Annotated in this window: 182 protein-coding genes, 3 tRNA genes, 1 rRNA gene and 1 riboswitch (1 of these 187 cut by a window edge); of the genes, 108 read left to right on the forward strand and 78 right to left on the reverse strand. The window is 69.6% G+C overall.

Going from position 1 to position 230,686, the window contains the following annotated elements:
* Positions 1-171 precede the first annotated feature (171 nt).
* The 3 genes from rrf to U9J66_RS16980 all read left to right on the forward strand — a co-directional run bounded on the left by rrf (position 172) and on the right by U9J66_RS16980 (position 4,709).
* Positions 172-287, forward strand: a 5S ribosomal RNA gene (gene rrf, locus U9J66_RS16970).
* Positions 288-443: 156 nt separating this feature from the next.
* Positions 444-1,076 carry a class I SAM-dependent methyltransferase gene (locus U9J66_RS16975; protein WP_014912271.1) on the forward strand — a complete coding sequence of 211 codons (633 nt, stop codon included), beginning with the start codon at positions 444-446 and terminating at the stop codon, positions 1,074-1,076.
* A gap of 273 nt (positions 1,077-1,349) precedes the next feature.
* Entirely contained in the window at positions 1,350-4,709 is a 3,360-nt protein-coding gene (locus tag U9J66_RS16980) for a transglycosylase domain-containing protein (RefSeq protein WP_326338143.1), read from the forward strand.
* Between the two features lie 78 nt (positions 4,710-4,787).
* Here U9J66_RS16980 and U9J66_RS16985 read toward each other — a convergent pair whose 3' ends face one another.
* The 4 genes from U9J66_RS16985 to U9J66_RS17000 all read right to left on the reverse strand — a co-directional run bounded on the left by U9J66_RS16985 (position 4,788) and on the right by U9J66_RS17000 (position 9,208).
* Positions 4,788-5,864 carry a prenyltransferase gene (locus tag U9J66_RS16985; protein WP_326338144.1) on the reverse strand — a complete coding sequence of 359 codons (1,077 nt, stop codon included), beginning with the start codon at positions 5,862-5,864 and terminating at the stop codon, positions 4,788-4,790.
* A complete protein-coding gene (locus tag U9J66_RS16990; RefSeq protein WP_042284047.1) occupies positions 5,864-6,592 on the reverse strand; it encodes a class I SAM-dependent methyltransferase in 729 nt (242 codons plus the stop codon). The genes U9J66_RS16985 and U9J66_RS16990 overlap by 1 nt, the downstream gene beginning before the upstream one ends.
* Positions 6,593-6,645: 53 nt before the next feature.
* Positions 6,646-8,001: a glycosyltransferase family 4 protein gene (locus U9J66_RS16995; RefSeq protein WP_326338145.1), complete on the reverse strand. Its 1,356-nt coding sequence runs from the start codon at positions 7,999-8,001 to the stop codon at positions 6,646-6,648.
* Between the two features lie 178 nt (positions 8,002-8,179).
* Positions 8,180-9,208 carry an MBL fold metallo-hydrolase gene (locus U9J66_RS17000; protein WP_326338146.1) on the reverse strand — a complete coding sequence of 343 codons (1,029 nt, stop codon included), beginning with the start codon at positions 9,206-9,208 and terminating at the stop codon, positions 8,180-8,182.
* A 362-nt stretch (positions 9,209-9,570) separates the two neighbouring features.
* Between U9J66_RS17000 and U9J66_RS17005 the strand changes: the two genes are divergently transcribed.
* The gene (locus U9J66_RS17005) at positions 9,571-10,191 is read left to right on the forward strand and encodes a TetR family transcriptional regulator (RefSeq protein ID WP_326338147.1); all 621 of its coding nucleotides are present in this window, start codon (positions 9,571-9,573) and stop codon (positions 10,189-10,191) included.
* A gap of 13 nt (positions 10,192-10,204) precedes the next feature.
* Here U9J66_RS17005 and U9J66_RS17010 read toward each other — a convergent pair whose 3' ends face one another.
* The gene (locus U9J66_RS17010) at positions 10,205-11,602 is read right to left on the reverse strand and encodes an RNA polymerase sigma factor (RefSeq protein WP_326338148.1); all 1,398 of its coding nucleotides are present in this window, start codon (positions 11,600-11,602) and stop codon (positions 10,205-10,207) included.
* 151 nt (positions 11,603-11,753) lie between these two features.
* Entirely contained in the window at positions 11,754-12,752 is a 999-nt protein-coding gene (nadA, locus tag U9J66_RS17015) for a quinolinate synthase NadA (protein WP_014912387.1), read from the reverse strand.
* A 136-nt stretch (positions 12,753-12,888) separates the two neighbouring features.
* Here nadA and U9J66_RS17020 point away from each other — a divergent pair, with 136 nt between their 5' ends.
* The 6 genes from U9J66_RS17020 to U9J66_RS17045 all read left to right on the forward strand — a co-directional run bounded on the left by U9J66_RS17020 (position 12,889) and on the right by U9J66_RS17045 (position 18,150).
* Positions 12,889-13,632: an NUDIX hydrolase gene (locus U9J66_RS17020; protein ID WP_014913429.1), complete on the forward strand. Its 744-nt coding sequence runs from the start codon at positions 12,889-12,891 to the stop codon at positions 13,630-13,632.
* A gap of 110 nt (positions 13,633-13,742) precedes the next feature.
* Entirely contained in the window at positions 13,743-14,405 is a 663-nt protein-coding gene (locus U9J66_RS17025) for an HAD family hydrolase (RefSeq protein ID WP_014911316.1), read from the forward strand.
* A gap of 211 nt (positions 14,406-14,616) precedes the next feature.
* Positions 14,617-15,732: an ATP-binding cassette domain-containing protein gene (locus U9J66_RS17030; RefSeq protein WP_326338150.1), complete on the forward strand. Its 1,116-nt coding sequence runs from the start codon at positions 14,617-14,619 to the stop codon at positions 15,730-15,732.
* Entirely contained in the window at positions 15,729-16,523 is a 795-nt protein-coding gene (locus U9J66_RS17035; protein WP_014909410.1) for an ABC transporter permease, read from the forward strand. Before U9J66_RS17030 ends, U9J66_RS17035 begins: the two co-directional genes overlap by 4 nt.
* Positions 16,524-16,528: 5 nt before the next feature.
* Entirely contained in the window at positions 16,529-17,200 is a 672-nt protein-coding gene (locus tag U9J66_RS17040) for an ABC transporter permease (protein WP_202423192.1), read from the forward strand.
* Between the two features lie 38 nt (positions 17,201-17,238).
* Entirely contained in the window at positions 17,239-18,150 is a 912-nt protein-coding gene (locus U9J66_RS17045) for an ABC transporter substrate-binding protein (RefSeq protein ID WP_014910240.1), read from the forward strand.
* 51 nt (positions 18,151-18,201) lie between these two features.
* On the opposite strand, the gene U9J66_RS17050 is transcribed toward U9J66_RS17045, so the two are convergent.
* Together U9J66_RS17050 and sppA are read right to left on the reverse strand one after the other, a co-directional pair.
* Positions 18,202-18,669, reverse strand: coding sequence for a flavin reductase family protein (locus U9J66_RS17050; RefSeq protein WP_326338233.1), 468 nt, complete (start codon positions 18,667-18,669; stop codon positions 18,202-18,204).
* A gap of 29 nt (positions 18,670-18,698) precedes the next feature.
* The gene (gene sppA / locus U9J66_RS17055) at positions 18,699-20,423 is read right to left on the reverse strand and encodes a signal peptide peptidase SppA (RefSeq protein ID WP_026125336.1); all 1,725 of its coding nucleotides are present in this window, start codon (positions 20,421-20,423) and stop codon (positions 18,699-18,701) included.
* A gap of 124 nt (positions 20,424-20,547) precedes the next feature.
* Here sppA and U9J66_RS17060 point away from each other — a divergent pair, with 124 nt between their 5' ends.
* The 4 genes from U9J66_RS17060 (at position 20,548) to U9J66_RS17075 (ending at position 25,542) form a co-directional block, all read left to right on the forward strand.
* Positions 20,548-21,231, forward strand: coding sequence for a hypothetical protein (locus U9J66_RS17060; protein WP_161111374.1), 684 nt, complete (start codon positions 20,548-20,550; stop codon positions 21,229-21,231).
* 130 nt (positions 21,232-21,361) lie between these two features.
* Complete coding sequence (locus U9J66_RS17065; RefSeq protein WP_014909691.1) at positions 21,362-22,645, forward strand: M16 family metallopeptidase; 1,284 nt, start codon at positions 21,362-21,364, stop codon at positions 22,643-22,645.
* Positions 22,646-22,697: 52 nt separating this feature from the next.
* Entirely contained in the window at positions 22,698-24,044 is a 1,347-nt protein-coding gene (locus U9J66_RS17070; RefSeq protein WP_014909183.1) for a M16 family metallopeptidase, read from the forward strand.
* Between the two features lie 337 nt (positions 24,045-24,381).
* A complete protein-coding gene (locus U9J66_RS17075) occupies positions 24,382-25,542 on the forward strand; it encodes a serine/threonine-protein kinase (protein WP_014910467.1) in 1,161 nt (386 codons plus the stop codon).
* Positions 25,543-25,621: 79 nt separating this feature from the next.
* Here U9J66_RS17075 and U9J66_RS17080 read toward each other — a convergent pair.
* Both U9J66_RS17080 and bcp read right to left on the reverse strand, forming a co-directional pair.
* Positions 25,622-25,695 (reverse strand) — tRNA-Leu (locus U9J66_RS17080).
* A 91-nt stretch (positions 25,696-25,786) separates the two neighbouring features.
* A complete protein-coding gene (bcp, locus tag U9J66_RS17085; protein WP_014911630.1) occupies positions 25,787-26,269 on the reverse strand; it encodes a thioredoxin-dependent thiol peroxidase in 483 nt (160 codons plus the stop codon).
* A 333-nt stretch (positions 26,270-26,602) separates the two neighbouring features.
* On the opposite strand from bcp, the gene U9J66_RS17090 reads away from it, so the two are divergent.
* Both U9J66_RS17090 and U9J66_RS17095 read left to right on the forward strand, forming a co-directional pair.
* Positions 26,603-27,706: a CDP-alcohol phosphatidyltransferase family protein gene (locus U9J66_RS17090; RefSeq protein WP_014912224.1), complete on the forward strand. Its 1,104-nt coding sequence runs from the start codon at positions 26,603-26,605 to the stop codon at positions 27,704-27,706.
* A gap of 16 nt (positions 27,707-27,722) precedes the next feature.
* Positions 27,723-28,121, forward strand: coding sequence for a DUF3618 domain-containing protein (locus tag U9J66_RS17095; RefSeq protein ID WP_014913382.1), 399 nt, complete (start codon positions 27,723-27,725; stop codon positions 28,119-28,121).
* A 68-nt stretch (positions 28,122-28,189) separates the two neighbouring features.
* Here U9J66_RS17095 and U9J66_RS17100 read toward each other — a convergent pair whose 3' ends face one another.
* Positions 28,190-29,416 carry an alanine racemase gene (locus tag U9J66_RS17100; protein ID WP_326338151.1) on the reverse strand — a complete coding sequence of 409 codons (1,227 nt, stop codon included), beginning with the start codon at positions 29,414-29,416 and terminating at the stop codon, positions 28,190-28,192.
* 179 nt (positions 29,417-29,595) lie between these two features.
* Between U9J66_RS17100 and purU the strand changes: the two genes are divergently transcribed.
* The 8 genes from purU (at position 29,596) to amaP (ending at position 33,645) form a co-directional block, all read left to right on the forward strand.
* Complete coding sequence (gene purU, locus U9J66_RS17105) at positions 29,596-30,483, forward strand: formyltetrahydrofolate deformylase (RefSeq protein ID WP_014908219.1); 888 nt, start codon at positions 29,596-29,598, stop codon at positions 30,481-30,483.
* A gap of 293 nt (positions 30,484-30,776) precedes the next feature.
* Positions 30,777-31,001 (forward strand): CsbD family protein, encoded by a 225-nt coding sequence (locus U9J66_RS17110; protein ID WP_014910551.1) that lies wholly within the window; start codon positions 30,777-30,779, stop codon positions 30,999-31,001.
* A gap of 60 nt (positions 31,002-31,061) precedes the next feature.
* Positions 31,062-31,526 carry an Asp23/Gls24 family envelope stress response protein gene (locus tag U9J66_RS17115; RefSeq protein ID WP_014911106.1) on the forward strand — a complete coding sequence of 155 codons (465 nt, stop codon included), beginning with the start codon at positions 31,062-31,064 and terminating at the stop codon, positions 31,524-31,526.
* 2 nt (positions 31,527-31,528) lie between these two features.
* Positions 31,529-31,876 (forward strand): hypothetical protein, encoded by a 348-nt coding sequence (locus tag U9J66_RS17120; protein WP_014911320.1) that lies wholly within the window; start codon positions 31,529-31,531, stop codon positions 31,874-31,876.
* An 11-nt stretch (positions 31,877-31,887) separates the two neighbouring features.
* Positions 31,888-32,061, forward strand: coding sequence for a hypothetical protein (locus U9J66_RS17125; RefSeq protein WP_014913456.1), 174 nt, complete (start codon positions 31,888-31,890; stop codon positions 32,059-32,061).
* Between the two features lie 9 nt (positions 32,062-32,070).
* Positions 32,071-32,445: an Asp23/Gls24 family envelope stress response protein gene (locus U9J66_RS17130; protein ID WP_014912517.1), complete on the forward strand. Its 375-nt coding sequence runs from the start codon at positions 32,071-32,073 to the stop codon at positions 32,443-32,445.
* 1 nt (position 32,446) lies between these two features.
* Positions 32,447-33,052, forward strand: a complete 606-nt coding sequence (locus U9J66_RS17135; protein ID WP_042284074.1) for a DUF6286 domain-containing protein — start codon at positions 32,447-32,449, stop codon at positions 33,050-33,052.
* A gap of 2 nt (positions 33,053-33,054) precedes the next feature.
* Positions 33,055-33,645, forward strand: a complete 591-nt coding sequence (amaP, locus tag U9J66_RS17140; RefSeq protein WP_017536346.1) for an alkaline shock response membrane anchor protein AmaP — start codon at positions 33,055-33,057, stop codon at positions 33,643-33,645.
* Between the two features lie 384 nt (positions 33,646-34,029).
* On the opposite strand, the gene U9J66_RS17145 is transcribed toward amaP, so the two are convergent.
* The 4 genes from U9J66_RS17145 to gcvT form a co-directional block, all read right to left on the reverse strand.
* A complete protein-coding gene (locus U9J66_RS17145) occupies positions 34,030-35,442 on the reverse strand; it encodes an L-serine ammonia-lyase (RefSeq protein WP_017536345.1) in 1,413 nt (470 codons plus the stop codon).
* A gap of 91 nt (positions 35,443-35,533) precedes the next feature.
* A complete protein-coding gene (glyA, locus tag U9J66_RS17150; protein ID WP_014910632.1) occupies positions 35,534-36,802 on the reverse strand; it encodes a serine hydroxymethyltransferase in 1,269 nt (422 codons plus the stop codon).
* 1 nt (position 36,803) lies between these two features.
* Positions 36,804-37,184 (reverse strand): glycine cleavage system protein GcvH, encoded by a 381-nt coding sequence (gene gcvH / locus U9J66_RS17155; RefSeq protein ID WP_326338152.1) that lies wholly within the window; start codon positions 37,182-37,184, stop codon positions 36,804-36,806.
* 155 nt (positions 37,185-37,339) lie between these two features.
* The gene (gcvT, locus tag U9J66_RS17160; protein ID WP_014909541.1) at positions 37,340-38,455 is read right to left on the reverse strand and encodes a glycine cleavage system aminomethyltransferase GcvT; all 1,116 of its coding nucleotides are present in this window, start codon (positions 38,453-38,455) and stop codon (positions 37,340-37,342) included.
* Positions 38,456-38,597: 142 nt separating this feature from the next.
* Positions 38,598-38,699: riboswitch (glycine riboswitch) on the reverse strand.
* A gap of 399 nt (positions 38,700-39,098) precedes the next feature.
* Here gcvT and U9J66_RS17165 point away from each other — a divergent pair.
* Complete coding sequence (locus U9J66_RS17165) at positions 39,099-39,995, forward strand: penicillin-binding transpeptidase domain-containing protein (RefSeq protein WP_042284078.1); 897 nt, start codon at positions 39,099-39,101, stop codon at positions 39,993-39,995.
* Between the two features lie 3 nt (positions 39,996-39,998).
* Here U9J66_RS17165 and U9J66_RS17170 read toward each other — a convergent pair whose 3' ends face one another.
* Entirely contained in the window at positions 39,999-41,009 is a 1,011-nt protein-coding gene (locus U9J66_RS17170; protein ID WP_014911818.1) for an Lrp/AsnC family transcriptional regulator, read from the reverse strand.
* A gap of 188 nt (positions 41,010-41,197) precedes the next feature.
* Here U9J66_RS17170 and U9J66_RS17175 point away from each other — a divergent pair, with 188 nt between their 5' ends.
* The 3 genes from U9J66_RS17175 to U9J66_RS17185 all read left to right on the forward strand — a co-directional run bounded on the left by U9J66_RS17175 (position 41,198) and on the right by U9J66_RS17185 (position 45,435).
* Positions 41,198-42,505 (forward strand): metal-dependent hydrolase family protein, encoded by a 1,308-nt coding sequence (locus tag U9J66_RS17175; RefSeq protein WP_326338234.1) that lies wholly within the window; start codon positions 41,198-41,200, stop codon positions 42,503-42,505.
* Positions 42,502-44,106: an AbgT family transporter gene (locus U9J66_RS17180; RefSeq protein WP_042284080.1), complete on the forward strand. Its 1,605-nt coding sequence runs from the start codon at positions 42,502-42,504 to the stop codon at positions 44,104-44,106. Before U9J66_RS17175 ends, U9J66_RS17180 begins: the two co-directional genes overlap by 4 nt.
* Before the next feature lie 90 nt (positions 44,107-44,196).
* Positions 44,197-45,435 (forward strand): metal-dependent hydrolase family protein, encoded by a 1,239-nt coding sequence (locus U9J66_RS17185; RefSeq protein ID WP_014913135.1) that lies wholly within the window; start codon positions 44,197-44,199, stop codon positions 45,433-45,435.
* A 69-nt stretch (positions 45,436-45,504) separates the two neighbouring features.
* On the opposite strand, the gene U9J66_RS17190 is transcribed toward U9J66_RS17185, so the two are convergent.
* Positions 45,505-46,566, reverse strand: a complete 1,062-nt coding sequence (locus U9J66_RS17190; protein ID WP_017536339.1) for a 3-deoxy-7-phosphoheptulonate synthase — start codon at positions 46,564-46,566, stop codon at positions 45,505-45,507.
* Positions 46,567-46,773: 207 nt separating this feature from the next.
* Entirely contained in the window at positions 46,774-48,489 is a 1,716-nt protein-coding gene (locus U9J66_RS17195) for an AMP-binding protein (protein ID WP_017536338.1), read from the reverse strand.
* Between the two features lie 167 nt (positions 48,490-48,656).
* Between U9J66_RS17195 and U9J66_RS17200 the strand changes: the two genes are divergently transcribed.
* The 3 genes from U9J66_RS17200 to U9J66_RS17210 all read left to right on the forward strand — a co-directional run bounded on the left by U9J66_RS17200 (position 48,657) and on the right by U9J66_RS17210 (position 50,928).
* Positions 48,657-49,547 (forward strand): DUF4429 domain-containing protein, encoded by an 891-nt coding sequence (locus U9J66_RS17200; protein ID WP_161111378.1) that lies wholly within the window; start codon positions 48,657-48,659, stop codon positions 49,545-49,547.
* A 52-nt stretch (positions 49,548-49,599) separates the two neighbouring features.
* Entirely contained in the window at positions 49,600-50,556 is a 957-nt protein-coding gene (gene pip / locus U9J66_RS17205; RefSeq protein WP_014912835.1) for a prolyl aminopeptidase, read from the forward strand.
* Positions 50,557-50,736: 180 nt separating this feature from the next.
* Positions 50,737-50,928 carry a ferredoxin gene (locus U9J66_RS17210; protein ID WP_014909814.1) on the forward strand — a complete coding sequence of 64 codons (192 nt, stop codon included), beginning with the start codon at positions 50,737-50,739 and terminating at the stop codon, positions 50,926-50,928.
* Here U9J66_RS17210 and U9J66_RS17215 read toward each other — a convergent pair.
* Entirely contained in the window at positions 50,912-52,177 is a 1,266-nt protein-coding gene (locus U9J66_RS17215; protein WP_161111379.1) for an NAD(P)/FAD-dependent oxidoreductase, read from the reverse strand. The two genes, U9J66_RS17210 and U9J66_RS17215, sit on opposite strands and share 17 nt — an antisense overlap.
* A gap of 66 nt (positions 52,178-52,243) precedes the next feature.
* Complete coding sequence (locus U9J66_RS17220; RefSeq protein WP_014910356.1) at positions 52,244-53,206, reverse strand: asparaginase; 963 nt, start codon at positions 53,204-53,206, stop codon at positions 52,244-52,246.
* A 261-nt stretch (positions 53,207-53,467) separates the two neighbouring features.
* Between U9J66_RS17220 and U9J66_RS17225 the strand changes: the two genes are divergently transcribed.
* Complete coding sequence (locus U9J66_RS17225; RefSeq protein ID WP_161111380.1) at positions 53,468-54,358, forward strand: 3'-5' exonuclease; 891 nt, start codon at positions 53,468-53,470, stop codon at positions 54,356-54,358.
* Positions 54,359-54,378: 20 nt separating this feature from the next.
* On the opposite strand, the gene U9J66_RS17230 is transcribed toward U9J66_RS17225, so the two are convergent.
* The 3 genes from U9J66_RS17230 to U9J66_RS17240 all read right to left on the reverse strand — a co-directional run bounded on the left by U9J66_RS17230 (position 54,379) and on the right by U9J66_RS17240 (position 56,201).
* Complete coding sequence (locus U9J66_RS17230) at positions 54,379-54,633, reverse strand: hypothetical protein (protein ID WP_026125333.1); 255 nt, start codon at positions 54,631-54,633, stop codon at positions 54,379-54,381.
* 156 nt (positions 54,634-54,789) lie between these two features.
* Positions 54,790-55,449 carry a TetR/AcrR family transcriptional regulator gene (locus U9J66_RS17235; protein WP_042284087.1) on the reverse strand — a complete coding sequence of 220 codons (660 nt, stop codon included), beginning with the start codon at positions 55,447-55,449 and terminating at the stop codon, positions 54,790-54,792.
* 83 nt (positions 55,450-55,532) lie between these two features.
* Complete coding sequence (locus U9J66_RS17240) at positions 55,533-56,201, reverse strand: biliverdin-producing heme oxygenase (RefSeq protein WP_326338153.1); 669 nt, start codon at positions 56,199-56,201, stop codon at positions 55,533-55,535.
* Between the two features lie 452 nt (positions 56,202-56,653).
* Here U9J66_RS17240 and U9J66_RS17245 point away from each other — a divergent pair, with 452 nt between their 5' ends.
* From U9J66_RS17245 to U9J66_RS17270, 6 genes are all read left to right on the forward strand, one after another.
* The gene (locus U9J66_RS17245) at positions 56,654-57,913 is read left to right on the forward strand and encodes a PP2C family protein-serine/threonine phosphatase (protein ID WP_199806150.1); all 1,260 of its coding nucleotides are present in this window, start codon (positions 56,654-56,656) and stop codon (positions 57,911-57,913) included.
* Between the two features lie 26 nt (positions 57,914-57,939).
* On the forward strand, positions 57,940-59,880 hold the full coding sequence (locus U9J66_RS17250) for a sensor histidine kinase (RefSeq protein WP_376737151.1): 1,941 nt from the start codon (positions 57,940-57,942) through the stop codon (positions 59,878-59,880).
* A 24-nt stretch (positions 59,881-59,904) separates the two neighbouring features.
* Positions 59,905-60,339 (forward strand): response regulator, encoded by a 435-nt coding sequence (locus U9J66_RS17255; RefSeq protein WP_017536330.1) that lies wholly within the window; start codon positions 59,905-59,907, stop codon positions 60,337-60,339.
* Between the two features lie 94 nt (positions 60,340-60,433).
* Complete coding sequence (locus tag U9J66_RS17260) at positions 60,434-60,961, forward strand: low molecular weight protein-tyrosine-phosphatase (RefSeq protein WP_026125331.1); 528 nt, start codon at positions 60,434-60,436, stop codon at positions 60,959-60,961.
* Positions 60,962-60,976: 15 nt separating this feature from the next.
* Positions 60,977-61,906, forward strand: a complete 930-nt coding sequence (locus tag U9J66_RS17265) for a fructosamine kinase family protein (RefSeq protein WP_202423199.1) — start codon at positions 60,977-60,979, stop codon at positions 61,904-61,906.
* A gap of 67 nt (positions 61,907-61,973) precedes the next feature.
* Positions 61,974-63,080, forward strand: a complete 1,107-nt coding sequence (locus U9J66_RS17270; RefSeq protein ID WP_014909163.1) for a Gfo/Idh/MocA family oxidoreductase — start codon at positions 61,974-61,976, stop codon at positions 63,078-63,080.
* Between the two features lie 9 nt (positions 63,081-63,089).
* Here U9J66_RS17270 and U9J66_RS17275 read toward each other — a convergent pair whose 3' ends face one another.
* Positions 63,090-63,479 (reverse strand): winged helix-turn-helix transcriptional regulator, encoded by a 390-nt coding sequence (locus U9J66_RS17275; RefSeq protein ID WP_014911883.1) that lies wholly within the window; start codon positions 63,477-63,479, stop codon positions 63,090-63,092.
* A 130-nt stretch (positions 63,480-63,609) separates the two neighbouring features.
* On the opposite strand from U9J66_RS17275, the gene U9J66_RS17280 reads away from it, so the two are divergent.
* Positions 63,610-64,476, forward strand: a complete 867-nt coding sequence (locus tag U9J66_RS17280; protein ID WP_326338155.1) for an NAD(P)-dependent oxidoreductase — start codon at positions 63,610-63,612, stop codon at positions 64,474-64,476.
* 167 nt (positions 64,477-64,643) lie between these two features.
* The gene (locus U9J66_RS17285; RefSeq protein WP_326338156.1) at positions 64,644-65,996 is read left to right on the forward strand and encodes a four-carbon acid sugar kinase family protein; all 1,353 of its coding nucleotides are present in this window, start codon (positions 64,644-64,646) and stop codon (positions 65,994-65,996) included.
* A gap of 15 nt (positions 65,997-66,011) precedes the next feature.
* On the opposite strand, the gene U9J66_RS17290 is transcribed toward U9J66_RS17285, so the two are convergent.
* The 6 genes from U9J66_RS17290 to U9J66_RS17315 all read right to left on the reverse strand — a co-directional run bounded on the left by U9J66_RS17290 (position 66,012) and on the right by U9J66_RS17315 (position 72,086).
* Positions 66,012-66,905, reverse strand: a complete 894-nt coding sequence (locus tag U9J66_RS17290; protein ID WP_326338235.1) for an alpha/beta fold hydrolase — start codon at positions 66,903-66,905, stop codon at positions 66,012-66,014.
* A gap of 132 nt (positions 66,906-67,037) precedes the next feature.
* Positions 67,038-67,370, reverse strand: a complete 333-nt coding sequence (locus tag U9J66_RS17295; RefSeq protein ID WP_017536324.1) for a DUF4873 domain-containing protein — start codon at positions 67,368-67,370, stop codon at positions 67,038-67,040.
* A 15-nt stretch (positions 67,371-67,385) separates the two neighbouring features.
* A complete protein-coding gene (locus U9J66_RS17300; RefSeq protein ID WP_326338157.1) occupies positions 67,386-68,909 on the reverse strand; it encodes a flavin-containing monooxygenase in 1,524 nt (507 codons plus the stop codon).
* A 274-nt stretch (positions 68,910-69,183) separates the two neighbouring features.
* The gene (locus U9J66_RS17305) at positions 69,184-70,098 is read right to left on the reverse strand and encodes an AurF N-oxygenase family protein (protein ID WP_161111388.1); all 915 of its coding nucleotides are present in this window, start codon (positions 70,096-70,098) and stop codon (positions 69,184-69,186) included.
* Between the two features lie 13 nt (positions 70,099-70,111).
* A complete protein-coding gene (locus U9J66_RS17310; protein ID WP_014909706.1) occupies positions 70,112-70,966 on the reverse strand; it encodes an SDR family NAD(P)-dependent oxidoreductase in 855 nt (284 codons plus the stop codon).
* A gap of 208 nt (positions 70,967-71,174) precedes the next feature.
* Positions 71,175-72,086, reverse strand: coding sequence for an AurF N-oxygenase family protein (locus U9J66_RS17315; RefSeq protein ID WP_326338158.1), 912 nt, complete (start codon positions 72,084-72,086; stop codon positions 71,175-71,177).
* Positions 72,087-72,263: 177 nt separating this feature from the next.
* Here U9J66_RS17315 and U9J66_RS17320 point away from each other — a divergent pair, with 177 nt between their 5' ends.
* Positions 72,264-73,043, forward strand: a complete 780-nt coding sequence (locus U9J66_RS17320; protein WP_326338159.1) for a MerR family transcriptional regulator — start codon at positions 72,264-72,266, stop codon at positions 73,041-73,043.
* 46 nt (positions 73,044-73,089) lie between these two features.
* Here the strand turns inward: U9J66_RS17320 and U9J66_RS17325 are convergent, their stop codons facing one another.
* A complete protein-coding gene (locus U9J66_RS17325) occupies positions 73,090-74,949 on the reverse strand; it encodes a GMC family oxidoreductase (RefSeq protein WP_326338160.1) in 1,860 nt (619 codons plus the stop codon).
* Positions 74,950-75,168: 219 nt separating this feature from the next.
* On the opposite strand from U9J66_RS17325, the gene U9J66_RS17330 reads away from it, so the two are divergent.
* Positions 75,169-75,816, forward strand: a complete 648-nt coding sequence (locus tag U9J66_RS17330; RefSeq protein ID WP_014908940.1) for a DUF6230 family protein — start codon at positions 75,169-75,171, stop codon at positions 75,814-75,816.
* 4 nt (positions 75,817-75,820) lie between these two features.
* Positions 75,821-77,221 (forward strand): DUF6114 domain-containing protein, encoded by a 1,401-nt coding sequence (locus U9J66_RS17335; protein ID WP_326338161.1) that lies wholly within the window; start codon positions 75,821-75,823, stop codon positions 77,219-77,221.
* 75 nt (positions 77,222-77,296) lie between these two features.
* Here U9J66_RS17335 and U9J66_RS17340 read toward each other — a convergent pair whose 3' ends face one another.
* Complete coding sequence (locus tag U9J66_RS17340) at positions 77,297-79,135, reverse strand: UvrD-helicase domain-containing protein (protein ID WP_026125182.1); 1,839 nt, start codon at positions 79,133-79,135, stop codon at positions 77,297-77,299.
* 736 nt (positions 79,136-79,871) lie between these two features.
* On the opposite strand from U9J66_RS17340, the gene U9J66_RS17345 reads away from it, so the two are divergent.
* The 3 genes from U9J66_RS17345 to U9J66_RS17355 all read left to right on the forward strand — a co-directional run bounded on the left by U9J66_RS17345 (position 79,872) and on the right by U9J66_RS17355 (position 82,695).
* The gene (locus tag U9J66_RS17345; RefSeq protein ID WP_326338162.1) at positions 79,872-80,492 is read left to right on the forward strand and encodes a DUF1707 SHOCT-like domain-containing protein; all 621 of its coding nucleotides are present in this window, start codon (positions 79,872-79,874) and stop codon (positions 80,490-80,492) included.
* Between the two features lie 88 nt (positions 80,493-80,580).
* On the forward strand, positions 80,581-81,192 hold the full coding sequence (locus tag U9J66_RS17350) for a SanA/YdcF family protein (protein WP_187294599.1): 612 nt from the start codon (positions 80,581-80,583) through the stop codon (positions 81,190-81,192).
* A gap of 66 nt (positions 81,193-81,258) precedes the next feature.
* On the forward strand, positions 81,259-82,695 hold the full coding sequence (locus U9J66_RS17355) for a hypothetical protein (RefSeq protein WP_326338163.1): 1,437 nt from the start codon (positions 81,259-81,261) through the stop codon (positions 82,693-82,695).
* 54 nt (positions 82,696-82,749) lie between these two features.
* Here the strand turns inward: U9J66_RS17355 and U9J66_RS17360 are convergent, their stop codons facing one another.
* Positions 82,750-83,493 carry a SanA/YdcF family protein gene (locus U9J66_RS17360; protein ID WP_017535579.1) on the reverse strand — a complete coding sequence of 248 codons (744 nt, stop codon included), beginning with the start codon at positions 83,491-83,493 and terminating at the stop codon, positions 82,750-82,752.
* Positions 83,494-83,603: 110 nt separating this feature from the next.
* Here U9J66_RS17360 and U9J66_RS17365 point away from each other — a divergent pair, with 110 nt between their 5' ends.
* On the forward strand, positions 83,604-85,166 hold the full coding sequence (locus tag U9J66_RS17365; RefSeq protein ID WP_326338164.1) for a DUF885 family protein: 1,563 nt from the start codon (positions 83,604-83,606) through the stop codon (positions 85,164-85,166).
* A gap of 41 nt (positions 85,167-85,207) precedes the next feature.
* Here the strand turns inward: U9J66_RS17365 and U9J66_RS17370 are convergent, their stop codons facing one another.
* On the reverse strand, positions 85,208-86,185 hold the full coding sequence (locus U9J66_RS17370; RefSeq protein WP_161111395.1) for an N-acetylmuramic acid 6-phosphate etherase: 978 nt from the start codon (positions 86,183-86,185) through the stop codon (positions 85,208-85,210).
* Positions 86,186-86,262: 77 nt separating this feature from the next.
* A complete protein-coding gene (locus tag U9J66_RS17375) occupies positions 86,263-87,255 on the reverse strand; it encodes a MurR/RpiR family transcriptional regulator (RefSeq protein WP_026125183.1) in 993 nt (330 codons plus the stop codon).
* Positions 87,256-87,466: 211 nt separating this feature from the next.
* Between U9J66_RS17375 and U9J66_RS17380 the strand changes: the two genes are divergently transcribed.
* The 5 genes from U9J66_RS17380 to U9J66_RS17400 all read left to right on the forward strand — a co-directional run bounded on the left by U9J66_RS17380 (position 87,467) and on the right by U9J66_RS17400 (position 90,935).
* Entirely contained in the window at positions 87,467-89,251 is a 1,785-nt protein-coding gene (locus U9J66_RS17380; RefSeq protein ID WP_017535582.1) for an AfsR/SARP family transcriptional regulator, read from the forward strand.
* A 178-nt stretch (positions 89,252-89,429) separates the two neighbouring features.
* The gene (locus U9J66_RS17385; RefSeq protein ID WP_026125184.1) at positions 89,430-89,615 is read left to right on the forward strand and encodes a hypothetical protein; all 186 of its coding nucleotides are present in this window, start codon (positions 89,430-89,432) and stop codon (positions 89,613-89,615) included.
* Positions 89,616-89,738: 123 nt separating this feature from the next.
* A tRNA-Lys gene (locus U9J66_RS17390) sits at positions 89,739-89,812 on the forward strand.
* A gap of 207 nt (positions 89,813-90,019) precedes the next feature.
* Positions 90,020-90,096: transfer RNA gene (locus U9J66_RS17395), tRNA-Lys, on the forward strand.
* 278 nt (positions 90,097-90,374) lie between these two features.
* Positions 90,375-90,935 (forward strand): septum formation family protein, encoded by a 561-nt coding sequence (locus tag U9J66_RS17400; protein ID WP_017535583.1) that lies wholly within the window; start codon positions 90,375-90,377, stop codon positions 90,933-90,935.
* Between the two features lie 463 nt (positions 90,936-91,398).
* Here the strand turns inward: U9J66_RS17400 and U9J66_RS17405 are convergent, their stop codons facing one another.
* The gene (locus U9J66_RS17405; RefSeq protein ID WP_326338165.1) at positions 91,399-93,024 is read right to left on the reverse strand and encodes an alpha/beta hydrolase; all 1,626 of its coding nucleotides are present in this window, start codon (positions 93,022-93,024) and stop codon (positions 91,399-91,401) included.
* Between the two features lie 343 nt (positions 93,025-93,367).
* Between U9J66_RS17405 and U9J66_RS17410 the strand changes: the two genes are divergently transcribed.
* The 16 genes from U9J66_RS17410 (at position 93,368) to hrpA (ending at position 130,085) form a co-directional block, all read left to right on the forward strand.
* A complete protein-coding gene (locus tag U9J66_RS17410) occupies positions 93,368-94,456 on the forward strand; it encodes an ABC transporter permease (RefSeq protein ID WP_326338166.1) in 1,089 nt (362 codons plus the stop codon).
* A 16-nt stretch (positions 94,457-94,472) separates the two neighbouring features.
* On the forward strand, positions 94,473-95,351 hold the full coding sequence (locus U9J66_RS17415) for an ABC transporter permease (protein ID WP_014908405.1): 879 nt from the start codon (positions 94,473-94,475) through the stop codon (positions 95,349-95,351).
* A gap of 5 nt (positions 95,352-95,356) precedes the next feature.
* A complete protein-coding gene (locus U9J66_RS17420; RefSeq protein WP_017535586.1) occupies positions 95,357-96,427 on the forward strand; it encodes an ABC transporter ATP-binding protein in 1,071 nt (356 codons plus the stop codon).
* Positions 96,420-97,499: an ABC transporter ATP-binding protein gene (locus tag U9J66_RS17425; protein WP_161111399.1), complete on the forward strand. Its 1,080-nt coding sequence runs from the start codon at positions 96,420-96,422 to the stop codon at positions 97,497-97,499. The genes U9J66_RS17420 and U9J66_RS17425 overlap by 8 nt, the downstream gene beginning before the upstream one ends.
* 5 nt (positions 97,500-97,504) lie before the next feature.
* Positions 97,505-97,696 carry a hypothetical protein gene (locus tag U9J66_RS17430; protein WP_014912382.1) on the forward strand — a complete coding sequence of 64 codons (192 nt, stop codon included), beginning with the start codon at positions 97,505-97,507 and terminating at the stop codon, positions 97,694-97,696.
* Positions 97,693-99,504, forward strand: coding sequence for an ABC transporter substrate-binding protein (locus tag U9J66_RS17435; protein WP_014910890.1), 1,812 nt, complete (start codon positions 97,693-97,695; stop codon positions 99,502-99,504). The genes U9J66_RS17430 and U9J66_RS17435 overlap by 4 nt, the downstream gene beginning before the upstream one ends.
* 262 nt (positions 99,505-99,766) lie before the next feature.
* The gene (gene ccrA / locus U9J66_RS17440) at positions 99,767-101,005 is read left to right on the forward strand and encodes a crotonyl-CoA carboxylase/reductase (RefSeq protein ID WP_014909323.1); all 1,239 of its coding nucleotides are present in this window, start codon (positions 99,767-99,769) and stop codon (positions 101,003-101,005) included.
* Between the two features lie 971 nt (positions 101,006-101,976).
* Positions 101,977-104,214, forward strand: coding sequence for a sensor histidine kinase (locus U9J66_RS17445; protein ID WP_326338167.1), 2,238 nt, complete (start codon positions 101,977-101,979; stop codon positions 104,212-104,214).
* Positions 104,215-104,302: 88 nt separating this feature from the next.
* Entirely contained in the window at positions 104,303-104,728 is a 426-nt protein-coding gene (locus tag U9J66_RS17450; RefSeq protein ID WP_014911173.1) for a roadblock/LC7 domain-containing protein, read from the forward strand.
* 48 nt (positions 104,729-104,776) lie between these two features.
* The gene (locus U9J66_RS17455) at positions 104,777-105,136 is read left to right on the forward strand and encodes a DUF742 domain-containing protein (RefSeq protein WP_077689177.1); all 360 of its coding nucleotides are present in this window, start codon (positions 104,777-104,779) and stop codon (positions 105,134-105,136) included.
* Between the two features lie 22 nt (positions 105,137-105,158).
* Complete coding sequence (locus U9J66_RS17460; protein WP_014909992.1) at positions 105,159-105,716, forward strand: GTP-binding protein; 558 nt, start codon at positions 105,159-105,161, stop codon at positions 105,714-105,716.
* A 56-nt stretch (positions 105,717-105,772) separates the two neighbouring features.
* Positions 105,773-107,029, forward strand: coding sequence for a styrene monooxygenase/indole monooxygenase family protein (locus tag U9J66_RS17465; RefSeq protein ID WP_161111401.1), 1,257 nt, complete (start codon positions 105,773-105,775; stop codon positions 107,027-107,029).
* Positions 107,030-107,426: 397 nt separating this feature from the next.
* A complete protein-coding gene (locus U9J66_RS17470; RefSeq protein WP_442789858.1) occupies positions 107,427-113,783 on the forward strand; it encodes a type I polyketide synthase in 6,357 nt (2,118 codons plus the stop codon).
* Positions 113,770-118,542 (forward strand): type I polyketide synthase, encoded by a 4,773-nt coding sequence (locus U9J66_RS17475; protein ID WP_326338168.1) that lies wholly within the window; start codon positions 113,770-113,772, stop codon positions 118,540-118,542. The genes U9J66_RS17470 and U9J66_RS17475 overlap by 14 nt, the downstream gene beginning before the upstream one ends.
* A gap of 147 nt (positions 118,543-118,689) precedes the next feature.
* Positions 118,690-125,841 (forward strand): SDR family NAD(P)-dependent oxidoreductase, encoded by a 7,152-nt coding sequence (locus U9J66_RS17480; protein WP_326338169.1) that lies wholly within the window; start codon positions 118,690-118,692, stop codon positions 125,839-125,841.
* 257 nt (positions 125,842-126,098) lie between these two features.
* Positions 126,099-130,085, forward strand: coding sequence for an ATP-dependent RNA helicase HrpA (hrpA, locus tag U9J66_RS17485; RefSeq protein WP_042284131.1), 3,987 nt, complete (start codon positions 126,099-126,101; stop codon positions 130,083-130,085).
* 50 nt (positions 130,086-130,135) lie between these two features.
* Here the strand turns inward: hrpA and U9J66_RS17490 are convergent, their stop codons facing one another.
* Together U9J66_RS17490 and U9J66_RS17495 are read right to left on the reverse strand one after the other, a co-directional pair.
* Entirely contained in the window at positions 130,136-130,876 is a 741-nt protein-coding gene (locus tag U9J66_RS17490) for a pyridoxamine 5'-phosphate oxidase family protein (RefSeq protein WP_017535594.1), read from the reverse strand.
* A gap of 55 nt (positions 130,877-130,931) precedes the next feature.
* A complete protein-coding gene (locus tag U9J66_RS17495) occupies positions 130,932-131,420 on the reverse strand; it encodes a globin domain-containing protein (protein WP_017535595.1) in 489 nt (162 codons plus the stop codon).
* 491 nt (positions 131,421-131,911) lie between these two features.
* Between U9J66_RS17495 and U9J66_RS17500 the strand changes: the two genes are divergently transcribed.
* Together U9J66_RS17500 and U9J66_RS17505 are read left to right on the forward strand one after the other, a co-directional pair.
* The gene (locus tag U9J66_RS17500; protein WP_326338170.1) at positions 131,912-132,733 is read left to right on the forward strand and encodes an SDR family NAD(P)-dependent oxidoreductase; all 822 of its coding nucleotides are present in this window, start codon (positions 131,912-131,914) and stop codon (positions 132,731-132,733) included.
* A gap of 107 nt (positions 132,734-132,840) precedes the next feature.
* Positions 132,841-134,040 (forward strand): lactonase family protein, encoded by a 1,200-nt coding sequence (locus U9J66_RS17505; RefSeq protein ID WP_326338171.1) that lies wholly within the window; start codon positions 132,841-132,843, stop codon positions 134,038-134,040.
* Between the two features lie 72 nt (positions 134,041-134,112).
* Here the strand turns inward: U9J66_RS17505 and U9J66_RS17510 are convergent, their stop codons facing one another.
* Complete coding sequence (locus U9J66_RS17510; RefSeq protein WP_026125185.1) at positions 134,113-134,787, reverse strand: GntR family transcriptional regulator; 675 nt, start codon at positions 134,785-134,787, stop codon at positions 134,113-134,115.
* 113 nt (positions 134,788-134,900) lie between these two features.
* On the opposite strand from U9J66_RS17510, the gene U9J66_RS17515 reads away from it, so the two are divergent.
* From U9J66_RS17515 to U9J66_RS17560, 10 genes are all read left to right on the forward strand, one after another.
* Positions 134,901-135,647, forward strand: coding sequence for an HpcH/HpaI aldolase family protein (locus tag U9J66_RS17515; protein WP_326338237.1), 747 nt, complete (start codon positions 134,901-134,903; stop codon positions 135,645-135,647).
* Complete coding sequence (locus tag U9J66_RS17520; protein WP_014909829.1) at positions 135,647-136,447, forward strand: carbon-nitrogen hydrolase family protein; 801 nt, start codon at positions 135,647-135,649, stop codon at positions 136,445-136,447. Before U9J66_RS17515 ends, U9J66_RS17520 begins: the two co-directional genes overlap by 1 nt.
* A gap of 3 nt (positions 136,448-136,450) precedes the next feature.
* On the forward strand, positions 136,451-137,566 hold the full coding sequence (locus U9J66_RS17525) for a C4-dicarboxylate TRAP transporter substrate-binding protein (protein WP_014911240.1): 1,116 nt from the start codon (positions 136,451-136,453) through the stop codon (positions 137,564-137,566).
* On the forward strand, positions 137,563-138,144 hold the full coding sequence (locus tag U9J66_RS17530) for a TRAP transporter small permease subunit (RefSeq protein ID WP_161111407.1): 582 nt from the start codon (positions 137,563-137,565) through the stop codon (positions 138,142-138,144). The genes U9J66_RS17525 and U9J66_RS17530 overlap by 4 nt, the downstream gene beginning before the upstream one ends.
* Positions 138,141-139,556 (forward strand): TRAP transporter large permease, encoded by a 1,416-nt coding sequence (locus U9J66_RS17535; protein ID WP_014913404.1) that lies wholly within the window; start codon positions 138,141-138,143, stop codon positions 139,554-139,556. Before U9J66_RS17530 ends, U9J66_RS17535 begins: the two co-directional genes overlap by 4 nt.
* A gap of 50 nt (positions 139,557-139,606) precedes the next feature.
* The gene (locus U9J66_RS17540; RefSeq protein ID WP_014910741.1) at positions 139,607-140,254 is read left to right on the forward strand and encodes an RraA family protein; all 648 of its coding nucleotides are present in this window, start codon (positions 139,607-139,609) and stop codon (positions 140,252-140,254) included.
* Between the two features lie 234 nt (positions 140,255-140,488).
* Positions 140,489-141,124 (forward strand): biotin transporter BioY, encoded by a 636-nt coding sequence (locus U9J66_RS17545; protein ID WP_017535600.1) that lies wholly within the window; start codon positions 140,489-140,491, stop codon positions 141,122-141,124.
* Positions 141,124-141,822: an energy-coupling factor ABC transporter ATP-binding protein gene (locus U9J66_RS17550; RefSeq protein WP_014910212.1), complete on the forward strand. Its 699-nt coding sequence runs from the start codon at positions 141,124-141,126 to the stop codon at positions 141,820-141,822. The genes U9J66_RS17545 and U9J66_RS17550 overlap by 1 nt, the downstream gene beginning before the upstream one ends.
* Complete coding sequence (locus U9J66_RS17555) at positions 141,819-142,445, forward strand: energy-coupling factor transporter transmembrane component T family protein (protein WP_017535601.1); 627 nt, start codon at positions 141,819-141,821, stop codon at positions 142,443-142,445. Before U9J66_RS17550 ends, U9J66_RS17555 begins: the two co-directional genes overlap by 4 nt.
* A 159-nt stretch (positions 142,446-142,604) precedes the next feature.
* The gene (locus U9J66_RS17560) at positions 142,605-143,546 is read left to right on the forward strand and encodes a serine hydrolase (protein WP_017535602.1); all 942 of its coding nucleotides are present in this window, start codon (positions 142,605-142,607) and stop codon (positions 143,544-143,546) included.
* A gap of 35 nt (positions 143,547-143,581) precedes the next feature.
* On the opposite strand, the gene U9J66_RS17565 is transcribed toward U9J66_RS17560, so the two are convergent.
* On the reverse strand, positions 143,582-144,340 hold the full coding sequence (locus tag U9J66_RS17565) for an SDR family oxidoreductase (RefSeq protein ID WP_014912056.1): 759 nt from the start codon (positions 144,338-144,340) through the stop codon (positions 143,582-143,584).
* 311 nt (positions 144,341-144,651) lie between these two features.
* Here U9J66_RS17565 and U9J66_RS17570 point away from each other — a divergent pair, with 311 nt between their 5' ends.
* Both U9J66_RS17570 and U9J66_RS17575 read left to right on the forward strand, forming a co-directional pair.
* A complete protein-coding gene (locus U9J66_RS17570; RefSeq protein WP_017535604.1) occupies positions 144,652-145,149 on the forward strand; it encodes an ATP-binding protein in 498 nt (165 codons plus the stop codon).
* 269 nt (positions 145,150-145,418) lie between these two features.
* Entirely contained in the window at positions 145,419-146,255 is an 837-nt protein-coding gene (locus tag U9J66_RS17575) for a helix-turn-helix domain-containing protein (RefSeq protein WP_326338238.1), read from the forward strand.
* A gap of 215 nt (positions 146,256-146,470) precedes the next feature.
* Here the strand turns inward: U9J66_RS17575 and U9J66_RS17580 are convergent, their stop codons facing one another.
* From U9J66_RS17580 to U9J66_RS17600, 5 genes are all read right to left on the reverse strand, one after another.
* Positions 146,471-146,704 carry a DUF397 domain-containing protein gene (locus U9J66_RS17580; protein ID WP_014909954.1) on the reverse strand — a complete coding sequence of 78 codons (234 nt, stop codon included), beginning with the start codon at positions 146,702-146,704 and terminating at the stop codon, positions 146,471-146,473.
* Positions 146,705-147,043: 339 nt separating this feature from the next.
* Positions 147,044-148,018 carry a metal ABC transporter substrate-binding protein gene (locus U9J66_RS17585; RefSeq protein ID WP_042284161.1) on the reverse strand — a complete coding sequence of 325 codons (975 nt, stop codon included), beginning with the start codon at positions 148,016-148,018 and terminating at the stop codon, positions 147,044-147,046.
* Between the two features lie 86 nt (positions 148,019-148,104).
* Positions 148,105-148,785 carry a potassium channel family protein gene (locus U9J66_RS17590; RefSeq protein ID WP_017535606.1) on the reverse strand — a complete coding sequence of 227 codons (681 nt, stop codon included), beginning with the start codon at positions 148,783-148,785 and terminating at the stop codon, positions 148,105-148,107.
* A 56-nt stretch (positions 148,786-148,841) separates the two neighbouring features.
* Positions 148,842-150,284, reverse strand: coding sequence for a TrkH family potassium uptake protein (locus tag U9J66_RS17595; protein WP_202421612.1), 1,443 nt, complete (start codon positions 150,282-150,284; stop codon positions 148,842-148,844).
* A 194-nt stretch (positions 150,285-150,478) separates the two neighbouring features.
* On the reverse strand, positions 150,479-151,390 hold the full coding sequence (locus tag U9J66_RS17600; protein ID WP_042284165.1) for a cation diffusion facilitator family transporter: 912 nt from the start codon (positions 151,388-151,390) through the stop codon (positions 150,479-150,481).
* Positions 151,391-151,515: 125 nt separating this feature from the next.
* Between U9J66_RS17600 and cmtR the strand changes: the two genes are divergently transcribed.
* Complete coding sequence (gene cmtR, locus U9J66_RS17605; protein ID WP_187294466.1) at positions 151,516-151,857, forward strand: Cd(II)/Pb(II)-sensing metalloregulatory transcriptional regulator CmtR; 342 nt, start codon at positions 151,516-151,518, stop codon at positions 151,855-151,857.
* 629 nt (positions 151,858-152,486) lie between these two features.
* A complete protein-coding gene (locus tag U9J66_RS17610) occupies positions 152,487-155,744 on the forward strand; it encodes an efflux RND transporter permease subunit (protein WP_042284167.1) in 3,258 nt (1,085 codons plus the stop codon).
* A 116-nt stretch (positions 155,745-155,860) separates the two neighbouring features.
* Here U9J66_RS17610 and U9J66_RS17615 read toward each other — a convergent pair whose 3' ends face one another.
* Positions 155,861-156,694: an aldo/keto reductase gene (locus tag U9J66_RS17615; RefSeq protein WP_326338172.1), complete on the reverse strand. Its 834-nt coding sequence runs from the start codon at positions 156,692-156,694 to the stop codon at positions 155,861-155,863.
* 49 nt (positions 156,695-156,743) lie between these two features.
* On the reverse strand, positions 156,744-157,949 hold the full coding sequence (locus U9J66_RS17620; RefSeq protein ID WP_161111409.1) for an MFS transporter: 1,206 nt from the start codon (positions 157,947-157,949) through the stop codon (positions 156,744-156,746).
* A 357-nt stretch (positions 157,950-158,306) separates the two neighbouring features.
* Here U9J66_RS17620 and U9J66_RS17625 point away from each other — a divergent pair, with 357 nt between their 5' ends.
* On the forward strand, positions 158,307-158,495 hold the full coding sequence (locus U9J66_RS17625; protein WP_014912461.1) for a hypothetical protein: 189 nt from the start codon (positions 158,307-158,309) through the stop codon (positions 158,493-158,495).
* A gap of 46 nt (positions 158,496-158,541) precedes the next feature.
* Here U9J66_RS17625 and U9J66_RS17630 read toward each other — a convergent pair whose 3' ends face one another.
* Complete coding sequence (locus tag U9J66_RS17630; RefSeq protein ID WP_014911680.1) at positions 158,542-159,096, reverse strand: ATP-binding protein; 555 nt, start codon at positions 159,094-159,096, stop codon at positions 158,542-158,544.
* 543 nt (positions 159,097-159,639) lie between these two features.
* Here U9J66_RS17630 and U9J66_RS17635 point away from each other — a divergent pair.
* The 6 genes from U9J66_RS17635 (at position 159,640) to U9J66_RS17660 (ending at position 169,277) form a co-directional block, all read left to right on the forward strand.
* Positions 159,640-161,199: a glycosyltransferase gene (locus U9J66_RS17635; RefSeq protein ID WP_014909540.1), complete on the forward strand. Its 1,560-nt coding sequence runs from the start codon at positions 159,640-159,642 to the stop codon at positions 161,197-161,199.
* A 631-nt stretch (positions 161,200-161,830) separates the two neighbouring features.
* Positions 161,831-162,811, forward strand: coding sequence for an ABC transporter permease (locus U9J66_RS17640; protein ID WP_014911571.1), 981 nt, complete (start codon positions 161,831-161,833; stop codon positions 162,809-162,811).
* A gap of 103 nt (positions 162,812-162,914) precedes the next feature.
* Positions 162,915-163,844 carry an ABC transporter permease gene (locus U9J66_RS17645; protein WP_014912607.1) on the forward strand — a complete coding sequence of 310 codons (930 nt, stop codon included), beginning with the start codon at positions 162,915-162,917 and terminating at the stop codon, positions 163,842-163,844.
* A 16-nt stretch (positions 163,845-163,860) separates the two neighbouring features.
* Entirely contained in the window at positions 163,861-166,086 is a 2,226-nt protein-coding gene (locus U9J66_RS17650) for an ABC transporter ATP-binding protein (protein WP_326338173.1), read from the forward strand.
* A gap of 77 nt (positions 166,087-166,163) precedes the next feature.
* Positions 166,164-167,867, forward strand: coding sequence for an ABC transporter family substrate-binding protein (locus U9J66_RS17655; RefSeq protein ID WP_042284176.1), 1,704 nt, complete (start codon positions 166,164-166,166; stop codon positions 167,865-167,867).
* Between the two features lie 306 nt (positions 167,868-168,173).
* Entirely contained in the window at positions 168,174-169,277 is a 1,104-nt protein-coding gene (locus U9J66_RS17660; protein ID WP_326338174.1) for a pectate lyase family protein, read from the forward strand.
* A 97-nt stretch (positions 169,278-169,374) separates the two neighbouring features.
* Here U9J66_RS17660 and U9J66_RS17665 read toward each other — a convergent pair whose 3' ends face one another.
* From U9J66_RS17665 to U9J66_RS17710, 10 genes are all read right to left on the reverse strand, one after another.
* Positions 169,375-170,190, reverse strand: coding sequence for a hypothetical protein (locus tag U9J66_RS17665; protein WP_161111413.1), 816 nt, complete (start codon positions 170,188-170,190; stop codon positions 169,375-169,377).
* A gap of 189 nt (positions 170,191-170,379) precedes the next feature.
* Positions 170,380-171,237, reverse strand: a complete 858-nt coding sequence (locus U9J66_RS17670; protein ID WP_237449986.1) for a hypothetical protein — start codon at positions 171,235-171,237, stop codon at positions 170,380-170,382.
* 191 nt (positions 171,238-171,428) lie between these two features.
* Positions 171,429-172,508, reverse strand: a complete 1,080-nt coding sequence (locus tag U9J66_RS17675) for a pilus assembly protein TadG-related protein (RefSeq protein WP_326338239.1) — start codon at positions 172,506-172,508, stop codon at positions 171,429-171,431.
* A gap of 216 nt (positions 172,509-172,724) precedes the next feature.
* Positions 172,725-173,072 (reverse strand): hypothetical protein, encoded by a 348-nt coding sequence (locus tag U9J66_RS17680; protein ID WP_014912758.1) that lies wholly within the window; start codon positions 173,070-173,072, stop codon positions 172,725-172,727.
* 522 nt (positions 173,073-173,594) lie between these two features.
* A complete protein-coding gene (locus U9J66_RS17685; RefSeq protein WP_326338175.1) occupies positions 173,595-176,057 on the reverse strand; it encodes a glycosyltransferase family 4 protein in 2,463 nt (820 codons plus the stop codon).
* A gap of 652 nt (positions 176,058-176,709) precedes the next feature.
* Entirely contained in the window at positions 176,710-176,889 is a 180-nt protein-coding gene (locus U9J66_RS17690; protein WP_014913129.1) for a hypothetical protein, read from the reverse strand.
* Between the two features lie 504 nt (positions 176,890-177,393).
* Positions 177,394-177,951 carry a hypothetical protein gene (locus U9J66_RS17695; protein WP_238543728.1) on the reverse strand — a complete coding sequence of 186 codons (558 nt, stop codon included), beginning with the start codon at positions 177,949-177,951 and terminating at the stop codon, positions 177,394-177,396.
* A gap of 160 nt (positions 177,952-178,111) precedes the next feature.
* Positions 178,112-178,642 carry a hypothetical protein gene (locus tag U9J66_RS17700; protein WP_326338176.1) on the reverse strand — a complete coding sequence of 177 codons (531 nt, stop codon included), beginning with the start codon at positions 178,640-178,642 and terminating at the stop codon, positions 178,112-178,114.
* Positions 178,643-178,647: 5 nt separating this feature from the next.
* On the reverse strand, positions 178,648-179,688 hold the full coding sequence (locus U9J66_RS17705) for an OmpA family protein (protein ID WP_042284195.1): 1,041 nt from the start codon (positions 179,686-179,688) through the stop codon (positions 178,648-178,650).
* A gap of 34 nt (positions 179,689-179,722) precedes the next feature.
* Positions 179,723-179,935: a hypothetical protein gene (locus tag U9J66_RS17710; RefSeq protein WP_326338177.1), complete on the reverse strand. Its 213-nt coding sequence runs from the start codon at positions 179,933-179,935 to the stop codon at positions 179,723-179,725.
* Between the two features lie 948 nt (positions 179,936-180,883).
* Here U9J66_RS17710 and U9J66_RS17715 point away from each other — a divergent pair.
* The 4 genes from U9J66_RS17715 to U9J66_RS17730 all read left to right on the forward strand — a co-directional run bounded on the left by U9J66_RS17715 (position 180,884) and on the right by U9J66_RS17730 (position 185,416).
* On the forward strand, positions 180,884-182,011 hold the full coding sequence (locus U9J66_RS17715; RefSeq protein ID WP_326338178.1) for a TIGR04222 domain-containing membrane protein: 1,128 nt from the start codon (positions 180,884-180,886) through the stop codon (positions 182,009-182,011).
* 192 nt (positions 182,012-182,203) lie between these two features.
* Complete coding sequence (locus U9J66_RS17720) at positions 182,204-182,830, forward strand: GAP family protein (RefSeq protein WP_326338179.1); 627 nt, start codon at positions 182,204-182,206, stop codon at positions 182,828-182,830.
* 166 nt (positions 182,831-182,996) lie between these two features.
* Positions 182,997-183,773, forward strand: a complete 777-nt coding sequence (locus tag U9J66_RS17725; protein WP_326338180.1) for an alpha/beta fold hydrolase — start codon at positions 182,997-182,999, stop codon at positions 183,771-183,773.
* Positions 183,774-184,261: 488 nt separating this feature from the next.
* The gene (locus tag U9J66_RS17730) at positions 184,262-185,416 is read left to right on the forward strand and encodes an undecaprenyl-diphosphate phosphatase (protein ID WP_161111420.1); all 1,155 of its coding nucleotides are present in this window, start codon (positions 184,262-184,264) and stop codon (positions 185,414-185,416) included.
* Between the two features lie 162 nt (positions 185,417-185,578).
* On the opposite strand, the gene U9J66_RS17735 is transcribed toward U9J66_RS17730, so the two are convergent.
* A complete protein-coding gene (locus U9J66_RS17735) occupies positions 185,579-186,643 on the reverse strand; it encodes an LLM class flavin-dependent oxidoreductase (protein ID WP_326338181.1) in 1,065 nt (354 codons plus the stop codon).
* Positions 186,644-186,824: 181 nt separating this feature from the next.
* Between U9J66_RS17735 and U9J66_RS17740 the strand changes: the two genes are divergently transcribed.
* From U9J66_RS17740 to U9J66_RS17750, 3 genes are all read left to right on the forward strand, one after another.
* Positions 186,825-187,151 carry an ArsR/SmtB family transcription factor gene (locus tag U9J66_RS17740; protein ID WP_014910216.1) on the forward strand — a complete coding sequence of 109 codons (327 nt, stop codon included), beginning with the start codon at positions 186,825-186,827 and terminating at the stop codon, positions 187,149-187,151.
* Positions 187,152-188,626: 1,475 nt separating this feature from the next.
* Positions 188,627-190,747: a serine/threonine protein kinase gene (locus tag U9J66_RS17745; RefSeq protein WP_326338182.1), complete on the forward strand. Its 2,121-nt coding sequence runs from the start codon at positions 188,627-188,629 to the stop codon at positions 190,745-190,747.
* A 341-nt stretch (positions 190,748-191,088) separates the two neighbouring features.
* Positions 191,089-193,170, forward strand: coding sequence for a serine/threonine protein kinase (locus tag U9J66_RS17750; RefSeq protein WP_326338183.1), 2,082 nt, complete (start codon positions 191,089-191,091; stop codon positions 193,168-193,170).
* Positions 193,171-193,183: 13 nt separating this feature from the next.
* On the opposite strand, the gene U9J66_RS17755 is transcribed toward U9J66_RS17750, so the two are convergent.
* The 9 genes from U9J66_RS17755 to U9J66_RS17795 form a co-directional block, all read right to left on the reverse strand.
* Entirely contained in the window at positions 193,184-194,398 is a 1,215-nt protein-coding gene (locus U9J66_RS17755; protein ID WP_326338184.1) for a DUF418 domain-containing protein, read from the reverse strand.
* A 152-nt stretch (positions 194,399-194,550) separates the two neighbouring features.
* Positions 194,551-195,450 (reverse strand): type II secretion system F family protein, encoded by a 900-nt coding sequence (locus tag U9J66_RS17760; RefSeq protein WP_014913071.1) that lies wholly within the window; start codon positions 195,448-195,450, stop codon positions 194,551-194,553.
* A 30-nt stretch (positions 195,451-195,480) separates the two neighbouring features.
* Positions 195,481-196,413 carry a type II secretion system F family protein gene (locus U9J66_RS17765; RefSeq protein WP_014911382.1) on the reverse strand — a complete coding sequence of 311 codons (933 nt, stop codon included), beginning with the start codon at positions 196,411-196,413 and terminating at the stop codon, positions 195,481-195,483.
* Between the two features lie 64 nt (positions 196,414-196,477).
* Positions 196,478-197,803, reverse strand: coding sequence for a CpaF family protein (locus U9J66_RS17770; protein WP_014908718.1), 1,326 nt, complete (start codon positions 197,801-197,803; stop codon positions 196,478-196,480).
* Positions 197,804-197,848: 45 nt separating this feature from the next.
* Positions 197,849-198,253: a TadE/TadG family type IV pilus assembly protein gene (locus tag U9J66_RS17775; RefSeq protein WP_014911440.1), complete on the reverse strand. Its 405-nt coding sequence runs from the start codon at positions 198,251-198,253 to the stop codon at positions 197,849-197,851.
* On the reverse strand, positions 198,250-198,630 hold the full coding sequence (locus tag U9J66_RS17780; RefSeq protein WP_326338240.1) for a TadE/TadG family type IV pilus assembly protein: 381 nt from the start codon (positions 198,628-198,630) through the stop codon (positions 198,250-198,252). Before U9J66_RS17780 ends, U9J66_RS17775 begins: the two co-directional genes overlap by 4 nt.
* A 76-nt stretch (positions 198,631-198,706) precedes the next feature.
* Positions 198,707-200,095 (reverse strand): AAA family ATPase, encoded by a 1,389-nt coding sequence (locus U9J66_RS17785; RefSeq protein ID WP_326338185.1) that lies wholly within the window; start codon positions 200,093-200,095, stop codon positions 198,707-198,709.
* A gap of 6 nt (positions 200,096-200,101) precedes the next feature.
* Positions 200,102-200,878, reverse strand: a complete 777-nt coding sequence (gene cpaB / locus U9J66_RS17790) for a Flp pilus assembly protein CpaB (RefSeq protein ID WP_326338186.1) — start codon at positions 200,876-200,878, stop codon at positions 200,102-200,104.
* A gap of 78 nt (positions 200,879-200,956) precedes the next feature.
* Complete coding sequence (locus U9J66_RS17795; RefSeq protein ID WP_161111426.1) at positions 200,957-202,030, reverse strand: hypothetical protein; 1,074 nt, start codon at positions 202,028-202,030, stop codon at positions 200,957-200,959.
* Between the two features lie 620 nt (positions 202,031-202,650).
* On the opposite strand from U9J66_RS17795, the gene U9J66_RS17800 reads away from it, so the two are divergent.
* Together U9J66_RS17800 and U9J66_RS17805 are read left to right on the forward strand one after the other, a co-directional pair.
* Positions 202,651-203,100 (forward strand): YkvA family protein, encoded by a 450-nt coding sequence (locus U9J66_RS17800; RefSeq protein WP_014909906.1) that lies wholly within the window; start codon positions 202,651-202,653, stop codon positions 203,098-203,100.
* Positions 203,101-203,212: 112 nt separating this feature from the next.
* Positions 203,213-203,812 carry a hypothetical protein gene (locus tag U9J66_RS17805; RefSeq protein ID WP_042284207.1) on the forward strand — a complete coding sequence of 200 codons (600 nt, stop codon included), beginning with the start codon at positions 203,213-203,215 and terminating at the stop codon, positions 203,810-203,812.
* A 300-nt stretch (positions 203,813-204,112) separates the two neighbouring features.
* Here U9J66_RS17805 and U9J66_RS17810 read toward each other — a convergent pair whose 3' ends face one another.
* The 6 genes from U9J66_RS17810 to U9J66_RS17835 form a co-directional block, all read right to left on the reverse strand.
* The gene (locus U9J66_RS17810; RefSeq protein ID WP_014913095.1) at positions 204,113-204,268 is read right to left on the reverse strand and encodes a hypothetical protein; all 156 of its coding nucleotides are present in this window, start codon (positions 204,266-204,268) and stop codon (positions 204,113-204,115) included.
* Positions 204,265-205,761, reverse strand: a complete 1,497-nt coding sequence (locus tag U9J66_RS17815; RefSeq protein ID WP_161111427.1) for a TRAFAC clade GTPase domain-containing protein — start codon at positions 205,759-205,761, stop codon at positions 204,265-204,267. The genes U9J66_RS17810 and U9J66_RS17815 overlap by 4 nt, the downstream gene beginning before the upstream one ends.
* Positions 205,758-208,364, reverse strand: a complete 2,607-nt coding sequence (locus U9J66_RS17820; RefSeq protein WP_326338187.1) for a GTPase-associated protein 1-related protein — start codon at positions 208,362-208,364, stop codon at positions 205,758-205,760. The genes U9J66_RS17815 and U9J66_RS17820 overlap by 4 nt, the downstream gene beginning before the upstream one ends.
* 77 nt (positions 208,365-208,441) lie before the next feature.
* Positions 208,442-209,662 (reverse strand): TRAFAC clade GTPase domain-containing protein, encoded by a 1,221-nt coding sequence (locus U9J66_RS17825; RefSeq protein WP_014911853.1) that lies wholly within the window; start codon positions 209,660-209,662, stop codon positions 208,442-208,444.
* Entirely contained in the window at positions 209,659-212,082 is a 2,424-nt protein-coding gene (locus tag U9J66_RS17830; protein WP_326338188.1) for a hypothetical protein, read from the reverse strand. The genes U9J66_RS17825 and U9J66_RS17830 overlap by 4 nt, the downstream gene beginning before the upstream one ends.
* Positions 212,083-212,211: 129 nt before the next feature.
* Complete coding sequence (locus U9J66_RS17835) at positions 212,212-212,370, reverse strand: hypothetical protein (protein WP_326338189.1); 159 nt, start codon at positions 212,368-212,370, stop codon at positions 212,212-212,214.
* A 644-nt stretch (positions 212,371-213,014) separates the two neighbouring features.
* Here U9J66_RS17835 and U9J66_RS17840 point away from each other — a divergent pair.
* Positions 213,015-213,683, forward strand: a complete 669-nt coding sequence (locus U9J66_RS17840; RefSeq protein ID WP_326338190.1) for a hypothetical protein — start codon at positions 213,015-213,017, stop codon at positions 213,681-213,683.
* An 87-nt stretch (positions 213,684-213,770) separates the two neighbouring features.
* Here U9J66_RS17840 and U9J66_RS17845 read toward each other — a convergent pair whose 3' ends face one another.
* Positions 213,771-215,879, reverse strand: coding sequence for an acyltransferase family protein (locus tag U9J66_RS17845; protein WP_326338191.1), 2,109 nt, complete (start codon positions 215,877-215,879; stop codon positions 213,771-213,773).
* 259 nt (positions 215,880-216,138) lie between these two features.
* On the opposite strand from U9J66_RS17845, the gene U9J66_RS17850 reads away from it, so the two are divergent.
* Positions 216,139-217,209 (forward strand): hypothetical protein, encoded by a 1,071-nt coding sequence (locus tag U9J66_RS17850; RefSeq protein WP_014909328.1) that lies wholly within the window; start codon positions 216,139-216,141, stop codon positions 217,207-217,209.
* A gap of 14 nt (positions 217,210-217,223) precedes the next feature.
* Here U9J66_RS17850 and U9J66_RS17855 read toward each other — a convergent pair whose 3' ends face one another.
* Entirely contained in the window at positions 217,224-218,432 is a 1,209-nt protein-coding gene (locus U9J66_RS17855; RefSeq protein ID WP_326338192.1) for an ROK family transcriptional regulator, read from the reverse strand.
* Positions 218,433-218,615: 183 nt separating this feature from the next.
* On the opposite strand from U9J66_RS17855, the gene U9J66_RS17860 reads away from it, so the two are divergent.
* From U9J66_RS17860 to U9J66_RS17870, 3 genes are all read left to right on the forward strand, one after another.
* A complete protein-coding gene (locus U9J66_RS17860) occupies positions 218,616-219,980 on the forward strand; it encodes an extracellular solute-binding protein (RefSeq protein ID WP_326338193.1) in 1,365 nt (454 codons plus the stop codon).
* A 117-nt stretch (positions 219,981-220,097) separates the two neighbouring features.
* Complete coding sequence (locus tag U9J66_RS17865; RefSeq protein WP_326338194.1) at positions 220,098-220,934, forward strand: carbohydrate ABC transporter permease; 837 nt, start codon at positions 220,098-220,100, stop codon at positions 220,932-220,934.
* Positions 220,931-221,803, forward strand: coding sequence for a carbohydrate ABC transporter permease (locus tag U9J66_RS17870; RefSeq protein WP_326338195.1), 873 nt, complete (start codon positions 220,931-220,933; stop codon positions 221,801-221,803). The genes U9J66_RS17865 and U9J66_RS17870 overlap by 4 nt, the downstream gene beginning before the upstream one ends.
* Here U9J66_RS17870 and U9J66_RS17875 read toward each other — a convergent pair.
* A complete protein-coding gene (locus U9J66_RS17875; protein WP_326338196.1) occupies positions 221,800-224,910 on the reverse strand; it encodes an alpha-mannosidase in 3,111 nt (1,036 codons plus the stop codon). The two genes, U9J66_RS17870 and U9J66_RS17875, sit on opposite strands and share 4 nt — an antisense overlap.
* 127 nt (positions 224,911-225,037) lie before the next feature.
* Positions 225,038-226,864, reverse strand: a complete 1,827-nt coding sequence (locus U9J66_RS17880) for a flavin-containing monooxygenase (RefSeq protein WP_326338197.1) — start codon at positions 226,862-226,864, stop codon at positions 225,038-225,040.
* Positions 226,865-226,993: 129 nt separating this feature from the next.
* On the opposite strand from U9J66_RS17880, the gene U9J66_RS17885 reads away from it, so the two are divergent.
* The 3 genes from U9J66_RS17885 to U9J66_RS17895 form a co-directional block, all read left to right on the forward strand.
* On the forward strand, positions 226,994-228,271 hold the full coding sequence (locus tag U9J66_RS17885) for a GAF domain-containing protein (protein WP_014911298.1): 1,278 nt from the start codon (positions 226,994-226,996) through the stop codon (positions 228,269-228,271).
* A gap of 426 nt (positions 228,272-228,697) precedes the next feature.
* The gene (locus U9J66_RS17890) at positions 228,698-229,390 is read left to right on the forward strand and encodes a GntR family transcriptional regulator (protein WP_017535638.1); all 693 of its coding nucleotides are present in this window, start codon (positions 228,698-228,700) and stop codon (positions 229,388-229,390) included.
* Positions 229,391-229,578: 188 nt separating this feature from the next.
* Positions 229,579-230,686: the 5' portion of an MFS transporter gene (locus tag U9J66_RS17895; RefSeq protein ID WP_014910854.1), read on the forward strand. It continues 236 nt past the right edge of the window; 1,108 of the gene's 1,344 nt are visible here — the first part of the coding sequence; its start codon is at positions 229,579-229,581; the stop codon falls past the right edge of the window.

The raw sequence follows: 230,686 nt of genomic DNA on the forward strand, positions 1-230,686 counted from the left end.
CGGGGTTGATAGGCCGGGTGTGGAAGCCTTGTGAGGGGTGGAGCTGACCGGTACTAATAGGCCGAGGGCTTGTCCGCTGCAGATAATTGGATGTTCGCGCACATTTTTCACGGATTTTTTCCCCGTGTCCTGGTTGCCTGGTGGGTGGTCTGGGGTGTGGGGGTTGGTTTCCGTGGTGGTTATTGCTGGAGGGTCACACCCGGTCTCATTCCGAACCCGGTCGTTAAGTCTCTTTGCGCTGATGGTACTGCCCTGTGGTGGGGTGGGAGAGTAGGTCGCTGCCACGGTTTTTCTTGGAGGAAGGGGCGCCCCTGTTGTGGGGGTGTCCCTTTCTTTTTTGTGTGTTGGGGGGTGCCTTGGGGTGCCCCCCTTTTTTATGCCCGGAAGTTCCTTGTGAACGGTGCGGTGGGCGGCCTCGTTCAAGGGAGTGGGAGAATTCCGTCATGACGAAGACGATTCCCGCGGAGCTCCTGACCGCAGCCGAGGCGGCCAAGGGCTTCATGCCCACGGACGAGGGTCTGGCCCTGTACGAGACGGCCCTGGCCTACGCCGATCGCGGTCCCATCGTGGAGATCGGTACCTACTGTGGCAAGTCCACGGTCTTCCTCGGCGCCGCCGCCAGGGTTAGCGGTGCCAAGGTCGTGACGGTCGATCACCATCGGGGCTCGGAGGAGCACCAGGAGGGTTGGGAGTACCACGACCCCACCCTCATCGACCCGGTGACGAAGAGGTTCGACACCCTCCCGCACTTTCGGCGGACCATCACCGAGGCGGGACTGGACGACGAGGTCATCGCGATCGCGGGCGCCTCGGTGGCGGTGGCCGCGATCTGGGGCACCGAGCTCGGGATGCTGTTCATCGACGGTGGTCACAGCGAGGAGGCCGCCCAGAACGACTACGAGGGTTGGACCCCGCACATCGCGATCGGAGGGGCCCTGGTCATCCACGACGTCTTCCCCGACCCCGCGGACGGCGGTCGCCCTCCCTACAACATCTACCGCCGGGCCTTGGACAGTGGGCGCTTCGAGGAGGTGCGCGTGGTCGGTTCCATGCGCGTCCTCGAACGCACTTCCTGATTCCGAGGATCTTCGGGGCTCGTCTCCCGGGCCCCGTTCCCCTTGGTGTGGATCACAGGGTGATGAGTACGTCACGCAGAACACGCCGGGTAAGGGTAAGCCTTGGGTAAGAAGTCACCGCGCGGTTACGGATTCGACCTTAGCGCGGTTACGGGCGGGTATCGTGGCGGTGAGGGTGGAGCGATGGTGGCGATTTTCCCCGGAATACCGCTTCAGACCTGACTCGAACTGAACGATCAGGGGCACTCGCGCGTCGAATAGCAGGACGGCACAGTGCCGGACGTGATTTGCCATGGGGGCGGGGAGCTGAGCGAGAGCACACGCGGCAACGACGGGACGGATGGACAGCGTCCCGAGTCGAACACGCCGGAGACGAAAGACACCTCTACCGAGGAACTGTCCAATCAGACGACACCCCGGAGTGACCTACCCGCTACCGATGAGAATCAATCCGATGGGAACTCATCCGTAGAGGAGGACTCGGGGGGCGGGGAGACGCCCGAACCCGAATTCATCGCGGGTGCCTCCGCGTTCAAGACCAGTGGCACCTTCTTCCGCGACCGGGTGGCGCAGACCCTCGCGGAACAGGGTTTCGAACTAGGGGGAGAATCGACGGAAGAGGCCTCCGGGGATTCCAAGGGGGCGTCCGCCGAGGACGAGACCGACACGAGCGACCGGACCGACGAGGCCGGGAACGACGACACCGACACGACCACCTCCTCCGCCCCCTTCGCGGAGGAGGCCGACGACGTGTCCGACGGGTCGGACCTCGACGGCGAGCCCACTACTTCGAAGGGCGAGCCCGACGAGGACCCGGAGAAGTCCTCCGCGAGCGGCTCCGGGGCATCGGAGACGGCCTCCGCGGCCGACGACGAGGATCCCTCGTCCTCGGCTGATGATGAGAACCCCCAGGGGGACCCGGAGACCTCCGGGACGCAGACCTCGGAGCCGGTGTCGGCGGAGGAACCGGGAAGACCCGAGGACCGGAGCGCGGAATCGGCGGACGCCGTCGCCTCCGCGGCCTCGGTGAACACGGACGAGGGGGCGGAGGCCTCCGAGAAGGACACGGAGCCGGCCGAGGCCGACGCCGGTCCGAACACTCTTCCCTTCACCCCTCCGAAGAAGGACTCCGAGCAGGAGGCCCCGCGGACCGAGGCCATGCCGGTGGGAGGTCCGCTCACGGACCGGGCCTCCGGTGAGGAAGGGGGCGGCACCGAGCCGTCCACCCCCGCCGAGACCGAGGACACGGGCCCTGGGGAGTCCGAGACGAACTCCGAGGCGGATGGCGACGGATCCCTGTGGCCGAAGCCTCGACGTCTGTCCGATTACGTGTCGGAGGAGGAGTCCAAGGGCGACGGCGATGCCACGAGCGTGGTGGGTGCCGTCGCCGGAGCCGCGGGGGCCGCGGGTGTGGCCGCCGCCGGCGGCGGCGCGGGCACGGGTGGACCCGGTGGGCCCGATGGTCCGAAGGACGGCCCTGAAGGCTCGCAGGGGTCGGGCGGCGGAAAGAACGGCAAGAATAAGGGGAAGGGCGCGAAGAAGCCGCTGTGGTGGCGGATTCTGCGGGTCGTCCTCATCGTGATCGGTCTGATGATCGTGACCGGTTGCGGTGTGTTCGCCTTCTTCTACATGACCGTGGAGGTCCCGGACGCGGCCAAGGCCGACGCCGTGGAGCAGGGCTCGACCTTCTACTTCTCCGATGGGGAGACCGAGTTCGCCTACCGGGGTACCGACCGTGAGGTGATCGACTACGACCGGATGGTCGCTGGTGGCGACCACGTCGTCGAGGCGGTCATCTCCGCCGAGGACCGCGGTTTCTGGGACGAGCCCGGTGTCTCGCTGAGCGGCACCATGCGTGCGGTGTGGTCGACGGTCAGCGGTGAGCAGGTCCAGGGCGGCTCGACCGTCACCCAGCAGATGGTGCGCAACTACTACGAAGGGGTGTCGCTGGAGCAGACCGTGTCCCGCAAGGTCCAGGAGATCATCATCGCGATCAAGGTGGACCAGAGCGAGGACAAGGAGTGGGTGATGGAGCAGTACCTCAACACCATCTACTTCGGTCGTCAGGCCTACGGTGTCCAGGCCGCCGCTCAGGCGTACTACCACAAGGACGTCGAGGAGATCACCCCCGGCGAGGCGGCCTTCCTGGCCGCGGCCATTCAGCAGCCGACCCGTTTCGGCTACGCCGACGTCGAGACCACGCCGGCGATGGAGAACCGTTGGCAGTACGTCGTCGACGGCATGGTCACCACCGGGGCGATCACCCAGGAGGAGGCCGACGAGATGGAGTTCCCGGCCCCCGAGCCGGAGCGCTCCATGACCGGCGCCGACGTGTCCGGTTACAACGGCTACATGCTCCAGGAGGCGATGAACGAGCTGAACCGGCTCGGCTACACCGAGGACCACGTCAACCGTCAGGGCTACAAGATCGTCACGACCTTCGACGAGGACATGATGGACGCGGCCTACGAGACGGTCGAGGAGATGGTTCCTCAGGAGAACCTCCCCGAGGGCGTGAACATCGGGGTGAGCACCATCGATCCGGCGACCGGTGAGGTCGTGGCCTTCTACGGTGGGCACGACTACATCGAGAACCAGTACGACAGCTCCTTCCTGGGCGCCGCGCAGGCCGGTTCGGCGTTCAAGCCCTACGTGCTGGCCACCGCCCTGGAGCAGGGTTACGGGCTCAACTCCACGGTGGACGGTCGTGGTCCGCGCGACATCCAGGGGTCCCGGGTGCAGAACGCGGGCAACTCTCCGGGTGGCGTCATGACGCTGACCCAGGCGACCCAGGTCTCCAACAACCTGGGCTTCGTGGAGTTGGCGCAGGAGGTCGGGTTCGAGGAGATCCGTCAGACCGCCTACGACGTGGGTCTGCCCGAGGGCAGCATCGACGACAACCAGCTCGTGCCGGTCATGCCCTTGGGCGCGACCAGCGTCCGTCCGATCGACCAGGCCAGTGGGTTCGCGACCTTCGCCAACGGTGGCGTGCACATGGAGGCGCACGTCATCCGGGAGATCGTCAACCAGGACGGGGAGAACGAGCGTCCCGAGGTGGAGGGCGAGCGGGCCCTGAAGGACTCCACCGCGGCGGACGTCACCTACGCCCTGGAGCAGGTCGTCAACAGCGGTACCGGTACGGCCGCGCGGCTGTGGGATCACCCGGTCGCGGGTAAGACCGGTACGACCGACGGCAGCGTGGCGGCGTGGTTCGTGGGGTACACCCCGCAGTTGTCCACGGCGGTGGGTGTCTACAGCGGGAACAACGAGAGTTTCAGTATCCCGGGGCACAACATCTCCGGTGGTGGACTGCCCGCCACGATGTGGAACCGCTACATGACCCGGGCGATGGAGGGGTACGAGCGCGGATCCTTCCCGAGCCCGGAGTTCAGCGGGAACACGGAGAACTGGGCGCCGGACCCGGCCACCCAGCAGCCGCAGGAACCTCAGGAACCGCAAGAGCCTCAGGAACCGCAGGAACCTCAGGAACCGCAAGAGCCTCAGGAACCGCAGGAACCTCAGGAGCCGATCGAACCGCCGACCGAGCCGCAGGAGCCGGACTGGCCGCCGCCGGACGAGCCGGAGACGGGTTTCCCCGACATCCCGCCCGGTCGAGGTGAGGAAGGCCCCTGATCCAGGGGTGATGACCACGAAGGGCCCCGTAGCGCCTGGTACGGGGCCCTTCGTGGTGTCGCGAGACGGGTTCGTGTCTCAGGCGGCGTCCGGTGCCCGGTCCCATCCGTGCAGGAAGACCCGGGATCCCGGTGTGGTGCCGGTGAGGGCGTCCACGGCCAGGATGACGGCGGCCGAGGTCCAGGTGCTGCGCTCCACCGGCCATCGGACCTGTTCGGCGAACTGGTAGCCGGTCCAGTAGACGCCGTCATCGGCGTCGCGCAGGTGTTGTACGTCCCGGAGGATCCGAATCCCCTGGTCGATCTCTCCCATGGCGGCCAGGGCCAGGACGAGTTCGGAGGACTCGGCGGCGGTCACCCAGGGCTGGTCGCTCACGCAGCGCACCCCCAGGCCGGGGACGACGAAGGTGTCCCAGCGTTCGGCGATGCGCTCCTTGGCGGCCTCCCCGCGTACGGCGCCGCCCAGGATCGGGTAGAACCAGTCCATCGAGAAGCGGCTGCGGTCGGAGAACAGGTCCTCGCGCTCGTTGATGAGCAGTGAGAGCCGGTCGGCGGCCGTCCGCCATTCGGGGCGCTCCCGGCCCAGTCGTGCCCCCAGCGCGGTTCCGCAGCGGAGCGCGTGGTGGACGCTGGCGCACACCGTGAGCAGGGAGTGGTCGCCGGGGGAGCCGTCCTCGGAGCGGGCCCAGAGGATCTCCCCGTGCTCGCCTCGCAGCCCCAGGACGAACTCCAGTCCGCTCTCCACCACAGGCCACATTCGTTCGGCGAAGGCGGTGTCGCCGGTGGTGAGCAGGTGGTGGAACACGCCCACGGCGGGGTAGGCGGCGTGGTTGGCCTCGCGCAGCCGGGTGACGGGGACGCCCTGGCGGAACTTGGCGGGCCAGCCGCCGTCGGGGTGACGGCAGGTGTCCAGCCACAGGTAGGAGCGTCGGGCGGCCTCGGCGTGCTCGGGGTGGAGCAGTCCGGTCACGGTCAGGGCCATGGCGCACTCCACGTGGTCCCACACGTCGGTGTGCCCGCCGGGGAACCAGGGGATGGCGCCTTCGGGCTCTTGGGCGCGGGCCAGGTAGTCCGCGTTCCGGTGGAGCTGTTCGGCGCGCAGGACCCCGGGGAGGTGGAGGGGTGTGGAGGCCGGCGGGGCGGGCACGGCGGACATCAGGAGGCCGCGTCGGTGAGCGGCTTGCGGACGTACACGATGACGCTCTTGCCGATGACCGGGTTGAGGAGCCGCTCGGCCACCCGGGTCACCTTGGGGGCCTGGAGCATGTCCCAGACCAGCAGGTCGTGGTAGGCCTTGGCCAGCGGGTGGTCGTTGTTGTCGGTGCCGACCGCGCACTTGATCCACCAGTAGGGGGAGTGGAGGGCGTGGGCGTGGTGGTGGGGGCCGATCTCGAAGCCGGTGGCCTTGAGCTTGGCCTCCAGTTCGGCACGCGTGTAGATGCGGATGTGGCCGCCCTCGTTGGTGTGGTACTCCTCCGAGAGGGCCCAGCAGAGGCGTTCGGGCAGGAAGCCGGGGACCGTGACGGCGGCGATGCCTCCGGGCTTGAGGACCCGGTACAGCTCCTTCATGGCGGCGGTGTCGTGCGGGATGTGCTCGAAGATCTCCGCGGCCACGACACGGTCGAAGTGGTCGTTGTCGAAAGGCATGTCGAGGGCGTCGCCCTTGACGGTCTCGGCGGAGGCGGCCTCGGGGGCCTCTCCCTCGTGACGCATGGCGGCGAACATGGTCTCGACCTCGGCGAGGTCGCTCACGTTCTGGTCGAAGGCGACCACGTCGGCGCCGCGGCGGTAGATCTCGAAGGCGTGGCGGCCGCCGCCGCAGCCCAGGTCGAGGACGCGGTGGCCCGGACCGACGGGGAACAGGTTGAAGTCGACGGTGATCAGTGGAGGCTCCCTAGGGACGATGCTGTGGGACGTGGTGTGCGAGGCCGGTCGGGTCAGGCGCCGTTGGCGCGGGCCCGCTCGGGCGCGGGCGTACGGTCGTCCTCGGCGTGGGCCTCGGTGCCCTTGACGGCGTCGATGGTGGTGGCGTAGCGGCGCGCGGTCAGTTCGGCCACGGCCTTCCAGGTGAAGCGTTCCTGGACGCGGCGCCAGGCGGCGGCGCTCATGCGTTCGCGTTCGGCGTCGTCGTCGAACAGCGCGGCGAGTTCGTCGGCCAGTCGTTCGGGGTCGCCCGGGGGGATGAGGCGGCCGGCGTCACCGTCGGTGCCGACGACCTCGGGGAGGGCGCCCGCGTGGCTGGCGATCAGCGGGGTGCCGCAGGCCATGGCCTCCACGGCGGGGAGAGAGAAGCCCTCGTAGAAGGAGGGGACGACGGCGATCTGCGCGCCGGAGATGAGGCGTCCCAGTTCCTCGTCGTCGATGCCGCTGACGAACTCCACGCGATCGCGTAGGCCGAGTTCGTCGACGAGGAGGTCGGTGGGGCCGCCGGGGCGGGGCCTGCTGACGATCGTGAGGGAGACGTCGCGTTCGGCGGCCAGTCGGGCGGCGGCGCGCAACAGGACGCCCACGCCCTTGAGGGGGCTGTCGGCGCTGGCGGTGCACACGATGCGTCCGGGGACGCGTTCCACGTCGGGACGGGGGTGGAAGTGGCGGGTGTCCACGCCCAGGGGGGTGACCTCCATGGCCTCGGGGGCGACGCCGAACTCGCGTGCGATGTCGTCGGCGGAGGAGCGGGAGGGGACCAGGATGGGGTCGAGCCTGCGGGCGACCCTGGCCTGCATCTTGACGAACCCGTACCAGCGGCGTTTGGAGAGTTTCTGGAGCCCCTTGGCCTCGTCGAGTTCGATGCGGCGGTCGACGCTGATGGGGTGGTGGATGGTGGTGACCAGGGGGATGCCGGCGGATTTGATGCCGAGGAGTCCCCAGCCCAGGGTCTGGTTGTCGTGGACGACGTCGAATTCGCCGAGGCGGCGGCGCAGTTCGCGGTTGGCGCGCAGGGAGTAGGTGAGGGGTTCGGGGAATCCGGCGGTCCACATGGTGGCGACCTCCAGGACGTCGATCCAGTCGCGCCACTCGCGTACGGGCGGGGCGACGAAGGGGGCGGCGTCGTTGTAGAGGTCCAGGGAGGGGATCTTCTCCAGGGTGACGCCCTCGTCCAGGACGGGGTAGGGCTGTCCGGAGAACACGGTGACCTGGTGGCCGAGGGCGGCCAGTTCACGGGAGAGGTGGCGTACGTACACGCCTTGGCCGCCCACGTGCTGCTTGCTCCGGTAGGACAGGAGTGCGACGCGCAGGGGGCGGTCGCCGGACGGCCGTGGGGTCGGTCCCGTGCTTGTGCCCGACTGGGTCAAGAGTCCACCTCTTCGTTGGGTCGCGTGCCCGTGCGCCGTCGTGTGCCGCCGGTGTTCCGGACCCCGGTGGGCGCTGTCGCGTGGGCGATCGTGGTCGCCGCCGGGCCGTGTGGGCGTACCCCATATGTTACTCGTGAGTTCATTCGGGGGCGGCGTCGGGCTTCGGGTCCAGGGAATCCTATTCGGGGCGATGCGATCGATCGACGGCGACCCATCGGGGCAGGTCCATCGGGCCCTTTCGGGCGGCCAGGTTCCTCTCCTCCAGGGTGCGCAGGTGCGCGGCGGTCTCGGAGGCGGCCATGTGGCGGGCCGTGATCCGCATGTGTTCCCAGAGGCGGCGCCATTCCAGCCGGGAGGTGAGTTCCCACAGTGTGGTGGGGCCCTGGGAGAGCAGGGCCGCCATGGCCGTCAGCCGTTCCTCGTGGTGGGAGACGATCCGCCGGGTGCGTCCGGGCAGGTCGGTGAAGCGGGTCTCGTGTGAGGGAAGACATAGCAGTCGGTCGGCGTCGGGGAGGCCTCCGATCCCGGCCTGTGCGGTCAGGAAGTCGCCGAGCGGGTCGCCTTCGGGGGAGTCGAGGGGGAACTGGCCCACGTGGGGGGTGATGCGGGGCAGGACGTGGTCGCCGGTGAACAGCAGTGCCCGGTCGGGCAGATGCAGGCACAGGTGTCCGGGGGTGTGACCCGGGGTCCATACGGCGCGCAGGTCCAGGCCGGTGACGGGAACGCGCTCGCCGTCGTTCAGGGCCAGGTCCGGTCGGGCCGGGGGCCGAAAGACGGTGGGGGAGGCCCGGAAGGCCTCGATGTCCTCGTCGGGGAAGCCCGCGCGTGTCATCTGTGCGATCACGGAGGCGGCGCGTTCTCGTGGGTCGTGTTCGGAGAGTCGGTCGAGGACGTCGATGTCGCGCGGGTGCATGGCGATCCAGGCGCCGGAGGCCTCGCGCAGTCGGCCGGTGAGACCGGAGTGGTCGTTGTGGAAGTGGGTGATGACGGCGCCGACGACCCGGTCGACGGTGTGCCCGGCCTTCCCCAGACCGGAGACCAGAGCGTCCCAGGAGGTGTCGTGGTTCCATCCGGTGTCGATGAGGACGGGCCCCTCGGGGGTGGGGAGGGCGTAGACGTGGGTGAAGCCGATCGGGTTGTCGGGGACGGGCACGGGGATGCTCCACAGTCCTTCGCCCAAGTCCTCCGGTGGGGGAACGTCGCGCATCCCGGGTCGACCTCTCCATCGAAAACCGAATCTGATTCTATTCTAGGGAGGGTCCGTGCGAGAGGAAGGGGAGGGGTGGCAAAGCGGTGCGAACGGGTTCCAGACCCTTCGGCTCAGGCAAATAGAACGTATTCTACTCAGGTCGGGCGGGTGATCCGAAAGCCCGGGCCAAGACCTCGTATTGCCTTTGCCACGTCGGGCGATGAGGCGCGGATCATGGGTTCGAAGCACTGCGAGCGAGGGAAGCCGTTAGATAACGTGTTCTCATGAAGGCCGGTGGTGGTGTGCCGGCCCCGATGAGCCGACCCTCGATCCGCGGCCACCGGAAGGTGCCCGGACCGACGACGAAGGGGAGAGACCCAGTGGCGGTGCCTGCACCGATCGGAACGATGACGAGGAATCAGACCCAGCGTCGTCGGCGCATCGTCCAGACCGCGGCCGCTCTGGCGGTCCGCGGAGGCGTCGAGGCCATGCAGATGCGCTCGGTGGCCGAGCGCGCCGGGGTCGCCCTGGGCACCCTGTACCGGTACTTCCCCTCCAAGATGGATCTCGTCGTGGCCGTGGTCACCGAGGAGCTCGACCTCCTGGAGGGCGGCATCGTCCGTCGTCCGCCCACCTCCGACACCGCCTCCGGCCGCGCGGTCGACGTCCTGCTGCGCGCCACCCGCGGCCTCATGCGCGAGCCCGAACTCGCCGACGCGTTGGTCCGATCCCTGATCATGGCCGAGGTCAAGATCGAGCTGGACGTGCGCATCACCGACCTGGTGTGGCGGGTCGCCACCGGGGACCTGGAGGCCGCCGAGGAGATCGACACGCGGGAGGAGGTCGAGGTGGACCGGGAGAGCATCGGATACGTCCTGGCCGGCTCCCTGACCAGCGTGTGGATCTTCGAGTTGGTGGAGGTGCTCAAGGGGCGCCGCGACATCGACGAGGTCGAACGGCGTCTGCACGTGGCCGCGGAGCGGCTGCTCTCCTCCTTCTGAGACGCGGCCCCGGTCAGTCGCCGCCGAACAACAGCCCGAGCAGGCCGTCGAGGAAACCGCCCGTACCGTTCACGGGCGCCTCCTCTCCCGGTTCCTCCTCGGGATCCTCCTCCACCGGCTCCTCGTTCGAGGGTGGCCGATCCTCGTCCTCGTCGGCGGGGGGCGGGTTCGGCGCGGGGGCGTCCGGTGGTGTGCCGGGGGTCCGGCCCGGGGCGGGCTCCGTTCCCTCCTCCGGGTGGCCCGCGCTCTCCTCGGGTGGCTCGTCGGGGTCGGCCCCGGTTCCGGCGGGTTCGTCTGGCGGGAGCGTCGAGGAGCGCTCCGGGTCCGTGCCCGGGTCGGGCGCCCCGCCGGGGCGACCGTCGGAGGCGGTGGAGAGCGCCTCCACCTCGCCGCTCTCACTGTTCGGCGGGGAACCGTCGGGCCCGGCGTCGATCAGTGTCCGGGGCGCGCCCATGACACCCGCCCACCACCACAGCAGCAGGACGATCACGACCATGGCCAGACCGGAGACGGCGGGCAGCGGCCACCGTCGTCGCTCGGCCAGGAGATCGGACGCCGGGTCGTGGTCGGGACCCGGGAGCAGGGAGCGGGTGCCCTCGTAAGCGGGATGGTCCCGCGTGGTCAGTCGATCCTCGGGCAGGGCCTTGGGAGAGACCGGGACGTTCGGCGCCGGCTCCGCGATGAGGGCTTCGGCGGGGGCCTCGCCGTCGGTGCGGGCCCTGTGCACGGGGTAGCCGTCCGCGGCCAGTGGACGCATGAGCGCGGCGACCCGTCGTCGTTCGGCGGCGGCCTCGGAGGTGGGGGAGCCGCAGACGTCCAGGACGCGTTCGCGCAGTCCGGGCGGCGGGCCCGGCGGGCACAACAGGGACAGGGCCTCGGTGACCCCTTCCACCTGGGCGCGCCAGAGTGGGCCGTTCGGTTCGGGGTCCTCTCCGTCGGCGGGCTCGGGTGCGGTTCCGGAGCCCTGGTGGAGTTCCTCGGCGGCGCGGCGGATCGCCGTGCGGGACAGCTCGCCGCAGATGCCGGGCTCCAGATCCAGGATCCGCGCGATCGCCGAAGTGGGCAGGGAATGGCGCAGGGTCAGTTCGACCAGCTCGCGTTGGCTGGCGGGCAGCCGGGAGAACATGCGGGCCACCGGCTCCTCGGCGGCGACGGTGGCCAGTCCGGTGTAGGGGTGGGTCCGGCCCAGACCACGACGCTGGCAGGCCGAGCGGACCAGGGCGTAGAGCCAGGGGCCCGGGTCGTCGGGGTCGGTGAGCGAGGAGAAGGAGACCACTCCGGCGACGAGTCCCTCGTACACGGACTCGGCGACGGGGTCCTCCGATCCTCCGGAGCCTCCGTCGCCGAGCAGGGACCACGCGTACCGGTACAGCGCGGGGGCGTGGGCATCGTGAAGAGCCTCGGCCGACACCGCCGTTGGTTCGTCTCTTTCGTCGCCCCTGGTCACGATTCTCCCCCTGCCGTCTGTGGTGACGCTAGCGACAGGGGGAGCGTGGTGCGCGGGAATCGAGCACCTGTGTCCTGAAGGTGAGACTTCTGTTACCGGTATCGGGTCGAGAGGGTCATTCTCCGCCGCGCGAGGGCTGACCGATCGCGATCATCCGCTCCACCGAACGACGCGCGCGCTCGGAGGTCTCGGCGTCGACCGTGATCTCGGTGGTGCCGTGGCGCAGCGACCCCAGGAGCTTGTCGGCGTCGATCATCTTCATGTAGTGGCACTCGGCGCGGGAGTTGACCGCCTCGAACCGGGTGTTCGGGTTGGCGTTGCGCAGCTGGTGCAGCATGCCGGTCTCGGTGGCGATGAGCACCTTGGAGGCGCTGGTCTTCTCCGCGGCGCTGAGCATGCCGCCGGTGGAGAGCACCTTGACCCGGTCCTCGGGGACCGCGCCGCTGCCGACCAGGTAGAGGGCGGAGGTGGCGCAGCCGCACTCGGGGTGCACGTACACCTCGGCGTCGGGCTCGGACTCCACGCGTTCGCGCAGGGTGTGGCCGTCGATGCCGGCGTGCACGTGGCACTCGCCCATCCAGACGTGGATGTTCTCGCGGCCGGTGACCCGCTTGACGTGGGCACCCAGGAACTGGTCCGGAAGGAAGAGGATCTCCTTGTCCTCCGGGATGGAGCGGATGACGTCGGCGGCGTTGGAGGAGGTGCAGCAGATGTCGGTCTCGGCCTTGACCGCCGCGGTGGTGTTGACGTAGGCCACCACGACCGCGTCGGGGTGCTGGGCCTTCCAGTTCCGCACGTCCTCGGCGGTGATGGTGTCGGCCAGCGAGCAGCCCGCGTTCGGATCGGGCAGCAGGATGGTCTTCTCGGGTGCGAGGATCTTGGCGGTCTCGGCCATGAAGTGCACGCCGCAGAAGACGATCGTGCTCGCCTCGACCGTGGCGGCCAGGCGGGACAGGGCCAGGGAGTCACCGGTGTGGTGGGCCACGTCCTGGATTTCCGGACGCTGGTAGTTGTGCGCGAGGATGACAGCGTCGCGTTCGTCCGCCAGGCGGCGGACCTCGGCGGCCCACTCCTGCCTGGTCATGGTGTCCGCCGTCGCGGTGACCGATGCCATGTCCGACTACTTCCTTGAGGCTGTGGACGCGGCTTACGGGCGCCGCGCCCTGGGAGACCGGTGCGCGAGACCAGGTTTTCGTCTGGCAGGCACAAACCTGCTGAAGCTTAACATGGCATGGAACGGAAGGGACAGGGTGGACATCTCGGAGGTAAACGGGCAGGCCGCCGCGGTAGGAGCGGCCACGAACGACTCCGGAGGCGGAGGAGGTTCGCTCGCGGCGCACGAGGCGCTCGCCGTCGTCCTCCAGATCCGCGCGGGGGAGCTGTGCGTCCTCCTGTGGCGCCGGGCCCTACCGCCCTTCGAGGGGGCCTGGGCCCTGCCCGGAGGGCGACTCGGCGCGTGCGAGAGCCTGGGCTCCTCGATCCGGCGTCAACTCGCCCAGAAGGTCGACGTCCGCGACCTGAACCATCTCGAACAACTGGAGACCCGCAGCGACCCCGACCGCGATCCCCAGCGGCGCACCCTCGCCACCGCCTACCTGGGGCTGGTCCCCGCGCACATCGACCCCGTGGTGCCCGACGACACCGGCTGGCACCCCGCCGCCGATCTGCCTCCGATGGCCTTCGACCACGCCACCTTCGTCCGCTCCGGACGGAGGCGCCTTCGCGCCAAGCTCAGTTACACCAACGTCGGTTTCGCGCTGGCCCCGCCCGAATTCACCATGTCCGAGCTGTCCGGCTACTACCGGGCGGCCCTCGGGCACGACGTGGCCGCCACCAATCTGCGCCGCGTCCTGATCCGGCGGGGGCAGATCGAGGAGACCGGTCGCTCCGTGCCCTCGGGGCGCTCCGGTGGGCGGCCCGCCGCGCTCTTCCGCTTTCGGGCGAGGGAACTGGAGATCACGGACGCCTTCGCCGTCCTGCGCCCCCCGAACTGAGGTCGCGGGCGCACGGCGGGGCGCTCGTCACACCCGCGCGGATGGGGCGCTCGTGCGGAGGAACCGGAAGAGGGCGCTGTGTAAACTCCCTAATCGTGGCAATTCGTACTGTGGTGTTCGATGTCGGAGAGACGCTGGTCGACGAGACGCGCATCTTCGCGCGCTGGGCCGACCGTTTCGCGATCCCGCACATGGCGTTCTTCGGCACCATCGGTGGCGTCATCGCCACCGGAGGCACCCTCACCGACGGGTTCCGGCTCCTGGTCCCCGGCTTCGACCTGGAGTCGGAGAGCGCCCGTTGGCGCGCGGAGGAGCCCGACGGTGAACGCGAGCACTTCGGCGAGTCCGATCTGTACCCCGATGTGCGCCCCGCCTTCGCCGCGATGCGCGAGGCCGGTCTGACCCTCCTCATCGCGGGCAACCAGCCGGTCGAGGCCGGTCCGAAGCTGGAGTCGATGAACCTCGGAGTCGCCGGCATCGGCATCTCCGACACCTGGGGCGTGGCCAAGCCCGCCTCAGGGTTCTTCGATCGGACCCTCGAACTGGCGGTCGAGCATACGCCCGGGATCTCCGCGGAGGAGATCCTCTACGTCGGCGACCGTGTCGACAACGACGTCCTGCCCGCCCGGGCCGCCGGCATGAGCGCCGCCCTGTTGCGTCGTGGGATCTACGGTTACCGTCACGCGGCCTTCCCGGAGGCGGAGAAGGCCGACGTGATCGTGGACGATCTGCACCGTCTCGCCGCATGGGCGATCTCTCGGAGCGCGGCCTGAGGTGCCGCCCCGCCCCATGCGGCGCGCGCCCTCGCGAACATATTCCCTACTTATAATGTAGGAAATGGTGGACGGTCCCATCACGGACCGCGTCGTAACGGTTTGTCCATCGCATGCTCGGGTAACGTCGCAACGGTCTCCGGCCGCCCGACGTTCCCGGACCCCGTAACCCGGGCGATCACCGCACCATCCGCCCCCGAAGGAGAGCCCGATGATCACGTTCGAGGGCGCCGCCAAGATCTACCCCGACGGAACCGTCGCCGTCGCCGGCCTGGACCTGACCGTCGAGACCGGACGGACGACGGTCTTCGTGGGGCCCTCCGGTAGTGGCAAGACCACCTCTCTGCGGATGATCAACCGCATGGTCGAGCCCACGCACGGCACCATCCGCATCGACGGCGCCGACATCCGAGACCAGGACCCAGCCCTGCTGCGCCGCTCCATCGGCTACGTCATCCAGCAGGCCGGACTCTTCCCGCACCGCACCATCCTGGACAACATCGCCACCGTCCCCCTGCTCCTGGGATGGAACCGCCGCAAGGCGCGGGCCCGCGCCGCCGAACTCATGGAACTGGTCGGGCTGGAGGCCTCCCAGGCCAAGCGCTACCCCCACCAACTCTCCGGCGGGCAACAACAACGGGTCGGGGTCGCCCGGGCGCTGGCCGCCGACCCCCCGGTCCTGCTCATGGACGAACCCTTCAGCGCGGTCGACCCCGTCGTACGCGCCGGACTCCAGGAGGAGCTGCTGCGCCTCCAACAGGAACTGCACAAGACCATCGTGTTCGTCACCCACGACATCGACGAGGCGGTGCGACTGGGCGACCGGATCGCGGTCTTCCGACCCGGCGGCGAGCTCGCCCAGTACGACGCGCCCGAACACCTCCTGGCCCGCCCCGTGGACGACTTCGTGGAGTCCTTCGTGGGTTACGACCGAGGGGTGCGCCGCCTGTCCTTCTTCCCCGCGCGGCAGCTCTCACTACGTCAGGACGTCGTCTTCGACACCGAGGACCGGGTCGAACGGGCCCGCGACGTGGTCGAGGGCGACGGTGAACCCTGGGTGCTCGTCGTCGACGAGAACCGCGCGCCCCTGGGATGGGTCGACGCCGCCCAGCTCATCGACAAGCCCGCCGGCCTCACACTCGGAACGCTGGAGATGGCCCCCTACGGGCACACCTTCGACGTGGCCACCGATTCGCTGCGCGCCGCGCTGGACGCGGCCGTGCTCTCTCCGGCGGGACGCGCCGTGGGCGTCGACGACGAGGGCGCCGTCCTCGGAGTGGTCTCCCAGGAGGACCTGGGCGCCGCGATCTGGTCGGTGTCCGAGTGATCGCCGCGGACGCGTCCGGGGGAGCGGGAGTCCTCGACTGGGTGCTGAGAGTGGTCGACTGGGCGGTGGCCGACTGGAGCCACCCGGGCGACCCGAACCGCGGCATCCTGCCCCGACTACTGGAGCACATGCGGCTCGCCTACGGGTCCATTCTCATCGGGCTGATCATCGCGCTGCCGCTGGGGCTGGCCTGCGTGCGCTGGAGACCGGTCTACCCACCGGTCCTGACCGGCGTCAACGTGCTCTACGCGGTGCCCTCCATCGCCCTGTTCTTCCTGATGCTGCCCTACACCGGCTTCAGCGACTGGACCGCGGTCGTACCGCTCGCGCTCTACACACTGGTGATCCTGCTGCCCAACGTGGTGGACGGTCTGCGCCAGGTCCCCGAACACGTTCGTCAGGCCGCCGTCGCCATGGGCTTCGGCCCGCTGCGCCGCCTGGTGTTCGTGGAGACGCCCGTGGCGGTACCGGTGATCATCGCCGGACTGCGGGTGGCGTCGGTCGCCACCATCAGCATGGTCAGCGTCGCCTCGCTGGTCGGCCTGGGCGGTCTGGGACAGCTCATCGTCAGTGAGGGCTTCCGCCGCCAGTTCGACGCGCCCATCGTGGTGGGCATCGTCCTCATCGTCCTGCTGGCACTGGCCACCGACGCCGTGCTCGTGATCGCCCAACGCCTGCTCACCCCTTGGGCGCACACGGGCGGGGGACGTACGTTCCGCAAGAAGGCGGTACGGGCGGAGACCGCCGCGGCCGGAGACGGAACCGCCCTCGAGCAAGGGGAATCACCGTGAACGTCATGACCCTGCTGGTCGACTGGTTCAGCGACCCCGCCCAGTGGACCGGACCCGCGGGGATCCCGACCAGGGTCCTCGAACACGTCTACTACTCCCTGCTCGCCCTGGCCCTGTCGGCCGCCATCGCCGTTCCCGTGGGCCTGCTGACCGGCCACACCGGGGTCGGCGGGTTCCTCACCACCAGCCTCGCCAACTTCGCCCGGGCCCTGCCCACCATCGGCGTGCTCTTCCTCATCGTGCTGTTGGCCGGCATCGGCCTGGTCCCGGTCGTGTGCGCCCTGGTCGCGCTCGCCGTACCGCCGATCCTCGTCAACACCCACGAAGGGGTGCGGGGCGTGGACGCCCGGCTCAAGGACGCGGCCCTGGGCATGGGGATGCGCGGACGCGAGGTGCTGTTCAAGCTCGAACTGCCGGTGGCCACCCCGCTCATCCTGCTCGGCATGCGCACCGCCGCCGTCCAGGTCATCGCCACCGCCACCATCGCCGCCTACGTCGGCGTGGGCGGTCTGGGCCGCTACATCGTCGACGGGCAGGCGCGCCAGGACCTGTCGATGCTGTTGGGCGGCTCCGTACTCGTGGTGGGGCTGGCCGTGCTCACCACACTCCTGTTCGCCGGGTTGCGGCGACTCCTCGTCGCACCCGGACTGCGGGCCGAGGCCGCGGCGGCGCGCTGAACGGATCGGCGACCGATCTCAGAGTTAAGGAAACGCACATGAACACGAGGTTCGCCCTCATCGGGCTCCCCCTTGCGGCCGTCCTGCTGACCTCCTGTGGCGGCAGCGACCCCTTCGAGGAGGGCCAGGACACCGAAGGCGGGGGCGGTGGTGATGGAGCCATCGTCATCGGCTCCGCCGACTTCCCCGAGAGCACCCTGCTCGCCGAGATCTACGGACGCGCCCTGGAGGCCGAGGGCGTGGACGTCGAGTATCAGCTCAACATCGGCAGTCGCGAGGTGTACTACGACCAGATCGAGTCCGGAGCGCTCTCGCTCTTCCCCGAGTACAACGGCGGGATCCTCTTCTACCTCGACCCCGACGCCGAGATCGGTGACGGCGCGGAGACCAACGAGGCCATCACCGAGGCGCTCCCCGACGGTCTGGAGATCCTCGACTCCTCCAGCGCCGAGAACAAGGACTCGGTGACCGTCACCCGCGAGACCGCGGAGGAGAACGACCTCACCACCATCGCCGACCTGGCCGACGTCGCCGGGGACATGACCCTCGGCGCGCCCCCCGAGTTCGAGACCAGACGCCAGGGCGTTCCCGGACTGGAATCGGTGTACGGCGTCGAGTTCGGCGGGTTCCGCGCCCTGGACGCCGCGCTCCTGACCAAGGCGCTCTCCGACGGCGACATCCAGGCGGCCAACCTCTTCACGACCGACCCGCTGATCGCGGTCGAGGACCTCGTCGTCCTGGAGGACCCGGAGAACCTCTTCGGCGCGCAGAACATCACGCCGCTGATCAACACCGACCAGGTCGACGACCGGGCCCGGGACAAGATCGACACCGTCTCGGCCGCGCTGACCACAGAGGAACTGACCCGGCTCAACGAGCAGGTCATGGTCGACAACGAGAGCCCCGCCGACGTCGCCCGAGAATGGCTGGAGGGCGAGAACCTGGCCTGAGCGGTACCGCACGGGACGGGGCGGGGCCGATCGACGTCGGCCCCGCCCCGTTCAGCGTTCCACGGCGTGGTAGCGGCCGGCCCAGCGCACCATCGCCTTCTCGTTCCGTCCGGACCCCGCCACGGGGATCCCGATCACGTCGGCGAAGAACACCACGTGGTCGCCGACCTCCACCCTCTGGCGCACCGAGCACTCCAGGGCGGTCAACGCCTCGTCCAGGACGATCGCGTTCGTATGTTCGCCCCGGTGGTGCGGCTGCCCCGACACCAACAGGCGGGCGCTGGGTCGACCCTCGGCGGCGAAACGCCCCGCCAGGGCGAGCTGGTCGGCGTGGAGCACGCTCACCGCGAAGGCGCCGACCTCCTCGACGACCTCGGCGACGTACCCCTCGGCGTCCACGCTCAACATCACCACCGGAGGATCGACCGAGATCGACACGAACGAGCTCACGGTCGCCCCGATGTCGTCGCGCCCGTCGGAGATGGTCACCACGGTCACCCCGGTCGGAGCCAACGCCATGGCCTCCAGGTAGGCCCCGCCGTCCACGCTCAACGGATCTCCCACGACCCCGGCATGGTCAACGGGCCGGCGGCGGGCAGACCCAGACGGGCCGCCATGTGCTCCAACGGGCCCCAGGCGCTCAGCACGGTCTGCGGGTCGGAGGAGGCCAGGTCCTCGCTGGACTCGTGCTGACGGAGGCGGTCCAGAGGATGCGGCCGCGGGAAGACGCGCAGCGGCAGCGGACCGACGTCGGCCTTGGCCCTGGCGATACGCACGGCCGTCTCGATCCCGCCCAGCTCGTCCACCAGACCGCGCTCGCGGGCGTCGGCCCCGGTCCAGATCCGGCCCTTGGCGACCTCGTGGATCTCGTCCCAGGTCCGGCCGCGCGCGGCGGCGACCTTCGAGACGAAGTCCTGGTAGATGTCGTCCAGAAGGGTGTTGATCCGCTCCCACTCGGACTCGTCGAAACCCTCCTCGGAGTCGAACATGCCCGCGTGCGCGCCCTCGCTCACCGAGTCCGAGGTGATCCCGAAGCGTTCCTTGAGCGGGCCCAGGACCAGCTTGCCGGTGAGCACGCCGATGGAACCGGTGATGGTGGCGGGCTCGGCCACGATCGCGTCGGAACCCAACGCCACGTAGTAGCCGCCGGAGCCGGCGACGTCGCCCATCGATGTGACGACCGGCTTGCCCGCCTCACGGGTCAATTGGCTCTCGCGGCGGATCAGGTCCGAGGCGATGGCGGAGCCGCCGCCGCTGTCCACGCGGAACACCACGGCCTTGATACGGGGGTCCTGCCGGGCGGCGCGGAAGGCGGCGCAGACGGTGTCCGAGCCCATCACGGTGCCGCCCATCGGCGAACGACGGCTCTTGCCCAGGGAGATGCCGCCGCTCGCGGAGATCAGGGCGACGTGGGCCTCCTGGTCGGCGATCCTCGGCTTGGGCGGCGAGGTGTGGCGGCGGTGGTAACGGGTGACGAACTGGAGCGCGGGGTCCGGGGCCTTGTCGGCCTTGCCGCGCACCTGCTCGTTGAGTTCGGCGTAGACCTCGTCCCGGTAGGCGAGCCGGTCGACCAGGCCGGCCTCCAGGGCCTCGGAGGCCAGGATCGGGGCGGTGTCGATCAGCTCGCGCACACGCTCGGCGGTGAGTCCCCGGCTCTCGGCCACGGCCTCGACGATCTGGTCGTTCATCGACTCCACGATCCGACCGGTCGCCTCACGGTGGGCGTCGCTGTAGCCGGTCCGGGTGAAGGGGTCGACCGCGTTCTTGTACTCGTGGCGGGCCCCGCCCTCGAAACGAACGTCGAGCTTGTCCAGAGCGCCCTTGAAGAACGTGGAACGCGACATCAGGCCGCTCAACCCCACCAGGCCGGTGGGGGACAGGACCACCCGCGAGAAGGCGGTGGCCAGGTAGTAGGGGAGGTTGCCGGAGCCGGCCTCACCGAAGGTGTCGGCCCAGGCCACGGTGGGCTTGCCGGTGGCACGGAAGTCGGCGACCGTGTCCCGCAGCTCCTGCACCTTCGCCGGACCCAGGCCGCGCGCGTCCACCCGCACGATCAAGGCGGCCACCTCCGGGTCGCGGGCGCCTCTGCGGATCCCCTCCAGCACCTCCAGATAGTGCTGTTTGCGCCGATTCATGAGTTGGCTGAGCGGATCGCTCGGAGCCTCGTCGACCACCCCCTCCGTCAAATCCAGTTCCAGTACCAACGGGCCCTGGGTACGAGGCCCGAAGCGCTTGAGGGACAAGGGCTCAGTGATCTTCGCGAGGTCCACCATGGACCCAGAGTAGTGCCGACGACTCCCCGGTGCGTTGTACGCGCGAGGGACGCTAAGGTCGACTGTGCTCCGAACCGGATGGGCGTGTAAGGGGCGAAGAACCCCAAGAAGGGCAGGACGAACCATGGCGGGCGCGACGGACAAGGAACGGCTGCGTGTACGGACCGGTGGCCGCTCGGTCGCGGTCGCGGCCGCGGCTCTGCTGACCCTCGGCGCCTGCTCCTCCGGGGGATCCGACGAGATCAGCCTGGAACGCGGCGAGAGCGGCATGCTGCCCGCGGTCGAACCCCCGGGCCCGGAGGGCTTCGACAACGTCGACGTCGCCGGGGTCGAGATCGACGCCCCCGAGGACTGGGAGGTCCAGAACGAGGGCGGCCAACTGTGCCTGACCCCGCCCGGACAGAGCGCCTGCGCCTACGGCTCGATCCGTCTGGTCCCCGAACAGGCCGAGAACCACCCTCAGAGCTGGCCCAAGAAGGACGACGCCTTCTACGACGACGACGGCTGGGCCGACGACACCAGCAGCTGCCGCAGCCTCAACACCGCCGCCTCCGGCAACATCGGAGTGGACAAGGCGACCCTGACCTCCGACAACGGCCAGGTCTTCGAGCACGCCGACGGGCTCAAGTCCCACCACTCGGTCTGGAGCGTCACCTGCGATAACGAGGACACCTTCGAGGTGCGCATGTGGTTCCTCCCCGAAAGCGACGTCCTGCTCTACGTCTGGTCCGTCGACGCCCAGTACAGCAGCGTGTACGACGAGATCGCCGCCTCCATGGACAGCACGGAGTACCGCGCCGGTCGCTAGAAGGGGTGAACGGCGCTAAATCGCCCACGGCTTACCCGAACCCGTGTCCCCGAGGCGTGTCGAGGCCGTAGGGTCGTACTCGTCGAAGCGACCAACGGAACTTGATGGGGTGCATGCGCTGGTGACCACTATGGGAACGGCGGGACGGGTCGATCAGTACACGCTGGACAACGGGTTGCGTCTGGTGACGGCGCCGGCCTCCACCGGCCAGGTCGCCTCGGTCAACCTCTGGTACGGGGTGGGTTCACGCCACGAGGTGCCCGGACGCACCGGCTTCGCCCACCTGTTCGAGCACCTGATGTTCCAGGGGACCGGGAACACCGAGAAGGGCGACCACTTCGACGCGGTCGAGCGGCTGGGCGGCGACATCAACGCCTCCACCTCCACCGACCGCACCAACTACTTCGAGACGGTCCCCACCCACGCCCTGGACCTCATCCTGTGGCTGGAGGCCGACCGTCTGGCCACCCTGCGCGAGGGCATGACCCAGGAGGTCCTGGACAACCAGCGCGACGTGGTCAAGAACGAGCGTCGTCAGCGCTACGAGAACCAGCCCTACGGCACGGCCCTGGAGCGCATCCTGCGCCTGGCCTACCCGGTCGGGCACCCCTACCACCACCCCACGATCGGCTCCATGGCCGACCTGGACGCGGCCGACCTGGACTACGTCAAGTCCTTCCACAAGCTGCACTACGGCCCCGACAACTGTGTCCTGACCATCGTCAGCGACCTGGAGTCCGCCGACGTCCTGGCCCGGGTGGAGAAGTACTTCGGCCACATCCCGGCCCGTGACGACATCCCCGAGGTCCCCGACCCCGTCCTGCGGGTCCCCATGGGCGGCCCGGTCCGCGACTCGGTGACCGAGACGGTGCCCGCCGCCGGCGTGTTCATCGGCTTCCGTGTCCCCGCCTACGGTGAGCGCGGGCACGACGCCGCCCAGCTCGCCTCCGCCGTCCTGGGCCAGGGGCAGGGCAGCCGGCTGTACCGCTCCCTGGTCGTGGACCGCCCCATCGCCGCCGACGACGGCGGGGCCGGCGCCGACATCCTGCCGTTCCGCTACACCGACAGCCTGCTGCTGGTGAACATGCTGGCGCGCGAGGGCGTGGACGGCGACATCCTGGAGAAGGCCATCCGGGAGGAGGTCGCCAAGCTCGCCGACGGGATCGCCGACGACGAGCTGGAGCGGGCCCGCGCCGTCCTGGAGCGCGACCACCTGCACCACATCTCCAGTCCCTCCGGGCTGGCCGACACCATCGGAAGCTGCACCCAGCTGTTCGACGACCCGGAGCTCGCCTTCACCTGGCCCCGGCGCTGGGCCGACATCACCGCCGAGGAGGTGCGGGCCGCGGCCGAGCGTTTCCTCGTCGACGAGAACATGCTGGTCGTCCGGTTCGACCCCGAGGCCGAGGCCTGAGCCTCGTCACCGAAGGCCCCAGTCGTTCCCTAGCCGCAGAAAGAGCCGCAGCATGCAGCAGACCCGCCCGGACCTCGGCGCCGCCTCCTCCTACTCCTTTCCCAAGCCCGAGCGCGTCCGTGTCGGCAACGGCACGGTCGTCGCCGTGGACCTTCCCGGCCAGCAGCTGATCTCCCTCCGCCTCGTCCACCCTTTCGGTGGGGCCGTCGAGCCTCTGGACGCCATGGGCGTCACCGCTCTGACCAGTGAGGTCCTCGAAGACGGGCCGGACGGGAACAGCTCTCTGGCCCCCGCCCTGGAGCGTTACGGCGCCGAATGGGTCGCCCGCGCCAACTGGGACGGTTTCATCACCGGCCTGGACGCGCCGATCAACCGACTCGGCGACGCGGTGGGGCTGTTCTCCGACGCCGTGCGTCGCCCGGCGCTGAAGGCCGACGACATCGTCCGCCGTCGCGATCAGCTCTTGGAGCGTTTCTGGCTGGAGGCCGCCTCGGCGTCCACCCTGGCCATGCGCAGCCTCGGCGGGCAGCTGTTCACCGGCCGCTACGCCACCCCGCTGGCGGGCGGTCCCGTCAAGCTGGCCGACATCACCCCCGAGCGGGTGGCGGCCTTCCACGCCGACACGATCGCGGCCTACGCGGGCACCCTCGTGGTCGTCGGCGACCTCTCCGGGGTCGACCTGGAGGAGCTGGGCCGGGGCGTCTTCGGCGACACCGCGGCCGTGCCCGAGCGTCGGATCACCGAGCCCGCCCCGCCGCCCGGCGAGCTGCCCCGCGTGCTGGTCGTCGACCGGCCCGGTTCGGTGCAGTCGGCCCTGGTCATCGCGCACCGCGCCCCCTCGCGCTCGCAGGTGGAACTGCCGCGCGCCGAGGGGATCAGCGAGGTGCTGGGCGGGATGTTCACCTCTCGCCTCAACATGGAGCTGCGCGAGCGCCTCGGTTACACCTACGGTGCCGGAAGCCGTTTCGACCTGCGTCGCGACAGCGGTGTGTTCTTCATGAGCACCCAGGTGGAGGCGAGCACCACCGCGCACTCGGTGACCTCCTCCTTCGAACAGATCGCCAAGCTGCGCGCCTCGGGGGTCACCGAGGACGAGCTGGCCGCGGTCCGCGAGTCCAACATCGTGGGCCTGCCGGTGGCCTACTCCACGGCCCGGGCGGTCGCCGGGGCCCTGGTGGACATCGTGGTGCACGACCTGCCCGACGACAACGTCGACCGGGTCCGCGCCGGTTACGAGAAGCTCACCGCGCAGGACCTGAACTCCGCCGCCGTCGAGTACCTTCGCCCGGAGGAGGCGGTCGTGGTGGTGGTCGGCGACGCCGAGAGCCTGCGCGGGCCGCTGACCGAGACCGGGGTCGGTCCGGTCGAGGTGCGTTCTCCGGAGTCCCTCTGGAGCTGAGCGCACGGGCTTCGTGCACGCGCGTCCGCGCGTGCACGAAGCCCGCGTCCGAGTCAAGGATCGGCAAGGGAGATCCTCGTCATGGCATGTGTCGCTCCTGCTCGGACATAACGAAAGCGAACCTATGTGACGACCATCGGCCAACCCTCGAGGTGGCCCCGGCGTCATGCTGGTATAACGAGTGATCCGTGCACCTACGTGGTGACAGCGACCGCAATGCTCCGCAGGAGGCCACCATGGCCGGTGAATGGACCCGTGGATAACCGTGTCCTCCCTAGACAACCCTCACACGCAGCGGCCCGAGACGTCGCTCGATTCGGCGCGTCCGGACGCGGCGGTGGCTGAGCCCGCCGGCCGGCTGCTGAAGGGGCGCTACCAGTTGACCTCGGAGATCGCCCGAGGCGGTGTGGGGACGGTCTGGCGCGCCACCGATCTGGTCATCAAGCGCGAGGTGGCGGTCAAAGAGCTACGTCTGCCGGCGGACCTGAGTCGCTCCGAGCGCGAGTCCCTGTTGCAGCGCACCACGCGCGAGGCCCGTGTCGCCGGCCGGCTGACCCATCCCGGACTGGTCACGGTCTTGGACGTGGTGGACGAGGACGAGCGGCCGTGGATCGTCATGGAGCTGGTGGAGGCCTCCACCCTGGAGGAGATCATCCAGGTGGGCGGCCCTCTGCCCTACCAGCGCGTGGCCGAGATCGGGCTCCAGTTGATCGACGCCCTTCGGGTGGCGCACGAGGAGGGCATCGTCCACCGCGACGTCAAGCCCGACAACGTGATGATCAACGCCGCCGGTCGGGTGGTCCTGACCGACTTCGGCCTGGCCGCCTGGAACGGCGAATCGGCGCTGAGCTCCTCCGGCAGGATCATCGGATCACCCGCCTACATCCCGCCGGAGCGGGCCAAGGCCGGCCCCGTGGGGCCCGAGTCCGACCTGTGGTCCCTGGGCGCCACCCTGTACGCCGCCGTCGAGGGCTACCCGCCCTACGACCGGAAGGGCTACATCAAGATCCTGCGCCAGGAGCCCTTGGACGAGCCGAAGGAGGCCGCCAACGCCGGCCCGCTCGCGCCGGTGCTGGCGGGGCTGCTCAAGGTCGAACCCGCCGAGCGGTTGACCGGTGAGAACGCGGCCAAGATGCTGCGGATCGCGGCGTTGGCCCCGTGGGCCCCGACGATGCCCACCAAAGAGGCCGTCGAAGCGGTCGTGGACGGTGCGGCCGAGGACTCCGACGAGGGGGATCGGTCCGCGGACCGCGAATCCGCGCGTGAGCACTTCCGCGCGGGGGCGCACGTGCTGGCCGAGTCCATCAGCGAGCGGCTGCGCAACAGCCCCGAGGCGATGAACACGATCATGACGTCGATCCGCGAGTCGACGGACACCCTCGGTCTGACCAGTTCGGGCAAGCACGCGGAGAAGAGTCGGCTGCCGATGGCGATCGCCGTCGGCGTGGGCGTACTGGCGTTGCTGGCCCTGGTCATGTGGGCCCTGCTGGCGCTGTGACCGCAGCCCACCGGGGGCGGGAACGGGAAAGGGACGACCCCGCGGCCGTGGGCACGCGAGAGGGTCGTCCCGATGAGAGTGGGGCCGGCGGGATTCGAACCCGCACTGTACAGCACCTAAAGCTGCCGTCTCCTGCCGTTGGACTACGGCCCCGACGGGGCCACTCTACCGGGGCCGGGACAGGACGGGGTAGCGGGGTGGCGGGTCGTCCGGTCCTGGGGTGACCGGACGACCGTGCCGAGGATCAGACGCCCAGTTCGCGCTTGATCCGGTCGACGTGACCGGTGGCCTTCACGTTGTAGAAGGCCTTCTGGATCCTGCCGTCGGTGCCGACGATGAAGGTCGAACGGATGACGCCCTGGACGGTGCGACCGTAGTTCTGCTTCTCACCGAACGCCCCGTAGGCGACCAGGGTCTCCTTGGAGGGGTCGCCGAGCAGGGTGAAGGTCAGGCTCTCCTTGTCCCGGAACTCGGCCAGCTTCGCGGGCTGGTCGGGGGAGACGCCCAGGACGGTGAAGCCCGCGTCCGCGAACTCGGTGAGGTTGTCCCGGAAGTCGCAGGCCTCGGTGGTGCAGCCCGGGGTCATGGCGGCCGGGTAGAAGTACAGGACGACGCTCTTGCCGGTCTCGGCCAGGACCTTGCTCAGGGTGACGGGGGTGCCGTCGGCGTCGTCGAGGGTGAAGTCGGGGGCCTGGTCGCCGGTCGCCAGGCGGATGCTCTCGCTCACGTGGTGCTTCCTGTCTTCTTCGGGCGGGGTGGAGAGTGTTCCACCCCACTTCCTTCACGCCTCACAGTACGAGATGGTGGGGGGAGGGATGCAGGTGGCCGCTTTCTCTGCGATGTCCTCGCCGGTGGGCGGCCTTCGGTTGCGATTCCGGTTCGGTTCGTCCGCTTCGGGGGATGACCAGCGGTTCGATCACCTATTGTTGACCGGACGCTCTCGGTTGGCCTCTTCCCGACCTCATGCCGTACCGTGCGTGGTCGCCGATGACCTGACGGCATGTCCGGCCGCCCGCCGGGCCGGAGCACATCCGTTTCGCTTGGAGAGTAGTTCGCGCCGATGGCTGGATTCACACTCGACGAGGTCCGGGCTCGTACTCTCAAGGAGCGCGATTCCTGGTGGACCGTCTACATGGTGGACCCGATCGCGGTCCGGCTGGTCCGCTCGATCGCCGGTCGCACGTCGATCACCCCGAACCAGTTGACGGTCGTCGCGCTCTTCCTCGGCCTGGGCGCCGCCGTGTGCTTCGCCTTCGGCTACTGGCAGCTCCTGATCCTGGGCGCGTTGCTGTACTACCTGTGCTTCCTCGTGGACTGCATGGACGGCAAGCTCGCCAGGCTGACCGGTTCGGAGACGCTCTTCGGGGCGTGGATGGACTACGTGTCGGATCGTTTCCGTGTCCTGGTGTGCGTGGTCGCCCTCATGGGCGGCCAGTACCGGGAGACCGGGCACGTGGCGTTCGTGTGGTTGGCGCTGGCCGTGGTCTTCCTGGACATGCTGCGCTACCTGAACGCGCTCCAGGTGTACAAGGTGCGCCGTGAGATGCGTTCCCACCTGGCCGCGGCGCTGGAGCGGGCCCGGGCGACCCTGTCGATGCTGGAGCCCGAGGGCGACGACACCGGCAGCGCGACCGGTCGGGGCGGCCGGACGATGAGCGACGGCGGCGAGCAGGCGGTGCTGCGTCACGGCATCGGTGTGCTGGAGCAGATACTGCGCAGCCAGAACGAGCGGGAGGCGCGCAATCAGCGCACCGCCGGCAAGCAGCCGGACCTGACCCTGCCCAAGGTCGACCTGCACCAGGAATTCCGGAACCGTTTCCCCTGGTATCAGCGGTTCTGGGCGGCGCTCAACGCCCGACGGATCCGTACCCACCTGGTGGGCGGCATCGAGTTCCAGATGGCGGTCTTCGTGGTGGCGCCCATCGCGGCGGCGCTGATCGCCCCCGAGGCGATCGGTTGGATCACCGCCTTCGTCGGTGTTTTGCTGCTCGCCTTCGAGATCGCCATCATCTATAAACTGTGGTTGTCCACGCGGGACTTCTTCCGTGTGGTCGATGGAATCGATGGCGCGTTGAGATTCTCCGGTCCGTCCGACGGCGCGGAAGAACACGGTCGGGACACCGACTCGGACACGGACACGGATTCCCAGACGACCGTGCGCTAGTGGAGAGAGGCACACTATGGCGGGAAGCGACACCGAACCGCGCCAGACCCCCGAGGAGCTTCAGGCCGAGATCGACCGCGAACAACGACGGTTGGCCGAGACCCTGGACGAGCTCAGCGAACAGGCCCGTCCGTCCAACATCGCCAAGCGCCAGATCGGCCGTGCCAAGGAGCGCGGGGCGCGGATCCTCGACGAGGCGCGGGCCCTGGTGGTCGGCGGCGGGGCGGTGCGTGTGGAGAGTCGCGTGGTGCGGCCCGAGGAGGGCAGCATCGTGCTCAAGGGCGATGACAAGGTGGTGACCACCTACCAGTCGCGTGGTCGGCTGCCCACCGAGGCGCTGATCCTGGCCGCCGGTGTGGGCACGATCGTCGCCGTGGGAGTGGTGGCCTGGGCGGTGCGCCGCAAGCGCGGCTGAGACCGCGGTACGACGACGTGAGGGGGCGGGGTCCACGTGGACCCCGCCCCCTCACGTCGTGCTCGGGCTCAGAGGAAGGTGCGGCCTTCTCCTCGGTAGGTGGGCACCGAGCCCTCGTAGGTGCCGGTGTCGGAGTCGATCAGGTGCAGGGTGTCGAAGCGTTCGCACAGTTCACCGGCCTTGGCGTGGCGCATCCACACCCGGTCTCCGACCCTCAGCCCGCGCGCGGCCTCGCCGAGCAGGGGGGTCTGGACCTCTCCGGCGCCCTCGTTGGCGCTGTAGGCGAGCCCTTCGGGGAGGTGGGGGCGTGGTGCCCGGTGGGCGTCGACGGGGCCGGAGGCGGGGTATCCGCCGCCCAGCACCGTGGCCACTCCCGGAGCGGGACGGCGGACCACGGGGAGGGCGAACAGTGCGGCCGGGAGGCCCTGGAACGAACGGTAGTGGTCGAACAGGTGGGGCTGGTACAGCCCGGAACCGGCGGCCACTTCGGTGACGGCCCGTTCGCGTCCGGTGGTGTGCAGGCTGCCGGTGCCTCCGCCGTTGACGAAGCGCAGGTCCGTGACGGCCCGCACGGCTCTGGTGATGGCCGCTCTGCGTCTGGCGAGTTCGAGGGCGGAGCGGCGCTGGATGGAGTGGAGGAGGCGCCCGTACAGAGGACGGCCGGGTGGCGCGTCGCCCACGCCGGCGATCTGTCCCTCGTAGACCATGATCCCGTCCAGTTCCAGGTGGGGGCGGGCCTTGACCGCCCGGGCCAGGGCGGCGGCCTGACGGGGGGTGCGGACGGGGGAGCGGTAGGCGCCCACGCGCAGAGAGGGGCCGAGCGGTTGCCAACTGGCGTCGATGTCCAGGCACACGCGTACGGGTGGGGCGTCCGGACCCCGGTCGGCTCGGGAGACGGCGGCGTCGATCAGATCCAGGTGGGCGGTGTCGTCGACCATCAGGGTGATGATCCGCGCCGCCTCGGGGGAGCGGACGAGTTCGTCCAGGGCGGGGAGGTCGACGGTGGGGTAGGCGACGAGGATGTCGTCGTCGACCGGGCCGTCGGGGCCCGGAGCGGCGAGCCAGAGGGCTTCGGGGAGGGTGAAGGCCATGACCCCCGAGTAGCCGGGCAGCGCCAGGGTCCGGCGGAGCAGTTCCCGGCTGCGCACGGACTTGCTGGCGACCCGGATCGGGCGGCCGTGGGCGCGGCGGGTCAGGGCCGCGGCGTTGGCGCGGAAGGCGGCCAGGTCGACGATGGCGAAAGGCGCCTGGAGATCGCGGGTGGCGGCCTCGTACTTCTCACGCAGGCTTGTCATGCCACAGAGCATGCCAGAACATGAATGTCTTTCATATTGTCTGAAGCGCCCGAACCCTCCCGCCCTCGGGTGGGCGGGTGACGGGAGATACCCCCGGGAACGACCTCGCCGGGCCGATGACCTCGATATCCTGGATCGTCAGGCTGTTCGGCCGACGATCCCCGGGAGTGGTTCCTTCGATGAGTGAGCGCGAGTACGTACTGACCCTGTCCTGTCCCGACAGTCGGGGCATCGTGGCCGCGGTGGCCAACCTGATGTCCGACCACGGATGCAACATCACCGAGAGCCAGCAGTACGGGGACCACTACACCGGACGGTTCTTCCTGCGGATGCAGTTCGTGGCCGAGGCCGGAGAGCGCGGCCCCGCCGACGAGGACACCCTCCGCGCCGCCTTCGCCTCCCTCGCGGGTGACTTCGGGCGCGGTGAGAACGGTTCGTTCGTCGAATGGAGTCTCCAGGCACGTGACGTGCGCCCGCGCATGATCGTGATGGTGTCCAAGTTCGGGCACTGCCTCAACGACCTCCTCTACCGGCAGCGCAGCGGACTGCTCGACATCGACATCGCCGCCGTCGTCTCCAACCACCCCGATCTGGAGTTCCTCGCCGATTCCTATGGGGTGGACTTCCACCACCTCCCGATCACCCCGCGGAACAAGAAGGAGCAGGAGGAGCGCCTCCTGGAGCTGGTCGACGTCTACGATGTCGACCTGGTGGTTCTGGCCCGCTACATGCAGGTGCTCTCCGAGCAGTTGTGCGCCAAGATGTCCGGTCGGGTCATCAACATCCACCACTCCTTCCTGCCCAGCTTCAAGGGGGCCCGGCCCTACCACCAGGCGCACACGCGCGGGGTGAAGCTGATCGGCGCCACCGCCCACTACGTCACCGCCGACCTGGACGAGGGACCGATCATCGAGCAGGAGGTCTCCCGGGTCGACCACACCCACAGCCCGGAGCAGCTCACCGCGATCGGTCGGGATCTGGAGTCGGTCGCCCTGGCACGGGCCGTGAACTGGCACGCTCAGCGTCGCGTGCTCCTCAATGGGAGCAAGACGGTCATTTTCGACTGATATCCCCAATCCATTCTTTTTCTGGGTGAATTAATTTTCGGACGCCAGGGTTTCCCAAGGAGATCCTGGCGTTCTTCTTGCTCTCACCGGGGTTCCAGGGGGTGGGGTTGGGGCAGGGGTGGTGTAGACATGACCCTTCTCACCTGCAAAGCATTGCTTTAAGTTTCTTGTTGGCTACATAGAGTGCTTATATGGTGTGATGGGGTCGAAACGCCTCGCCTGCCCCACAGCGGGGGCGGCGAGAGTTTCGGCCTGAAAACCCAGAGCCAAACGGTTCAGACCAGGGGGCATCAATGGGTAAGCACTTCGACGACGCGGCCGGCAAGGGCAAGGAGGCCTTCGGCAAGGTCACCGGAGACCGGGGCACCGAGGCCGAGGGCAAGGCCGACCAGGCCAAGGCCGGCGCCAAGGACGCCGCCGACAAGGCCAAGGGCAAGGCCGAGGAGCTCAAGGACAAGGCCGAGAACGCCTTCGAGTCCGCGAGCGACAAGATCAAGGACGTCTTCAAGCGCGACTAGGCGACCCGAGAGGGTCCGCAAAGGTCGCGCAACACTGTGTAGGGGGAGCCAGTGTCGGACATGAAGACCGAAGCGTCGGTGCCGAGCGCGCGAGAGTCGGGCGGTAAACGCGACTCCTCGAGCGGGAACGGCCAGGGCACCACTCACATCGCCGACGGGGTGGTCGCCAAGATCGCCGGAATGGCGGCACGTGAGATCGGCGGAGTCCACGCGATGGGCGGTGGAGCAGCCCGCATGGTCGGAGCCGTCCGCGACGCCGTCAGCGGAGGCGGAGGCTCCGGTTCCGTGGCCCAGGGGGTCTCGGTCGAGGTCGGAGAACGCCAGACCGCCGTCGACATCGACCTGGTCGTCGAGTACGGGGCCGCCATCCAGGACCTCGCCGCGGCGGTGCGCCGCAACGTCACCACCGCGGTCGAGCGGATGACCGGCCTGGAGGTCACCGAGATCAACATCAAGGTGGACGACATCCACCTGCCGGAGGACGACAACGCCGACGACGGCGACTCCGAGCCCAGGGTCCGGTAGTCATGACCGGCGGCGACGAACGGGAAGAGCTCGCACGGACCGTGGCCGAGGCCGCGGTCCGCCTGCCCGAGGTGGTGGAACTGTCCTCGGGCTCCTTCGGAACCCTGAGCACGCCCGTGCGGGGCGGTCGGATCCGAGGGGTCGTGGTCCGGGACGACCACGTCGAGGTGGGGGTGGTCGTCGAATACGGGCGGCCGCTACCGGAGATCGCCGCCGGGATCCGTCGAGAACTGGCCCCGTTGACCGGCGGCCGCGCCCTCCACGTATCGGTGGAGGACGTGGTCGCCGGGATCGACGAACGAACGAGCACGACCGGTCGAACACCGACCGGGAGGCAGGACGTTGGATGAGAGGGGAAGCCATGTGGCCCATCGTTGGACTGTCCTACGGGACCGTGCTGGGGCTCGCGGCGGCGTTCGGCGGTTTCGCCGCCTTCGCGTTGGTTCTGGTCCTGGGCCTGGTCGGGTTCGTCGCGGGCCGGGCGATGGAGGGTGAACTCGACCTCGCCGAGATGTTCACACGACGTTCGGCCTAGACAAGGAGCGTGATCGTGGTCGGGGTGCGCAGCGACACGGTCCCTCGGCAGCGGATGCCCGGGGTCCGAGAACGGCCCGACGGGAGGCACGTCCGCGGACGTGACCCCGGAGGGAACACGGACATCCCCGGGGCCGTGATCGGGAAGATCGCGGCACGGGCGGTCGGAGAGGTCCCTGGAGCGCGCTCGTCCCGCTCCAGGGCCGCCCGCACCCGCGTCAGCGGCGAGGTCGTCCTTCTCCGTCTGAGGATCGACGTGGACTATCCGCTCCCGGTCCGTCGGGTCGCCGGAGCGGTACGGGAACACGTCAAGAGCCGGGTCGAACGGATCACCGGCAAACAGGTCAACCACATCGACATAGAGATCTCGGAGTTGGTGCGCTGACATGACCACCGTGGAAGAGGTGCTCGGACGCCCGGTCCAAGAGGTCGACCGTCGAGCCAAACGGGTCGCCGTCCACACGTTCCGACCGCGCCGCTCCTGGCCCGCGGTGATCACCGGCCTCGTCATCCTGGCGGTGGCGGTGATCGCCGCGGCCGAGGTCATCGCGGCACTGGCGGGAAACCCTCTGCGGTTGATCCCGGTGGGGCCGGCCACCGACTACGCGACCACCACCACCTGGTCCGAACCCTCCGTGCTGATCGCCTCGGCCGTCCTGGCGCTGATCGGGACGGCGCTGATCGTGGTCGCCCTCGTGCCCGGTCGAGGCCGTTGGACGGCGTTGCGGACCGACGACCCCGCGTTCGTCGTCGGCCTGACCCGCCCCGCACTGCGCAGGGCGGTCTCCGCGGCGGCCCAGGAGATCAGCGGGGTCGAGCACGCGCACGTGACGGTCCGCGGCAACAGGCTGCGCATCCACGTGCGCACCGGTATGCGCGACGCGCGAGGGCTGCCCACCCAGGTGACCAGGTCGGTGGAGCACAGGCTCGCGGAACTGGCCCCCCTGCGCAGCATGCGCATCACCACACACGTCCGATACGCGGAGGGGTGACGATGGCGCGGGACAGGAATCGCCGATCGGCACGGGGCAACCGCCTCGGGCTGGTGATCGTCGGAGTGGTGTTGTTCGCGGCCGGGGGCGTCGCCCTGGCCGCCGGTCTGGGGCTCTTCGGGGTCGGAATCTCGCGTACCCCGATCCTCGGAGGCGCGGTCGACGCGGTGCTCGCCCAACGGTGGGCGCCCTACGTGGTGGTCGCGGTGGCGCTCGTCGCCGGCTTCCTCGCCCTGCGATGGCTGATGGTGCAGGGCATGAACGACACGGTGGGCCGGCTCTACCTGGAACAGACCGACGACGGCAACGTCGAGATGTCCGAGTCCGTCGCGCGCGGTGCCCTGGAGCAGGAGGTCGCCTCCTACCCGGGGGTGCGCCGGGCCCGGGCCCGGTTGACCGAGTCGGGGGACGACCCCCACCTGAGGCTGTCGTTGACCCTGGACGAGGACGCCGACGTCGCCGGGATATGGCAGCGGGTCAGGGAGGAGGCGCTCGCCAACCTCCAGACCTCGCTGGATCTGGAACGGGTGCCCGCGGTCGTGCGGATGTCGATGACCGCGCCCGCCAAGAACCCCCGCCGTAGTCTCGCCTGAGACGGTTCCGACACACGAGGGCCGGCGCGCCCGATGGTGCGCCGGCCCCCGTCGTTCGTCCTCGGGCCACAGCCGGCCGGCCCAGGAGCCGGCCCGGGACGATACCGCCCGGAAAGGGGCGGGTCCGGCGGCGAGCGGAGCTCGAGCCACCGGACCCGGGGTGACGACCGACGTGGGCGAGCGGGTGGAAGCTCGAGCCCGGCCATCGGTCGCCTCTTCTGCAACCAAGAGATGAATCAGAACATTCCACCGCATTACTCACCACCTCCGCGCCCGCTGTGGCCGCAGGCGGTCATGAGGAGAGATCACGGACGTCCTGTGACACAGGCCTGTCTTCGGCCTCGCGGACCGGGTCGTGGTCGTCGGCGGAGCGTGCCCCGCCGATCAGCACTCGATGACATTGACGGCGAGGCCGCCGCGGCTTGTCTCCTTGTACTTGTCGTGCATATCGCGCCCGGTGTCGCGCATGGTCTTGATGACCTTGTCCAGGCTCACGAAGTGGCTGCCGTCCCCGCGCAGCGCGATGCGGGTGGCGCTGATCGCCTTCACCGAGGCCAGCGCGTTGCGCTCGATGCACGGCACCTGGACCAGACCGCCGATCGGGTCGCAGGTCAGACCCAGGTTGTGCTCCATGGCGATCTCGGCCGCGTTCTCCACCTGGGCGGGGGTGCCGCCCAACACCTCGGCCAGCCCCGCCGCCGCCATCGAGGAGGCCGAGCCGACCTCGCCCTGACAGCCCACCTCGGCCCCGGAGATGGACGCGTTCTGCTTGAACAGGATGCCGATGGCCGCGGCGGTCAGCATGAACCGCACGACGCCCTCGTCACCCGCGCCCGGGCTGAAGTGCAGGTAGTAGTGGAGCACCGCGGGGACGATACCCGCGGCGCCGTTGGTCGGCGCGGTCACCACACGGCCGCCCGCGGCGTTCTCCTCGTTGACCGCCAGCGCGTACAGGGTGATCCAGTCACTGCCGTGCATGGGGTCCGGATCCACCCGGGTCGGTGCCGACAGCCCCCGCTCGTCGCAGTTGCCGCCCAACTGGCGGTACAGCCGGTGCGCCCGTCGCGGTACCCGCAGGCCACCGGGCAGGGTGCCCTCGGTCATGACCCCGCGGCGTACGCACAGACGCATCACCGACCAGATCTCCAGCAGTTCCGCCCGGACCTGTTCCGGGGTGCGGCCGAAGGCGCCCTCGTTGGCGAGCATCAGGGCGCTGATCGACATTCCGGTGCGCTCGCACAGGCCCAACAGCTCCTCCGCGGAGGAGAAGGGGTAGGGCAGTACCGTGTCGTCGGGCTTGATCCGGTCGGCGCCCGCGGCCCGCTCGTCCACGACGAAGCCGCCGCCCACCGAGTAGTACACCTTCGCGGCCACCTCGACCCCCGAGGCGTCCAGGGCCACGAAGCGCATCCCGTTGGGGTGGTCGGGCAGGCTCTCCTTGCGGCGGAAGTCCACGTCGACGGCCGGGTCGAAGGAGACCGAGGGGCCGTCGGGGCCGCCCAGTCGCAGGGTCCGCGACGAACGGACCTCCTCCACCAGGGAAGGGACGGAGTCCACGTCCACGCCTTCGGGGGTGTGCCCGGACAGGCCCAGGATCACCGCGGTGTCGCTGCCGTGCCCCTTACCGGTCAGGGCCAGGGATCCGTACAGCTCGGCGCGCACGTGCGTCACTCGTGATGACAGGTCTCGGTCGATCAGGCCGGAGGCGAAGGTCCGGGCCGCCTTCATCGGGCCGACGGTGTGCGAACTGGACGGTCCGATACCGATCTTGAACAGGTCGAAGGTGCTGATGGCCATGAGACCGTCCTCCTCATCGAGCACAGGGGTCGGGCCGTGGGGGATGTGGGCGCCGTGCGGGCCCGCGTGGACCCGCACGGCGTGGATACCGCTACAGGTTGGGATAGAGCGGGCGCTTGGCGGTCAGCGCGTCGACACGTCCGCGCAGGGCGGCGATGTCGGGCTCGGGCTTGAGCGTTTCGGCGATGATGTCGGCGACCTCGGTGAAGTCGTCCTCGTCGAAGCCGCGGGTGGCCAGCGCCGGGGTGCCGATCCGCAGACCCGAGGTGACCATCGGCGGCCGCGGGTCGTTGGGGACCGCGTTGCGGTTGACCGTGATGCCCACCGAGTCGAGCAGGTCCTCGGCCTCCTGGCCGTTGATCGGCGAGTTCACCAGGTCCACCAGGACCAGGTGCACGTCGGTGCCGCCGGACAGGACCTTGACGCCCGCCTCGGTCGTGTCCGGGCGGGTGAGCCGTTCGGCGAGGATCCGCGCCCCGGCGAGGGTGCGGCGCTGACGCTCGGCGAACTCCTCGCTCGCAGCGACCTTGAACGAGACCGCCTTGGCCGCGATCACGTGCTCCAGCGGGCCGCCCTGCATGCCGGGGAAGACCGCGGAGTTGATCTTCTTGCCCAGCTCGGCCTTGGACAGGATCATCCCGCCGCGCGGACCGCCCAGGGTCTTGTGCGTGGTGGTGGTGACCACATCGGCGAACGGCACCGGGTTGGGGTGCAGTCCGGCCGCGACCAGACCGGCGAAGTGCGCCATGTCGACCATCAGCAGGGCGCCGACCTCGTCGGCGATCTGCCGGAAGCGCTCGAAGTCGAGCTGACGCGGGTAGGCCGACCAGCCCGCCACGATCATCTTGGGGCGGTGCTCCTTGGCGAGGGCGGCGACCTCGTCGTAGTCGACGGTGCCGTCGTCCTCGCGCACGTGGTAGGCCACGGCGTCGAGGATCTTGCCGGAGTAGTTGATCCGCATGCCGTGGGTCAGGTGACCACCGTGGGCCAGGTCCAGGCCCAGGATGGTGTCGCCCGGCTTGAGCAGGGCGAAGTACACCGCGGTGTTGGCCTGGGCGCCCGAGTGCGGCTGCACGTTGACGTGCTCGGCGCCGAAGAGCTCCTTGGCCCGGTCGATCGCGAGCTGTTCGACGACGTCGACGTGCTCGCAACCGCCGTAGTAGCGGCGGCCGGGGTAGCCCTCGGCGTACTTGTTGGTCAGGACGGTGCCCTGGGCCTCCAGAACCGCCTGGGGGGCGAAGTTCTCGGAGGCGATCATCTCCAGGGTGTCGCGCTGGCGCGCCAGTTCGGCGTCGACCGCGGCCGCCACCTCGGGGTCCAGCTCGCTCAGGGTCCGGTTGAGAAGGTTGTCGCCGGTCATATCAGTTCTCGCCTTCGGTCAGCTTGGTGTACTCCTCGGCGGAGAGCAGGTCCGCGGGCTCCTCGGAGAAGCGCACCTTGAACAGCCAGCCGCCCTCGAAGGGCGCGGAGTTGATGGTCTCGGGGGAGTCCTCGAGCGCCTCGTTGACCTCGACGACCTCACCGCTGACGGGGGAGTAGATGTCGCTGACGGACTTGGTGGACTCCACCTCTCCCGCGGTCTCTCCCGCGGTGACCTCGTCGCCGACCGAGGGGGTCTCGACGAAGACGATGTCGCCCAGCGACTCGGCGGCGAACGCGGTGATCCCGACGGTGGCGATCCCGTCCTCTACCGCGACCCACTCGTGTTTGGCGGTGTAACCCAGCTCCGTGGGAACGCTCACTTCAACTCTCCTTGGAGGTGTTCCATTTGTCTGCCGTGCGCCCGTACGGCGACCCGGCCCGGCCTATGTCCGGCCACGCCCCGTCCGTGCCGCCCCCCTGGGGGAACGGCACCGAGGCGTGTACCGGTCGTCGAGGATCCTCGTGGGACCCCCTCCTACGACCGCCGCTTGTAGAACGGCAGCTCGACCACGTCGACCTCTTCTCCCCGGCCACGCACGTCCACGGTGAACGTGCCGGTCGTGGTGTCGAGGTCGCCGTCCACGTAGGCCATGGCGATGGGGCGGCCCAGGGTGGGGGAGGGGGCGCCGCTGGTGATGGTTCCGACGACGGAGCCGTCGCGCAGCACGTCCTGGCCCTTGCGCAGGGGCCGGCGGCCGCGGGCGACGAACCCGACCAGGCGCTTGTCACGCGCGGTGCGGGAGGCCTCTTCCAGGGCGGCGCGGCCGACGAAGTCACCGGACTTGTCGAGCCTGACCACGCGGCCCAGGCCGGCGTCGAAGGGGGTGAGGTCGGAGGTGAGCTCCTGGCCGTAGAGCGGCATGCCCGCCTCCATGCGCAGGGTGTCGCGCGCGGAGAGCCCGGCGGGGACCAGACCGAGGTCGGCGCCGCCGGAGATGAGGGCGGACCAGATCTCGGGGGCGCGGTCGGCGGGCTTGACGAAGATCTCGAAGCCGTCCTCACCGGTGTAACCGGTCCGGGCGAGCAGGACGGGGACACCGGCGACGGTGTGCTCGTAACCGGCGAAGTAGCGGATCTCGTCGAGGTCGGCGTCGGTGAGCGGGGCGAGGATCTCCACGGCGCGCGGGCCCTGGATGGCGATGAGCGAGTATTCGGGGGACTCGTCGACGACCTCGACGTCGAAGCCGGCGGCGCGTTCGGTCAGGGCGGAGGCGACGACGGAGACGTTGGCCGCGTTGGCCACGACCAGGTACTCCCGCTCACCGAGACGGTAGACGATGAGGTCGTCCAGGACACCGCCGTCCTCGGCGGTGATCATGGTGTAGCGCGCCCGGCCCACCTTCAGTTTCGACAGGTAGCCGGCCAGGGCGTGGTCGAGGGCCTGGTCGGCCTGGGGGCCGGTCAGCCGGATCTCGCCCATGTGGGAGAGGTCGAAGAGCCCGGCGGCCTCGCGGACCGCCTTGTGCTCGGCGGTCTCGCTGCCGTAGCGGAGCGGCATGAGCCACCCGGCGAAGTCGACGAGCGTGGCCCCGGCCTCTTCGTGGATCTTGTGCAGTGCGGTGAGACGCGGCGAGGAGGTGGGCTCTGACATGGGCACTCCCGAGAGGATGGGCGGTGTCGGTTGAGGCGTTGCCATCCTCCCCCTCTGTCATCGGTGCCTGAGAGCTTCGCCCCGCGCTCGGCGTGGCTTGCACCTTCGGCGAGGGACGTGCGTCCCTGCTTTCCAGAGTGGTCTCGCCCGTACGGTCCGCTGTGCCTGAGAGGTTGTCTGTGGGGAGGGATTGCTCCTTCGGCGGCCCACGCTGGATACGCGGACACTCTCCCGTACGGGGTCAGCAACAGGTTCAGCCTAGCAGCGGCGGGATGGGGCTCCCAAGACCGCCCGACGGGTTGTGGACGACGGTCGTCGCGCGGCCGCGAAGGGCGTGGGACCAGGGGTTCCGTGCCCGGCTCCGTCGTTCGGGCCCGTGAGGTCGTGGGGCGAGGGGAGCCGGGGCCCTCGTCGTGGGAGGGGCACGGCGCGAGGGATGGGTCACGTACGGGGTGGTGAGGGTGGGAGGGGTGGGGCGGGTCCGGGGACGGATTCGCGCTCGACGGTCGGCGTTCGTCGTCGATGACGGGTGACCGGACGGGGCGACGCGCGTGCGGAGCGTGTCGTTTCGAGGTGGTGATCGGTGGTCCGTGGGCTAGTTTGGAGGACGGACGTCCCCTCGATCACCGCCTGGAGGAGCCGAGTGCGTACCGACACCGAATCCGCCCCCAGAAGGTCCCGGAGGACCCGTGGATACGCCCTGACCGCGGGGTGCGCGCTCACCCTCTTCACGGGCGTCGCCTGCGGTGGGACCGAGGAGGAGGGCGAGCCGGACCGTTCGGCCGTGGGCGAGCCCGTCGAGCTGGGCGACGTGGAGGCCGTGGAGCGCGGCGACCTGGAGTCCCTGTTCGAGGACGCCGGGGTGGACGGGACGTTCGTGCTCTACGACGCCAACGGCCGATCGGCGGTGCTGGTGGGGGCGGACGGCGCCCACGAGCGCGCCGTGCCCGGGGCCACCTTCGAACTCCCGAACACGCTCATCGCCCTCCAGACCGGAGCGGTCTCCGACGTCGACGAGACGATCTCCCCGGATCGGGGAGAGGGGCGGAGCCTGCGCGCGGACCTGTCCGCCTCCGGGACGTCGGTGCACCACGAGGTCGCCGAGCGGATCGGACACGAGCGCATGTCCACCTGGGTGGACCGGTTCGACTACGGCAACCGCGGTGTCGGGGACGAGGACGACCTGGGCCGTTTCTGGGCCGAGGGTCCGTTGGAGATCTCCGCGCTGGAGCAGGCCACCTTCCTGGCCGGGCTGGCGAGGGCCGAGCTTCCCGTGGACGTGGAACACCAGGAGGCCCTTCGCGAGCTGGTGGCGTTGGAGGAGGGGAGCGACTACCGGCTCTTCGGCCCCACCGGCCACGGTGAGGACGACGAGGCCCACGGCTGGTGGGTCGGCTGGGTCGAGCGCTCCGACGAACTGCACACGTTCGCGCTGCGCCTGGACGAGGGCTCGGAGGGCGACGCCGAGCTGCGCGAGTCGCTGGGCCGGGGGTTCCTGGTGGAACTGGACGTGCTTCCGGGAGAGGCCGCGGAGGCCTGACGGTCACCGGAGCTGGATCGGGACGGAACGGGAGAAGCGCTGGGCGGCGTCGGTCACCCCGCCCATGAACTTGAAGGTTCGCAGGGTCATCCTGCGGTCGGCGATGCGCAGCCCGGGGAGTTCCTCCAGCAGGCGTCGTTCCACCCGGGTCAGGTCGGGGGCGTCACGGAGCCAGAGGATGAACAGGGTGTTCTCCGGCCCGGCGATGTTGGTGCACAGTCGCACCTCGGGAATGCGTTCGCCCAGATCGGGCGTGGAGTCCAGGGTCTCGGGGTCGACGTTGCCCCAGAGGGTGGCGGCGCTGGGCCAGCCCATGTGCACCCGGGAGATGTCGCAGCGCAGCCCGAGCAGACCGTCGCGCAGGAGCCGGTTGAGGCGTCGCGCGGCCGTGGTGGGCGCGATGTCCAGACGCTCGGCGATGGTCTGATAGCCCAGCCTCGCGTCCTCGCACAACAGGTCGACGATCCGCTGGTCGAGTTCGGTGACCTGCTCGTTGCCGACCGGGTCCCTGGGCGCCGGGGAGAGGGCGTGCAGGCGCCTGCGCTGGTCGGGGGAGAGCGCCCGCACCTGCCACAGGTAGGCCTCCCGCGGCACCTCCGTGACCACGTGGACCCGGTAGGACACCACGTCGGGGATGCCGCCCACCCCGTTGAGCAGGTAGTCGGCCAGGCCAGCCCCGGGCACCACGGTGAGCATGAGCTGGTGGGAGCCGGCCACGAACTGGATGCTGAGGGTGTCCCGGTCCTCGGCCAGGACGGCGGCGACCCGCTCCACCGTTCCGTTGCGGCAGCTCAGCTCGACATAGCTGAGATTGCGGCGGGCCATCACGCGTCGGCGCGGGAACGCCGCGATACGGGCCAGACCCTCGTCCTCCAAGCGCTTCCAACGTCGGGAGAGCGTGGTGGGGTCCACGCCCAGGATCGGCCCCAGTTCGGCCCAGGTGGCCCTCGGCGCGAGTTGGAGGGCGTTGATCAGCGTCAGATCGAACTCGTTCGGAACGGTGGGTTCCGGCATCGTTCACCTTCTCGAAACTCGTTTCCTGCGTTTTCGCGGGGTTAACCACATCACAGCTTAGGTTTTCGCAAGATCGGAACGCAGCCGTGAGCTGCGTGTTCTCGATGGACGACGAGCTCGTGCGTGTCCCGCCCTTCCGTACACGGAGCCGCGGGCACCCGTGGGCGGTGAGGGAGAGGATGGCGTCGATGATCTCGGCCGAGCAGACCGTGGTGGTGCGTGGCGGGACCGTGATCGACGGGACCGGGGCCGACCCCCGTCCCGGTCTGACGGTGATCGCCCGCGAGGGTCGGATCGACTGGATCGGTCCGGACGCGGACGCTCCGGAGGTGACCGGCCCCCACCATGAGGTGGACGCCGCCGGCGGGACGATCCTTCCGGGGTTCATCGACACCCACGTGCACATGACCATGTCCGGCGACGGGATGAACCCCGCCGACCTGGTCGATCAGCCCCCTCACTACGGTTACTTCACCGCGATCCCGCGCCTGCGGGCCACCCTGGACACGGGCGTCACCAGCGTCCGCGACCTGGCCGGACTCGATCAGGCCGTCATGCGCGCGGTGGACGAGGGGATCGTCGCCGGTCCGCGGATCGTCACCGCCTACCGGGCCCTGGGCCCCACCGGTGGGCACGGCGACTTCCGCACCTGTTGCGGGTTCGACTACGGGACGGTCCTGGGGCCCGATGGAGCGGTCTCGATCAACACCGATGGGCCGGCCGAGGCCCTGCGCGCCACCCGCGAGGTCATGCGCAAGGGGGCCGGGGTCATCAAGGTGATGGCCAGTGGCGGGGTCTGGAGCCCCCAGGACACCCCATGGCACGACGGTCTCAACATCGAGGAGATGTCGGTGATCGTGCGGGAGGCCGCCGCCCACGACGTTCCCGTGGCGGCGCACGCCCAGAGCGCGCGCAGTATCCGCAACGCCCTGGCCGCCGGTGTCACCAGCATCGAACACGGCTACGAGATCGACGGGCCCGGCATCGAGTCCATGCTCGACGGCGGCGCCTACCTGGTGCCCACCCTGTCGACCGCCACCACCCCGCCCGATCCGACCAGGTCGGCCGCCTACGCCGTGGCCAAGAAGCTCAAGCTCCAGGAGCACCTGAGCGAGAACATCACCACCGCCGTCAGGGCGGGCGTCCGCGTCGCCATGGGCACGGACTCGGGCATCTGCCCGCACGGCCGTAACCTGCGCGAACTGGCGCTGCTCGTCGAGCATGGGCTGACCCCCATGGGCGCGCTACTGGCCGGCACCCGCGACGCCGCCGCCCTCCTCGGGCTGGCCGACGAGATCGGCACCCTCGAAACCGGCAAACGCGCGGACATCGTCGTCTGCGCGGGCGACCCCCTCGCCGACATCACCCTGCCCGGCGACCCCGACAACATCACCGTCGTGCTCAAGGACGGTGTCGTCCACAAGGACACCGCACGCCGGACCCCCGCGAACCGACCCCGACCCCTCCCCGTGACCCATTCCGAGGTGACACCATGAGCACCAAGAGTTCGAAGCGGAGCCGAACGGACGGATCCTCCGGACCACGTCCCGGCCTCTTCGCCCGCATGCTGGACGGTATCGAACGCGTCGGCAACAGGATCCCCGACCCCTTCATCCTTTTCCTGCTGCTCTTCGTGATCGTGGCCGTGGCCTCCACGATCATGGCGTCGCTCGGCACCACCTACGAGGTGCCCGGCAGCGAGGAGGGGGCCCAGGAGATCCAGGGCTTCCTCTCCGCCCAGGGACTGACCTGGCTGACCACCAACCTGGTCTCGAACTTCATCGGTTTCCCGCCGTTGGGCGTGGTCCTCACGGTGCTGCTCGGTGTGGGGCTGGCCCAGCGGACCGGTCTGCTCAACTCTCTGGTCCGAGGGGCGTTCGGGCGTGCGCCGAAGTGGCTGCTGCCCTACGTCGTCGCCTTGGTCGCGGTCTCCGGCAGCATCATGAGCGACGCCGCGATGGTGGTGATCCCTCCACTGGCCGCCCTGGTCTTCAAAGCCGCCGGAAGGCACCCCGTCGCCGGTCTGCTGGGCGGTTTCGCGGTGGCCACCGCGGCGTTCAGTTGCAGCCCCTTCATCACCAGCACCGATGCCCTGCTGTCCGGCATCACCCAGACCGCGAGCGCCTCGGTGGGGTTGGGCACCACGGTCACTCCGGTCTCCAACCACTTCCTCACCTTCACCATCGCGGTCCTGCTGACCTTCGTCGGCGGTCTGCTCATCGATCGGGTTCTCGAGCCCGCCATGGAGCGTGGCGGGGTCACCCGTGAGCAGGTCGTGGTCGAGGACGTCCGTGAGGGAGCGGACCGCCCCGACATGCGGATGGATCCGGAGCTCGACCGGATCGAGCGGTCGGGGCTGCGCTGGGCCGGTATCGCCCTGGTGATCACCATCGTGGCGGTCCTGCTGGTGACACTGCCCGCTGGAGCTCCCATGCGGAACGAGGACGGGGCCTTCCTGCCGACCTCGCCGTTGCTGAGCTCGGTGGTCTTCCTGGTCTTCCTCACCCTGGCGATCCCCGCCGTGGCCTACGGGCTGGTCACCGGGACGATCTCCCGAGGGGCCGACGTCCCCCGGATGATGGGTCACACCATCAAGGAGATGTCCGGGTTCATCGTGCTGGCCTTCGTGATGGCCCAGTTCCTGGAGCTCTTCAACTGGACCGGGGTCTCCACCTGGATCGCGATCAGAGGCGCCGAGGGGCTGGAGGCCACCGGCTTCACGGGGTTCGGGGCCATCGTCTGCTTCATCCTGCTGGCGTTCCTGATCAACCTGTTCATCATCTCCGGCTCCGCGCAGTGGGCCCTGTTCGCCGCGGTGTTCGTGCCGATGTTCGCCCTCCTGGGCTACGAACCCGGGTTCGTCCAGGCGGCCTTCCGCATCGGAGACTCCACCTCGAACGTGCTGTCCCCGCTCAGCCCCTACGTGGTGATCATCCTCGGCTTCCTGCGCCAGTACGAGCCCAAGGCCGGGATCGGGACCGTCATCGCCCGCGCCCTGCCCTTCTCCCTGGCCTTCCTGCTGTTGTGGACCACGGTCCTCGCCCTGTTCTACTTCCTGGGTCTGCCGATCGGACCGGGCATGTACGCGCACATCTGAACCATCGATCCCCGACCGTGGCCGGGGCCCGAACGGGCTCCGGCCGCACCCTGTCGCCGAACCGGCGCATCGACGTAAGGAGACAATTCCATGACCGGCTCCAGGACCCTGTATCGGGACCTCACCCTGATCGACGGCACCGGGGCCGCCCCGGTCGAGGACGCCGCCGTGCTCGTGGAGGACGGGGAGATCGTCTACGCGGGTCCCGCGGCCGACGCCCCCGCGACGGACCCCGAGGACACCGTCGAGAGCCTGGGCGGACGCACCCTGCTGCCCGGCTTCATCGACACCCACGTGCACTTCGGGTTCGCCGACGGTCGGGCCCTGGCCACCAACAACGCGGAGATCTCCCGGAGCCTGCACGCCTTCGAGTCCGCGGAGCGGATGAGCGTGACCCTCGACGCCGGTGTGACCGGCGCGCGCGACCTCGGAGGGGCCGACGCCGGGTTCCGTATCGCCCAGGAGAGGGGCCTGATCCGAGGCCCGCGCCTGAGCATGGCGCTCCGCCTGATGAGCCACACCGGAGGGCACGCCGACTTCACCCTGCCCTCCGGGTTCAACGCGCACGACTGCGAGCACACCGCCGCCGAGATCGCCGACTCCCCGCAGGAGGCGCGCGTGTCCACGCGTCGCCTCATCCGCGACGGCGCCGACGTCATCAAGGTCTGCGCCACGGGTGGGCTCTCCAGCCCCTCGGACGGGCCCACCGACGAGGGCATCGGAGAGGAGGAGATCGCCGCGATCGTCGCGGAGACCGCCAAGCACGGCGGTCGTCCGGTCGCCGCCCACGCCCAGGGGGCGGCGGGGATCCGCAACGCGGTCAGGGGCGGGGTCGCCAGCATCGAGCACGGCTACCTGATCGACGACGAGGGCATCGACCTGATGCTCGAGCGCGGCACCTTCCTGGTGCCGACCCTGACCACGTTCGACTTCGAGGACCGGATCCACCTGATGTCCCGCAAGTCGATCGAGACCAAGCGGGCCCTGACCGACGAGACCTACGAGCGGGTCTCGCACGCGGTCGCGCGCGGGGTGCGCGTGGCGATGGGGACCGACGCGGGCATCTCCGAACACGGCCGTAACCTGCGCGAACTGGCGCAGTTGGTCCGGGTGGGCCTGACCCCGACACAGGCCATCGTCGCGGGTACCCGGAACGCCGCGGAGCTGGTCGGCGTGGCCGACCGGGCGGGCACCGTCGAAGCGGGCAAGGTGGCCGACCTGGTCGTCTGCGACGGCGATCCGCTCGCCGACATCTCCCTGCTGGGGGACCGGGACAACGTGGTCCTGGTCGTCCAGGGCGGGAAGGTCGTCAAGGACACCCGCGCCTGACCGGGACCCGGGGAGACGACGGGCGCCCGGAGAGGTTCCTCCGGGCGCCCGTGTCGTGCGGGGAAGGGGTCAGGCGACGTTCTTGCGGCGCCGACGGACGGCGTCGGCCAGGTCGGCCAGCACGCCCTCGGTGGTCTCCCACCCCATGCACTTGTCGGTGATCGACTGTCCGTAGACGAGGTCGGCGGGGTCGCCCAGCTTCTGGGCGCCCTCCTCCAGGAAGCTCTCCAGCATGACGCCGATGATGCCCTGCTGCCCCTCGGCGACCTGGGCTGCGATCTCCCGGGCCACCCCGACCTGGCGGACGTGGTCCTTGCCGCTGTTGGCGTGGCTGGCGTCGATCATCAGACGACGGGGGAGACCGGCGCCGCCGATGACGTCCAGGGCGGACCCGACGGAGACGGGGTCGTGGTTGGGGCCGCCGCGTCCACCGCGCAGGATGACGTGGCAGTCCGGGTTGCCCTCGGTCACCACGACCGAACCGGCGCCGGTCGGGTCCACCCCGAAGAAGGTGTGCGAGGCGGCGGAGGCGCCCACGGCGTCGACCGCGACCTGGACGTCGCCGTCGGTGCCGTTCTTGAACCCGACCGGGGTGCTCAGGCCACTGCTCAACTGGCGGTGGACCTGGCTCTCGGTGGTCCGGGCGCCGATGGCGCCCCAGGAGACGACGTCGGCGATGTACTGCGGGGTGATCGGGTCGAGGAACTCGGTTCCGGCGGGCAGCCCCAGGGCGTTGATGTCGAGGAGCAGCCGGCGGGCGGTGCGCAGACCGCGGTGCACGTCGTAGGTGTCGTCCAGGCCCGGGTCGTTGATCAGGCCCTTCCAACCCACCGTGGTGCGGGGCTTCTCGAAGTACACGCGCATGACCACGCACAGCTCCTCGCCGACCGAGGGCACCAGCTCGGCCAGGCGTCGCGCGTAGTCCATCGCGGACTCGGTGTCGTGCACCGAGCAGGGGCCGACGACGACCAGCAGTCGGTCGTCCTCACCGTCCAGGACCCGTTTGATCTCGGCGCGGGAGTTCTCCACCAGGGCGGTGCTCTCCTCGCCGAGAGGCAGCTCCGCGAGCAGGTCCCGGGGTGCGATGAGCGGCTTGTAGCTCGCCACACGTGTGTCGTTGGTGCTCGTCATCGTTTCCCCTAGATCCCGTCCGATTGATCGTCCTGCGCTCAAACCGTAGCGCGACGTCCTTCCTCGGACACGGTCACGTGAGGAATTCCACCGCTCTCCGAGGATGGGAAGGGCCACATTCGGACATTGGCGTGAACGGCGTCTCATGGTGCGAGACGAAATGGGCCGAGGCCATTCCCGTCGAGAGCCGGTGCGGGCCTGGAGCGGTCATTCCTCCGGCCCGGGGAGGTCCTCCTCCCAGAACTCGCGGGGACGGCGCGCGCCCTCGGTGGCCGTGCCGCGTTCGGCCTCGATCCGCCGCAGCTCCACCCTTCGGATCTTACCCGAGGCGGTCATGGGCAGCTCGGCGAACTCCAGGCGGCGCACCCTCTTGTGCGGTGGCAGACGATCTCGGGCGTGACGCATGATCGCCCGGGCGCTCTCGGCGTCGAGGGCCACGCCCTCGGCCGGTCTCACGTACGCCTTCACCACCGCCAGCCGCAACGGGTCGGGAGAGGGGACCACGGCCGCGTCCTCCACATATTCGTGTTCGATGAGAACGCTTTCCAGTTCGAATGGTGAGATGCGGTAATCCGATGCCGTGAACACGTCTTCGATACGACCGATATAGGTAATGTGACCGCTCGAATCCCGGGAGGCGATGTCCCCGGTCCGGTACAGACCCATACGGGTGGCCTCTCGGGTGAGTTCCGGATCGTCGACGTAACCGCGCATCGTCCCCACCGGATCGTCGGAGAGATCCACACAGATCTCGCCGAGATCGGACGGCTCGTCGGTGACCGGGTCGATGAGAACGATGTCGTACCCGGGCATCGGTCTTCCCATGGACCCGGAGAGCACCGGCTGCCCGGGGCCGTTGCCGATGAGCAGGGTCGTCTCGGTCTGCCCGAAGCCGTCGCGGATGGTGATGCCCCAGGCCCGCTGGATACTCTCGACCACCGCGGGGTCGAGCGGCTCCCCGGCGGCGACGGCCTCGCGCAGCGCGACCGGCCACGCCTCCGGGTCGGCGCGGGAGATGTCCCGCCAGACCGTGGGAGGAGCGCACAGGGTGGCCACCCCACAGCGCTCCATCGTGTCCATCAGGGCCTCGGGATCGAAGCGTTCCCGGGCGAGCACGAGCACCGTGGCCTCGGCGTTCCAGGGGGCGAAGACACTGCTGTAGGCGTGCTTGGCCCAACCGGGCGCGGTCACGTTCATGTGCACGTCCCCGGGGCGGGCCCCCAGCCAGTACATGGTGGACAGGTGGCCGATGGGGTAGGAGGCGTGCGTATGGGAGACCAGTTTGGGATGGGCGGCCGTCCCCGAGGTGAAGTACAGCAGCAGCGGGTCGTCGGGCGAGGTCGGACGCGGCGGGGTGAAGTCCAGGGCGGCGTGCTCGGAGTCGGGGTATTCCAGCCAGCCCTCCATGTAGCCCACGCAGATCCGTGTCCAGTGCCCGTCGACGTTCTCGAAGCGGGCGGCGTCGGCGGGCGAACAGATCACGTGGGAGATGTCGCCGCGGATCAGGCGATCCTCCAGATCGACCTCGGACAGTGACGGCGAGGTCGGGCTGATCACGGCGCCCATCTTGATCGCGGCCAGAGTGGTCTCCCACAACTCGACCTGGTCGCCCAAGGCGACCATGATCCGGTCGCCGGGATGGACGCCCTGCCCCAAGAGCCAGTTCGCGACCTGGTTGGAGCGTTCGGACATCTGGCGATAGGTGTGGTGGACCTCGGTGCCGTCCTCATGGACCATCCACAGCGCGGTCCGGTCCGGGCGGGTCCGCGCCACCTCGTCGAAGTGGTCGAGGGCCCAGTTGAAGTGTTCGGGACGGGGCCACGAGAACTCCCTGTGGGCGGTCTCCTGATCCTCTCGGTGGCGCAGGAGCAGGTCCCGTGCGTCACGGAACTCCCGCGCGCCCTCGGACATCTCTTTCGACATCGTCGACGACCTCCGGATCGGAGCGGCGCGCCGCGCACCGCCCGCGGGCCTCCCACCACCGTGCGGCCGGTGGGACGGGGTGTGCCCCTGCTTCTACCCGGGATCGGCGGCGCTCACGCCGATCGCCCTCCCAAGGAGTCGAGAACGTCCCCATAGGATGGTGAGCCATGGAGGAGATACGCGGACACCACGCGATATGGCGGTTCGACGACGAGACGCTCCGGATCCGCTTCGACAGTGGTCGTAAGGTGCCCCGGCTGCTCAAACTGCTGGGTCAGTGCTCGCTCCCGCTCGCCGCCGTGCGCGAGGTGGACTTCGACCCGGGCGACCGCAAGCGCGGTTGGTCGCTGCGCCTGCGTCTGATGGACGGGGCCGACCCCTACGCCCGCGCGGAGATCCCGGTCCCCTCCTCCCCACTGCTGTTGACCGGCCCCCACGATCGGGAACTGCTCTCGGAGTACTTCTCCGAACGGCTGATCGAGTCCGTCCGCTACGCCGCCGGCGTCCTTCCCGGCCCGCTGGACCCGGCCGAGGTCTCCCGCGGTCTGGTGGGACGTCCACCGCTCCAGGTGCGCACGGCGGAGGGGTCCGCCTCCTTCGACGGAGAACGCCTGCGTCTTCAATGGGACGGCTGGCTGGCCAGCACCGCCAAGGAACGGGAGAAGTCCCGCGAGTACCGCTTCTCCGACATCGAACGCGTCTCCTGGCAGCCGACGGTCGACCTCACGGAGGGCTTCCTACGCGTGGTTCTGCGAGGGGTCTCCCTCCCCGAGGCCGCCGACCTGGAGAACGACTTCTTCACCCTGGTCTCGCACGGACCGAAGGGCGCCGACGAGACCCTCCTGATGGCCGTGACCGTCAACAGTCTGCTCGCGTCCGTGGAGAACGGGGAGAAGGCCCCCGCCGAGGTGGAGGCCGCGCCCGGTGAGGCCGAGGACGGCGGCGACGGAGAGATGATCTTCACCAAGATCCGCGAACTCGGCCGTCTGCACGCGGAGGGTCTGCTGACCGACGAGGAGTTCAGCACGAAGAAGGCCCAGCTCCTGGACCGGCTCTGACCCCGTGAGAGCCGCAGCGGAGCGAACGAACACAGCACGAAAGGTCCGTCTCTTGCGCACCCTGTACCCGCCCATCGAACCGTACGACTCGGGCATGCTCGACGTCGGTGACGGTCACCGTGTCTACTGGGAGCTGTCGGGTAACCCCTCCGGCAAGCCCGTGGTGTTCCTCCACGGTGGTCCCGGCGGGGGCTGCAACCCCGCCCACCGCAGGCTCTTCGACCCCGAGAAGTACCGCATCCTGCTGTTCGACCAGCGCAACTGCGGTCGTTCCACGCCGCACGCCGGTCGGATGGACGTGGACCTGTCCACCAACACCACCTGGACCCTGGTCGAGGACATCGAGCGTCTGCGCGAGATGGTCGGAGTGGACGCCTGGCAGGTCTTCGGCGGTTCCTGGGGGAGTTGCCTGGCCCTGGCCTACGCCCAGAAGCACCCCGAGCGCGTCACCGAGCTGATCGTGCGCGGCATCTTCACGCTGCGCGACCGGGAACTGCGCTGGTTCTACCAGGAGGGCGCCTCCGAGCTCTTCCCCGACCTGTGGGAGTCCTACCTGGAGCCCATCCCGGAGGAGGAGCGCGACGACCTGATCGCCGCCTACGCGCGCCGTCTGGAGTCCCCGGACCGGGAGGTGCGGTTGGAGGCCGCGCGCGCGTGGAGCGTGTGGGAGGGGTCGACGGTCACCCTCCTGCCCGATCCGGGCCTGCGGGAGCACCACGCGGGCGAGGACTACGCGTTGGCCTTCGCCCGCATCGAGAACCACTACTTCCGCAACAAGGGCTTCCTCACCCCCGAGCAGCTTCTCGAGGGGGTCGACCGGATCCGGCACATTCCCGGCGTGATCGTGCAGGGGCGCTATGACGTGTGCACCCCGATGCGTACCGCCCACGATCTGCACCGGGCCTGGCCGGAGGCGGAGTTCCACGTCGTCGACGACGCCGGGCACGCGTTCAGCGAGCCGGGCATCCTCGACCGGCTGATCGAGGCCACCGACCGCTTCGCGAAGTGATCCGCGCTCGATACGGAGAATCACGAGGGCCCCTCACCGACCGGTGAGGGGCCCTCTCCCGTGAAGGTCGTCGGGGCGGGAATCGTCGAGGATCCCCTAGGGCGCGGAGGCCTTCGTTATCGTGTGGCCACCACGTGTCCGCCGGGGCGCCCGCGGGCCCCGGGACGAGAGGAGAGCGTCATGCGTGTCGAGGTCGACTTCGACCTGTGCGAGAGCAACGCCCTGTGCATGGGAGAGGCCCCCGAGGTGTTCGAGGTCCGGGACGACGACTTCCTGTATCTGCTCACCGAGGAGCCGGCGCCGGAGCTGCGCGAGAAGGTCCGGCGGGCCGTGCGCCTCTGCCCACGACAGGCCATCACGACACGGGACTGAACCCCGCCGCCTCCAAGGCCTCCGCCCACGTGGTGGGCTTCTCCAGCAGGCTCCGGTAGCGCATGGTGCGCGGGGTGGAGCGCAGTCCGAGCACCCCGACGAGCATCCCCCCGCGCCCCAGGAACGCCACGAACTTCCGGTCCTCCGGAGAGCCGTGCACGAAGGCGACCTCGTCGGCCGGAGCGCCCTGACCCAGGAGTTGGATCTTGCTCTTGTACTGGTCGGACCAGAAGTAGGGCACCGGGGTGAAGGGTGTCCGTCCCGCGCCGGCGAGCAGGTTGCGGGCGGCGGCCTCACCCTGTTCGCCCGCGTTGGTCCAGTGCTCCAGCCGGATCCGCCCACCGTAACGGGGGTGCGGCCAGTCGGCCAGGTCGCCGACGGCGTAGACACCGGGAACGGAGGTCGCGGAGTACTCGTCGCACAGCACCGAGCCGTCCGCGGCCAGGTCCACCCCCGACCCTCGGAGCCACTCGGTGTTCAGGTGGACGCCGATTCCGACCACCACCGCCGACGCCTCGACCGTGGAGCCGTCGGACAGCCGGACCCGTTCCACGTGGTCGGCGCCCTCGTAACCCACCACGCTCACGCCCAGACGCACGTCCACGCCGTTGTCCAGGTGCGCCCGGACGAGGATCTCGCCGATCCTCGGGTCGAGGACCCGGGTCATCGGGGTCGGCGCCGCCTCGACCAGGGTCACCTCCATGCCGACGGAGCGGGCGCTCGCGGCGACCTCGGCGCCGACGAACCCTCCGCCGACCACCACCAGGCGTCCGGAGGAGGTGAGCGCCGAACGGACCGCCTCGGCGTCGTCCAACGTGCGCAGCACGTGCACGCCGGACAGGGACGTGTCGGGCCGTCGGGCCCGTGCCCCGGTGGCCACGATCAGCCCGTCGTAGCGCAGGGCCTCGGCGCCGTCAGGACCCTCGGTCCGCAGTTCCCTCGCCGTCGGGTCCAGGGCCACGGCCCGGGTACCCGGGCGGAAGTCCAGGTCCAGACGGTCGATCTCCTCGTCCTCGCGCAGGCGGAGGGCCCGGTGCCCGGCCAGCGTGCCGGGGCCGTCGTCCGGATCGCCCATGCCGATCCCGGTCAGGACCTCCTTGGACAGCGGAGGCCGCGAGTAAGGGCGGTGCGGTTCCTCTCCGACCAGGGTCAGCCGTCCCTCGAAACCCCGCTCGCGCAGGGCCTCGGCGGCGTACAGTCCGGCCATCCCCGCGCCGGCGATGACGATCTGGTCCAGGCTGTCGGACACCGTGGGTTCGCCTCCTCATACGTGTACTCGAACGGTCGCGGCCCTCGAGGACCGCGACCGGGTGGATCACAGGGAACGGACCTCGCCCACGACCGCTCCGCCACCGAGGATGTCGGTGGTGAGGCGGTCGGCGATCGGGGAGATGTCCAGGCCCAGGGCCTCGAGGGCGGTCACGCCGACGAGCGTACGCGCCCGGAGCTCGGCGTCGCCGTCGCTGATCTTGACGGCGACGGTCCGGCCGTCGGGGGCGCTCAGCACCAGGACGCCGTCCGCGCCGATCTTGGAGACCAGACCGGGCATCCGGCGCATGAGCTCGGTGTCGATCCGATCGGTACCCGCGACGTACTCGGGGTGGGCGCTCATCGCCTCCGGGACGGAACGCTCCTGGCTGCCCTCGGGGGAGAGACGCATGCTCTGTAGACCGCGGGCCAGACCCACGAGGGAGACCGCGAGCTGGGGGGCGCCGCAGCCGTCGACGGCGGTGTGCGCGATCCGCTCACCGCACATGTCCTCGGTGGCCTCGCGCACCAGGAGCTGGAAGGGGTGTTCGGGGTCGAGGTAGTCCTCGGTGCTCCACCCCCGGGCCACGCAGGCGGCCAGCATGCCGGCGTGCTTGCCGGAACAGTTCATGTACAGGGGGGAGGCGGAGCGGCCCTCGGCCAGGAACGCCGCGCGCGCCGCCCTGCCGCCGGGGACGTCGGCCGGACAGCGCAGGTCGTCCGCGCTCAGACCGGCGTCGGCCAGGATCCTCTCGGCCTCGGCGAGGTGGAAGTCCTCACCGTTGTGGCTGCCCGCTGAGATGGCGAGGGAGGTGCCTTCGAGGCGGGCCCCGGCCCGCAGCATCGCCAGGGCCTGGAAGGGCTTGGCGGAGGAGCGGGGGAACATGGGGTCGTGCACGGGGCCGCGGGCGTAGGAGATCTCGCCTTCGGGGGAGAGTCCGACGACGGCCCCATAATGGACGCCCTCGCGCATGCCGGAGCGGACCACCTCCGCCAGGGGGACGTAGCCGGGCAGCGGGGTCTGGGTCATGAGGGGATCTCCTCGCCGTTGATGTCGATCGGTGGGCGTCCCGTGAGACGGCGGGGGCCGAGGTGGTCGGACCCCGGACGACGTCGGGCACGCGTAGAAACGTACACAAGGTCGGGCTTCTTCCCCGAGGCGGTGGGCCCTTCCCGGGGGCGGGCCGAAAAGCCCGGGGATCACCGTTGTCCGTACCGGGCAGTATGGTCGTTGCCGGTGGTTGACCACCGATGACCGTGAGGTACGACGACCCGAGAGGTGAGGACGACGATGGGAACGCTGCGGACGGGTGCGCTGACCCGAAGAAGGGTCGGGACTCCGGCGGCGGACCTGGAGTACGCGGTCCTCGACGTCGAGACGACCGGTCTCGATCCGCGCGAGGGGGCCCGGCTGGTGGAGATCGCCGTGGTCCGGGTGCGGGGCGACGGTCGGATCGTGGACGAGTTCAGCACCCTGGTGGACCCTCGGGCCCCGATCGGTGGCCGGGAGTTCCACGGGATCGGCGAGTCCGACGTGCTCGGCGCTCCCCGAGCGGAGGAGATCGTCCCCCGGATCGCCCGGCTGCTCTCCGGCGCGGTGGTGGTCGGCCACAACCTGGACTTCGAGGAGCGCTTCCTCGCCTCGGAACTGGTGCCCGCGGGTCTCCCCGAGGGGCAGTCGGGTCTGTGCACGCTTCGGGCCCTGCGCTCACAGCTGGATCTGGCCCGTTACTCGCTGCCGCGCGCCTCGTACCTGCTCAGCGGTGACTGGCCTACCGGGCAGCACACCGCCTTGGGGGACGCGCGGGCCTGCGCCAAGCTCCTCGTGGAGATGATCGGGAACGCCCCGGGCGAGCTGCGCTACACCGGCCCGGCGCCCCGATTCCTCCAGGGCGACGCCCCGGAGGAGACCCCGGTGCGCTGGAAGCCGCGCACCACCTCGGGCGCGGGCGGGTGGGCGCCCCGCGGCTCGTGGTCGGCGCGGTGGCGACCGCGTGAGCTCGACGCGCGCCTGTGCGGCGGGGCCTTCCGTGACACCGAACGGGAGGCGGCCGAACAGGCCGCCCGCCGTGAGACGTTGGTGCGCGAACGGTGGGCGCTGGCCGCGGGGCTGACCGGTGGGGTCGCCGCCACGGTGGCGGGGGGCCTTCTGCTGCGCATGGCCGGGGCCGCTCGCGGCTGAGCCGGGTCCCGGCCGGGTCCTCAGAGCCCGGACAGCCCCAGGAAGAAGGCCACGATCAGCGCGCTGCCGCCGATGGCGGTGAACACGGCGCGACCCTGTTCGGTGAGTCTGGCGTCGGCCAGACGTGGCCGGAGCGCCGTCACGGTGCGTTGGGCGGTGGCGACACCGCCTCCGGGGCGGGGTCGGTCCAGGCGCTCGGGCGCGATCCGGGGCACCTTGTTGAACATGGCGATCGACACCAGGACGGCGCCGACGGCGATCAATGCGAGGGTCACTTCGGAGAGGGCCTTACGGAGGTCGAGGGACGGATGAGGGAACGGCCCGAGGGAGGGCCGACCCGTCTCGTTCCCCGTGTTCTTCCTCTTCATGCGGTTCTTCGATGGCCGCACACGGCCACCGTCGGTTAGAGCCGGACCGTTATCGCACAGGGTTCATGTTCCGTCACTTTGAGTGTTCACGCTGGTGGGGGGAGGCAGGATCGTGTCGATGATCTCGGTCTCCACGCCGAGCGCGCGCAGGACGAAGCGGGTCACCAGGGCGTGGCTCTCCTCGAGATCGATCTCCCCGTTCGCCATCGGCAGCCGTTGGGAGCCCACCATGGACAGGGTCAGTCCGGCGACGCGCTCCGAGGGCAGCCGGTCGAACTCCCCGAGGACGGCGCCCTCGTCGAGGATCTCGGTGAGCAGGCGCTGCATCGGGGCGACGTGCGAGGCCAGGGCCTGGTAGGCGTCGGGGCCGAGGCTGGCGCCGAGTTCGGCCGCCGGCGGGTGCGGATGGGCCACGATGCCCTCCAGCTGGAGGCGCACGAAGGCCGAGAGCCGACGGGAGGCCGAGACCCCCGAGGGGAGTTCGCGTCTGTACCGCTCGACGAACGCGGCGTTGACCTGTTCGGTGAAGGCCAGGAGCAGGGCGGGCTTGTCGGGGAAGTAGTTGTACAACGCGGTGCGGGTGATGCCCGCGGCGTTGGCCACGTCGGTCATGGAGACGCGGTCGATCCCCCGTGCCCGGGTCAGCGTGTCGACGGCGTCCAGGATGCGTTCCCGTGTGCGGGCACGGTGAGCGGCGATGGTCGGAGCCGTGATCTTGGGCATGTTCCTATGGTGGCACGCCGGAGGGGGGACACCGGTGCGCGCGATCCTCTCCCCGCCCCCGGCGAGGCGGGGAGAGGAGGACGTCAGACGTGGTGCCGTCCCAGATCGGCCAGGACCTCGGTGTTGAGCCGGTAGGCCAGGCGGGTCTCCTCGATCAGGAGCCCGGCGGCGGCCTCGTCGAGTTCCAGGGCGTCGAGACGGTCGCGGTAGTCGGAACGGAAGCGGGGGAGCGAACCCAGGGCGCCGAAGTCGTAGAAGGCCGTGCCCGCGCCCTTCTCGAACCCGTAGGTCTCGGCGGCGACGCGTCGGATGAACTGCCCGCCGGAGACGTCGCCCATGTAACGGGTGTAGTGGTGGGCCACGAAGCCCTCGGGGTGGTCGACCATCTGCTCTATGCGCGCCACGTAGGTACGGGTGGGGCGTGAGGGGGAGATCCGGTCGCGCCACTCGGAGCCGAGCAGGTGTTCCAGGTCCCTCTCCAGAGCGGGGACGCGCTCCAGTTCCGGACGATGGAAGCCGCCGGCCACGGGGTGGTCGGCCAGTTCTCGGGCCACTCCCTCCAGGGCGACGTAGGCGAAGTGGTGCTGGGCGACCATGGCGGTGTATCCGTCGAGGGGCAGCTCCCCTTCGAGCAGGGCCTTGGTGAAGCCGTGGTGTTCGGCGGTGGAGTGGTCGTTCCAGGTGGCGTTCTTGAGGCGCTGGGAGAACGGGTCGGGGGCGGTCGTCGTGGGGGGCGGCGTCGTCACGCTCATCGACACTCTCCACCTTCCGTCGAGGAATTTTCATGACATGATGTCATTTACGCGAACGGTTCTGTCAAGGTGGATATGACAACCCGTCGTGAAAAAGGTACGAAAGGGCATCGATCGTGCGTCGAATCACAGCGGGAGAGTCGGGGCCCATGTGACCCACGGCCTGTCGCGGACGGGTGACACCGTGTCGACGGAGGGTGGAGGAGGCCGAGGAGAGGGGGCTTACGCTCTCGCTCACCGGCGGCGGTTCCACGCCCCGACGTTGGATGTGTCTCGTCTCGTCCGCTGGTCAACTGGTCGGTCGGGCGATTATCGTTTGGATGTCGTGCGGTCCGAACCGCCGGGAAGACCCGAGGCGTTCCCTCGGGCCTCTCGCATGACAAGACAGGACGTCCCGCGGACCGCGAACCTAGAGGCGATGAGTGGATACCAGGAGAACAGGGCACCATCCCGTGATGGTGATCGGTGACGGAGCGGCAGGGTCCGCCGAGGGCACCGTCGTGAACGGCGGAGCCTCCCTGGGTGACGACACCGTCCTGGACGACCGGGTGGAGGCTACCGTCGAATCGGTTGACGTTCTGCTGATCGAGGACGATCCCGGCGATGCTTTCCTCGCCGAGGAACTCCTCGCCGACACCGCCCTGACCACCCACATCACCTGGGTGTCCACGCTCAAGGCCGCACGCGCGCACCTCACCGACTTCCGGGGTTGCGTCCTCCTGGACCTCAACCTTCCGGACGGGCACGGCCTCGACCTCCTGCGCGAGGTCCTCGACACCGCGCCCTCGGCCGCCGTCGTGGTCTTCACCGGCCTGGACGACGAGCACGAGGGCATCGCCGCGGTCGCCGCGGGCGCACAGGACTACCTGGTCAAGGGGCAGGTCGACGGTTCCCTGCTCGCCCGCAGCCTGCGTTACTCCCTGGAACGCCGTCGCGCCGACGAGAACGCCCGCCAGCTCCGCGAGGCCCGGATGCGCGCCCGCGAGAACATGCGGCTGGAACGCGGTCTGCTGCCGCAGGTCCTGCTCGACAGTTCCCCCCTGAGCCACCGCGCCTACTACCGCCCCGGACGCAAACGCGCCCTGGTCGGCGGTGACTTCTACGACGCGGTCGAGAAGGACGGCACCACCCACGTCATCATCGGCGACGTCAGCGGCCACGGCCCCGACGAGGCGGCCCTCGGCGTCAGCCTCCGCATCGCCTGGCGCACCCTGGTCATGAGCGGGATCAGCGAGGAGCGGGTCCTGCCCAACCTCGAGGAGCTGCTGGCCACGGAGCGGGCGCAGGAGGAGATGTACGCGACGCTGTGCATGACCAGCCTCGATACCGGTAGTGACCGCGCCCGGGTGCGCAGCCTCGGTCACCCGCCGCCCATGATCGTCAAGGGCGGGGTCGCCGAGGAGATCCAGGCCGTGCCCCAGCCGCCCCTGGGCGTCTTTCCGGTCGATCAGGACGAGTTCACCGAGGTCGTCCTGCCCCGGGGCGTCAGCCTGCTCTTCTACACCGACGGCCTGGTCGACGCCTACGACGGCGGTCCGCCCGCGCGGTTGGAGGTCGCCGGACTGCGTCGCCTGGTCAACGGGGTCCTCGGCCAGGGCGTGGCCCTGAACAATCTGCCCGAACACCTGGTGGACGAGGCCGAGCGCAGCAACGGGGGGCCGTTGCAGGACGACGTGGCGATGCTGCTCATCACCCACGGAGAGCCTGAGTGAACCCCACGGGGGAGGAAGACCGCACCATGGACACCGAGTCCGCCATCGGCTCCGGACAGGACGGGGAGGCGGGCCCGGGAACGGAACGGGACGGTCGTGGCCCCGTCTCGTTCGTCAGGATCACCGACTCCTGGGACCGGCCCGCCCGCCGCTCCTGGAGCCTGCGCCGCAGGGTCACCAGTCTGCTGGCGGTGGTCGCCGTCGTACTGGTGGTGGCCGTCTCGGTGATCACCCTCGCCGCCTTCCAGGCCCGCGATTCCCTGACACTCCAGGTCGAGTCGCTCACCCCGGGGCTGAGCACCGTCGAACAGACCCGCTCGGCCTATCTGAGCCAGGACCACGCCCTGCGCGGCTACATCCTCACCGGTGACCGGGAGTTCCTGGAGCCCTACGTCGAACAGCGCAGATCGCTGGCCGAGTACCGCAACGCCCTCACCGAGCTCGCCGCCGAGAACGAGGAGGTCGCCCCCAAGATCGAGGAGCTCATCGCGGCGGGCGACGTCTGGAGCAAGGAGTTCGCCGAACCGGTAGCCGAGAAGGTCCGGGAGGGGGAGACCCCGACCCAGGAGGACCTCCAGCGCGGCCGGGTGCTCTTCCTCGAACTCAACCGGGCCGCCGACGCGACCACCAACCACCTGGAGCGGGAGATCGCCGACGCCCAGAGCGGTCTCACCCTGGCCACCCAGCAGGTGGTGGCGCTGCTCGTGCTCGTCGGCCTCGTCGTGGTGTTCCTGTCGGTGTTCCTGTGGGTGATGCTCCAGCAGTGGGTGCTGCGTCCCCTGGAGGAGTTGGCCGGGCACATGCGTCAGGTCTCCGAGGGTTACTACGCGCACCGCATCTCCCTGCACGGCCCTCCGGAGATCGTCCAATTGGGCAACGACGTGGACGCCATGCGCGAGCGCATCGTGCAGGACCTGGACGAGGTGGCCTCGGCCCGGCGCAAACTCCAGGAGCAGTCCAGTCTGCTGGAGCACCAGACCGAGGAGCTGCGCCGCTCCAACCTGGAGCTGGAGCAGTTCGCCTACGTCGCCTCGCACGACCTCCAAGAGCCGTTGCGCAAGGTCGCCAGCTTCTGTCAGCTCCTCCAGCGTCGTTACCACGGTCAGCTGGACGAGCGCGCCGACTCCTACATCGACTTCGCGGTCGAGGGCGCCAAGCGCATGCAGACGCTCATCAACGACCTGCTGGCCTTCTCCAGGGTGGGGCGGACCAAGAACTTCGCCCCCGTCGACATGAACGTGGCCCTGGACGACGCCCTGAGCAGCCTCGAGACGCGTCTGGAGGAGGCGGACGCCGTCATCACCGGTGATCCGCTGCCCACGATCCAGGGCGACCGCACCCTTCTCACCCAGGTCTTCTTCAACCTGGTCGGCAACGCGGTCAAGTTCCGCGGCGAGGACCCGCCCGAGGTGCACATCACCGTCGAACGACAGGGCGACGAGTGGGTCTTCTGCTGCTCCGACAACGGCATCGGGATCGAACCCCAGTACGCCGAGCGCATCTTCGTCATCTTCCAGCGCCTGCACACCCGCGACAAGTACACCGGGACCGGGATCGGCCTGGCCATGTGCAAGAAGATCGTCGAGTTCCACGGTGGCCGGATGTGGCTCGACACCGGGACACAGGACGCGGAGAACCCCGAGGAGTCCGAAACCTCCGACGAGGCGGACTCCGGGCGGACCGGAACCCGCATATGCTGGACCCTGCCCGTCGACACCGAGGCGGAGGCCGAGGAAACGGTCTCCGAGGAGGAAACCGAAGCGGCCGCCACGGTCGTTAACGCAGTCGAGGGCACCGAGGCTGCCGAATCCGCCCCCGCGGAGGAGGCTCCGACGGCCGCACGAGAGTCCGGCACCGACGACACGGAGAGCGTTCCCCCCGGCCCAGAACCGGACGGGGGAGACCACCCCGTGTCCGAGGAGGCCGGCGATACGGCACCGCCCGGTCACCGGTCGGGGCCCGTATAGGGGTCTGGAAGCTTGAGCGAGGTCATGTTGGTGCATCCCATTGAGGTGCTGCTGGTCGAGGACGATCCCGGTGACGTCCTGATGACCAAGGAGGCGTTCGAGGAACACAAGCTGGGCAACCGCCTGCACGTGGTCTCCGACGGCGTCGAGGCGCTCCGCTTCCTGCGTCGTGAAGGGGAGTTCGCCGACGCCCCGCGCCCTCACCTGATCCTCCTCGACCTCAACCTGCCGCGTAAGGACGGTAGGGAGGTCCTCCAGGAGGTCAAGAACGACGACGACCTCGCCCACATCCCGGTGGTCGTGCTCACCACGTCCGAGGCCGAAGAGGACGTGCTGCGCAGCTACCGTCTGCACGCCAACGCCTATGTGCCCAAACCGGTGGACTTCGAGCAGTTCATCCGCGTGGTGCGCCAGATCGACGACTTCTTCGTCACCGTGGTCCGCCTGCCCAAGGGCTGAATCGGGGCCGTCCTCTCCCGGATCCGACGGTCCGGGGGCGCGTTCGTCGCGGCAGAACGGGTGGGTGCGACGGTTTTTCGTTACGGTAAGGGGTATGAGCCTGCCGGAACCGCGTGACCCCGCCGGTCCCTACCGCGTCAGTGTGGTGTGCCTGGGCAACATCTGCCGTTCTCCCATGGCGGAGAAGGTGCTCACCGCCGACCTCGAACGTGCCGGAATCGGCGACCTCGTCGAGGTCGACAGCTTCGGTACGGGAGGTTGGCACGTCGGCGACGGGATGGATCCCCGAGCCACGTCCACGCTGCGAGTGCACGGGTACCTCACCGATCACACCGCCCGTCGATTCTCCGCCGAGCGTCTGGCCGACCGGGACCTGGTCCTGGCCATGGACCTGGACAATCTGGACGAGTTGCGCCGCGCCGTCGACGAACGCGGGGAGGAGTTCGGCTTCGACCCCGCACGGCTGCGGTTGTTCCGTTCCTTCGCCCCCGACAGCGGCCCCAACCCCGAGGTGCCCGACCCCTATTACGGGGGCGACGACGGCTTCACGGCGGTGCTGAACATGGTCGAGGCCGCGTCCAAGGGGCTGACCGGCGCGCTCGTCGCCCGGTTGCGGGACTGACGGGTGGACGAACCGATGGCGCGCTCCTTCGGCTCCGGGGACGGGGATGACGGCGCGAGACGGGGCGGTCGCGACCCGCTCGCCGGCACGCTCGCCGACCGGGTCTCCGCCGTGCTCGGCCTCCGTGTACGGCGCGCGGCCCGGGCCGGCACCAGCCACGACTGGACCCTGTCCTACGCCGAACTGAGCGATGGCACCCGTCTGTTCGTCAAGTCCACGGCCCGAGGCGAGGGGGCCACGGGCGTGTTCGAGGCGGAGGCCCGCGGCCTGGAATGGCTGGGCAGATGCTTCGGGTCTCCGGTGATCACACCCTTGGCCTGGGATGAGCGCATCCTCGTCCTGCCCCTGGTGGAGCAGCGCGATCCCACCCCGGCCGCGGCCGAGCGCCTGGGCCGGCAACTCGCCGGAACCCATCTGACCGGGGCGGGCTCCTTCGGAGCCGACTGGCCCGGCTACATCGGCCCCCTTCCCCTGGACAACACCCCGGCGCGCGACTGGCCGCGCTTCTACGCCGAACAGCGGCTGCGTCCCTACCTGCGCCAGGCGTTGGACCAAGGGGCGCTGACCCCCTCCGACGCACGCGTGATCGAACGCGTGGTGGACTCGGTCGAGGAGCTGGCGGGGGAGCCGGAACCCCCGGCCCGGATCCACGGCGACCTATGGAACGGGAACGTGCTCTGGCGCGAGCGCGACGCGGTGCTCATCGACCCGGCCGCGCACGGTGGACACCGGGAGGCCGATCTGGCGATGCTGGCCCTGTTCGGCCTGCCCCATCTGGACCGTGTCCGGGACGCCTACAACGAGGTGGCCCCTCTGTCGTCGGGGTGGCGGGGGCGGGTGGCCCTGCACCAGATGCACCCTCTGCTGGTCCACCTGTGCCTGTTCGGCGCCGCCTACCGGACGACGGCGCTGGAGACGGCCAAGGCCGCGCTCCGGGGGAGCTGAGGGAACGGCGGGCTCTCCGAGCGGGTGAGACGGGCCCCGCCCCCGGCCGGAGCCGTACATTGGACCCATGGCCAACGCGATCGACGGCCCGTTCCAGGGCGCTCCCGCACACGATGGACCCGAGTTGCACGTCGCCCTCATCGGCTACGGCAAGGGCGGCGAGGTCTTCCACGCCCCGCTCATCGACGCGGTACCCGGACTGTGCCTGTCCGCCGTGGTCACCGGGGACCCCGAGCGGGCCCGCTCGGCCTCGGAACGCTATCCGGGCATCACCGTCCACCCCACCGTCGAGGACCTGTGGGCCGACGCCGGCCGCTACGAGATCGCCGTGATCAGCACCCCCAACGACACCCACGCGCCGTTGGCCCGCGCGGCGATGGAGGCCGGGCTCGCGGTGGTCGTGGACAAACCGTTCGCGCTCACCTCGGCTCGGGCCCGCGAGCTGACCGACCTGGCCGGAGAGCTCGGCCAGGTGCTCACCGTCTACCAGAACCGGCGGTGGGACGCCGATTTCCTCACCCTGTGGGGGCTCATCGAGGAGGGCACGCTGGGGCGTGTGCACCGTTTCGAATCGCGCTTCGAACGCTGGCGTCCCCGGGCCAAGGACACCTGGCGGGAGAGCGGAGAGGCGGAGGACGGCGCGGGGATCCTCTACGACCTGGGGCCGCATCTGATCGACCAGGCCGTCAACCTGTTCGGGCCGGTCGTGTCCGTCTACGCCGAGGTGGACGCCCGACGCGAGGGCGTGCGCGCGGACGACGACGTCTTCCTCGCCCTACAGCACGCGCGCGGCACCCGCTCCCATCTGTGGATGAGCGCCCTGAGCGCGCAGGAGGGGCCTCGCTTCCGGGTGTTGGGCGATCGGGGCGCCTATACGACGTGGGGCATGGACGGGCAGGAGGCCCGGTTGGTCGCGGGGGAGCGCCCGGACGCGGCCGACTGGGGAGAGTCGCCCGAGGACCGGTGGGGGACGCTCTCCATCGACGGTCGTACCGAGAAGGTCCCCGCCGTGCGCGGCGCCTACCAGGAGTTCTACGCGGGCGTGCGCGACGCGGTGGGCGAGGCCGATCCGCTGCCGGTCGACCCGCACGAGGTGATCCACGGACTGGAGATCATCGAGGCCGCCCGTCGCAGTGCCCGTACCCGCTCCGTGGTGGAGCTCCCCATCGGTTGAGCGCGAGCGTCACGAGGCGGCGGTGCACCGGCGTTCGACGACTCCCTCGCGTTCGACGGTGGAGATCCCCTCGCGGCGTAGACGGTCCCTTCCCCAGAACCCGAGCGGTTCGAGGGCCCGGTTGAGCGCGATCCCGTGCTCGGTCAGGGAGTACTCCACCCGCGGCGGCACCTCCGGATGGACCTCTCGGTGGATCAGCCCGTCCTGCTCCATCTCCCGCAGGTGCTGGGTCAGCATCTTCTCGCTGACCCCGGTCAGGCCGCGACGGAGTTCCGCGAACCGGCGGATCCCGTGATGTTCCAGCTCCCAGAGGATCAGGACCTTCCACTTGCCGCTCACCACGTCCATGGCGGCGTCGAGGCCACAGACGTAGGGTCCACGTCTCGGTGCTCGGGTCATCGTGGCCTCCTGTACTTACCCGAAGGTGCGTACCCCAGTAAAAAGTGCGTACTTCCGCAAACGTATCCGAGCCGATCACGATGGGGGCATCCGAGAGAACGAAGTGGAGAACGGGATGAAGAACGACGGGGTGACGAAGGGATCGGTCGCCCTTCTGGGGCTCGGCGCGATGGGGCGGGTGCTCGCGGAACGGCTCCTCGACGCCGGACATCCGGTGACGGTCTGGAACCGGACCCCGGGCCGGGACACGGCGCTCGTGGAACGCGGGGCACGGCGAGCGGAGACGGTACGGGAGGCGGTCACCGCCGCGACGACCGTCGTCACCTGCCTCTTCGACCACGCGTCGGTGCGGGAGACACTCGAACCGGTGGGCGCCGACCTGGCCGGCAGGACTCTGGTCGACCTCACCACGACGACCCCGAACGAGGCCCGATGGCTGGGCGGATGGGCCGAGGAACGGGACATCGAGCACCTCGACGGCGCCATCATGGCGACCCCGTCGATGATCGGCGCTCCCGAGGCGTCGCTCCTCTACAGCGGGTCCGCCGAGGCCTTCGGACGCCACAGGACCCTCTTCGAGGTCTGGGGGAGCGCCACCTACGACGGAGCGGACCACGGGGCGGCGTCGCTGTTCGATCTGGCCCTCCTGTCGGGGATGTACACGATGTTCACCGGTTTCGCGCACGGGGCCGCCATGGTCACGTCGGCGGGGGTCACCGCGGAGGAGTTCGCCCATCGATCCGCACGGCTCCTGTCCGCCATGACCGGGGTGTTCCCGATGACGGCGAAGGTGATCGACGAGGGCGACTACACCGGGCCCGGGCAGAGCCTCGAATGGACCGCCACGGCCTTGGACACCATCGCGCGCGCCTCGGCCGAGCAGGGGGTCTCTCCCGGGCCGATCGAGATGACACGGGCGCTCGTCCTCGCCCAGATCGAGGCCGGATACGGGAACGAGAACTCCGATCGGATCTACGAGGAGCTGCGGGCCGGGTGACCCGGTGATCCGAGGAGGGGCGAGGGGCCCGGTCGAGCCGCGCGTTCGAGCGGGCCCCATCGTGCGGGGCGCCCTCCGGATCGTCCTCGGGCGACCTCCCTCCTCCCCCGTGGCCCTATGTTGGAGGGAGGTTGCCCAGGCTTTTCACACACCGAAGGAGACACGCCGTGGCCCAGGTTCTCGTGGTCGCCGACGACCTCACCGGGGCCAACGCCACCGGTGCCAGGTTCGCCCGCACCGGGATGCGGGTGGCCACCGTGACCCCGGAGCACGTCAGCCGGGTCGCGGGGGACTACGACGTGGTCGTGGCCAACCTGGACAGCCGCCACGTGCCCGGGGAACAGGCGGCCGACCTGGTCACCGACGTCATCGAGGCGGTGTGGCCGGTCGGGCTGGTGGTCAAGCGCACCGACACCACGCTGCGCGGGAACGTGGGCGCCGAGGTCGAGGCCGCCTACGAGGCCGTACGAGACGGGGTGGGGCCCGGAACCCGTGTGCGCGTTCTGTTCACCCCGGCCTTTCCCGGAGCGGGTCGGACCACCGAGGGCGGCTCCCAGTTCCTCCACGGCAGTCCGCTGGAGGAGACCGAGATGGCCTTGGATCCGCTCTCGCCGATGACCACGAGCGTGGTCGAGGACATCCTGCGCGTCCAGAGCGACCTCGCCGTGCGCCACGTGCCCCTGCGGCAGGTCACCCGGGAGATGCTCACCGCCGAGCTGCTCGCCGGGGACGAACCGGTGGTCGTGTGCGACGCGACCTCCGAACAGCACCTCACCGACATCGCGGAGGCGGCGGCCGCGGCGCACCATTCCGAGGGAATCGTGTGGGTGGCGGTCGATCCGGGGACGACGGGCGCCCTGTTGGCCTACGCCCTACGCCTGCGGGGCCAGGCGGGGAGTCGGGGCCCGCTGTTGGCGGTGACCGGCAGCACCACCGATCTCACCCGCCGCCAGCTCGCCACGGTGGCCCGCACCGGCGCGGTCCGCTTCGTCGACGTGGACGCCGTCGAACTGAGCGACCCCGAGAGCGATCACGCGGACCGTGTCACGGCCCGACTCATCGAGCACCTGTCCTCCTCCGGCTTCCCCGAGCTGTGCGTGTTGCGGGTGACCACGTCCTCGGAGCGGATCAGAGGGCTTCCGCCCCAGGCCCGGGCGGAACTGCCCGGGCGTTTGGCGAGCGTGGTCTCCGAGGCGGTCGACGAGCTCGCCGACACCGTCGGCGCGCACGCCCTGCCCAGCGGGCTCTATCTGACCGGCGGCGACCTGGCCGCCAGTGTCCTCGACGAGCTGGGCGTGCACGCCTTCGACGTGGGGGGCGAGGTGGTCCCCCTGGCCGTGCACGGACACCTGAGCGGAGGGCCCCTCGACGGCACGCCCGCCATCGCCAAGGGCGGCATGGTGGGCGACGACATCACCCTGGTCGAGTGCCTGGCCAAGCTCCGTCGGGCGGTTCAGGCACGCCTCCACCAGGTCCATTCCGAGGTCTCCGAGCACGTGATCCCCACCCCCGCCCTCTGAGCGGGGACGGCCCGTTCAGGCGGAGCGGGGCGCGACGTGGGCGACGACGAGCTTGTCGACCAGTTCGGCCAGCACCTCCGGAGCCTCCAACGGTCCCATGTGACCCAGCCCGGGGATCTCCCGGACCTCCTCCAGGTTCTGGACGAGATCGCCGATGTGGCGGGCGTGCCAGAGCGGGGTGAGCTTGTCCTCGGTGCCGCCGACCACGATGGTGGGCGCCGTGATCCGCCGGACGGAGTCGTCCAGGTCCAGGGTGGTGAGGACCCGACCCCACTCGCCGCGGGGGACACCGCCGCAGTCGTGGACCAGCCTGGCGCACAGCCGCCGGGTGGCCTTGTCGGCGCCGCCGCCCATGACGAGGTACTTGAAGATCCTCGCGCTGACCGGGTTGGCGGGGCCCAGAGGGAGCGGAGCGGTCAGGAAGATCCTCGACCCCAGGGTGCCCAGGGGGCCGGGCAGCGGGATCGCGGTCGACCTGCGGGCCAGGTCGGTGCAGCCGGTGTTGGTGAGCAGCACCGCGGCGACCCTGTCGCGGAAGACCCCGCGCGGGGCCGAGGCCATGATGGTCATACCGCCCATGCTGTGCCCCGCCACCAGGACCTTCTCGCCCTCGGGGACGGTGGCCTCCAGCACGGCGCACAGATCGTCGGCCAGTTTCCCGGTGCCGTATCCGGCCCGTGTGAGCGGGGTCTGGCTGCGGCCGTGCCCGCGCTGGTCGTAGAGGACCACCCGCAGGTTCTCGTCGAGTCTGCGGACCACGGGCCCCCAGGAGGCGAGGGAGGTCGACCAGCAATGGGAGAGGACCACGGTCGGGCCGTCGGCCGGACCGCGGACCTCCACGTGGAGTCGGGTGCCGTCGGCGGAGTGGACCTGGAGTTCCTGTGCGTGGTCCACGTGTCGTGTCGCGATGGGGATCACCTCTCGAATGACGGGTCCGGAACGGACGCGCCGCGACGGCCTGCGGGGCCGCCGCGGCGCGGTGAGGGTGTCCCTCCAGGTCGGCGCGTGGCCTGGAGGGACGTCTTGTGTCCCCCTCGGTCGTCAGTCGTCCTCGATGACGATCCGGGGGACCGCGAAGGGAGGGGCGCCCGCTCCGTTGACCGGGTGACCGCCCCACAGGTTGGGCGCGTCGAGGGTGCCCACGCCCTTGTGGCCGTCCGGTGTGCGGACCACGACGGTGCGCACACCGTCCTCGTAGGCCTTGGTGATCCCGGGCTCCGCGGCGAGACGGCCGGTCCACCGGTAGTCGCCGGTGAGGGGGGAGAAGTGGCCGGCCAGGTGCGCCGCGACCTCCACGCCCTCCTCGGCCTCCTCGGAGAACAGGACCGTGACCGTGCCCCGGTACTCCTCCTCGTCGTCACCGAACCCGCTCATGGTGTTCCTCCTTCGTCAGACCGCGGACCGGGCCGCGGCCTCGTCCCTCCTCGCCGAACGGATACGGCGCAGGTCGTAGTTGTGCGGGTCGAACCAGCGGGTGCGCAGCGCGTAGTTCCAGGTGAAGGTGGGCCACAGCGTGGTGTTGCGGCCCTCCTCGTTCAGGTACCAGCTGTCACAGCCGCCGGTCACCCAGACGGTGCCCCGCATCGACCTGTGCACCATCTCGTTGTAGGCGCGCTGGGCCTCGGCCCGGGGCTCCAGACGGTCCACACGGTTGCGGCAGGCGTACTTGAGCGCCTCCATCGTGTACCGGATCTGGGCCTCGATCATGAAGACCTGCGACGTGTGCCCCAGCCCGGTGTTGGGCCCGGCGAGGACGAACGCGTTCGGGAAACCGTTGACGGTGGTGCCGCGGAAGGCCTGGACGTCGGTGCCCCAGTGCTCGGCGAGGGAGCGGCCGCGTGCGTCGTGGATGCGGTGGGCGATGGGCGGGTCGGTGACCTGGAAGCCGGTTCCGAGGATGATCGTGTCGACCTCGTGCTCGGTCTCGGCCCCGGACGCGTCCCGGGTGACCACGGAGTTCGGCCGGATCTCGACGATCCCGTCGGTGACCACGTCGACGTTGGGTCGGGCGAGGGCGGGGTAGTAGTCGTTGGACATCAGGATGCGCTTGCACCCGGCGCGGAAGGTCGGGGTGAGCTTGCGTCGCAGTTCGGGGTCCTTGACCGAACGGTCGATGTTGGCCCGGCCCAGGCGTTCCACGATGCCCAACAGCCGGGGGTTCTTCGCGAAACCGAGGATGTAGGTCTCGCGACCCCAGTAGATGCTCTTGCGGGCGACCTGCTGGGCTCCGGGGATGTTCCGGTAGAGCCAGCTCTCCAGGCGGGTGATGTCGCGGTCGTGCCGGAACATCACCCACGGGGCGGTGCGCTGGAACAGGCTCAACCGGCCGACCTTCGGCTGGATCCTGGGCACGAACTGGATGGCGGAGGCGCCGGTGCCGATCACGGCCACCTTCCGCCCGGTCAGGTCGTGGTCGTGGTCCCACTCGGCGGAGTGGAAGAGGCGCCCCTCGAAGGTGTCGATGCCCTTGATATCGGGCAGTACGGGGTCGGCGAGGGGGCCCGCGCCGCTGATCAGGAACTGCGCGGTGACGGTGCCGCTCGCGGTCTCGATCCGCCAGCGGTTGTCCGCGGGCTCCCAGCGGGCGGCCTTGACGTCGCTGCCGTACCGGACGTGGCGGTGGATCCCGTGTTCTCCGGCGACCCGTCGCATGTAGTCCCGGATCTCGGGCTGGGGGGAGAAGGTCCGGCTCCAGCCCGGGTTGAGGGCGAAGGAGAAGGAGTACAGGTGGGAGGGCACGTCGCAGGCGGCTCCCGGATAGGAGTTGTCCCGCCAGGTGCCGCCGATGTCGTCGGCCCGTTCCAGGACGACGAAGTCGTCGAGCCCGGCCTGCCTGAGACGGACCGCCATGCCGATCCCGGCGAAACCGGTGCCGATGACGGCGACCCGGTAGTGCGGTACTGCTTCGGTCACGTCGCTCTTCCCTTCGTACGTCCGGCCGACGGTCCGCTCCGGCCGCCCGGTGAGGATGACCCTCGAAGGCGGGGCGCGTTCCGCCTTCGAGGGGAGGGGTGCCGGGCCCCGGGAGCGTGGCGCGTTCGCTCCCGGAACCCGACGTCTGGGACCGCCGTCGGAAGACGTGGCGCGTTTCGTCTTCCGACGGCGGCGTTCGGGAGAGGGACGTCCGGTCCCTCGGCGGTGGTCGGAGCGGCCCCGGAGAAGGCGGGGCCGTGTTCGTTCCCGGAGGTCAGCGGCCGAGGAGGCCGGCCTTCCTCCAGAAGTAGCGTCCCAGCCCGGTGATGGCGCCCGCGGTGTCGAGGGTGCCGACGACCTTGCGGGCCGCCCAGGTCTTGGTCTCGATCCAGTGGGGGTTGCGGCGGGCGACCCGGTAGGCCTCCTTGGGGTCGAGTCCGACCTGCGCGTAGACCTTCGGGTTGATGAGCCGGGTGGCGGAGTAGTAGGTGACCAGCCCCAGGACGATCCGGCTGTAGGCCCTGTTGAGGGCTCCCCGCTCCACCCAGTCGCGCTGGAACTCCTCACGGGCGTAGCGCATGTGCCGGGCCTCCTCGGTCACGTGGATCCGGGCGACCGAGCGTACGAGGGGCAGGATCTGCTCGTCCGGGACGGCCTCGCGCTGGAGCTGGTCCAGCACCTCCTCGACGAACAGGGCGCCCGCGAAGATCAGAGGTCCGTGGGCGATCGCCTTGAAGACCCGTCCCAGGTGGTAGGCGACCGGGTCGAGCCGGTGCGCCTCCCAGCCGAGCTTCTTCACCATCTTGGCGAACATGACGGTGTGGCGGCACTCGTCGGCGACCTCGGTGTAGGCGTACTGGACGTGGAGGCTGGTGGGGTCGTTGTGGTAGGCGTGCCTGACCAGCATCTGCATGAGGATGGTCTCGAACCAGATGCCGATGGTGGCGACGCTGGCGACCTCCAGGCGGGACAGCTCCTTGCGCTGTTCCTCGGTGAGCCGGTCCCACAGGTGGGTGCCGTAGAGGGAGATCCGCTCGGGACGGATGGCCCACATGTCGGGGTCGACGGGGGCGTCCCAGTCGATCTCCACGAGCGGGTCGTAGGAGGCCTTGGCCGATCCGCGCAGGAGACGCTTGGCGATGTCCTCGCGGTCGGTGAGCTTGGGTTTGGCGACGACTTCGGCGGTCATCCGACTGTCTCCTTCAGGAACGGGTGGTCTGTGCGTGCGGGGTGCCGTACCGCGCGTGGAGGCCGCGGGCGATCTCGGCGTCGGCGAAGGCGCCGTCGGTGAGCAGCAGGCCGAGTTGGAGGGCCACGATCTGCTCGGTGGTGCCCGGGAAGTGCCGGGTCAGATGGAGGGCCGCGGTGCCCAGGGCGGTCGAGGCGATGTCGCGGGGAGGGTGTTTGGCTCCGGCGGCCCGGACCACGGCCATGACGGTGTCGCGCTCGGTCTCGGCGGGGACGAGCCCGTCGAGGGAGGCGCCGGTGGCCCGGGAGCTCTCGTGGATGGGCGTGTCGACGAAGCCCGGATAGATCGTGGTGACACCGACGTGGGTGCCGTACTCGGCGCGAAGGCAGTCGGCGTAGGCGGAGACGGCGCGTTTGGAGACCGTGTAGGCGCCGGCCAGGGGCAGTTGGAGTCCGGCCAGGAGGGAGGCGGTGACGATCACCCGACCGCGGCTGCGGACCAGGTGGGGCATGGCGGCCGCGGTGACCCTCCAGGTTCCGAGGAGGTTGACCTCCAGGGCCTGGTGCGCGTGGGAGTCGGGCATGTGCCCGATATCGACGGAGGGGCCGATCCCGGCGTAGTGGACGAGCAGGTCCAGGTCGCCGTCGAGGCGGTCGACGGCCTCGGCCACCCCTTCCTCGACCTGTCGGTCGTCGGTGATGTCGCAGGCGATCACACCGGGGGAGGGTTTGCGGTCGAGCCCGACGACGTTGACGCCGATGTGGCGAAGGACCGCCACGGTGGCGCTGCCGAACGCTCCGGAGGCGCCGGTGACGATGGCGTTCTGGCCCGGGAGACGGCGCAGGTGGCGCGGCAAGGGGGTCGTCATGTGATCTCCTCCACAGTCATTGCCGGAACGTTACAACGAGCATTGTCACAATGCAATGGGGTGTGACGCGGAATTTACTCGCGAGTAGGTCGAGGTGTCGGGAAGGTGTCCGAGGCGCCGTGTTCTCGGCCTTTTCGGACATCACGAAGGGCCCGGCGGCCGGTGGGGGCGCCGGGTCCGGTGGTGAGAGAGGGGCCCGTGGGTCGGGTCAGCGACCCAGGAGGCCGGCCCTCCTCCAGAAATGACGGCCGATCCCCGAGATCGCCCCGGCGGTGTCGAGCGTCGACACGACCTTGCGGGACAGCTCCGTCTTGCTGTCGATGAAACGCGGGTTACGGCGGGCGACCCGACGGGCCTCCCGGGGATCGAGACCGACCCGCGCGTAGACCTTCGGGTGGACGAGGCGGGTGGCGGAGAAGTAGGCCACCACGCCGAGGACCAGGCGGCTGTAGGCCCTGTTCACCGGGCCCCTCCGGCGCCAGTCCCGGTGGAACTCCTCGCGGGCGTACCGGATGTGCCGGGCCTCCTCGATCACGTGGATGCGCGAGGTGGAACGCACGACCGGCTCGATGCTCTCGTCGTTCATCATCTCCCGCTGAAGCCGATCCAGGATCTCCTCGACGAACAGGGCTCCGCCGAAGATCAGCGGCCCGTGGGCGAGCGCCTTGAAGACCCGCCCCAACGCGTGCGCGAGCGGGTCGATCCGGTAGGCCCGGGATCCGAGCCGCTCGATGGCCTTGGCGAACATGATGGTGTGGCGGCACTCGTCCGCGATCTCGGTGTAGGCGTACTGGACGTGGAGGCTGGTGGGGTCGTTGTGGTAGGCGTGCCTGACCAGCATCTGCATGAGGATGGTCTCGAACCAGATGCCCGTCGCCATGGTGGAGGCGACCTCCAGGCGGGACAGCTCCTTGCGCTGTTCCTCGGTGAGCCGGTCCCACAGGTGGGTGCCGTAGAGGGATACGCGCTCGGGGCGCATGCCCCAGAGGCCCTTCAATGGCGCGTCCCAGTCGATCTGGACCAGGGGGTCGTAGGAGGCCTTGGCCGATCCGCGCAGGAGACGCTTGGCGATGTCCTCGCGGTCGGTGGGCTCGACCTCAGGGGTTCGGGCTGCGGACATGGATCCCTCCCGAGGGGGTGTTCCGTGTCGGAGGCGCGCCGAACGAGGGGTTCGTCTGATGTGACCCTGTTCACTCCGTTTGGTTAAAACGTTACAATCTTCATTGACAACGTTCAATGGCGGGAAAGGATCGGAACACCGATGAGTACGGCTCTCACGGATCTCTAGGCTGGTCCCATGGCCGAATACCGTATTGACGAACTGGCCCGGCTCGCCGAGACGACGGTGCGCAACGTCCGGGTCTACCAGGACAGAGGGCTGCTCGCCCCACCCCGACGCCAAGGCCGTGTCGGAATCTACTCCGAGGCGCACCTGGCGCGCCTGCGGTTGATCGGCCAACTCCTCCGTCGCGGCTACACCTTCGCCAACATCGGAGAGATGTTCCAGGTATGGGAACGCGGCGGCGACCTGTCCGAGATCCTCGGCTTCGAGTCCGCCATCGGCGACGCCTGGAGCGACGAGATCGCCGACTACGTCGGGATCGGCGAACTGCGGGAGATCTTCGGTAAGGAGGTGACCCCGCGGACGATAAAGCGCGCCCTCGACCTGCGCCTGCTCGAACGCGACGGTCTGCGTTTCCGGATCCCCAGCCCGCGCCTGTTCCACGCCGGCGTCGAACTGGTCCGCCTGGGCATGAGCGTCTCCTCGGTGCTCGACATCGCGGAGAACCTGAGGGAGCGCATCGGCGACGTCTCCGAGCACATGGTGCGGCTGGTCTCGGACCACATCATCCACGAGTACGCGCCGGGGACCGTCGTCCAGAGCGAGGACGTCGCCCAGATCGCCGAACTGGTCCGACGCGTGCGCCCCCTGGCGCAGCAGGCGGTCGACGCGGTCCTGGCCCAGGAGATGGCCCACCACCTCGCCAACGCCATGGGCGACCACTTCGCCGAGGCCATGGAGCACCTCGGAACGAGGGAGACTGACGGGGACGAGGGACCCGCGGGCCCCGCCTGACCGGGAGGGCCCGAACGCCGCGAGCGACGTCCGGGCCCCGGAGGCCTCACACCGAAGGACGGTCCTCGACCCGCACGGGGGACCCGCCCGTCTCGGAGGAGCGCTTCGTGACCACCGAGATCGGAAGCGACCCGGTGTGCCGTAGTTCGGCGAAGGAGCCGGCCGGTACGGCGGGAGCGTGGGGGAAGACCGGGTCGACCCTGCGGTACGCCTCGCCCTGGGGCGGTCGGGCGTCCTTCTCGCCCTTGTTCGGCCACAACGACATCGCCCGTTCGGCCTGCGCGGTGATCGTCAACGACGGGTTCACCCCCAGGTTGGCGGTGACCGCCGAACCGTCCACCACGTGCAGCCCCGGGTATCCGTACAGCCGGTGGTAGGGGTCGATCACCCCGGTGTCCGGGCCGTCCCCGATCGGGCAGCCGCCCAGGAAGTGCGCGGTCATCGGGATGTTGAACGGGTCCCCGATGGTGCCGCCGGGGTAGCCGTCGATCCGCTCGGCCAGCCGCGTGGCGGCCTCCTGGCCGGCGGGGATCCAGGTCGGGTTGGGCTTCCCGTGGCCCTGGCGCGAGGTGAGTCGTTTCCGGCCGCCGAACGGTCCGCGCTTGACCGAGGTGGTCAACGAGTTGTCCAACGACTGCATCACCAGACCGATGATGATCCGCTCCGACCAGCGTCGGTTGGAGAGGCTGCGGGCGAACACGTACGGGTTGCGCGCGATCAGCCCCAGGTAGCGGAGCCAGCGCGGGATCCTCCCGCCGCCCGGGACCTGGATGGTGGTGAGCAGCCCCATCGCGTTGGAGCCCTTGCCGTAGCGCACCGGTTCGATGTGGGTGTTCTCGTCGGGGTGGATGGAGGAGGTGATGGCGACGCCGTGGGTGAGGTCCTCGGGCGGCGGCACCTGCTTGCTCATGGCCCCCACCAGCGCCTCGGAGTTGGTGCGGGTGAGGGTGCCCAACCTGGAGGACAGGCGCGGCAGCAGACCGTCGTCGCGCATCCGGTGCAGGAGGTCCTGCGTGTTGTAGGTGCCCGCGGCCACCACCACCTGACGGGCGGTGAACGTGCGGGCGTTCTCCCTCCGTCGCGGGGCGTCGGTGCGGAGGGTGTCGACGGCGAAACCGCCGCCCTCGGCGTCGGGGCGGACCCGGAGCCGTTCCACCGTGGTCAGGGGGTGGATCTCGGCGCCCCCGCGTTCGGCGAAGTACAGGTAGTTCTCGGTGAGGGTGTTCTTGGCGCCGTGCCGGCAGCCGGTCATGCACTCACCGCATTCGGTGCAGGCCCTGCGCTCGGGGCCCGCGCCGCCGAAGTAGGGGTCCCCCACGGACTCGCCGGGGGCGGCCTTGTTCCCCTCCCCGTCCCGTCCGTCGCCGAAGCACACGCCCACCGGGGTCAGCCGGAAGGTGTCACCGACGCCCATGTCCTCGGCGACCGCCTTCAGATGGACGTCGGAGGGGGTCATCGTGGGGTTGGTGCGCACGCCGAGCATGCGACGGGCCTGGTCGTAGAAGGGGGCCAGCTCCGTCTTCCAGTCGGTGATGTGCCGCCACTGGGGGTCTTCGAAGAAGGGGTCCATCGGGTGGTACAGGGTGTTCGCGTAGTTGAGCGAACCACCTCCCACCCCGGCCCCGGCCAGGATCATCACGTCGCGCAGCAGGTGGATGCGCTGGATCCCGTACATGCCGGCCTTCGGGGCCCAGAGGAAGTTCCTCAGGTCCCAGGAGGACGAGGGCAGGGTCTCGGGGGTGAAACGGCGTCCGGCCTCCAGGACACCGACGCGGTATCCCTTCTCGGTGAGGCGGAGCGCGCTCACCGATCCGCCGAACCCCGACCCGATCACGACGACGTCGTAGTCGAAGTCGTCGTCCGATGCGTATCGATCGGCGGGGGCCTCTGTGCTCTGAGGGGGCATGGAACTCGGCCTCTCTCCAGGTCGGAAGCGGTTGCCCGTAATGCGCCGGATACGAGTCCGCAACGATGAACTAGTCATCTGGAAATGTGACAACCAATATTGTAATGTTCGTCACTACCGCCGAGTAGGTGTGTTCCATATAACACACGTGGCGCGCGTCGGCGCAAGTCTCCTTCCCCCTCGTCGCCCCCAGGGGTGACGGAACCTCTGGAGGTACAGATGCCCAAGGCCCCGGAAGAGGTGCCGGAGGCGCCTCAAGACGCGTCCGGAACGAACGAAGGCCGAGGCGGTACCCGTTGGCGCAGGTTCGCCCTGGTCGCGGTCCCCGGTCTGGTGGCGGCGGCGGTGCTCGGCGGCATGACCACGCAGGGGTTGCTGGCCGCCTCCTTCGCGGTCTCCGGCGACAGCTTCAAGATGTCCGCCGACCGACTCTCCGGCACCGGGTTCAGCCAGTACGGGGACGTCGCCTCCTCGGTCGACGGCTCCGCCCGGCCGGTGGGGCTCTCCACCGTCGACTCCGCCGAACTCGAGAACCTGTGCATGTCCTCTCTGTGGGACCTGCCCATCGGGGAGGCGACCCTGGTCATCACCGCCGGTGCCGACACCCCGGTGGAGGGCACCTCGATGGTCATCGACATCGAACAGCTCCAGGGCAACGCCGAGTTCGGCGCCATCGAGATCGGCCGTGACGCCAGCACACTGGACAAGGCCGACGGAGGTCAGGGACCGGCCGGGGGCTTCGGACTCCAGGCCGACACCATCACCGTCTCCGAGATGGAGATGACCTCTTGGGCGGTCAGTTCCGGCTCCCTGCGGCTGAGCGGGCTCGGACTGGCGATCCGCCCCGGCAACCACGAGTGCTTCTGATCCCATGGCCCAAGCGATGACCCTCTTCCGGGCGGGGCGGGAGCGGTTCCGCGACTGGCGGCGCACACGGCCGTTCTGGGGCGGACTCCTCCTCGTCGTGGCCGGAATCGAGCTGCTGGTCGCCCCCGCCGCCCAGAGTCTGATCCTGCCGATCGACCTGATCGTCTACGCCGGTGTCGCCGGAGTCTCCGGCACCCTCATCGGCTTCCTGCTGATCGCGCTCGGTGTGCTGAGCTGGCTGCAACCGGCCCAGAACGTCTTCTTCGGCCTGGTCGGGGTCATGCTCTCCCTGGCCTCCTTCGTCACCTCCAACTTCGGCGGCTTCGTCATCGGCATGCTGGTCGGCATCGTCGGCGGGGCGCTCGTGTTCGCCTGGGGGCCCAAGGCCCTCGACCAGCGCCGAGCACGCCGCGCGAGGAAGGGGGAGACCTCGGAACGGCCCGAAGAGGAGGACGAGGACACATGGGACGTCGAGGACACCGGCGCCGACGTCCCCGAACCCGCGGAGGGGACCCCCGATACCCCTGCCTCCGAGCCTTCGGTCGACGGTCCGGGGCGGGGAACCCGCCCCCTGGCCGCGCTGGCGCTTCCCCTGGCCGTCGCGGTCGCCCTCACCGCCGCCCCCACGTCCTCACCGGGCTGGCCCTGGGACTGGCTGTTCCCCGGGGACGGAGACGAGAGTTCGGAGGAGGAGCCGGAGCGGGAACCCTCTCCCGAACCCTCCGACGGGGCCTCCGTGCCTCCCGAACGACCCGACCCCGGAGAGGGCGACGGTGACGAGGAGGAAGAGGAGGAGAAGGAGGACGACGGGCGCGAGGAGGACGAGGAGACCGACGAGGAGGAAGAGGACGCGGCTCCGGAGGACTGTGACCTGCGGGTCGGGGATTCCGCCGTCGTCGAGGACGAGGACGACTTCCTCGAAGCGGTCATGGCCTGTCGGGCCGCGGAGGAGGCGGGGGACTACCCCGAGGTCATGGTCGACTCCGACTACGACTGTTTCCGAGGGTCGGTCCGTGACTCCGGGCTGACCGCCGACAGCCTCGCCATGTTCGGTGCCCGCTACGAGGGAGTGGTCGAATGCCCCACCGCCGACGGGCCGCGCCGCTACATCCGGATCACGATGAGCAGCACCGACCTCGAAGGCGGCGAGCTGTGGTTCGACGACGCCGGAAGTCGCAGGTCGTTGGGGTTGCCCACGATGAACCTCGACGGCGACGTCGAACTGCACGTCACGAGCATGCACGTCCGCATTCTGGGGATCCCGCTGACCTTCACCCCGGACTTCCCGCCGCCCCTGCTGTTGCCGATCATGTACGTCACCGACGTCGACGTCGGTGACCCGATGGCCTCGACCGATCTCATGACCATCCCGGGTCTGGACGGTCGGTACGGCGGAGGAACCTGACAGGACGGGAGAGGGGGCACCGCGTCGCGCGGTGCCCCCGTCCGTCGGAACGCCCCGGGGACGTTCTCGGAACGATCAGATCTCGTCGCCGGTGATCAACCTGCTGGGGCGGCCCACGTGGGACACGTACAGAGCGTCCCGGGCACGGGTGCAGGCCACGAACAGCAGTGTCCGCTCCTGCTGGACGACGTGCTCCAACGCGACGGGGTCGCCCTCGGCCGCCTCGATGGCCGCCTTGGGAGGCAAGAGGTGATCACTGACCCCGACCAGGGCCACGCATCGGAACTCCTGCCCCTTCATCCGGTGCATCGTGCCGACCCGGACCGCCTCCGACCGTCCGGCGCCCTCCAGAGGCGAGGTGGGAACGCCCCTGGCCTCCAACTCCTTGGCGACCTCGCGCGCCACCCAGTGATTGCGTCCGGCCACCGCGATCTCTCCGGGCAGTACCCCGGCCGCCAGCCACACCTCGACCCACTCGCCCAGGGCACGGAGCTCCTCGGCCCGGTTGTCGCAGCCCCGCACCACGGGCTCGGGGCCGTGCAGTGAGGAGCGGAGCCCGGCGAGGGTGTCGGCGTTGTCGTCCATTCCCAGAGCCGCCCGCCGCCCCAGGATCGGAAGGCTCCAATCCAGGATCTCCTGCGTCACCCGGTAACCGACCCGGAGCCGGTGACCGCGTCCGCGCACATTGATACCGAGCGAGGCCAACGAGACCCGGTTGTCGGAGACCCGCTGGTTCGGGTCGCCCACGATGAACAGATCGTCCGGCCCCTCGGGGACGGCCGCGCGCAGCATCCGCCACTGGGCCGGGTGCAGGTCCTGGGACTCGTCGACCACCACGTGGCGGTACAACGGGCCGGAACGTTCGAGCAACCGCGCGGCCTCGGCGGCCAGCTGCGGGTAGGCCCACAGGCCCTCCACCCGCATCGCCCCCACATAGCGTCGGATCGTCTCCCAGACCTGACGCCGGTGTTCGGGGGCCAGGTGCTGGATACGACCGCTGCGTTCACAACGGATGTAGTCGACCGGCGACTCCAATCCCTTGGCCAGCACGACCTGTTCCCACTCGTCCACGAGGAACCGGCCGGAGAAGGGCAGACCGTCGGCCAGGGCGACCGCGCGCCAACGCTGCGCGAGCTCGTCGCCGTCGATCATCCGGGGCGCCATGCCGCTGTGCGACTGGACGACGGAACGGGCCAGTCCGTCGATGGTGACGACCCGCACCCGGGCGCGGGCTCCGGGAGAGGTCAGGAGCCGGTCGAGCCGGTCGGAGAGGGTCTGGGCCAGAGCCCGGTTGTAGGTGGTGAGCAGGACCGACTCCCGGTTCCGTTCGGGGTGGGCCTCGGCGTCCATCTCGGCCAGGTACGCGGCTCGATAGAGGGCCAGTACGGTCTTGCCGGTCCCGGGCCCGCCCGTGACCTGGACGGAGCCCTTGAACTCCCCCTCGGCCAGACGGTGCTGGTCGGGGTGGAGGGTGATCCGCCACTGGTCGAAGGGGGCGGTGAGGGCGCCGGAGAGCTCGGGAGGGCCGGAGGGGGCCAGGTCGGCCGGGCCGACGCCGGCCGCGGAGGGCGGGTTCGTCAGGGCCTCCGGACGCAGGTCGCGGGCGTAGCGGAGGGCTTCGTCGCGCGGGCGCACGGTGAGGAGTCGATAGTCCGGCCCCTCCTCTTCGGCGTCCTCCCGTTCGTGGAGGTCCGCCTCCTGTTCGGAGCGGGGGTCGGGAACGATGACGCCGGACCAGTCGGGGGCGATGTCGACGACCCTGACACGAGGGTCGGCGGCGCCCGCGACCGATTCCAGGTCGGGGTGCTCGCCGGCCTGGTAGGCGCGCATCACGTCCAGCGTGCCGAGCTGGACGTCCGGCGTGAGACGGGCGAAATCGCTGAGAAACGTCGGGGCGATCGCAAGGGCGGACACGTCGTGGTTTCCTCCGGTCTTCGACCTGATGATGGCTCTGTCGGACGGTCGGATCGGACGGGTGTCGTGCGAGGGGAGATCGCTCGGGCGACCGTTCGCTTTCACTGTGAACATGCTCGCCGGGGAATTTGGGCAAACGCCCTTATCCGGGCGATCACGGGCAGGTTCCGGGAACCCTTGGAGTGCAGTGTTTTCGCAGATCAAAGGATGTTTTACGGAGAGGTGTTCGAAGATTTGCGATGAGGCTTCGAAGGGTCTTCGGAGGCGGCTCGTCGACCTGCGTCTTTGTGGGGGGCTTCTTGGTCCGAAACATGGTTAATGTGCCGTCCGAAATCTGGTTCTCCAGGGCGTGAAGGGCCGCCCTCGAGTGGTCTTCACAGTGGGATGAGGGGTGGTGGTCGGCTCGGAGGCCTCGACCGAAACCCGGTGCGGGTGACGTCGAGGTTCCGGCCTCCCGGAAGGTCGCTCTCTGGCCGGATGAGGACACGCTCTGTGCAGACGGCGCACGGTGCGAGATCGTTGATCCACCCGGGGAGGGGATCTCCTGTGGTCGAGGACTCTGCCGGGGCCCGTCCTGCCTCGGCAGCGTCCTCGACCACTCCAGGGAAGCGACGCTCCGTCCCGCCCCCTCCGAAGCGGGGCGGGGCGGTGCCCCGGTGAGAGGCTCGCCGCTCCGTTCGTTCCTCATGCTCTACCGTGGGTCTGACAAAACGGGTGGAAGGAACGGTGCGCGCACGTGGCCCCCAACGACATGAGCAGGATGCGGATCTCGGACGCGGAACGCGACCAGGTCGCCGAGATCCTGAGGGAGGCGGCCGGCGAAGGGCGTCTGGACCTCGACGAACTGGACGAACGGCTCAACGCCGTCTACGCGGCCAAGACCTACGCCGACCTCGAACCCATCGTGGCCGACCTCCCCACCGGGGCCACGGGACCGATCGTGGGGACCTCCCCGGCGGTGCCCACCCACGGGGCCGTGGTCGGCGGCGGACCGCCCCTGGTGCTCCAGGCCAAGGGCCAGCCGATGGTCCGTAAAGGCGAATGGACCGTGCCGCACCGTATCGAGGTGGACGGCCGCTTCGGTTCCATCCGCCTCGACTTCCGAGAGGCCCTCATCTCCACCCCCGTGGTGGAGGTCCACCTGGACGCCTCCTGGGGCGGGGCCGACCTGATCCTTCCCGAGACCGCCACCGCCGAGGTCGACGTCGACTCCTCATGGTTCGGCAGTCTGCGTTCGGACGTGGACTCCATCCGTCGGGCCGGCGTCACCCACTTCGTCATCACCGGGGCCTGCCAGGGCGGAAGCCTTCGAGTGCGCCACAAGAGCGCCAAGGGCTGGGGCGGCCTCTTCGGCTGACGCCTCCTCGCGGGGTCCCCGCGCCGGCCTCCGTACGCCATGATGGTGGGATCCACGGCACGGGAGGACGGCAGGGTTGCTCACCACGATGACGATCACCGGCGTGGGAGTGTGCGCCCTGGCGCTGGCCCCCCTCGCCTGGACCCGCCTGGCCGCCGCGGGCCGCCGTTCCGACGTCGAACGCGTGGCGCACCGTCCCGTCGCCGTCGTCCTGGGCGCCGCGGCCTGGCCCGAAGGGCCCTCGCCCCTGCTCGCCCGGCGGCTCGACCTGGCCGTGGCCCTCATGGAACGGGGGCGCGTCGACCGGATCCTGGTCTCGGGCGACAACCGCGAGGTCTCCAACCGGGAGACCGACACCATGACCCGGTACCTCGTCGAACGCGGAGTCCCCGCGGACCGCGTCGAGGCGGACCCCTGGGGATACCGGACCTGGGACACCTGCACCAGAGTGGGACGCTGGTACGGAGTGGACGCGGCCGTCATGGTCACCCAGTCGTTCCACCTGCCGAGGACCATCGCCCTGGCCCGCGCCGCCGGAATCGACGCCCTGGGGGTCGGGGACTCGAGCATGGGCGCCCGCCGACGCTCCACCCTCATCGGCTATCTGCGCGAGATCCCCGCGGCGGCCAAGGCCCTGCGCGACGCCCTGACCCGACCGGACCCCCTGCGGAGCGGACGCCCCGACCCCACCGACATCTGATCGGTCCGCCGTGTGAACCCCGCCCCTTCGATACGCGCACCCCTCCCGAGCCGGGATAATCGGCGTATGAACGCGACCACGGGAAACGAAGAACACGACCACACCGCCGAGGTCGACTGGGCCTCCCTCGCGCCCGAGGGCGGAGAACGCATCCCCGAGCTGCTCGAAACGGCCGCGACCAGCGATGGCGCGCTGTCCGACCTCCACGACATCATCCGCTTCCCCGCCCCCGGCCACCGTGCCGCGCCCAAGGTCGTCGACCGCCTCGTCGACCTCGCGGTCTCCCCGGAGACCTCCGACATGGACCGGTGGCGTCCCCTCAGCCTCCTGCTGGAACTGGTCGCAGCGCACCCGGAGGACCGTCTTCCCCGGACCACCGACCTCGCGCAGTGGCGTGACGAGGTGGCCTGGGCCTCCTCCAACGACCTGGAGAAGGTGCGCGCCCAGTACCGGACCTGGAGCGAGGAGGCACCCGACGAACAGCACCACCACCGCATGCGCAACCGTCTCGCGGTGCTGGAGGCCGACGACGGCGTCGCCCTCCTCCAGGCCGAACTGGACACCTACGAGGCCGTGCTCGCCCGTGTCCCCGACCTGGTCGCCCTCCTGCACGACGACAGGAACCGCAGCGGGATGGACCGGGCGGGGGAGTGGGTGAGCTACCTGCTCGCCTTCCTGCCCACCGAGTCCGAGCGCATCGTCTCCGAGATCACCTCGGCCTCCCAGGTCCTGCTCGCCAAGGACCTGCGCCCCACCCCGGGCGCCTCAGCGACCTCGGTGAGCGAGGCCATCAGGCAGGCCGCGCTCGGCAGCGGCGGAGAGCCCCTGCCCGCCGAACTGTTCGCCCTCGGTCTGCTCGGCGACCCCACCGACGTCGACCTCACCGTGGGCCTGACCCATCAGATGGCCGGCGGGAACCTCTACAACTCCTTCGCCGCCTCCGTCGCCCTGGTCCTCATCCACGGAGAGAACACCCCGCGCGAGGGGCTGCGCCGGATCGGGCGGGGCGGCGGCACCTCCATGGGCTACGAGGGCCTCTTCAACGAGTCCTGGCCGCACTGCGGTAACCGTTCGCCCCAGGTCCTGGGCCTCCTGGCGCTGGGGAGGGCCGGAGACCGCTCCCGCCGCCTGCGTCTCGACATCCTGCCCGACCTGCTCAAGAGCGACGAGGAGTCCCGCGCCCTGGTCGCCGGGGTCGGCCTCGAACTGGTCCTCGGCCCCCGCTCCAAGGAGCGCACGCTCGAAGAGCACACCCGCGCCGACTACGACGAGGAGACCCTCAAGGTCCTGTGGGCCATCGGAGAACTCCCCGACGACGCCTGGGAGGACGAGGAGTTCACCGCGACCCTGGCGGCCTGGGCGTTCCCCGAGAACGCCGAGGAGTACCGCGCCCTGGTCGGCGTGGAGCCCGACGACGAGCCCGAGCCCGAGGCCCCTCAGAGCCCCGCGCAGGCCGCGCCCGCCCCCGGTGGACTGTTCGGAAGGCTCTTCGGCGGACGCTAGAAGGTGGTGCCCGGTCGGGTGTCCGTAGCGGCCTCGGCCGGGACGGGCACCCGATCAGCCGCGGTCCGCCCCCTCGGCCTCGTCGGCTTCGGCGAGGGCCTCGTCCACACCGGGCTCGTAGTCGCCCAGGAACCGCGGATCGGGGCGGAAGAGGATCTTGCCCAGCGCCGAGACCGCCGCCGGGACCTCGCGCGCCCACCCGTACACCGTGGCCGTCGTGCGCTCGCGCATGCTGTCGTCGCCCACCCCGACGGCGTCGATCCCCGCGGCCCGGCACAGTCGCACACTCCGTGACAGGTGGAACTCCTGGGTCAGCACGACGGCCTCCTCCACCCCGAACACCTCACGGGCCCGTACACACGAGTCCCACGTGTTGAACCCGGCGTGATCTCCCACGATCCGCTCCGGCGGGACCCCCGCGGCGATCAGGTGGTCGCGCATGGTGTCGGTCTCGTTGTAATGCTCCTCGCCGTTGTCCCCGGTGACCAGGACCGCCCGGATCCGCCCCGCCTCGTACAACTCGACCGCCAGTTCCAGCCGCTGGGCCAGCAGATGACTGGGCAGACCGTCGGGGCGCACCCCGGCGCCCAGCACCACGCCGACCGGGCGTTCGGGCACGTCGTCGACCGTGTACCGGTACTCCGCGGTGGCGGCCGTCTGCCACAGGAACGGCGCGCACCCCAGAAGGACCAGGACCGAGACCGACCAGAGCAGGATCCGGTGGCGCGGCGTGGGCCCTCTTCCGCTCCGGGAGGCCTCGTCGTCGGGATCGGGAGAGGAGGGTTCGGAGGTCTTCACACCAGGGGAGACGCGTGGGGCGGCGCCGGGGTTCCCGATCGGGCCGGGGCGGGCGGCCGGGCCCCGATAAGGGTTTTCCCTCCGGGAAAGGCCCGGGTTAGGGTCACCGCATGTCCGAACGAATCCATCCGGAACTCCCCTCGAGGTTGAGGGCCATCGCGGAACTGCTTCCCGACGCCATGCGCGGGCACGCGGGGCTGCACGAGTACGACGGCACGGCCGCGGACCTGTCCCCCGAAGGTGTCCGCGCCCATCTGGAACGTCTGGGCGGCGACCCCCTCGAGGACCCGCGCGACGAGGCCCACCTGACCGCCTTCGAGAACGGTCTCCGCTACGAACTGGGGGAACTCCAGTCACATCGGGACAACCCGCTCGTCCACATTGGTGGGATGGACCTGTCCGACTACGAACGCGAGTACGCCCCGGCAGCCGAGAGGGACGCGGCGCGGATCGCCCACCTGCGCCTATGGCCCCGTCTGGTCGATCACGCGATCGCCTCCCTGGACCGCGTCGGCGCTCCGACCGCGAAGTCCCTGCTCGGAGCGGCCCGGGGGCTCTCCGGCTCCCTGCCCGACGAGATGCCCGAGGACGTGCGCCGTGACGCCCTCGCCGCCCACGCGCGCCTGGTGGCACACCTGGAGCACGCCGCGGAGCACGGCCCGGAGGACGTCTCCCTGGGCGGCGAGGCCCTCGCCCGCCTGATGGGGACGCCCGAGGCGATGGAGGTCGACCTGACCGACCTCGCCGCGCGCGCCGACGCCGAACGCGACCGTCTGCGCGCCCTCTTGGCCGAGGCCACCGGCCGCCTGGCACCCGGTCGGGAGCCGCTGGAGGTCGCCCGCGAGCTGACCCGGGATCACCCCGACACCGAGGGTGTCCTGGAATCCGCGCGACGCTGGACCGAACTCTGCCTGGAGTTCACCGCCGAACGCGGGTTGGCGCCCTACAGCGACGGCGAGTGCCGGGTGGACGTGCCCCCGCCGGCCCAGCGCTGGGCGACCGCGATGATGGCCTGGTCCGGGCCGTGGGAGAGGGACACCCCCTCCTTCTACTACGTGAACCCGCCGGACCCGGAGTGGTCCGAGCAGGAGGCCGACGAGTGGCTGGAGATGTTCAGCCACACCACGCTGCCCGCCGTGAGCGTGCACGAGGTGGCCCCCGGCCACTACTCGCACGGACGGGCCCTGCGTCGACTCCAGAGCCCGGTCCGACGGGCCCTGCCCTCCATGTCGTTCGTCGAAGGATGGGCGCACTATGTGGAGGAGGTGTGCGTCGAAGAGGGGTTCGGCGAGTACGCCGCCGAGCGTCTGGGCGACCCCGACTGGACCGCCGACCACTTCGAGATCGGTGTGTGGTTGGAGGCGCTCATCCGGGTCACCCGTCTGGCGGTCGCCATCGGCGTGCACTCCGGCTCGATGACGGTGGAGGAGGCCACCGCGCGTTTCGTCGAGGACACGCCCCTCCAGGGACCGGCCGCGCTGGCCGAGGCCCAGAGGGCCACCTTCGACCCCACCTACGGTCGCTACACCTGGGGCAAGCTGGAGATCCTGGCGCTGCGCGAACGGGCCCGGGAACGGTGGGGGAGCGGATTCTCCCTCCAGCGGTTCCACCGTGAGCTCTTGGCGCTGGGCGCGCCTCCGCTCGGTCTGATCGACGCGATCCTGGACGACTGACCCGACCGGGCCCGCGTGCCGTGAGCACGCGGGCCCGACGGTCAGATACCGAGTTCGCCCAAGGCCACCCGGACCCGTCCACGTGCCACGTCCAGGGCGGACGTCGCCCGTTCGGCGTCGACCCCGGCCAGCAACGACACCAGGGCCACCCGGGTGTCGCCCTCGGCCGCGTTCAACGCCTCGGCGCAGGCCTCCTCGGACAGGCCGGTGGCCTCGACCAGGATCGTCACCACGCGTCCTCGCAGCTTGCCGTTGGTGGCGTCCACCCCGACCATCAGGTTGGAGTAGGTCCGACCCATCCGCACCATCACGGCGGTGGAGAAGGAGTTCAGCAACAGTTTCTGCGCCGTGCCGGCCTTCATCCGGGTCGATCCCGCGATCACCTCGGCGCCCGTGGAGACACCCACGTGCACGTCGGCGGAGGAGGCCAGTGGCGCGTCCGGGTTGGCGCTGATCAGCACGGTCGCGCACGACCTCTCCCGCGCCGCCTCCAGAGCGCCCCCCACGTACGGGGTGCGGCCGCTGGCGGCCAGACCGACCACCAGGGAGCCCTCCGGCACCTCGGCCGCGTCGGCCCGCCCCGCCTCCCGGCTGTCCTCGACCCCCTCCAGGGCCTTGGTCAGGGCGTCGCCGCCGCCCGCGTGGTGGGCCACGACCCACTCGGGAGGGACCCCGTAGGTGGGCGGCAGCTCCGCGGCGTCCTGGGCCGCGATCCGCCCCGAGGTGCCGGCCCCGAAGTAGTGGATGGCGGCGCCCGACTCCAGCGCCTTCACCCCCAGCTCCACGGCCTCGGCCAGTTCGGGCAGGACCGCGCCCACGGCCGCCGCGACCGTGGTGTCCTCGGCGTTGATCTGTCGCAGGATCTCCAGAGCCGAGAGCAGGTCGATGTCGTAGGTGCCCGAGTTCCGGGCCTCCGTGGGAGACCGCACGATCACGGCCTCGTCTCCTCCCGGTCCGGTCCGGTCCGGTCGCTGTCCGTCACTACCGCCGCGCACTGGGGTCTCCTGTTCGGTCCGCACCCGGGCTCGTCCTTCCATCCGGTGGCGTCGGCCCCGGGCCCGGAGGGGTTCCGGGAGAGGCCGACGCGGGTCGAGGGTCAGTCGTCGTTGCCGGTGGGGTTCTCGGTCTTCTTATCGGGGGTCTCGTTCCGGCGACGTCTGCGGTCCTCGTGCATTCTCAGGCCGCGCACCGCCTCGTACGTGGTCTCCAGGGCCGTGCGACTGTCCGTGTAGCGGATCTGGGCCAGACCCACGAACAGGCAGTCCACCACCGTCAACTGGGCCAGCCGGGAGGCGGTGGCGCCCGAGCGGAACATGGTCTCGCGCGCCGCCGTGGTCAGGACGTGGTCGGCGAAGCCGATGGGGGAGCGGGGGAAGTTGGTGATCGCGACGGTCCGGGCGCCCCTGCGTCCGGCCTCGGTGAGCGCCTGGACGGTATCGATGGTGGTGCCGCTGTGCGAGATGCCGATCGCCACGTCGCTCTCCTCCAGGAGCGCGGCACTGGTCAACATCACGTGCGCGTCCGACCAGGCGAACGACGTCAGACCGATCCGGTGCAGCTTCTGCTGGAGGTCGGCCCCCACGAACGCGCTGGCGCCCACGCCGTACACGTCGATGCGTCGGGCGTTGGCCAGCGCGTCGATGACCGTGCGCAGGACCTCCACGTCCAGGGCGGCCCCGGTCTCCTCCACGGCGCGGGCGTCGGTGTAGGCGATCTTCTGGACGACGGTGACCAGGGTGTCGTCGGGGTTGATGTCGCCGGCGAGCTCGGGGATGTTGGTCCGGGCGCCCCGGGCCTGCCCGGCCTCGGTGGCCAGGGCCAGCCGCAGTTCGCGGTATCCGCTGAAGTCGATGGTGCGGCAGAAGCGGATGACGGTGGCCTCGGAGGTGGCGCAGTCCTTGGCGAGTTGGGTGATGGAGGAAGCGGCCGCGCGTTCGGGGTCGTCGATGACCCGCTGGGCCACCCGCTGTTCCGCGGGGGCGAGCGAGGGGAGCAGCGACCGGATCCTCAGCACCGTGGTCGGGGCCGGTGGCGCGGGGGCCTCCCCCCGGCTCGGTCGTTCGCCCATCGGTTTCGGGATTTGCGCCATGGATGAAAGTTTCTTTCGGTCAAGGGTCAGAGTCAACGCGCTGACGGGAAAAACCGGGAGATTCAAGGATTTCAAGGGACGGTCCGTGCGGCAAGTATCCCCGTTCTGATTGCGGAATCCCAGTTCAGGCGGGACGCTTGGGGTCCAGGTGACGCGCCCTGCCGCACAGGGTCGCGTTCCCACCGCATCGGGGTCAGGGGAGGAGAACGCGGTGTCGCTGTTCGGCCCGGCGGGGACACGGGGCGAGGTGGCCGACAACGGATCCCCCGAACCCGCCCGCGAGGGCCTCTACGTCCGGTTGCTCGGGCGGTTCGGTCTGCATGTCGACGGTGCCCCTCTGAGCCTGCGCGGAGAACGTCGTCGAGCGCTGCTCGCGACCCTGCTGCTCAACGCGGGCAGGACCGTCTCCACGGCCTCTCTCATCGCCCGTGTCTGGCACGAACCGGGGCCCGCAGCCAGGGGAGCGCTCCAGGTGCACGTCGCCCGGGTACGGGCCCTGCTCGCCCAGACCCTGGGACACCCCCTGATCCACAGTTCCGACGGCGGCTATCGGATCGAGCTCGACGACCATCGCAGTGACCTGCTGACGTTGAGGTCCCTGGTGCGGGAGGCCGATCTCGCGGCGGACCGGGGGGACACCGACGCCCACGCCGACCTGCTCGGCGAGGCCCTGTCACTGTGGCGCGGCCCTGTGCTGGCCGACATCGACTCGCCCCTGCTGAGGGAACACGACGTGCCGCCGCTCCACGAGGAGCTGCTGCGCGTGGCGGAGACCGGCTTCGGCGCGGCCCTGGCACGTGGTGAGCACGAGAGGGTCGCCACCCGTATCGCCTCCATCACCGCCGACCACCCCCAGCGTGAACCCCTCGTCCGGGTCCAGATGATCGCCCTCTACCGCTGCGGGCGTCGGAGCGAGGCCCTGCGCGTCTACTCGCGCACCCGCGCGGCTCTGGCCCAGGCGCTCGGCGTCGATCCGGGGCGGGAACTCCAGGACACCTTCCACGGCGTCCTGAGGGGGGATCTGGACGATCGGCCCGAGCACGGGCCCCTCCCCGCCGGGGCTCTGCGGGGCGGGGACGGCGTCCCACGATCAGTGGTGCCCCGCCAGCGCTCCCACCGCGACGTCCACGCCCGCACGGTCCGAGGAGGGGGCAGGGGGAGGCGGGGCCTCGTGCCCGCGGAACTCCCGGCCGCCCCTCGCGGCCTCATCGGACGCGCCGACGCCCTGGCCGAGCTCGATCGTCTCGTCGACCCCTGTTCGACCACCCCCGGGAGCGTCCTGGTCCGCGGCCCGGCGGGGGCGGGAGGCAGCGCTCTCGCGCTCTACTGGGCGTATTCGGTGACCTCTCACTTTCCCGACGGCCAGCTCTACGTCAACCTGCGCGACGCGGACGGCGAGCCACGCGAACCGGGGGAGGTGGTGCGACGCCTGGTCCGCTCGCTGTCGGTGGGGGCGGTGGGCACCGGTCCCTCGGACATCGGGGCCGACGAGCCGGAGGAGGCGGCGGCCCGTCTGCGTTCCCTGCTGGCCGGGCGGCGGGTGCTCGTGGTCCTGGACAACGCCGCGACCGCCCGCCAGGTGCGGCCACTCCTGCCGGGCGGACCCGGCAGCGCGGCGGTGGTGACCAGCCGCAACTGGCTCACGGACCTGCTGGTCAGGGACGGGCTCCGAGCGCTCCCCGTGGGAGCTCTGGAGACGGAGGACGCCGTGGCGTTGCTGCGCTCGCTCCTGGGAACGGACCGGCACCGAGGGGAGACGCTGCGTCGGGTCGCGGAGCTGGCCGGACGGCTGCCGCTGTCGCTGAGGATGGCCGTGGCCTGGTTGGACGCCCACCCGGAGCGGGACGCCGAGGAACTGGTGCGATTGGTGGAACGGGTGGACCCGGCGCGCGGGGTCTCTCCCACGGCCAGGATGGCCGCGGTCCTGCGCGCCGGGCCCCTGGGCTCGGGCACGGCCGCGGGGAAGTACCGGTCGGGCGCCGAGCACCCGACCTGAGTGTGCGGCACGGGCCTTACGTTCGGTTTTCAGTCGCGGGGCGTCGGGTGCGGGGGAGGACCGAAGGTCATCCGAAAGGCGGGCCCGGGTATGTGTTCCGTCAACGAACGGTTGTGAGATCGACCGGATCTTCGGTGAGGGGTGCTCAGTGGTCCCATGAGTCGCTAGTGTCAACCCCATGACGCAGAACAACGATCCCAGCATGGACCCGGCGGGTACCACACAGCACTTCCGCCGTTTCGTCGACGAGAACCCCGAGCCCGAGGAGGCCCCGCGCCGCCCCATCCTGCCGTTGGTGCTGGCGGGTGTGGGTGTGCTTCTGGCCATCGCGATCATCGTCGCCCTGGTCCTGGCGTTCTCCTGACGGACGCCACCCCGTGACGGGGCCGACCCAGGCCGGCCCCGCGAACGGTTCGCGACCACTCCGCGGCCCTGCTAGAGTTAACTCCGTTGCCGCAGAGAGCCGGAAGGCCTCGGCGGGGAACAGGCGTCATTAGCTCAGTTGGTCAGAGCAGCTGACTCTTAATCAGCGGGTCCGGGGTTCGAGTCCCTGATGACGCACCGGAGCCGAAGGGCCCGGACGACGGTACTTCCGTCGTCCGGGCCCTTCGTCGTCCCACGGGTTCGGGCATGTGACGTGGTCGAACACCTCGCGTGGTCTGGAGCACAACATCGGAGGAAGGGGGGCGAACGGCGCGAGCCGCTCGGAAGTTCCTGTAGAGTTGAGTTCGTTGCCGCGGAGAGCCGGAAGGTCTCGGCGGGAAGCGGGCGCCATTAGCTCAGTTGGTCAGAGCAGCTGACTCTTAATCAGCGGGTCCGGGGTTCGAGTCCCTGATGGCGCACCACATGATCCCGGTCGGAGGGCGAAGCCCACCGGCCGGGATTCTTCGTGTTCAGGGGGGCTGTCGGGAGACTGTCGGGGGGCCGTCGGTCGGTTCTGTCCTTACCCTCCTCTAAAGTTCTTTTCGGTTCTTCGCACATGTCCCGATCGTTACGCCACATGGGGTTTCGTCCCGTGGCCCCTCCGTGACCAGGCTGAATCGGATTGACAGTCAGGGCTTGTGTGGTGAATTGTCTTCCTGCCATCCCCCTCTCACATCCCTTGACCCGACCGGAGCCATCAATGCCCGCTCTCTCCCCTGCCCTCCGTAACATCTCCCTCACCGTGGGTGCCGTCGCGGCCGCCTTCGCCCTGTCCTCCTGCGGGATCGCGCAGTCCATCATTCAAGAGGCGGCCGGTGGCGCCGACGGCGGTTCCGGTGGCACCACCGGGACCGACTCCGGCGCCGGCAGCGTCGGCTCCAACGAGAACAACGTGATGGAGCTCACCGTCGGTGACTGCTTCAACGAGTCCGAGATGAACTCGGCCCTCATGGGCTCCGAGGTCCAGGGCGTCCCCGTGGTCGACTGCTCGGAGCCGCACGACTCCGAGTTCTTCTACAGCGAGATCCTCCCGGAGGGCGACTTCCCCGGCACGGAGTCGGTCAACGCCTCCGCCGAGGAGGCCTGCTACGGCCAGCCCTTCATGGACTTCGTCGGCGTCGACTACGCGGTCTCCGAGATCTACGCCTCGTACCTGACCCCGATCGAGGCGGGCTGGGAGGCCGGCGACCGCGAGATCCTCTGCTACGTCATGCTCCCGGACGAGACCACGACCGGCACCCTCGAAGGCGCCGGCCGCTAGCTCGTATCCCGGACACGGAGAGAATTCGTGTTCGGGCGGAACCGTTCTCGCTTCGGACGCGTCTGCTCCTGATGTACCGGTCGTCCAGCCTCGGCCGGTCCCGTTACGAGCGAACCGATGGAGTGAGCATGCCGTCCGCGACACGTCGTCCCCAGCGCGATCACCTCGTCCCGGGTACGGCGGTGGGCACGGCGCTCACCCTCTCGGAACGCGGACTTCCGTCGCCCCCTCCCTCCTCCCACGATGACGCGGAGCCCGTCCCTGCCCCGGAGACCGCCATCGTCGAGACGGAGGAGCCGGAGACCTTCGAGAACGAGAAGCCGTTCGCCATCGAGACGCCCCTGACCCTCGGCGAAGAGGACCAGGACGCCCTGACCCTCGAGGCGGACGTCGACCACACGGTGGCCCGTGCCGATTCGGCGCGGGCCACCGCTCCGTTCCCCGGAGCCCGGACGGTCGGAACTCAGCCGATCGGTGCCGTCGGTACGGGCCCGGCCTGCGGGAGCGGTCGGCCCGGCTCCCAGAGGGGTGCGATCGGCGCCTCGTCCGGAACGTCGGTGACCGACGTGGGTCGAGGTCGACCCGGGCAGGTCGTATCGTCGGGCAGATCCCCGTCGATCAGGTAGGAGTCCACCTTCTCCCGCACGCACGGGTACGGGTCCTGAGCGCCGACCCCGGGCAGATAGAAGCCGTGGGCCCCGTCATCGGTGACGGTGATCAGCGGGCCGTCGAGCCGTTCGGCCAGGCTCACCGACCCGGCGAGCGGGGTCTGCGGGTCGAACTCGCCACCGATGATCACCCCCGGCTCGTAACCGTCCCGGGTCACCTCGACCGGAGCCTCGGTCGGCCGATACTCGGTGAAGGTACAGCTCTGGACCGCGGCGAAGAAGGCTCCGACCCCGAACGGGTAGAGCTCCCGGTGCTCACGGACGTCCTGCCGGTAGGTGGAGATCCGTCGCGGCCACTCCGCCTCGCACACCAGCGCGGAGAAGAGGTCCATGTTGGAGGCGTACAGAGTCGGGTCGATGTCGGGGAGCTCCCTCTGGAGCGGGGGAGGCGGCACCTCCTTCTCCTCGAGGGCGAGCGCGGCCAGGAAGGGAGCGGTCTCGGCCCAGGACTCCTGGTAACGGGCGTACTCGCCGGCCGAGGCGTCGAAGAACGCCCCATCGTAGGCCTCGCCGCCCATCCCCGGAACGTCGGTACGGGGTTCCTCGGTGAGTCGGGCCGAGGTCGTGTGGAAGGTGTCCATGACCTCCGTCGTGGTGGAGCCGAGCCCGTACTCGTCGTTCTGCTCGGCGATCCACTCCGCGTATCGTTCGACCCCCTCGGTGTAGCCGGGGGCCTGGTTCATGAAGGTCGCGCGCCAGATCTCGTCCGGGTCGATCGCGCTGTCCAGGACGCTGCGGTCCAGGCGTTCGGGGAACAGACTTCCGTACACCGCGCCCAGGTAGGTGCCGTAGGAGTAGCCGAGGTAGTTGAGCCTCTCCTCGCCCAGGACGGCGCGGACCACGTCCATGTCACGTGCGGTGTTGGCGGTGGTCATGTGCCGGCGGAGTTCGCCTTGGGCGGCGTCGCAGGCCCGGCTGTAGCGGATCGTCTCGCGGGTGTGGGCGGAGACCTCGGCGTCCGTGGGCCGTGGGCCCATCATGGGGAAATCGACACCGCAGTCGAGCGGTGTGGAGGCGCCGACGCCGCGCGGGTCCATGCCGATGATGTCGTAGACCTCGTTGAGCTCCGTTCCGGCGTAGCCGGTGGCGGAGAGTCGGGCCGGGCCGCCGGGGCCGCCGAAGTTGAGGAACAGGGCCCCGCGCGCGGCCTCGGGGTCGGTGGCGGGGATACGTAGGACGCCCAGTTCGATGCGCTCTCCGTCGAGGTCGGAGTAGTCGAGGGGGACCTCGACGCGCGCGCACTCCAGGGAGGAGAGGATCTCCTCCTCACAAGGGGTCCAGTCGATCTCCTGCTCGTGGAAGAGGGCGGGCTCGGGGAGAGGGGCGTCGGCCGTCGCCGGTGAGGCCGCGATCAGGGTCAGGGTCAGCCCGGAGGCCAGGACAGCGGCGGTTCCGCGTACGGCCGGGTGTTTCGGGGGCACGGGGGTCTCCTCCGTTCTCTCGGATGCCGCGGGGGAGAGGAAGACCCCCGGCGGTGTGGTCGTGCGGCAACCGTACGAATCGGACCCTGTCTTCGAACACTCACAAATGTCATCACTCGGTCCAATGGCCGAATGAGGACGTTTCTCCTGTTGCCTTCTGGGCTGTTTGTCATCTTTTGTTCTTTTTGTGATGCCGATCATGTCGCACGAAAGACGCCTTTTGGTCACGAGGGTGGTGTGAGCCACATGAGGGGCGTTACCGTGATCATCTATTAGGAAAGTTTCCTAATAGATGAAAGAGGTCCCTTCACCTCAGCTGTCCCCCCATGCCCGAAGGAGCCCCGTGGCCACCGAACTCGCGGCCGCCCCACCACCGGAGACCGGTGATTCGGGGCCCTCCGCCCCCCGGAAGTCCAGACCCCTCCTCGCACGGATCTGGCGCAACTACGTGTTCGTCAAGGTCCGCAAGGCCGCCGTCGTGGTCTTCGTCGTGGCCAACGTGACGTTCTTCCTGGGACGCGCGATGCCGGGCGACCCGATCGACGTCATGGCGGGCCGCCTCACCCAGGGCGGCATGTCGATGAACGAGGCACGCGCCATCGCGATGCACTCGCTCGCCTACGACCCCGACGCCCCCCTCTACGAGCAGTGGTGGGAGTTCATCACCGGGATCCTCACCTTCGACCTCGGCGGCACCATCAACCGGCCCGGATTCAGCGTCACCGACGCCATCGGCGCCTATCTCCCCTGGACGCTCTTCAGCATCGGCGTCGGCACGCTCATCGCCATCTCCCTGGGCCTGGCCCTGGGCATGGTCATGGCCTACAAGCGCAACAAGGTCGTCGACCACGTCCTCAGTGTCGTCGCCTCGGTCCTGGGCGCCATCCCCAACTACCTCATCGCCATGGTGCTCGTCGTCGGTGGAGGCATGTACCTGGGGTGGTTCAACCCGATCGAACTACGGGGCACGCTCAGCCCCGGGGTCCGGCCGGAGTTCTCGTTCGTCTTCATCGGAGACGCGTTCTTCCACGCGGCCCTGCCGATCATCACCTACGTGCTCGCCATCATCGGCACCTGGATGCTCATCATGAAGGCCTCCACCACCGAGGTGCTCGGCGAGGACTACGTGACGGTCGCCCGCGCCCGCGGTCTGCGCGACGCGCGCATCGCCACCGCCTACGTCGGACGCAACGCCGTCCTGCCCCTGGTGGCCCAGATCGCCATCTCCTTCGGCACCCTCGTCGGCGGCGCGATCTTCGTGGAACAGGTCCTGGTCTACAAGGGGGTCGGCGGACTCCTGCTGGACGCGGTCAACTACCGCGACTACCCGCTGCTCCAAGGCCTGCTCATCATCATCACCTCGTGCGTGGTGATCGCCAACCTCGTCTCCGACCTGCTCTACAGCAGGCTCGATCCGCGCATCCAGAACTGAGGGGGACGACGACACCATGGCCGTCACCACCACGGCGCCCGCCACCGGGGTCTGGGGCACCATCTGGCAGGGCATCACCCGGAGTACCAGCGGTTTCATCGGACTCTGCCTGGTCATCGGCGTTCTGCTCTTCGCCTTCGTCGGGCCCCTGCTGATCGACCACCACAACCCCACGGACGTCTCCAGGATCTGGGGGCCGATGAGCGCCGAGCACTGGCTCGGTACCAACCACGAGGGCAAGGACACCTTCACCCAGCTCGTCCTGGGCGGGCGCGAACCCATCCTCGTCGGTTTCATGGCCGCCCTCATCACGGTCGCCATCGCCGTCGTCCTCGGCGCGGTCGCCGGGTACGTCCGAGGCCGGATCGACCACCTGCTGCTCCAGCTCACCGACATCACGATGACCATTCCGTTCATCGTCCTGATGCTGGTCATCGCGTCCTTCTACCGCACCTCCTCTCCGATGGTGGTCTCCTTCATCATCGGTCTGGTCACCTGGCCCTTCCTGATGCGATCGATCCGGGCGCAGGTGCTCACCCTCAAGGAACGCGAGTTCATCGAGGCCGCCCGCCTCCAGGACCTGGGCACCGCCCGGATCATCTTCGTCGAGGTGCTGCCCAACATGCTGGGCTACATCTTCATCAACTTCATCATCGCCATCACCAACGCGATCTACGCCGTGGTCGGCATGTACCTGCTGGGCCTGTTGCCCAGCACCGCCGACAACTGGGGCCTGATGATCCAGCAGGCCTGGGACAACAACGCCTTCCTCCTGCCCCAGGCGGCGCCCTTCCTGATCGCCCCGATGGTCATGATCATGCTCTTCCAGATCGGGCTCGTCACCATGACCCGATCCCTGGAACAGGCCCTCAACCCCCGACTCCGGGACAGGTGAGCCCAGTGAACGACCTCCCCACCGCCCCGGACCCCTCCGAGGGCGCCCTGCTGTCGGTCCGCGGGGTCGACGTCGGTTACCGCACCGGACGTCGGAGCCACGTCACCGCGGTGCACGACGTCTCCTTCGACCTCCATCCGGGACAGTCGATGGCCCTGGTCGGCGAGTCCGGCTGTGGGAAGACCACCCTCGGGCTCGGCCTGCTCCGTCTGCTCCCGCGCGCCGGTGTGGTCCCCAAGGGAGAGATCCTCTTCCGACGCAAGGACGGCACCCGCGTCGACGTACGCACCCTGGAGAAGGAACGCCTGCGCCGCTTCCGCTGGAACGAGGCGGCCATGGTCTTCCAAGGCGCCATGAACGCCTTCAACCCGGTGCTGCGGATCGAGGACCACTTCGTCGACACCTTCCGCGCCCACGAAGGGGGGAGACGACGGCCTCGCAAGGAGATCGTGGAACGCTCCGCCGAGCTCCTGGAGATGGTCCGCCTCGACCCCTCCCGGGTCCTGCGCAGCTTCCCCCACGAGCTCTCCGGCGGTATGCGTCAACGCAGTCTCATCGCCCTGGCCCTGGCGCTCGAACCGCAGCTGATCATCCTGGACGAGCCCACCACCGCCCTGGACCTGCTCACCCAGCGCTCCATCGTCGAACGCCTCGCGGAGCTGCGCGAGGAGCTGCGCTTCTCGATGATCTTCATCACCCACGACCTGGGACTGGCCGCGGAGCTCGCCGACCGCGTCGGCACGATGTACGCAGGACGCCTCATCGAGACCGGTACCACCGGCGACATCTTCTACCGCTCCCGCCACCCCTACACCACGGCGCTCATCAACTCGGTCCCTCCGGTCGTGGGCGACCTCCACGTCCCCGAGTCGCTCCCCGGCGGGCCGCCCAGCCTGACCTCGCTTCCGCCCGGCTGCTCCTTCGCGCCGCGTTGTTCCCTCGCCATCGCCGACTGCACCACCGGTCGCCCCTCCCTGGACGTGCTCACCCCCCGGGGCGAGGGGCTGAGCCACGCCGCCGCCTGCCTGCGCGCCACCGACGCCGAACTCCACGCCGAGGGGGTCTCCCGTGATTGACCGCACCTTCGAATCCACGACCTCCCGGGCTCCGATCGACGGCCCTCCCGGCGCGGACCCGTCCGCGCGAGGGGCGGTCGAGGACCGGATCCGGGCCGAACCCCCGGTACTCGCGCTCAAGGGGGCTCGGCAGATCTTCAAGACGCCCCGGGGAGAGGTCCCGGCGGTGGCCGGGGTCGACCTCGAAGTGCGCCCCGGAGAGGTCCTGTGCCTCGTGGGCGAGTCCGGCTGCGGCAAGACCACCACGGCGCGCATGGCGGCCGCGCTCTCCGAGCCCACGTCGGGCTCGGTCCTGTACCGGGGCAAGGACGTGTCCGAGATGGACCGGAAGGAGCGGGCGGCCTTCCGCCGCTCCGTCCAGTACATCCACCAGGATCCCTACGCCTCCCTCAACCCGGTCCGCACCGTCTACTCCACGGTCTCCGCGGGCCTGCGCCGCCACAAGCTGGTCAAGGACGCCAAGGAGGCCCGACGCGCCACCATCGAGCTGCTCGAACGCGTCGACCTCACCCCGGCCGAGGACTATCTGGACAAGTACCCCCACCAGATGTCCGGCGGTCAGCGTCAGCGCGTCGCCGTGGCCCGGGCCCTGGCGATGAACCCCGAGGTGATCATCGCCGACGAGTCCACGTCCATGCTGGACGTGTCCATCCGGGTCAGCCTCCTCAACACCCTGGGCAGGCTCCGCGACGAACTCGGTGTCGGCTTCCTGTTCATCACCCACGACCTCGCCGTGGCGAAGTACTTCGCCTGGCGCGGCGAGATCGCCGTCATGTACCTCGGCAAGGTCGTGGAACAGGGCGCCACCCCCAAGGTGGTCAACGATCCTCGACACCCCTACACCAAGGCGTTGATCTCCGCGGTCTGCGAACCCGACCCGGACCTGGCACGGAACAAGGAACGGGTGCGGCTGCGCAGCGCCGACATCCCCGACCTCACCGACCTGCCTCCGGGTTGCGACTTCCATCCGCGTTGTCCGATCTACGTGGAGGGCGACTGCGACGCCGTACGGCCGCCGCTGGAGCGCGCCCACGATCGGTCGCTCGCCTGCCACGTCGTCACGAGGGAGTGAGGGCGGTGTTGCTCCTCATCGGCCGTTTCGGCCTGTTCGTCGGGGTCTTCCTCGTCCTCGCCTGCACCCTCATGGCCGTGTTCACATCCCCCGGCACAGCCGAGTTCGTCATCAGCGTCGTCACGATCGGGATCGGCCTGGTCGTCCTCGCCCTCGGTCTGCTCGCCCTCCTTCTGGAAAGGAAGCGTCAAGAATGACCTCCTACCCCCCGCGCAACGCGATCCTTCAAGACCTGAGCAGGCGCCGCCTTCTCAAGGCCGTCGGCCTCGGCGCGGCCGGAGCGGCGGGCGCAGGGGCCCTCTCCGCCTGTTCCGCGGGCGGCGGTTCCACCTCCGGCGCCACACAGTTCACCGGGGTCTTCGACTTCGACCTCGACTCCATGACGCGCAACGTCCACCGGGAGGACGGGGCGCTCCTGCTCAACTCCGTGTACAAGGACCTCTTCCTGTGCCCGGGCGGAGTCTTCAACTGGAGCACCCACGAGTGGGACTATCTCCTGCTCGAAGGGCACGAGTGGGACGGCGACGACCTCATCGTCTCCCTGCGTTCCGGGTTGAAGTGGAGCGACGGCAGCGACCTGAACGCGGACGACATGATCCGCAGCTACGCGATGCGCGTCCTGGAGGCCCCGCCGTGGGGCTTCGGCTTCCCCCAGGTCCAGGACCTGGAGAAGCTCGACGACCAGAGCGTGCGCGTGGGTTTCGAGAACCCCTTCCCCAACATCGAACGCAGCATCATCAAGCACCGTGTCGTCTCCAAGGTCACGTACGAGAACTTCGGCGAACGAGCCTTGGAGATGGTCAACGACGGTGTCCGTCAGGGCGACGACGAGCACGCCGAATGGAACTCCGAGTTCATCGAGTTCGACCCGGACGAGATCGTCTGTAGTGGCCCGTACATGTTCGACGAGGCACAGATGTCGGACGCACGCATCACCCTGGTGCGCAATGAGAACGGCTACCAGGGGACCGAGGTCGAGTTCGACGAGGTCGTCATCCACAAGGGCGACAACCGCCAGTCGGCGCTCCTGGTGCAGCAGGGAGAGGTCGACTACTCCAGTCTCGCGCCCTCCGCGGCCGACCAGCAGGCCTTCCAGAGCGTGGAGGGTTTCCGCTGGATCGAGCACGCCGGTTACGACGGTGTCGGTCTGATGTTCAACCACAAGGCCAAGCCCGAGGTCCAGGACGTACGCGTGCGCAAGGCGCTCGCCTACATCCTCGACGGCGAGCAGATCGGTCAGGTCGCCCGAGGCGAGGCCTACAGCCGGGTCGAGTACTACGCCGGTCTCGCGGACATCCAGGCCGAGGAGATCTTCACCTCGGAGGAGCTCGCGGACTTCGAGAACTTCGACCAGGACCATGACAAGGCCACGGAGCTGTTGGAGGAGGCCGGCTGGACCAAGGAGGACGGCAGGTGGTACCTCCCGGACGGTGAGGAGGCGAGTTTCGAGGTCATCGGTGTCGCGGGTTGGGGCGACTTCGAACTGACCGCCACCCAGGTCGAGGAGGCGTGGAACGACTTCGGGATCAAGACCGAGGCCCGTAACGTGCCGGAGGACAACCCGTGGGGCATCTGGGGCGCGGGTGACTTCGAGGTCGCCGTCCGCCACTGGGGCAACCCCGAGCAGCCCGATTACTGGGGCGCCTTCCAGATGAACTTCCTGACGGAGAACGCGGGCACGGAGGACTCCCCGGGGCAGGGCTTCGACCTTCAGGTGGAGAGCCCGAGTCAGGGGGAGGTCGACCTCGCCGAGCTGGTGGACACCGCTCAGCGGGCCGAGAGCGACGAGGAGCAGATGGAGGCCCTGAAGGCGCTGTCCATCGTCTTCAACGAGCTGCTGCCCCGCATCCCGATCTGGACGTACAAGTACCTTTCGCCCGCGATCGAGGGCAAGCGGGTCGAGGAGTTCCCGGTGGACACCCCGACCTCGCAGAACGAGCAGTACCAGGACAACCACATCATCCTGGCGCTGATCCAGGGCGAGCTGAAGCCGGTCCGGGACTGACCGTGGACGGACGGCCCGGTCGGGGCCGGACGTCGGGGCGACCGTCGAGGCGGTCGCCCCTTCGTCGTGTTCGGGACGCATAACGTCGATTACGGTCCATAAGAATTTTGTTCTGTCGGAGACCGTTTATGCGCGTATGAGATGAATGTAGGTAGTCTCGTGTTCGTTGAGAGTGTGCATTGGCACGCGCATTTTCCCTTGCTCCATTTCGTCCCCTCGCCCCCGCCTCATCCCCCCGACCTTCGAAAGGAACCGGTGCACCATGCCCAAGGACCTGTACGAACTCGGAGAGGTGCCGCCCCTGGGCCACGTGCCCGCGCGAATGCACGCCTTCACCATTCGGCGTGAGCGCTACGGCGAGCCGCGCGACGCCTTCGCCCACGAGATCGTCCCCGTACCCGAGCTGCGGCCCGGGCACGTGCTCATCTGGACGATGTCGGCCGGGATCAACTACAACAACATCTGGGCGGCCAAGGGGCACCCCGCCGACGTCATCGCCGCGCGGGAGAAGGCCGGAGAGACGGAGGACTACCACGTCGGCGGTTCCGACGGGGCCGGGGTGGTCTGGGCCGTCGGCGAGGGGGTCAGCGGGGTCGAGGTCGGCGACCACGTCATCATCGCCCCCGGGCAGTGGGACGAGACCGCGGACGACATCCGCATGGGCGGCGATCCCATCGCCTCCAAGACCATGCGGGTGTGGGGGTACGAGAACAACCACGGGTCCTTCGGGCAGTTCACCCTCGCCCGCGACGTCCAGCTCCATCGCAAGCCCGCCGACCTTCCCTGGGACGTCGCCGGAGGCTTCCTGGTCAGCGCCGCCACCTCCTACCGTCAGCTCTTCGGCTGGGAGCCCAACGTGGTCCGTCCCGGGGACCCCGTCCTGATCTGGGGCGGCGCGGGTGGTCTGGGCACCTCGGCGATCCAGTTGGCGAGCATGGTCGGAGGCAAGCCGGTCGCCGTGGTCTCCACGGAGGAGAAGGCGAAGGTGTGCCGTGAGCTCGGAGCCGTGGGCACCATCCTGCGCACCGAGTTCGACCACTGGGGCCGTGTCCCCGACGAGGGCGACATCCAGGCCTACTCCGAGTGGATGCGCGGTGTGCGCTCCTTCGGGAAGAGGTTCTGGGCCGAGCTCGGGGAGCGGCGCGCCCCCCGCATCGTGTTCGAGCACACGGGTGCCGACACCCTGCCCACCTCCCTGTACCTGTGCGACAACTCCGGCATGGTGGTGATCTGCGGGGCCACCTCGGGCTTCCAGGCCGACGTCGACCTCCGATTCCTCTGGATGCGCCTCAAGCGGCTCCAGGGCTCCCACTTCGCCTCGCCGGCCCAGTGCCGCATGGTCATCGATCTGGTCGAGAGCGGGCGCCTCGACCCCTGTGTGACCCGCGTCGTGGGCTTCCACGAGATCGGTGAGGCCCACCAGCTCCTGCGGGACAACAGGCAGCCTCCCGGCAACATGGCCGCTCTCGTCAACGCCGCACCGGGCCAGACCGGCCTGTAGCGGATCGAGGGGGCGGGGCCGTCCTCGGGGGTGGAGGAAGACCCGGACGCGGGCCCGTCCGGGCCTCTCGCGGACCCGGTTCCTTGAGAGGATCGGGGTTTCGTCTCATCTTTCGAGATGAGGCGGAAAGGATTTTCGAGGTGGGGGAGAGGGGTCTCCGGGAGGCCTTCGAGGAAGTGCCCAGGTAGGCGGGGTGCGGAGGTTCCTTGGGGGAGTTGGGAAAGAAGGGAAGGTGTTGGTGGTCACAAGGTGATGACTCTTGGCGAGAACCGGACAAAATAGTGCAAATCGGACAAAAGGCTTCTGTTCGGGATGCTGATCCCACGCTGTTCGCGCACGTCACAAGGGTCTCGGGGGGTGCTTTTTCAGTGCTTCTTTGATTCTTCTGTCAAGGCGGGCGACCTTTGTTAGTCTGGCGAACCGAACGACGGTTCCCGGTGGAAGAGCAGGAATTGGGCGGAGTGCGTACTCTTGTCCTTCGGATCAGGGGTCCGGTCGCCGCTCGCGGCGACGGACGCCGAGGCCCCACCGAAACCGTCGAGGCGTTCCCCCGACGATCGGGACGCCTGGCCGCCAGGGACCGATCGTGGCCCCCGATGGCTTCCTCCCTGGTCAGGGCGGTGGTGCGGGGCCGCCGCCAATCCGCCCACCTGATTCGAGGAGACGAGATTGTGGCACAGGCGCAGTCACCGCATGAGCGCGATGACCTCCCCCTGGCCAAGATGATGTCGACGGAGGATGGGCGTGGAGCCAGGCGTGAAGGAAGGTTCCGCCGGGCCATCTCCCGGATGGTCAAGTCCCAGGAACCCCCGTCACCGGAGACCGAGCAAGGACATCCCGTGCATAAGCCCGTGCATCCGCACTCGCACAGCCCCGACCGGAAGTCGGACGGCGAGGAGACATCCGCGACGGAGCCCCCCACCGGACCCTTCTCCGCGTCCGCCGAGAACGGTTACCGCCCCACATCCCGGGTGAGCGTACCGAATCCCTACACGACCAGGCGGGTCGAGGTCGACGATGTCGACACCGGCGCCAATCCGGTCGGTCAGTGGCGCGGTGTCGGCCTCGACGAGCCCGAACCACGCAGCAAGCCCACCCTCGCCACCACGGACACCATGACCGAGACGCCCTCCTCACCAGAGAGCACAGAGCGGCCCGAGGCCCCTGTGCCCCCCACGACCGAACAGCGGCCGACCCCCGGCCCGTCCGCGCCCCCGGTCGAACCCGCGCGGCTCCTCGCCGAGCCCGCGCAGCGAACGCAGCCCCAGCCCCACCACCAGCCCACGGAGGTCGCGATGCCCGAGGCCTCCGGCGCCCCTCGCCCCGAAGCGGACCGCCCGATCCCGCAGGGAGCCCCCGCGCCCTCGTCCTACGCGGGCCCGAGCGAGCCCGCGTACGACCCGCGCGGCCAAGAGCCGCCGGCGCACCACCCGCAGCAGCCGGCCCCTCAGGGCCCGCCGCCCGCCTACGACCCCTACGCCCAGCAGGGTCACCCCTTCCAGGGGCACGTGCCCCCGGGCTACGGGCACCAGGGCCAGGGCTACCCGGCCCGGCACGAGCCGGCCCCCTACCAGCCGCAGCGGCACGAGGGCCACGCCCCGCCCGCACACTACCCGTCGCCCTACCAGCAGAGGGTCGACTACCCGGTCGTGCCGCCCTATCCCGCGCCGCAGCCGGCCCCGTACCCGCACCCCCTGGTGGCCTACCAGAACGCCTACCCGGCCCCCTACCAGCCGCCCGGCTACGTCCTTCCGGGACAGCCGGTGGTCTACCCGGGTCAGTTCCACCCCTACGGCCAGCCCGTCCAGCACGTCATCGTGCTCAGCGCGGGCCAGCAGCCGCAGGTGATCACCGCGGAGTCGGCCGCCACCCTCTTCGCCGAGCGGAGCGAGACCACGGCCTCCGAGGAGGTCGCCCAGAACAAGGCCCTGACCGGGTCGGAGTCGGTGGAGGAGTCCACCGACGAGTCCCGCGCGAAGACGGAGGAGGAGACGCCCTCCCCGAGCGCGGCCGAGGACATCGACTCCTCGACCGAGGTGGCTTCGGAGAAGGACGAGATCGCCAAGGCCAAGGCCGAGGTGGCCGAGGCCGTCTCCGAGGTGCTGCGCGACTCCAAGGGAGAGCTGCTCAACGAGGCGCTGGCCGGACTGGCCATGCGCGACCTCTCCCTGGTGGACGCCCTGCTGGAGATGGTCGAGTCCCTGGAGACCGACGCCCAGGACCCGGACCTGCTCGACAAGCTGTTCCAGATCGACAACTTCGCGACCCGTATGCGACGTAACGGGGAGAACCTCCTGGTGCTGACCGGGCACGACGGTGGAGAGTCCGACGCGCACGACGAGATCGTGCCCCTGCTCGACGTCGCACGCGCCGCGACCTCGGAGATCAAGGACTATCCCAGGGTCAGTCTGGGCAAGCTTCCGCAGACCTCCATCACCGGTCTGGCCGCCGACGACATCAGCCACCTGCTCGCCGAGCTCCTGGACAACGCCACCGCGAACTCCCCGGAGCACTCCCAGGTGGTGATCAGCGCCCAGGAGATGGACGACGGTCGCCTGATGATCATCGTCGAGGACGAGGGCGTGGGTATCCCCGAGGCCCAGCTGGTCGAGCTCAACAGCCGTCTGGACGGCGAGCCGGTCCTGGACGACGAGGTGCCCAAACACATGGGTCTGTACGTGGCCAGCCGGATCGCGCAGAAGCACGGTCTGGAGACCCGCCTGGAGTCCCGCTCCTTCCGCGGTGTCAGCGCCTACACGATCATCCCCAAGGATCTGCTCCGCGTGGCCACGACGAGACAGCCCGGCCAGGCCCGGACCTCCACGACCCCGGCGACCAACACCCCCGCGAGCCGTACCGTTCCGCAGCAGCCCTCCTACGGAGGCGGCGCGAACGGGACCACCGGCAACGGCGCCGGCGGCAACAGCGGCCCCAAGGCCTCTCCGGCGGCCTCGGGCGGGAACTCCTCGGTCACCTCCGCGGGACTGCCCCGTCGCAGCGCCACACCACACGGTTCCCCGCTGCGGATGATGCCGCACCCCGGGGCCCTCTCCGACAACCCGCCGCCCCCGCCGAAGGGCCGGGAGGACACCCCTCCCAGGCTCACCGGCGAGGCCCGAGCCGAACAGATCCGCGACGAACTCGGCGACTTCCTCGACGGAGAACGGGCGGCCCTCGAAGGCAAGGACCTCGAGGACGGCAAGGAATGACCTTCAGACCCAAGGCCCACACACGTGTGTGCGGGCCCATGATTCCCCCAGCGAACACACACTCGGCCGAGGCAGGTAGAGCGCAAGCATGACTGAACCCAACAACGACAGCGTCGAGAACTTCTCGTGGCTCATCGACCGCTTCGTCCGCGACGTGCGCGGTGTCGAGCATGCCGTGGTGGTCTCCTCCGACGGCCTGGTCCTCACCCACTCCAGCGACTTCCCCGAGGAGCACGCCGAGCAGCTCGCGGCGATCGCCAGCGGTCTGCACAGCCTCGCGGTGGGCGGTGCCGGACTGTTCCAGCGGGGCGAGTGCGAGCAGCTGCTGGTGCGTTTCAACCACGGCCATCTCTTCATCATGGCCATCAGTGACGGTTCCTGCATGGCGGTGCTGACCGCACCCGGTACGGAGCTGAAGATCGTCGGTTTCCAGATGGCCAAGCTCGTGGACAACGTCGCCCATGTGCTCACGCCGCAGCTGCGCTCGCAGCTGCGTGAGGTCATCCAGAACTGACGACGGTGTTTTCCGTAACGGTTCGGCAGGAATGAGGTTGCCTCGGCTATGAGTTTCCGAAGGCGAAGGAGTAATCGTGTTCGCCCGTTCACCTTCACGGGTGGGCGTACACGGTCGCGGCATCCGCTGATGGTGCAGACCCTGGTCTCGACGTCCGAGCCCGGGCAGGACCCTCCTGGCACCCTCATGCCGGAGTCGATCAATATCTACAAACTGTGCCGGGAGACCCGGTCTCTCGCCGAGGTCTCGGCCGAGCTGAACATCCCGCTGGGTGTCACCCAGGTTCTGGTCAGTGACCTGGCCGAGCAGGACCTGGTGTACATCCACCCGACCATCACCGGCAGCAGTCCGTCCGAAAACCAGGTTCTGGAGAGGGCTCTTCGTGGTCTCGAACGACTTTTCCAGTGACAACAGGTCGAATCGCAAGAAGATGTCGAGCAAGATCGTCATCGCCGGTGGCTTCGGTGCCGGCAAGACGACCTTGGTCCGCTCGGTGTCGGAGATTCCGCCGGTCACGACTGAAGCGATAATGACCGAGGCCAGCGTCGGACACGACGACACCTCGGTCACCCCCGACAAGACGACGACCACCGTCGCGATGGACTTCGGTCGCATCACCATCGACGACGAGTTGGTCATGTACATGTTCGGTACGCCGGGCCAGGCACGGTTCTGGTTCATGTGGGACGACCTCGTGCGCGGCGCGGTGGGCGCCGTCGTCGTGGTCGACTGCCGCAGGCTCGCGGACTCCTTCGACGCCGTCGACTACTTCGAGACGCAGAAGCGGATCCCCTACATCGTCGCGCTCAACAAGTTCGAGGGTCGTCTCGACTACACCTCTGAGCAGGTCCGTGAGGCCCTGGAGGTCAGTCCGGACGTGCCCATCATCGACTTCGACGCTCGGCACCGGATGTCCGGGGGCGACGTGCTCAAGACGCTGCTGAGGTACGCGCTGGAGCACAACCGGGCGAGCGAGCCCGTCGCCTGACGGGTGGGGGTCCGTCCTCCCACCGCCCCGTAGATTCCCAGGAAAGTTAGCGACATATGCGCAAGATCCTTATCGTCGGTGCCGGCCATGCCGGCCTGCACCTGGCCCACGGTCTCCTGACCCATGGCTACGACGTCACGGTGATCACGGGGCAGTCCTCACCGGAGATCAGGACCGGGAAGCCCTCCATCTCCCAGTTCACCCTGCCCACCGCCCTGGACTATGAGCGGAAGTTCGACCTCGACTTCTGGAGCGCCCTATCGCCCCAGATCCGCGAGCAGAAGCTGTTCATGTACGTCCAGGGGCAGGCCGTCGCCTCCCTACAGGGCCGCTCGCATCCGGGCAACGGCTACAGCGTCTCGGTGGACCGTCGGGTGAAGATGGCCGACTGGCTGGAGTTCTTCGAGGACCGGGGCGGCAGGGTGGTGATCCACGGGGTCACGGTGACCGACCTCGACTACTTCTCCCGGATGTTCGACCTGATCATCGTCGCTGTCGGCCACGGGGAGCTCGGCCAGCTCTTCGACGATGACGACAGTCGGTTCAGCGGTACCAGGCCGCGCGCCCTCGCGCAGGCCTACATGTACGACGTCTGGCCCGACCCGGGGGAGAACGAGAACCTCGGCTGGTCCGCCGTGACCCAGGAGGCGGGGAACATCATCTTCATCCCCATCCTGAGTCAGGAGGGGCCCTGCCACAGTCTGCTCATGGTCGACCAGAAGGGCGGCCCGATGGACGCCTGGCCGGACCGGCCGGGCCCGGAGGAGCAGCTGCGTCGGATGAAGGACCTGACGCGCAAGTACGCCCCGGACTTCTTCGAGAGGATCCGGGACGCGGTGCTCATCGATGGGCGCAGCACCCTGGTGGAGGATCTGACCCCGCAGGTGCGCAACCCGGTGGGCAAGCTGCCCTCGGGCGGCCGTGTCCTGGGTATGGCGGACGTGGTCGTGACGATGGACCCCTTCGTGGGGCAGACCTGGAACAACTCCACGCGCTGTGCCCAGGCCTACCTGGACAGCATCATCGAACACGGAGAGCGGCCGTTCGATGAGGAATTCCTGGTCGGAGCCTTCGACCGATTCTGGAAATTCGGACAGGACAATCAGATGTGGGCGGAGTTCGCCTCCACGATGTGGGAGCAGGACCTTCCCGAGCACATCTCCAGCGTCATGAACGCGGCCGCGCAGTACCAGGAGATCGCCGACCGGTGGATCCAGGCCTGGGACCAGCCCTCCGACTACCAGACGTGGCTCTTCGACAAGGAGGCCTCCCAGCGTTATCTGGAGGAGGTCAAGGCCCGTAACGGAGGATGACCCCTCGTCGTGGACCTCGGGTCCGCGGCCCGGCCCGGTGCCCGTTCGGGCGCCGGGCCTTTTCGCGTGTGCCGGGTATCACGGTGCCGGAGAGGTGGGCGGTGGGCCGAAGGCCGAAACGCCCGACCGAAAAAGTGCTCTCCATTGTCAGTCGTTGTGAGCAAGCGTTACGCTCATCGGGGTTGATGTCCATTTGTTCCTTAATGGCCTTTCGTGGGGTGGTTGCCGTTCTCCCCCGCACGTGGTCCCCTCCTTCGGGGCGAACGTGGGGCGGTGGCCGAATCCATGGCCCAAAGACCCTGGTCTGTGCAGATGCACGGGCATAAGCATGTTCTGTCCGCCGGATGGGACACCGCGGCGGGGACGACGGGACGGCCGAGAGTGAAAGGCAGCGATCGTGAGTGGCGCAGCGGACGGGGCCGTATCCCCTGATACCTGGCAACCCGTCGCCGTGGTCGGCCTGGCCTGTAGGCTCCCCGGAGCGCCGGAGCCGGAGGCCTTCTGGCGATTGCTCTCGGAGGGACGCGAGGCCATCTCCGCTCCTCCCGAGAGACTGGGGACGCTCTCGCCCGAACGCGGACACGACTGGGGCGGATACCTCGACGACGTGGCCGGTTTCGACGCACCCTTCTTCGGGCTCTCCCCGCGCGAGGCGGTGGCGACCGACCCCCAACAACGCCTCATGCTCGAACTGGGCTGGGAGGCGGTGGAGAACGCCCGGGTCGCGCCGGGCACCCTGCGCGGCAGCAGGGTGGGCGTGTTCGTCGGTGCGATCGGCTCCGATCACCATCTGCTCCAGGACCGGGGCGGTGCCGACGCGATCACCCGGCACACCCTCACCGGAACCCACCGGAGTCTGATCGCCAACCGTCTCTCCCACACCATGGGACTGCGCGGCCCCAGCCTGACCATCGACGCCGGACAGGCCTCATCCCTGGTCGGCGTGCACATGGCCGTGGAAAGCCTGCGTCGGGGGGAATCGGAGTTGGCGCTGGCCGGCGGGGTCAGCCTCATCCTCGTCCCGGAGAGCACCGAGGCGGTGGCCCGTTTCGGTGGTCTGTCCCCCGACGCGCGCTGCCACACCTTCGACTCCCGGGCCAACGGCTACGTACGAGGCGAGGGCGGGGCCGTCGTCCTGCTCAAACCGCTCTCCCGGGCCTTGGCCGACGGGGACCGCGTGCACGCGGTCGTCCACGGAGGCGCGGTCAATCACTCGGGCGCGGGCGAATACCTCACACGACCCACCGCGGCCGGCCAGGAGGCCGTCATCCGGGCCGCCTACGAGAACGCCGGCCAACGTCCCGACCGGGTCGGCTACGTGGAGCTGCACGGCACCGGTACCCCGGCCGGGGACCCCGTGGAGGCCAGGGCCCTGGGATCGGTCTTCTCCAAGGAACGTCCCGACCCCCTGCGTGTGGGGTCGGCCAAGACCAACGTCGGACACCTGGAGGGCGCGGCCGGCATCGTCGGTCTGGTCAAGACGGTACTGAGCCTGGACCATCAGACGTTGCCGCCCTCCCTCAACTTCGTCGAGCCCAACCCCGACATCGACCTGGAGGCCCTGCGGCTCTCGGTCCAGACCCGGCGCGAGCCCTGGCCGGGCCACGCGCCCTTGGCGGGGGTGTCGGCCTTCGCCATGGGCGGGACCAACTGTCACATGGTGTTGGGCCCGGCACCGCTCCCCGAACAGGGCACGGTGGACAACGGGGGATCGGGCGCGCGAGCCCTCGATCCGGTCCCGTGGGTACTGTCGGCCCGTTCGGAGACGGCCCTGCGCGAACAGGCCTCCGCCCTGCACGCGCACGTCTCCTCCCGGAAGGGGACCCGGGCCCAGGACGTGGGGCTGTCCCTGGCCATCACACGGGACGTCTTCGAACATCGGGCCGTGGTGTTCGCCTCTGGGGAGGGGAGCACACGGGAACTGGAGTCGGTCCTGCCCGAGGGGCAGACCCCCATGGACGCCGACACGCCGGGGCCGGTGCTGGTCTTCCCCGGCCAGGGCGGCCAGTGGGCCGAGATGGGACGTGATCTGCTGGCCGGCGACGGTGTGCTCGCCCGAGCCTTCGCGCAGCGGATCCGCGCGTGCGAACGCGCTCTGGAACCCCACGTGGACTGGTCGTTGACGGCGGTGCTGCGCGGTGACCCTCAGGCCCCGGCCCTCATGGGGGAGGGGGCCCGGGTGGACGTCGTGCAACCGACCCTGTGGGCGGTCATGGTGTCCCTGGCCCGGGTATGGGAGACGCTGGGCGTCCGTCCGGCCGCGGTGGTCGGCCATTCCCAGGGAGAACTCGCGGCCGCCTGTGTCGCCGGAGCCCTGACCCTGGAGGAGGCGGCGCGTGTCATGGCCCTGCGGGGGCGGGCCCTGACCGGGCTGGGCGGCAGCGGCGCGATGGCCTCCCTGGGGATGTCCGCGATCGAGGCCGAGACCCTCACGGAGAGCCTCCCCGACCTGTACCTGGCCGCCATCAACGGACCGAACGCCGTCGTGGTCTCCGGCGACCCCGACTCGGTGCGCGAGGCGGTGCGCCGCTGCGTGGACCAGGGGTTGCACGGGTCGATGGTGGACGTCGACTACGCGTCCCACTCGGCCCAGGTGGAGCGCATCCGCGCACGCCTGTTCTCCTACCTGGGGCGGGTGCGATGGCGGCGCCCCAAGGTGCCCTTCTACTCGACCCTCACCGGTCGTGAACTGGGCGAGGACTCCCCGGATCTGGACGCCTCCTACTGGTACTCGGGGCTACGCGAACCGGTGCTGTTCGCCCCGGCGGTGGCCGCGCTGGCCGGAGCCGGATACCGGACCTTCCTGGAGGTGGGACCGCATCCGGTGCTCTCCTACGGGATCCGACGGACGCTGGCCGAACAGGGGATCCGGGGACGGGTCCTGGAGACGTTGCGTCGCGGCGAGGGCGATCAGGCCCGTCTGCTGACGGCGGCCGCCCACGCCTTCACCGCGGGGGTGGACGTGGACTGGGCCGGCCTCTTCGAGGGGACCGGGGCCCGCCGTACCGATCTGCCCACCTACCGGTTCCAGCGTGAGCGCCACTGGCCGCGCACACCGGCGCGGCGCCCGGAGGGGGCCTCCGGCCGCTCCGACGACCTCCTGCCCGATCAGGGGGTGGAACTGGTCGACGGCCGCACCGTGTTCTCCGGGCGGATCGACGAGGCCCATCAGCCGTGGGTCCGCGATCACGGGATGCTCGGTCGCACGGTCCTCTCGGGAACGGCGGTGCTGGAGCTGGCCCTGCACGCGGGAGACGTGGTGGGCACCGGCGCCGTGGAAGGGCTGGACCTGACCGAACCGGTGCTGCTCTCCTCCGGAGACCGCACCACCCACGTGCAGGTGACCGTGGGCGCGGCGGCGGAGAACGGAACGCGCCAGGTCGAGGTGCACTCGCGAGGGACCGCGGACGGGGAGTGGGTCCACCACGCCCTCGGCACCCTGGCCCCGGACCGGGCCCGGAGGGAGATCGCCGAGCCCGCGGCCTGGCCGCCTCCGGAAGCGGTGACGGTCGACCTCGACCCGGACGAGGCCTATGGGCGGCTGGCCCGACGCGGTCACACGCACGGGCCCCTGAACCGGGGACTGCGCGAGGTCTGGCGTCTAGGCGACACCCTGCTGGCCCGGGTGGTCCTGCCCTCCGGGCACGGCCTGCCGTCCTCCGTCACCCGCTCCCTGCTGCTCGACACCTCCCTGCACGCGGTACTCCTCTTCGGACCGCGCACCGAGGGGCCGCCCCTGGTCCCCGTGGAATGGCGCGGGGTCCGGGTCCTCTCGGCCTCGGTCCCGACCGAGGCGCGGGTGGCCCTGGAACCGGTGGGCCCCGATCGCTATCGGGTCACCGTCACGGACCGCTCGGGCACCCCGCTGCTGGAGGCCGAACAGGTACGGCTGCGGTCGCTGGAGAGCGAGACCCTGCCCCCTCCCCAGGGGGAGGAGCCCGGCCTGTACCGCCTGTTCTGGGAACCGCTCTCCCTGCCCGAGAGCGACGGTCGGATGCCGGTGGGACTGGTCTCCCCGGCCGACCTGGCCGGAGGCGGACCGGTGCCCGACACGGTCTACGCCGAGCTGCCCGCCCGCGAGGTCTACGCCGAGCACGAGCCGGTGCCCGACGCGGTGAGCGAGGGGGTCGAGGCGGCGTTGGCGACGGTGCGGGAGTGGCTGACCGACCCGCGCACCGTGGACTCCCGCCTGGTCCTGATCACCTGGCGTGCCGTGGTGACCTCGGGGGAGGACCGCCTGGGCGGGCCGGCCGCAGCCCCCGTCTGGGGCGTGATCCGCTCCATCCAGCGCGAACATCCCGGCCGCGTGGTCCTGGTGGACTCCGACGGTTCGGAGGACTCCCACCGCGTCCTGGTCGACGCGGTGAGCACGGGACGTCCGCAGTTGGCGCTGCGTTCGGGGGCCGCCCTCGCGCCCCGTCTGGCCCCGGCGTGCGAACCGGATCGTCCGGTCCCGCCCTCCGCCGCCTGGCGCCTGGGGCCCGACCCCTCCGGCTCCGCGCGAGGACCGATCCTGACGGCCGCCCCCGAGGCGACCGCCCGACTCGACGCGGGTCAGGTGCGGATCTCCGTCCGCGCGGCCGGGGTCGGCCAGCGTGACGTCGCGGTCGGGCTGGGGCTGCTCGACGAACGGATGGGGCTGGAAGGGGCCGGCGTGGTCGTGGAGACCGCCGCCGACGTCACCGACCTGGCCCCCGGAGACCGTGTCATGGGGGTGTTCCGCGGAGCGCTGGGACCGCTGGCGATCGCCGATCGGCGCGCCCTGGTGCGGGTCCCCGAAGGATGGGACCTGGAACAGGCCGCCTCGGTACCGCTGTCCTTCCTGATCGCCTACCACGCCCTGGTGGACGTGGCCGGGGTCCGACCGGGCGAGAGCGTCCTGGTGCACTCGGCCGCCGGCGGGGTGGGTCTGGCCGCGGTCCAACTGGCCCGCTACATGGGTGCCCGGGTCTTCGGCACGGCCGCCCCGCACAAGTGGGCGCTGCCGGAGGAGTACGGAGTCCCGCCGGAGAACCTGGCCTCCTCACGCGACCTGGACTTCGAGGACCGGTTGCGCGCCGCCAACGGCGACCGCGGGCTCGACGTGGTCCTCAACTCCCTGACGGGTCGGTTCGTCGACGCCTCGCTGCGACTGTTGCGATCGCCCGCGGACGGGGCCGGAGTGGGCGGTCGTCTGGTCGAACTGGGTGTCACCGATGTGCGCTCGGAGGCCGAGGTGGCCGCGGCCCACCCGGGGCGGGGCTACCATCCGCTCGACCTGGCCGAGGTCTGCCCCGACCGGGTGGCCACGGTGCTCACCCGGGTCACGGAGCTGTTCGAGGCCGGAACCCTGCGCCCTCTGCCGGTCACCGTCTACGACGTGCACGACGCCCGTGAGGCCCTGGAGGCCCTGCGGCGTGGAGACCACGTGGGCCGCACCGTGCTGACCTTCCCCGAACCGTTTCCGGCAGGGGCGACCGTCCTGGTCACCGGGGGGACGGGGGAGATCGGACACCGGACGGCCCGTCACCTGGTCGCCGGATACGGTGTGCGCCATCTGACCCTCGTCGGGCCGGGCGGCGCCGCCGCGCCCGGTCAGGACGGCCGCACCGGCGAACTCCGCTCTCTGGGGGCCGAGGTCGAGGTCAAGGCCTGCGACGTGGCCGACCGGGAGGCCCTGTCCCGGCTCTTGGACGGATTGGAGCGTCCGTTGGGGGCCGTCGTCCACACGGAGGACGCCGTACTCGACGAGTCCGAACCGATCGACGGTGTGGCGGCGCTGAGGAACCGGGTGAACGCCCTCTGGAACCTGCACGAGCTCACCCTCGACCGGGAGCTCGGCTCCTTCGTCCTGTTCTCCTCTGCCGGAGGGGTGCTGGGCGCACCCGGGAGGCACCACTCGGCCGCCGCCGACGCCTTCTCCGACTCGCTCGCCCACCATCGGCGTGAGCGCGGTCTTCCGGCGACCTCTCTGGCCTGGGGCCGGTGGGGCGGGCTCGGACCGTCCTCGGAGAACCCCTGGGACGGGGGCGTGCTCGCCCCGATGCCGCCGGACCGGGCGCTCGCCAAGCTGGACGCGGCGCTGTACCTGGAATCCGATGTGTACGTTCCGGCCCTGGTGAACAAGGACGACGCCCCCGAACATCCGTTCCTGCCCGGGGTCGGTACGACCTCCGGCCGCGGCGGACCTCCGCGCGGCGGTGCCCGCCGGACGCGCAAGGGCCGATCCGGGCCGCCTGCCGAGCCGACACGTCCCGTCGTGGCCCCGCCTCCGCCCACCCCCTCGACGGAGCCGAAGGCGTCGCCCGAACGGCTGGCCTCCCTGTCCGAGGGAGAGCGCGAACGCGTGCTCCTGGGCAGGGTGCGGGCGCACACCGCGGAGGTCCTCGGTCACGCCGGGGTCGCCGCGGTCCCGGCCGACCGGTCCTTCCGCGATCTGGGGCTGGATTCGATGGGCGCGGTCGAACTGCGCAACCGCCTCTCGGGGGAGGTCGGTGCCCGACTGACCGCGACCGCCGTGTTCGATCACCCCAACCCTCGGGCCCTGGCCCGACTGCTCGCCGGTCTGGTCGCCCTCGGGGACACGCAGCGCGCCGAGGGAACATCGGCCCCCACGAAGGGGACCGCCACCGGGCCCACGCGGAATCCGAGCGCGGACGTCGATCACGATGTCGACGACATCGATGACATGGACGTGGACGATCTGCTGGATCTCGCCCTGGGGGCGGACCATCTTCCCGACGGTGAACAGGAGACCGCCGATGGCCACCGATAGCGACCAGAGCGCCAAGCTCGTCACAGCGCTGAGGTCGGCGTTGAAGGAGAACGCGCGCCTACGCGACCGCAACCGTGAGTTGGACACCCGGTCCGACCCGATCGCGATCGTCGGCATGGGGTGCCGGACCCCCGGGGGCGTCGACTCTCCCGAGGCGTTGTGGCGGCTCGTGTCCGAGGGACGCGAGGCGCTCTCCCCCCTGCCTCGTGACCGGGGCTGGGACCTGGACTCCCTTTCGGGGCACGATGGATCCACGCCGTCGTCCGCCACCGACCGGGGCGGTTTCCTCGACGGGGCCGCGGACTTCGACGCCGCCTTCTTCGGGATCTCCCCCAAGGAGGCGGCCGCCATGGAACCCCAGCAGCGACAGCTGCTGGAGGTGTCGTGGGAGGCTCTGGAGCGCTCCGGGATCGACCCCTCGTCCCTGGCCGGGACCGCGACCGGCGTCTACATGGGCGTCACCGCGGCCGAGTACGGCCCGCGCATGTCGGAGGGGCCCGAGGACGGTCACCTGCTCACGGGGACCACGCCCAGCGTCGCCTCGGGGCGGATCGCCTACCTGTTGGGGTTGGAGGGACCGGCCCTGAGCGTCGACACGGCCTGTTCCTCCTCACTGGTCGCGGTCCATCTGGCGATGCGCGCCCTGCGCGAGGGCGAGTGCACGCTGGCCCTGGCCGGAGGAGCCACCGTCATGGGCACCGCCGGGCTGCTCGCCGAGTTCACCCGTAAGCGGGGACTGTCCGCGGACGGTCGCTGCAAGGCCTTCGGGGAAGGGGCCGACGGCACCGGTTTCTCCGAAGGCGCCGGTGTGGTGGTACTGGAACGGCTCTCCGACGCCCGCCGCAACGGGCATCGCGTACTGGCCCTGCTGCGCGGCAGCGCCATCAATCAGGACGGGGCCTCCAACGGGCTGACCGCGCCCAGCGGGCCGGCCCAGGTACGGGTGGTCCGGTCGGCCCTGGAGGACGCGGGGCTCGGCCCGACGGACGTGGACGCAGTGGAGGCGCACGGCACCGGTACCACCCTGGGCGACCCCATCGAGGCCCAGGCGCTCATCGAATCCTACGGCGTCGACCGCGAACGTCCCCTGCTCCTCGGTTCTCTCAAGTCCAACATCGGTCACACCCAGGCCGCCGCGGGGATCAACGGGCTCATCAAGGCCGTGTGCGCGTTGCGGGCCGGCGTCATGCCGCCCACCCTGCACGCCGACACCCCTACACCGCATGTGGACTGGGGCCGGGGCACGGTCCGCGTGGCCTCTACCTCCCACCCGCTGACCGGGGACGACCGTCCCGCCCGCATGGGGGTCTCCTCCTTCGGGATCAGCGGCACCAACGCCCACGCGATCGTCGAGGCGGTCGTCGAGGACGACCCCGCGGACGAGCGCACGGGCGGGAGCGCGCTCCTGCCCTTCGCGCTCTCTGCCCGCACCGAAGCGGCCCTGCGGGAACAGGCCCTGCGTCTGCGTTCGTACCTGGCCGACGGCGGAGAGCACGCGGCGACGGTCTCCCTCGCGCGCACCCTGGCCGTGGGGCGTTCGCGTATGGAGCACCGGGCGATCGTCCTGGCCGACGGCCGGGACACCCTGTCCGACGCACTCGACGCCTTCGCCTCCGGGACCCCCGACACCCGGGTGGTGTCCGGTCGGTCGGCCCAGGGCGGGGTGACGGCGTTCGTCTACTCCGGCCAAGGGGCCCAACGCGTCGGTATGGGGCGTGAGCTGCACCGGAGGTATCCGGTCTTCGCCACGGCCCTGGACGAGGTCGTCGACGCCTTCGACCGCCACCTGGAGAGGCCGCTGCGTTCGGTCATGTGGGCCGAACCCGGCACTCCGGAGGCGGACCTGCTCGACGAGACCCTCTACACCCAGGCGGGCGTGTTCGCCTTCGAGGTCGCGCTCACCCGCCTGTTGGAGTCGGCGGGCCTGACACCCGACTACGTGATCGGACACTCCATCGGCGAACTGGCGGCCGCGTACGTGGCCGGAGCGTTCTCCCTGGAGGACGCCGTCACCCTGGTCGCCGCGCGCGGCCGCATCATGCAGGCCCTGCCCGAAGGCGGGGTCATGGTCGCGGTCCAAGCGGGGGAGGAGGAGGTCCGCCGAGCCCTGGAGGACGTCGAGGGGGTCGTCTCCCTCGCGGCCGTCAACTCTCCCGAAGGCGTGGTGCTGTCCGGAGAGGAGGACGCCGTGCTCACCGTGGCCGGGGCGTTCTCCGACCGAGGACGCCGCACCCGCCGTCTGCCCGTGCGCCGCGCCTTCCACTCGGCACTCATGGACCCCGTCCTCGCCCCCTTCGCGCGGGCCGCCGACCAGGTCTCCTACCAGCGGCCTCGGATCCCGCTGGTGTCGAACCTGTCCGGTGGCCGGGCCGGGGACGAGATCCTCGAAGGCGACTACTGGGCGCGCCACGTGCGCGAGGCGGTCCGCTTCGGCGACGGCGTCGCGTATCTGAGCGAGGCCGGGGTCACCGAGTTCGTCGAGGTGGGTCCGGACGGTTCCCTCGGTTCCATGGTGATGTCCTGCCCGGTCGCCGAGGGGGCGGAGGTCACCTCCCTGTTCGGACGGAGCCGCTCCGAGGAGGTCCTTTTCGTCGAGGGGCTCGCGGCCCTGTACACCCGCGGCGTCGAGGTGGGCTGGGGGGCGCTGTTGCCCGAGGGGCGGCTCCTCGGTGACCTGCCCACCTACCCCTTCCAGCGCCGTCGTTACTGGATGAACCCGCCGAACGAGGGACGCGTCGTCGTCGAGACCGGCGCCGCCACGTCCTCTCCGGTCGGGGAGGAACCCGGGGAACGCCACCTCGACGCGTCGACCTACCAAGAGGAATGGGTCCGCGCCACAGGCGAGGGTCGTGCGGCCTCCACCGGAGCCTGGCTGCTGTTCGCCTCGGAGGAGGGGGACCCGGCCCTCAAGGAGTGCGTCCTCGACCTCGAAGGACACGGACACCGGGTCCGGGTCCTCCCGGTCCCGGACGGGGCGGACCGGGCCGGGACGGCGGAGTCCGTCGCCCGGGTCGAGGCGGAGATCGGCCCACTGACCGGGGTCGCCCTGGTCGCCACGTCGACGGGGCCCGACGACGGACCCTCGACCCCGTCCCTCTCCCGGGACCATCGGACCGCGGTCGCCCTCCTCCAAGGGCTCGGCGACCTCGGAACCTCGCTTCCCCTGTGGTGCGTCACCCGGGGCGCGGTCGCGGCCGGCGGCGCTCGGGTGGTCGATCCCGGGGCCGCTCTGATCTGGGGCCTGGGCCGGGTCGCGGCCCAAGAGCACACCGACCGTTGGGGCGGTCTCGTCGACCTGCCCTCCGTGGAGGAGTCGGGCGCGGGAGAGACCCTCGGGGCGGTTCTGCGCGGCGGGGTCGCACCCGAGGAGGACCAGCTCGCGATTCGGGAGAGGAACGTCCTCGTCCGTCGCCTCGTGCACGCCCCGCTCGACCGGACCCCCGCGGTCCGTGACGGCTCCCCCTCGGGAACCGTGCTCGTCACCGGTGGTACCGGGGGACTCGGAGCGCATACGGCGCGCCGACTCGCCGAACGGGGGGCCGAACACCTGCTCCTGCTGAGCCGGAGGGGGAAGGACGCTCCGGGGAGCGAGGAGCTCTTGGCCGAGTTGAGGGCCGCGGGGGCCCGGGTGAGCCTCGTCGCCTGCGACGTGGCCGACCGTTCCGCCCTGGCCGCCGTCCTGGAGGAGATCCCGGAGGAGGCCCCTCTCACCGCGGTCTTCCATACGGCCGCGGCGCTCGACGACGCCTCCCTCGACGACCTCGGCCCCGAACAGATCGGCCGAGCCCTTCGGGCCAAGGCGGACGGTGCCGTGAACCTGCACCTCCTGACCCGGGACCACGACCTGTCGACCTTCGTCCTGTTCTCCTCGGTGGCGGCGGTCTTCGGGGTGACGGGGCAGGGCAACTACGCCCCGGGCAACACCTTCTGTGAGGCGTTCGCCCACTACCGCAGGGGGCTGGGCCTGCCCGCGACCTCCATCGCCTGGGGCACCTGGGCGGGGGCCGGGATGGCGGACGACGAGGTCGTGGCCGAACTCCTGCGCGGACACGGTCTGCCCCCGATGGACCCCCGACGCGCGGTGGGCGCCCTGGACCGGGTGCTCGAACGCGATCTCACGGCGCTCGCCGTCGCCGACATCGACTGGCCGAGGTTCCGTGCGGCCTTCACCGCGGCTCGTCCGAGTCCGCTCATCGAGGGGATCGACCCCCACGAAGGTCGGGGCGGGGACACCGACGGGTCCGCCTCGGGCCCCGGGCGTCTGCGCGACCGGCTCTCGGAGCTCGGCCGCCCGGACCGGGAGCAGGCCCTCATCGCGCTCGTTCGTGACCAGGTGGCCGTGATCCTCGGTCACGGAAGCGGGGAGGAGGTGGAGGTGGACCGGAACCTGAAGGATCTGGGGATGGACTCGGCCGCGGCGGTCATGCTCCGCGGCAGGCTCGCCGGCCTGACCGGCCTGCCCCTGCCAGCCGCGCTCGCCTTCGACCATCCCACCTGTGAGGCCCTGGGCCGTACGGTCGAGGAACGGATGTTCGGGGACTCCGAGCAGGTGGTGATGGAGCGGCTCGACGGTCTGGAGTCGGCCATGGGCGAGTACGACGGTTCGGGGGAAGGGCGGGAGGCCGTGGTCGAACGCCTTCGCGACCTGCTGCGCCGCTGGTCCCCCGAGGAATCACGTCCCACCGCCACCGACCGAGAGGTCGAGTCGGCGTCCCGAGAGGAGCTCTTCGCCCTCATCGACGAGACGCTGAGCGACTGACCCCGACCCCGCGACGGCGAGGACATGGGCCGGGACGCCCCCAGGGCGCTCCCGGTCCCGCTCGCGGGCGCCCGAGACCACCATCCAACGCGAACCCCCGTGCCTGGCCACCAGCGCGCGGGAAGACGAAGCGGTGAGGCAGAAGCAATGACCGACGACGCCCGGCTCCTCGACTACCTCAAACGGGTCACGACCGACCTGCGCCGAACGCGCTCGGAGCTCGACACGCTCAAGGAGCGGGACTCCGAGCCGATCGCGATCGTGGGGACGGGATGCCGCCTGCCCGGCGGCACGGACACCCCCGACGCCCTCTGGGACCTGCTCGACGCCGGAGAGGAGGTGATCGGGGGACTGCCGACCGACCGGGGGTGGAACCTCGACGACATGCTCGGGCGCCCGGGCATGTCCCGGAGGGGCGGTTTCCTCAGGGACGCCGCGGGCTTCGACGCCGGGTTCTTCGGGATCTCCTCCCGAGAGGCGGAGGCGATGGACCCGCAGCAACGGCTGATGCTGGAGGTGACCTGGGAGGCCCTCGAACGCGCCGGTATCGACCCGGACTCCTTGAGCGAGAGCCCCACCGGCGTGTTCACCGGCATCAGCATGGTCGACTACGCCGGAGCCCTGACCTCCGGGACCCACCCCGTCCCCCCGGGAGCCGAGGGGTACCTGATGGCCGGAACGGCCCCCAGCGTGGCCTCGGGCCGGATCGCCTACACCCTGGGGCTCCACGGCCCCGCGTTGACCGTGGACACGGCCTGTTCCTCCTCCCTCGTGGCCATCCACCTGGCGGCTCGTGCCCTACGACGGGGCGAGTGCTCCCTCGCGCTGGCCGGAGGCGCGACGGTCCTGACCGGTCCGAGCCTGTTCACCGAGTCCGCGAAACAGGGCGCGCTCTCCCCGGACGGTCGCTGCAAGGCCTTCGGTGAGGGGGCCGACGGAACCGGCTTCGGTGAGGGGGCCGCCGTCGTCGTGCTGGAACGGCTCTCGGACGCCGTCCGCAACGGTCACCGGGTCCTCGCCGTCGTCCGAGGCGGAGCCGTGAACCAGGACGGGGCCTCCAACGGGCTGACCGCGCCGAACGGCCGGGCCCAGGTACGGGTCCTGCGCGAGGCCCTCGCCGACGCGGCCCTGACCGTCGACGACATCGACGTGATCGAGGCCCACGGCACCGGGACGCGTCTGGGCGACCCGATCGAGGCCGGGGCCCTGCTGGAGGTGTACTCCCGGAGGCGGACCCCGGACCCGCTGTGGCTCGGGTCGGTGAAGTCGAACCTGGGCCACACCCAGGCCGCGGCGGGCGTGGCGTCCGTCATCAAGATGGTGTCGGCCCTGGAGCACGAGAGGCTCCCCCGCACCCTGCACGCCGACGAGCCCTCCCCCTTGGTGGACTGGTCCTCGGGGCCGGTCCGAGTACTGAACGAGCCGGTGTCGTGGCCTCGCGGCGAGCGTCCGCGCCGGGCCGGGATCTCCTCGTTCGGGATCAGCGGCACCAACGCGCACCTGATCGTCGAGGAGGCGCCCACGAACGAGGACGCGGAGCCCGCGCCCCCGCGGCCCCCGCTGATCCGGGGCGGTCGCGTGTGGCCGCTGTCCGCCCGCGGTGACGGGGCCCTGACCGAACAGGCCGACCGACTGCGCACGAGCCTGGAGGGGGCCGACCGTTCGGTCGTCTCCGGCGCCGCGCGGACCCTGGCGACCGCGCGCCCCCACTTCTCCCAGCGGGCCGCGGTGGTCGGCGGTGACGAGGAACGGTTGTTCGAGGGGCTTCGCGCCCTCGCGGCCGGAGAGTCCTCGGAACGGGTGGTCACCGGTCGCGTCCCCCGGAAGGGGCGTGGCCGTCCCGTGTTCGTCTTTCCCGGTCATGGAGGCCAGTGGGAGGGTATGGCGAAGGAGCTGCTCGACGCCTCGCCGCTCTTCGCCGAGTCCATCGAGGAGTGCGAACGCGCCCTGGAGCCGTACGTCGACTGGTCCTTGAAGGCCGTCCTTCGGGGAGAGCCGGGGGCGCCTCCGCTGCTCGGCGAGGGGTCCCGGGTCGAGGTGCTGCAACCCGCGTCGTGGGCGGTCCTGGTGTCCCTGTCACGCCTGTGGCGGGCGGCGGGCGTGGAACCCGCCGCCGTGGTCGGTCACTCGCAGGGCGAGGTGGCCGCCGCCTGCGCGGCCGGCATCCTCTCCCTGGAGGACGGGGCCCGGGTCGCCACGTGCCGTAGCGGTGTCCTGCGCGAACTGGCCGGAGAGGGCGGGGCCGCGGTGGTCTCCCTCGGAGCCGGTCGGACCGCCGAACTGGTGGCGCCCTGGGGCGACCGGATCGGCGTGGCCGGGGCCAACGGTCCGGAATCGACGGTGGTCACCGGGGAAGGGGGCGCGATCGCCGAGTTCGTCGAATGGTGCGAACACCACGGCGAACACGCGCGCGCCTTCGACGTGGACTACACATCGCACTGCTCCCTGGTGGACCGGGTCGAGGACCGTATGCGTTCCGGTCTCGCCGGTATCGCTCCGCGGGCGGGCGACGTGCCCTTCTACTCCACGGTGGCGCCCCGACCCACCCTGGAACCGGGGGACGAGCCGGAGGAGCGGCCTCTGGACGGAGCCTCCCTCGACGCCGATTACTGGTACCGCAACCTGAGGCACGGTGTGCTCCTGGAACCGGTGATCCGCCGTCTGGTGGAACGGACCGACGCGTTCGTCGAGATCGGTCCGCACCCGGTCCTCTCCGTACCGATCAGGCAGACACTGGAGGCGACGGGGAATGCCGACCGGCCGGTCGTGCACACGCTCCGACGGGGAGAGGACTCCGCGGAACGCTTCGCCAAGGCCCTGGCCGAGGCGCACTGCGTCGGTGTCGACATCGACTGGGGTCGAGTCCTCGGGGACGAGGAGAAGGCCCCGACGCCGGCCGAACTTCCCACCTACCCCTTCCAACACGAGCGGTACTGGATCGAGACCCCCAAGGGAACGGCCGACCCCGAGGCCCTGGGGCTCCAGAGCGCGGACCACCCCCTCCTCGGGGCGCGCGTCCCGGTGGCGGGCACGGGGCAGGTCCTGCTGACCGGCTCCCTGGATCCCGCCAGGACCACCTGGCTGGCCGACCACGGCCTGTCGGGCCGTGTCCTGCTCGCCGGCTGCGCGACCGTGGAGATGCTCCTGCACGCCGGTCGACTCTGCGACGGCCCGGAGATCGCCGACCTGACCCTGCACACCCCCTTGGAACTGGACGAGGACGGGACCGCGGTCCAGGTCGTCGTCGACGGGCCCGACGTTCGGGGCCGACGCGGGGTGCGTGTCCTGTCCGCCTCCGCCGACGGCCGGACGTGGACCGTGCACGCCGAAGGCGGACTCGCACCCGCCACCGGCGCCGAACCGATCGCGGCGACGCTCCCCGGACCGGAGGCCCGGCCCCTGCCCGCGCAGGACGCCTACGCCTTCTTCGAGACCCAGGGGATCCACTACGGCGAGTCCTTCCGCGGCCTTCGGAAGGCGTGGGCCGACTCCGAACGGGTGTGGGCCGAGATCGCCCTGGACACGCCGCCCTCGGACGCCCACGCCATGGCGGGCCCCCACCCGGCCTTGCTGGACGCCGGGTTGCAGGCGCTCATGCTGCGTCACCTGTTCGACGGCTCCCGTGCCCGCCGGCTGATGCCCTTCGGGTGGAGCGGGGTCCGTCTGCACGCCACCGCCACCCCCTCCCGCGCGCGGGTCGAGCTCACGGAGACCGGCCCCGACGTCTACCGGGTCCTGGTCACCGACCCCGAGGGCACGCCCCTGCTGTCGGTGGACGAACTGACCGTGCGCGAGGCCCCTGCGGACCGGGACACCGGGAACGGGGCGCTCTTCCGGCAGGTGTGGGAGGGGCCCATGGGCCCGCGGGAGGGCACGACCGTTCCCGAACCGGGCCGATGGGTCCTACTCGGTGGAGAGCCCCTGGACGGGGTGCCCCACCACCGTGACCTCCAGGCTCTGAGGGCCGAGCTGGACGGTGGAGCGGCCGCCCCCGAACTGATCCTCTGGGAGGCGGGGGTGGACGAGGGCGTCGAACCCGCCCGGGTCCTCTCCGAACTGCGCCGTACCCTGGCGACCCTGCGAGGATGGCTGGACGACGAACGTCTCGCCGCGACGAGGTTCCTCGTCCTCACCCGGGGCGCCGTCCATCCGACGGACGACGACGAGGCCCCGCGCGCCAACCCCGTGGGCGGAGCGGTATGGGGTCTGGTGGCCTCCGCCGACACCGAACACCCGGGCCGATTCCTCCTGCTGGACACCGACCGGACCACCACGTCCCTCGTGGCCGAGGCGGTCGGGGCCGGCGAGCCGCGTCTGGCCGCCCGGGGCGGCCTACTGTACGCGCCGCGCCTGGCCGAGACCGAGCCGGAGGGGGAGGGCTTCACCCTGCCGATCCGCGAGCCCTCCTGGCGCCTGCGTACCGAGGGCGGAGGGGTCGTCGACGGCATCGACGCCGTCCCCGACCCGGACCAGTGGCGGGCCCTGGAACCCCGGGAGATCCGCGTGGCGGTACGGGCCGCCGGAGTCAACTTCCGCGACGTCCTGATGTGCGTGGGGATGTATCCCGAGCCGGGCAACATCGGCAACGAGGGATCCGGTGTGGTCCTGGAGGTCGGACCGGACGTCGAGGGCATGGTCCCCGGCGACCGGGTCATGGGGCTGTTCCCGGGGGCGTTCGGGCCGGTCGCGGTCGCCGACCACCGCTATCTGACGAAGGTCCCCGAGGGATGGGACCACGCCGACGCGGCGGCGCTCCCGGTCGTCTACCTGACCGCCTACCTCGCGCTGGTCGAGGAGGCCGACCTGAGGACGGGGGAGACCCTGCTCGTCCACTCGGCGGCCGGCGGCGTCGGTCTGGCGGCCCTGGGCATCGCCCGTCACCTGGGCGTGCGCGTCCTGGCGACCGCCAGCCCGGAGAAGTGGGACCTGCTCAGGGAGGCCGGGCTCGGCGAGGACGAGATCTCCGGCTCCCGCGACCTCGACTTCGAGGAACGGTTCCGCGCGGTGGCCGGCGGCGTGGACGTGGTGCTCAACTCCCTCACCGGTGAGGCGATCGACGCCTCCCTGCGACTGCTGAGGCCCGGAGGGCGCTTCGCCGAACTGGGACGCAACGAGCTGCGCGACCCCGAACGGATCGCGGCCGAACACGACGGAGTCCGGTACCGCGCCTTCAACGTGCTGGAGCTGGGCCCCGACCGGATCCAGCGCGCCTTCGACGCGCTGGTGCCGCTCTGGGAGAGCGGGGCCCTGCCCGCCATCCCGATCACCCGCCATCCGATCGAGAACGCGGTCGAGGCCTTCCGGGTCATGCAGCAGGGACGGAACGTCGGAAAGATCGTCCTGGAGCAGTCCACCCGCTTCCGCCCGGGCGGCACGGTGATGATCACCGGAGGGGTCGGCCGACTCGGCGTGCTGTTCGCACGCCATCTCGTGATCCGTCACGGTGTCCGGGAACTGCTCCTGCTCGGACGCAAGGGGATCGAGACCCCCGGCGCACGTGAACTCGTCGCCGAGCTGGAGGTCCTCGGAGCGCGTGTGCGGATCGAGGCCTGCGACGTCGCCGACGAGGACCGTCTCGCGGAGGTCCTGGCCGGTGTCCCGGAGGAGCACCCGCTCACCGCGGTGGTGCACGGGGCGGCCCGGATCGACGACGCGACGGTCGCCGGTCTGACCGAGGAGACCATGGAGCGGGTGCTCCGTCCCAAGGTCCAAGGCGCGTGGAACCTCCACAGGCTGACCGCCGACCTCGACCTGGACGCCTTCGTCCTGTTCTCCTCCGCCGCCGGTGTGCTCGGCAACGCCGGACAGTCCGCCTACGCCGCGGCCAACTCCTACCTGGACGTCCTGGCGCGGCACCGCCGTGAACAGGGTCTTCCGGCGCAGTCGCTGGCCTGGGGGCGTTGGGGCGATGGAAGCCAGGTGTGGGAGGAGCTGGACGAGGTCACGACCGCGCGCATGTCCCGCGTGTGGGGTATGGAGGCCATCGAGGAGGACGAGGGACGCGCTCTGCTGGACGCGGCCCTGGCCACCGGACACGCCCACGTGATCCCGCTCCCGCTCGACCTGGCCGGGCTCCGGGGACGGGCGGCCACCGGGGGCTCGATCCCCGCGATCCTTCGAGGGCTGGTGACGATGCCCGCCGACGGAGCCGGGGGGACGGTCGGGCACGACACCGCCGAACGGGTGCGCGCCGCCCGCCCCGGCACGGAGCGCAGGGAACTGTTCACCCGTCTGATCGGCGAGCGGGCCGCCGAGATCCTCGGTCATCGAGAGGGTTTCGGAGCAGACCGGGACTTCCTGGAGTCCGGGTTCGATTCGCTCACGGCGGTCGAACTCCGGAATCACCTCCAAGAGCTCAGCGGGACCCACCTGCGCTCCTCCCTGGTGTTCCAGTACCGGTCGCCCCGTTCCCTGGCCGAGTACGTCGACGAGCGGATGAGCGAGGACGTCACCGACGCCCCGTCGTCGGCTCCGGAGGAGACGGAGGGCAACGGCAGCATCGTCGGCCTCTTCCTGGAGGCCTGCGAGTCGGGGCGTCACCAGGACGCGATGAGTCTGGCCGTGACGGCGTCGAGGGCGCGGAAGGTCTTCACCGACCGGGACGCCCCGGTGGTCCGGGCCACCGCCCTGGCGTCGGGGGAACGTGAGCCCGTGCTGATCTGCCACCCGTCGCTGGTGATGACCTCGGGACCCCAGGAGTTCTCCCGGTTCGCCACCACCTGGCACGGCCGACGCGACCTGTACTCCCTGTCCGCTCCCGGCTATCTTCCCGGAGAACCCCTCCCCACCGACCTGGACACCTTCGTCCGGTTGCAGACGGAGGCCACCCTGGAGGCCGCCGGAGGACGCCCGTTCGTCCTGGTCGGCCGCTCCTCGGGGGGATGGGCCGCGCACGCGGTCGCCGAGGAACTGGTCAGGAGGGGGACCCCCGCCACCGGCCTGATCCTGCTCGACACGGCCTACCCCGGGGACGCCGAACTCCTGCCGCTGGTCACCGAGTTCGTCACCGAGCGGGCCAGTGAGTTCGAGCTCATGGACACCACGAGGCTCACCGCCATGGGCGCCTACCTCGACCTCTTCGCCGACTGGCGGCCGAGCATGACCGTGCCCGGCACGGTCCAGCTACGACCCACCAGTCCGGTGGTGACCTCCACCGGGGCGAAGTTGGCGATGGACTGGGTCTGGCCCGGAGAGCACACCCGGGTCGACGTGCCCGGCGACCACTTCACCATGCTGGAGGAGCACGCGGCGGCCTCCGCCGTCGCGGTGGAGGAGGTCCTCGGCGGCGACCGGGGCTGAGCCCGGTCCGGGCCCTGGACGTGCCCCGGACATGACGTCTCTCCCCGCGGGGCCTCTCGGTGTCGACACCGAGAGGCCCCGTTCTCGGTGAGGCCTCTCCTCGGAACAAACCGTCCCTCGGAGGCGTTCTCAACGAGGTGCGCCCGGGGGCCGCCCCCGGCCCGGAGCCGCCCGCGCCGTCCGGCTCCACCGGCCGGCCCCGTGTCGGCCCGCCCACCGGGAAAACCGGTTGCGGTCCCTCTTAACCTTGAGTACTGATGAGCACCACCACGCCCGCGCGCTCGTCCGCGCACACATCCTCCTCCGACGCGGATCCTCTCCGCTCCCGGTTGCGGGGCCTCATGCCCGCGGACCGTCACCGGCTCCGTCGACGTATCGACGGACTGGCCAAGATCCGCGACGAGCGCCGCCGCGCCTCCGTGCGGAACGACATCGCCGAGGACATCGACCGAGCGCGGGTCCGCGTCGAGTCGCGTCGTGAGTCCGTCCCCGAACTCCACTACCCCGAGGCGCTGCCGGTCAGCGCCCGCCGCGAGGACATCGCCGAGGCGATCCGCGACCATCAGGTCGTCATCGTCGCCGGTGAGACCGGCTCGGGAAAGACCACCCAGCTCCCCAAGATCTGTCTGGAGCTGGGCCGCGGCGTCATGGGCACGGTCGGTCACACCCAGCCGCGTCGGCTGGCCGCCCGCACGGTCGCCGAGCGCATCGCCGACGAGATCGGCACCCCCCTGGGCGAGACGGTCGGCTACAAGGTCCGCTTCACCGACTCCTCCGGCGACAACACCCTCGTCAAGCTGATGACCGACGGCATCCTGCTCGCCGAGATCCAGCACGACCGGATGCTGCGCCAGTACGACACCCTCATCATCGACGAGGCGCACGAACGCAGCCTCAACATCGACTTCCTGCTCGGGTACCTCAAGCAGCTCCTGCCCAAGCGTCCCGACCTCAAGGTGATCATCACCTCGGCCACCATCGACCCCGAACGGTTCTCCCGCCACTTCGACGACGCCCCCATCGTCGAGGTCTCCGGGCGCACCTACCCCGTCGAGGTCCGCTACCGGCCGATCACCGACGAGATCCTCGACCCGGACGAGAAGAACCCGGGCGGGGGCACCGACAAGGACCAGACCCAGGCCATCCTCGAGGCCGTCGACGAGCTGTCGGGGGAGGCCCCCGGCGACATCCTGGTCTTCCTCAGCGGGGAACGCGAGATCCGCGACACCGCCGAGGCCCTGGAGAAGAAGAGACTCCGCGGCACCGAGATCCTCCCCCTCTACGCCCGCCTGTCGGTGGCCGAGCAGCGGCGCGTCTGGTCCTCGCACGGAGGACGCCGCATCGTCCTGGCCACCAACGTCGCCGAGACCTCGTTGACGGTGCCGGGCATCAAGTACGTCATCGACCCGGGCACCGCGCGCATCTCCCGCTACTCCCATCGCACCAAGGTGCAGCGGCTGCCGATCGAGGCGATCTCCCAGGCCTCGGCCAACCAGCGCAAGGGCCGCTGTGGTCGTGTGTCCGAGGGCATCTGCATCCGGCTGTACTCCGAGGAGGACTTCCTCTCCCGCCCGGAGTACACCGACCCCGAGATCCTGCGCACCAACCTGGCCTCGGTCATCCTCCAGATGGCCTCCCTCGGGCTGGGCGACGTCGCCGCCTTCCCGTTCGTGGACGGCCCCGACCACCGTCAGATCAAGGACGGCGTCAACCTCCTCACCGAACTGGGGGCCCTGCACCCCGAACCCGCGGGCGGGCAGGGGCGGAAGCGCCGCCTCACCCCGACGGGTCGCCGCCTGGCCCAGTTGCCCATCGACCCTCGCCTGGGCCGTATGGTCCTGGAGGCCGAGAAGCGCGACTGTCTGGCCGAGGTCATGGTCATCACCTCGGCGCTGTCCATCCAGGATCCGCGCGAGCGCCCCACCGAGAAGCAGCAACAGGCCCAACAGGCCCACGCCCGGTTCGTCGACAAGGAATCGGACTTCCTGGCCTTCCTCAACCTCTGGAACCATCTGCGCGAACGGCAGCGCGAGCTGTCCGGCAACCGGTTCCGCAAGGAATGCCGTGAGGAGTTCCTGAACTATCTGCGCGTCCGTGAGTGGCAGGACATCCACTCCCAGCTCAAGCAGGTCCTGCGGCAGATGGACATCGAGGTGCCGCCCCTGCGCGAGGAGGCCGCCGACCCGCGCGCCGTCCACATGTCGCTGTTGGCCGGTCTGCTCTCCCACGTCGGTCTGAAGGACCCGGAGAAGCACGAGTACCTGGGCGGACGAGGGGCGCGCTTCGCGATCTTCCCCGGATCGGCCCTGTTCAAGAAGCAACCGCGCTACGTGATGGCCGCCGAACTGGTGGAGACCTCCAAGCTCTGGGGTCGCATGGTCGCCAGGATCGAGCCCGAGTGGGCCGAGGAGCTCGGCGCGGACATCGTCAAGCGCTCCTACAGCGAGCCGCACTGGGAACGTAAACGCGGCGCCGTCATGGCCTTCGAACGGGTCACCCTGTACGGGGTGCCGATCGTGGTCCAGCGCAAGGTCTCCTACGGCCGGATCGACCCCGAGCTCTCCCGTGAGCTCTTCATCCGGCGTGCCCTCGTCGAGGGCGACTGGGAGACCCGCCACCGCTTCTTCCACGAGAACCGCAGACTCCTCGACGAGGTGGAGGACCTGGAACACCGGGCCCGACGCCGTGACATCGTCGTGGACGACGACACCCTCTTCGACTTCTACGACCGTCGCGTCGACGAGTCGGCGATCTCGGCCGCCCACTTCGACTCCTGGTGGAAGAAGGCCCACCGCGCCGACCCGAAGCTCCTCGACTTCACCCGTGAGGAGCTCATCAACGACGGTGTGGACGTGGTCAGCGAGGACGACTACCCGGACACGTGGCGTCAGGGTTCGTTCGTCTTCCCCCTCACCTACCAGTTCGAGCCGGGCAGCGACTCGGACGGGGTCACCGCGCACATCCCGGTCAAGTTCCTCAACCAGGTGGAGAACACCGGCTTCGACTGGCAGATCCCCGGTCTGCGCGACGAACTCATCACCGCGATGATCCGTTCGCTGCCCAAGCCGCTGCGGCGCAACTTCGTGCCCGTCCCGGACCACGCGGCCCGGGCCCGGGGAGCACTGGTCCCGTACGAGGGCTCCCTCACCGAGGCCCTGGCCGCCGAACTCACCCGCATGGCCTACGGGGAGCGCGTCCGCGCGGAGGACTTCCAGCTCGATCGGGTCCCCGACCACCTGCGCATCACCTTCCGCGCGGTGGACGATCGCAAGCGCACCCTCGCCGAGTCCAAGGACCTCGAAGGGCTGCGCGCCGCGCTCAAGCCCCGGCTGCGGGAGGCCATCGCCACCGAGGCCAAGGGCGTGGAGCGCAAGGGCATCACCTCCTGGGACTTCGGGCCCCTCGAACGGACCCTGGAGCGCAAGGCGCTCGGTCCCAAGGTCAAGGGCTATCCGGCGCTGGTGGACGAGGGCGAGAGCGTCGCCATCCGTATCTTCGACACCCGCCCGGAACAGCGCGCCGCCATGCGCGCGGGCACCCGTCGCCTGCTCATGCTCACGATCCCGTCCCCGGCGACGGTCGTGAGCAAGGGGCTGAACAACCCGGACAAGCTCGCCCTGGCCGACAACCCGCACGGTTCGATCAAGAAGATGCTGGCCGACGCCGAGGCCGCGGCCGTCGACCACCTGCTCACCCGTGAGGGAGGGCCGGTGTGGAACGGCGAGGACTTCGCCCGGCTCGCCGACCGGATCCGGGCCGACCTGGGCGATACCCTCGCCGAGGTCCTCGACAAGGTCGCCCGGGTCCTGGTCCTGTGGCGCAAGGTGTCCAAGAAGATCAAGGGGACCACCTCCCTGGCGGTGCTGCCCTCGCTCAACGACGTCCAGGGGCAGCTCGCCGGTCTGGTCGGGGACGGGTTCATCACCCGGGCCGGACTCTCCCGCCTGGACGATCTGCACCGCTACCTGCGGGGCATCGAGTACCGGCTGGGCAAACTCGCGGAGAACCCGCGCCGCGATCAGGTCAACATGGCCAAGGTCGAACAGATGCGCCAGGCCGTGACCAAGGTCCGAGGGGTTCTCAAGGCGGGTCGTGCCGAGGACCCCGACGTGGTGGAACTGGGCTGGATGCTGGAGGAGTACCGCGTCAGCCTGTTCGCCCAGGAACTGCGGACCGCCTACCCGGTGTCCGACAAACGCATCATGAAGGCCCTCGAAGCGGTCAAGACCGCCGACGGGAAATAGGACGCGCCCCGACCGAGCACATCGGTCGGGGCGCCCTCGCGTTCACGGGGTCACGATCGTCCGTACCATCCCCGGTACGATTCGGCGCCCACGGTGTACCCCTGCCCCGCGTGCTCCTCCACGCGACGGTGACGACCGTCCATGCGGGGCGCCTCCGCGACGACCGCCTCGCGCCGGGCCTCGTTCTCTTTCTTCGCCTCGAAGAAGTCGCCGCCCTTGCGCAGGGTGTCGTCGGTTCCCCAGGACTCCTCGGCGCCGACCTTGCGCAGGTGGGGGATGTGCTTGCGGCAGTGGATGTAGGCCTCCTCCACCTGGACCAGCATCCACATCTGCGCGCGCTGTCCCGGCATCTGCGGCAGCGGCAGGGTCGGCACATGGGGGCGTAGAGCCTCGTCCTCCATGATCTTCACCCGACCATTGACGTGCAGACCGATCCGGTTGTGGAAGAAGTCGAGGAACATCAGACCGATGTGCGGGTTCTGGGTGACGTTGCCCGCGCTGGCGAACACCCCGTTGCCCCGGTACTCGGGGAAGGCCAGGGTGCGATCGTCGATGACGTGGACGAACCCCGGCGGCCCGGCCCGGAAGCTGGAGTCGCACTCGCCCCGCCCGTCCGCCGTGGCGATGAACAGCATCTCCTGGTGGGCGATGAACTCCTTCATCGCCGGGTTCAGGTGGTCCAGCATCTGGTCGCGGTAGAACCGGGCGGCGCGTTCGGCCGTACCCATGACCCGCTGTACGTGATGCTCGCCCTCGCTGCCGGGCAGGCGGTTCTGGCTGGGCTGTGTCATGAACGGAGGCTTTCGACGATGGGTGTGGGGGAATGTGCCTGAGCGCCGTCATCGGTCAACGGCGGGCCCTGCGCGGTGTGTAGGGGGCGCCCTCGGAGCCGTCGTCGGCCTGGGCACCGGCCATCATGTGCGCGGTGATCCACTGATAGACGAGCACCCAGGCCGAGCTCATCGAGGACGTCCAGGTGGGGGAGACCTCGCTGACCGCGCGTACGAGGGCGCGCCCGACGTGCGGATAGTGCTCGGGCCGCACACCGAGTTCCCGGTGGTGCTGTCGCCCCAGACGCCGGAGGTACTCCGCGATCTCGTCGGGCGAGTCGAGGTGGCGCACCACGGCCAGGAGGGCGTCGGCCATCCGCTGCTGCTGAGGCCGGATGTCGGAGGGGAACATGTCCCGCACCTCGGGCACCATCGCGAAGAGGTTGTCGTAGAAACACTTGGCCAGGCGGGTCGACCCCTCGGGCACATCGGCGCACGACCGGCGCACCAGATCGATGACGTCCCGGTCGGGGAGCGGCACTTCGGAGATGTATCGGAGGGTCAAGGGCAGGTCCAGACTTCGGGTGAGCGGGGAACCACGGTCCGCGAGCGCGCGTGGTCGCGCGTACTCGCCGTCACCGAGGGGGGGATGAGGTCTTGATCGGGGTCGTCCCTCCGGGGCCGGAGCGGCTGTTCGAGGGGGCCCGGAGGCCGCCCGTCCGGTCGCGATCCCCGTCGGTACGGTCAGCCGAATCCGGAGATCTCGAACAGGACGGGTGTGATGGAGGAGACCCTTACCTTCCCATCTCGGCCTGTTGAGGAGGAACTGTAACAGATGTACTACGAGTCGGATGGTCGTCGTTTTACGACATTCCGTATACGAACCACCCGGTCCGAGCCATCGAAACGAGGGGGATCGGCGGGGTGACAGGCGTTCCACCTGCCCCTCCACCCGCGCCGGAGCAGCGCCGCGATCCCGCCGGCACCGATGAGTCCTCGCCCCTGGGGAGGTCGATACGGAAGGACCGTTCGACCCCGACGGAAGAGGTGGGTTCCGTGTTGTTGAAGGACAGGATCGCGATCGTGCACGGCGCGGGAGGTTTCGTGGGCGGCGCCGTGGCGCGCGCGTTCGCCGAGGAGGGGGCCCGGCTCTTCCTCACCGGTCGCAGGGAGGGGAGGCTCGCGGCCGTCGCCGAGGAGATCGGCCGCCTCGGTGGGCCCGAACCCGGCATCGCCCGTCTGGACGTCACCGACCCCGAAGAAGTGGGGCGGCACGCCGACTCGGTGGTCTCCGAGGCCGGACGCGTCGACATCGTCTTCAACGCGGTCTCCTACGGCGACGTTCAAGGGGCGCCGTTGGAACGGATGCCCTTCGACCGTTTCGCCGCCCCGGTCACGACCGCCCTGGCCGCGCAGTTCCACCCTGTCCGGGCCGCGGCCCGGCACATGGCGGAACGGGGCTCCGGTGTGGTGCTGACGGTGATCGGGCACGGCCCGCCCTCCCCGGAGCTGGGCGGTACCCGGGTGGCCTGGGAGACGGTGGAGGCGATGTACCGCCAGTGGGCCTGTGAGCTGGGCTCGCGAGGGGTGCGCGTCGCCTGGTTGCGCACCGGCGGGTTCGCCGAGTCCGTGGCGGGGGCCGACGCCTATGGGGAAGACCTGAGGGTGATCGTGGAGGGGAGGGAGGTACCGCTCTCCTCGCGTTCGGACGAGGCCACCACGGAGCGCGAGCTCGACGAACTCGCCCGGAGCACGGTGCTCGGAGCGTTGCCCACGCTCGCCGACGCCGGGCACGCGGCGGTCTTCCTCGCCTCGGACCGGGCCCGTCACGTCTCGGGGGCGGCCCTCAACCTCACCGCGGGGGCCGTGATCGACTGAGTCGGGGTTTCCGGCCTCGTCCCTTCCCGGGCGGGGCCGGGACGGGTAGCATGCCGCGGGCGGTATGGACCACACGTCCGCTCCAGTCGACGGAAACGAGGCTCCCGGTGGACACACCACGACGACTCCTGCTCGTGGGGACCTACACCCCCGACTCCGATCCCCCGGGGGAGGGGCGGGGCATCCACCGGGTCTGGTTCGACCCGAGCACAGGAGAGTTGACCGACGGAGGGGTCGCCGCCCGCGCCTCCGGGCCCTCCTTTCTGGCCTACCGGCCCGAGCCGCCCACCGTGTACGCGGTCAACGAGCGGGCCGAAGGGGCCCTCACGGCCTTCCGGCCGCACGGCGACGCCTCTCTCACCGAGTTGGGTTCCGTGCCCACCGGCGGCGGTTCTCCCTGCCACGTCCGTTACCTCGGCCCGCGCGAGGTGGCCGTCGCCGGGTACGCCGACGGCCTGGTCTCCCTCGTCGCGACCGCCGAGGACGGGTCGCCCACCGGGGAGGTCCGGTCGCTCGCGCACCGTGGGAAGGGGCCGGTGGCCGACCGTCAGGAGGGCCCGCACGCGCACAGCACGGCGGTGGCCCTCGACTCCTTCGAGCCGGCGGCCCGCTATCTTCTCGCCGCCGACCTGGGCACCGACGACCTGCGCGTCTACCACTACACGCCGTTGCCCGAACAGGTCACCGACGAGGTGCCCGAACCGAACGAGGACGATTTCCCCGTCGTTCCGCTGCCGCCCGGCACCGGCCCCCGGCACATGGTCGTCAATGGCGACCACGTGTACGTGGTGGGCGAACTCGACTCCCGAGTGCACGTCGTGCGCTGGGACGGGGTGGCCGGCGCCGGCGAACACCTGGGGTCGGTCCCCGCCACCGCGGAGGAGGCCGCGGGGAGCAACTTCCCCGCCGAGATCGTCCTGCACCGCCTCAAGGTCGAGGGGCGCGAGATCGCGGAGGGCGACGTCCTCCCCCTCACGAGCACCTATGAGGGTCGTGTCTACGTCTCCAACCGGGGGGCCGACGTCATCTCGACCTTCGCGGTCCGCGACGGCGGCGCCCGTCTGGAGCACCTGGCCGACACGCCGGTGGGCGCCTGGCCGCGCCACTTCACGGTCGTGCGCGGTCACCGCGACGAGCCCGATCACCTGGTCGCCGCCGCCCAGAACGGCGATGAGCTCAGGTCGCTGCTCATCGATCCCGACACCGGGATCCCCACCGACACCGGTCATCGCCTGGAGGTCCCGGTCCCGGTGTGCGTTCTGCCGATCCCGCTCAAGCGCATCCGCCGCGCCGAGACGGCCGAGTAGGGGGAGGGCGGCCCCGGCGTGCCGGGGGCGTCGAGGGGGTGAGGGCGCCGGGCCGCGGTGGAGGGCCCGGCGTCACTCCGAGAAGGCCTGGACGAGCTCGGGCACCTCCTGGAGGTGGACGTTGAGGATCGCCGTGCCCAGGGGGCCGTCGTGCGCGTCGAGGGCGGCCTTCAGTTCGCGGTGTTCGCGTTCGATGATGGGGAGCCGTTCGGGGCCCCGGCCGATGGTGCGTACCGCCAGGCGCACCTGACGGGGGCGCAGGGAGTCGTACATCTCGCCCAGGACGGCGTTGCCCTGATGTCGGACGATGGAGCAGTGGAAGCGCTGGTCGAGTTGGGCGAGCGCGTTCCAGTCCCGGTTCCGGCCGGCGGCCTCCATCGCCTCGATGAGTTCCTCCGCGTCGGGGGGAGAACCCAGTCGACGGTCGCAGATCTTGGCGATGGCGTCGGACTCGATGACGAAGCGGGCCTGATAGATCTCGCGCATCTCCGTGGCGGTGACGACCCGTACCTGGGCCCCGCGTCGGGGGACGAGGTCGACGAAGCGTTCCGCCTGGAGCCGGTGGAGGGCCTCGCGTACGGGGGTCCGTGAGGTTCCGACCTCTCGGGCCAGAACGGCCTCGTCGAGGAATTCGCCCTCGGCGAACGTCCCGACCAGGATGGCGGCCCCGATCATCTCGTAAGCGCGTTCCCGCGCGGACTGTCGAGGTCGAGTACTCCCGGCTGAGGTCTTCCTTTGATCTGACACAAAGAGCATCCTACCTTTACACGCCTTGGATGCTACGTGTATACAAGGTGTCCACACCAGATATTTAGGGATGTGGGTCACATCCCGTGAAGGGGGACGGCGTGAACGACCAAGTGGAGAAACGGCACGCGATCTGGCTCTCCGAGCCTTCCGCGGCGGCGGTGGAGATCGCCCACCTGGCCGGCTACGGGACCGTCGTGCTCGACATCGAACACGGTCTCTTCGACCTGGCGGCCCTGGACTGGCTGATCCCGCTCATCCGTTCCAAGGGCATGAGCGTCATCGCGAAGGTGTTGGGACCGGAGAGGGGGCCGATCCAGCAGGCCCTGGACTTCGGAGCCGACATCGTGGCCATCCCGCACGTGGAATCGGCGGCGCACGCCGAGAAGGTCTGCGGGTACGCGAAGTTCCCGCCTCTGGGCGACCGTTCCTTCGCGGGCGGCCGGACCTCCGACTTCCGGGGGTTCACCGACGAGTGGGTCGCCCGTCAGGACACGGGGACCCGCTGCTACCCCATGATCGAGGACGCCTCGGCGTTCGAACAGATCGAGGAGATCCTCGCTCTGCCGGCCGTCGACGGTATCTTCATCGGCCCCTCGGACCTGTCGCTACGTCGTGACCGGGGCGCCTACACCGCCGGAGAGGCCGACCTCGCGGACCTGCGACACCTGGCCCGCGCGGCGGGGGCCGCCGGGAAGCCCTGGGTCCTGCCGGCCTGGAGCGACGCGGAGAAACGTCTCGCGGTCGAGGAGAACGCCGAGACCATCGTGACCACCATGCAGTACGGGGCGCTGCTGTCCGGTTTCACCGGAGCCCTCGAAACCCTGCGAGAGATCGAGAACGAGCTGAGGAGCCGTTGATGACCCTGAACGTCGCAGTCGTACAGTTCGCGCCCGCCGAGGACAAGGCCGAGAACCTGGCGGAGATCGAGAGGATGCTGCGTCGGGCCGCCGATCTCGGTGTGCGCCTGGCGGTCCTGCCCGAGTACGCGGTCTTCACCGCGCCCGCCATGGACGACCGATTCGTCGACAGCGCCGAGCCGCTCGACGGCCCGACGGTCTCGCGCCTGCGCGCCCTCACCACCGAGCTCGGGCTCTCCGTCATCGCCGGGGTGAACGAGACGGCCGAGGGCGGCCGTATCCACAACACCCTGGTCGGGATCCAGGACGGTGAGATCAAGGCGGTCTACCGCAAGGTCCACCTCTACGACGCGTTCGGCTACAAGGAGTCCGACCGTGTCCTGGCCGCCGACCCGGAGACGCCGGACCTTCTGGACGTCGACGGTTTCAAGGTGGGTATGCAGACCTGCTACGACCTGCGCTTCCCGGAGGTCTCGAGGGTCCTCGTCGACGCCGGGGCGGACATCATCGCGCTGCCCGCCGAATGGGTGCCCGGCCCGCTGAAGGAGTACCACTGGAACACCCTGGTGCGGGCGCGGGCGATCGAGAACACCGTCTACGTCCTCGCCGCCGACCAGAGCGCGCCGACCGGCGCGGGCAACAGCGCCGTCGTGGACCCGATGGGGATCGCCATCGCCACCGTCGGTGAGGCCCCCGGACTCGGCACGGCCGTGGTCGAGCGCGACCGCATCGAGCACGTCCGCAAGGTCAACCCCGCACTGTCCCTCCGTCGCTACCGCGTGGCCCCAGCAGGAGCGTGAGACATGAGAAGACGCGCAAGGCGCGCCCGAGCCGGTGGTCCGGTACGCACCACCGGGCTCCTGGCCTCGGGCGCGGCCCTGGCGGTACTGACCGCCTGTGGCGGTACCGCTCTCGGTGACGACACCTACGTGTTGCACTACACGACCTACTCCAACCCGACGTCGGACCAGTCCCGTACGGCCCAGCGGTGGGCGGAGGAGGTCGAGGAGCTCACCGACGGTGGCGTCACCGTCAGGCTCCACTACTCGGAGAGCCTCGTCGGCGCCGACGAATCGGCCCAGGCGACCCTGGACGGTCGCGCCGACGTGGCCCAGGTCGGGTCCATCTACGCCGCCTCGGACCTGTCCATGTTCACGGTCATCGAGCTCCCGTTCGAGACCGACAACCCCGAGGTGCAGATGACCGCGATCGAGCGGCTGTACGAGGAGAACGAGGTCTATCGGGAGGACTTCGACCGTCAGGGCGTCCGTCTCCTCTTCCCACTGCCGCTCGGCAGCGCCGCCATCGGGTTGCAGGACGAGGTCACCGGCCTCGACGACCTGAGGGGGAGGAGCATCCGAGCCGGTGGGCTGACATCGGACGTGATGCTCGCGGCCGGCGCCAACCCCATCGGCATGACGGCCAACGACATCTACGAGTCGATGAGTCGTGGAGTCGTGGACGGCTACACCTCGTTGGCCCTGGCGAACCTGCCCACCTTCGGGCTCTCGCGGACCACCCCGTATCTCCTCGACCCCGGGATCGGCGCGTACTCGTCGTCGATCGTGGTCATCAACGAGGAGCTCTTCCAGTCCATGCCCGAGGAGTACCGGGAGGCGCTGACCGAGGCCTCCGCGCAGGGCATCTCCAACGGGCTGGAGGAGATGGACGCGCTCGGAGAGATCGCCTGTCAGGAGATGGTCGAGAACGGAACGGAGTTCCTCTCCCTCCCCGAGGAGGAGGTCGCCGTGTGGAAGGAGGAGGCCGGCGTCGCCGAGCGTTGGGTGGCGCGTTACGAGGAACGCGGCTACGACGCCCGGTCCGTACTCGACGACTATCGGCGGATCATCGCGGAGGAGACCCCGGTCTCCGACTACGCCGACCCGCTCGTCGCCTGCACGGAAGGAGAACGAGAGTGAGTCGCATCGGCTTTCCCCGGTCGGTGGGGGCGGTGGCCACCGTGCTCAACCTCGGAGCCGGACTCCTGCTCCTGGCCCTGATGTTCCTGACCGTCGCCGACGTGGTCGGCCGCAGTGCGTTCGGTCGGTCGGTCCTGGGGACCGTGGACATCTCGACCCTGCTCCTGGTGACCATCGCCTTCCTCGGACTGGCCTCCGCCGAGATCGACGGAAAGCACGTCTCGGTCACCCTCGTCGAGGAGCGCTTCGGCCCCCGGACGCGCCGGATCCTCTCCGGAGCGCGCGTGGTCCTGCTGGCGATCCTCGGTGCCCTCATCGTCTGGGGGATGGGCGAGGTCCTGCTCAGCGCCTACGAACGCGGGGAGACGACCAACGACATCCTGCGGTTGGCCACCTGGCCGGCCAAGCTCGTGCTCTTCCTGTCCTTCCTCCTGTTCTTCGTCATGGCGGTCTGGAAGGAAGTCATGGAGTTCCGCACGCTCGGCTCCGGTGGAACGCCGGAGACCGATGAGGTGGACACGGCTCCCGGAACGGGCCGCTCCACCGCGCACCGACAGAACGGCGAGGGCGCGTCATGACCACCGAGACACTCCTCATCGTCCTCGCGGTCCTGGCGCTCTTCCTGGGACTGCTCGCGATCCGCTTCCACGTGGGCCTCTCCCTCATGGTGGCGGGTCTGGTCGGCATCGTCCTCATGCGGGGGACCGACGCCGCGGTCAGCACGGTGGCCAACCAGCCCTTCTCCACCTCGGCCGACTACTCGCTGACGATCATCCCGCTGTTCATCCTCATGGGCGTGTTCGCCGTTCACGCCCGGCTCGCCCAGGCGGGGTTCGACCTCGCCGCGCGGGTACTGCGCCGTCTCCCGGGAGGCTCCGCGCTCGCGTCGCTGGCCGGGTCGGGGCTCTTCGCCGCGGTCACCGGGTCCAGCGTCGCGACGGTGGCGACCATGGCCAGGGTGTCCACCGACGCGATCGTCAAGGCCGGGCACGGGATCCGGCTCGCGGCCGGCGTCGTCTGTGCCGGCGGCACCCTGGGCGTGCTCATCCCGCCGTCCATCGTGCTCGTCCTGTACGGGGTCGTCACGGGGGAGAGCATCGGCGAGCTGCTCCTGGCGGGGCTGGGCCCCGGTCTGCTGACGATCCTCCTCTACGGGATCACCATCGTCCTGATGGTGCTGGTCGGCCGGCGCAGGCGGGCCCGGGAGAACACGGTCTTGGAACGGGAGCCGGCGATGGCCGGCGGGGTTCCGTCCTCGCCGTCGGCCGGAGCGGGCCTCCCCGAGGCGGCCGAGGAGACCGGGGCCTCCGGGGGGACCCGACAGGATCGGCCCGACCTGTTCGGCTTCATGCTGCTCGTCGTCATCTTCATGGTCTCGATCGGCACGATCTACCTGGGCGTCGCCACCGCCACCGAGGCCGCCTCCTTCGGCGCGGTGTCCGCGTTCGTCATCCTGCTCATCCGCACCAGGCCGCCCCGGTGGGCACGCGCGATCAAGGAGTCGGTCACCGAGGCCGTGGGCCTGACCGCCATGACGTTCCTGCTCATGGCCGGGGCCGGGGTGTTCACGTACTTCCTCGCCCTGTCCGGGGCGAGCACGGCGGTGGTGGACGCGGTCCTGGCCGCGGACCTGGAGCCCTACGTCGTGCTGGTCCTGTGCCTGCTGCTCCTCCTGCCGCTCGGCATGTTCCTCGACGGGATCTCGATGATCCTCGTCGCGGCGCCCCTGCTGCACCCGATCCTGTCCGGGTACGGCTTCGAAGGCCTCTGGCTGGGCGTGCTCATCGTGAAGGTCGCCGAGATGGCGCTGATCACGCCCCCGGTCGGGATGAACGCGTTCGTCTACTCCGGGGCGGTGCCCGAGGCCGGTCTGGGCCGGGTCTTCCGGGGCATCGTGCCGTTCATCGTCGCCGACCTGGTGGTCGTGGCCATCCTCATCCTGGTGCCCGACATCGTGACCTTCATTCCGGAGCTCTCCAGCGCCAAGTGACCGGTCGCTCCTCGAAGCATCCGGACGATTCCTCCGAGAAAGGAACAGTTGTGTTCGTCGTCAACGACATGCCCGAACAGATCGACGGTCGAATCATCACCGAACTCGAAAAGACGTGCGTCTCGACGCTCGGTCACCTTCGGGACCACGGTTTCGCCCTCGGTCTACAGCCGAACAGGCGCCCGCTCAAGTTCGTGGGCACGGCCGTCACGGTGCGCATCCCGCATCTGGACTCCACGGCCGTCCACATGGCGGTCGACATGTTGCGCCCCGGTGACGTCCTGGTCGTGGACCAGTCCGGCGATCATCGACGGTCGTGCTTCGGAGGCTTGGTCTCCTACACGGCCAAGGCCCGGGGCGCCGTGGGAGCGGTGATCGACGGGTCGATCAACGACCATGACGAGACCCTGGCCTACGACTTCCCGGTGATCTCCCGCGGGTACAGCCCGCTGACCACCCGTATCGCCGGGATCGAGGGCGCGATCAACGTGCCGGTCGGCATCGCGGGCGCGGTCGTGCGCCCGGGCGACGTCGTCTTCGCCGACTCCGACGGAGCCGTCTTCCTCTCTCCCGATGAGGCCGTGGGCCTGGGCGAGCTGTTGAAGTCCAAGGAGGACGCCGAGATCCCGGCTCGGGACACGATCTCGGCCGGAGGTTCCCTCGCCGAGTTCTCCGGGGCCGCCGCGTACCGCCCCTGATACGCGTTCGCGCGAGAGGACATCACCGGTCCCGGGGACACGGCGGTCACCACCGTCGTGCCCCCGGGGCCTTCGTCGTGGAACCTCCGAGGCGATCTTGTGACGCGGATCTCAGGCGGATGCCTACAAGGCCCGGCCGTCCCCTTCTGTACGCCCCGGCCCCTTACAGGAAGAGGTACGTAGCGGACAATGGGTCGTGCCCCACTCCCACCGTCCTCCTGAGGGGAATCACGTATGCCCGCCACCGGGACCAGGAAAAACGTCCGGTACCGCGGTCTCGTCTCCCGAGACCTCGCCCTCATCGCGGTGTTCGCCGCGCTCATCGCCGCGCTGAGCGTCACCGTCGCCATCCCCCTTCCGTTCTCTCCCGTACCGATCACCCTCCAGACCCTGGGCATCATGCTCGCGCCGAGCCTTCTCGGCTGGAAGCGCGGAACGCTGGCCGTCGCCGCCTTCCTCGCCCTGGCCCTCGCCGGTCTCCCGCTCTTCGCGGGAGGACGCGGAGGCGTCGCGGTCCTGGCCGGCCCCACCGGCGGCTTCATCGTCAGCTGGATCTTCGCCGCCCTGGTCATCGGCCTGCTCACCGACGTCATGGTCCGCAACGGCGGGTACCGCTTCTGGCAGGGGCTGCTGGTCAACCTCCTCGGTGGCGTCATCGTCATCTACGTCATCGGCCTGCCGTGGATGTCGGTCGTCCTCGGCGACGGGGTCCTGGCCACCACCGCCGCCATGGCCGCCTTCCTTCCGGGGGACATCGCCAAGGCCGTGGTGACCGCGCTCATCGCCGCGACGGTCTTCCGCGCCTACCCGATCCCGCCGGCGGGCCGTCCCGTCCACGTGACGGACGTCGAGGACGGGAAGAAGGACTGATGCTCCGCCTCGAGGGGGTCTCCCACTCCTACGACGACCGCGCCGTCCTGCGCGACGTCACCCTGGACCTCGCCGAACACCGCATCGGTGTGATCGGGGCCAACGGATCGGGCAAGTCCACGCTCGCCCGCACCCTCAACGGACTCGTCGTCCCGGACGAGGGCCGTGTGTCGCTGGGGGAGTGGGACACCCGGCGGCACGCCAAACACATCCGGCGGCGGGTCGGCTTCGTCTTCTCCGACGCGGCCAATCAGATCATCATGCCGACCGTGGTCGAGGACGTCGAGATCGGACTGCGCTCCCTGCGGCTGGGGAAGGCCGAGACCGCCCGCCGGGTCGACGAGATCCTCGTCCGCCACGGCCTGGACGGCCACCGAGACCATCCCGGTCACCTGCTCTCCGGGGGACAGAAGCAGCTTCTGGCCCTGGCCTCGGTCCTGGTGACCGAGCCGGAGATCCTCGTCTTCGACGAGCCGACCACCCTGCTGGACCTGCGTAACACCCGTATGTTCCGGCGTACTCTGGCCGGGCTCGAACAGCGGGTCCTTTTGTTCACCCACGACCTGGAACTGCTCGAGGGCTTCGACCGGGTCCTGGTGATGGAGGCGGGCCGGGTGGCCTTCGACGGTCCACCGGCCGACGCCGTCCCCTTCTACCTCAAGCTCATGGACGCCGCGGACGAGGACGGGACGTCGTGAGCGTGCTCGGACTGTACGTGCCCGGCACCGGGCCGATGCACCGGGTCCCGGCCGGGCCCAAGCTCCTCGCCCTGTTGGTGCTGGGCGCGGTCCTGATCATCGCCTCCCACCTGTGGCTCTCCGTGGGCGCCCTGGTCTTCGCCCTGCTCCTGTATCCGGCCGTGGGGTTGGGCGCGCGCAGGGCGTGGCGGGCGCTGCGGGTGCTGTGGCCCTTCCTGTTGGCGATCGGGCTCTTCCAGGCCCTCTTCGTGGGCGCCTGGACCGAGGGCGCGCGGCTGTGCGCCCAGCTCGCCGCTCTGGTCCTGCTCGCCAACGCGATCACCCTCACCACCCGGGTGCGCGAGATGCTGGGGCTGTTCGAGCGGCTGGCCGGGCCGCTCCGGCACGTGGGCGTCTCACCGGACCGGGTCGCGCTGGTCCTGTCGTTGACGATCCGGTCCATCCCTATGGTGGCGGTGGCCCTGAACTCCGCCCGCGAGGGCTATCGCGCACGTGGGATCGTCGGGCGCCCGCACCTGATGGTGGTGCCGGTGATCGTGCACCTGCTCAGGATGGCCGAGGCGACGGGAGAGGCTCTGGCGGCCCGAGGGATCGACGAGGACGAACGGGTCGAACGGGCGTGACCGGAGAGAGCACCCGTATCGATCGAATGTCGGACAGGTGCCATATGTGTCTTATCTGGGGATAATCACCGGTACGAGTTGTACCCCTCAGGTGTAGAACGAACCGGTGATCGTGTGCTCCGGCGTCCCCCCGCCGAAAGACGGACCTGGTCCTGTGCCATGTCCGTCCTGCTCACCCTGGGTATCGCCCTGACCCTGCCCGGATCGGTCGTGACCGGAACCGTCGCGACGTCCTTCGCCGCCCGTCCGCCGGACCGGGGCGCGGCGATGCCCTCTCCTCCGGCGGGCTCGCTCGCACCGGCGACCACACCGCCTTCGTCCGGCCCCGCGCTCTCGATCGACGAACGTCGGGACCTCGACCGGCGGATCACCGAGCTGGGACGGGAGGTGGAGTTCGGCATCGCGGTCCAGGACCTGCGGACGGGGATCGCCTACGGGCATGACGCGGAACGGGCCCTGCCCACCGCGAGCGTGGCCAAGCTGACGATCCTGACCATGCTGTACATGTGCGTGGAGGAGGAGGGCGGCGGGCTCACCTCGGACGAGCTCTCCCGTGCCGAACGGATGATCCGCCACAGCGACAACGAGGTCACCGACGGCCTCTACACGCGTATGGGGTACATCGAGGGTTTCGAACGATACGCCGCGGAGCTCGGGTTCACCGCTACCGAGCCCCACCCCTCCGGCTCCTGGGGCTCCACCATGAGCACCCCCGCCGACCAGCTCCGTCTGCTGAGCGTCCTGTACTCGGGGGAGGGACCGATCACCGACGACTCCCGTTCCCACGTCCTCGACCTCATGGAGACGGTGGCCCCGGAGCAGGCCTGGGGCGTGTCCGTCGTGGCGGGACCGGAGGACATCGTCGGACTCAAGAACGGATGGACGCCACGTCCGTCCGACGGCGACCGGTGGGCCCTCGGCACCGTCGGTTATGTGGTGGGGCCCGATCGGGAGTACCTGGTGGCGGTGCTCAGCCGAGGACACGCGGACTACGCCTCCGGGGTGGAAACGGTGGAGGACCTGATCACCGAGGTGATCGAGACGATCGAGGGCGCGGGGGAACGGGGGAGGACATCGGCCGGGGACACCTTCGCCCGCTGACCCCGTCCGCGGTGGACGGGGCCGGCGGACGGGCGTCAGTCCAGCGGTCCGCCGGCCACGTACAGGACCTGACCGGAGACGTAACCGGCGTCCTCACCGGTGAAGAAGGCCACCGCGTTCGCGATGTCCTCGGGGTATCCCACGCGCCGTACCGGGATCTCGGCCTCCTTGAAGGCCTTCATGTCGTCGTAGGCGATCCCGATGCGTTCGGCGGTGGACCGGGTCATCGCGGTCTCCACGAAACCGGGGGCCACCGCGTTGCAGGTGACACCGAACTTCCCCAGCTCGATCGCGAGGGTCTTGGTGAAGCCCTGGATACCGGCCTTGGCCGCCGCGTAGTTGGCCTGGCCGCGGTTGCCCAGGGCCGAGGAACTGGACAGGTTCACGATCCGGCCCCACCCGGCGTCGGTCATGTGGGCCTGGGCGGCCCGGCTCATCAGGAACGCGCCGCGCAGGTGGACGTTGATCACGGTGTCCCAGTCGTCCGGGGACATCTTGAACAGGAGGTTGTCACGGAGCACACCGGCGTTGTTGACCAGGATCGCGGGCGGACCGAGCCGTTCCGCCACCGTGGCGACGGCGGCGTCCACCTGCTCGGCGTCGGAGACGTCACAGCCCACCGCGACGGCTCGACCGCCGTCGGCCGTGATCCGATCGACGACCTCCTGTGCATCGGACTCCCGGAGGTCGAGCACGGCGACGGCACGACCCTCGCGGGCCAGACGTTCGGCGGTGGCGGCGCCGATACCGCGGGCCGCTCCGGTCACGATCGCCACACGAGATGTCGGGGACATGGGGTTACCTCCATTGTTCACGTGATGGGCGCGGGGGAATCCTATCGGCATGCCTACCGGTCGGTACGTACTCGGGGTGTCGACGGTGCCCCCTTCCGGGCGCGCTTCACCGGAATCCCCTTTCCACAAGGCTTCTCACCTGCGATCGCACCGCTCCGAGCGGTTCTGTGTGCTCATTTGCCTGCACATTGTCCGGGCTTGGCTTACGATTACCACCAAGACTGAGATGCACGTGCATTCGAGCCGTGCAGTAGCACGAGCTTCCGCCCGAGGGTGGTAGGGCGCGGCGCGTCAGTGAGGAGTTGAAGGGCATGGAGTGTGCGGAGGCGGTGGCGGAGCCGACCGGTGCTTGGTGGCTCAAAGTCCTGACACACGGGTCCCGCCGCTGGAACACCCCCGTCTGCGGTGACAGGCACGACGCCGTCACATGGAGCTTCGAGCCTCGCGCCCGAGCGGTGGGCGCGGCCCGGGAGATTTCCGGAGCCCTGCTCCTGGAATGGGGCATGGAGCACTTGTCGGAGGATGTCTCGGTCGTCGTTTCCGAATTGGTCACCAATGCCGTACGTCATGGGGGACCTGTGGCCTTGACCAGGCCGGGTGAGTCCGGTATTCAGCTCTCCCTGATGCGCAGTGGTCGTGAATTCATCTGTGCGGTTCGTGACGGGGGAGATCACTTGCCGCGCAGAAGGGAAGCGGAGGTCGGGATGGAGGGCGGCAGAGGGCTTGCCCTCGTGAGTGCTTTCGCGCAAGAGTGGGGTGTGATTCCCACACCGTCCGGCGGAAAGTTCGTTTGGGCGCAATTCGTGTGAGTCGATGTCAGGAAGCCCGTTGTCGGACGCTTCGCCGCTCGAAGGCGGGGAGAACGGACGGGCGCCGCCCCGGGGAGGGGGCGGTGGGGACCGCGGGGACACCCCGTGGGAGTAACGGGACGCGGCCGATATCGTGTACGTGTGGTGTCCCGGTCGCACGGCAAAGGGGCCGGACCGAAGCCGATACCCTGGTGCGGAGAATGGACAGAGAGGCGGCGAACGTGGATATCGCTCATTTGCGTCAGGGGAGTGGCCCCACCGTGCGCCGCATGCTCCTGGGCGACCAGCTCCGGCAGTACCGTACGCGCTGTGGGATCTCCCGGGAGGACGCCGGTGAGAAGATTCGCGCCTCGGCCTCCAAGATCAGCCGTATGGAACTCGGCCGGGTCGGTTTCAAGGCCCGGGATATCGAGGACCTCCTGAAGTTGTACGGGGTCACCGACCGCAAGCTTCTGAAGGAATTCAAGGAACTCGCCCTCGAATCCAACAAGCCGGGATGGTGGAAGGAGTACGGCGACGCGCTCCACAAGTGGTTCATCCGCTACGTGGGCTTCGAAGAGGCCGCCGACCAGATCCGCATCTACGAATCCCAGTTCGTTCCCGGTCTTCTCCAGACCGAGGAGTACGCCCGAGAGGTCATCTCCGGTGGGGTCGACACCGACGAGGTCACCGAACAGCGCATCCAGGCCAGACTGAAGAGACAGGAACACCTGGAGCGCGGCAAGAAGATGTGGATCATCCTCGACGAGGCCGCCGTGCGCAGGCCGATCGGGGGAAGGGAACGGGGCAAGGAGATCATGCGTGGCCAGCTGAGTCACCTGATCGACATCTGCCGCGATCGGAACAACATCACCCTGCAGATCGTCCCCTTCTCGGTGGGCGCGCACGCGGCGGAGGCCGGTTCCTTCACACTGCTGCGCTACTCCGACTTCGAGCTCTCCGACATCCTCTACCTGGAGCATCTGACCGACGGTGACATCGTGGACAAACGGGCCACCGCCGAGGCCTACACCAAGGCGATGACCAAGCTCAGCGTCTCCGCGGCCACGCCGGACGAGACGCTCGCGATGCTGGAGGAGATGTTGAGGGACCTCGACGAGGAGTGAGGCCTCGTCGACGTCGATCGACACGGTGACGGGGCGGTGGGCCCCGGTTCGGCACCGACCCCGAAGGGCGGTGCCCTCTTCGATGTCCGGAGGGAACGGTTCGGAGGGCTCCGCGCGGTCGGCGGAGCCCTCCGTTCGCCCGCTCGGGAAGCGGGGGCGCAAGGGTTCGATTCTCGTTGAACGCGCCGTCCCGAGGCGCGTCCGCTCTCTCGGCCCTAGCCGAGCAGGTTGTCGAAGTCGCCGTCCTTGGCGCCCAGGATGAGGCAGTCGATCTCCTCCTGGGTGTAGACCAGGGCCGGGCCGGACGGGAAGCGCGAGTTGCGGACGGCGATCGATCCGTCGTGAAGGCGGGCCATCTCTACGCAGGCGCCCTGCGAATTGCTGCGCTTGGCCTTCTGCCAGGCGGCCTCGGTCAGCTCGGTGGCGCGGATACCGTTGTGTGCGGTCATGGTTCCAGTCGCTCCTTGAATCTTGCACAGAGGGGAAGACGTGCTTGCTGATGCACTAACAAATGCACGTGCATCGGCACCAGCACTCTCACGAGCATAGCGTGATGGGGGCGCCCTGTCCGAGGGTTTGGCAGGATGTAAGCGCCATGTAATCGGGATGCGATTCACGGGACCGTACTTCTCTTTGTTCTGCCTGGTCAGGGCAGGTTCGGTGGTTTTGGGGACCTTGGTCGATAACGGGTCCGGAAGGTCGTGATCGAACAAGAAGAGGGCCCCGTCGACGATCATGTCGACGGGGCCCTCTTCCGTGTCATCGGATATAGGAGAGAAGTGCCGGGTTCATGAGCAGACGAGCGCCGAGGAGAGCGCTTCGAGGTTGCCGCGCATGATGGAGGGATAGTCGTCGCCGGGGGAACGTTCGGTCACGCCCTCCAGCGGGTCGAGCACCTTCACCTCGGCCCCGGTCTCCGCGGCGATGGTGTCCGCGGTGGCCTCCGGCATCAGGGGCTCGGTGAAGATCGTGGTGATGTCGCGTTCCTTGACGACGTCGGTGATCGCGGCGATCTGCGAGGGTGAGGGCTCGGTGTCGGGGTCGACCCCGCTGACGCCGATCTGCTCCAGGTCGTAGCGGTCGGTCAGATAGGTGAAGGCGGTGTGGCCGACGACCACCTCACGGTGCTCGCAGGAGGAGAGGGACCGCTCGTACTCCTCGCCGAGGTCGGTCAGCTCCCCGGTGACCCGCTCGGCCTCCTGCCGGTAGGTCGAGGCCCCTTCCGGGTGGGCCTCGGCCATCCGGTCGGCGAGAGCCTCGGCGGCCTCGGACATGAGCTCCACGTCGAGCCAGAAGTGGGGGTCGTGGTCGCCGTGGTCGTGCCCCTCCTCCTCATGCTCGTGCTCATGATCATGGTCGTGATCGTCCTCGGCTCCCGGGTCGGCCGGGCGGAGGTGGACGACGTCGGCGACGTTTAGCGCGGAGTCCGACGCCTGCTGGGCGACGGCCTCGTCGACGGCCGGCTGGAGACCCTCGACGTAGAACACGAGGTCGGCCTCGTCCACCTCGGCGATCTGCCGTCCGGTGAGTTCCAGGTCGTGCGGTTCGGCGCCGGGTTCGGTCAGCTGGACGACGGCGGTGGTGTCGCCGCCGATCTCCCGGGCCAACCATTCCAGGGGGTAGACGCCGGTGACGACGGTGAGGTCGGCGTCGGCCGGGGAGGTCCCCCCTCCGGTGTCCGTCCCGCCGTTCCCGCAGCCGGTGATGAGCATGAGCGCGGTGGTGCCGAGGGCGGCGGCACGCACGATGGTCCCAGTTCGCATGGGGTCCATCATGAGGGAAAATGAAAACGGTTGTCAATTTGCCTGCTTTGTCCGGGCTCGGGACCCCCTTCGCCGAGCCCGCGACCTCAGGGACGCTGGCTCTCGGCGAACCTCTCCACGTCGTCGGTCCGGCCGGCCACGACGATCTGGTCGCCCTTGTGGAGGATCGTCTCCTGGGTGGCGTAGGTGAAGGAGGCCCCCACCCGCTTGACCGACACCACGGTGATCCCGTAGCGCTGACGCACCCGGGTCTCCTGTAGGGTCCGGCCCAGAAGCTCCTTGGGGGCCTTGGTCTTGCCCAACGCGAAGCCCTCCTCCAGCTCCACGTAGTCCAGCATCCGGCCGGAGACCAGGTGGGCCACGCGCTCGCCCATGTCGTGCTCGGGCAGGACCACATGGTGGGCGCCGACCTGCTCCAGGATCCGTCCGTGCCTGCGACTGGTGGCCTTCGCCCAGATGTTGCCGACGCCCATGTCGACCAGCAGGGACGTGGTGAGGATGCTCTCCTCCAGGTGGGTGCCGATGGCCACCACGGCCCGGGCGAACTGGTGGGCCCCCACCTGACGCAGCGCCTCCTCGTCGGTGGAATCGGCGATGACGGTGTGAGTGAGGGCGTCGGCGTAGGTCTGGACCAGACGGGGGTTGGAGTCCATGCCCAGGACCTCCCACCCGCGTCGGGCCAGTTCCAACGCCAGTGAACTGCCGAAACGTCCCAGGCCGATCACCAGGATGCGTTTCTCGTCGTCTCTTCTCTCGTGGTTGGGCAAGATCTCTCCTCAAGGCGGTGGGCGGGGCGCTGCCGCCCGCCCCGGACGGTCGTGGTTCAGCCGATGATGGGGCGGGCCTGGGGGAAGGTGTAGTGGCGGTTGCGATCACGGAAGGCCAGGGCCGTCACGAAGGTGATGGGGCCGATTCGGCCGGCGACCATGAACGCCGCGAGCAGGACCTGGATCCACGGGGGCAGGTCCGGGGTGATACCGGTGGACAGGCCCACCACGCCGACCGCGGAGACGACCTCGAACAGCACCTGCATGAAGTCGAACGCGGTGGTGCGCAGGATGAGCAGCGTGCCGAAGGCGACCACCGAGGCGGAGAGGAACACCAGGCTCAACGACTGGCGGATCACCGTGGAGGGGAGGGAACGGCCGAAGGCGTGCACGTTGTCATGTGCACGCACCTCCGACAGCACCACGAGGAACAGCACCGCCAGGGTGGCGACCTTGATCCCGCCGGCCGTTCCGGCGCTGCCGCCGCCCACGAACATCAGCATGATGGTGAGCAGCAGGGTGGAGTCGCGCATCTCCCCGGTGGGGACGGCGTTGAGCCCCCCGCTGCGCGGTACCACTCCATGGAAGAAACCGTCGGTGAGCCTGGCCCACCAGTGGAGGCCTCCCAGGGTGGAGGGGTTGCTCCACTCCATCAGGGTGACGAGGACGACCCCGGCCACGATGAGGACGGCGCTCGTGGTGACGGTGAGCTTGGTGTGCAGGGACCAGCGTTCACGCCTGCGCATGCTCCGCCACAGTTCGATGATGACGGGGAAGCCGATGCCGCCGAGGATCACCGCCAGGGCGATGGGCAACAGGATGAACGCGTCCCCGGAGAAGCGCGTCATGCTGTCGTCGTACAGGGACAGGCCCGCGTTGTTGAACGAGGAGACCGCGTGGAACAGCGCCGAGTACGCGGCCTGGAGCGGGTCCATGTCGTAGGCGAGCCACATGCGCGGGGCGATCATCAGGAACACGCAGGTCTGAACGACCAGGAAGATGATCGCCACACGACGGACCAGCCCGCTGACCTCGCCGACCCACAGACTCCGCGTCTCGGCCTGCACGTTGAGTTGCATACGCAACCCGAAACGGTGGATGACCGCCGTGCCGAGGATCGCGGCCAGGGTCATGATGCCCATACCGCCGACCTGCATCAGCACCATGAGCACCACCTGGCCGAAGACGCTCAGATCGTGCCCCACGGAGATCACGCTCAGTCCGCACACGGCCAGGGACGTGGTCGAGGTGAACAGCGCGGGGACGAAGTCCAGCCCCCGGCCGTCCGTGGTGGAGACCGGGAGCATCAGCAGGAGGGTGCCGGCCAGGTTCACCATGAGGAAGATGGTGAGGAACACCCGGGCCGGCTTGCGCCAGGCGCCGATCTCACGTTGGGCGACCCCGGGCTCGGTGACGTGAAAGCGCCCGCTCCGTCGTCTGATGGGCCAGGGCAGGCTCCGCCACCACCGTGTCAGGGGCCTTTCCCCGGTCCCGTTCATAGGGCGTTCGTTTCCGCCCAGGCGTCGTCGTACGCCATCTCCGCCTGCACCTCCTCGCACACGGACCCGGTCAATTGTGCCAAGGAGCGGGAGCGTTCTCACCTATCGGCGGAATGATCCGTGTCTCCCGGTCGGGGGTGTTCGAGGAGGTGTGGGCGGATGAGCGGGAGAGGAGCGGTGGCGGCCGGTCGGGATCAGGGGTGCCGGGCGCCCTCATGGTCGGCGTGGCCGGGCGGCTCCAGCTGGAGGGTCGAGTGTTCGACGTCGAAGTGGCCGGTCAGGCAGGAATGGAGTTCGTCGAGCATCTTCCCGGTGTCCCGGAGATCCTCCTCGGCGACGACGACGTGGGCGGACATCACGGGGACCCCGGAGGTGATGGTCCAGGCGTGCAGGTCGTGGACGTCGATGACGGCGGGGTGGCCCATCAGGTGGGAGCGGACCTCGGCCAGGTCCACGTTCTTGGGCGTGGCCTCCAGCAGGATGTGCACGGCCTCCTTCAACAGGGACCAGGCACGGGGCACGATGATCGCGGCGATGGCGAGGGAGACGAGGGTGTCGGCCTGCTGCCAGCCGGTGAACAGGACGATCAGACCGCCCACGATCACGCCCACCGAGGCCAGGGCGTCACTCATCACCTCCAGGTAGGCGCCCTTGACGTTGAGGCTCTCCTCGGCCCCCGACCGCAGGACGAACATGGCCGCGATGTTCATGACCAGGCCGAACCCGGCGACCAGGATCATCCCCATGCCGGAGACCTCGGCGGGTTCCCGGAATCGGTCGATCGCCTCCATGACGATGAACCCGCACAGGAGGAACAGGACGATCGCGTTGACGGCCGCGGCGAGGATCTCGGCGCGCTGGAATCCGAAGGTCCGTTGGGCGGTGGCCGGTCGGGCGGCGATCCATACGGCGGCCAGGGCGAGGGCGACCCCGAAGGAATCGGTGACGGTGTGCCCGGCGTCGGCGAGCAGGGCGAGACTGCCGCTGAAGGCGGCGCCCGTGACCTGGACGACCGCGACGCTGAGCATCATGCCCAGAACCAACGCGAGTCTCTTGCTATTGGCGGCCCCGGCGGTGATCGTGCCGTGGTCGTGTCCCGCACCCATCGTTCCCCCTGTTCGGAAGTGTCGTGGAGGTCTTCACGATTCAGTACAGCGTCGGCTGTCCATACATTCAAGACTGTTTATACAGCCATCGCTGTCTATACAGCAAGCTATGTACAATGGTTTTCATGTTGACCTCCGAACAGCGTCTCGCCGCGATCCAGCGCCTGGGACGAGCCCTGTCCGACCCCACGCGCTGCCGCCTGCTGTTGACCCTCCTGGAAGGGCCCGACTACCCCGCGGGTCTGGCCGACCGGCTCGGCCTCACCCGGCAGAACGTCTCCAACCACCTCGCCTGTCTGCGCGACTGCGGTCTCGTCAGGACCCATGCCCGTGGGCGCCAGGTCAGTTACGAACTCGTCGACGACTCCCTCGCCCACGCCCTGGAGGATCTGCTCCAGGTGGTCTGGGGGACCGCTCAGCCCCACGAGGCCCTCTCCTCTCCAGAGGAACAGTCCCGGGCGGTCTGAGTCACCGCGCCGCGCCGTTCGTGCGGGGTGGCGCGAGGGCCGCGCCGGTGCCCTCTCCACCCTTCGTGAGGCGGTGGACGCTCTCGGTGTGCGCTCAGCGTGCGTTTTTCCGGGTGTCCGAAATTTTTCCCTGTGACGTCCGTTACTTCGATGGTGGGGTATCGGCGCTGTTCGGGGCCGCTTCGCGAAGAGGCCCCCTCGATCCTCGCGTCCCGCTCCGACTTTGGTCGGGGTCGTCCCCGACAGAAGGTGGATATGACCCTGAGAGTTCCCTGAAGTAGCCGGATCCGGCCGCACTCCAGATATAACGCGACGTATGGTGAGAGTGCGCCCGGAGGAGACGAGGCCCATCGACAGGGCCCGCCCCGGACGACCACCGGTCCGTGGAGAACACGACCTCCCACGGGCGGGTGACCCGGCATCCCCCGCACCACACGACCTCGCGGACCGGACCGAGGCCATGCAGGCGAGCGCGCGTTCGACACGCGCCCCTCACCCATGGGCCGGACCGTCCCACACCCGTCGAGCTAGGAGCGAGCACCTCTCATGTCCAGAACGGCCACAACGGCCCTTGGAGCGGACCGGTCCCCGGGCCGGGACACCGCCCCCCACGCGGAAGGAACGAACGCGTGAACCGCCTTTCGGTCATGTCGCTCGGAAACCGGGCGTTGGTCCTGCTCATCACTCTGGCGGTGCTGTTCTTCGGCGTCGTCGCCGCGCTCTCGGCCAAACGGGAACTCTTCCCCGAGATGTCCCTGCCGATGGTGATGGTCTCCGCCCAGTACCAGGGCGCCACACCACAGGTGGTCGAGGGACAGGTCACCGAACCCCTGGAACAGGCCCTCCAGGGGGTGGAGGGCATCGACACGGTCACCTCCACGTCCAGTACCGGCTCGACGCAGATCATGGCGGAGTTCGACTACGGCCGCGACCAGGACGCCCTGGTCCGCGAGACCCAGGTCGCCGTCGACCAGATCGCCCCGATGCTGCCCGACGACGTCGACACCTCGGTCATGGCCATGAGCACGGACATGATGCCCGTGATGCTGCTGGCCGCCAGCTCCGAGAACCTCGACCAGCAGGCGATGGCCTCGACCATCGAGAACGTCCTGATCCCCGAACTGGAGTCGGTGCCCGGGGTCCGCTCGGCCAACCTGACCGGCCTGCCGGCCGATCGCGTCGAGGTCACCCCCGACGAGGACGAGCTGGACAAGGCCGGGATCGGCGTCCAGGACCTGGCCGACGCCCTGGAGGCGAGCGGCCTGCTCATGGCCGGCGGCACCATCGACGAGGACGGTCGCAGCCTCAGCGTCACCACCGGTGACCAGCTCACCGACCTCGGGGAGATCGAGGACCTGTGGGTGCGGCCCTCCGCCGGGGCCGACCCCTCGGCGGCACTCCCCGGCGCCCCGCCCGCTCCGGCGCCCTCCCCGGTCCAGGTCTCCGAGATCGCCGACGTCGAGTTGGTGCCCGAGGCCGCCACCTCCATCGCCCGTCTCGACGGCGACCCGAGCGTCGCCCTCATGGTCATGGCGACCCCCGACGGCAACACCGTCGAGATCTCCGAGGGCGTCCAGAAGGTGCTGGACGAACAGTCCGACCTGCTCGGCGACGACGTCTCCCTCTCGGTCGTGTTCGACCAGGCGCCCTTCATCAACGACTCGATCACCGACATGTTCGAGGCCGGCGGCTACGGCCTGGTCGCCTCGGTCATCGTGATCCTGGTCTTCATGCTCTCCATCCGCTCCACCCTCGTGGTGGCGGTGTCCATCCCGGTGTCGGTCCTGGTGGCCTTCGTCGGTATGCAGGCCTTCGGCTTCACCCTCAACATGCTCACCCTGGCCGCGATCACCATCGCGATCGGCCGGGTGGTGGACGACTCCATCGTCGTCCTGGAGAACATCCGTAGGCACATGGACTACGGCAAGGAACGGATGGCCGCCGTCAAGGACGGCGTCCGTGAGGTCGCCACGGCCGTGGCCTCCTCGTCCTTCGCCACGATCGCCGTCTTCCTGCCGTTGGCGTTCGTCGGCGGCATGGTCGGCGAACTCTTCATGCCCTTCGCCGTGACCAGCTCCCTGGCCCTGGGCGGCTCGCTGATCGTCGCCCTCACCATCACCCCGGTGCTGTGCTACTGGTTCCTGCGGCCCGCCGAGGTCGGCGACAGCACCCGCGAGGAGATCGAGCGCAAGGCGCACGAGCGCGAGATGCGCAGCCCGATGCAGCGTGCCTACCTGCCGATCATCCGCTGGATCACGACCAAGCGTCGGACCGCCACCGTGGTCACCCTGGCCGCCTCGGTCCTCGTCTTCGTCGGCACGATCGCCCTGGCCGCGAACTCCCAGACCGACTGGCTCGGGGAGGCCGAGGAGAACACCTACACCGTCGTCCAGGAACTCGACCCGGGCACCTCCCTGGAGACCGCCGACGCCGAGGCCGTCAAGGTCGAGGAGGCGCTCGCGGGGATGGCCTGGATCGATACCTACCAGGTCAACATCGGCGGCAATCCGATGATGGGCGGCGGCTCCTCCCAGATCGACTACACGATCACCGCCGACCCCGACACCGACCAGATCCGCAACCGCGACGTCCTGCGCGACACCTTCGCCGACCTCGACACCGAGTACGAGCCCCGGCTCGACTCCATGGGCGGCATGGGCGGATCGGGCATCGAGGTCCAGGTGACCGCCGAGGACCAGGACACCCTGGCCGAGGCCGCCGGCATGGTCGAGGACGAACTGCGCTCCATCGACGGAGCCGATGACGTCACCAGCGGCATCTCCGCCTCGCAGCCCGCGCTCGAGGTCCACGTGGACGGCGAGAAGGCCGTCGAAGAGGGCCTGAGCGAGTCCATGATCGGCCAGACCGTCTCCGCGGCCTTCAACGGCCGTAACGTCGGCACCGCCACCATCGAGGACATCCGCCGCGACGTGGTCGTCCTGGTCCAGGACGCGCCCCAGACCGTGGCGGAGCTGGAGGAGCTGCCGATCACCACGCCCACCGGGCGGGAGATCGAGCTCGCCGACGTCGCGGAGGTCACCGAGGTCCAACAGCCTCCGGAGCTCACCCGCATCGACGGTGTCACCAGCACCACGGTCACGGCCAACCCGAGCGCGTCCGACCTGGGCGCGGTCAGCGGCGAGATCATGACCGCCCTGGACGGCCTCGACCTCCCGTCGGGGGCCACCGCCTCCCTGGGCGGCGTCAGCCAGGACCAGACCGAGGGTTTCGCCCAGCTCGGGCTGGCCATGCTCGCCGCGATCGTCATCTGCTACCTGATCATGGTCGCGACGTTCAAGAGCCTGCTACAGCCGCTCATGCTGCTCATCTCGATCCCGTTCGCCGCCACCGGGTCGCTGGCCCTGCTGCTGATGACCGGGACCCCGGTCGGCGCGGCGGCCCTGATCGGCATGCTGATGCTCATCGGCATCGTGATCACCAACGCCATCGTGCTGATGGACCTGATCAACCAGAACCGGGCGAAGGGGATGGAGCTCGGCGAGGCCATCGTCGAGGGCGCCCGGCACCGTCTGCGGCCCATCCTGATGACGGCGGTCGGCACCATCGCCGCCCTGATCCCGATGGCGACGGGCATGGCCGGTGGCGGCGCGTTCGTCTCCGCCCCGGTCGCCCTCGTGGTGATCGGCGGTCTGATCACCTCGACGTTGCTGACCCTGATCCTGGTCCCGGTCCTCTACCAGCTGGTGGAGGTACGCCGTCTGAAGCGCGAGGCCAAGGCCGAGGCGCGTCGTGAACGTCGCAGGGCCAGGGCCCGTGCCAAGGCCGGGGCGAACGCCGCGAGCAACGGCTCCGCCTCCGCGGCGACGGTGGGCGACGTGCCCGAGGACCGGCGGGACGAGGACTCCGAGGAACCCGTCGGCCGGTAACGGTCGAAGCCCGTGAAGGACGAGAAGGGCGCCCCCGCACCGCACGGTGCGGGGGCGCCCTTCGTATGGAGACGGGGCCGAAGACCCCGCCTTCCGTCGTGGGCGGCCCCGTCGTCTCAGCCGGAGAACTCGTCCGGGTGCGGGCCGGTGCGCCCGCCGCGCTCCAGGGTGTCGATGGTCGCGATCTCGTCGGCGGTGAGCTCGAAGTCGAACACGTCGATGTTCGAGACGATCCGCGAGGGCGTCACCGACTTGGGAATGACGACACGGCCCTGCTGGAGATGCCAACGGAGTACCACCTGGGCCGGGGACCTCCCGTGCCGGCGCGCGATCGCGACGACCTCCTCCTGGCCGAGTACGGCCCCCTGCGCCAGCGGGCTCCAGGCCTCGGTGACCACACCGTGAGCGGTGTTCGCGGCGACGACCTCGCGGTTCTGGAGAGCCGGGTGCAGTTCCACCTGGTTGACCGCCGGCACGATCTCGCTCTCCTCGACGAGACGCTCCAGATGGGCGGGCTGGAAGTTCGACACTCCGATGGCACGGACCCGACCGTCGGCGTAGAGCCGCTCCAGGGCCCGCCACGTCTGGACGTAGAGGTCGTTCGCGGGGGCCGGCCAGTGGATCAGGTAGAGGTCGAGGTGGTCCAGGCCGAGCCGGGCGAGGCTCTCGTCGTAGGCACGGAGCGTGTGGTCGTACCCGTGGTCGGAGTTCCAGAGCTTGGAGGTGACGAAGAGTTCCTCGCGGGCGACCTCCGATGCGGCGATCGCGCGCCCCACACCCTCCTCGTTGCCATAGACGGAGGCGGTGTCGATGGCCCGGTATCCGGCCTTCAGCGCGGAGGTCACCGCGGCGGTGGTCTCGGTGTCCGGTACCTGGAAGACGCCGAAACCGAGCCGTGGCATCCGAACGCCGTTGTTCAGGGTGATCCGGGGTACCTCGATGGTGGACATGGTTCTCCTTGGAAGTGGACGTGGAAGTGGACGGGCGAGTGTCCGTCGTTCAGTGGGCGGGGACGGTGTCGACGGGCTCCGGGGCCCCGCTCCGAGGCTCCGCGGGCCGGCTCCGGCGCGCGGCGACCGCCGCGAGGACCATGACGATCAGGGCGGTACTCGTGAGCGCCGCCCCGATCCAGATCGGCGAGGTGTAGCCGAGGCCCGCGCCGATACCGACGCCGCCGGCCCAGGCGCCGAGCGCGTTGCCCGCGTTGAAGGCGCCGATGTTCGCGCCGGAGGCCAGGGTCGGGGCCCCGCCCGCGTAGCGCATGATCCGGGTCTGGAGGCCCGGCACGGTGCCGAACCCGAACCCGCCCATGAGGAACAGGATCACGACCGTCGCGGCCGGGGATCCGGCGAGTGGTCCGAACACGCCGAGGATCACGGCGAGTACGGCCACGAAGGTGACGAGGGTGCCGTCGATGGAACGGTCGGCGAGTCTGCCGCCCGCCCAGTTGCCGACGAGCAACCCGGTACCGAAGACGACGAGCAGCCACGGCACGGTGCCGGAGGCGAAGCCCGTCACCTCGGTGAGGGTGTAGGCGATATAGGTGAACGCTCCGAACATGCCGCCGAAGGCGAGCATGGTCACCAGGAGCGACAACCAGACCTGGCCGGAGCGGAAGGCGCTCAGTTCGCCGCGCAGGCTCACCTCGGGCCCGGCACCGCGTACGGCGGGTACGAGGGCGGCGATACCGATGAGGGCGAGGACGCCGATGATCGAGATCGCCCAGAAGGTCGAACGCCAGCCCATCTGTTGGCCGAGGAAGGTGCCGAAGGGAACGCCGAGCACGTTCGCGGCGGTCAGGCCGGTGAACATGACCGCCACGGCACCGGCCCTCTTCGCGGCGGGGACGAGACCGGAGGCGACGACGGCGCCGATCCCGAAGAACGCGCCGTGGCACAGGGCCGCCACGATCCGTCCGATCATCGCGACCGTGTAGTCCTGGGCGGCGGCCGTGAGGACGTTCCCGATGACGAAGAGGACGAGGAGACCCATGAGCACGGGTTTCCTGGGGAGTCGAACGGTGGCCGCGGTGATCCCCAGCGCGCCGACGACCACGCTCAACGCGTATCCGGAGATGAGCCATCCCGCGGTGGCCTCCGACACGGCGAAGTCGGCGGCGACGTCGGGCAGCAGGCCCATGATGACGAACTCGGTGAGTCCGATACCGAACGCGCCGATGGCGAGCGCGACGAGACCGAGTGGCATGGGAGGCTCCTGATAGGCTGAGAAAAATAGTTGCACGCGCGTTGTTCCCGTGGGTGCAAGTTATGATTGCACGCGCAAATAACCAGCGCAAGCAACTAATATGAGAGGGTGCTCACAGGGGCATCACGGGCGTTGGAGCGCCGGGAACCCCGGTAACGGCCGACCCCGTGCTCTCGGGCGAGACTCGTCGGATCGTTCGCCGGGAAGGGGTGAGGGTACGCTTCGAACCCCGCGATCACCCGCGCGGACCGGGATCCGGGCGCCACGACGTCCGTCCCCTGGGCTCTTCGGGACTTTCCCCTCTGTCACCGGACTGTCGATTTGTGCTATCCGCGCACTCCAGGCAGTCTGCGTTGCATGGATGAAGCCAAGAAAAGCCTCGAGGACCTACTGCGCGACGAGCTCGGCGACGAGCCCTCGCAGGAGGCGAAGGACTACGCACGCCGCCTCTACGAGCGTTACCGGTTGCCGCTCGACGAGACCACCCCGAACGACTCCACCGACACCGTGACCGGTCGAACCGGCTCACCGGGAACGGAGGAGTGAACGGAGCCGTAGTGCCACCCGGTACGGCGACGTTCTCCTGGTCTTCCTAGCGGTCGTCGCCGTCCCACACGATCTCGAACCACACCTGGCGGCCTCGGCCGTCCTTGCGCGGTTCGGTGCCCCAGGAGCTCGACAGCGCCTCCACCAGATCCAGACCACGGCCGTGTTCGGCGGTGTCGTAGGGGTCACGATGCTGAGGCTCGGGCTCTTCGGTGGTGCTGCCCAGGTCGCGGACCTCCACTCGTGCCCAACCAGGGGCCTGGAGCACGCATACCTCGAACTTGCCGGTGGCGCGTCCCGAGGCGCTGTGGGTGATGGCGTTGGTCGCCAGTTCGCTGGCCAGCAGGGTCGCCGTGGTCAGTTCCGGCGAGTCGGCCAGTCGACGCGCCACGAACCGGCGTACGTAGGCGATCTGGCTCGGCAGTCCGGGAAAACGTCGCTGTGCGGACAGAGGGACGGCGCCGCCGTGGTGGGCGGTGGCCTGTCCGATGCTGTTGGGCTCTTCCATGGGTCTCGCCGGGCGTTGGGGACGGATGAGAGGGGCCGACGTCGTCAGGAGCGGGTCCGAAGGCGCGGAACGAGGGGTGGTGGTCTCACTCATGTGGGTTCACTCCCCTGGAGAAGTGGGTGCGCGGGCAGGGCGGAGCCGGGCCGGTACCACGCGGCGTCCATGCCCGGAAAGGGGTCACGGCGCGTCGTGGATGTACGGGGCGGAGCCCCCGGGAACAGGGAGGGAAGCGGCTCGGTACCGGTGGGGGGACGGTACGAGGACGGCGACATAGGGCGGGGGAGAAGCCGCGAAGCTTCACTGAGAGGACGGTGGTGGGGCCTGTGCGTCGGCCGTGGAAGATCGTCATGGCGGCTAAGAGGTGTGCCCTACGGCGCTGAAGGGCCTACTCGCGCTCAGCATACGCTTCGTGCCTTTCTGGAAACCCGACCGGCCTGCTTTCGACAGTTCCACCATGCCTGAACTGGATAAAGAGGGGATGAGGAGAGTCGATGAGCCCCTTCTGGGGCGATCGTCGACGAAGGCGGACGACCTACGATCTCCCCCGCGTCGGATAACAATATGGTGAACGCGGGTCGAATTTAACCACTTCGTCCACTCTTGCGCGTGTCCTCTCCCACACGTCAAGGTAGGGGCATGGCCCGGCCCACCCCCGCCCCCCTCCCCAGGGGCCTCGGCATCGAGATCGACCGTTCCGTCCGGTTCACCGATGAGGGACACGTCCTCGTCGGAGGCACACCTCCACGTGCTCTTCGGCTGCCCGCGACGGGTGTCGGTTCCGTGATCCGCGGGATCAGCGGTGCGCGTCCCACCGACCTCGACGAGCGGATCCTCGCCCGGACCCTGGTGGAGACCGGTCTGGCCCACCCCCGCCCCGCCCCCGCCGCCCTCGACGAGAGGACACGGATCGTCCTGATCGGCCGAGGCGGCGCCATCGACCCCGCCGCGCTGATCACCACGCTGGACCTGATCGCCGAACACCACCCCGGCGCACGTCCCCTCGTGGTCGGGGCCACCGGGATCGCGGCGCGTACGGCTCGCGCGAGAGGCGCCCGCACGGTCGACGGGCCCACAGGGGGTCCCGGGGCCCTGGCCGCCGCGCTGGCCGTCTGCGACGGTGAGTTCCTCGCGCTTCTGGAAGCGGGGGCCGAACCCTCTCCAGGGTGGCTGGAGAACGCGCTCGGACACTTCGTCGACCCCGATGTCGCCGCGGTGATCCCCAGGACCCTCGCGGTCCGCCGTCCCCTCGGCCCCTCGGGCATGACGGTGGCCGCACTGCACGCCCTACGAGCCGACCGGGGGGCCGACCCCGCGCCCGTCCTGCCCTGGGGGCACGGACATCGAGGGCGAGGTCGCCCCTCGCCTCCGGAGGAGCACGGCGCGGCCGACCCCCTGGAGCCCGTCCGCGTCCTGGTGGCACGTCGCGCGGCCGTCCGGGTCTCCCACGACGCGGGAGAACTCGCCGGTACCGACCTCGTATGGCGCGCGGCGGAGGAGGGGTGGTCGGTGCGTTACGAACCCCGGTCGAGGGTCCGGCTCCCGATGCCGGACGGGATCGGGACCTATCTGCGCTCACGCTTCGTTCACGCGGCCGAGGGGGGAGCGACGGCGCGCCGGTACGGACGGTGGGCGACGGGCCCGGAGATGTCGCCGCACGGACTGGTGGCCCTGCTCTCGGTGCTCGGGGGCCGACCCGTGAGCGGTCTCGTGATCGGCGCGGCCGGGGCGGCGCTCACCGCCCGAGGCCTGACCGGGGAGGCCGGCGCCCCGACCCTGGAAGCGGTACGCCCCGCGGTCGTCGACCTGACGAGCGCGGTCCGGGCCGGGGCCCGTACGGCGCGAACGACCTGGTGGCCGGTGCTCGCGGGCATGGTGGTCGCCGGGGCCGCCGCGGGGGCGGGCGGTCGGCGGAGGGGGCTCGTCCGGGGGGCGTTTCTGGCCGGGGCGGTGTTGACCGTGCCGCATCTCGCCTCCTGGCGTCGCCGTCGCGGCACGGCCACGGTGGGCCCTCTGGGGTGGACGGCGCTGGCGGTCGCCGGGGACGCGGCGTGTGCGCTCGGTACGTGGTGGGGAGTGGCCCGCTCGGGTTCTCTCGCCCCGCTGATCCCCCGCGTTCGATCGCCGTTGTTCTCCACGTCACTGGAATCACCCCAGGTGGGGGCGGGTGCCGAGGGCTCTCGGGCCAAGTCGCCCTAGGGGAGTCATGTTAGCGAGAGTTAACATGCGTCACTCCGTGTGACGATATCGTCGGGATCGGAGGAAGGGTGAAGGGGTCCCCCTCGGGCATTTCATTACTCTGTGTGACTATTTTCGGGTGGTCCTGGTCACGCGGTGTCTTCGGAGGTCCGAGGGTTGTTTCCGGGGTGTTGCGCGGAGATCTCGGTCGTGTTATTGGCCCGAGAAAAAGAGGCTTTTGGGTAAACGTTGTTTACGAGATGTGGGACGAAGTTGCTTGTTTGGGCAGGGTATGGCGCATTTTCTCACTTTGAGTGATGCCTCGAGTGCGGCGAGTGTGGTGTTTGACAATGGAGCGGAAATCTGTGGCTCGAATCATCACCGTTGTCTTTTCTTGATGGAGTGGTTACCGCCAAGTGTCTCATCATCCCGCACACTCTTGACATTCCGGTCACTGACCGTGAATCGGAAGTCAGTGTGTTTCGGCAGTCACATGGAGTAATCCTCATGGTGTCGGCGACTCGCGAATGCTTAACCGGACTAACCATCCGGGCATGAGTGAAGCCCTGCTCACCCCGGCTCACTCCCCGTGTCGGCGACTCGCAACCACAGATCAAGCGCCGGGCTCGGCTGTTGAGGTTCGGAGATAGTTTTGGGCAAGTTCCTGGCCAGGCGGCTGCTGAACTACGTCGTACTGATTTTCCTGGCGACGAGCTTCGCGTACCTGCTCGCCGCCACCAACCTGTACCCGCGCGGTTACTTCGAGCAGATGCAGCCTCCGCCATCGCCCGAAGCGGTCAACGCTCAGCTCGACGCGCTGAACCTCAACGACCAGACCCCGATCGCCCAGCGTTACCTCACCTGGCTCGGCGGGATCTTCACCGGTGACTTCGGTAAGACCATCCAGGGCGGCGACGTCGCCTCCCAGATGTGGATGAAGGCCGGAGTCACCCTCCGCCTCATCACCGTCGCCACCCTCCTCGGCAGCTTCCTGGGGATCGCGATCGGCGCCTACGCCGCCATCCGTCAGTACCGGGCCTTCGACAAGTCCGCCACCGCGGTCTCCTTCTTCGTGCTCTCGGTCCCCACCGTGGTCATCGCGATCGTCGTCCAGGTACTCGCCGTCAGCATCAACGACCTGGCCGGGTTCCAACTGTTGCGCTATTCGGGCGAGTACACGGCCGGCTTCAGCGGAGAGTGGTACGAACTCCTGCTCAACCGCGTCTACCACGCGTTGCTGCCCACACTCGTGCTGGCCGTCGCGCTGTTCGCCGCCTTCGCCCGATACCAACGCAACATGATGTTGGACGTCCTGGGCGCCGACTTCGTGCGGACCGCGATGGCCAAGGGGCTCACTCGACGCAAGGCCCTGTTCAAGCACGCCCTGCGCACCGCGCTGATCCCCACGATCACCTATTTCACGTTCACCTTCGGTGCCCTGGTCTCCGGAGCGACCTTCACCGAGAAGATCTACGGCTGGCACGGTATGGGCGCCTGGCTGATCGACTCCATCGCCCGACACGACGTCCACGTGGTCGCGGCCGTCTCCTGGTTCATGGCGATCACCATCATGGCCGCGTCCTTCCTCTCCGACATCCTCTACGCCTGGCTCGACCCGAGAGTGCGGGTGTGACCATGACGCACACCTCCGCCCTCGTCGCCACGGGGGCCATGGCCCCCCGTCCCTTCCCGTACGTTCCGCGTCCCGCCGCGGCAGCCCAGCTGGAGACCACGTCATGAGCCAGACCGAAGACCTCACGGAGTCCGAGCGCCCCGATGGGGCCGAAGAGACGCCGTCCATCCCGCCCATGCCCAACCGGGCCAAGGACGTGCTGCTCCAGCTTCTGAGGACCCGGCGGGTCATCATCGGGCTCGTCCTGATCGCCCTGCTGGCCGCTCTGGCCTTCCTCGGCCCCGTCATCAGCCAGTGGGGGATCGGCGAACGCGACTTCACCGCGCGTCTGGAGGGGATCTCGCCCGACCACTGGTTCGGTACCAACCACACCGGTCAGGACATCTTCACCCAGTCCACCGCCGGTTTGCAGAAGTCGCTGCTCATCGGTCTGCTCGTCGCGCTCGGTTCCACCGTCATCGCAGCGCTCGTCGGCTCCTTCGCCGGCTACTTCGGGGGTATCACCGACCGGGTCCTGATGTGGGTCGCCGACCTGGCCCTGGTCCTGCCCAGCTTCGTCATCCTGGCGATCCTGTCCACCCACTTCGTCGGCCAGGGCGGCTGGCTCATCCTGGTCATCCTGTTGGCCGCGTTCAGCTGGATGGTCACCTCCAAGATGGTGCGCGGTCTGACCATCTCACTGCGCGAACGCGAGTACATCCACGCGGCCCGATTCATGGGCGTCCCCCCGCACAAGATCATCCTGCGGCACATCCTGCCGAACATGTCGTCCCTGCTCATCGCCGACGCCACCATCATGGTCAGCACCGCCATCATCGGCGAGACCGCGTTGAGCTACTTCGGGCTGGGCGTCCAGCCTCCGGACGTCAGTCTCGGTGTGGTCATCGCGAACGGAGCCCCGTACGCCACCACCGCCCCCTGGGTGTTCCTGTTCCCCACGGTTCTGCTGGTGGTCCTGGTCCTCGCCGTGAACATGATCGGGGACGGGCTGCGCGACGCCCTCGACCCGCACTCCAAGTCGCGTCGGTCCTAGGGGAGGGGACACGAACATGAGCATCGACACGGCCGAGGCCACCGAGAACACCACGGACGAACCGACCTCCGAGGTCCCCGTCCTGGAGGTCACCGACCTCAACGTCACCTTCCAAGGACTCGGCGGCAACCCCGACGTCCACGCGGTGCGCGGCGTCAGCTACGCCGTCCACAGAGGAGAGGTGCTGGGCATCGTCGGCGAGTCCGGCTCCGGCAAGTCCGTCTCCTCCATGGCCGCGATGGGACTGCTGCCCGACCACGCCGTGATCACCGGCTCCGTGCGTCTGCACGGCGAGGAGATCCTCGGCAAGAAGGACAAGGAGATGGCGCGCAAGCGCGGCAAGGTCATCTCCATGGTCTTCCAGGACCCGCTCTCCGGGCTCACCCCCGTGTACACCGTCGGCGATCAGCTCGCCGAGGCGGTCCTGGTCCACGACCCCAAGGCGGGCAAGGACAAGGCGCGCGCCCGTGCCATCGAACTGCTCTCTCTGGTGGGCATCCCCCGGCCGGAGGAGCGCTACCGCTCCTTCCCGCACGAGTTCTCCGGCGGTATGCGCCAGCGCGTCATGATCGCCATGGCCATGGCCAACGACCCCGACGTCATCATCTGCGACGAGCCCACCACGGCCTTGGACGTCACCATCCAGGCGCAGATCCTGGACCTGCTGCGCACCGCGCAGCGCGAGACCGGCGCCGCGATCGTCATGATCACCCACGACCTCGGTGTCGTCGCCGGGTTCGTCGACCGTCTCCTGGTCATGTACGCCGGACGCCCCGTGGAGATCGGCGACGTCGACGAGATCTACTACAAGAGCCGCATGCCCTACACCATGGGGCTGCTCGGCGCCGTGCCCCGTATGGACCAAGAGCGTCAGGGCGCCCTCGTCCCGATCAAGGGCAACCCGCCCTCGCTCAGCGCGCTGCCGCCCGGCTGCCCCTTCGCGCCGCGCTGCCCCATCGCGCAGCCCGAATGCGAACTCGCCGAACCGGAACTGCTCACCATCGGTGGACAGCCCTCCGCGGAGAGGATCCGGGAACTCGCCCGGGCCCACGAGGACGCCTCGGCCGGCGCGCGGGAGAAGGACCCCGAGGAGAGGATCCACGACACCGGTGTACGCAGGGCCGCCTGCATCCGCTCCGGCGAGATCGACACCAACGACTGGACCGCCCGGGACATCTACCCGGTCCCCGAGATCCCCGAGGTGGAGGCCTCCTCCCAGGCCCGCGAGGACCGTGCGGAGATGCTGCGCGTCGACGACCTCATCAAGCACCACCCGTTGATGAAGGGCGCGGTCTTCAAGCGCCGTGTCGGTACGGTGTACGCGGTCGACGGGGTCGGCTTCGACATCCGCGAGGGAGAGACCCTCGCCCTCGTCGGCGAGTCCGGGTGCGGAAAGTCCTCCACCCTCATGGAGATCATGGGGCTGGAGAAGCCCCAGCGCGGAACGATCGAGGTCATGGGCAAGAGCACCGCGACCCTCGGAAAACGCGACCGCTTCGCCCTGCGCCGGGACATGCAGATCGTCTTCCAGGACCCGATGAGCTCCCTGGATCCGCGTATGCCGGTCTTCGACATCATCGCCGAGCCCCTGCGCGCCCACGACGTCCCTGCGGCCGAGGTCGTCGAGCGCGTCTACGAGCTGATCCGACTGGTCGGCCTCAACACCGAGCACGCGACCCGCTTCCCCTCGGAGTTCTCCGGCGGCCAGCGTCAGCGCATCGGGATCGCCCGGGCCCTGGCCCTGGAACCGAAGCTGCTGGTGCTCGACGAGCCGGTGTCGGCACTGGACGTCTCCATCCAGGCCGGTGTGGTCAACCTGCTGGAGGAACTCCAGGCCAAGCTCGGTCTCGCCTACCTCTTCGTGGCGCACGACCTGTCCGTGGTCCGGCACATCGCCGACCGGGTGGCCGTGATGTACCTCGGCAAGATCGTGGAGATCGGCGACACCACGTCGATCTACACCCGCCCCGCCCACCCCTACACCCAGGCGTTGCTGTCCGCGATCCCCATCCCCGACCCGGAGAAGGAACGCGCCCGCACGCACATCGTCTTGGACGGCGACCTGCCCAGCCCCGCCAACCCGCCCTCGGGTTGCAGGTTCCGGACCAGGTGCCAGAAGTTCATCACCCTCTCGGACTCCGAACGGGAGCGGTGCGTGAGCGACGAACCGACGATCCAGCCCACCAACGGTGGGGACCAGGGGACCGCCTGCCACTACGCCGAACGGCTGACGGTCAGCTGAGGAGCCGGAAGTTCGATTTGGCACAGGCCAGTACCGCCCCGCGTACTGGCTGGAACACTCAAGGAGGAAAGATCCCCATGCGAATCGGGAAGGTGCGTTATCTCGCCCCGGCCGCTGCCCTGGTCCTGCTGGCCAGCGCCTGCGCCGACAGCGACGACGGCAATGACACCGAGGCCGCGCAGCAAGAGGTCGCGGAACTGCCCGCCGAGGACCTCAACCCCGCGCCTCGTGAGGACCTTCAGGAGGGCGGCACCTTCGTGTGGGCCCTCAACGAGTACGCCGAGCAGCACAACATGTGGCACACCAACGGCAACCTGGCCAATGTGCGCCGTACCGCCGCGGCGGTCATGCCCAGGACCAGCCGTTACGCCGCCGACGGCACCAACTCCCCGCTGACCGACTACGTCCTCGACTACGGGGTCAGCGACGACGGCCTCGAGGTCTGGTACGAGCTCAACGAGGACGCGGTCTGGTCCGACGGTGAGCCCATCACCGCGGAGGACTACGAGGCCAACTGGCTGACCATCTCCGGCCAGCGCGACGGCGACTTCCAGCTCGGCTCCACCAGCGGCTACGACCTGGTCAAGGAGTTCGTCTCCGACGACGACTACTCCTTCACCCTGAAGTTCGAGGAGCCCTTCTCCGAGTGGCCCGGCCTCTTCAGCCCCCTGTACCCCAAGGAGTACATGGAGGACGAGGAGCTGTTCGAGGAGGGTTACCAGAAGGACTACCCGGTCACCGCCGGCCCCTTCGGTGACGTGGAGTTCGACGACGTCTCCGAGCGCATCACCGTCAGCAAGAACGAGGACTGGTGGGGCACCCCGGCGCTGCTCGACGAGATCATCTTCGACGCCATGGGCAGCGACGCCCAGGCCGGCGCCTTCAACAACGGTGAGGTCGACGGCTTCTACCTCGGCTACGACGCCGCGGGCTACGAGCTGATCAAGGACCGCGAGGGCACCTACTTCACCGAGGCCGTCAACCACGGCCACCGCTTCATCTCGCTGAACGGCGGCAGCCCCCGCCTGGAGGACGTCCGCGTCCGCCACGCGATCTCCCTCGGCATCGACACCGACGTCCTCTCCGAGGTCAGCCTCGACGCCGTCGACTGGCCCATCACCGGTGAGGTCAACCGTCTGCTGCGGTCCAGCCAGTACGGCTACCAGGACAACAGCGAGGGCTACGGCGAGTACGACCCCGAGCGCGCCGGTGAACTCCTCGACGAGGCCGGCTGGACCCTCGAAGAGGGCGAGACCGTCCGCACCAACGAGGACGGCGACACCCTGACCCTGGACTGGGTCGTCTCCGACGACCTCGCCGTCGCCCAGGACGAGGGCGACATCGCCAGCGACATGCTGTCCGAGATCGGCGTCGAGGTGAAGGTCCAGCAGGTGCCGGGCAACTCCCTCTTCCCCGAGTACGTCATCCCCGGTAACTACGAGATGGCCAGCTACGTCCTGACCGGTGTCAACCCCTACGCCGGTGACAGCAAGGGCAACTACGGTATGCCCACCGAGGACGGCGAGTGGGGCAACAACCTCGCCCGCGTCTCCACCGAGGAGATCGACGAGAAGTTCGACGAGCTCATGGCGGAGACCGACCCCGACCGTTACGCCGAGCTCGCCAACGAGATCGACCGTCTCCTGTGGGAGGAGGTCGTGACCATCCCGATGTTCGAGCGTCCCGGCCTCTACGCCGTCAACGAGAACCTGCACAACTGGGGTGAGTTCGGTCTGGCCTCGGACTACGTCTACGAGGACATCGGCTGGGCCAAGGAGTAGCCGCACGGCGGGTGACGGGCTCGGCCCCGCACCCTCCGACGCGGCCGGAGACCTCCCCCGGACGTGATGAGCGTCCGGTGCGGCGGCCCACCGCGTGAGCACTCCACCACTGGTGACCGAGGGCGTCGGCCCCCCGAACGGGGCCGGCGCCCTTCGGCGTGCCCGGTCGACGTCCGAGCCCGACGAACACGGCCCCCGTCGGCTTCCGCGCCTCCCGAGAGCGGTGTGTCCGAAACCTTCCGGGGCCTGACAGAATCGGTACCGTTCGACCCCACCCCTCCCTCCCCGCTCGTTGGAAAGTCCCACATGCGACCCCACCCTCTCGTCGCCGCCTGCGTGGCGGCCCTGATGTGCGCGGCACTCACCTCCTGCTCCCGTGAGGACGACGGCCGGAACGCCGAACCCACCGCCGGAGCCGCCGTCGACCCCGAACCGGAGGAGACGGAGGAGACCGGAACACCCTCGGAGGAATCCGAGGAGGAGCCTCCCTTCGGTACACCGGTCGGTTGGGCGGGCCACCCGGGGCAGGTCGAGGAGACCGAGGAACCGGATGAGGATGAGGACGAGGACGACGGTGAGGAGGTCGACGACCCCGAGGAGCACACGGCCGTGACCGGCGGAGCCGGGGGAGAGACGGTCACCGCGAAGGACGCCGACGAACTCGCCGAGCACCTCCGGACCGACGAGCCCCTCACCGTGGAGATCGAAGGCGACATCGACCTCGACGGCCGGATCCGTGTCGGATCGGACAAGACGCTCCTGGGTGTCGGAGAGGGCGCCGAACTGACCGGCGGCGCACTCGTCGTCGAAGAGGCCGCCAACGTCATCATCGCCAACGTGACCATGACGGTCGACGAGACCGCCGTGAGCATCGGAGAGGGCGCCCACCACGTGTGGGTGGACGGCTCCACCTTCTCCGGAGGGGACGGCGACCCCCTCGTCTCGGTGACCGACGACGCCGACCACGTCACCGTGTCCTGGAATCGCTTCACCGACGCCGAAGCGGCCATCCTCATCGATGGGGGGGACGACGAGGAGCGGGAGCGGGCCCCCCGGGTGACCGTCCACCACAACTTCTTCGACGGCACCACGGCCCGGCACCCCCGGGCCCTCAACGCCGAACACGTCCACGTGTTCAACAACTACTTCCGCGACAACCCCGAGTACGGGGTGAGCTCGGCGGACGGGGCCAACGTGTTGGTCGAGGGCAACTACTTCGAACGCACACCCCTGTCGGTCGCCACCGAGAAGGACGACGAACCCGGCAATGTCGCCACCCGCGACAACCTTCTCGTCGACTCCGACCAGCCCGAACTACGCGGCGAGGTCCCCGACCCGCCCTACGCCTACGAGCTCGACGACACCGTCACCATCCCCGACCTGGTCGGCAGCCGAGCCGGGGCCTACTAGGCCACACCGTGTCCCCGTCCACCCGGGAGGGAGCGGACGGGGACACCCTCCTTCACCCGGGGGCATGGTGCCCGACCGGCCGGAGAGGCGCGTCCGATCAGTCGACGGTCGGCCGGTAGTCGTAGGTCTCCCCGAAACCCTCCTCGGTGTCGTATTCGAGTCTGCGCGGGTACCCCTCCTCGTCGATCCAGAGGCTGAACTCGGTCTTCGGCAGCACGGTCAGCGTGTTGTGCCCGCTCTCCTCCTCGTAACCGCCCATCACCGCGGTGAAGTCGCCCGTGTACCTGTAGGCGGTGTAGGAACCCTCGGGAGACCCGTCCAAGCCCTCGGGGAGCGTGATCTCCTCTCTGCCCTCCCACACCAGATCGGAGGCGGAATCCACCAGGTCGTCCAAGGGGGAGAGGGCGAACTCGATCGAGCACAGCCGTCGATCCGCCTCCGAGGGCGGGTTCAACAGGCTCATCCCCGTCATCCCGCGTTCGGCGGTCATCAGGTGGCCGGTGTCGTCCAACTCGTACCGGTACACCTCGACACCCTCGGCCGTGGTGAAGTGGTGCTCGAAGACCACATCGGCCTCCACGCCCCTCCGGGCCCAGCCCCGACCAGCCTCCTCGCCCTCCTCCCGTTGCGTGTAGCTCACGGACAGGGAGGGGGCGTCTCGCAGCCCTCGAGCGGCCAACGCCAGGAAGGCCTCGGCGTCGTCGGGGTCGACGCTCCCCGAACGTTCCCGCGGGGGACGGGCCTGCTCGGACGGTTCGGCCAAGGGGACGACCGTGTCGTCCTCCAGGGTGAGGCGGGCGACGATCCATCCACTGGCGATCACCGCCAGGCAGGTCAGGACCACGATCAGGGCCAAAGGCCAGTTGGGACGGCCGGGGTCGTCTTCCGCCGGCTCCGGTCCGGAGAACGGCATCGATGTCGACACTGACAACGCCTCGCTTCTGCGGCTCGGTGGATGGGGGGACCGCTTACGGTGGTTACGACGCGGGGACCGTCCTCTCCGTTCGAGCGTCGCCGACACATAATCTCGACAGGCAGTGACGAAACGGGCCGCGAACGTGTCGACAGGCCCGGCGATCTCGGCCCGAACGGGGTGCCGTCCTCATCCCTCGTCCAGACGTGGCGGGTCGCGTTCGATCCGTCGGACGGCGCGCCCGACCCTCTCCCGGGCCGTGGGGGAAGGGCGCCAGCCACGGTCGAGCAGAAGGTCCCGGACCCGGCGCAGCAGACGCTCGGGGTGCGTACGCAGGTCGTGCATCCCGATCGACACCACCTCCCACCCGGCGTCGGTCATGGCCGAGTACCGTCGCCGGTCTCGTTCGCGTTCGACACGGGAGGAATGGTGTTCGGCGCTGTCGTACTCCAAAGCCACCCTCTGGTCGGGCCACCCCAGATCGGCGTGGAAGCGTCCCCGGGCGGTCTCGATCCGGCACTGGGTGACCGGTCTGGGCAGCCCCGCCCGATACAGCAACACCCGGACCCAGCTCTCCGCCGGAGAACCACTGCCCCCGTCGGAGAGCCCGACGGCCAAGGCCAGCCCCGGGAGACTCGAACGAGGGTGGCGGCGCAGAGTCGAGAGCAGTCTCCCCCTCCGTAACGCTCCCCGTGCCAGAAAACGATCCAGGACCGCGGTGGCCCGATACGGACAACCGGCCTCCGCCGCCAGGTCCAGGGCGGTACGGGCCGGGGCGGTCACCCTCACCCCCTCGATCAGTGAACGGTCCGGGTACGGGATCAGCTCACGGTGGACGACCACACCATGCCGCGAGGCCCCTCGCACCCCCGGAGGGAGCGCTACGCGCAACCGTTCCCGCGTGACCGAGGTGCCCCGCGGATGCACGTCCACCCCCCACAGGTAGGCGGCGGTCCGACCGAAGGCGAGGGCATCGGCGGACAGCTCCGACAGGATCGGGCGCAGGGTCCGCAGGAGCAGATCCCGACCGGGTGGTGAGGCCGCCAAGGGGATGGAAGGCCCCGAAGGGCGCGGTGGAGGGGGAGGAGGGGCGACACGAGGGCGGGCGAAGAGAGGGACGTTCGGATCGGGACGAAGAGGGTCCGAGGCCATACCTCCAGGTTCGGCCCCGGACCGGTGCCGGGCAAGCCCCTTCTCGAACCTGTGGACGACCCCGCTCCCCGATGAACGGGCCTCGCCTAACGGAAGGGCGGGGGCCCCACGGACAGGTGGACGTGGTCCACGTGGTTCTGGGTGTTGCTGCCGCGCTCGCCGGCGGGTCGGCTCACGCTCGACCACGGACCGACCGCGTCCTTGGCCGGGTTCCAGATGCGGTAGTTGTAGATGATCCCCTTGACCTCCAGCTCCCGGTGGTTCTGGATGAGGAAGTCGATCACCTGGAGCGCGGTGGCGTCCATCTCCGGGGTCGGGACCCCTCCGAGGTCGGCCATCATGTAGTCGACGGCCTGGCCGTAGCCGTGGTCGCTGGTCCCCTCGTCGCGATAGCCCCCCGCGCTGATGTAGAAACCCGGGAACTCATCGTTGAGGACCTTGTGGGTCGCGCACATGGCCGGGTCCAGCCGTCCCAGGTCGGCACAGTCCACGATCGCGCCGCCGCCGAACACGGAGTTCGGGTCGAACGCGTACTCTCCGACCCGGTCGATGAGGTAGACGTCGAAGTAGCCCGAGGCCTGGTCCACATCGTCCACGGAGGCGCCGTCACAGGTCAGTTCCATGTCCTGGCGACCACAGCCCGAACCCATCTCGATGATCGCGATCGCCGACGCGTTGCCCACCGCCGTCGCCCCCGAATCGTCCTCTCCGTCGCAGACGATGTCGTTCCAGTCCCGGGAACCGTCCGGCTCCAGCTCCTTCTGGCAGAGCGCGCCCCGGACCTCGACCCGGACGATGTTGCCGGAGCGGCCCATCACGTTGTCGCTGGCCTGGATATCGGTGAGCACCGCCCCGTTCTCCCGGGCATAGGCCTCGGCCCGGTCCCTGGCGATCTCCTCGTCGTATCGGGGCATCGGGAAGACGCCGTCGGCGAGCTGCCGGGCCGCGTGGTCCCGGAGCGCCCCCACCGCCGCCAGGGCCGCGGCGTCGGCCGCGGTCTGGGCCTGGGAACGCTGGTCGTTGGCCGCGCCCACACGGACGAACAACACGGTGAGCGAGAGCAAAGCGATGACCATGCCGAAGATCAGGAGGATACTGGCCTGGCCGTCGTCACGGCGGCCCTGGAGAAGGCGTCCGCGGTCCGTTCGGGGGGAGGTCCGTCGCATGGTGATCCGGGGGTCGATCCCGCGGGGGCGGGCACGGTCGGGGCGGGTCGTGGGGCGGGAGGGGCCCTCTCGCACGGACCCCTGCTTCGGGAAGCTTAGTCCGCCTCGTACCCCGGGTACAGGGGGAACTCCCTCATCTGTGGACGATCCGCGGGGCCGCCCCAGGTCGGAGCGGTACGGCCGAGGACGAAAGCGTTCCGCCTCGAAAGGGGGTCCTCAGGGAGCGGGCAGCCGGCGGGTGGCCCCGTCGAGGATGAGGGCGATCTCCTGTGCGGCGGCCCGCGCGGTCTCGATGTCGGTCGCCTCGGAGACCGCCAGTTCCAGACGGGCCAGCCGTGCGGCCCGGCGCGGGCAGCTGCGCAGTTCCACGAACATGCCCCAACGGCGAAGGAACATACGGACCGGAGCCGGGTCCCCGTTACGGGAGCACAGGTCGCGGACGTGATGCTGTTGGGTGTCGAAGGTGGTGAGGGCATCGGGGGCCACACGGAGGACGGCGGCGCGCAGGACGGAGTCCTCGAGGTCGCCGACCGGGGGTTTCGACCGTAGGGGTTCGCGGATCAAAGCGACTCACCTCTTCACTGGGGGAGAAGAACCCTGGACCGAGCATGCGCTGTTCCCAAGGGCGGTACAAGCGAGATCCCGGAACCTGGGGAAAACTCCCCCCTGGGATGTTCCGTCGGGAAAGGGCGGCCTCTTCCGGTCGGTGTTATACGGGTATGTGTCTATACCTTCGTATTGGCCGGCCGTATCTCGTGAGTGCCTGAAGGGCGGCCGCAAGAAGACCTGGCGACCTGGTGGCCAGGTTGAAGACATGGGCTGACCAGTGCAGATGCCAACCTGGTGGCCAGGGCCAGTTTTCGGGCAGCACTCAGAACCGAACCCGGCGGCCAGGCCACCAGGTCCGGAACCGAAATGGTGATGGATTCCGTGCAAGGGTCGACGGAATCGACGGTGGCGCTTCGCCACCATCCCGCATCACCTTAGAGCCCTACGCCGCCCGAGTGGGGGACATCCTCCCGGCGAGGCGTTCCCTCTTTCCCCGGGCCCCTCGAATCACCCCCACCACGACCCGGAACCGTCGGATCAGGGCAGGCGGCGGCTGAGGGCCTCCACGACGTGCACGTCGGCGATGGTCAATCGCAGGTCGCCCGAATCGATCGGGGCCACGGTCACCGACCTCGCGTACGCCCCATGGCTCCACCGCCGCGAGGTCAGGGAAGGAACGGCTTTGGCCCCCAACCTCCCCAACGCTCCGGAGGGGCCGGCGAGGAGCCGGAGACGCCAGCGGGCACGCGAGATCGTCAACCCCCGGTAGTCGTCATGGAGAAGAAGCGGCAGCGCGCCCACCAGCCGTCCCTCCTCCCTGGTGGAGGGGCCCGGGAGGACCTCCAGCGGGAAACTACGGCCGGCGTCGGTGCCGCGCACCACCTCCAGCGCGTAGGCCACCCCCTCCGGCGGAGGCGCCCCGAGATCCACCTCCACACGCAGTTCGTCGGCGCGCCTCCCGACGGGACGCACCCGCACCCTCTCCACGGGCAGGGTCGGCGCCAACGGCGAGCTGCGAAGCCCCAGCCGATCGTTGATCGTGTAGTACGGCCGCACCTTGGAACCGGTGCCCCGGTCGCTCTTCACCTGCTGGGCCGGGTAGTCGATGATCTTCTTGTAACCCACGACCCCCGATAGATGCCGCCCCAACGTGCACTCGGTTCCGTCGGACAACACCAGCCTCATCTGCCACTTGTCGGAATCCCCATGGCGTTCCCGTACCACTTCGGACGGGTCGATGACGGCGGTGAACTCGCCTTCGTAGGCGACGGCGGACGGGAACTCGTGGCGCTCCCGGGAAGAGGAGTTCCTCCGCACCACCAGGCGGGCCCGAGCGTCGGGGAGCGACCGGCCCAGAAGTCGTCCTTGGACGGTGATGAGCCCGTCGGCGATCTCCACGTGTTCGACCTCGGCGTGATGGGGAGAGCGCCGCGCGTGCAGGATCAGCCGTCCCTTGGGGGAACGGTCCGGGATCACCAGGGACAGTTCCTCGGTGTCGGCGACGGAGAGCGGGAAACCGTGCTGGTGGATGGTCACGTCCCGTATCGGGCGTTCCACGCCCGCGTCCTTACGGTGCACCTGCCAGGTTCCGGTGGTCAGGTCGTGGGCGGAGGCGTCCACCTTCACCCTCCCGTCGCGATCGGGTGCCAGCTCCAGGTGCCCGGCCCCCCGGGAGAGCACCACCTTGTCCGGTATCGACCCGAGGCCGGTCTCCCCGAGGGAGGGCCCGAAGTCCAGGACCGCCACCCCGTCGGGGCCGAGCTCCACCCGACAGGCGGCGGGCGGCTCGGATCGTGGGGCCGGCACGGTGATCGGGGGAGAGGAGGGGAGGCGCTCCCCGGCCAGCTCGTGGAAGAGCTCCTCGTGCAGGCGCACGATGTTGACCGGATCGAACCGCTCCGAAGCCGTCAGCGCGGCCGAGGCCATGCGCCGACGCAGATCGTCGTCGCCCATCAGTTCGGCGAGCCCCTCGGCGATGCCGGAGGCCGATCGGTTGGGCACCAGCAGTCCGTCCTCGCCATCGCGGATGATCGAGGCCGGACCGTGCGGGCAGTCGGTGCTCACCACGGGCAGCCCCGAACGCATGGCCTCGACGATGGTCATCCCGAAGGGCTCCTCACTGGAGGTGACCGCCGCGAACGACCCCTGGGCCCAGGCCTCCTCCACCCGCGGATGAGGCCCCATCAGCCACACCCGGTCCTGGAGCCCCAGGGAGTTCACCAGCCGTCCGAGCGCGCCCCGCCTGCTGCCCCGTCCGTAGATGCGCAGGGTCCAGTCGGGGAACTCGTCGCCCACCATGGAGAAGGCCTGGACGAGCAGGTCGTGCCGTTTGCTGGGCGCGAGCCGTCCGGCGGCGACGATCGTGCGCGTGTCGTGGCCGTTGCCGATGAAGGCGGGGGCGGGCACCGAATTGGGGATGGACAACAGCCGCACCCCGGGCAGGGGCATCTTCGCGGAGTAGGTGCGGGCGTCGGCCTCGGTGACGGTGACGAAGGCGTCCAGGGCGGTGTACTCGGCGGCCAGGATCCGACGCAGTTCGTCCGAATGCTGCTCGTAGGTGAGGTGTTCCTGTCCGACCTTGATCAGGTGGTCGGGGGCGGCCCGTGCGATGACCACGTTGAGGCCCGGGCGGGTGCCGACGACCACGTCGGCGTCGGTGGTGGCCAGGTACTCCTCGAGCCGGTCGTCGGTGAGCCGGCTGTGGGTGGAACCGCGCCCGTCCTCCGGGGGGAACAGGAGAGGAGGCAGGCCGGCGCGTTCGGAACCCTCGTAGAGGGGCCGCCCTCCGATGCCGGTCCCCTGGTCCCCATGGCGGCGGATGTCGACGAGCGGACGTATACGGACCCGGGAGGGGACGGGCAGGACGGGGTCGGCACGGTGGCGGAACACCGAGACGATCTCGACCTCGTGCCGTTCCGAGAGAGCCGCGGCCTGATTGGCGACGGTGCGCACGGTGCCACCGATGCCGTACATGTCGTTGATCAGATAAGCGATCTTCATCGGGCCCCCGTGTCCTCAACCCCGCCCTGTGCGCTGACGGACGGAGACGATCCCCCTCACCCACATCGGAGCGATGCGCGAGTGGTCGATCAGATTAGGGGGAGAAATGGTGCAAAAGGTCCATATCTATGCTCGCCTGTCCGAATATTTGCCCTCTTCTGTGGGGGTTTTGCGGGGCCTTCGTGAAACACGGGCCATGAGCGCGAAGACCGTCCGGTCGCGATGAGACGGAGACCCGGGAGGGCGGACCCTCATGGGTGTGTTCGTGCGGGCCGGCCTCGCGCGAGACGGTCCGCGCCGGTGCTCCCGTGCCGACGGCGGTGGGCTTCGCCCTCACGACCGTTCACGAGGCCCCGGGAGAGGACGGGCGCGCGGTGGGATGGGGCTCTGCTGACCGCGCGCCCGCCGACCTGGACCGAACGCTTCCCTGAGCGTTCGGGAGAGGGTCCGCCCCCTCGGCCCGCGTCCATGAGGAGCGCGCTTCGGCCGAGGGAGCGGGATCGGAGGCGGCAGGACGGAATTCCATCTCTTCCGGGTCGTGGCCGAAGAAGCTCCCGAAAGACCCTCCAGGCTCGGGAGTCATCGGGTCACGAAGCCCGGTCGACCGGGTCGGGGCCCGCCCCCCACACCGGTGCCGCCTCCTGGCTCGGTATCACACGTCGGCGTCGTCTCTTCGAGCGTGAGCGAGGACGAGGCCGATCATCCCGAACAGCGCCAGACGCTGGACGGCATGAGCGATGTCGTGCGGGCTGTCGACGTTGTGGACGGTCGGAGGTGTCCGCTTGGGCAAGGGCGGGCGCTCCGGAGAGAGGTCGAAGGGGGTGATGTCCACGGCTGTTCCTGACGAGTCGGGGGAGGCTCGTTGTTCGATGGACTCTCGGTCGAGAACCCCGTGAGTCCGTCGGCGTGCGCTCATCGGCGGATCGTTTTCATGATCAACAACAAACGCGTGAGGGTTGTCCTACATCTCATGTATTGCCGCAGGCAACGCAATGTTGCCTGTGAGAGACACTTTGCCGCAAACAAAGGAAAATGTCGTGCTCTGACGGGGACTTCTTGTGGCCGTAACCGGCCACGTTGGGGACTCCCCAGTTGGCGGAGGGTGAGCGTCGACTCGGACCGACGCCTTCTCAGGGGCGACGAAACCCGGAGAAGGCGAAAGCGGAACGCCTCTCGACCGTGGCCGGCCCGACCACGAGGATGTGCCTCGTCATCCGTGCATGGCCGTATGTCCCCGGGGCCCAGGGCGAATATCGCACCTCACCCAGAACGCCCGCGCTCTCGCGGACTCACCGCCGAAGGCGCGTGAACCTCTGGGAACGAGGGGGCGGAGGGGTCAGTAGGTCCGAGTGGACTGCCAGTACGCCCACGCCTGGCAGGGTGACCCATGCGCATCCCGGATGTAGTCCAGCCCCCAGTCGATCTGTGCGGCCGCGCTGCCCTCGAAACCCTCCGGCATCTCCCCGTGCAGAGCCGGATTGAACCCGACGATCCCCCGCGAGCCGGTCTCCGAGTCGACCATGCCGGGGTCCCACCCCGACTGTCGACTCCAGAGATTGTCCAGGCAGGCCCACTCCTGATCGGTCCAGTTGTAACCCCTGGCCGACTGCATGGCGATGTTCTTGTTGTCCTCGAAGTCGCCGCCGCCCGCCCCCCAGTCGTACTGCTCCGGCTCCTCTGGCCGATCACGGTCGACCCAGGTCTCGTCGCCACAGCCCGGTCCCCGCACCGCGCAGACCATCGAACGCACACCGTCGTTGAAGCGTGTGCCGAGATCACTCTGATAGATCAACGTGATCACCAGCGCGGCGAAGATCGTGGTCGCCCCGACCTCCACCAGACCGGCCCCACGATCTCTCTCGCTTCGCCGCGCGGGCCGGAACCAACGAGCCACACGACCGAGCCGGGGCGCCGCCCGTGGTGGACGTCCACGCTCGTCGGAGCGGTTCGGAGGGCGGGTCGACGAGGGTCGCCGAGGATCCCCGAGTTCAGGATGGTGGGGGGTGGTCAACGCCGCCTCCAGAGAAGTTCCAGGAGTGGGTCAGGGGCCGAGGTCAGGATATAGGAATGTCCTCGATCGGGTCGAACCCCGGGATTTCCAGAGTGATGGTGTCCACGTCCGAAGGGACAGAGAACATCGACCAATAAGCGACCTGCTCTCCAGGATTTATTATCTCTTTGAAATCGTTGGATAGTTTTCCTGAGCAGAGGCAGTCGCTTTCTCCGTCCATGATCGGATGGTATCTCATATCTTTTTCGGTGGAAGTGGCGGTGACACCGGAATAGTATGTGGTGAGGCTGTACATGTAGGAGGTTCCGGCGGGCCAGTTGAAGAAAACCTTTTCTGCTCCGTTGTTCTCTACGCTCCAGGTTACTGACACAAGAGAACCGGACTCGCTTCGCTCGGTCTGATGGGCTTCAGCGGTAAGACCTTCGCTGACCTCGTCGTTGGAGGCCGCTGTGCCGAGGGAGCCCAGTTCGTCCGTCGTCGGGACAGGGTTCGCGAGAACGCCGGACGCCGTGGCAAGGGGGAGTGAGGCTACGAGTGCTGCCACCCCGAGGGATCGAAGGGTGATATTCATCATTGTCCCTACTTTTCGAATGTGACGCTGACTCGCCGGTTTCGCTCGCGGCCCTCCTCTGTTTCGTTGTCGGCGATCGGGTCTGCGGAGCCATGGCCTTCTACCTCGAAAGTAATTCCTTCGCTGGTAATGATCTCCGCCAAGCTTTTCTCTACGCTTTCCGCCCTCTCCTGAGAGAGGGGGATATTGATCGAATCATTTCCAGTGTTATCTGCATGGCCGTCGATCGAGACGGTGGGAGCCCCTGAGTCGTCGATCTCCTGGGCGACCTGTTCGAGAATGTCTCTCGCCTCATTTGTCAGTTCGGCGCTATTCGTATCGAACAAGACATCGGAAGAGAGTATGATGCTGACCTCTTCGTTGCTTTCTGTCCGCCCGGTCTGGTCACCGTCCAGACTGTCGGAAATCATCGTGAGGTCCAGAATTTGTGGGCTATCGAGGTTGCTGTTCTCGATGGTCTCAGAGGAGGAGGTGATGGGTATGTCGAATATGGGAGGGGTCAGCGGAGTGGTTACCGTCATTCTTTCCAGATCTTCTGGGGGCTTCGGGTACATGACCCACAGGAGATCGGTCTCACCGCTTGGAATGTTCCCGTCCAGTTGGTTGCAGAAACACTGTCCGCTGCTCTGTCTATAGCTCAGGTAGCGTTGTTGGTTTCTCTCGTCGATGAGGCTGACGCTCCCGGCGGAAAGGTGATCTGTTTCTGAGAGTCCGAATCCAAGGTTGAAATTATCCTCGGATTTGTTGGTTACCCCGATTCGGAGTCTTAGAAGATCATTCTCCATGCGTTCCAAGGCGTATACGTCGATTTGGAGGTCGGATCCCAGACTTGTCGATGTTGTGGTGGAACTGGCGACGACTTCGCTGGGGTTCTCTGTGCCCGGGAGTGACGGGTTTGCCTGAGAGGGTCGGGTCTGTTCTGTTCCTCCTTCTTCCTGTGGAGGGGATACAACGCATCCGGTGGAGAGAACGAGAAGGATGGCAGTCGTTATTCCTGCTTGCGTCTTCCCATGTTTGGTTTTTGGGGGAAGTATCCTTCTGGGGGGCAACTTCTTCCCGTTTCTAATGTTGTTTTTTATTTATCTAAGGCGTGCTGAATACTTCGCTTACCGAAGAGGTGATTCCTTGGACGATGAGGTTCCCGATGTTGCTGTTGTACAGCAGTGCGGCGATGATCCCGACGAACACGAGGATGGCCCCGTACTCCACAAATCCCGCTCCCCGGTCTCCCTTCTTCCTCTCTTTGGGAAAGGTCAGGGCGCTTAGTTTTGTCCAGGTCTCGAGTATGGTTTTCACGGGGTGGCTCCTTGGGGAATTATTTGCACCTTTTTCGCCCGGTGATCCTCTTTCTGAAAGAGGGGCCGCGCTTTCTGAAATTGCTCTCTTTTGCTCTTTGTTCGGAGGATGTTCTCCGGGGAAAGAGGGTTTCAGGGTCGGAGGCCTTTGGTGTGAGGGTGAATGATGAGACGTTCGTAGGTTCTCGAGTCTCGTGAACCCGCACCATGAGATCGGAGTGGAAAGAATGAAGCGGTTCTCGATGCCGGTCGAGGGAGATGGCCCGGATGGAACGGTCGCGCGAAGGTGGGCCCTGGAGCGAGGGTGTGTCGGGAGCCCACCCTTCGGGAGGAGTAGCCGTTGCTTGCTCGAGAGGCTGTTCGAGGGGGACAGGCCGAGCGGTACGTGGAAACCGAGTTCCGTGAGCCGGGGTGTCGTGTTCTCCGATGGTCGGTGAGAAGGGGCCCGATCGGTGCTCGCTCTAGGTGGGCGGCGCGAGGGCCGAACTCCCGTGCGAGTCGTACTCATCAGGGTCACCTCCCTCAACGCCTGCTCAGAGCCGGCGGGGATTCCACATGACTCGCTTCGAGTCGCGAATGGGGCCCGCGGCTCCCTGAACACCCTACTGATGTTGAAGTAGCGGTTCCAAGTATGGCCGGATACGGACAGCGCCAGCTCTGGACATGGAGCCTTCAGAACTGAGGGGCTTCGTTTCGAAGATCCTGGCCTCCCCGGTTCATGTGGGGGTCTCCGTCGTGTGGCGTGCACCTGGCCAACACGGCATTTCGGCACGGTGGAGGGTGATGGGCGGTGTTCGACGGGGCCCGGGGTGGGGGCGGTGGGGCGTCGACCGAACCCTGTTCGTCCGCTTCGTCCGGTCGAGTGGGAGGCTTGGAACTCCCCCCCCCGAGCCCTACCCCCGCTTGTCGCCTCCGTGTTCGTGTCCTCCTCGCCGAAAGGGCCTCACCCATGGACACCGTGCCCTTCCTCGTCGCCTCCGGGGTGGTGATCGGCCTTCTGCTCACCCTGTGGCCGGTCCTCTCCCTCATCGTCGCGAATCTGAGCCTGCGTCGCCAGGCCGCTCGAACGCCCGAACCCGAAAGGGCCACGGGGGTGGACGAGCTCTCCCCGATCGAACTCGCCTACCTCGCGGGAGGACCGAGAAGGGCGGGGAGGGTCGTCCTGATGGAGCTCTTCCTCAGGGGGAGGGTGCGGGCCCAACGGAGAGGCGGGCTCATCACCCTGGTCGGTCCCGAACGCCCCTATGTCGGTGAGCGGGATCCGGTCGGCAGGGCGGTGCTCGCCGTCTTTCGAGGGAGGGTGGCGGTGAACGCCGTGGCGATCGTCGACGCCGTCTCCGAGGGGGATGTTCTCGACACCGTTCGGCGGGGTCTCGGCGAACGTGGTCTCATCGTCCATTCGGCCGGGTCGGAGCGGTCGCTCGGTCGTCGACGGCGCTCCCACGCCCTTCTCCAGGTCATCGCCAAGGCCGGTTGGGTGATCGCCGTCCTCGGGCCGGTGTTCCTGCTTCTGCTGGAGGGGGTCTCCTGGGCGTCGGGGCAACTGGCTCTCGGGCTGACGTTGGGGGTGGTCGGGACGGTCGCCTCCGGGTTCTCCGGTGTCCCGGAGCGGCGGGGAGGGAGATCGGTGCCGCGCACCTCCGCGGGCGACCGGCTTCTGGAGGTGGCCGAGGCCCGCTATCCGCTCGCCGAATCCCGGGGGCGGGACGTGAACCGGGAGACGGCTCTACGGTTCGGAGCGATCCACGGCATGTCGGGTGTGCGTCGGCAGAGGAGAACGGTCGTGACCGACCCCGGCCTCATGGTCGACCCGGGCGCGCATCACTCGTCGCGAGGGGAGGGGGCCGTCGGCGGGGAGGTCTTCACCTGGGACGAGGTGTGCGACTACGCGGAGCGGTGCGCCGACGAGAGCGGCGGCGGGTCGAGCGGTGGCTCCCATGGGGGCGGTTCCGGTGATTCCGGTGGCTTCGGTGGTGACGGGGGCGGCTGGAGTTTCGGAGGAGACTCCGGTGGCGGTGATTCCGGTGGTGGTGGCGACTCGGGTGGTGGGGACGGTGGAGGTGGCGGGGGAGACTGATCCCCGATCCGGTCCTCATCGAGGTCGACCGATCGTCGAGCCGTCATTGCCCGTGGTTTTGCCGCCCTCCGCGCAGACTGGAGGAGACCATGCCGTCGTCGTTAGGCGGGTGGAGGATCGTGGTCACGAGCATCGGAGGCCCACGTCCCGCCCTCGGCCGGCACCGACTCCTCGAGAACGACGGGGGAGAGTATGGACCTCAAGATCCTGCCGCTGGCGATCACCATGATGGCGGGGCCGCAGATCATCGCGGCCCTCGTCCTGGTCACGGCGAGACAGGCGGTACGCGTGTCCGTGGCGTTCCTGCTGGGGGTCGCCATCGCCACGAGTGTCGGGGTGGCGATCACCCATGGCCTCTTCGGGCTCTTCGGGAACAAGGTCTCTCTGGGGAGCCCCTCCGACTCGGGGTCGGTGGGGACCCTGATTCAGATCGGGCTGGTGGTGCTGCTGGTCCTCGCCGCGATCCGGGCCTTCCTGACACGGGAGACGTCCGAGCCACCGGGGTGGCTCACCGGACTGATGGACGCGGGGGTCGGTCGTGGGCTGACGACCGGGCTGTTGGTGATCCTGGCGATGCCCTCGGACATCGTCGTCATGCTGACGGTGGGGGCGCACCTGGCCCATGGCGGGGAGGATTTCGTGGCCGGGATGGGGTTCGTCGCGGCGACCGTGCTGATAGCGGCTCTTCCACTGTTGACGCTCCTGGCCCTGGGCCATCGTGGGAGGGACGCCATGCCCGCCGTACGGGACTGGCTGACCTCGAACAGTTGGGTGATCACCATCGCCACATGTGCGGTCTTCGTGCTCCTCATCCTGTGAGGTCCGGGCCCGGCGCGGACGGACACCGGGCCCCGAGATCTTCACGCGGGCGGTGGTGGCGCTTGACCTCCTCCCCAGTGGGTAGGGGCTCCAGCGCCACGCCCCGGACCACCGTCGCGCCGATCCCGGCCGCCGTACGACCCCTGACGCACCAGGAGCGCCCCCCATGGCGGAACCCCTCGTCCTGCCCCACACGATTCGCGGTACCGGCCCGCACGGCGTCATCGCCCTGCACGGATGGTTCGGAGATCGCGATGACTACGAGACGGTGTTGGCCCACTCCGATGGCGGGCGTTTCACCTACGCCGCCCTCGACCAGCGTGGTTATGGTGACGCCGCGGGCATCGGGGGTGAGTACACCACCGCTCGCGTCGCGGCCGACGCCCTGGCGTTGGCCGACCATCTCGGGTGGTCGACCTTCTCCGTGGTCGGCCATTCCATGGGCGGCAAGGTCGCGCAGAACATCGTCGCGCTGGCCCCCGAGCGGGTCCGGTGCATGGTGGGGATCTCTCCGGTCCCGGCCTCGGGGGCGGGGCTCGGAGACGATGCCCGGGCCCTTTTCACCCAGGCCGCGGGGGATCCGGCGGCCCGGCGCGCCATCATCGATCTCACCACGGGCGGCAGACTCCCCGCCAGGTGGCTCGATCGGATGGTGGATCGTTCCCTCGCCCGTTCGGACCGGGACGCCTTCGCCGCCTACTTCCGGGATTGGGCCTTCGAGGACTTCCATGAGGCCGTCGAGGGGGCCGAGGTTCCCGCTCTCGCCGTGGCCGGGGCCCATGATCCGGCCCTGTCCGCGGAGGTGATGAGGGCGACCTGGATGGAGTGGTTCCCCCGCGGGGAGTTGTACGTGCTCCAGGACGCGGGGCACTACGCGATGGAGGAGACCCCCTTGCCCCTGCTGGCCCGGATCGAGGGTTTCCTGGGGGAGAACGAGGGCTGATCCGGGGTGTGGAGGCGGCCGTTCTCCTCGCGGTCTCCGTGCACGGAGGTGGAGGGCCGGGGGACACCCGGTGAAATCATGGCGAATATCGGACACCGTCGGCGTTCGGCCTCGGGGCTCCGACATGGGGCGTTCCGTGTGGCGTGACGGTGGCCGTGTCCGGATGGGTGTGTGGTCTTCGCCCCACCGCCGCGGAGAAGTCCCCGTTCCGGGCGGACGACGCGCCGGTCTCGGAGGGGCGTGGTGTCCGACATCGATGCCTTCGTCCCACCGGAGGGTGCCCGATACCGGGACAGAACGGGTTCGTGGGGGCCGAACGAGCCCGAAGAAGGGCGCGCCAGAGCGGGATACGATGACCCAGATCGGGCCGGCGGCATCGCTGACCTGCTGTCCTGTGTCATCTCATCGAGCACGTTCGACCGCGTGACGATCGGTGTCGACATCGACGCGCGCGGCCACGGCGCCGACGTTCAACAGAAGGCCCCTCTGTGTCCCTCATCGAAGCAATCGTCCTTGGACTGGTCCAGGGGCTGACCGAGTTCCTGCCGATCTCCTCCAGCGGGCATCTGCGCGTGGTGTCCGCGTTCTTCGGCTGGCCCGACCCCGGTGCGGCCTTCACCGCCGTCAGCCAGATCGGTACCGAGCTGGCCGTGGTCATCTACTTCCGCAAACGCATCTGGGCGATCCTGTCGACGTGGACGCGCTCCCTGGTCGTCCGTGAGCTGCGAAGCGATATCAACGCCCGTATGGGGTGGTACGTCATCCTGGGCTCGGTCCCCATCGTGGTGCTGGGCCTGCTCCTGGAAGACCAGATCGACAGTGTGTTCCGCGATCTGCGTCTGGTCGCGTTGAACCTGATCATCTTCGGTGTGATCCTCGGTATCGCCGACAGGTACGCGCGTAAGCAGCGCAGCCTGGAGGACCTCAACGTCCCCCGCGGTCTGGCCTTCGGTATGTTCCAGGCTCTCGCGCTGATCCCCGGCGTCTCACGTTCGGGCGGCACGATCACCGGTGGAATGCTGCTCGGTTTCAACCGTAAGGACGCCGCCGAGTACGCCTTCCTGTTGGCGCTGCCCGCGGTCTTCGGTTCGGGCTTCTACAAGATGCTGGACATCGGTGGGGACGAGTACGCCGGTTGGGGCGCCACCATCGTCGGTACGGTCATCGCCGGTGTCGTCGGCTTCGTGGTGATCGCGTGGCTGATGAAGTTCATCTCCACGCACAGCTTCATGCCCTTCGTCTACTACCGCGTGGCCCTGGGCATCGTCATCCTGGCGTTGGTGAGCTGGGGCGCGCTCGACCCTCAGGGCGGCGCGGAGTCCCAGCCCGCCCGGAGCGACGTCGTCGCCGAGCAGGAGGCCCCGGAGAAGGAAGAGGAGGAGGCCCCGGCCGCCGGCGAGGAGGAGCGAGAGGCCGAGGCGCCCTCGACCGAGCCCTCCACGGAGGCGGGCGCACCGGAGGTGGATCCGGCGACCGGTTGGGAGATCGACGCCGAGTCCGGTCTGCTCCGCAACCCGGAGAGCGGTCTCCTGCACGATCCGAACCTGGGCATGGACGTCGACTACGACCCCGTGAGCGGCATGGCCACCAACCCCATGAGCGGTGAACGGTACGCTCCGGACCTCGCCGCGCGGGACCACTAGGGAACGCTCTCCGGCGGTCGTCGGTGAATAAAGCGTGGGGCGGAACCCTGACCGATTCCGCCCCACGCCCCGATGATCGGGGGAAGACGATGTCGAGCCCTGCCTGACTCGACACCATCACCCTTGACCCAGCTCCCCCGACCAGGGCTTTCTCTCGACCTGTCAGCCGCTCGTGGGCGCCTCCAGGCCGTAGGCGTCGGCCAGCAGCTCGTAGGAGCGCATGCGGGCCTCCTTGTCGAAGATCATGGAGGAGAGCATCAGCTCGTCCACCCCGGTGTCGGCGACGAACCGATCGATCTTCTCCACGACGGTCTCGGGCGAGCCGACGAAGGAGTAGCGCAGCATCATGTCGAGCTGCGGCTTCTCCCCGGGGCGCCACATGGTGTCCAGGGCCGAGGGCTCCACGGGCGGCTGAAGGAGTCCGCGCTCGTTGCGCAGGATCCCGAGGAACGACAGCCGCATGGAGGTGAACAGGCGTTCGGCCTCCTCGTCGGTGTCGGCGACGCACACGTTGATCCCGGCCATGGCGTAGGGCTTCTCGGCCTGGGCCGAGGGGGCGAACCCCTCCCGGTAGGCGTCCAGCGCGTCGTACAGGGCACTGGGGGCGAAGTGCGAGGCGAAGGCGTAGGGCAGGCCCAGGTGCGCGGCCAGTTGGGCGCCGAACAGGCTGGAACCCAGGATCCACAGGGGTACCCGAAGGCCTTCGCCGGGAACGGCGCGCACGGGCTGTCCGGGAACGGCCGGTTCGAAGTAGGCCTGAAGCTCCTGAACGTCGTTGGGGAACGTGGAGGAGGAGGTCTGGTCGCGGCGCAGCGCTCTCATGGTGCGGGGGTCGGTGCCGGGGGCGCGTCCCAGGCCCAGGTCGATCCGCCCCGGGTAGAGGGACTCCAGGGTGCCGAACTGTTCGGCGATCACCAGGGGGGAGTGGTTGGGGAGCATGACGCCGCCCGAGCCCACTCGGATGGTGGAGGTCCCTTCGGCGATGAACCCGAGGGAGACGGACGTGGCGGCGCTGGCGATGGCCCGCATGTTGTGGTGCTCGGAGAGCCAGAAACGGTGGTAGCCCCGGCGCTCCAGGTTCTGGGCGAGTTCGCGCGCGTCGCGTAGGGCCCGTCCCGGGTCGGAGCCCTCGACGATGCCCGCGTGGTCCAGGACGGACAGGGCGGGCCGGGTGCCGGGGGTTGCGTCCCCGGAAACGGTCTCGTCGGCCTCTTTGCTGTTCGACATCTCAGTTACCCCCACTGACCTCGAATGTTCGATGATCGACGATCATCGAACAGTGACGGTACACTCGCGCCTGAACACGGGACAAATCCGATTCGGGACATCGTGGGGCGTTTCGCGTGCTCACGCCGGTGGTCGGTCCGTGCGGAAACGGCCGGGTGGCGGCGGAATCGGAGGTGGGGCCTTGGGGGCCAAGGGAGTGTCCAAGGGGGCGGGGCATCCGGCGCTGTGCGACGTGGAACTGGTCACGGTCCTGTCCGCGTTGGCCGAACCCACACGACTGCGGATCGTGGCCATGCTCTCCGAGCCCGGGGGCGAGCGTGCCTGGAAGGACATCGACCTGCCGATCGCTCAGTCGACGCTCAGCCACCATCTGAAGATCCTGCGCAACGCCGGCCTGGTGCGCAATCGGACCGAAGGGACGCGCTGCTTCGTCTCGTTGCGCGAGGAGGAGATGGAGGGTCGGTTCCCCGGGTTGCTGGAGACGGTCCTGCACTGTCGGGACCGGTAGGGCGCGAAGGCGCGTCGCCGCTCCTCGCGGTCCGTCGAGCCCGGGGGAGGGGACGTGAGAAGGACGAGTGGGTCGTGCCACTCGTGTCGATACCGCTTCGTCCGCGCTCACGTTGGGACCAACGAGGCCGCCCCCGGGTGAGTTCCCGGTCGAGGGGTTTTCTTGTTCCGGTCCGCTGCGGAGCGTGACGGCCCGTCGATGCCGGGGTGGCGGAGAGGTCGGGCACATGCGAAGACCCGGCGACTCTCTCCCCCTATGAGAGGTCGCCGGGCCTCCATCCCCTTACGGAACAGGGTCCCTGAACCTGCCGATCCCCTTTCCCTCCCAAGTGCCGTACGGCTGGAGGGGCGGTCGGACCAGAGACCCGCGGTGGTCGGCGAGGTATCCACGTGCGTGAAGAACGTGAATTCCCCCGAAAACCTCGCTCCACCTTGTGAGAAAAGGATCCTCGAAAGATCTTCCCGGGAATGACGAGCTTTCGGTCTCCTTCTCGGGTGAGCCCCGCCTGACCTCGTGTGACAAACGCTGAAAAGCCGGGCCTGTGATGTACTCTAGCGCCTCCTCGGACCATTCTTGACCCTCCTATGGGAAGCGTGTCGTGGCCGACTCTCGCCCATCGGGGTATCCGAAACGGATGATCGCGTGGAACGCCCTGTACATCGTTCGGACAGCACGACAGAACCGGTTCTCGGGTGCGGAGTCCGCTCCTGTCGTCCGACCGACGACTCCGAGTATGCCTGAGAACAGGGGTCGCCCGCAGGGATTCGGAGTTAATGATCGGCGCGCGTCCGGTGGTTTGTCCGAATCGAGGGGTGTGGGGCGGTGTCGGGGGGTGGAATGTTGGCGTTGCGGGACCTTGGGCACGTTTGGCGAGTCCGTTTGTCCTTAAAGTAGTCGCTTGTGAACGCCCGTGATGGGCGCGATGCGAAGTCCGTTCGGAGACGGGGTTCCCGAAAATGGGTGCCGTCCTCGAAAAGGTTGCTCGACGTTGCATAACAAGGCGAGTGGAAGGTTCGCTCTCCTCCGTTCCGGTGTGATGGAGAAGGGAACGCGCTCGCGCCCTTCAAGAGCGTTCGGAGGTGGTGAAGCGGAGGTCGAACCCATCGGGGTCGAAGGTCGAACGTGAATCCCGACTTTCGATCCGGTCGTTCGGGCCGCGCTTTCGAGTGTCCCTTTCGGGGAGAGGGGGGACGGTTTTCCCGAAGGGCCGACGCGGGTCGACGGGCATCTCGGGCGGGAAACGGATCGGAGGTGAGAACCGGGGTATCGGCGGCGTACCGGGAGGTTCCCCGACCGGGCGGGAGGATCGGGGCGAGCCAGTCGTTCTCCGGAGGGATGGCCGGTTCCGGGCTCGGGCAAGTAGTGCAGAACAGTCAGAAGCGGGCATTTCACAGCACCATGAGGTGGTGAAGGACATCACACCTCGGGTACGGTGCTGCGCGCTCTCACCCCCCGGCCTTGGAGGTCCCCTCGTGATGATCGGCGACACGCTCGGCGGCTACAGACTCGAGAAGAAACTGGGCGAAGGCGGTTACGGGACGGTCTACCTCGGTCGTCGTGAGGACGGCGAGCCCGGGGCGGTCAAGGTTCTGCATCCCCACGTCGCGGGGACCCCCGAGTTCCGTCGGCGTTTCCAGGCCGAGGCGATGCTCAGTATGGACATCCCGCCCTACTTCATCGCCCGGGTGCTCAAGACGGGGGATCCCGAGGCCCGCCCGGAGCCCGATCAGGAACCCGCCTGGGTGGTGACCGAGTACGTCGAGGGTCGGACACTGCGCAAGCTCGTGATGGGCGACGGCAGTGACGAGGGGCCCTTGGGAGAGGACGATCTCCACCGTACGGCGGTCGCCACGGCCACCGCCCTGGTCTCCATCCACAGCGCGGACGTGGTCCATCGGGACTTCACCCCCTCCAACATCATGGTCACCGGGGACGGGGTCCGGGTGATCGACTTCGGGATCGCGCGCGCGGTCGAGGAGGCCCCGACGATGGCCAGCGGCTCGACCGGGACCCTGCGGTACATGGCCCCGGAGCAGATCCTGGGAACCGAGGTCAGCCCGGCGATCGACGTGTTCGCCTGGGGCGCGGTGATCGCGTTCGCGGGCACGGGCCGGGACGTCTTCGACGGTGGGAGCGCCTGGGAGACACGTCAGCGGATCCTCTACGGCGAGGCCGATCTGCGGGGGCTGCCCGAGGCACTCGTCGGGGTCGTGTCCTGGTGCCTGGAGAAGGATCCGGAACTACGACCCACCTCGCACCGGCTCCTGTCCCGACTCCTGGGGAAGGAGACCTCGTCGATCGAGGAGGAGGGGGAGGCCACCCAGAGGGACAGCCGGACCCTCCTGGACGAGGGGGCGGCCGCGTTCTGGCGCAGCATCACCATGGGGATGAGCGGCTTCCCCACGGTGGCCGGGCCCGACCGCGAGGGGACCTTCGAGATCGCCGGCACCTTCTACGGGACGGTGGCCGAGCTCGCCCGCGGGGTGCAGAGCAGATGGCCGGAGGCCCACGGGATGCTCCGGGACGCGCACAAACGCCAGGAACTGTTGCGGTGGCTCCCCGAAGAGGAGGGCAAGGCGCGCGAGATCGTGGGGGTACTGCCCGAGGCCTGGGGAGGAGCCGACGTCCAGGCCGCCAATCTGGTCGCCGAACTCTCTCCCGACCTGCCCGCCCTCTTCCGTGACCTGGACATGTCCTGGGGTGCCCTGTTCAGCACCAAGGACGGGCGTGCCTGGCCCTATCGGGAGCCCGAGCACGAGCGGCTCATGGATCTGGTGGAACGCCATGGCCTGTTGAAGGCGCTCAGCGGTCACCACTGCATCGGCAGCGACCATTCCTGTCGACGGGAACGTCCTTGTTCTCGCTATGTGCACGTCGCCCGCCAGGCCTCCGACCTCTTCGAGAGGTTGCGCGCGCTGGAGGGGTGGCTGCGAGGTGCGGCCGCGACCGCCGGATTCGACCGGGAGCGGCTCTCCCCGGTGGAGAAGGGCGACCTGGTCCACATGCTCGGCACCCACGAGCGGCGGAACGGCGAGGCGCCGGCCTTGGCGGTGTGGGCGACCCAGGGGCTTCCGGAGGGCGAACTGCGCGAGAGGGCGCGCAGGGTCGTGCGGGAGGCGGACGACCCGTGGCCGGCCGCGGTGGCGCTGTACGCGTGCCGAGACGATCTGCGCAGGGTCTCCGAGAGGTCGGCGGGTCCACGCGAACGCCCGGGGCCGAGGCCGGCGGTCGATCACGGGAGGAGGAAGGGGGGCGGGCACGGACGCCGGGGGCCGGTGGGGCGGGAACCCCGCGGGCTCTCCCGTCTCCTCTGGGCGGTCGGGGCGATCCTGGTGGTCGCCGGCGTGGTGCTCGGGGCGCTCTACTGGGGTGATCTGACCCTGCTCGCGTTGATGGCGACCGGGGCGGGGGCGGCCTTGATCGTGATCGGGCGGGTCCTGTTGGAGGACCACCGCAAGGCTCTGACCGGCGAGGAACGGGGAGAGCACGGCTCGGAGGCCGGAACGGCGGGGGAGAGCCCCGTGGACGAGGCTCCTCTGGGGGACGAGGAACGGCGTGCGGAGTTGCTCCGTCATCTGTTCGACTTCCCCGAGTGAGGCCGAAGGGCGGTGCCACCCCAACAACCTGATAACGGAGCGGGGACGCGAAGAAGGGGGATCGGATGCTGTGATGCCGGTCGCATCGCCTGTCCCCGGCGTGGGGAAAGGGCGGCCATCGCCGCCTTGAACAGCGGATACCGTCTTCTCGGAAGGCTATGAGACGGTCTTCGGGAACGCTCCCGAACGGTCTCGGAAGGGCCTTCGAACGGTGTTCGAGGGGTGGGTGCGGGGCTATGCCCATTCCCCCCATTGGGTAGATTCGCAGGACCACGGGTTCGAAAGCACCATCCCGGAACAGCCCACCACAACCGCCCCTGCCGTGTGGAAAGCTCCCCCTCATGGACTCCTCCTCCCCCGCTCTGCCGCCGAACGTCACCCCGCTGACCGATGGCGACCCGCTCCAGGTGGGCCGCTACCGGCTGGTCGGGCGACTCGGCGCCGACGGTCTGGGCACCCTGTACGCGGGGGTCTCGCCGGACCACGAGGCGGTCTCCCTGAAGATCGCGGCGCCGGAATGGACGGCCGGGGGCGACGACACGGGCGGGGAGGTGATCGGGGAACGCCTCGACGGGGTGTGCGGCCTGGGGGTGCGCGACGGCGGGGTCCATGAGGGACGGCCTTGGGCCGCGATCGACCACGTGCCCGGGCTGGAGTTCCCCCAGGGGTTGTGGGTCGAAGGCCGACCGGACGAGGGGCGGGTGCTCGCTCTGGCCGCCGGCCTGGCGGAGGCGCTCTCCTCCCTCCACTCCAAAGGCCTGGTCCACGGGGACCTGCGCCCCGTGAACGTGGTGATCGCCGCGGACGGGCCCCGTCTGATGGACTTCGGTCTCACCCGGCGGATCGACTCGGTGACCCCGACCCAGAACGCCGACTGCCTGGGCTGGTCCGCTCCCGAACGCTACGAGGGGGCCGTCGCCTCCACCGCCACCGACGTGCACGGTTGGGCCGGGTTGGTCGTGGCCGCCGCCACCGGAGGTCCGCCCTTCGGAACCTCCCCCGCCGGGCATCTTCCGGGACGTGTCCCCGGGCAGATCGTCTGGGAGATGGCGGCCCGCGCGCGTGAGGTGCGGGTCGATCTCGATCGGGTCCCCGAGACCCTGCGCCCTCTGGTCTCCAGGGCGCTCTCCGCGGACCCGGCGCTTCGCCCCGGTGCCGAGGACGTCTACCTGGAATGCCTGCTGCTGCTCGGCATCGACGAGCAGGCCACCGCCGACACCTGGTCCGATCGACTACGTGAACTGGTCGCCGGGCACTGGCCCGTGTTGGACCTGGACCGTTACGATCCGGTCCGATGGAGCGACCTGGCCCTGACCCCGGAAGGACGGGGGAGAGAGGACCGCCTCCCGGACTCCGGACCCGGGAACCCGATGGAGTCCGACCCGAAGCCGCCGGAGAGGGGCGCGGACGTCCCGGTCCCCGGTATCACCGCCTCCGGAGCCGCCGGCGCGCGCCGTGACGGAGAGGCCGCGGACTACCTGTTCGGCGGCGCTCGGAGCGGAGGGTCGGAACCGGCTCCGGAGCCCGGCGAGAGCGTGCCCGCGAGGAGCGGGGGCGGGCGACGTACGGGGCTTCTCATCGGCGCGGCCGGCGCGGCGCTGCTCCTGTTGCTGGGCGGCGGCTACCTGCTGTTCGACGCCTTGGGGGAGTCCTCGGGGGTCTCCGCGGACGAGGAGGGCGGGTCGGAGCCGGAGGAGGGTTCGGGGGAGGGCGCCATGGCCTCCGACGAACCCGTGCCCTTGGACTGCTCGGACACCGAACGGGTCCAGGCCCAACAATCACTGGCGCACTGGCGCCCCTTCGATCCCGAAGCGGGCTCGAGTGAGAGCCTTCCGCCCCTGCTCACCCCGGGGCCCGAGGGCGTCCCCGTGGCCGACGCCGAGATCTGGCCGTTCGCCTACCCGGTGGATCACGACACCGTCGACTTCGGTCTGGCCACCCCGGAGATCCCGGCGTTCCCCGTGGTCAGCGTGTGCATGTCCCAGGTGCGGGGCACCCCCGAGGGGGCGGAGTTCACCGTCGAGGTGACCTATCACCCGAACATGGGCTCATACAACGTGTACGCCGAGGACTTCATGGCCCTCACCCCGCTCGATCCGGAGCAGAACGGCGGGGTCGACAAGCTGACCCTCAGGGGCGGCGGCGGATACGAGTTCGGTTCTCCCTTGACCACGCTGGCGGTGTTGAGTCCGGAACACCCGTCGGAACGGCTGACCGTCCTCATCCCCGGCTCCCCCGAACGCGGGGGCGTCGCCTACCGTCCGACCGCGCACTCCGGGTCCCTGGTGCACGAGTTGAGCGGACACTGCTACGACGTGGACGGCACGTTGGGGTGGCGGGACCGGGAGCGGCTGGGGTCGGGCTTCTTCGCCCTCCCGGACACCTCACTGACGGACAACGACATGATGGACTGCCCGACCTGACCGGCCACAGGGGTCAACGGGGTCCGGACGGATCCGTCTCCCTCGCCGGCCCCGACAGGTGGACGCCCGAGTAGACGAGGCGACGCAGCAGGGCCTCGGCCGGGCCGCGAAGGCCGGCACGGCGGCACAGGAAGGCGGCCACCACGGTCGTTCCCCAGGTCCCCACGGCCACCAGCGCGGCGGTCGAGACGCTCGCCGTGGCGCCCCACCCCAGCCCGTACGGGGCGAACACCAGAGTGAAGATCACGGCCTGGAACAGGTAGCAGCTCATGGAGCGTTCCCCGACGGCGGTGATCGCCACGACCAGGGGGTGATCGGTCGGGCCACCGGTGTTCAGGCGCAGGGCGAGCAGTGTGATGAGCGCGGCCCATCCGGGGCCGCCCGCCCACCCGGCCGCGTCGTGCGCGATCCACAGCAGGACCTCGACCACCGGTTCGGGGGTCGGTAGGAGACCGGCGGAGACCAGACCGTCCGGAAGACCGGCGATCACCGCCACGCCCAGCCCGACGACGGCGGTGATCACCAATGGACGACGGTGTTCCTCGGGCCGCTCCAGGACACGACGGCGCCCGGCCCACACCCCCAGCAGAAGGGGCGGCATCACCACGAGCAGGAGGGTCACCGGTGTGTACAACGTCCACTCCTGGAACCGCTCGATACAGGCCGCCACGAAACCGGGCTCGACGAGGGAGGGGACCGCCGTCGCGCTCACCTCGGAACCACCGGAGATCGCCGTGTCTCCCTCTCCCGCGGCCTCGGACACGCTCAACAGGACATTGAGGGTCAGGGAGAGGACCGCGAACACCCCGGCCGACCACAGCAGGGTCCGGTCCCGTGCCCGGAGGAACCCGGTGAAGAGCAACAGCGCGAGCCCATAGGCGCCGAGGATGTCCACCGGCAGCAACAGGACCCCGTGGGCCAGGCCGAATAGCAGAAGCCACAGGCCCCGGCGGCGCAGCACCGTGCGGACGTGCACCCGGCCACCACCGGCCTCGGTGACCCGACGGGCGATCCACACCGCGCCGTAGCCGAAGAGCAGGGAGAAGAGCGGGATCGCGCGCCCGTCGACGAGGACGAGCTGGACCAGGGTCAGCAATCGGTCGCCCAGGTCCCGGACCGTGTCGTCGTGGGTGAGGAAGAAACGCGCGTTGACCAGGGCGATGAAGAGCAGCATGAAGCCGCGCGCCAGATCGGGGGCGAGCGACCGCCGAGTGTTCGGAACAGGCATGGAACAGGTTCCTTCAGGGGAGGGGAGAGGCCTGTACGAGAAGCTACAGACGGGCCCTCACCGAACCCATGGGGCGTGACCGAGACATCGGGTAGGCCCCGCCCCACCACCAGAGCGGGCCGAGGTGGTGGGGCGGGGCCGGAGTATCGAGGTCAGCCGCCGATCAGGGCGCCGAAGTCGACGTCGCTGCCCAACATCATCGAACCGACGATGAGGATCAGCAGCCCCGGAAGCAGGGTCGTGGCGGTCACCACCGTCACCTTCGGGTTGAGCCTTTGGGCCTTGCGCCGCATGTACTGGGCGTCGGCACGACGCATGTCCTGACTGATGTTCACCAGGGTGTCGCTCAACGGAGCCCCCAACTCCTCCGCCTGCTGGATCGCGGTGACGAATTTGCTCAACGACTCGTTGCGGTTGCGCCGACGCAGGGCCTCGAAGGCCTCTCGTCGGGAGATGCCCAGTTCCATCTGGCGCAGCGCGATCGTGAACTCGTCGGAGAGCACCCCGGGCATGGAGTCGGCGACCCGGCCCACCGCCGCCCGGAACGACATGCCCGCGCTCACGGTCACGGCGAGCACGTCCAGGAAGTCGGGAAGCTGCGACTGCACCTCGTCGGCGCGTTCCTGGGACTTGACGTACATGCTCAGGTCGGTCAGACCCACGAATCCGAACATCAACAGGGCGAGGACGGGCTCGTTCGCCGCGAGCAGTGCCAACGCCAGCGCCCCGTAGAGGGAGACCTCGCCGATCTTGCGTCGGATGTACCGCTCCACGGTCAGTCCGTCGACCCGCCCCGAGGATTCGATGCGTTCGGCGATCGACGCCCGTTGACGTTCGCTCAGGGACTCCAGGACCGTTCGGGAGAAACGGCGTCCGATCGCCTCGGTGATCCTGTGCAGGAAGAAGGTGCCGTCGCTCTTGACGAGGGGGCGGCTCGTCAGGGACTCGTCCACCGGCACACGTGTCTGAGACAGGGTCAGGTACAGACCGTAGAAACCGAGCAGCACGATCGACGCGCCGGCCGACGCCACCAGGAGGGGCAGGAGGTTCATCGGTGTTCCTTCGGAGAGGGAGGGCCGGGGCTACATCTTGAACTTGGTGATCCGGGAGACCACCACGAACCCGACGGCGAACAGGGAGGCGGAGAGCAACAGGACCGAGATACCGGCGACGCTGCCGGTCATGGTGCGCATGACCCCGGGTTGGACCATGTTGAGCAGGAACAGCGCGCCCACCGACATGAACCCCAGGGCCCACACGGTGCTGGTCGTCTCGCTCAGGACGGTGCGCACCTCCCGACGGGTCTCCTTGCGGTTCTCCAGGGTGGTGGAGATGTTGCGCAGCGCGCCGACCAGAGAACCACCGGAGCGGGAGGCCACGACCAGAGTGGACAGCAGTACCCCGAGTTCGCGAGAGGGCATACGTTCGCGCAGTTCGGCGACGGCCTCCTCGAAGGAGGCGCCCAGTTTCATGGACTCCGCCATCCGTCCCAGCTCCTCACCGGCCGGCCCGTCCAGTTCGTCGGCGGCGATCGCCACCGCGGTGGGCAGCGCGAGCCCGGCGGAGGTGGCGTTGCCCAGGACCCGGGCCAGGTCCGGCAACTGTCCGGTGAACTCCTCGCGCCTCTTGGCCTCGGCGCGGCTCAGGTACGAGAAGAACAGGAACGCCACCCCGGCGGCGGCGAGCAGGCCGAAGAACGGGGCCAGGATCTGCCAGACCACGATCACCGCCAGCAGGGAACCGGCCGACAGGGACACCAGGAACGTGGACAGGCGCACCTCCGTTCCGGACCGGGCCAGACGGCGGCTCAAACGGGCGCCCCAACGGGTCCGGTGCAGGGCGACGTCCAACCGGGCCATCGGTGTGGAGGCGTCGTACTCGGCCTGGGCCAGGGCGCTGCGGGCGGCGATGATCCTGCGCTGACGGGCGCTGGCGACGAACTCCCACAGGGCCCACAACATCAGGGCCAGGACCAGGGCTAGCCCGCCCATGATCGCCGGTATCTGCCAGTTCAACCTGACTCCCCTCGGGTCGGACGCGAGGCGGCCGACGAGTACGTGGCGGATACGGTTCGCGAGCTCATCGTCGGCCTCCGGGAGGAAGGTCGGGGGCCACGCCGAACACCGCCGGGACGCTCTCTCCGACGTGGAGGATCCGGGCGGCCACATGGCGGGGCAGGGGGTGGTGACGGAACTCCCCGGTCACGGCACGGTCGCCCCTCTGCGGCATCGATACGAACTCCAAGAGACGGTCCAACCGGAACTCCTCGCTCCGGCGGGAGGAGACCACGGACACCTCGGAGATCCGGCGCGAACCGTCCGGCCAGCGGCCCAGGTGCACGACCGCGTCCACCGCGTTGTTGATCTGATCGCGCAACGCGGCGTAGGGGACCCGACCGTCGCCGAGGGTGGCCAGGGTCTGGATCCGATGGACGGCGTCCTCCGCGGAGTTGGAGTGCACCGTCACCAGGGAACCGTCGTGGCCGGTGTTCATGGCCTGGAGCATGTCGATGGTCTCGGGGCCGCGGACCTCGCCCACGATGATGCGGTCCGGTCGCATCCTCAGCGCGTTGCGCACCAGGTCGCGGATGGCGATCTCGCCCCGGCCCTCGATGTTGGCCGGTCGTGACTCCAGCCGGACCACGTGGTCCTGCATCAGCTGAAGCTCGGCGGAGTCCTCGATGGTGACGATCCGCTCGGTGGCCGGAACGAACGCCGAGAGGGCGTTCAAGAAGGTGGTCTTACCGGTGCCGGTACCGCCGGAGACCACGATGTTGAACCGGGCCCGGACCATCGCCGACAGCAGCACGCCGGTGGCCTGGTCCAGGCTCCCCATCCGCACCAGCTCCTCGATGGGGTAGGGCTTGGGGAAGCGACGGATGGTCAGGACCGGTCCCGAGAGCGACAGAGGCGGGATGATGACGTTGACGCGTTCGCCGGTGGGGAGCCGGGCGTCGACCATCGGGGAGGACTCGTCCACCCGCCTGTTCACCAGGGAGACGATCCGGTCGATGGTCTGGTAGAGCTGTTCCTCGCCGTTGAAGGTCGCGTCGATCCGCTCCATACGGCCGGCCCGCTCCACGAACACGTTGTCGGGCCCGTTCACCATGATCTCGGTGATGCTCTCGTCGGCCAGCAACGGTTCCAGCACGCCCAGGCCGAGCGCCTCGTCCACGACGCGACGGATGAGGATCGATCGCTCCCGGTCCGACAGGACCGGCCCCTCCCGGGTCAGGATGTGCCCGACGACCTTCTCCAACCGCACCCGTCGCTGCGCCAGGGTCAGTCGGGTCAGATCCTCCAGGTTGATCTCGGCGAGGAGACGTCGGCGCCAGTGCGTCACACTGCTCCGATCGGCCCGCTCCTCACCGGAACGGTCCTCCTCCAGACGGTCCTTCAGCCCCATGTTCCTCGTCTCCTCCCTCGGTGGACTCCGTGCGGGACCGGCACCTCACACATCGGGCATGTCCACCCGCCGGGTCAACGTCAGATCGATGTCCACCGAGAAGACGATGGGCAGCGGGTGCGAGACCTCGACGTAGTAGCCGTTCTCGTCGTTGGCGCCGCTCGTGACGTTCGCGTCGGCCAACCAGTCGGGGAGCGCCTCGCGGGCGGCGGCCTCGGCCCCGTCGAGTTGCCGGGTCCCGGCCACCCGGGCCCCGGCTCTGGCGGCCGACTCCAACCGTTCGATCGCCACGAAGGCGAGGAAGGCCTCGAAGGCCACCACCACGGTGAGCAGCAGCAGGGGCAGAACCGCCGCGAACTCCAGGATCGGACCGCCCCGGTCCGCGTCCCGGCGAGGACGGGAGCCCGTCAAGAGGCCGCGGAGGGGGCCGGGCCCGCGACGTTCGGTCACGGGTCCACCTCCTCGACCGGGAGGCCATGACCGCCGCGTGGAGCGACCTCGGTGACGACCTTGGCCTCGCCGGAGATGTCCCAGGGGCCTTCGGTCCCGGGCAGGAACACCGGGACGGCGACGGTCACCCGCGCGTAGCGTCCCCCGTCGCGCTCGACGATCTCGGTGGTCAGCACCTCCGGGGAGTCCCAGGGCGAGAGCACCCTCTTACGGGCCTCCTCGTCGATGCGTTCCATGTCGTCGGGGGTGACGGCGGCCTGCCGCGCCGCCTCCGACGCCCCGTGCGAGGCGTACATCGAGGTGAGGCCGATCAACAGCACCTGCCAGATCAGGGCCAGGGCCATCAACAGGAAGGGGACCACCGCGGCGAACTCCACGATGACCGAGCCTCGGTCGTCACGGGGACGCCCGACGCCTCGGCCGGCCCCGGGGCCGATCGCGGGCCCCCGCCGGTCAGCCACCGAGCCCCCGCCCCGACGGCCCCGTACTCCAGCCGCCGTGCCCGCCCGGGCCCGAGCCGGGAGAAGAGGCACCGGTCCCCGCGGAGGGTGATCCGAGGAATCCGGACACGTCCTTGGTCGAGGGGGAGGACCCCGAACGGCCGGAGAGGGCCGCCACCATCGGGGACATGCCTCCGGAGGGGGTGGTGCCGCCGCTCCGGCCGCCGGCCCCCGGGGCGGAGGGCGCGCTGAACAGGTCGAGCTCGGCGGCGAGCCGGGCGAAGGCCTTGCGCAGACCCTCGTCGGTCACCTTCGTCGGGTCGCCGTTGTTCTCACCCGGCTCCAACGCACGGTAGGCGGCCGGGACCGGGGTGCGCAGCACCTTGGTCCCCAACAGCTGGCGGAGGAAGTCCGGCTGGATCTCGTTCTTGCGGCTGTGCCGGGTGACCAGCGAGTGGACGTTGTCGTGGGCTCGGATCTGGAGCCTCTCCCACATCGCCATCAGCCGTTGGGCCCCGCGCAGCGCGGGGACGTCGGGGGTCACCGTCACCACGGCGCTGTCGGCCAGCTCCACCGCCATCGCGGTGGCCTCGTTCATGTTGGAGCCGCAGTCCACGATCACCAGTTCGTAGCGGGACCGTAGAGCGCTCAGGATCCGGCGGGCCGCGCGGGCGTTGACGTCCTCACCGCGCTCGCCGTGCTCGGGGGCGAGCAGCACGTGGGGGCCTCGTGGGTCCACGTAGAGGGTCTCCGCGAGCATCCCCGGACTGATGTCGTCCGAGGCGTCCACCAGGTCGGTGATGGAACGGCGGTGTTGCAGGTTGAGGAAGGCGGGCAGATCGCCGGATTGCAGGTCGAGGTCGACCAGGCACACCACCCGGTCACGGCGGGCGGCCGCCATCGCCAGGTGGACGGCGCAGGTGGTGGTGCCCACGCCGCCCTTGGCCCCACTGACCGTGACGATCCGACCCCGTACCCCGGAGGCGGGCAGCTCGTGGGCGGCCGACTCCAGGTGCCGACGGAGCGTACGCGACCATTCGGCGGCCTTGGCGATCCGGGACTCCAGCTCGCTCATCCCGGAGTCGGCGGAGAGTACGCCGCGGGCCCCCGCCTCCATCGCGACGGTGAAGGTCTCCGGATCCAACGACGGCGACATCAGCAGGATCGCCAACTGGGGGTGGCGGTGCGACAGGTCGCGGATGGTGTCCAGGACCGACGCCGGGCCCAGGTCCTGATGGATGAGGACCACGTCCAGCTCGGGGAACTCCCCGGCCGCGTCGATCAGCGCCGTGCCCGAGTTCCGTATCGCCACGAGATCGGTGGAGGGCAGTTCCTCGAAGCGCGCGGCGAGCACCATCTCGGTCTCGGACGTGGGCATCCCCGCCAGAACGCGGAAGTTCACCGGTCTCTACCCCCCATGCGGCGCACGCCGCTCGTCGGTCTGTTCATCGGAGCCCTGGTCGGCCATCCGCTCGATGAGGTCGTCGAAGTCGCCGCTACAGAACTGCTGGTCGCCGACCTGGCCGTTGCCCTGGGCGCTGACCAGAGCCAGCCGGAGCTTGGTGGAGAACTCCTCGGCGTAGGCCAAACGGAGCGCGGCGTCCGGGTCGAGACGGAAGGTGACGGGGACGACCCCGGCCACCCCGCCGGCGTCGGTCTCCTGGCTGCGCAGCTCCCCGATATCGAGGACCTCCACCTCGGTGATCACCCGGGTGGCGCAGGCCTCGCCGTGGTCCCGGGCCTGGAAGGTGCCGTAGATGTCCACGGTCGAGCCCGGCCTGACCTTGCCGGCCACTCCGGTCTCGGCGTTGACCATGATGGCGATTTCACGCTCACCGGTGGTCAGGGTGGGCTGCGGTTCCACCATGCCCCGCTGGAGGTAGACGCCGCTCTCCAACCGGGAGGAGGCGACCAGTTCCTGGTCCTCGGGCGTCTCGACCTCGTCCAGGTCGGTGATGAACACCTCCGGGTCGAAGTACATGGAGGGGACCTCCACCTGCTCGACCGAGTCACGACCGATCGGCTGATAGGCGCCCACGTCCTCGGTCAACCGCAGGACCGTGGCGGAACCACCGAACCGCTCCTGCTGGTCGTCGAGGTAGGTGAAGACGGACACGAAGACGGCGACGGCGCCGACGGCGGCCAGTGCCATGAGCAGGACTCCGCGTCGTTGACGGGGGTTCATAGGGGGTGGTTTCCGTTTCGGTGTCGTCGAGGACCCTCGGCCGGGAGGCGCGACGGGGCCGGGGCGGGAGGAGGGCCGCTATCGGGAGTAGGTCCGTGATTCGGGCCCGGTGACGCGGCTCGGCGCTCCCTCCACGGGGGAGCCCGGGGCCGGCGGCGGGCGGTGCGGCGATGGTTCCCCGTTCGGCGGTGGGGCCGGTGACGGAGAGCCGGTCGGGAAGGGGGAGGGGCGCGTGGACATGGTCCGCGGCTCCTCCGGCGGGGGGACCGGGGTCGCGGTGGTGGTGAGACGGACCGGACGGCCGGTGGAACCGGCCGCGCAGAACGGGCAGGGGCGGGTGGCCATGGGTTCGCCGCACCAGGCGCAGGCGGAGGCTCGGATGGAACCGGCCGCGTACGCCAGCGCCTGGGGGTGGGCGCTCAGGGCCACGAACTCCACGTACTTGCCGGTGCCCCAGTAGGTGGCCCCCAGGGGCTGGGCGGGGAGTCTGCGAGTGGACACCGGCCGGATGACGCGGGGGAGGTTCTCGTCGAACGCCCTGGTGGGCGTCTGCTCCGGCGCCGAGCACAAAAGCTGCACGGGTTGTACCGGGCGGAACGGCAACCGGGCGTCGAGTTCGTCCGGGCGCAGCCGGCCCACCTGGGCGGTGGGGGCGCACAGGGCCAGGAAGGAGACGGAAGGGGCATAGGAGCCCACGTGTTGGCGCATGCTGGTGGGCAACGTGGACAGACCCGAGACGGTACGCAGCCAGGCCCCCGCGAGCAGGTGTTTGGGCAGTTCGTCGCAGAGCGCGGCGATCATCCCGGGTGGAAGGTAGGGGGCCAGGTAGGCGAGCTGATCGGCCACCAGGGACAGGGCCAACGGCGACAGGTCGACGGCGATCCCGGCGATCTGGTCGGTGCGCAGTGCCCCTCGGGCGAAGTTGACCGCGCGTCGGGCGTCCTCCGCGCGCCAGGCCGGGTAGAGCGCGACGACCTTGCGGCCCGATCGCACCTCGTCCACGGCGAAGGAGACGAAGGCGGAACTGCGCTCGCCGACGTCGTCGCCTCGGAGCGGGAAACGCCGTGCCCCGGCCTCGCCCACGTGGCCCGTACTGGGGATATCCGCCAGCAGGGTCACGGTCGTCGCCGACCGGTCTTGGGCATTGGACACTGGGAGAGCTCCATCGGGTCTACGCACGTGCGCGGTTTCTGAAACGGAGCGGTGTCCCACATCTCAGGTACCACTCGGACGCATCGTAACGAATGGGAGGCTCACAGTGGGAGGGTCGGTATTCGTCACCTCGGGCCGAGAGAGGTGATCGATGGTGCCGTTCCGTCGCCGTCGCCCCGAGACGGGCCGTGCCGTTTTCGGGAGTTCGACGCGGTCCGAAAGGGCTGATGCTCCACACGTGCATGTCGGGCCTCTCCAAGGGGGAGTGGACTCCGGTGGCCGTTTCCGACCACCCTTGGCCAGGGGTTCTCTCCGGTGATCCCTTCTGCGCGGTGTATCGGCTCGGGCCCGCGCCGATACGGACGGGGAAAGGTGACGCCGCATCAACAAGCATGCCTTTTCCGGATCCACGCCACCAGTGCCATCGTCGCCATTGTGGACGGAAGCCGGAACCATGTCCGTGACCTGGGAGAGAACGCGGTCGAAAACCCGAAGGTCACGATCGGGCCCCGGTGTCGTGTGCGTCTCGTTCGGGGTTGACCGGCGGATCCGGGGGAACGATGAGAGCAGGTTTCGCGTCATATCTCGAGAAGCCGTACGCCCCCTGAGGAGAACGAACGATGCGCAAGACAAACCGTGCCGCGGCCGGGGCGGCCGCGTGGCAGGTCATCCAGAACACCGACGGCAGGGTCTCCGTCTGGCAGCGCGTCCGCGCGCTGCCGCGCATGGTCGGGGCCAAGCTGAGCGGTCGCTACCCCGAGCTGAACAGCGGCAAGCTCCTCACCATGGTGGTGCTCGTCGGCTACGTGATCTCCCCGATCGACTTCATCCCCGAGTTGCTCTTCTCCGTGCTGGGCCTGGTCGACGACATCGCCGTCGCGGTGTGGCTGACCACGATGGCCTTGGGTGAGAGCGAGCGCTTCGTCCTGTGGGAGCGTGAGCAGCGGGCCCAGGAGGCCTTCCAGAACGAGAATCCGTCGGGGGCCGCTCGGGGCGAGACCCGGAGCGAGGAGCGCGTGGGCACCGAGACCGCCTCGACGGCGGCGGGTCGCCACGGCCGGGGGCACTGAGCCATCGCCGGCGCCCGGCACCGCGGGCACTCGTGGCGGCCGGCCGGAGAGGCGTCGTCCCGGCTCTCGCCGACGGGTGCCGCGCGCGTGGGCGTGCCCGGATAATGGGGGCATGTCCCCAGAAGAGCGAGGCCGACCCGCCGATCGTGAGGAGACGACCGGGCTCGGCGATCCGGCCCTGCGTCGTGAGGAGATGATCGCGCTCGCCGAGATCGTCCGTGACGAGTGCGAAGGCGACCTGGAGATCGGGCTCACCGAGGGAGGCGTCGAGGTGGGGCGACGGGTGGAGGCCCTCGCCGAACACCGTCGGGTCTCGGGTGAGAGCCGGATCGGGGCGCTGTTCATCTCCGGTCGACGCGGCCGTACCCGGATCACCGTGGTCCTGGCGGGGGAATGCTTCGTGCGAGTGGCCGCCCCCGACGAGGGGTCCCGTCGCGCCGTCGCGGCGATGGTGGAGGTGGTACGCGGCCACCAGCGTCGGTTCACCGATCGGGCCTGGACCGGGATCCTCCTCGGTGCCCTCGGGGTGGTGGCCGCCGTCGGCTACGCGGGGGTCCTGGCGCGTACGGGGCTGTTGGGCACCGGTCACGGATTGGGCGTGGTGGCCCTCCTGGTGGTCGCTCTGGGTTTCGTCCTGTGGGGGCAGTCCACCTCCGACGAGGGTCCCGGCGTCCGTCTCGTGAACCGTCCCCGTGGCCTCTTCCGCACCTAGGTCGTGTTTTTTGGATCATTCCGCGCTCGCGTGGCCGGGCTTCCTCTCGCGGCGCCGACGTCGCTCGGACAGCCAAACCCGGGCTGACCTTCGCTCGTCGTCTGGCGAGAGATCGCCCGGCTGCCGCTCGCCACGGATCGGCTCCGCCGATGCCCAACGAAAGCATCCAAAAAACACTCCCTAGTCCTTTCGGGTCATATCCGTTGGAGTCATGGCAGAGTTCCCGATATCACCCGTAATGCCCATGAAGAGTTCTCGGACGGGCCCCGGCAATCCGAACGGGCCATGTCGTGCGCGGTCTCAGGGCACGAGGGTCTCCCAGACCGAGCGGACCAGCAGGATCGTCCGGTCGGTGAGAAGGAACAGGGCCATCAGGGTCGGCACGGCGACGATCAGGTACAACAGGAACGCCGTGGAACGTCGGACGGTCCGGTAACGGTGTCTCGGATCGATCATGAGGGGCCTCCCGTCCCGGCCGACAGGGGCACACGTTCCTCTCCGGCGTCGGAGAGGGGATCGCACGGTTCGCGGAGCGCCGCCCCGAGCGCCCCGGCGTCCCGGGCCAGTACCCATCGGGACAGCGTCGTCAGACTCGGATCGGGAGCGCCGCTCGGCCCGGTGACGGCGCTGGTCACGAAGACCTCCACGGACCCGAAGTCGACGTGCGCCGCCCTGAGGAGGTTGGCCGCCCCCACGACCTCGTCCAGCCACCGTTCAGGCGGTATCCCGCGCGGATCGACGGAGGTGCCCGCGAGCAGGTCGCCCCGGGTCACGACCACCGCCAGTCGCCCCCGCCCCGGGGCCACACCCAGTGTTCGGTACTGCCGTTGTACCTGGTCCCGTACCTGGAGATAGGCCCGTTCGGGGTCACGGGCCCCGGAGCGGTCTCCGGCCAGCCTGCGCTGTTCCTCGGCGTCGAGGGCCTCCCACACCGCCGGTACCGCGAGCGGGTCCAGCACCAGGAGGAACGTCGTCGCCCGGCCCAGGTAGGACAGCTCCTCCGTTCGCTCGTGGGTGTTGAACCACTCTCCTGCGGTGTCGTACATCTGGACCAGAAGGGTCCGGCGTCCCGCCGCCACCCGCAGGGTCGCCCCGTGGGCCCGCCGACCGGGCGGCGTGGGGGCCACCCGATGGCGGGGTGAGAGCACGGTGCGGCTCTCCCGAAGCCGACGCTCGGTCTCCTCTCCCATGAGCTCCACCGAGAGGGTCTCGGGATGGAGTTCGGCCCCGTGCTCCAGACTCAGGTACAGACCGTGGGCCAGCCGTGTCTTGCCCGCGCCCGCCGCCCCGAACAACGGCAGAACGAACTCGCGCGCCTCACCCGGCCTGTGCTCCAAGGCGTGATCGCAGTGGGGACAGCGGGTGTCCAGGTCGGCGCTGCCCAACAACAGCAGCGTCGGCAGGGCCCGATCGCAGACACAGTGGCGTCGGAACACGCCCCACATCCCCGGTCGCACGTCCCGATGCGTCCGCCCACAGCCGTCACAGACGTAGGACGGATAGGACATGGCCTCGAAGCAGTTCGGGCAGACCATACGGATCCGTCGCGCCGCCAACAACGCCGCGTCCACCAGCCGCGACACCACGACCCCCGCCCAGGCCAGGGCCAGATGGGCCGCCGCGACCACCGCCTGGACCGCCAGGAACGGGTACAGGAAGACGACGAACAGACCGGTGTCGAGCCGGACCCTCCGATAGACCTCGGCCAGGTCCCACCACACCGGGCCACCGTGATACCCGAGCCAGGCGAAGTCCTCGGGGCCGGGAGACCCCACTCCGGCATGATCGCCCAGGTACAGCACCTCGTGGATCCGCCGCAGGTGGATGCGGACCAACAGGAGCAGCCCGACCACCAGGGCCAGGGCCGCCAACACGATCACCGCGCACACCAGGAACGCGAACACGGTCCGCACGGTCGACAGGAACGGCTCCCAAGGGTCGTCGGTCACGCTCTGCGCGCCCCCTTCCGGAACCGGCCGAACAGGCCCCCCTGACCGTGCCGGTCGCGGAACCCGCGCGCCCACGACTCGAAGACCTGCCCCTCGGGCAGGCGGTCGAAGGCCTTGCGAACCGACGCGGCCTCCCGTCGCGACCACGTGAGAGTCGAGGGTCCCATCACCTCGTCGAGCAACGTCCTACCTCGTTCGGCCGAACGTTCTCCCCCCTCGCCGCCACGGGGACGGCCGACCCGGGCGCCCTTGACACCGGGCTCTCCGGACGTACCGGGTTCGGCGCCCAACCTGAGCGCCGTCAGGAACACCCGAACGGCCAGGTCCGCCTCCAGAGGGGGAACGGAGCGGCCGTGGGCGCGCTCGATGGGGCCCAGACGCTCCTCGACCTCCTCACAATAGGAGTCGAACACCTTCGAAGGACAGTCGGCCATCACCCGGGCGCACAGACGGTGGTCCCAGTCCAGGACACGGTCGCAGACCCGCCGCAGCGCCACCGTCTCCACCACCGGCCGGCAGCCCCGAAGCAGAGCCGCCAGAGACACCAACAGTCGAGCGCCCTCCTCGCCGTGCGCCCGACGCAGCGCGGCCACCTTCGCGCCGACCGGAGCCCACTCCTCGACCAACCCCCTACAGGACTCGGGCAGACGCAGCATCAGCCGGCCCACCAGGGTCAGGGCGTGGTGCCACTCCTCCTCGAGCCCTCGGGGAGGGACCCGGGCCAGGATCCGGGCACACCAGTCACCGACGTCGGGAGCGATCCGTGTCCGACCGTCGACCAGTGACAGCGCCGCCGTCACCGTCTCCGGCCCCGGAGTGGGCCCCCAGACACGGAGCAGCAGTTCACGATCCAGGTCATGGTCGGCCAGCCGAGGCGGGGCCCAGGGTCTGGCCTCCCTGCGCGAGTCCATCACCGCGCGCAACAGACCCGGCGGGTCGTCCTCACGAAGTTCCAGCATGCGCAGTTCTCGCAGGAGCGCCGTCGCGGGCTCCCGGTCCTTCGCCATCAAGGCGCCGGTCGGTCCCGCCGCCAGCCTGGCCAGGTTCCTGCGGGGCAGGACCGCCAGCCCGTGGGCGACCCCACGTCGTATCGGAGAGTGTGCGGCGAGCAATTCCGTCAGATACCGGTCGGGTTCGGCCTCGGGGGGCGAGGCCGAGATCCTGTGGGCGACCGGGCCGGCCCCGTAGCGTTCCAGGGCCGACCGGGGGAGCGGGACCCCGCCCGAACCGGCCCAACGGAGCAGCTCGACGGCGCGATCCGGTGTCGGAACGATCCCCAGCCCGCCCTCCAGGAGGGCGCCGATCCGTGCCCCGGCCTCCTCCTTGGCCCACGCCGAGCGCATCGGCACCATGGCGGGTGCGGAGGCCCCGGCCGCGATCCCGTCCAGGGCGCGGCGCAGGATCAGGCCCTCCAGGCGCTCGGTCGCCTCCGGATCTCCGGCCCGGTGCGCCACCTCCCTGAGCCGTGCCAGGTCATCGTCGTGCGGAGTGTCGGGGTCGGCGTCGAGCAGCCTGTGGAGCAGATGGCGACTCTGTCCCGGGGCCAACCAGGCGACGGCGTCGGGAAGCCAGGCCCTGACCGCCCGCAGATCGGGGTCGGCGGCGGGAAAGGAGCCGTCGGCCAGGAAGGCGGCGGCGGACAGGGGACGCCATTCGGAGAGCGGGCCCTCCCGACCCGAGGAGTAGGGCAGGGAGGCGGCCCACAACGCGGGGGTGCCCTCCACGCCCGCGTGGACCAGCAGGGAGACGAGGGCGAGGGTCTCCGGGCAGGCCTCGGGTATCGGCCCCTCTTCGAACGTGTCGAGTGCCTCGTGGAGGGGTGCCGACTCCGCCCCCGTGAAGGATCGGTGCGCCGAGGAGGCCGTGTGGACGGGCGGAGGGGCGATGGGCACGGGCCGGTCCGGGTCGAAGACGACGAAACGGCCTCGGAGACCGCGGGTGTCCGTGCCGGGAGGGACGCCCATCACGTGCACGAGGGTCTCCTCGGGGTTCCCGCTGTAGGTCGCGAACGACATCCGCCGGGCCAGTGGGGGCGGAAGCAGGTGGGACAGGGCCGCCACCCAGTGAGCGGTGGCCTCGTCGTCGGCGATCAGCAGAACGGGGGCGCCGCCCTCGATCGCGGCGTCCACCGACACCAAAAGCCCACGGATCGTCTCCTCGGCCCGGTCGCGGAGCCAGGCCGAGGTCCGTCGCCGGTCGAGCGGTCCCGGAGGGAGCGTGATCCCGGGCAGGCGGGGGTCGGTCACCGGTCGGTCGGTCCAGAAGGAGGCCCCCCACAGTTCGGCCGGCAGCGTCTCGGATCCCTCGTCCAGGACGAGACTGTGCGCGAAGTAGTTGCCCGGTCGCCCCGAGGGGTCGTCACCGCTGGAGACCACCCGGCTCAGGACCGGAGCGCCGCCCAGGTCGGGCGAGTAGCACAGGTTGATCGGATGTCGATGGACCTCATCCGGTGGCAGGGCCCGGGGAGGCTCGTAGACGGTGAAGCGTTCCACCTCGCGCAGCACCCGTGTGTCCACACCGGGGGTGGCGGCGTTGAACTGGTAGCCGGTGCAGCCGGACAGCCCCCGTTCGCACGAGGTGTAGTAGAGCTGGGGTGAACTCATCGCCTGACGTGCCCTTTCGTGGTGCCTGCGGTGTCGTGCGGACCTGTCCGGGAGGTGGGTGCGCGGCCCGACGCCGTTCAACGCGACCGGCGGGGCGCACCGCCGACCGGGACGTCCCCGAACCGCGAGAGCAGCCACAGGAACGGATCGGCCACCCGGTAGGGGCGGACGCCGCCCCGTACACGGTTGTCCTCGCCGGGGTCGTCGCCCAGAGCCGAGACCCCGAAGTAACGGGCGTCGCGATAGTGGTTGGTCACGTGGTTGTCGACCCCCGACCCGTCCCAGCGGTGGAGGAGCTGTTGGACCTGGGCGTGCACGTCCTGACTGTCGGACTCGTCGAAGAACGGCCCGTCCGGTTGGGGGCGGTGCAGGGGCGATCCCTCGTCCAACCCATGACGCAGCGTGTCGATCTTGGTCAGGCACACCGCGATGGGGACCGGGATCAGCCGGTTCGGGGTCCCTTGACGGCGCATCAACACCTCGGTGACCCGTTCCAGCGCGTGGATGGGGCGGTGCCGGGGGTCCTCGGGAGAGGGCGACCTGCTTCCGGGCGCGGCCGACCTACGGGCCCCCTCCATCCGAAGCGGATCCAACAGCACGATCACGCCGTCCGCGTTCTCCAGGTAGCGCAGGCCGGTCTCCACGCTCCGTGTGTCGTTGAGGTCCTCTCCGGCGGTGTCGAAGAACGACAGGAGGGTGTGACGAGGGCGTGTCCGCACCAGGCCGCGTCGTCGACCGGTGAACCTGAAGACCAGCGGCTCACGGGTCGTCCCGGTCCTTCGCGTGGCCCGTAGTAGTCGGCCCTCCTCGTACAGCGGCGACTCGTAGTCGGAGGCGAAGCGGTGGCGGGTGTGGTCGTCGGCGCCCCCCACCGACGCCGCGAAACGCTCTCCCACCCTGTTCTTCAACTCGTGGACGAGCACCGTCATGAACACGGTCTTGCCCGACTCGCGCGCTCCGACCAGGGCGATCATGCGACCGCGCATCCGCCCGAAGTTCACCGGCAGCCGGGAGTGGCAGACCGCGCACACCTGGCGATCGGTGGCCGCGGAGCATTCGGGGCACTTCGCCCTGGGGCGTCGACCGTCGGCCGCGAACACCGGTGGCAGCCGCTCCCGCCGCCCCAGATGATCTCGCAGAGCGCCGTCCTCAACGGACGGACAGATCGCCCCGGTGGGGCCGGGACGTCCGGTACAGCGGAAGAGGATCCGGCGTTCGGTGAAGTCGGAGTAGCAGTAGGGGCACACCAGACGCGGCCCTTCCAACGGGGACAGCGGGTAGGGGACCTGGAGGTTCAAAGGCGCAGCTCCTTCACCGGGGGCTGACGAAGACGGACGTCCTCGCCCCCTTCCACCGGAAAACACATCAACCAGCCGGGCTCGGCCTCCCGAGGCGGTCGGACCCGGACGGACACCCGTTCACCGGGCTCCAGGAGGCGGGCCGGTAGAACCGAGAGCACCCGCCCCCGCTCCCCGGTGTGCGGCTGGATCCGGCCGGGGGTGTAGACCACGGCGATCTCCGGCATACGACAGGAGACCTCCGAGCTCAGCCGCACGACCCGCTCCCGACGCAGCAGCCCCGCCGGTTCCACCCTGTAGTCGATGACCACCCGTCCGGGGACACGTACGGTCACCGGGACGCTCAAGGCCTCGTCGTCACCGGTGGGGACCACGGTGCGGACCGTCACCAGCAGGGGGCCCGCCCCCATCCGGGCCTCGAACCCACCCTCGGCGTCGTACCGTCGCCGTGAGCGGCGTTCCGTGCCCAACACCTCCCGATCCTCTTCGGCCGACATCGGGAGGTCGTCCTCCCGGGGGGTGTCGGGTCGCCAGGAGACCAGGGCGGTGGCGGTGTGCTCCGGCCAGGTCCACCCCAGCCGGACCGCCGTGTCGAAGCGTTCGGCGCGCAGATCGGTGACGGGAGGGGCGGCGGTCACCCGGACGTGTTCTCCCATCACGGCGCTCTCCCCGGCCATCGTCACGGCCAGCACGTGGGTGATCCCCGCCGGCAGGGAGAACGGAAGTCGTGCGCGTCCGTCGGCGTCGACAACGGGCGTGCCCGGGACGGGGACCCAAGGGAGGGCCTCCGGCCCCGTGTCCACCTCGGCGCCGAAGGGGACGGAGGGCTCGCGTCGGTCGGTGAAGAGCCGGACCCGGCCGCGCTCCGGAGGCGTCCAAGAGGCGGTGAAGCCGCGCGGGTCGGGGGACACCCGCAGATCGCGCACCGGAACGGCCCTGGGGCCCGGGACGACCCTGATCACCCGCCCCTGGGAGGTGCGCGTTCTGCCCCGAGAGGTCAGGTAGACCGCGCGCACCCGGTAGAAGTACTCCACGTCCGGACGTACGGACGCGTCGTGGAAGCGGGAACCGTCGTGCTCCACCACGATCGTGCCCGGGGAGGAGCCGTGCGGCGATGTCCCCTCACCGCGCAGCACCTCGATCCGGATCGCCTCCGGAGGGGGGCGCCAGGACATCGTCACCCCGGTCTCGTCCGACACCGTCCTCGGTTCGGCGACGTCCGGGGTGATCATCACCGGCGTACTCGTCGCCTCCGGGGACACCCCCAGACCACCGCGTACGGCCACCACCGCGTAGTGGGCGTCACCGCCCACGCAGAGATGGTCGTCCACCGCCTCGGTACCGGTGACCTCGCCCAGAGGGGTCTCCCTCGTGCTTCCCCCGCTCCCGGCCCGGCGGGTCACCCGATAGCTGACCGTCCCGGCCGTGCTGGTGCTCGGGCGCCAGGTCACCACCACTCGGCGGCCGTCGACACGGGCCGTCACCTCTTGGACGGGCTCGGGCGGGATCGCTCCCAGCCGGAGCGGGAGTCGCTCGTCGTCCACGGCCAGTTCCACCGCGACGGCCAGGTCACGGGCGGCGTCCTCCGCCCGCCCTTCTCGCAGGGCCAGGTCGGCGTCGCGGACCAATGATGCGACCCGCTCGGCGAGATCGGACACCTCGCTCCGGAGCGGGTGCTCTCGGGGGAGTCCGGCCGTGGCCGCCTCGGCCTGGCGCAGACAGCGATCGGCGAGCAGCGCGCGCACCTCCCGCTCGGCCGCCCCGGTCCGTCCCGCGCCCCGGTCGCCGCGGCGCAGGGCGGCGGCGATCCGGGAGGCCTCGTCCGGGTCCAACCCCGCCGCCGTCCACGGCTCGGCCAGGGCACGTTCCGACACCACCGGGGACGGCGAGGACATGTGGGAGACGATCTCCCACAGCACGATCCGATCGCGGGCCTCGCGGGACCCGGCCGAACGGAGCAGAGCGATCACCCGCTCGGCGGCGGCCTTGCCCTCGGTCATCGGTTCCCGTTGGAGACGGCGTCCGGCCGCGTCGAGCGCCTCGTCGTCGAGGGTGACGTACCCGCCCTCTTCCGGGAGGCCGCCATCCCGCAGCCGGAGACCATCGAGCACGGTGAACCCCCGGGACAGCCGCTCCTCGCCGAACACCACCACCGGTGAGAAGAGGGCGCCGCGTGTACGAAGGTGGTCGCCGAGCGCCCGGTGGTCCCGTAACGGAGGCAGGATCGGGAGTTCGGGCAGCCGGTCCACCACACGCGCCCCTCGGGCGGGCAGGTCGGTCCGGGCCTCCTCCTTCGGCCGTTCACGGAGGTCGTCGTCGATGCCGTGGCGGACGAACGGGTCCGCGGGCGTCTCGTCGTGTCGAGCGGGGGTCGGCACCCGCCGTTCGTGCTCGCTCCGGGCACCCCGGTTCCAGGCCATCGTCGCTCCCGTCGGTCGACGGTCCGGACCGTCTGTCGCCCGGACCTCCCTGTCCTCGCGTTCGCCCGCCCGCGGGTACGGGGCCGGCGAGAGCCGGTCCCGGTCCGTGCGGGTCGGACGGGGGAACCCTCATCCGCCGGCGCGGATCATGCCCGGGGTCTCGCGGGCCTCCTCCACCTGCTCGGGGCTCATCCCTCCGATCCTGATGCCGAAGTCGGCCTCGTGGCCGCTCTCGGGTTCTCGGGCTCGGATCCGGAGCAGGCCGGCCTCCGTCAGGTGGAAGCGCATTCGGAAGGGGTGGTCCGCCGAGGCCGGGAGGGGGTCGTCGGTGTGGACGAGATGGCCGACGTGCCGGCGGGAGTGGGACGGGTCCCGTTCGAAGAGCGGGAGTAGGTGGTGCCGAGGTCGATTCCGTGGGTGGTCATTGGGGCCTTCCTCGTGGGCCTTGCCTGGGCGCTCCGGCGGAGGCCGGGAACGGCGGATGGAAACGGCCACGCCGGAAGGAGGTTTCACGAGCATACTGCGGATAACGTACGGCGACCGTGTGAAACGCCTTTTCACAGGGGTTTCCACGAGGATGGCCGGTACGTCTTGTGATGGTGTGTCGTGATTTATTCTTCCTTGTTCTTTCCACTCTGGCCGAATGTGGTCATGGGGTGGCGAACTCGCCTGGAGATCCCTTCCTCCCTCGATGGCTTATTCGTGTGGGTTCGACGACCCGAGGGTGTGTCACCATGGTGCTCCGGAGCGCCGGAACGGTGGCGCCCCGGAACATCCCCCCGTCCGGTGCGTTCGCGATGGCGTCGGTGCGCACTGTGAGAGGAAAAAGACTGTTGTCCACGTCATGGCCGAAAAGGTTGATCAGCCCGAGCGGGCTCGCCTTCGCCGTCCTCTGTTTCCTTTTCCCCTTCTTCTCCCTTTCCTGTAGTGGTATGGCCGGCGATCTCCGGATCACGTACAGCGGAATGTCACTGGCCTTCGGCGGAACCCCCTCGCTCGACGGCAGTCTCGCCTCCCAGTTGGGGAGTGGCGACCTCGAAGATCTGCGCGTGGACGCGAACCCGCTGCTCCTGGTCTCGCTGGTGTCCCTGCTGGTCGGGGTCGGGTTGAGCGCCGGACTCCCGAACCCCCTGGCCAGAAGCATCGGAGCCTTGGCCTCGGGAGGTCTCTCCCTGGTGACCGCGGGGGTCAACCAGATCGTCATGGCCTCCTCCGCCGAGGAGGAGATCGCATCCGCCTCGGGCGGGCAGGTCGCGTACGCCGACATCCAGACATCCTCGGGGGTCGGGATCGTACTGTTGTCGTTCGTCCTGATCGCGGTGATGGTCTGGGCGGTGGTCGACCTCGTGCTCACACGGCGCGGCCCGGTCCCCGGTGGCGGAGCTCAGGGCGGCCCGCCCCAGGGGCCCTTCCCCCCTCCCCCCGGGCCGCCGGGCCGGGGCGGGTCGCCCTCCTTCGGTCCTCCGCCTCCGGGAACGGGCGGTCCTCGACCCCCGCAAGGACCTCCGGGGCAGCCTGGAGCTCCGTGGGGGCCCGCCGGACCTCCTCAGGGGCCCCGAGGTGGACCGCACGGCCCTCAGGGCCCCGCCGGGCCGCGCTGAGAGGCGTCCGGAACCCCGAACCGTCCGAACGTGAAAGGGGCGGGTCGCCGATCACGGCGGCCCGCCCCTTCGTCCGTCCTCCCCGGGTCAGGGGAGAGGGCCTCCGGGCGTTCCGGCCAGGGCCTCGTCCATCCGTTCGCCGAGATCGTCGGCGAGCAGGCGCGAGTACGTCCTGGTGATGTGGTGGGAGTCCCGGTAGACCACCACGTTCCCGACGACGGCGGGGCAGGCGTCCTCCACGCAGAACCGGTCGGTGAGGTCGACGAGTTCGGCCCCGTCCACCCGTTCCGCGGCCTCCTTCTGCGGGTCCTCCGGCTCCAGGGCCTCCTCGAGGGAACGGTCACAGGTCGAGAGGTCCTCGGTGTTCGCGGCGAGGCACTCCAACACGTTCGACTCCGTCCGAGGGGTGTCGCGCACCGCGATGACGGGGATCCCCTCCCGGGTCACCTCGCTCCACAGCTCCGCCATCCCCTCCGACATCGCCTGGCGGGACTCCTCCGCTCCCGCGTCCCCGAGCCCGTACGGCGAGCCCTTCGCGGAGGAACTCGTGAACACCAGGTCGGCGTCCATCTCGACCACCTCGTCGACCACCGCCCGATTCCAGTCCATGCACTCCTCGTAGGCGCCTCCCTCCTTACCGACCATCACCCCGGTGAAGGCGCACGCGGACTTGCTGAAGACGACCAGACGCCAATCGCGCTGTTCGGCCAGCTCCTCCAAGGCGGGGAACCAGTGCGCGCTGTGGGAGTCACCGGTGATCACGACCGTCGCCTCGGGGTCGTCGGAACCGTACGAACACCAATCGGAGGGGTCGTCCTCGTCGAACCCGGCCTGACACCCGTCGTCGTAGGTACGGGGCATGTCGTCCTCGGCGTCGATGGGGGACGGGTAGATCATCGCTCCGGAGGAGACCTCCGAGGAGCCGATCGCACCCGGTCCCAGGTGCACGGCAGGGTCGAATTCGACCGTGCGGATCCGTTCGGTGCGGAACCACGCCACCGCCGCCACCAGCGCCACCGTCAGCATTCCGGTGACCGCCACGAGCAGGGCCGCGCGTCCGGTCCGGATCAGCCCTCGCCGGGCCACCGGGTCCTCCACGCACACCTTGGTCGCCCACGCCGCCAGGATCGAGAGCGTGGCGGCCACGATCATGCCGAGCGGTCCGAGGGAGTCCCGCTCCAGCAGGACCAGGGCGAAGATGATGATCGGCCAGTGCCACAGGTAGAGGGCGTAGGAGACGTCGCCGAGGAAGCGGGCGGGCCCGGTGCTCAGCAACCTCGAGGCGGCGGGGCCGGAAGGGCGCTCCGCGGCGATCACGGCCGCGGAGCCCAGCACCGGCAGCAGCGCGGTGTAACCGGGGAAGGGGGTCCCGGAGTCGTAGAGCAGGGCGGAGGCCACGATCGCGGCCAGCCCGATCCAGCCCAGGGGGAGGCGCACCGCGTTCGGGAGCGAGCCCCGGGCCATCAGGACCGCGAGCAGTCCGCCCGTCGCCAACTCCCAGGCACGGGTGAACGGCATGAAGTACGCGGACGGGGCGTCGGAGGCGGTCGCCAGGATCGAGTGCACGAGGGAGACCACGAACACCGAGGCCAGGACCGTCACCAGGGTCCCGGTGCCGGCCCGCCACCGGCGCGCGGCCAGCCCCCAGAGCAGGAACAACAGGGGCCACACCAGGTAGAACTGTTCCTCCACCGACAGCGACCAGAAGTGCTGGACCGGGCTCGGCGGCGTCTCCGCGGCCAGGTAGTCCAGAGCCTGGTCCGCCAGGTACAGGTTCTCCACGTAGAAGGCCGAGGCGGCCAGTTGCCAGGCCGTGTCGCCCAGGCGGGTCACCGGCAGCACCACCAGCGACACGGCACCGGTGGCCAGGAGGACCACCGTCGCCGCGGGCAGCAGACGGCGCACCCTCCGTACGTAGAACCCCGAGAGCGACACCCTCCCGTTCCGCTCGACCTCGCGCAGCAACAGCGAGGTGATGAGGAATCCGGAGATCACGAAGAACACGTCGACGCCCACGTAGCCGCCGGGTATCAGCCCCGGTGACAGGTGGTAGACGAGCACGAGCATCACGGCGAGGGCCCGCAGGCCCTGGACCTCGGGACGGAATCGGGTCGAAGCGCGCGCGGAGGCCCCACCGACCGATGGCCGGCCGCCCGGAGGGACGGAGGGCTGCGCTGGAAGAGCGGGTGGTCGCATTCGGCCATGGTGACCCTCTCTCGAGGACCGGAGAAGACGACACGACAAGGCTTCAGCCACTGTTTCCCGACTCGTTGACCCTGTGTGGAGCGGTCCTGACACCCCCGTCATCGAAGCGTTCGTTCCTTTCCCGACAGGAGGAAAAAGCGGGCGAGCGGGTACGGAGTCGACGTCGGTGGCGCGGGCACGCCGGTTCTCGGGCAGACTGGCTAGTGGACCTTCCCCCGCCCGCAGCCCCTGCCCCGCTCGAGGAGACCCCGTGGCCACCTTCGCCCGCACGCGCCTCCTTGTACTCATCGTGGTACTGATCGTCCCCGCGGTGCTGTTCCCGCTGGTCGGGGTGTGGACCTTCGTGTGGCTGCCGGTGGCCCTGATGCTCCTCGGCGTCTCCCTGGCGCGGCCCGAGACGTTGGAGCGGATCGCCGGGCGTGTGGCGGACCTGTCGAGAGGACGAGGAGGCCGCGCCTCCGGAACGTCGGAGGAGGCGGTCGTGGACACCGACGTGGAGAAGGCGTCCCGGGACCGTTCGGATCAGGGGGACGAGCCCGAACCGGTCCCCGCGCCGCGTGGAGAGAGCGGGACCCGAGGCGTGCGTCTGCGCCGTACCGAGCTGCCCAGCGCCCTGCCCGACTACGATTTCGTCTTCTCCGCGCGGGTGCACTGGCGCTGGGCCCGCCGGGTCGACCTGAGATTGCGCGCCCCGGCCGGGCCGGCCTCGTACTCGATCCTGCTGCGCGCTCGCGAGGTGCTCGGCAGGACGGGGCCCGAGGACCGTGGCCTGGTCGAGGCCGAGCTCGCCGCGTTGTTCGCCGCGGAGTCCCCGATCGCCGAGGGCGTCGTCGAGGTGTGGGCCGACGAGATCCGGGTCGAACTGGCCGACGAGGACGAGGAGCGACTGCGCCGCGTCGTCGACCTGCGCAAGGATCGCGCCCTCTGGGAGGCCGAACACGAGGCGGAACGGGTCCGTCGGACCCTGGCGGCCGATGGCCCCTCGCCCTCGGCGCCGCCGAGGACGCCCCGCTATGAGCCCGAGCCCTCCGAGGAGTTGTCCGGGCAGATCATCGAGCACCTGCCCGATCACGCGCCGGCCGGGCCGGGGAGCGGGATCGACGACGAGGGATACGAGAGTTACTGGTGGCCCGCCGAGGACGAGGAGGACGAGCACGCCATGCAGCAGGACGTGCAGGTCGCCATCCTCCGGGGGCTGATCGACTCGGTCGAGGACGAGGGTGAGCGCGCCGCGTTCGTTCGGGAGCAGGTGCGCCTGCTGGAGCAGAGCGGTTTCCCGAACGTCGCCGAGCGCATCCTGGCGGTCTACCCCGAACGCTGACCCCGTCGAGGGGGTCAGACCCCGCCGACGCTGGGGGAGTAGGCCGCGTGCAGGACCAGGGTGGCCGCGCCGATGGCGCCGACGTCCTCGCCGATGAGCGAGGGCTCCACCCGGAGGCGGCGCGCCGAACGGGCGATGGTGCGCTCCGCGACGGCACGAGCCAGTTTCCGCGCGTAGAGGTCGCCGACCTGGGACATCCCCCAGCCGCCCAGGACCACCATCGGTACGTCCATCAGGTTGAGCAGGGTGACGGCGGCCTCTCCCAGCCGTTCTCCGGCGGCTTCGATCACCCGTGAGGCGACCGGGTCCCCGGTGCGGGCCTCACGGCAGACCTTCCGGTAGGCGGCGACCGTGCGGGCCTGTCCGCGCTCGAAGTCGGCCGCGTCGTCCCCGCGTAGACGCGCGGCCTCGGAGGCGACCGCGTGGGGGGACACGTAGGTCTCCAGGCAGCCCCGATCGCCACAGGGGCACCACGGGCCCCGAGGGTCGACGGTCACGTGACCGATCTCGGCGGCGTTGGAGGTGCCGCCCCGATAGACCCGACCGTCCAGCACCAGGCCGCCGCCCACACCGGTCCCGACGTACACGAACGCCATGTCCTCGGAGCGCTCGCCCCCGCCGGCCCACCGTTCGCCGATGGTCGCCGCCGTGGCGTCGTTGTCGATCACCACCGGTAGTCCGGTGCGCTCGGCCAGCGCCTCGCGCAGCGGTACCGATCTCCAGCCCGGCAGGTGGGGCGGGGTGACGACCCCGTCGCCTCGGTCGATCGGTCCCGGGACGGCCACCCCCAGCCCCAGGATCCGGTCGGGTGCGGGGGCCCGTGCCACGAGGGCGTGGACCGAGCGGGCCAGTGCGGCGATGACCCGTTCCGGGCCTTGGGAGGAGGGGGTGCGTCGTCGGGCCCGGACCACCACGCGTCCGGCCAGGTCGGTGACGACCAGAGTGGTGGACGCGGGGTCGATGTGCATGCCCACCGCGTAGTAGGCGCCGGGGTCGAGGCGCAGCAGGGTGGCGGGTTTGCCCCCGCGCGAGGTGGCGCGACCGTCCTCCAGGATCAGGCCGTCCTCCAGGAGACGGCGGACGATGTTGGACACGGTCTGAGCCGTCAGTCCGGTCTGCGCGGCCAGGTCGACCCGGCTGATCCCCTCGGCCCGGCGCACCGCGTCGAGCACCCTGCTCTGGTTGAGGTCTCCCAGCCACAGCAGGTTCGTGCTGGTGCGCATACGTCGCCTTCTCTCCGCCTCACCGGCGGGCGGGGTACGGGGCCCGCCCCGATCACGAGGGTAACCGCCTGTATATCCGACTTGCCCCATTGCCTTTATCCAAGGTTTTGAGTAAGCATGTGATACGGCTCACTGCTTGGGGTCGTCCGGCGTTCCACACCACCGCTGTGCGAGGGGTAGACGATGAGGGGAACTCGACGGAACACGATCCGGGCGGCGGCGACCGCCTCACTCCTGACCCTGATCGCCGCGGGCTGCTCCTCCCCGGCCGAACGGGACGAGAACACGGTCCGTATCGCCTACCAGAGGTACGGCACCTTCATCGCGATGGACTCGTTGATGAACCGCGTCAAGGAGGAGTTCGAGGCCGACCACCCCGACGTCACCATCGAACTCGTCCCCATCGAGGCCCCCGCCGAGGACTACCAGACCCAGGTGAACCTCATGAACGGCTCCCCCGGCGAGGCGCCCGACCTCATCTACGAGGACACCTTCACCATCAACCAGGACGCCGACGCCGGGTACCTGGCGCCCCTGGACGAATACTTCGACTCCTGGGAGGACTCCGAGTACTTCGGCGAACAGGAGGCGGAGGCGGTCACCTCTCTGGACGGGACCCGCTACGGGGTCATGCTCGGAACCGACGTACGAGGCCTGTGGTACCGCTCCGACCTGCTCGAACAGGCCGGAGTCCCGCTTCCCTGGGAGCCCTCCACCTGGGACGAGGTGCTCGACACCGCGCGGGCGGTCCGCGCCGAGCACGGAGCGGACGTGGTGCCGCTCAACGTCTACGCGGGCACTCCGGCGGGGGAGGTCGCCTCCCTCCAGGGCTTCCAGATGCTGCTCGGTGGTACCGAGGACACGCTCTTCGACGAGGACTCGGGACGGTGGGTCGCCGCCGGGCCCGGGTTCACCGACGCGCTCGAATTCGTGTGGACCCTCTTCGAGGAGGAACTGACCCACGACCCACAGGACGCGCTGGACGCCAACATCGGCACCGTCAACAACGAGGAACGCTTCCCCGCAGGGGATATGGCGATCAGTCTGGAGGGCTCCTGGGCCACCCAATCGTGGATCGAGGAGGCCAACCGGCCCTGGCCCGAGTGGGAGGAGTACATGGAGTTCGCCCCCATGCCCACCCGAGACGGCCGAGGCGAGGGGGTGACGAGCATGTCCGGAGGCTGGGCCCTGTCCATGGGGGCCCATGCCACCGACCCCGACCTGGCCTGGGAGGTCATGACCTACGCGCTCGGAAGGGAGAACGCCGTCGGGTTCGCGGTCGAGGGCGGACAGATCCCCGTCCGCTCCGACGTCGCCGAGGACCCCGGCTTCCTGGAGGGGTCGCCTATGGCCGAACGGTTCGCCGCGCTGGTGGACGTCACCGGTTTCCGTCCCGCCTACAGCGAGTACCCGAGGGTCTCCCTGGCGATCCAGGAGGCGACGGAGAGCGTGATGCTGGGCGAGACCACCCCGGAGGAGGCCGCGCTGACCTACACGAGGGAGCTGGAGTCCATCGTGGGTCCCGAGAACGTGACGGACGGATCCTGACCAGTGGGCGCCTCCGGTGACCTGGAGCGAGGAGGAGGGGGCCTCTCCCGACCTCGCGCCGAACGCTCCGGAGGGCCGGGGCGGACCTGGTCGAGGGCGGCCCGTTGGGCCGTCCCGATGGGCCCCGCCCTGTTCCTCCTGCTGGCCTTCTTCGCCGGTCCCATCCTGTGGACCGTGTGGGCCTCGCTGACCGACGCCGCTCTGACCGGGGCCCGCGCGGCGCGGACCGACTTCGTCGGCGTCGCCAACTTCGAACGCCTGCTCACCGACGTCCGCTTCCGCGACGCCACGATCCTCACCGCCCTCTTCCTGATCGGAAGCGTGTTCGGGCAGACCGTGCTGGGCCTGGTCCTGGCCCTGCTCACGCGCGCCCGCCACGGGGCGGTCAGGGCCGCGGTCGGCGCGATCGTCGTCGGGGCGTGGGTGGTCCCCGAGGTCGTCGCCGGGTTCGTCTGGTACGCGTTCCTGGAACGGGAGGGGACCCTCAACGCGATCCTGGGGTCCCTCGGGGCGGGAGAGCAGAACTGGCTGTTCACCGCGCCCCTGCTCGCCGTGATCCTGGCCAACGTCTGGAAGGGCACCGCCTTCTCGATGATGACCTACTCCGCGGGGCTGTCCGAGGTGCCCGACGACCTCGAGGAGGCCGCTCGGGTGGACGGCGCCTCTCCCTTCCAGGTGCTGTGGCACGTGGTGCTGCCGCTGCTGCGCCGCACCCTGGCCACCACCCTGCTGCTCATCACCCTCCAGACCGTCCAGGTGTTCACGCTGATCTTTGTGATGACCTCGGGCGGTCCCGGCGCCCGCAGCACGACATTGCCGCTGCTGATGTACCAGGAGGCTCTGCGCATGGGCGATCTCGGCTACGGCACCGCCATCGCCCTGGCGCTCCTGGTCGTCGCGGGCCTGTTCTCGATCGTCTACGTGCGCATGCTCGGTAAGGAGGAGCGGCGATGAACCGGACACGGGGGACCCGTCGCGGGGCTCGCATGGTGGTCAGCGCCCCGAGCAGGGCGGCCGGAGGCCTGCTCGCCCATCTTCTCCTGGGGCTGCTGGCCGTGCTGTTCCTGACCCCGACCCTGTGGATGGTGTTCGCCGCCGTCGACTCCGAACCCTCGCTGAGGGCGGGGCCGCCGACCTCGCTCACACTCGACCACTTCACCGCGATCATGACCGAGGAGATCGTCTATCGGCCGCTCTGGAACAGCCTCCTCACCTGTGGGGGAGCGGCCCTGATCACCATGGTCTGCTCGGTCCTGGCCGCCTACCCGCTGTCCAGGTACAACCTGCGGTTCCGGAGACCGTTCCTGTACACGGTCCTGTTCGCGACCGGCCTGCCCATCACCGCCATCATGGTCCCCGTCTACGGGATGTTCGTACAGGTCGGTCTCCTCGACTCGCTGATCGCCACCACCCTGTTCCTGGCGGCGAGCACCCTGCCGTTCGGGATCTGGCTCACCAAGAACTTCATCGACGGCATCCCCATCGCCCTGGAGGAGGCCGCCTGGGTGGACGGGGCCTCCGCCTGGCAGTCCCTGCGTCACCTCGTGGCACCGCTGCTGGCGCCGGGCCTGGCGGTGGTCGGGATCTTCACCCTGGTCACCACCTGGGGCAACTTCTTCGTCCCCTTCATCCTGCTCAGCAGCCCGGAGAAGATGCCCGCCGCGGTGCGGGTGTTCACCTTCTTCGGCCAGTACGGAAGCGTGCGCTACGGAGAGCTCGCCGCCTACTCCCTGCTCTACACGCTCCCGGTCGTGGCGCTGTACATGGCGGTCTCCCGCGCCATGGGCGGTCGCTTCGCCCTCGGCGGCGCGATGAAGGGCTAGCGCATCAACCGCAGGGTGAGGATCTGGAAGGGGCGGAGGGACAGCTCCACCCGATGAGGGCTCCCCGCGTCCTTCTCGCCCTCGTCCGCCAGGGCCGTGGAGAGGAGCTCCGGGGCCTCCTCGTAGTCCTCCTCCAACAGGTTCACCGCGCTCACCCCGCGGACCGGGAAGCCGGTGGTCAGGGCGGTTCGAGCGCGTCCGCCGCGTGCCTCGTACAGGCGCACCACCACGTCGCCGGAGCGGTCGTCCGCGAGTTTGACGGCCTCCACGACCACGCCGGGGTCGGCCACGGTCACCAGCGGCTCCACCACCGCGGCGCCCGGAAGCTCCCGGACCGGAAGGTTGATCCGGTAGCCCTCGCGGACGGCGTCCTCGACCTCCGCGCCCGGGGCCAGCGCGTAGCGGAGACGGTGGACCCCCTGATCGGTCAGGGGGTCGGGGAAACGCGGCGCCCGCAGCAGGGACAGCCGCACCGTCGTGGTGGTCCCACCGTCGGGGCGCGCGTCATGGGTGACGTCGTGGCCGTAGGTGGAGTCGTTGAGCACCGCCACCCCGTAGCCGGGTTCGGACACGTGCACCCAACGGTGCGCGCAGATCTCGAACTTGGCCGCGTCCCACGAGGTGTTGGTGTGGGTGGGACGTTCGATGTGGCCGAACTGGGTCTCGGAGCGGGAGCGCCGGGCGTGCACGTCCAAGGGGAACGCGGCCTTGAGGAGCTTCTCCCGCTCGTGCCAGTCGACCTCGGTGGCCACGTCCAGCCTTCGTGCCCCCGGTTCCAGGGAGAGCGTCTGGACGACGGAGGAGGAACCGAAGGAGCGCCTGACGCGTACGGCGGCGGCGGTGGAGGGGAGACCCGCCTCCGCCCTCTCCTTCAGGGTGGGGGCGGCGACGGAGTCGGCCTCGGTGAGGTCGGTGACGTTGTTCCGGTAGAACTCGTCCACGTCCCAGGCGTCCCAACCGTTGGGGACGTCCTGATGCAGCTGGAGCAGGTTGCCGGTCGTCCCGGGGGCGAGCACCTCGCGTCCCCGTTCCCCTTCGGAAAGGTCCAGGATCGAGACGACGAGGCCCCGCCGGTCCACGCGCACCGTCAACAGGCCGTTGTCGAGGACGAATCCGTCCTCGTCCGGAGCGACGAGCGCCTCGGGTACGTCGTCTCGGGCGACCCGGGAGCGGGGGAGCGCGCCCAGCGCGGGGACCCCGTCACGCTCGTGCGGGGCGGGGTTGAAGAGCACGCCGTCCCCGGCCTCGGAGCCCTCGGGGACCAGTGCGGTCTGGGCCCGCGCGATGACGTCGGTCAGCTCCTCGGCGACCTCCCGGTAGGCGACGGCCGCCTCACGGTGCACCCAGGCGATGGAGCTCCCGGGGAGGATGTCGTGGAACTGGTGGAGCAGGACCGTCCGCCAGATCCGCTCCAGACGCTCGTACGGGTAGTCGGCCCCCGCCCGGACCGCCGCCGTCGTCGACCACAGCTCCGCCTCGCGCAGCAGGTGCTCCGAACGTCGATTGCCCTGTTTGGTGGCGGCCTGGCTGGTGTAGGTCCCTCGGTGGAACTCCAGGTAGAGCTCGCCCCACCAGACCGGGGCGTCGGTGTACTCGGCGTGGGCTCGAGCGAAGAACTCCTCGGGGTGTTCGATCGTCACCCGGGGCGAACCCTCCAGGTCGCGCAGCCGGGCGGCCCGGCCCAGCATCTCCCGGGTGGGGCCGCCGCCCCCGTCGCCATGGCCGAACGGTACGAGGGAGCGGGTGGCGTCGCCCTTGTCCCTGAAGTTGCGGGAGGCGTGTGCCAGTTCCGCACCGGTGAGTTCGGAGTTGTAGGTGTCCACCGGTGGGAAGTGGGTGAACACCCGGGTGCCGTCCAGCCCCTCCCACCAGAAGGTGTGGTGCGGGAACCGGTTGGTCCGACTCCAGGAGATCTTCTGGGTGAGGAACCAGTGGGACCCGGACAGGCGCACCAGCTGGGGCAGGGCCGCCGAGTACCCGAAGGAGTCCGGGAGCCACACCTCTCGGGTGTCCACCCCCAGTTCGTCACGGAAGAAGCGTTTGCCGAAGGTGAACTGGCGGGCCAGAGCCTCGGAGCCGGGCATGTTGGTGTCGGACTCCACCCACATCCCGCCGACCGGGACGAACCGGCCGGCCGCCACCTCCTCCAGCACACGGGAGAACAGCTCCGGACGGTGCTCCTTGAGCCAGGCCCACTGCTGGGCCTGAGACATCGCGAACACCAGCTCCGGATGGTCGGCCGTCAACCCGACGACGTTCGCGCTCGTGCGCGCCACCTTGCGGACGGTCTCGCGCAGCGGCCACAGCCAGGCCGAGTCGATGTGGGCGTGCCCGATCGCGGACACCCGGTGCGCGCTGGCGGAGGCGGGGGAACGCAGGGCCGGGGCCAGGACCTCGCGGGCACGCTCGGCGGTCCCGGGGACGTCCTGCGGGTCCAGGGCGTCCAGGGCCCGGCCGAGCGCGCGCAGCAGCTCCCACCGACGGGGGTCGCCGGTGTCGAGTTCGAGCATCAGTCCACCGGCGACCTCCAGGTCCAGGGTGAGCTCCCACACCTGTTCCTCGAACACCGCGAGGTCGGCACGGGCCAGCCGGTAGAGCGGTTCGTCCCGGGGGCCGGGGGCCGTGCCCAGGTCGGTGGGGGTGAACGGCGGATCTCCGAGGACGACCGGGTTGGCGGCCGCCTCCACGTGGAACTCCACGTCCTGTTCCCCCTCGACGGGGGAGCCCACCGGGATCCACGCGTTGAGCGGGTTGAGCCCCTTGACCACGGTCCCGTCGGGGCGGTGGACGAGACCCTCGCACTGGAAACCCGGCATGGCCCGGTCGAAGCCGAGATCGAACACGATCTCCACCCGGCGACCGGTCCACTCCCGCGGGACCCGTCCTCGAAGTCGGAACCAGGTGGTGCCCCAGGCCGGACCCCAGGCGTCGCCCACCCGGGCCGGCCCGTACGGCGCGGCGAGGCCCTCCGCGACCGGGACGGGCTCGCCCGGGACGTCCCAGCGCGCCACCTCCAAGGGGATCGACTCCCCGTACACGGCGGGCCGTACGCGTTCCCGCAGGGCCCTTTCCAGTCGTGCCTCGATCAGCCGCCGGTCGTCATGCACGGTGGGTCTCCGATCCGTCGTCCCATGGCCGTTGCCGGGTACGTTGCCGGCGCCGTTCCACTTCGTCAATACTTTGGACGAAGTGGAATGGGAGCCCTCCCGGGCCGGTGATGTCGGCCTCTCGGTCTCAGGACAGGTGGTGCACCTCCTGAAGTCCGTGGACGGGGGTGGGGATCCCCTCGTAGCGGGCCTTGAGCTGCAACGCCAGATACAGCGAATAGTGGCGTGACTGGTGCAGGTTGCCGCCGTGGAACCACAGCCCCTCCTGGCGGGTCGGTTTCCACATGTTGCGCTGTTCCCCCTCCCAGGGCCCCGGGTCCTTGGTGGTGTCCGAGCCGAGCCCCCACACCTTGCCGACCCGGTCGGCCACCTCACGTCCGATCAGGTCCGCGGCCCAACCGTTCATCGATCCGTACCCCGTCGCGTACACCACCAGGTCGGCCTCCAGTTCGGTGCCGTCCTCCAACACCACCGAGGTCTCGGTCAGCCCGGTCACCTGACCGTGCGCCAGGCGCACCCGTCCGTCCGCGATCAGATCGGCGGCGCCGACGTCGATGTAGTACCCGGAACCGCGCCTCAGGTACTTCATGAACAGCCCGGAGTCGTCGTCGCCCCAGTCCAGGAGGAAGCCCGCGCGTTCGAGGCGGTCGTAGAACTCCCGGTCGCGCTCCCTGATCCGGTCGTAGACGGGACGTTGGAAGGTGTCCATGATCCGGTAGGGCATCGAGGCGAAGGTCAGGTCCGCCTTCTGCGTGGTGATCCCGGCGGCCAGGGCCCGTTCGGAATAGAGGTCGCCGAGCCCGAGGTCCATCAACGAATCCGACTTGACCACGTGCGTCGACGAACGCTGCACCATGGTCACCTCGGCGTCGTTCTCCCACAACGCTCCGCAGATGTCGAAGGCCGAGTTGTTCGACCCGATCACGACGGCCTTCTTCCCCCGATAGGCGTCGGGGCCCGGGTGCCGCGAACTATGGTGCTGATCTCCGAGGAAGCGGTCACGCCCCGGAAGTTCGGGGACCACCGGCTTGCCGGACATCCCCGTGGCCAGGACCAGATGCCGGGGGCGCAGCACGATCTCCTCGCCGGCCCGGTCCACCACGACCGTCCATTCCCCGGTCTCCTCGTCGTGCTTCGCGCTCAGACAGGTGGTGGAGGACCAGTAGTCGACCTCCATGACCTTCGTGTACATCTCCAGCCAGTCCGCGATCTTGTCCTTGGGGGCGAAGACCGGCCAGTTCCGAGGGAAGTCGAGGTAGGGGAGGTGGTCGTACCAGACGGGGTCGTGCAGGCAGAGGGACTTGTAGCGACCGCGCCACTGGTCGCCGGGGCGTTCATGCCGGTCGATCACCAGGTAGGGGACTCCGAGCCGGGTCAGCCGGGCGCCGAGCGCGATGCCGCCCTGCCCGCCGCCGACCACCACCACGTACGGCTGGTGGGAGCGTCCCATCCCCTCCAGGACGGCCTCGCGTCGTTCGGCCCAGGTGACGCGGTCGCGACGCGCGCCGTGCTCGGCCCCCATGGGGCGCCGTTCCCCCTCGGGTTCCTCGTGGCCCTTGAGCTCATAGAGGGTGGTGAGCAGGGTGAAGGCGCCCTCGTCCCGCAGACGCAGATGTCCTCGGCCTCGGCCGACGGCCGTCTCGAACGCGATCCAGGCCTCGATCACGCCATCGGCCTCGGTGGGTTCCTCGGTGAGATGAAAGCCGGAGGGGTCGGCGGAGCCGAGGACGGAGCGCAGCATCGTCTCCACTTCCTCGTGGCCCTCGACGGTCTTCAGGTTCCAGGTGAAGGCGACCAGGTCGCGCCAGTAGCAGGTGGGGGCGAACATTCCGGTGGCCCGCGCGGTGTCGCGTTCGGTCAGCGCCTCCTCGAAGGCGTGGAGCCAGGTCTCCGCACGATGGCGGACAGCGGTCGGTTCCCGTTCCCCCGCCCCGGATTTCGCGGATTCTGTCATGAGACGGCCTCCTTGGCGTAACGTGATCGCCATCACAACTCGTTCGGTGGAGGCCCCACAAGGGTTGCGGCCGATTGCGCGACCGTCCCGGATCCACCGCCCCCGACGCGCCGACGAGGACGGTGAAGAGTGACGACCTTCCACGCGATCTCCCCCGGAACCGATCTGCCCTCCCACGCCCGGGCACTGAGTCGAACACGGGACCAGGTCATCGGCGGCTCCCGTGCCGTGGGACGACCGCGCACCCTCGTGGCCCGATCGTGGTCGCGGGTCCTGGAGATGGGGCTGGATCCCGACGGCGGGAACCTCCGGTCGGTGCTCCCCGCCGATCAGGTCGAGCACAGGCGCAGGGAATCGCCTCTGTCGTCCGTCGTCGACGAACTGCACCGGATGGTCGGTTCCGCGGCCCGGCTCTCCCGGTCGTTGATGGTGGTCACCGACGCGGACGGGATCGTCCTGTGGCGCGACGGGGCCACCGGGGTCCGGATGAGCGCCGACCGGCTCGGTTTCGCGGAGGGGGCCAGATGGACCGAGTCCGCGGTGGGCACCAACGCGATCGGCACGGCCCTGGCCGAGGCCCAACCGGTGGAGCTGTTCGCGGCCGAGCACTTCGAGCAGTGCCAACTCCCCTGGTACTGCACGGCGGCGCCGATCCACGACCCCAGGACGGGGCGCATGCTCGGGGTCGTCGACGTCAGCGGTCCCGCTCTGACCCTGCACCCCATGGTCGCCGCCCTCGTCGCGGGGGCCGCGAGCCTGGTCGAGCTGCGACTGGCCGAACACCATCGGGCCCGGCTGGAACGCCTGAGGGTCGCCTCCGGGGTCCGCTCCGCGGGAAGGAAGGGGCCGTACCTGCTCGTGGACGACGACGGGTGGGTGGCGGAGGGCACCGGGCCGCCGAGCCTGGACCGGGTCGCGGCCCCCGCCGAGGGGCGCGCGCTCGCGGTACCGGGGATGGGGCTCTGCATGCCCGAGCGGGTGGGGGAGGGGTGGCTGTTGCGTCCGCCATCGGCCCCTCGACGCGATCTCGTAGAGCTACGACTGGATCTATCGGGGGAACCGACGGTGGAGGTCGTGGGGGGAGGTTCCTGGCGTTCCCGGCTCACCACCAGGCACGCGGAGATCCTTCTCCTGATGCATCTGGTCGGGCAGGAGGGGATCGGAGCCGCCGCGCTCAGCCGTGTCCTGTACGGGGACGAGGAGCACGTGGTGAGCGTGCGCGCGGAGATCTCCCGGCTGCGTCGGGCCCTGGGCTCGGTGTTGACCTCGCGTCCCTACCGGGTGGCGCGGGGCGTTCGCTTGAAGGTGGCGACGGGCGACGCCGAGCGGTTGGAGGAGTGCGTCTTCGTGCGGAGGCACGTCTGCCCCGGGGTGCGCGCGATGATCGCCGCTCGGGGCGGGGCGTGAGCCGTTCGGGCGGCGGTGTGCGCGGGCGGAGGCCCGCCCCTCGATAGGCCCGACGGTGTGGACGGTCGCGTCCTCGTGCGAGGGGGTGGACGGTTCCGTGTCGACGTCGGGACCGCCTCGGGGAGCGGGCGACCGTTCCGGAGGGCCGAGTCCGACACAGCGCAGGCCGCGGAGCATCAACAGATCGATGGGGGTCGTCACGGGTCTCATGGGCGTGCCTTCCGTGCCGTGCGTCGTCTCGTGGGTCCGCTCCGGGGGTTCCGGTCACGTTTCGGATGTCGTCATCATTCGGATGATGGCGACATCTGGATTGTAGGACAGGGTGGTCGGTGGCGGTACCACGAAGGCGCGGACCGGCGATGACGTGTGCGTCGGGCATGACATCCTGGGAGCTCCGGAAGTCCGTGCGGGGAGGAACGACAGCACATGAGCATCGACGCGCCGCGGGGGCGGTCGGCATCGGTCATCGGATCGCTCGCCGAGAACAGCAGCCTGCGGTCCCGGGTGACGGACGTGCTGCGTCAGGCCATGGTGGCCGGCGAACTCGAACCGGGACGGATCTACTCGGCCCCCACGCTGGCCGAACGTCTCGGCGTCTCCGCCACCCCGGTGCGCGAGGCCATGATGGAGCTGGCCCAGGAGGGGCTGGTGGAGCCGCTGAGGCACCGCGGCTACCGCGTGGTCGAGGTGGGGGACGTGGTCCTCGACGAGATCATCGAACTGCGCTCGCTCATCGAGGTGCCCACGGTCGGTCGGGTCGCGCGGATCGCGACGTCCGAGCAGGTCGCGCTCCTGCGACCGCTGGCCGATCGGCTCAACGCGACCGCCGCCGCCGGTGAACTCCAGGAGTTCATCGCCACCGACACCGACTTCCATCTGCGGCTGCTGGCCATCGCGGGCAACGGGCGTCTGGTGGAGGAGATCCGCCGTCTTCGCGGGATGTCCCGACTGTCGGCGCTGAGGCGTCTGTACGAGGAGGACCGGCTCGGGGCCACCGCTCAGGAGCACCACGATCTGCTCGACCTCATCGAGGCCCGCGAGGTCTCCGGGGCCGAGGAGCTCATGCGGCGGCACCTGGGTCACGTGCGCGGTGTGTGGGCGGGACGCGAAGAGGTCTGAAAGGGCTCCAGGGGCGGGTTCGAAGGGCCTCGGAACGCTGCCGAGAGCGCGCTCGGGGACGGTCCCGCGCAGGTCACGGCTTGATCGACCTGGAAAGTGGTCTTGCTTTGTGCAACGTAAAATTGTACGTTGCACAAGTTCACATCATGAGGCCCGCGTCACGTGGGCCATGACACGAGGAGTACTGCGTGTCCTCCCAGCAGTCCGCGGTCGGCCAACCGGCCACCAACCGCCGTGTGCTCATCGGCAGCCTCAGTGGCAGTGCCATCGAGTGGTTCGACTTCTTCCTGTACGCCACCGCCGCGGCGCTGATCTTCGACAAGCAGTTCTTCCCCAACGACGATCCCGTCATCTCGTTGATGCTGTCGTACCTATCGCTGTCGCTCACCTTCTTCATCCGCCCCTTCGGCGGCATCGTCTTCTCCCACATCGGTGACCGCATCGGGCGGAAGAAGACCCTCGTCATCACCCTGTCGATGATGGGCGGCGCCACCGTCGCGATCGGTCTCCTGCCCACCTACGCCCAGGTCGGCGTCCTCGCCCCGATCCTGCTCATCCTCTGCCGGGTCGTCCAGGGACTGGCCATCGGCGGCGAATGGGGCGGCGCGCTGCTGCTCGCCTACGAGTACGCGCCCAAGAACCGTCGTGGCTTCTTCGGTTCGGTGCCCCAGACCGGCGTCACCATCGGCATGCTCCTGTCCACGATCGCCTTCGCGCTCGTCAGCATGCTGCCCGACGGAGCCTTCGAGGCCTGGGGATGGCGACTGCCCTTCATCGCCAGCCTCGTCCTGGTCTTCGTCGGCCTCTGGATCCGCAAGGGACTGGCCGACACCCCCGCCTTCCGCGAGGCCAAGAAGAGCGGGAACATCGCCAAACTGCCGATCAAGGACACCCTGCGCGACCACTGGCGGTCGGTCCTCGTGGCGGTCGGCGCCAAGGTCGTCGAGACCGCGCCGTTCTACATCTTCGCGACCTTCGTGGTCAGCTACGCCACCGGCACCCTGGACATGCAGCAGTCGGTGGTCCTCAACGCGGTCAGCGCCGGCGCCCTCGTCAGCACCATCTCCATCCTGCTCATGGGCTCGCTCTCGGACCGTCTCGGCCGCTCCACCGTCTTCCTCGGCGGAGTGGTCCTCATCGCCGCCTTCGCCGCCCCGTTCTTCCTGTTGCTCGACCTGCGCATGAACTGGGCCGTGTACGCCGCCGTCATCATCAGCCTCGGTGTGGCCTGGCCCCCGGTCACCGCCACTCTGGGCACCCTGACCTCGGAGATCTTCACGACCCGGGTCCGCTACA

The sequence above is a fragment of the Nocardiopsis sp. LDBS1602 genome (genome assembly GCF_035818715.1).
Taxonomy (GTDB): Bacteria; Actinomycetota; Actinomycetes; order Streptosporangiales; family Streptosporangiaceae; genus Nocardiopsis; species Nocardiopsis alba.

Excerpts from the sequence above, each read along its gene's own strand:
- U9J66_RS17805 (WP_042284207.1), top strand. The coding sequence starts at position 203,213 with ATGTCCCCAGAAGAGCGAGGCCGACCCGCCGATCGTGAGGAGACGACC.
- U9J66_RS17235 (WP_042284087.1), bottom strand. The coding sequence starts at position 55,449 with ATGCCCAAGATCACGGCTCCGACCATCGCCGCTCACCGTGCCCGCACA.
- U9J66_RS17400 (WP_017535583.1), top strand. The coding sequence starts at position 90,375 with ATGCCCGCTCTCTCCCCTGCCCTCCGTAACATCTCCCTCACCGTGGGT.
- U9J66_RS17880 (WP_326338197.1), bottom strand. The coding sequence starts at position 226,864 with ATGACAGAATCCGCGAAATCCGGGGCGGGGGAACGGGAACCGACCGCT.
- U9J66_RS17595 (WP_202421612.1), bottom strand. The coding sequence starts at position 150,284 with ATGAACGGGACCGGGGAAAGGCCCCTGACACGGTGGTGGCGGAGCCTG.
- U9J66_RS17365 (WP_326338164.1), top strand. The coding sequence starts at position 83,604 with ATGTCCGAACGAATCCATCCGGAACTCCCCTCGAGGTTGAGGGCCATC.
- U9J66_RS17385 (WP_026125184.1), top strand. The coding sequence starts at position 89,430 with ATGACGCAGAACAACGATCCCAGCATGGACCCGGCGGGTACCACACAG.
- U9J66_RS17100 (WP_326338151.1), bottom strand. The coding sequence starts at position 29,416 with ATGACAAGCCTGCGTGAGAAGTACGAGGCCGCCACCCGCGATCTCCAG.
- U9J66_RS17570 (WP_017535604.1), top strand. The coding sequence starts at position 144,652 with ATGGAGTGTGCGGAGGCGGTGGCGGAGCCGACCGGTGCTTGGTGGCTC.
- U9J66_RS17625 (WP_014912461.1), top strand. The coding sequence starts at position 158,307 with ATGGATGAAGCCAAGAAAAGCCTCGAGGACCTACTGCGCGACGAGCTC.
- U9J66_RS17375 (WP_026125183.1), bottom strand. The coding sequence starts at position 87,255 with ATGGCGCAAATCCCGAAACCGATGGGCGAACGACCGAGCCGGGGGGAG.
- U9J66_RS17355 (WP_326338163.1), top strand. The coding sequence starts at position 81,259 with ATGAACGCGACCACGGGAAACGAAGAACACGACCACACCGCCGAGGTC.
- U9J66_RS17050 (WP_326338233.1), bottom strand. The coding sequence starts at position 18,669 with ATGGCGTTGGCTCCGACCGGGGTGACCGTGGTGACCATCTCCGACGGG.
- U9J66_RS17770 (WP_014908718.1), bottom strand. The coding sequence starts at position 197,803 with ATGGGGCTGAAGGACCGTCTGGAGGAGGACCGTTCCGGTGAGGAGCGG.
- U9J66_RS17330 (WP_014908940.1), top strand. The coding sequence starts at position 75,169 with ATGCCCAAGGCCCCGGAAGAGGTGCCGGAGGCGCCTCAAGACGCGTCC.
- U9J66_RS17195 (WP_017536338.1), bottom strand. The coding sequence starts at position 48,489 with ATGTCGAAAGAGATGTCCGAGGGCGCGCGGGAGTTCCGTGACGCACGG.
- U9J66_RS17675 (WP_326338239.1), bottom strand. The coding sequence starts at position 172,508 with ATGCGACGGACCTCCCCCCGAACGGACCGCGGACGCCTTCTCCAGGGC.
- U9J66_RS17645 (WP_014912607.1), top strand. The coding sequence starts at position 162,915 with ATGAGCCAGACCGAAGACCTCACGGAGTCCGAGCGCCCCGATGGGGCC.
- U9J66_RS17580 (WP_014909954.1), bottom strand. The coding sequence starts at position 146,704 with ATGACCGCACACAACGGTATCCGCGCCACCGAGCTGACCGAGGCCGCC.
- U9J66_RS17685 (WP_326338175.1), bottom strand. The coding sequence starts at position 176,057 with ATGAAGATCGCTTATCTGATCAACGACATGTACGGCATCGGTGGCACC.
- U9J66_RS17065 (WP_014909691.1), top strand. The coding sequence starts at position 21,362 with ATGGGAACGGCGGGACGGGTCGATCAGTACACGCTGGACAACGGGTTG.
- U9J66_RS17650 (WP_326338173.1), top strand. The coding sequence starts at position 163,861 with ATGAGCATCGACACGGCCGAGGCCACCGAGAACACCACGGACGAACCG.
- U9J66_RS17810 (WP_014913095.1), bottom strand. The coding sequence starts at position 204,268 with ATGATCGATCCGAGACACCGTTACCGGACCGTCCGACGTTCCACGGCG.
- U9J66_RS17630 (WP_014911680.1), bottom strand. The coding sequence starts at position 159,096 with ATGAGTGAGACCACCACCCCTCGTTCCGCGCCTTCGGACCCGCTCCTG.
- U9J66_RS17060 (WP_161111374.1), top strand. The coding sequence starts at position 20,548 with ATGGCGGGCGCGACGGACAAGGAACGGCTGCGTGTACGGACCGGTGGC.
- U9J66_RS17320 (WP_326338159.1), top strand. The coding sequence starts at position 72,264 with ATGGCCGAATACCGTATTGACGAACTGGCCCGGCTCGCCGAGACGACG.
- ccrA (WP_014909323.1), top strand. The coding sequence starts at position 99,767 with ATGCCCAAGGACCTGTACGAACTCGGAGAGGTGCCGCCCCTGGGCCAC.
- U9J66_RS17190 (WP_017536339.1), bottom strand. The coding sequence starts at position 46,566 with ATGACGAGCACCAACGACACACGTGTGGCGAGCTACAAGCCGCTCATC.
- U9J66_RS17525 (WP_014911240.1), top strand. The coding sequence starts at position 136,451 with ATGAGAAGACGCGCAAGGCGCGCCCGAGCCGGTGGTCCGGTACGCACC.
- U9J66_RS17600 (WP_042284165.1), bottom strand. The coding sequence starts at position 151,390 with ATGGGTGCGGGACACGACCACGGCACGATCACCGCCGGGGCCGCCAAT.
- amaP (WP_017536346.1), top strand. The coding sequence starts at position 33,055 with ATGGCGCGGGACAGGAATCGCCGATCGGCACGGGGCAACCGCCTCGGG.
- U9J66_RS17735 (WP_326338181.1), bottom strand. The coding sequence starts at position 186,643 with ATGTCGAACAGCAAAGAGGCCGACGAGACCGTTTCCGGGGACGCAACC.
- U9J66_RS17270 (WP_014909163.1), top strand. The coding sequence starts at position 61,974 with ATGGCCAACGCGATCGACGGCCCGTTCCAGGGCGCTCCCGCACACGAT.
- U9J66_RS17480 (WP_326338169.1), top strand. The coding sequence starts at position 118,690 with ATGACCGACGACGCCCGGCTCCTCGACTACCTCAAACGGGTCACGACC.
- U9J66_RS17725 (WP_326338180.1), top strand. The coding sequence starts at position 182,997 with ATGGCGGAACCCCTCGTCCTGCCCCACACGATTCGCGGTACCGGCCCG.
- U9J66_RS17030 (WP_326338150.1), top strand. The coding sequence starts at position 14,617 with ATGATCACGTTCGAGGGCGCCGCCAAGATCTACCCCGACGGAACCGTC.
- U9J66_RS17660 (WP_326338174.1), top strand. The coding sequence starts at position 168,174 with ATGCGACCCCACCCTCTCGTCGCCGCCTGCGTGGCGGCCCTGATGTGC.
- U9J66_RS17535 (WP_014913404.1), top strand. The coding sequence starts at position 138,141 with ATGACCACCGAGACACTCCTCATCGTCCTCGCGGTCCTGGCGCTCTTC.
- U9J66_RS17135 (WP_042284074.1), top strand. The coding sequence starts at position 32,447 with ATGACCACCGTGGAAGAGGTGCTCGGACGCCCGGTCCAAGAGGTCGAC.
- U9J66_RS17460 (WP_014909992.1), top strand. The coding sequence starts at position 105,159 with ATGTCGAGCAAGATCGTCATCGCCGGTGGCTTCGGTGCCGGCAAGACG.
- U9J66_RS17475 (WP_326338168.1), top strand. The coding sequence starts at position 113,770 with ATGGCCACCGATAGCGACCAGAGCGCCAAGCTCGTCACAGCGCTGAGG.
- U9J66_RS17760 (WP_014913071.1), bottom strand. The coding sequence starts at position 195,450 with ATGAACCTCCTGCCCCTCCTGGTGGCGTCGGCCGGCGCGTCGATCGTG.
- U9J66_RS17115 (WP_014911106.1), top strand. The coding sequence starts at position 31,062 with ATGAAGACCGAAGCGTCGGTGCCGAGCGCGCGAGAGTCGGGCGGTAAA.
- cpaB (WP_326338186.1), bottom strand. The coding sequence starts at position 200,878 with ATGAACCCCCGTCAACGACGCGGAGTCCTGCTCATGGCACTGGCCGCC.
- U9J66_RS17265 (WP_202423199.1), top strand. The coding sequence starts at position 60,977 with ATGGCGCGCTCCTTCGGCTCCGGGGACGGGGATGACGGCGCGAGACGG.
- U9J66_RS17145 (WP_017536345.1), bottom strand. The coding sequence starts at position 35,442 with ATGGCCATCAGCACCTTCGACCTGTTCAAGATCGGTATCGGACCGTCC.
- U9J66_RS17325 (WP_326338160.1), bottom strand. The coding sequence starts at position 74,949 with ATGCCCCCTCAGAGCACAGAGGCCCCCGCCGATCGATACGCATCGGAC.
- U9J66_RS17465 (WP_161111401.1), top strand. The coding sequence starts at position 105,773 with ATGCGCAAGATCCTTATCGTCGGTGCCGGCCATGCCGGCCTGCACCTG.
- U9J66_RS16975 (WP_014912271.1), top strand. The coding sequence starts at position 444 with ATGACGAAGACGATTCCCGCGGAGCTCCTGACCGCAGCCGAGGCGGCC.
- purU (WP_014908219.1), top strand. The coding sequence starts at position 29,596 with ATGAGTGAGCGCGAGTACGTACTGACCCTGTCCTGTCCCGACAGTCGG.
- U9J66_RS17220 (WP_014910356.1), bottom strand. The coding sequence starts at position 53,206 with ATGACCCAGACCCCGCTGCCCGGCTACGTCCCCCTGGCGGAGGTGGTC.
- U9J66_RS17745 (WP_326338182.1), top strand. The coding sequence starts at position 188,627 with ATGATCGGCGACACGCTCGGCGGCTACAGACTCGAGAAGAAACTGGGC.
- U9J66_RS17315 (WP_326338158.1), bottom strand. The coding sequence starts at position 72,086 with ATGTCCGCAGCCCGAACCCCTGAGGTCGAGCCCACCGACCGCGAGGAC.
- U9J66_RS17550 (WP_014910212.1), top strand. The coding sequence starts at position 141,124 with ATGCTCCGCCTCGAGGGGGTCTCCCACTCCTACGACGACCGCGCCGTC.
- U9J66_RS17295 (WP_017536324.1), bottom strand. The coding sequence starts at position 67,370 with ATGAGCGGGTTCGGTGACGACGAGGAGGAGTACCGGGGCACGGTCACG.
- U9J66_RS17090 (WP_014912224.1), top strand. The coding sequence starts at position 26,603 with ATGGCTGGATTCACACTCGACGAGGTCCGGGCTCGTACTCTCAAGGAG.
- U9J66_RS17040 (WP_202423192.1), top strand. The coding sequence starts at position 16,529 with ATGACCCTGCTGGTCGACTGGTTCAGCGACCCCGCCCAGTGGACCGGA.
- sppA (WP_026125336.1), bottom strand. The coding sequence starts at position 20,423 with ATGGTGGACCTCGCGAAGATCACTGAGCCCTTGTCCCTCAAGCGCTTC.
- U9J66_RS17560 (WP_017535602.1), top strand. The coding sequence starts at position 142,605 with ATGTCCGTCCTGCTCACCCTGGGTATCGCCCTGACCCTGCCCGGATCG.
- U9J66_RS17585 (WP_042284161.1), bottom strand. The coding sequence starts at position 148,018 with ATGCGAACTGGGACCATCGTGCGTGCCGCCGCCCTCGGCACCACCGCG.
- U9J66_RS17655 (WP_042284176.1), top strand. The coding sequence starts at position 166,164 with ATGCGAATCGGGAAGGTGCGTTATCTCGCCCCGGCCGCTGCCCTGGTC.
- U9J66_RS17120 (WP_014911320.1), top strand. The coding sequence starts at position 31,529 with ATGACCGGCGGCGACGAACGGGAAGAGCTCGCACGGACCGTGGCCGAG.
- glyA (WP_014910632.1), bottom strand. The coding sequence starts at position 36,802 with ATGACCGGCGACAACCTTCTCAACCGGACCCTGAGCGAGCTGGACCCC.
- U9J66_RS17870 (WP_326338195.1), top strand. The coding sequence starts at position 220,931 with ATGAACCGGACACGGGGGACCCGTCGCGGGGCTCGCATGGTGGTCAGC.
- U9J66_RS17070 (WP_014909183.1), top strand. The coding sequence starts at position 22,698 with ATGCAGCAGACCCGCCCGGACCTCGGCGCCGCCTCCTCCTACTCCTTT.
- U9J66_RS17240 (WP_326338153.1), bottom strand. The coding sequence starts at position 56,201 with ATGAGCGTGACGACGCCGCCCCCCACGACGACCGCCCCCGACCCGTTC.
- U9J66_RS17170 (WP_014911818.1), bottom strand. The coding sequence starts at position 41,009 with ATGCCGGAACCCACCGTTCCGAACGAGTTCGATCTGACGCTGATCAAC.
- nadA (WP_014912387.1), bottom strand. The coding sequence starts at position 12,752 with ATGGCATCGGTCACCGCGACGGCGGACACCATGACCAGGCAGGAGTGG.
- U9J66_RS17185 (WP_014913135.1), top strand. The coding sequence starts at position 44,197 with ATGACCGGCTCCAGGACCCTGTATCGGGACCTCACCCTGATCGACGGC.
- U9J66_RS17520 (WP_014909829.1), top strand. The coding sequence starts at position 135,647 with ATGACCCTGAACGTCGCAGTCGTACAGTTCGCGCCCGCCGAGGACAAG.
- U9J66_RS17615 (WP_326338172.1), bottom strand. The coding sequence starts at position 156,694 with ATGTCCACCATCGAGGTACCCCGGATCACCCTGAACAACGGCGTTCGG.
- U9J66_RS17305 (WP_161111388.1), bottom strand. The coding sequence starts at position 70,098 with ATGACCGCCGAAGTCGTCGCCAAACCCAAGCTCACCGACCGCGAGGAC.
- U9J66_RS17435 (WP_014910890.1), top strand. The coding sequence starts at position 97,693 with ATGACCTCCTACCCCCCGCGCAACGCGATCCTTCAAGACCTGAGCAGG.
- U9J66_RS17180 (WP_042284080.1), top strand. The coding sequence starts at position 42,502 with ATGAGCACCAAGAGTTCGAAGCGGAGCCGAACGGACGGATCCTCCGGA.
- U9J66_RS17620 (WP_161111409.1), bottom strand. The coding sequence starts at position 157,949 with ATGCCACTCGGTCTCGTCGCGCTCGCCATCGGCGCGTTCGGTATCGGA.
- cmtR (WP_187294466.1), top strand. The coding sequence starts at position 151,516 with ATGTTGACCTCCGAACAGCGTCTCGCCGCGATCCAGCGCCTGGGACGA.
- U9J66_RS17210 (WP_014909814.1), top strand. The coding sequence starts at position 50,737 with ATGCGTGTCGAGGTCGACTTCGACCTGTGCGAGAGCAACGCCCTGTGC.
- U9J66_RS17415 (WP_014908405.1), top strand. The coding sequence starts at position 94,473 with ATGGCCGTCACCACCACGGCGCCCGCCACCGGGGTCTGGGGCACCATC.
- U9J66_RS17095 (WP_014913382.1), top strand. The coding sequence starts at position 27,723 with ATGGCGGGAAGCGACACCGAACCGCGCCAGACCCCCGAGGAGCTTCAG.
- U9J66_RS16985 (WP_326338144.1), bottom strand. The coding sequence starts at position 5,864 with ATGTCCGCCGTGCCCGCCCCGCCGGCCTCCACACCCCTCCACCTCCCC.
- U9J66_RS17720 (WP_326338179.1), top strand. The coding sequence starts at position 182,204 with ATGGACCTCAAGATCCTGCCGCTGGCGATCACCATGATGGCGGGGCCG.
- U9J66_RS17225 (WP_161111380.1), top strand. The coding sequence starts at position 53,468 with ATGGGAACGCTGCGGACGGGTGCGCTGACCCGAAGAAGGGTCGGGACT.
- U9J66_RS17490 (WP_017535594.1), bottom strand. The coding sequence starts at position 130,876 with ATGACACAGCCCAGCCAGAACCGCCTGCCCGGCAGCGAGGGCGAGCAT.
- gcvT (WP_014909541.1), bottom strand. The coding sequence starts at position 38,455 with ATGTCAGAGCCCACCTCCTCGCCGCGTCTCACCGCACTGCACAAGATC.
- U9J66_RS17455 (WP_077689177.1), top strand. The coding sequence starts at position 104,777 with ATGAGTTTCCGAAGGCGAAGGAGTAATCGTGTTCGCCCGTTCACCTTC.
- U9J66_RS17260 (WP_026125331.1), top strand. The coding sequence starts at position 60,434 with ATGAGCCTGCCGGAACCGCGTGACCCCGCCGGTCCCTACCGCGTCAGT.
- U9J66_RS17635 (WP_014909540.1), top strand. The coding sequence starts at position 159,640 with ATGGCCCGGCCCACCCCCGCCCCCCTCCCCAGGGGCCTCGGCATCGAG.
- U9J66_RS17335 (WP_326338161.1), top strand. The coding sequence starts at position 75,821 with ATGGCCCAAGCGATGACCCTCTTCCGGGCGGGGCGGGAGCGGTTCCGC.
- U9J66_RS17255 (WP_017536330.1), top strand. The coding sequence starts at position 59,905 with ATGTTGGTGCATCCCATTGAGGTGCTGCTGGTCGAGGACGATCCCGGT.
- U9J66_RS17855 (WP_326338192.1), bottom strand. The coding sequence starts at position 218,432 with ATGCGCACCAGCACGAACCTGCTGTGGCTGGGAGACCTCAACCAGAGC.
- U9J66_RS17890 (WP_017535638.1), top strand. The coding sequence starts at position 228,698 with ATGAGCATCGACGCGCCGCGGGGGCGGTCGGCATCGGTCATCGGATCG.
- U9J66_RS17350 (WP_187294599.1), top strand. The coding sequence starts at position 80,581 with ATGACGATCACCGGCGTGGGAGTGTGCGCCCTGGCGCTGGCCCCCCTC.
- U9J66_RS17700 (WP_326338176.1), bottom strand. The coding sequence starts at position 178,642 with ATGATGAATATCACCCTTCGATCCCTCGGGGTGGCAGCACTCGTAGCC.
- U9J66_RS17000 (WP_326338146.1), bottom strand. The coding sequence starts at position 9,208 with ATGCGCGACGTTCCCCCACCGGAGGACTTGGGCGAAGGACTGTGGAGC.
- U9J66_RS17275 (WP_014911883.1), bottom strand. The coding sequence starts at position 63,479 with ATGACCCGAGCACCGAGACGTGGACCCTACGTCTGTGGCCTCGACGCC.
- U9J66_RS17845 (WP_326338191.1), bottom strand. The coding sequence starts at position 215,879 with ATGCGACCACCCGCTCTTCCAGCGCAGCCCTCCGTCCCTCCGGGCGGC.
- U9J66_RS17715 (WP_326338178.1), top strand. The coding sequence starts at position 180,884 with ATGGACACCGTGCCCTTCCTCGTCGCCTCCGGGGTGGTGATCGGCCTT.
- U9J66_RS17865 (WP_326338194.1), top strand. The coding sequence starts at position 220,098 with ATGGGCCCCGCCCTGTTCCTCCTGCTGGCCTTCTTCGCCGGTCCCATC.
- U9J66_RS17125 (WP_014913456.1), top strand. The coding sequence starts at position 31,888 with ATGTGGCCCATCGTTGGACTGTCCTACGGGACCGTGCTGGGGCTCGCG.
- U9J66_RS17310 (WP_014909706.1), bottom strand. The coding sequence starts at position 70,966 with ATGACGACCCCCTTGCCGCGCCACCTGCGCCGTCTCCCGGGCCAGAAC.
- U9J66_RS17800 (WP_014909906.1), top strand. The coding sequence starts at position 202,651 with ATGCGCAAGACAAACCGTGCCGCGGCCGGGGCGGCCGCGTGGCAGGTC.
- U9J66_RS17450 (WP_014911173.1), top strand. The coding sequence starts at position 104,303 with ATGACTGAACCCAACAACGACAGCGTCGAGAACTTCTCGTGGCTCATC.
- U9J66_RS17110 (WP_014910551.1), top strand. The coding sequence starts at position 30,777 with ATGGGTAAGCACTTCGACGACGCGGCCGGCAAGGGCAAGGAGGCCTTC.
- U9J66_RS17545 (WP_017535600.1), top strand. The coding sequence starts at position 140,489 with ATGCCCGCCACCGGGACCAGGAAAAACGTCCGGTACCGCGGTCTCGTC.
- U9J66_RS17045 (WP_014910240.1), top strand. The coding sequence starts at position 17,239 with ATGAACACGAGGTTCGCCCTCATCGGGCTCCCCCTTGCGGCCGTCCTG.
- U9J66_RS17175 (WP_326338234.1), top strand. The coding sequence starts at position 41,198 with ATGATCTCGGCCGAGCAGACCGTGGTGGTGCGTGGCGGGACCGTGATC.
- hrpA (WP_042284131.1), top strand. The coding sequence starts at position 126,099 with ATGAGCACCACCACGCCCGCGCGCTCGTCCGCGCACACATCCTCCTCC.
- U9J66_RS17565 (WP_014912056.1), bottom strand. The coding sequence starts at position 144,340 with ATGTCCCCGACATCTCGTGTGGCGATCGTGACCGGAGCGGCCCGCGGT.
- U9J66_RS17575 (WP_326338238.1), top strand. The coding sequence starts at position 145,419 with ATGCTCCTGGGCGACCAGCTCCGGCAGTACCGTACGCGCTGTGGGATC.
- U9J66_RS17840 (WP_326338190.1), top strand. The coding sequence starts at position 213,015 with ATGGCCGGCGATCTCCGGATCACGTACAGCGGAATGTCACTGGCCTTC.
- U9J66_RS17835 (WP_326338189.1), bottom strand. The coding sequence starts at position 212,370 with ATGCGCTTCCACCTGACGGAGGCCGGCCTGCTCCGGATCCGAGCCCGA.
- U9J66_RS17820 (WP_326338187.1), bottom strand. The coding sequence starts at position 208,364 with ATGAGTTCACCCCAGCTCTACTACACCTCGTGCGAACGGGGGCTGTCC.
- U9J66_RS17200 (WP_161111378.1), top strand. The coding sequence starts at position 48,657 with ATGGAGGAGATACGCGGACACCACGCGATATGGCGGTTCGACGACGAG.
- U9J66_RS17665 (WP_161111413.1), bottom strand. The coding sequence starts at position 170,190 with ATGCCGTTCTCCGGACCGGAGCCGGCGGAAGACGACCCCGGCCGTCCC.
- U9J66_RS17860 (WP_326338193.1), top strand. The coding sequence starts at position 218,616 with ATGAGGGGAACTCGACGGAACACGATCCGGGCGGCGGCGACCGCCTCA.
- U9J66_RS17750 (WP_326338183.1), top strand. The coding sequence starts at position 191,089 with ATGGACTCCTCCTCCCCCGCTCTGCCGCCGAACGTCACCCCGCTGACC.
- U9J66_RS17830 (WP_326338188.1), bottom strand. The coding sequence starts at position 212,082 with ATGGCCTGGAACCGGGGTGCCCGGAGCGAGCACGAACGGCGGGTGCCG.
- U9J66_RS17250 (WP_376737151.1), top strand. The coding sequence starts at position 57,940 with ATGGACACCGAGTCCGCCATCGGCTCCGGACAGGACGGGGAGGCGGGC.
- U9J66_RS17755 (WP_326338184.1), bottom strand. The coding sequence starts at position 194,398 with ATGCCTGTTCCGAACACTCGGCGGTCGCTCGCCCCCGATCTGGCGCGC.